General features: G+C 42.7%; 194 protein-coding genes, 7 tRNA genes, 1 pseudogene and 1 riboswitch. Of the genes and pseudogenes, 95 read left to right on the forward strand and 107 right to left on the reverse strand.

The annotated features are described in order from the left end of the window. Positions 1-535 precede the first annotated feature (535 nt). Together IEX80_RS20870 and IEX80_RS20875 are read left to right on the forward strand one after the other, a co-directional pair. Complete coding sequence (locus IEX80_RS20870) at positions 536-2,251, forward strand: IlvD/Edd family dehydratase (RefSeq protein ID WP_188834037.1); 1,716 nt, start codon at positions 536-538, stop codon at positions 2,249-2,251. Positions 2,252-2,394: 143 nt separating this feature from the next. Next, complete coding sequence (locus tag IEX80_RS20875) at positions 2,395-3,162, forward strand: SDR family NAD(P)-dependent oxidoreductase (RefSeq protein ID WP_090534594.1); 768 nt, start codon at positions 2,395-2,397, stop codon at positions 3,160-3,162. 68 nt (positions 3,163-3,230) lie between these two features. Here the strand turns inward: IEX80_RS20875 and IEX80_RS20880 are convergent, their stop codons facing one another. From IEX80_RS20880 to IEX80_RS20925, 10 genes are all read right to left on the reverse strand, one after another. Continuing rightward, positions 3,231-4,085, reverse strand: coding sequence for an NAD-dependent epimerase/dehydratase family protein (locus tag IEX80_RS20880; RefSeq protein ID WP_090534592.1), 855 nt, complete (start codon positions 4,083-4,085; stop codon positions 3,231-3,233). Between the two features lie 3 nt (positions 4,086-4,088). Beyond that, positions 4,089-4,388: a GNAT family N-acetyltransferase gene (locus tag IEX80_RS20885; RefSeq protein WP_090534590.1), complete on the reverse strand. Its 300-nt coding sequence runs from the start codon at positions 4,386-4,388 to the stop codon at positions 4,089-4,091. A 57-nt stretch (positions 4,389-4,445) separates the two neighbouring features. Beyond that, on the reverse strand, positions 4,446-5,933 hold the full coding sequence (locus IEX80_RS20890; RefSeq protein WP_188834038.1) for an alpha-amylase: 1,488 nt from the start codon (positions 5,931-5,933) through the stop codon (positions 4,446-4,448). Between the two features lie 247 nt (positions 5,934-6,180). Then, positions 6,181-7,014, reverse strand: coding sequence for a universal stress protein (locus IEX80_RS20895; protein WP_188834039.1), 834 nt, complete (start codon positions 7,012-7,014; stop codon positions 6,181-6,183). Positions 7,015-7,099: 85 nt separating this feature from the next. Continuing rightward, the gene (locus IEX80_RS20900) at positions 7,100-8,059 is read right to left on the reverse strand and encodes a zinc-dependent alcohol dehydrogenase family protein (RefSeq protein ID WP_188834040.1); all 960 of its coding nucleotides are present in this window, start codon (positions 8,057-8,059) and stop codon (positions 7,100-7,102) included. Between the two features lie 121 nt (positions 8,060-8,180). Beyond that, positions 8,181-8,861, reverse strand: coding sequence for a porin family protein (locus IEX80_RS20905; RefSeq protein ID WP_188834041.1), 681 nt, complete (start codon positions 8,859-8,861; stop codon positions 8,181-8,183). 136 nt (positions 8,862-8,997) lie between these two features. Further along, positions 8,998-11,445 (reverse strand): TonB-dependent receptor, encoded by a 2,448-nt coding sequence (locus IEX80_RS20910; protein ID WP_188834042.1) that lies wholly within the window; start codon positions 11,443-11,445, stop codon positions 8,998-9,000. A gap of 245 nt (positions 11,446-11,690) precedes the next feature. Then, positions 11,691-12,569: a sulfotransferase gene (locus IEX80_RS20915; protein WP_176626745.1), complete on the reverse strand. Its 879-nt coding sequence runs from the start codon at positions 12,567-12,569 to the stop codon at positions 11,691-11,693. Between the two features lie 7 nt (positions 12,570-12,576). Next, on the reverse strand, positions 12,577-13,140 hold the full coding sequence (locus tag IEX80_RS20920) for an adenylyl-sulfate kinase (protein WP_176626743.1): 564 nt from the start codon (positions 13,138-13,140) through the stop codon (positions 12,577-12,579). Between the two features lie 175 nt (positions 13,141-13,315). Then, positions 13,316-13,930 carry a class I SAM-dependent methyltransferase gene (locus tag IEX80_RS20925; protein ID WP_188834043.1) on the reverse strand — a complete coding sequence of 205 codons (615 nt, stop codon included), beginning with the start codon at positions 13,928-13,930 and terminating at the stop codon, positions 13,316-13,318. A gap of 104 nt (positions 13,931-14,034) precedes the next feature. Here IEX80_RS20925 and IEX80_RS20930 point away from each other — a divergent pair, with 104 nt between their 5' ends. Beyond that, a complete protein-coding gene (locus IEX80_RS20930) occupies positions 14,035-14,361 on the forward strand; it encodes an MmcQ/YjbR family DNA-binding protein (protein ID WP_188834044.1) in 327 nt (108 codons plus the stop codon). Between the two features lie 30 nt (positions 14,362-14,391). On the opposite strand, the gene IEX80_RS20935 is transcribed toward IEX80_RS20930, so the two are convergent. Both IEX80_RS20935 and tsaD read right to left on the reverse strand, forming a co-directional pair. Next, entirely contained in the window at positions 14,392-14,577 is a 186-nt protein-coding gene (locus tag IEX80_RS20935) for a hypothetical protein (RefSeq protein ID WP_090534570.1), read from the reverse strand. A gap of 80 nt (positions 14,578-14,657) precedes the next feature. Continuing rightward, complete coding sequence (gene tsaD, locus IEX80_RS20940; RefSeq protein WP_188834045.1) at positions 14,658-15,695, reverse strand: tRNA (adenosine(37)-N6)-threonylcarbamoyltransferase complex transferase subunit TsaD; 1,038 nt, start codon at positions 15,693-15,695, stop codon at positions 14,658-14,660. A gap of 201 nt (positions 15,696-15,896) precedes the next feature. On the opposite strand from tsaD, the gene IEX80_RS20945 reads away from it, so the two are divergent. Next, on the forward strand, positions 15,897-20,327 hold the full coding sequence (locus IEX80_RS20945) for a translocation/assembly module TamB domain-containing protein (protein ID WP_188834046.1): 4,431 nt from the start codon (positions 15,897-15,899) through the stop codon (positions 20,325-20,327). Positions 20,328-20,476: 149 nt separating this feature from the next. Here the strand turns inward: IEX80_RS20945 and IEX80_RS20950 are convergent, their stop codons facing one another. From IEX80_RS20950 to IEX80_RS20960, 3 genes are all read right to left on the reverse strand, one after another. Continuing rightward, positions 20,477-21,682, reverse strand: a complete 1,206-nt coding sequence (locus IEX80_RS20950) for a bifunctional 3,4-dihydroxy-2-butanone-4-phosphate synthase/GTP cyclohydrolase II (RefSeq protein ID WP_188834047.1) — start codon at positions 21,680-21,682, stop codon at positions 20,477-20,479. Positions 21,683-21,816: 134 nt separating this feature from the next. Next, positions 21,817-23,271 (reverse strand): LptF/LptG family permease, encoded by a 1,455-nt coding sequence (locus tag IEX80_RS20955; protein WP_091175945.1) that lies wholly within the window; start codon positions 23,269-23,271, stop codon positions 21,817-21,819. Positions 23,272-23,378: 107 nt separating this feature from the next. Further along, positions 23,379-23,759 (reverse strand): START-like domain-containing protein, encoded by a 381-nt coding sequence (locus IEX80_RS20960; protein ID WP_090534561.1) that lies wholly within the window; start codon positions 23,757-23,759, stop codon positions 23,379-23,381. A gap of 163 nt (positions 23,760-23,922) precedes the next feature. Here IEX80_RS20960 and IEX80_RS20965 point away from each other — a divergent pair. Then, positions 23,923-23,996, forward strand: a tRNA-Met gene (locus IEX80_RS20965). A 461-nt stretch (positions 23,997-24,457) separates the two neighbouring features. On the opposite strand, the gene IEX80_RS27840 is transcribed toward IEX80_RS20965, so the two are convergent. The 7 genes from IEX80_RS27840 to IEX80_RS20990 all read right to left on the reverse strand — a co-directional run bounded on the left by IEX80_RS27840 (position 24,458) and on the right by IEX80_RS20990 (position 27,255). Continuing rightward, positions 24,458-24,664, reverse strand: a complete 207-nt coding sequence (locus IEX80_RS27840) for a hypothetical protein (RefSeq protein ID WP_229701704.1) — start codon at positions 24,662-24,664, stop codon at positions 24,458-24,460. Between the two features lie 94 nt (positions 24,665-24,758). Next, positions 24,759-25,172, reverse strand: coding sequence for a recombinase family protein (locus IEX80_RS28015; RefSeq protein ID WP_354437295.1), 414 nt, complete (start codon positions 25,170-25,172; stop codon positions 24,759-24,761). Next, positions 25,097-25,804: a recombinase family protein gene (locus IEX80_RS27845; protein ID WP_229701705.1), complete on the reverse strand. Its 708-nt coding sequence runs from the start codon at positions 25,802-25,804 to the stop codon at positions 25,097-25,099. Before IEX80_RS27845 ends, IEX80_RS28015 begins: the two co-directional genes overlap by 76 nt. A 321-nt stretch (positions 25,805-26,125) precedes the next feature. Then, positions 26,126-26,302, reverse strand: a complete 177-nt coding sequence (locus IEX80_RS28020; RefSeq protein WP_188834197.1) for a transposase — start codon at positions 26,300-26,302, stop codon at positions 26,126-26,128. Between the two features lie 4 nt (positions 26,303-26,306). Continuing rightward, the gene (locus IEX80_RS20980; protein WP_188834048.1) at positions 26,307-26,684 is read right to left on the reverse strand and encodes a transposase; all 378 of its coding nucleotides are present in this window, start codon (positions 26,682-26,684) and stop codon (positions 26,307-26,309) included. Further along, a complete protein-coding gene (locus IEX80_RS28025) occupies positions 26,657-26,881 on the reverse strand; it encodes a transposase (RefSeq protein WP_188834049.1) in 225 nt (74 codons plus the stop codon). The genes IEX80_RS20980 and IEX80_RS28025 overlap by 28 nt, the downstream gene beginning before the upstream one ends. A 122-nt stretch (positions 26,882-27,003) precedes the next feature. Further along, on the reverse strand, positions 27,004-27,255 hold the full coding sequence (locus IEX80_RS20990; protein WP_229701706.1) for a hypothetical protein: 252 nt from the start codon (positions 27,253-27,255) through the stop codon (positions 27,004-27,006). A 630-nt stretch (positions 27,256-27,885) separates the two neighbouring features. Here IEX80_RS20990 and IEX80_RS20995 point away from each other — a divergent pair. From IEX80_RS20995 to IEX80_RS21015, 5 genes are all read left to right on the forward strand, one after another. After that, positions 27,886-28,803: an ATP-binding protein gene (locus IEX80_RS20995; protein ID WP_188834051.1), complete on the forward strand. Its 918-nt coding sequence runs from the start codon at positions 27,886-27,888 to the stop codon at positions 28,801-28,803. A 69-nt stretch (positions 28,804-28,872) separates the two neighbouring features. Next, on the forward strand, positions 28,873-29,913 hold the full coding sequence (locus IEX80_RS21000) for a hypothetical protein (protein ID WP_188834052.1): 1,041 nt from the start codon (positions 28,873-28,875) through the stop codon (positions 29,911-29,913). 1 nt (position 29,914) lies between these two features. Further along, positions 29,915-30,169, forward strand: coding sequence for a hypothetical protein (locus tag IEX80_RS21005; RefSeq protein ID WP_188834053.1), 255 nt, complete (start codon positions 29,915-29,917; stop codon positions 30,167-30,169). Positions 30,170-30,596: 427 nt separating this feature from the next. Next, positions 30,597-33,908 (forward strand): helicase-related protein, encoded by a 3,312-nt coding sequence (locus tag IEX80_RS21010; protein ID WP_188834054.1) that lies wholly within the window; start codon positions 30,597-30,599, stop codon positions 33,906-33,908. 6 nt (positions 33,909-33,914) lie between these two features. Continuing rightward, entirely contained in the window at positions 33,915-37,199 is a 3,285-nt protein-coding gene (locus IEX80_RS21015) for an Eco57I restriction-modification methylase domain-containing protein (RefSeq protein WP_188834055.1), read from the forward strand. Positions 37,200-37,223: 24 nt separating this feature from the next. Here IEX80_RS21015 and IEX80_RS21020 read toward each other — a convergent pair whose 3' ends face one another. Together IEX80_RS21020 and IEX80_RS28030 are read right to left on the reverse strand one after the other, a co-directional pair. Next, positions 37,224-38,414, reverse strand: coding sequence for a BREX-1 system adenine-specific DNA-methyltransferase PglX (locus IEX80_RS21020; RefSeq protein WP_229701707.1), 1,191 nt, complete (start codon positions 38,412-38,414; stop codon positions 37,224-37,226). A 57-nt stretch (positions 38,415-38,471) separates the two neighbouring features. Then, positions 38,472-38,726: pseudogene (locus IEX80_RS28030) on the reverse strand (Eco57I restriction-modification methylase domain-containing protein); the annotation flags it as partial. Between the two features lie 124 nt (positions 38,727-38,850). Between IEX80_RS28030 and IEX80_RS21025 the strand changes: the two are divergent. The 4 genes from IEX80_RS21025 (at position 38,851) to IEX80_RS21040 (ending at position 46,843) form a co-directional block, all read left to right on the forward strand. Beyond that, positions 38,851-39,444, forward strand: coding sequence for a master DNA invertase Mpi family serine-type recombinase (locus IEX80_RS21025; RefSeq protein ID WP_188834056.1), 594 nt, complete (start codon positions 38,851-38,853; stop codon positions 39,442-39,444). 12 nt (positions 39,445-39,456) lie between these two features. Then, positions 39,457-42,183, forward strand: coding sequence for a DUF8426 domain-containing protein (locus IEX80_RS21030; RefSeq protein WP_188834057.1), 2,727 nt, complete (start codon positions 39,457-39,459; stop codon positions 42,181-42,183). Positions 42,184-42,186: 3 nt separating this feature from the next. Continuing rightward, positions 42,187-43,542, forward strand: a complete 1,356-nt coding sequence (locus IEX80_RS21035) for an McrC family protein (RefSeq protein WP_188834058.1) — start codon at positions 42,187-42,189, stop codon at positions 43,540-43,542. 259 nt (positions 43,543-43,801) lie between these two features. Continuing rightward, complete coding sequence (locus IEX80_RS21040) at positions 43,802-46,843, forward strand: DEAD/DEAH box helicase (RefSeq protein WP_188834059.1); 3,042 nt, start codon at positions 43,802-43,804, stop codon at positions 46,841-46,843. Between the two features lie 359 nt (positions 46,844-47,202). Here the strand turns inward: IEX80_RS21040 and IEX80_RS27850 are convergent, their stop codons facing one another. The 5 genes from IEX80_RS27850 to IEX80_RS21055 all read right to left on the reverse strand — a co-directional run bounded on the left by IEX80_RS27850 (position 47,203) and on the right by IEX80_RS21055 (position 51,533). Further along, positions 47,203-47,577 (reverse strand): PDDEXK nuclease domain-containing protein, encoded by a 375-nt coding sequence (locus IEX80_RS27850; RefSeq protein WP_229701708.1) that lies wholly within the window; start codon positions 47,575-47,577, stop codon positions 47,203-47,205. After that, entirely contained in the window at positions 47,508-47,759 is a 252-nt protein-coding gene (locus tag IEX80_RS27855; protein WP_229701709.1) for a hypothetical protein, read from the reverse strand. The genes IEX80_RS27850 and IEX80_RS27855 overlap by 70 nt, the downstream gene beginning before the upstream one ends. Continuing rightward, positions 47,756-47,947: a DUF1016 N-terminal domain-containing protein gene (locus tag IEX80_RS27860; RefSeq protein ID WP_229701722.1), complete on the reverse strand. Its 192-nt coding sequence runs from the start codon at positions 47,945-47,947 to the stop codon at positions 47,756-47,758. The genes IEX80_RS27855 and IEX80_RS27860 overlap by 4 nt, the downstream gene beginning before the upstream one ends. A gap of 78 nt (positions 47,948-48,025) precedes the next feature. Then, positions 48,026-50,947, reverse strand: a complete 2,922-nt coding sequence (locus tag IEX80_RS21050; RefSeq protein WP_188834060.1) for a hybrid sensor histidine kinase/response regulator transcription factor — start codon at positions 50,945-50,947, stop codon at positions 48,026-48,028. Positions 50,948-51,059: 112 nt separating this feature from the next. After that, entirely contained in the window at positions 51,060-51,533 is a 474-nt protein-coding gene (locus IEX80_RS21055; RefSeq protein ID WP_188834061.1) for an SgcJ/EcaC family oxidoreductase, read from the reverse strand. Positions 51,534-51,849: 316 nt separating this feature from the next. Between IEX80_RS21055 and IEX80_RS21060 the strand changes: the two genes are divergently transcribed. From IEX80_RS21060 to IEX80_RS21070, 3 genes are read left to right on the forward strand one after another with little or no spacing between them, the layout of a single operon-like run. Further along, positions 51,850-52,650: a hypothetical protein gene (locus tag IEX80_RS21060; RefSeq protein ID WP_139160076.1), complete on the forward strand. Its 801-nt coding sequence runs from the start codon at positions 51,850-51,852 to the stop codon at positions 52,648-52,650. A 16-nt stretch (positions 52,651-52,666) separates the two neighbouring features. Next, positions 52,667-53,152: a hypothetical protein gene (locus IEX80_RS21065; protein WP_090534539.1), complete on the forward strand. Its 486-nt coding sequence runs from the start codon at positions 52,667-52,669 to the stop codon at positions 53,150-53,152. Positions 53,153-53,207: 55 nt separating this feature from the next. Then, complete coding sequence (locus tag IEX80_RS21070) at positions 53,208-53,396, forward strand: hypothetical protein (RefSeq protein WP_188834062.1); 189 nt, start codon at positions 53,208-53,210, stop codon at positions 53,394-53,396. 276 nt (positions 53,397-53,672) lie between these two features. Here IEX80_RS21070 and IEX80_RS21075 read toward each other — a convergent pair whose 3' ends face one another. Beyond that, the gene (locus tag IEX80_RS21075) at positions 53,673-54,938 is read right to left on the reverse strand and encodes an amidohydrolase family protein (RefSeq protein ID WP_188834063.1); all 1,266 of its coding nucleotides are present in this window, start codon (positions 54,936-54,938) and stop codon (positions 53,673-53,675) included. Between the two features lie 187 nt (positions 54,939-55,125). Here IEX80_RS21075 and IEX80_RS21080 point away from each other — a divergent pair, with 187 nt between their 5' ends. Further along, a complete protein-coding gene (locus IEX80_RS21080; RefSeq protein ID WP_188834064.1) occupies positions 55,126-55,992 on the forward strand; it encodes an NmrA family NAD(P)-binding protein in 867 nt (288 codons plus the stop codon). On the opposite strand, the gene IEX80_RS21085 is transcribed toward IEX80_RS21080, so the two are convergent. The 7 genes from IEX80_RS21085 to IEX80_RS21115 form a co-directional block, all read right to left on the reverse strand. Then, positions 55,979-56,128 (reverse strand): hypothetical protein, encoded by a 150-nt coding sequence (locus IEX80_RS21085; RefSeq protein ID WP_090534531.1) that lies wholly within the window; start codon positions 56,126-56,128, stop codon positions 55,979-55,981. The two genes, IEX80_RS21080 and IEX80_RS21085, sit on opposite strands and share 14 nt — an antisense overlap. A 158-nt stretch (positions 56,129-56,286) precedes the next feature. After that, positions 56,287-57,435, reverse strand: coding sequence for an FAD-dependent oxidoreductase (locus IEX80_RS21090; protein WP_090534529.1), 1,149 nt, complete (start codon positions 57,433-57,435; stop codon positions 56,287-56,289). Between the two features lie 30 nt (positions 57,436-57,465). Continuing rightward, positions 57,466-58,221, reverse strand: coding sequence for a helix-turn-helix domain-containing protein (locus IEX80_RS21095; RefSeq protein ID WP_090534527.1), 756 nt, complete (start codon positions 58,219-58,221; stop codon positions 57,466-57,468). A 69-nt stretch (positions 58,222-58,290) separates the two neighbouring features. Beyond that, positions 58,291-62,025: an ATP-binding protein gene (locus IEX80_RS21100; RefSeq protein ID WP_139160075.1), complete on the reverse strand. Its 3,735-nt coding sequence runs from the start codon at positions 62,023-62,025 to the stop codon at positions 58,291-58,293. 83 nt (positions 62,026-62,108) lie between these two features. After that, complete coding sequence (gene fabD, locus IEX80_RS21105; protein WP_090534523.1) at positions 62,109-62,996, reverse strand: ACP S-malonyltransferase; 888 nt, start codon at positions 62,994-62,996, stop codon at positions 62,109-62,111. 96 nt (positions 62,997-63,092) lie between these two features. Then, positions 63,093-63,734 (reverse strand): GTP cyclohydrolase I FolE, encoded by a 642-nt coding sequence (gene folE, locus IEX80_RS21110; RefSeq protein ID WP_090534521.1) that lies wholly within the window; start codon positions 63,732-63,734, stop codon positions 63,093-63,095. Positions 63,735-63,743: 9 nt separating this feature from the next. Beyond that, positions 63,744-64,160: a 6-pyruvoyl trahydropterin synthase family protein gene (locus IEX80_RS21115; RefSeq protein WP_090534603.1), complete on the reverse strand. Its 417-nt coding sequence runs from the start codon at positions 64,158-64,160 to the stop codon at positions 63,744-63,746. A 76-nt stretch (positions 64,161-64,236) separates the two neighbouring features. On the opposite strand from IEX80_RS21115, the gene mqnB reads away from it, so the two are divergent. Continuing rightward, entirely contained in the window at positions 64,237-64,857 is a 621-nt protein-coding gene (mqnB, locus tag IEX80_RS21120; protein ID WP_188834065.1) for a futalosine hydrolase, read from the forward strand. Between the two features lie 12 nt (positions 64,858-64,869). After that, positions 64,870-65,739, forward strand: a complete 870-nt coding sequence (locus tag IEX80_RS21125) for a menaquinone biosynthesis family protein (RefSeq protein ID WP_188834066.1) — start codon at positions 64,870-64,872, stop codon at positions 65,737-65,739. A gap of 81 nt (positions 65,740-65,820) precedes the next feature. On the opposite strand, the gene hflX is transcribed toward IEX80_RS21125, so the two are convergent. Beyond that, the gene (gene hflX / locus IEX80_RS21130) at positions 65,821-67,005 is read right to left on the reverse strand and encodes a GTPase HflX (protein ID WP_112657043.1); all 1,185 of its coding nucleotides are present in this window, start codon (positions 67,003-67,005) and stop codon (positions 65,821-65,823) included. A 207-nt stretch (positions 67,006-67,212) separates the two neighbouring features. Here hflX and IEX80_RS21135 point away from each other — a divergent pair, with 207 nt between their 5' ends. Genes IEX80_RS21135 through ruvC form a run of 4 tightly spaced genes read left to right on the forward strand, consistent with a single transcriptional unit; the run spans position 67,213 to position 72,392 of the window. Next, on the forward strand, positions 67,213-69,195 hold the full coding sequence (locus IEX80_RS21135) for a DUF3857 domain-containing protein (protein WP_090534513.1): 1,983 nt from the start codon (positions 67,213-67,215) through the stop codon (positions 69,193-69,195). A gap of 8 nt (positions 69,196-69,203) precedes the next feature. After that, complete coding sequence (locus IEX80_RS21140) at positions 69,204-71,138, forward strand: DUF3857 domain-containing transglutaminase family protein (protein ID WP_090534511.1); 1,935 nt, start codon at positions 69,204-69,206, stop codon at positions 71,136-71,138. An 11-nt stretch (positions 71,139-71,149) separates the two neighbouring features. Next, a complete protein-coding gene (aat, locus tag IEX80_RS21145; RefSeq protein ID WP_090534509.1) occupies positions 71,150-71,788 on the forward strand; it encodes a leucyl/phenylalanyl-tRNA--protein transferase in 639 nt (212 codons plus the stop codon). A 19-nt stretch (positions 71,789-71,807) separates the two neighbouring features. After that, positions 71,808-72,392 carry a crossover junction endodeoxyribonuclease RuvC gene (ruvC, locus tag IEX80_RS21150; protein WP_090534507.1) on the forward strand — a complete coding sequence of 195 codons (585 nt, stop codon included), beginning with the start codon at positions 71,808-71,810 and terminating at the stop codon, positions 72,390-72,392. Positions 72,393-72,794: 402 nt separating this feature from the next. Here ruvC and IEX80_RS21155 read toward each other — a convergent pair whose 3' ends face one another. From IEX80_RS21155 to IEX80_RS21170, 4 genes are all read right to left on the reverse strand, one after another. Then, positions 72,795-75,134 (reverse strand): glycoside hydrolase family 3 protein, encoded by a 2,340-nt coding sequence (locus IEX80_RS21155; protein WP_090534601.1) that lies wholly within the window; start codon positions 75,132-75,134, stop codon positions 72,795-72,797. A 66-nt stretch (positions 75,135-75,200) separates the two neighbouring features. Beyond that, entirely contained in the window at positions 75,201-77,585 is a 2,385-nt protein-coding gene (locus IEX80_RS21160; RefSeq protein ID WP_188834067.1) for a glycoside hydrolase family 3 C-terminal domain-containing protein, read from the reverse strand. An 859-nt stretch (positions 77,586-78,444) separates the two neighbouring features. Beyond that, positions 78,445-79,170 carry a DNA repair protein RecO gene (recO, locus tag IEX80_RS21165; protein ID WP_090534502.1) on the reverse strand — a complete coding sequence of 242 codons (726 nt, stop codon included), beginning with the start codon at positions 79,168-79,170 and terminating at the stop codon, positions 78,445-78,447. Continuing rightward, on the reverse strand, positions 79,160-79,528 hold the full coding sequence (locus tag IEX80_RS21170; RefSeq protein WP_090534500.1) for a diacylglycerol kinase family protein: 369 nt from the start codon (positions 79,526-79,528) through the stop codon (positions 79,160-79,162). Before IEX80_RS21170 ends, recO begins: the two co-directional genes overlap by 11 nt. Before the next feature lie 425 nt (positions 79,529-79,953). On the opposite strand from IEX80_RS21170, the gene IEX80_RS21175 reads away from it, so the two are divergent. Next, positions 79,954-82,293: an efflux RND transporter permease subunit gene (locus IEX80_RS21175; protein ID WP_188834068.1), complete on the forward strand. Its 2,340-nt coding sequence runs from the start codon at positions 79,954-79,956 to the stop codon at positions 82,291-82,293. 16 nt (positions 82,294-82,309) lie between these two features. Here the strand turns inward: IEX80_RS21175 and IEX80_RS21180 are convergent, their stop codons facing one another. Beyond that, complete coding sequence (locus IEX80_RS21180; RefSeq protein WP_188834069.1) at positions 82,310-85,264, reverse strand: hypothetical protein; 2,955 nt, start codon at positions 85,262-85,264, stop codon at positions 82,310-82,312. Between the two features lie 81 nt (positions 85,265-85,345). Between IEX80_RS21180 and IEX80_RS21185 the strand changes: the two genes are divergently transcribed. The 4 genes from IEX80_RS21185 (at position 85,346) to IEX80_RS21200 (ending at position 89,497) form a co-directional block, all read left to right on the forward strand. Next, entirely contained in the window at positions 85,346-85,831 is a 486-nt protein-coding gene (locus tag IEX80_RS21185) for a hypothetical protein (protein ID WP_188834070.1), read from the forward strand. A gap of 178 nt (positions 85,832-86,009) precedes the next feature. Then, positions 86,010-87,068: a sensor histidine kinase gene (locus tag IEX80_RS21190; RefSeq protein ID WP_188834071.1), complete on the forward strand. Its 1,059-nt coding sequence runs from the start codon at positions 86,010-86,012 to the stop codon at positions 87,066-87,068. Further along, entirely contained in the window at positions 87,065-87,763 is a 699-nt protein-coding gene (locus tag IEX80_RS21195; protein WP_188834072.1) for a LytR/AlgR family response regulator transcription factor, read from the forward strand. Before IEX80_RS21190 ends, IEX80_RS21195 begins: the two co-directional genes overlap by 4 nt. Before the next feature lie 30 nt (positions 87,764-87,793). Beyond that, positions 87,794-89,497, forward strand: coding sequence for a CocE/NonD family hydrolase (locus tag IEX80_RS21200; protein ID WP_229701710.1), 1,704 nt, complete (start codon positions 87,794-87,796; stop codon positions 89,495-89,497). 134 nt (positions 89,498-89,631) lie between these two features. Here IEX80_RS21200 and IEX80_RS21205 read toward each other — a convergent pair whose 3' ends face one another. The 6 genes from IEX80_RS21205 to IEX80_RS21230 all read right to left on the reverse strand — a co-directional run bounded on the left by IEX80_RS21205 (position 89,632) and on the right by IEX80_RS21230 (position 97,646). Next, the gene (locus IEX80_RS21205) at positions 89,632-90,390 is read right to left on the reverse strand and encodes a 3-keto-disaccharide hydrolase (protein ID WP_188834073.1); all 759 of its coding nucleotides are present in this window, start codon (positions 90,388-90,390) and stop codon (positions 89,632-89,634) included. A 25-nt stretch (positions 90,391-90,415) separates the two neighbouring features. After that, on the reverse strand, positions 90,416-92,131 hold the full coding sequence (locus IEX80_RS21210; RefSeq protein ID WP_188834074.1) for a GMC oxidoreductase: 1,716 nt from the start codon (positions 92,129-92,131) through the stop codon (positions 90,416-90,418). 61 nt (positions 92,132-92,192) lie between these two features. Further along, entirely contained in the window at positions 92,193-92,927 is a 735-nt protein-coding gene (locus IEX80_RS21215) for a glucosamine-6-phosphate deaminase (protein WP_188834075.1), read from the reverse strand. A 3-nt stretch (positions 92,928-92,930) separates the two neighbouring features. Further along, positions 92,931-94,016 (reverse strand): Gfo/Idh/MocA family protein, encoded by a 1,086-nt coding sequence (locus IEX80_RS21220; protein ID WP_188834076.1) that lies wholly within the window; start codon positions 94,014-94,016, stop codon positions 92,931-92,933. Positions 94,017-94,553: 537 nt separating this feature from the next. After that, a complete protein-coding gene (locus IEX80_RS21225; protein ID WP_188834077.1) occupies positions 94,554-94,799 on the reverse strand; it encodes a hypothetical protein in 246 nt (81 codons plus the stop codon). A 270-nt stretch (positions 94,800-95,069) separates the two neighbouring features. Beyond that, the gene (locus IEX80_RS21230; RefSeq protein WP_176626674.1) at positions 95,070-97,646 is read right to left on the reverse strand and encodes an OstA-like protein; all 2,577 of its coding nucleotides are present in this window, start codon (positions 97,644-97,646) and stop codon (positions 95,070-95,072) included. A gap of 51 nt (positions 97,647-97,697) precedes the next feature. Here IEX80_RS21230 and tilS point away from each other — a divergent pair, with 51 nt between their 5' ends. From tilS to IEX80_RS21250, 4 genes are all read left to right on the forward strand, one after another. After that, entirely contained in the window at positions 97,698-99,035 is a 1,338-nt protein-coding gene (gene tilS, locus IEX80_RS21235; protein WP_188834078.1) for a tRNA lysidine(34) synthetase TilS, read from the forward strand. Further along, positions 99,032-99,514 carry a hypothetical protein gene (locus IEX80_RS21240; RefSeq protein WP_090534476.1) on the forward strand — a complete coding sequence of 161 codons (483 nt, stop codon included), beginning with the start codon at positions 99,032-99,034 and terminating at the stop codon, positions 99,512-99,514. The genes tilS and IEX80_RS21240 overlap by 4 nt, the downstream gene beginning before the upstream one ends. 217 nt (positions 99,515-99,731) lie before the next feature. Next, positions 99,732-100,673, forward strand: a complete 942-nt coding sequence (locus IEX80_RS21245) for a hypothetical protein (protein ID WP_139160073.1) — start codon at positions 99,732-99,734, stop codon at positions 100,671-100,673. 2 nt (positions 100,674-100,675) lie between these two features. Beyond that, positions 100,676-101,113, forward strand: coding sequence for a hypothetical protein (locus IEX80_RS21250; RefSeq protein WP_090534471.1), 438 nt, complete (start codon positions 100,676-100,678; stop codon positions 101,111-101,113). 30 nt (positions 101,114-101,143) lie between these two features. Here IEX80_RS21250 and IEX80_RS21255 read toward each other — a convergent pair whose 3' ends face one another. Further along, on the reverse strand, positions 101,144-102,439 hold the full coding sequence (locus IEX80_RS21255; protein ID WP_188834079.1) for a TlpA family protein disulfide reductase: 1,296 nt from the start codon (positions 102,437-102,439) through the stop codon (positions 101,144-101,146). A gap of 265 nt (positions 102,440-102,704) precedes the next feature. After that, positions 102,705-103,586, reverse strand: coding sequence for a LysR substrate-binding domain-containing protein (locus tag IEX80_RS21260; protein ID WP_090534469.1), 882 nt, complete (start codon positions 103,584-103,586; stop codon positions 102,705-102,707). 143 nt (positions 103,587-103,729) lie between these two features. Between IEX80_RS21260 and IEX80_RS21265 the strand changes: the two genes are divergently transcribed. Beyond that, positions 103,730-104,968 (forward strand): MFS transporter, encoded by a 1,239-nt coding sequence (locus IEX80_RS21265; RefSeq protein ID WP_188834080.1) that lies wholly within the window; start codon positions 103,730-103,732, stop codon positions 104,966-104,968. A 443-nt stretch (positions 104,969-105,411) separates the two neighbouring features. On the opposite strand, the gene IEX80_RS21270 is transcribed toward IEX80_RS21265, so the two are convergent. Then, positions 105,412-106,374 carry an isopenicillin N synthase family dioxygenase gene (locus tag IEX80_RS21270; RefSeq protein ID WP_188834081.1) on the reverse strand — a complete coding sequence of 321 codons (963 nt, stop codon included), beginning with the start codon at positions 106,372-106,374 and terminating at the stop codon, positions 105,412-105,414. Positions 106,375-106,578: 204 nt separating this feature from the next. Between IEX80_RS21270 and IEX80_RS21275 the strand changes: the two genes are divergently transcribed. Next, positions 106,579-108,381 (forward strand): DUF6600 domain-containing protein, encoded by a 1,803-nt coding sequence (locus IEX80_RS21275; protein ID WP_188834082.1) that lies wholly within the window; start codon positions 106,579-106,581, stop codon positions 108,379-108,381. Positions 108,382-108,464: 83 nt separating this feature from the next. Next, positions 108,465-108,911 (forward strand): thioredoxin family protein, encoded by a 447-nt coding sequence (locus IEX80_RS21280; protein WP_091173590.1) that lies wholly within the window; start codon positions 108,465-108,467, stop codon positions 108,909-108,911. A 74-nt stretch (positions 108,912-108,985) separates the two neighbouring features. On the opposite strand, the gene IEX80_RS21285 is transcribed toward IEX80_RS21280, so the two are convergent. Together IEX80_RS21285 and IEX80_RS21290 are read right to left on the reverse strand one after the other, a co-directional pair. Further along, positions 108,986-109,831 (reverse strand): ferritin-like domain-containing protein, encoded by an 846-nt coding sequence (locus tag IEX80_RS21285; protein ID WP_090535042.1) that lies wholly within the window; start codon positions 109,829-109,831, stop codon positions 108,986-108,988. A gap of 12 nt (positions 109,832-109,843) precedes the next feature. Beyond that, complete coding sequence (locus IEX80_RS21290) at positions 109,844-110,536, reverse strand: ferritin-like domain-containing protein (protein WP_090535041.1); 693 nt, start codon at positions 110,534-110,536, stop codon at positions 109,844-109,846. Between the two features lie 1,300 nt (positions 110,537-111,836). Here IEX80_RS21290 and IEX80_RS21295 point away from each other — a divergent pair. The 3 genes from IEX80_RS21295 (at position 111,837) to IEX80_RS21305 (ending at position 112,547) form a co-directional block, all read left to right on the forward strand. Then, a complete protein-coding gene (locus IEX80_RS21295; RefSeq protein ID WP_090535036.1) occupies positions 111,837-112,154 on the forward strand; it encodes a hypothetical protein in 318 nt (105 codons plus the stop codon). Between the two features lie 102 nt (positions 112,155-112,256). Further along, positions 112,257-112,334, forward strand: a tRNA-Val gene (locus IEX80_RS21300). A gap of 138 nt (positions 112,335-112,472) precedes the next feature. After that, positions 112,473-112,547, forward strand: a tRNA-Val gene (locus IEX80_RS21305). Between the two features lie 88 nt (positions 112,548-112,635). On the opposite strand, the gene IEX80_RS21310 is transcribed toward IEX80_RS21305, so the two are convergent. Then, complete coding sequence (locus IEX80_RS21310) at positions 112,636-113,409, reverse strand: M17 family peptidase N-terminal domain-containing protein (RefSeq protein WP_229701711.1); 774 nt, start codon at positions 113,407-113,409, stop codon at positions 112,636-112,638. Positions 113,410-113,610: 201 nt separating this feature from the next. Between IEX80_RS21310 and IEX80_RS21315 the strand changes: the two genes are divergently transcribed. Then, positions 113,611-114,912, forward strand: coding sequence for a leucine-rich repeat-containing protein kinase family protein (locus tag IEX80_RS21315; RefSeq protein WP_188834083.1), 1,302 nt, complete (start codon positions 113,611-113,613; stop codon positions 114,910-114,912). 507 nt (positions 114,913-115,419) lie between these two features. On the opposite strand, the gene IEX80_RS21320 is transcribed toward IEX80_RS21315, so the two are convergent. Beyond that, positions 115,420-115,614, reverse strand: a complete 195-nt coding sequence (locus IEX80_RS21320) for a hypothetical protein (protein WP_090533806.1) — start codon at positions 115,612-115,614, stop codon at positions 115,420-115,422. A 72-nt stretch (positions 115,615-115,686) separates the two neighbouring features. Here IEX80_RS21320 and ileS point away from each other — a divergent pair, with 72 nt between their 5' ends. The 3 genes from ileS to IEX80_RS21335 are packed head-to-tail and all read left to right on the forward strand — an operon-like array spanning position 115,687 to position 120,059. After that, a complete protein-coding gene (gene ileS, locus IEX80_RS21325; protein ID WP_090533804.1) occupies positions 115,687-119,070 on the forward strand; it encodes an isoleucine--tRNA ligase in 3,384 nt (1,127 codons plus the stop codon). After that, a complete protein-coding gene (locus IEX80_RS21330; protein WP_090533802.1) occupies positions 119,070-119,453 on the forward strand; it encodes a TraR/DksA family transcriptional regulator in 384 nt (127 codons plus the stop codon). Before ileS ends, IEX80_RS21330 begins: the two co-directional genes overlap by 1 nt. After that, positions 119,454-120,059, forward strand: coding sequence for a lipoprotein signal peptidase (locus IEX80_RS21335; protein WP_090533800.1), 606 nt, complete (start codon positions 119,454-119,456; stop codon positions 120,057-120,059). It begins immediately after the preceding gene. A 179-nt stretch (positions 120,060-120,238) separates the two neighbouring features. On the opposite strand, the gene IEX80_RS21340 is transcribed toward IEX80_RS21335, so the two are convergent. Then, on the reverse strand, positions 120,239-121,270 hold the full coding sequence (locus IEX80_RS21340) for a hypothetical protein (RefSeq protein ID WP_139160056.1): 1,032 nt from the start codon (positions 121,268-121,270) through the stop codon (positions 120,239-120,241). A 293-nt stretch (positions 121,271-121,563) separates the two neighbouring features. On the opposite strand from IEX80_RS21340, the gene IEX80_RS21345 reads away from it, so the two are divergent. The 8 genes from IEX80_RS21345 (at position 121,564) to IEX80_RS21380 (ending at position 129,978) form a co-directional block, all read left to right on the forward strand. Continuing rightward, positions 121,564-122,619 (forward strand): AAA family ATPase, encoded by a 1,056-nt coding sequence (locus IEX80_RS21345; protein ID WP_090533796.1) that lies wholly within the window; start codon positions 121,564-121,566, stop codon positions 122,617-122,619. A 106-nt stretch (positions 122,620-122,725) separates the two neighbouring features. Beyond that, the gene (locus tag IEX80_RS21350; RefSeq protein ID WP_176626649.1) at positions 122,726-123,601 is read left to right on the forward strand and encodes a DUF58 domain-containing protein; all 876 of its coding nucleotides are present in this window, start codon (positions 122,726-122,728) and stop codon (positions 123,599-123,601) included. A 5-nt stretch (positions 123,602-123,606) separates the two neighbouring features. Further along, a complete protein-coding gene (locus tag IEX80_RS21355; RefSeq protein ID WP_090533792.1) occupies positions 123,607-124,575 on the forward strand; it encodes a hypothetical protein in 969 nt (322 codons plus the stop codon). Further along, the gene (locus IEX80_RS21360; RefSeq protein WP_217633220.1) at positions 124,572-125,576 is read left to right on the forward strand and encodes a vWA domain-containing protein; all 1,005 of its coding nucleotides are present in this window, start codon (positions 124,572-124,574) and stop codon (positions 125,574-125,576) included. The genes IEX80_RS21355 and IEX80_RS21360 overlap by 4 nt, the downstream gene beginning before the upstream one ends. 4 nt (positions 125,577-125,580) lie before the next feature. After that, complete coding sequence (locus IEX80_RS21365) at positions 125,581-126,621, forward strand: vWA domain-containing protein (RefSeq protein WP_090533789.1); 1,041 nt, start codon at positions 125,581-125,583, stop codon at positions 126,619-126,621. After that, positions 126,618-127,373 carry a tetratricopeptide repeat protein gene (locus IEX80_RS21370; RefSeq protein ID WP_090533785.1) on the forward strand — a complete coding sequence of 252 codons (756 nt, stop codon included), beginning with the start codon at positions 126,618-126,620 and terminating at the stop codon, positions 127,371-127,373. Before IEX80_RS21365 ends, IEX80_RS21370 begins: the two co-directional genes overlap by 4 nt. A 24-nt stretch (positions 127,374-127,397) precedes the next feature. Beyond that, the gene (locus IEX80_RS21375) at positions 127,398-129,215 is read left to right on the forward strand and encodes a BatD family protein (protein ID WP_090533783.1); all 1,818 of its coding nucleotides are present in this window, start codon (positions 127,398-127,400) and stop codon (positions 129,213-129,215) included. Between the two features lies 1 nt (position 129,216). Beyond that, positions 129,217-129,978, forward strand: coding sequence for a tetratricopeptide repeat protein (locus tag IEX80_RS21380; RefSeq protein ID WP_229701712.1), 762 nt, complete (start codon positions 129,217-129,219; stop codon positions 129,976-129,978). Positions 129,979-130,257: 279 nt separating this feature from the next. Here the strand turns inward: IEX80_RS21380 and IEX80_RS21385 are convergent, their stop codons facing one another. The 8 genes from IEX80_RS21385 to IEX80_RS21420 all read right to left on the reverse strand — a co-directional run bounded on the left by IEX80_RS21385 (position 130,258) and on the right by IEX80_RS21420 (position 137,465). Next, positions 130,258-130,830, reverse strand: coding sequence for a hypothetical protein (locus IEX80_RS21385; RefSeq protein ID WP_090533781.1), 573 nt, complete (start codon positions 130,828-130,830; stop codon positions 130,258-130,260). Between the two features lie 274 nt (positions 130,831-131,104). Next, a complete protein-coding gene (locus IEX80_RS21390) occupies positions 131,105-131,455 on the reverse strand; it encodes a DUF7957 family protein (RefSeq protein ID WP_090533780.1) in 351 nt (116 codons plus the stop codon). A 204-nt stretch (positions 131,456-131,659) separates the two neighbouring features. Beyond that, positions 131,660-132,547, reverse strand: a complete 888-nt coding sequence (locus IEX80_RS21395) for a PfkB family carbohydrate kinase (protein ID WP_188834084.1) — start codon at positions 132,545-132,547, stop codon at positions 131,660-131,662. A 116-nt stretch (positions 132,548-132,663) separates the two neighbouring features. Next, complete coding sequence (locus tag IEX80_RS21400) at positions 132,664-133,269, reverse strand: peptidoglycan-binding domain-containing protein (protein WP_188834085.1); 606 nt, start codon at positions 133,267-133,269, stop codon at positions 132,664-132,666. Between the two features lie 90 nt (positions 133,270-133,359). After that, positions 133,360-134,526, reverse strand: coding sequence for a glycosyltransferase family 4 protein (locus IEX80_RS21405; protein ID WP_188834086.1), 1,167 nt, complete (start codon positions 134,524-134,526; stop codon positions 133,360-133,362). Between the two features lie 22 nt (positions 134,527-134,548). Beyond that, entirely contained in the window at positions 134,549-135,397 is an 849-nt protein-coding gene (locus IEX80_RS21410) for a phosphatidylinositol-specific phospholipase C/glycerophosphodiester phosphodiesterase family protein (protein ID WP_188834087.1), read from the reverse strand. 198 nt (positions 135,398-135,595) lie between these two features. Then, complete coding sequence (locus tag IEX80_RS21415) at positions 135,596-136,483, reverse strand: glutamate--tRNA ligase family protein (protein ID WP_176626632.1); 888 nt, start codon at positions 136,481-136,483, stop codon at positions 135,596-135,598. A gap of 238 nt (positions 136,484-136,721) precedes the next feature. Then, a complete protein-coding gene (locus IEX80_RS21420) occupies positions 136,722-137,465 on the reverse strand; it encodes an SDR family oxidoreductase (protein ID WP_188834088.1) in 744 nt (247 codons plus the stop codon). A 113-nt stretch (positions 137,466-137,578) separates the two neighbouring features. Between IEX80_RS21420 and IEX80_RS21425 the strand changes: the two genes are divergently transcribed. The 3 genes from IEX80_RS21425 (at position 137,579) to IEX80_RS21435 (ending at position 141,273) form a co-directional block, all read left to right on the forward strand. Beyond that, a complete protein-coding gene (locus IEX80_RS21425) occupies positions 137,579-138,277 on the forward strand; it encodes an SMUG2 DNA glycosylase family protein (protein ID WP_188834089.1) in 699 nt (232 codons plus the stop codon). Positions 138,278-138,522: 245 nt separating this feature from the next. Beyond that, positions 138,523-139,542 (forward strand): nucleoside hydrolase, encoded by a 1,020-nt coding sequence (locus IEX80_RS21430; RefSeq protein WP_188834090.1) that lies wholly within the window; start codon positions 138,523-138,525, stop codon positions 139,540-139,542. 99 nt (positions 139,543-139,641) lie between these two features. Next, a complete protein-coding gene (locus IEX80_RS21435) occupies positions 139,642-141,273 on the forward strand; it encodes a GH35 family beta-galactosidase (protein WP_188834091.1) in 1,632 nt (543 codons plus the stop codon). Positions 141,274-141,395: 122 nt separating this feature from the next. On the opposite strand, the gene IEX80_RS21440 is transcribed toward IEX80_RS21435, so the two are convergent. Beyond that, the gene (locus IEX80_RS21440) at positions 141,396-143,129 is read right to left on the reverse strand and encodes a glycoside hydrolase family 13 protein (protein ID WP_229701713.1); all 1,734 of its coding nucleotides are present in this window, start codon (positions 143,127-143,129) and stop codon (positions 141,396-141,398) included. A 239-nt stretch (positions 143,130-143,368) separates the two neighbouring features. Between IEX80_RS21440 and IEX80_RS21445 the strand changes: the two genes are divergently transcribed. Further along, positions 143,369-144,715 carry a BamA/TamA family outer membrane protein gene (locus tag IEX80_RS21445; RefSeq protein WP_229701714.1) on the forward strand — a complete coding sequence of 449 codons (1,347 nt, stop codon included), beginning with the start codon at positions 143,369-143,371 and terminating at the stop codon, positions 144,713-144,715. A gap of 63 nt (positions 144,716-144,778) precedes the next feature. On the opposite strand, the gene IEX80_RS21450 is transcribed toward IEX80_RS21445, so the two are convergent. Further along, complete coding sequence (locus IEX80_RS21450; protein ID WP_139160055.1) at positions 144,779-145,402, reverse strand: hypothetical protein; 624 nt, start codon at positions 145,400-145,402, stop codon at positions 144,779-144,781. A 259-nt stretch (positions 145,403-145,661) separates the two neighbouring features. Between IEX80_RS21450 and IEX80_RS21455 the strand changes: the two genes are divergently transcribed. Together IEX80_RS21455 and IEX80_RS21460 are read left to right on the forward strand one after the other, a co-directional pair. Then, on the forward strand, positions 145,662-146,408 hold the full coding sequence (locus tag IEX80_RS21455; RefSeq protein WP_176626624.1) for a hypothetical protein: 747 nt from the start codon (positions 145,662-145,664) through the stop codon (positions 146,406-146,408). Between the two features lie 27 nt (positions 146,409-146,435). Beyond that, the gene (locus tag IEX80_RS21460) at positions 146,436-147,242 is read left to right on the forward strand and encodes a hypothetical protein (protein ID WP_188834092.1); all 807 of its coding nucleotides are present in this window, start codon (positions 146,436-146,438) and stop codon (positions 147,240-147,242) included. Positions 147,243-147,364: 122 nt separating this feature from the next. Here the strand turns inward: IEX80_RS21460 and IEX80_RS21465 are convergent, their stop codons facing one another. The 6 genes from IEX80_RS21465 to IEX80_RS21490 form a co-directional block, all read right to left on the reverse strand. Further along, on the reverse strand, positions 147,365-147,745 hold the full coding sequence (locus tag IEX80_RS21465) for a hypothetical protein (RefSeq protein ID WP_176626621.1): 381 nt from the start codon (positions 147,743-147,745) through the stop codon (positions 147,365-147,367). 89 nt (positions 147,746-147,834) lie between these two features. Continuing rightward, entirely contained in the window at positions 147,835-150,078 is a 2,244-nt protein-coding gene (locus IEX80_RS21470) for a CRTAC1 family protein (protein WP_188834093.1), read from the reverse strand. A gap of 142 nt (positions 150,079-150,220) precedes the next feature. Then, positions 150,221-150,769 (reverse strand): hypothetical protein, encoded by a 549-nt coding sequence (locus IEX80_RS21475; RefSeq protein ID WP_176626617.1) that lies wholly within the window; start codon positions 150,767-150,769, stop codon positions 150,221-150,223. Positions 150,770-151,016: 247 nt separating this feature from the next. Further along, on the reverse strand, positions 151,017-152,147 hold the full coding sequence (locus tag IEX80_RS21480) for an acyltransferase family protein (RefSeq protein ID WP_188834094.1): 1,131 nt from the start codon (positions 152,145-152,147) through the stop codon (positions 151,017-151,019). A 141-nt stretch (positions 152,148-152,288) separates the two neighbouring features. Continuing rightward, the gene (locus tag IEX80_RS21485; protein ID WP_188834095.1) at positions 152,289-152,747 is read right to left on the reverse strand and encodes a putative quinol monooxygenase; all 459 of its coding nucleotides are present in this window, start codon (positions 152,745-152,747) and stop codon (positions 152,289-152,291) included. A gap of 10 nt (positions 152,748-152,757) precedes the next feature. Further along, positions 152,758-153,942, reverse strand: a complete 1,185-nt coding sequence (locus tag IEX80_RS21490; RefSeq protein ID WP_188834096.1) for an acetyltransferase domain-containing protein — start codon at positions 153,940-153,942, stop codon at positions 152,758-152,760. A 163-nt stretch (positions 153,943-154,105) separates the two neighbouring features. Between IEX80_RS21490 and IEX80_RS21495 the strand changes: the two genes are divergently transcribed. The 4 genes from IEX80_RS21495 (at position 154,106) to IEX80_RS21510 (ending at position 158,520) form a co-directional block, all read left to right on the forward strand. Beyond that, positions 154,106-156,556, forward strand: a complete 2,451-nt coding sequence (locus IEX80_RS21495; RefSeq protein ID WP_188834097.1) for an outer membrane beta-barrel protein — start codon at positions 154,106-154,108, stop codon at positions 156,554-156,556. 433 nt (positions 156,557-156,989) lie between these two features. Further along, entirely contained in the window at positions 156,990-157,565 is a 576-nt protein-coding gene (locus IEX80_RS21500; protein ID WP_090533738.1) for a Crp/Fnr family transcriptional regulator, read from the forward strand. A 65-nt stretch (positions 157,566-157,630) separates the two neighbouring features. Beyond that, positions 157,631-158,035 (forward strand): DUF4267 domain-containing protein, encoded by a 405-nt coding sequence (locus IEX80_RS21505; protein ID WP_188834098.1) that lies wholly within the window; start codon positions 157,631-157,633, stop codon positions 158,033-158,035. 8 nt (positions 158,036-158,043) lie between these two features. Then, positions 158,044-158,520, forward strand: a complete 477-nt coding sequence (locus IEX80_RS21510; protein ID WP_188834099.1) for a DUF2214 family protein — start codon at positions 158,044-158,046, stop codon at positions 158,518-158,520. 79 nt (positions 158,521-158,599) lie between these two features. On the opposite strand, the gene IEX80_RS21515 is transcribed toward IEX80_RS21510, so the two are convergent. Next, positions 158,600-158,672, reverse strand: a tRNA-Met gene (locus IEX80_RS21515). Between the two features lie 220 nt (positions 158,673-158,892). Here IEX80_RS21515 and IEX80_RS21520 point away from each other — a divergent pair. After that, on the forward strand, positions 158,893-159,306 hold the full coding sequence (locus IEX80_RS21520; RefSeq protein WP_112656261.1) for a nuclear transport factor 2 family protein: 414 nt from the start codon (positions 158,893-158,895) through the stop codon (positions 159,304-159,306). A 290-nt stretch (positions 159,307-159,596) separates the two neighbouring features. Here IEX80_RS21520 and IEX80_RS21525 read toward each other — a convergent pair whose 3' ends face one another. From IEX80_RS21525 to IEX80_RS21535, 3 genes are all read right to left on the reverse strand, one after another. Further along, positions 159,597-159,848 carry a hypothetical protein gene (locus IEX80_RS21525; RefSeq protein ID WP_188834100.1) on the reverse strand — a complete coding sequence of 84 codons (252 nt, stop codon included), beginning with the start codon at positions 159,846-159,848 and terminating at the stop codon, positions 159,597-159,599. Between the two features lie 211 nt (positions 159,849-160,059). After that, on the reverse strand, positions 160,060-162,483 hold the full coding sequence (locus IEX80_RS21530; protein WP_188834101.1) for a TonB-dependent receptor domain-containing protein: 2,424 nt from the start codon (positions 162,481-162,483) through the stop codon (positions 160,060-160,062). A gap of 129 nt (positions 162,484-162,612) precedes the next feature. After that, positions 162,613-162,945, reverse strand: a complete 333-nt coding sequence (locus IEX80_RS21535; RefSeq protein ID WP_176626601.1) for a DUF6249 domain-containing protein — start codon at positions 162,943-162,945, stop codon at positions 162,613-162,615. Positions 162,946-163,069: 124 nt separating this feature from the next. Between IEX80_RS21535 and IEX80_RS21540 the strand changes: the two genes are divergently transcribed. Further along, a complete protein-coding gene (locus IEX80_RS21540; protein ID WP_090533720.1) occupies positions 163,070-163,627 on the forward strand; it encodes an RNA polymerase sigma factor in 558 nt (185 codons plus the stop codon). Next, complete coding sequence (locus tag IEX80_RS21545; protein ID WP_188834102.1) at positions 163,624-164,037, forward strand: hypothetical protein; 414 nt, start codon at positions 163,624-163,626, stop codon at positions 164,035-164,037. The genes IEX80_RS21540 and IEX80_RS21545 overlap by 4 nt, the downstream gene beginning before the upstream one ends. 198 nt (positions 164,038-164,235) lie before the next feature. On the opposite strand, the gene IEX80_RS21550 is transcribed toward IEX80_RS21545, so the two are convergent. Continuing rightward, positions 164,236-164,826, reverse strand: coding sequence for a C40 family peptidase (locus IEX80_RS21550; RefSeq protein ID WP_188834103.1), 591 nt, complete (start codon positions 164,824-164,826; stop codon positions 164,236-164,238). Positions 164,827-165,120: 294 nt separating this feature from the next. Between IEX80_RS21550 and IEX80_RS21555 the strand changes: the two genes are divergently transcribed. Further along, positions 165,121-165,282 (forward strand): hypothetical protein, encoded by a 162-nt coding sequence (locus tag IEX80_RS21555; protein ID WP_188834104.1) that lies wholly within the window; start codon positions 165,121-165,123, stop codon positions 165,280-165,282. A 140-nt stretch (positions 165,283-165,422) separates the two neighbouring features. Here the strand turns inward: IEX80_RS21555 and IEX80_RS21560 are convergent, their stop codons facing one another. Further along, on the reverse strand, positions 165,423-165,812 hold the full coding sequence (locus IEX80_RS21560) for a hypothetical protein (RefSeq protein WP_188834105.1): 390 nt from the start codon (positions 165,810-165,812) through the stop codon (positions 165,423-165,425). 271 nt (positions 165,813-166,083) lie between these two features. Further along, a tRNA-Met gene (locus tag IEX80_RS21565) sits at positions 166,084-166,156 on the reverse strand. A gap of 149 nt (positions 166,157-166,305) precedes the next feature. Between IEX80_RS21565 and era the strand changes: the two genes are divergently transcribed. The 4 genes from era to IEX80_RS21585 all read left to right on the forward strand — a co-directional run bounded on the left by era (position 166,306) and on the right by IEX80_RS21585 (position 170,624). After that, positions 166,306-167,181 (forward strand): GTPase Era, encoded by an 876-nt coding sequence (gene era, locus IEX80_RS21570; RefSeq protein WP_090533711.1) that lies wholly within the window; start codon positions 166,306-166,308, stop codon positions 167,179-167,181. A 161-nt stretch (positions 167,182-167,342) separates the two neighbouring features. Beyond that, the gene (der, locus tag IEX80_RS21575) at positions 167,343-168,644 is read left to right on the forward strand and encodes a ribosome biogenesis GTPase Der (protein ID WP_090533709.1); all 1,302 of its coding nucleotides are present in this window, start codon (positions 167,343-167,345) and stop codon (positions 168,642-168,644) included. Between the two features lie 231 nt (positions 168,645-168,875). Then, a complete protein-coding gene (locus tag IEX80_RS21580; RefSeq protein ID WP_188834106.1) occupies positions 168,876-169,547 on the forward strand; it encodes a hypothetical protein in 672 nt (223 codons plus the stop codon). A gap of 132 nt (positions 169,548-169,679) precedes the next feature. Then, entirely contained in the window at positions 169,680-170,624 is a 945-nt protein-coding gene (locus tag IEX80_RS21585) for an NAD(P)/FAD-dependent oxidoreductase (protein WP_188834107.1), read from the forward strand. A gap of 73 nt (positions 170,625-170,697) precedes the next feature. On the opposite strand, the gene IEX80_RS21590 is transcribed toward IEX80_RS21585, so the two are convergent. Further along, a complete protein-coding gene (locus IEX80_RS21590; protein WP_188834108.1) occupies positions 170,698-170,934 on the reverse strand; it encodes a DUF7660 family protein in 237 nt (78 codons plus the stop codon). 114 nt (positions 170,935-171,048) lie between these two features. Beyond that, complete coding sequence (locus IEX80_RS21595) at positions 171,049-172,635, reverse strand: S41 family peptidase (RefSeq protein WP_188834109.1); 1,587 nt, start codon at positions 172,633-172,635, stop codon at positions 171,049-171,051. A 108-nt stretch (positions 172,636-172,743) separates the two neighbouring features. Between IEX80_RS21595 and murQ the strand changes: the two genes are divergently transcribed. From murQ to IEX80_RS21625, 6 genes are all read left to right on the forward strand, one after another. Further along, positions 172,744-173,553 (forward strand): N-acetylmuramic acid 6-phosphate etherase, encoded by an 810-nt coding sequence (murQ, locus tag IEX80_RS21600; RefSeq protein WP_090533701.1) that lies wholly within the window; start codon positions 172,744-172,746, stop codon positions 173,551-173,553. Positions 173,554-173,655: 102 nt separating this feature from the next. Continuing rightward, a complete protein-coding gene (locus tag IEX80_RS21605) occupies positions 173,656-174,222 on the forward strand; it encodes a hypothetical protein (RefSeq protein ID WP_090533699.1) in 567 nt (188 codons plus the stop codon). Positions 174,223-174,399: 177 nt separating this feature from the next. Then, the gene (locus IEX80_RS21610) at positions 174,400-175,131 is read left to right on the forward strand and encodes a Bax inhibitor-1/YccA family protein (RefSeq protein WP_176626581.1); all 732 of its coding nucleotides are present in this window, start codon (positions 174,400-174,402) and stop codon (positions 175,129-175,131) included. A 133-nt stretch (positions 175,132-175,264) separates the two neighbouring features. Further along, positions 175,265-175,374, forward strand: a riboswitch (SAM riboswitch). Positions 175,375-175,578: 204 nt separating this feature from the next. Continuing rightward, entirely contained in the window at positions 175,579-179,283 is a 3,705-nt protein-coding gene (metH, locus tag IEX80_RS21615; protein ID WP_188834110.1) for a methionine synthase, read from the forward strand. A 227-nt stretch (positions 179,284-179,510) separates the two neighbouring features. Continuing rightward, the gene (locus tag IEX80_RS21620) at positions 179,511-180,467 is read left to right on the forward strand and encodes a methylenetetrahydrofolate reductase (protein WP_091173421.1); all 957 of its coding nucleotides are present in this window, start codon (positions 179,511-179,513) and stop codon (positions 180,465-180,467) included. 209 nt (positions 180,468-180,676) lie between these two features. Next, complete coding sequence (locus IEX80_RS21625) at positions 180,677-181,234, forward strand: hypothetical protein (protein WP_090533691.1); 558 nt, start codon at positions 180,677-180,679, stop codon at positions 181,232-181,234. 60 nt (positions 181,235-181,294) lie between these two features. Here the strand turns inward: IEX80_RS21625 and IEX80_RS21630 are convergent, their stop codons facing one another. Beyond that, on the reverse strand, positions 181,295-183,133 hold the full coding sequence (locus IEX80_RS21630; protein WP_188834111.1) for a hypothetical protein: 1,839 nt from the start codon (positions 183,131-183,133) through the stop codon (positions 181,295-181,297). Positions 183,134-183,419: 286 nt separating this feature from the next. After that, positions 183,420-184,361 carry a hypothetical protein gene (locus IEX80_RS21635; RefSeq protein ID WP_188834112.1) on the reverse strand — a complete coding sequence of 314 codons (942 nt, stop codon included), beginning with the start codon at positions 184,359-184,361 and terminating at the stop codon, positions 183,420-183,422. A 353-nt stretch (positions 184,362-184,714) separates the two neighbouring features. On the opposite strand from IEX80_RS21635, the gene IEX80_RS21640 reads away from it, so the two are divergent. From IEX80_RS21640 to IEX80_RS21650, 3 genes are all read left to right on the forward strand, one after another. Beyond that, positions 184,715-185,212 (forward strand): hypothetical protein, encoded by a 498-nt coding sequence (locus IEX80_RS21640; protein WP_188834113.1) that lies wholly within the window; start codon positions 184,715-184,717, stop codon positions 185,210-185,212. Positions 185,213-186,016: 804 nt separating this feature from the next. Continuing rightward, positions 186,017-186,691, forward strand: coding sequence for a sensor histidine kinase (locus IEX80_RS21645; RefSeq protein WP_188834114.1), 675 nt, complete (start codon positions 186,017-186,019; stop codon positions 186,689-186,691). A gap of 51 nt (positions 186,692-186,742) precedes the next feature. After that, entirely contained in the window at positions 186,743-187,399 is a 657-nt protein-coding gene (locus tag IEX80_RS21650; protein WP_091173398.1) for a response regulator transcription factor, read from the forward strand. Between the two features lie 70 nt (positions 187,400-187,469). Here IEX80_RS21650 and IEX80_RS21655 read toward each other — a convergent pair whose 3' ends face one another. After that, the gene (locus tag IEX80_RS21655) at positions 187,470-188,363 is read right to left on the reverse strand and encodes an AraC family transcriptional regulator (protein ID WP_090533677.1); all 894 of its coding nucleotides are present in this window, start codon (positions 188,361-188,363) and stop codon (positions 187,470-187,472) included. Positions 188,364-188,487: 124 nt separating this feature from the next. Between IEX80_RS21655 and IEX80_RS21660 the strand changes: the two genes are divergently transcribed. Next, positions 188,488-189,309 (forward strand): phytanoyl-CoA dioxygenase family protein, encoded by an 822-nt coding sequence (locus tag IEX80_RS21660; protein WP_188834115.1) that lies wholly within the window; start codon positions 188,488-188,490, stop codon positions 189,307-189,309. Between the two features lie 79 nt (positions 189,310-189,388). On the opposite strand, the gene IEX80_RS21665 is transcribed toward IEX80_RS21660, so the two are convergent. From IEX80_RS21665 to IEX80_RS21690, 6 genes are read right to left on the reverse strand one after another with little or no spacing between them, the layout of a single operon-like run. After that, entirely contained in the window at positions 189,389-190,378 is a 990-nt protein-coding gene (locus IEX80_RS21665; protein WP_188834116.1) for an L-histidine N(alpha)-methyltransferase, read from the reverse strand. Between the two features lie 25 nt (positions 190,379-190,403). After that, positions 190,404-191,555 (reverse strand): ergothioneine biosynthesis protein EgtB, encoded by a 1,152-nt coding sequence (gene egtB / locus IEX80_RS21670; RefSeq protein ID WP_188834117.1) that lies wholly within the window; start codon positions 191,553-191,555, stop codon positions 190,404-190,406. Between the two features lie 5 nt (positions 191,556-191,560). Continuing rightward, a complete protein-coding gene (locus IEX80_RS21675) occupies positions 191,561-193,132 on the reverse strand; it encodes an ABC transporter permease/substrate-binding protein (protein WP_188834118.1) in 1,572 nt (523 codons plus the stop codon). Next, positions 193,125-194,087, reverse strand: a complete 963-nt coding sequence (locus IEX80_RS21680) for an ABC transporter ATP-binding protein (RefSeq protein WP_188834119.1) — start codon at positions 194,085-194,087, stop codon at positions 193,125-193,127. Before IEX80_RS21680 ends, IEX80_RS21675 begins: the two co-directional genes overlap by 8 nt. 10 nt (positions 194,088-194,097) lie before the next feature. Further along, complete coding sequence (locus tag IEX80_RS21685; protein WP_188834120.1) at positions 194,098-195,483, reverse strand: mercuric reductase; 1,386 nt, start codon at positions 195,481-195,483, stop codon at positions 194,098-194,100. A 4-nt stretch (positions 195,484-195,487) separates the two neighbouring features. Then, positions 195,488-195,769 (reverse strand): DUF427 domain-containing protein, encoded by a 282-nt coding sequence (locus tag IEX80_RS21690; RefSeq protein WP_091173371.1) that lies wholly within the window; start codon positions 195,767-195,769, stop codon positions 195,488-195,490. 194 nt (positions 195,770-195,963) lie between these two features. Between IEX80_RS21690 and IEX80_RS21695 the strand changes: the two genes are divergently transcribed. Both IEX80_RS21695 and IEX80_RS21700 read left to right on the forward strand, forming a co-directional pair. Continuing rightward, positions 195,964-196,038: transfer RNA gene (locus tag IEX80_RS21695), tRNA-Glu, on the forward strand. 105 nt (positions 196,039-196,143) lie between these two features. Then, a tRNA-Glu gene (locus tag IEX80_RS21700) sits at positions 196,144-196,215 on the forward strand. 59 nt (positions 196,216-196,274) lie between these two features. Here IEX80_RS21700 and IEX80_RS21705 read toward each other — a convergent pair. The 5 genes from IEX80_RS21705 to IEX80_RS21725 all read right to left on the reverse strand — a co-directional run bounded on the left by IEX80_RS21705 (position 196,275) and on the right by IEX80_RS21725 (position 199,246). Next, positions 196,275-197,201 carry a DUF4299 family protein gene (locus IEX80_RS21705; RefSeq protein WP_188834121.1) on the reverse strand — a complete coding sequence of 309 codons (927 nt, stop codon included), beginning with the start codon at positions 197,199-197,201 and terminating at the stop codon, positions 196,275-196,277. A gap of 132 nt (positions 197,202-197,333) precedes the next feature. Then, on the reverse strand, positions 197,334-197,768 hold the full coding sequence (locus IEX80_RS21710) for a VOC family protein (RefSeq protein WP_188834122.1): 435 nt from the start codon (positions 197,766-197,768) through the stop codon (positions 197,334-197,336). 63 nt (positions 197,769-197,831) lie between these two features. Then, complete coding sequence (locus IEX80_RS21715) at positions 197,832-198,332, reverse strand: SRPBCC family protein (RefSeq protein WP_188834123.1); 501 nt, start codon at positions 198,330-198,332, stop codon at positions 197,832-197,834. After that, on the reverse strand, positions 198,329-198,649 hold the full coding sequence (locus tag IEX80_RS21720) for an ArsR/SmtB family transcription factor (protein WP_091173358.1): 321 nt from the start codon (positions 198,647-198,649) through the stop codon (positions 198,329-198,331). Before IEX80_RS21720 ends, IEX80_RS21715 begins: the two co-directional genes overlap by 4 nt. 348 nt (positions 198,650-198,997) lie before the next feature. Beyond that, positions 198,998-199,246 (reverse strand): hypothetical protein, encoded by a 249-nt coding sequence (locus tag IEX80_RS21725; protein WP_090533652.1) that lies wholly within the window; start codon positions 199,244-199,246, stop codon positions 198,998-199,000. 393 nt (positions 199,247-199,639) lie between these two features. Between IEX80_RS21725 and IEX80_RS21730 the strand changes: the two genes are divergently transcribed. From IEX80_RS21730 to IEX80_RS21750, 5 genes are all read left to right on the forward strand, one after another. Next, positions 199,640-200,515, forward strand: a complete 876-nt coding sequence (locus tag IEX80_RS21730; protein ID WP_090533650.1) for an alpha/beta fold hydrolase — start codon at positions 199,640-199,642, stop codon at positions 200,513-200,515. A gap of 79 nt (positions 200,516-200,594) precedes the next feature. Next, positions 200,595-201,164 (forward strand): dihydrofolate reductase family protein, encoded by a 570-nt coding sequence (locus tag IEX80_RS21735; protein ID WP_090533648.1) that lies wholly within the window; start codon positions 200,595-200,597, stop codon positions 201,162-201,164. A gap of 174 nt (positions 201,165-201,338) precedes the next feature. Next, positions 201,339-202,103, forward strand: coding sequence for a type I methionyl aminopeptidase (gene map, locus IEX80_RS21740; protein ID WP_188834124.1), 765 nt, complete (start codon positions 201,339-201,341; stop codon positions 202,101-202,103). Positions 202,104-202,337: 234 nt separating this feature from the next. After that, positions 202,338-206,009 (forward strand): ABC transporter permease, encoded by a 3,672-nt coding sequence (locus IEX80_RS21745; protein ID WP_090533644.1) that lies wholly within the window; start codon positions 202,338-202,340, stop codon positions 206,007-206,009. A 174-nt stretch (positions 206,010-206,183) separates the two neighbouring features. Further along, positions 206,184-208,634: an FtsX-like permease family protein gene (locus IEX80_RS21750; protein WP_188834125.1), complete on the forward strand. Its 2,451-nt coding sequence runs from the start codon at positions 206,184-206,186 to the stop codon at positions 208,632-208,634. A 148-nt stretch (positions 208,635-208,782) separates the two neighbouring features. Here the strand turns inward: IEX80_RS21750 and IEX80_RS21755 are convergent, their stop codons facing one another. Next, entirely contained in the window at positions 208,783-209,475 is a 693-nt protein-coding gene (locus tag IEX80_RS21755) for a LytR/AlgR family response regulator transcription factor (RefSeq protein ID WP_188834126.1), read from the reverse strand. Next, positions 209,472-210,620, reverse strand: coding sequence for a sensor histidine kinase (locus IEX80_RS21760; RefSeq protein ID WP_188834127.1), 1,149 nt, complete (start codon positions 210,618-210,620; stop codon positions 209,472-209,474). Before IEX80_RS21760 ends, IEX80_RS21755 begins: the two co-directional genes overlap by 4 nt. A 232-nt stretch (positions 210,621-210,852) precedes the next feature. On the opposite strand from IEX80_RS21760, the gene IEX80_RS21765 reads away from it, so the two are divergent. Then, on the forward strand, positions 210,853-211,779 hold the full coding sequence (locus IEX80_RS21765) for a GLPGLI family protein (protein WP_188834128.1): 927 nt from the start codon (positions 210,853-210,855) through the stop codon (positions 211,777-211,779). After that, positions 211,776-214,451 carry a carboxypeptidase-like regulatory domain-containing protein gene (locus IEX80_RS21770; RefSeq protein ID WP_188834129.1) on the forward strand — a complete coding sequence of 892 codons (2,676 nt, stop codon included), beginning with the start codon at positions 211,776-211,778 and terminating at the stop codon, positions 214,449-214,451. The genes IEX80_RS21765 and IEX80_RS21770 overlap by 4 nt, the downstream gene beginning before the upstream one ends. A gap of 25 nt (positions 214,452-214,476) precedes the next feature. Here the strand turns inward: IEX80_RS21770 and IEX80_RS21775 are convergent, their stop codons facing one another. Both IEX80_RS21775 and IEX80_RS21780 read right to left on the reverse strand, forming a co-directional pair. Then, positions 214,477-215,178, reverse strand: coding sequence for a Crp/Fnr family transcriptional regulator (locus IEX80_RS21775; protein WP_188834130.1), 702 nt, complete (start codon positions 215,176-215,178; stop codon positions 214,477-214,479). A gap of 49 nt (positions 215,179-215,227) precedes the next feature. After that, a complete protein-coding gene (locus IEX80_RS21780; RefSeq protein WP_188834131.1) occupies positions 215,228-215,461 on the reverse strand; it encodes a hypothetical protein in 234 nt (77 codons plus the stop codon). 167 nt (positions 215,462-215,628) lie between these two features. Between IEX80_RS21780 and IEX80_RS21785 the strand changes: the two genes are divergently transcribed. Both IEX80_RS21785 and IEX80_RS21790 read left to right on the forward strand, forming a co-directional pair. Further along, a complete protein-coding gene (locus tag IEX80_RS21785) occupies positions 215,629-217,485 on the forward strand; it encodes a chloride channel protein (RefSeq protein ID WP_188834132.1) in 1,857 nt (618 codons plus the stop codon). Positions 217,486-217,740: 255 nt separating this feature from the next. Then, entirely contained in the window at positions 217,741-218,022 is a 282-nt protein-coding gene (locus tag IEX80_RS21790; protein WP_090533628.1) for a DUF4242 domain-containing protein, read from the forward strand. A 72-nt stretch (positions 218,023-218,094) separates the two neighbouring features. On the opposite strand, the gene IEX80_RS21795 is transcribed toward IEX80_RS21790, so the two are convergent. The 4 genes from IEX80_RS21795 to IEX80_RS21810 all read right to left on the reverse strand — a co-directional run bounded on the left by IEX80_RS21795 (position 218,095) and on the right by IEX80_RS21810 (position 224,846). Then, positions 218,095-219,189 (reverse strand): phosphatidylinositol-specific phospholipase C1-like protein, encoded by a 1,095-nt coding sequence (locus IEX80_RS21795; protein ID WP_090533626.1) that lies wholly within the window; start codon positions 219,187-219,189, stop codon positions 218,095-218,097. Positions 219,190-219,267: 78 nt separating this feature from the next. After that, positions 219,268-220,884, reverse strand: a complete 1,617-nt coding sequence (locus tag IEX80_RS21800; protein ID WP_188834133.1) for a RagB/SusD family nutrient uptake outer membrane protein — start codon at positions 220,882-220,884, stop codon at positions 219,268-219,270. A gap of 21 nt (positions 220,885-220,905) precedes the next feature. Continuing rightward, positions 220,906-223,899: a SusC/RagA family TonB-linked outer membrane protein gene (locus IEX80_RS21805; RefSeq protein WP_188834134.1), complete on the reverse strand. Its 2,994-nt coding sequence runs from the start codon at positions 223,897-223,899 to the stop codon at positions 220,906-220,908. A gap of 332 nt (positions 223,900-224,231) precedes the next feature. Beyond that, positions 224,232-224,846 (reverse strand): hypothetical protein, encoded by a 615-nt coding sequence (locus IEX80_RS21810; RefSeq protein WP_188834135.1) that lies wholly within the window; start codon positions 224,844-224,846, stop codon positions 224,232-224,234. Between the two features lie 186 nt (positions 224,847-225,032). Between IEX80_RS21810 and IEX80_RS21815 the strand changes: the two genes are divergently transcribed. Beyond that, positions 225,033-226,205, forward strand: coding sequence for an MFS transporter (locus tag IEX80_RS21815; RefSeq protein ID WP_188834136.1), 1,173 nt, complete (start codon positions 225,033-225,035; stop codon positions 226,203-226,205). Between the two features lie 64 nt (positions 226,206-226,269). Here IEX80_RS21815 and IEX80_RS21820 read toward each other — a convergent pair whose 3' ends face one another. From IEX80_RS21820 to IEX80_RS21830, 3 genes are all read right to left on the reverse strand, one after another. Next, complete coding sequence (locus tag IEX80_RS21820) at positions 226,270-227,310, reverse strand: DUF4097 family beta strand repeat-containing protein (protein WP_188834137.1); 1,041 nt, start codon at positions 227,308-227,310, stop codon at positions 226,270-226,272. Between the two features lie 82 nt (positions 227,311-227,392). Next, entirely contained in the window at positions 227,393-227,776 is a 384-nt protein-coding gene (locus tag IEX80_RS21825) for a VOC family protein (protein WP_188834138.1), read from the reverse strand. A gap of 8 nt (positions 227,777-227,784) precedes the next feature. Then, positions 227,785-228,270, reverse strand: a complete 486-nt coding sequence (locus tag IEX80_RS21830) for a peptide deformylase (protein ID WP_090533611.1) — start codon at positions 228,268-228,270, stop codon at positions 227,785-227,787. Positions 228,271-228,426: 156 nt separating this feature from the next. Here IEX80_RS21830 and IEX80_RS21835 point away from each other — a divergent pair, with 156 nt between their 5' ends. The 4 genes from IEX80_RS21835 to IEX80_RS21850 all read left to right on the forward strand — a co-directional run bounded on the left by IEX80_RS21835 (position 228,427) and on the right by IEX80_RS21850 (position 230,627). After that, positions 228,427-228,999: a Crp/Fnr family transcriptional regulator gene (locus IEX80_RS21835; RefSeq protein ID WP_090533609.1), complete on the forward strand. Its 573-nt coding sequence runs from the start codon at positions 228,427-228,429 to the stop codon at positions 228,997-228,999. 109 nt (positions 229,000-229,108) lie between these two features. After that, the gene (locus IEX80_RS21840) at positions 229,109-229,642 is read left to right on the forward strand and encodes a YceI family protein (RefSeq protein ID WP_090533607.1); all 534 of its coding nucleotides are present in this window, start codon (positions 229,109-229,111) and stop codon (positions 229,640-229,642) included. A gap of 27 nt (positions 229,643-229,669) precedes the next feature. Further along, positions 229,670-229,888 carry a tautomerase family protein gene (locus IEX80_RS21845; protein WP_090533605.1) on the forward strand — a complete coding sequence of 73 codons (219 nt, stop codon included), beginning with the start codon at positions 229,670-229,672 and terminating at the stop codon, positions 229,886-229,888. A gap of 4 nt (positions 229,889-229,892) precedes the next feature. Beyond that, positions 229,893-230,627 carry an SDR family NAD(P)-dependent oxidoreductase gene (locus tag IEX80_RS21850; protein ID WP_090533603.1) on the forward strand — a complete coding sequence of 245 codons (735 nt, stop codon included), beginning with the start codon at positions 229,893-229,895 and terminating at the stop codon, positions 230,625-230,627. Positions 230,628-230,686 lie beyond the last annotated feature (59 nt).

Consider the following 230,686-nt stretch of genomic DNA (forward strand, 5'->3'; position numbering starts at 1 on the left):
TTTTCAATCTTTTTTTCCTTTACTTTTCTATCCTTTTAATGTACTAACCCGCTAACTCACTTCCTCGTTTGCGGGCTGCAAAGGTAGCCACTTTTACGCCTTCTCCAAATTATTTCTACCTATTTTTCTTAATGTTTCCTTAACATACTATACATCAGGTAAAAAAAGTTTATACAAGCCTCGAAAACCAGCGTTAGGGATAGCAGCGGGTACCGGCCAACGAGCGTAATGCCTGCAGGCGTATGAGCGAATAGCCCGGCCGAAGGCAACGCCCTCATTCAGCTTGCTGTTTTAAGCACACAATTAATACTTACAAAAATCACGGGGCATCAACATCCGGTCTATAGATAATTTATCCATTTGCAAACCTCTACCATATACTTAGGAAGACAACCGCCGGAAACTCACCCAACGGTGATTTGTCTACCTCCGGCACACTATTTTCCTAACTTTTCATTTACAATACCTAAAACGATTTATAGAAATCTATATTTGTTAAACAACCGATTCAAAACACAACACATCTTATATTATAATGGAGGAAAAACCGCTACGGAGCCGGCAATGGTTTGGTAAAAAGGGCAAGGATGGCTTCATATATCGCGCCTGGATGAAAAACCAGGGCATCCCGGCACATCAGTTGCAGGGAAAGCCGGTGATCGGCATCTGCAATACATGGTCGGAGCTTACACCTTGCAATGCCCATTTCCGGGAATTAGCCCAATCTATAAAAAATGGCATTTATGAAGCCGGTGGCTATCCCGTTGAATTCCCGGTGATGTCTTTAGGCGAAACTTTGGTTAAACCTACTGCCATGCTGTACCGAAACCTGGTAAGTATGGATGTTGAAGAGAGTATCCGTGCAAATCCGCTTGATGGCGTGGTGCTGCTTTGCGGCTGCGATAAAACCACGCCGGCACTGGTAATGGGAGCCTGCAGCGTAAATATTCCAACCATAGTAGTATCGGGCGGGGCCATGTTGACAGGTAAATACCGGGGCCGGGATATCGGCACATCGGATATCTGGCGCTTTTTCGCCGATCATCAAACCGGGCAAATGAACGATGAAGACCTTTATACTGCCGAAGCCTGCATGGCCCGCAGCCAGGGGCATTGCGCGGTAATGGGAACGGCATCAACAATGGCCTGCATGGTCGAATCGCTGGGACTTTCACTGGCAGAGAATGCGGCTATCCCCGCGGCCGACTCTCGTCGTAAAGTATTAGCGCACCTATCGGGCAATCGCATTGTCGATATGGTGCATGAAGACCTGAAACCTTCAGACATCCTGACCCGGGAGGCTTTTGAAAATGCCATCACCGTTAATGCGGCTATTGGCGGCTCTACCAATTTTATTATTCACCTGCTGGCCATAGCAGGCCGCATAGGGGTTGATTTAAGTATGGATGATTTCAATACATCATCCCGCAAAATACCCTTACTGGCCAATCTGCAGCCCTCGGGTAAATATTTTATGGAGGATTTTTATTATGCTGGTGGTTTACCGGCTTTAATGAAAGAGCTTCATGAACAACTTAACAGCGATACTATAACCGTAAGCGGCCACCCTATATTACGTAATTATGAAAACAGCGAATGTTTTAACCGCGAACTGATAGCGCCGGTTGATAATCCTTTTAACCCAACAGCGGGTATAACGGTACTTAAAGGTAATCTTTGCGAGAACGGGGCTGTGATGAAACCGTCGGCGGCAAGCCCGGGCTTAATGCAGCATACCGGTAAGGCCGTTGTATTTGAAAATATAGAGGATTTTAATCATCGCATTAACGACCCGGCATTGGATGTGGATAAAAACAGCGTTCTGGTATTGAAAAATGCAGGCCCCAAAGGCTACCCCGGCATGCCCGAAGTTGGCAATATGCTGATCCCGAAAAAACTGGCCGACCAGGGCATTACCGATATGGTACGCATCTCCGACGGGCGGATGAGTGGTACGGGCTTTGGCACGGTAGTACTGCATGTATCACCAGAGGCAGCCATCGGCGGAACATTGGCTATAGTACAGGATGGCGATATAATTAAACTTGATGTACCCGCCGGTACACTGCACCTTGAGGTTAGTGATGAAGAAATTGCCGAAAGAAAATCAAAGCTGGCATTAAATAACAATATCAGCAAACGGGGATACACTTATTTATACCAAACGCATGTAGAGCAAGCACATTTGGGAGCTGATCTTGATTTTTTAAGAGGGGGCTCAGGGAGTGAGGTTTTAAGGGATTCGCATTGAGAGAGACAAAATAACAAATAAGCTTTGAGCGAGGGCCGGTCAGTCTGAGCCTGTCGAAGACTCGCGCGCAGAGGCCCTCCCACCATGCTTCGACATGCTACCCATGACAGCAAGCAATTAGTTAACCAACCATCAACCTAAAAATGATAACTGATAAATTTAACGGACAGGTAGCTATAGTAACCGGTGCCGGACAAGGAATAGGTTTTGAAATAGCTAAACAGCTAAGTCTCGCCGGTGCGTATGTATTATTGAATGATTTGAGTGAGGAACTGGCTGTTCAGGCATCCGATACCATTAACGGGCTCGGCGGTAATTGTTACCCGATAGCCGGCGATGCTTCGGACATTGATTTTATACAACAAATGGTTGATGAAGCGGTACAGCGTTATGGCAAACTTACCATTGCCGTTGCCAATGCCGGGATCACTTTGTTTGGCGATTTTTTGAATTACCCTGCCCAATCCCTGCAAAGTGTAATGAATGTTAATTTGCAGGGCAGTTTCTTTTTAGCGCAAAGGGCAGCCAGGCAAATTGTTAAACAAAAAAGCGGGGGCAGTATCCTGTTCATGTCCTCCGTTACGGGGCACCAGGCCCACCAAGACCTTGCCGCTTACGGTATGACGAAAGCCGCGCTTGAAATGCTGGCTAAAAGCCTGGTGGTTGAACTATCACAACATCAAATTACCGTGAATACCGTGGCCCCCGGTGCCACCCTTACCGAGCGCACGATGGAAGATGCCGGATATCAAAAAACCTGGGCCCGCATTACCCCTATGGGTCGCGCCGCAACTGTTGAAGATGTGGCAAACGCGGTGTTGTTTTTGGTTTCGCCAGATGCAAGGCAAATTACCGGTCAAAATTTGGTAGTTGATGGGGGGTGGACGGCGGTTAGTACTTCTCCATATTAGTGTAGTGAATGGTTGATTAGGTTGATAAGTGAGTGGTTTCCTTTCTTTGGATTAAAACTTGCGAAGTTTTAACGAGCTATAAGGTTATTCAACAGATAATCAAATGTAAACTTTGGTTCGTAACCAAAATACCGTTTAGCCTTTTCGCTCACATAAACCCGGTCGATACTTTTTGGGAACTCCCAGCCTTTTGATAGATAAACAGTTTCAGCCTGAGGATAATGCTTTCTTATTGCTTCGAGAGGGTTCTGTTTTAATTGTACAAGCTCATCTTTTTTAAAGGGTGAACTACTGGTGATATTAAAGATCTCGAACTCAGGAAAAGTTTGTTCCAAAGCTAATCGGAGGCCTTCGGCGCCATCGCGTTCATCGAGGCCGCGGTACAGGCGGTGATTTAGTTTGAGGTTATCTGTTTCGGGCAGGAAACGGCCAACTCTATACACCGATGCCTGTAAACCTTCGCGGTAAAAAAAATCCTTACAAAGCTGCTCGGCGGTTTGCTTGGTGATGTCGTAAATATCCCGTGGTTTAATAGGCAGTTCTTCATCAACCCAAACGGCCTGGTTAGCATCCACCATCGCATCGCCATAAATAGATGTAGTACTGGTATACAGCATTTTTTGAACGCCATTAGCAATACAGGCATTAAGCAAATTGAGTGTGCCGTAAATATTCACATCGATGAATGCTTCGCGCGGATAGTTCAATTCATAATGTTTACCGTGGATTGCTGCCGTATGAATAATTGCATCGATATTTTGAGTGACTATTAAAACAGCATCTTTATTTAATATATCAATCAGTTCATTGGTAGTTTCGGCCGGGATGATATCAATGCCGGTAACCTGGTGCCCATTTATCCGAAGATGGTTAACTGTAACCGCGCCCAATCTTCCTGATGATCCTGTTACTAAAACGCGCATAAGTTAATGACCGGGCGCAATAGCCAATATCCGGGACCACTCGGGGTGGCGTTTCAGGTACGAAGCCACGTAAACACAAAGCGGCACCAGTTTCAGGTTATTCTGTTCGATATAGTTGAATGTTTTTTCAACAATGGCCGATGCCACGCCTTTGCCTTCCAGCTCAACCGGCACTTCGGTATGGATGAGGTAAATTTTATCGTCCTTTTTTTTGTAGTCGATAAAAGCGCGGTAGCCTTCAACAGTCAATTCAAAATTGTGGATGGCCTCATTATTTACCAGGGGGATTTCTTCGTATTTCATAGCGTATATATTACGGGGTGAACAAATGTATAAAATGTTCACCCCGTTTAACAGAAATTACTTCTTAATTCCCCAAACCGATACCGATCCAGCCTTCACTTTAAACTCGGCCCAGCCATCAGCGGTGATCACTACTTCCTCGCCGTCATGTTTGTTTAAATAGTCCACAAAAACTTTACCGGCATGCCCGGCCCCAATTTCCATCTCCTTAAAACCATCCTCACTGTTTGAAATCACTACGGCACAACCTGAATCTTCGTGATCGGTATCGCCTTCACGCGTCCAGCCTATGCAGTTAGGGTGGTCAAAATAATCGCGCTGAGTTCCGTAGGCCATGTTTTTCCTTACATAAAGCATGGTTTCCAGTTCGGTTACTACAGGCAGCTCTATTTCATGATCTTCGCCGTCACCACCTTTGTCGGTATATTTTGAGCCATACATATCGGCATAAAAAACACAGGGATAACCGGCCTCACGCAGCAGGATCAACGCATAGGCCAAAGGCTTAAACCATTGCTCTACCGGTTGCTCTAACGATTGCAGCGGTTGAGTATCGTGATTTTCAACAAGTGTAACTGCCAGTTCGGGTTTTACACTTAAGAGCGTATTATCAAAAATGGTAGTAAGATCATAATCTTTTCCGCCCCTTGAGGCATGATGAAAGTTATCATGCAGCAGGGTATCAAAAAGCGACATGCGCCCTTCGGTAGCTTCAATATATGCTAACAGTTTAGGCAAATCAAAAGCCCAGTACTCACCAACGGTAAAAAACTCATGTTTAAACTCGTCGCGCATATAATCAAGCCATTCGTTGTAAAAGCCATGATCCATATGTTTTATGGCATCAAGCCTGAAGCCATTAAATTTTGCGGTTTTAAAATACCATTTGCCCCACTTTTTCAGTTCGTCCCGTACGCTTGGGTTACGGGTGTCGATATCTGAAAGCATAAGGTAATCAAAATTGCCGTTTTCGTCGTCAAGCACATCTTTCCAGCCCTCGCCATATTGGTTCTGGATACTGAATATGGCCGTCTCTTTTTTATAGGCATCATAATCAATACCCGAAAAGCACTGCCAATCCCATATAAATTTGGAGTATTTGCCTTTACGGCCCGGGAAAGTGAATTTGGTATATGCGCCTATTTCGTAAACCTCGCTTATAAACTCGTTACGGTTGGCGGGGTCAACCTTGCGGGCATTCACCTTTTCAATTTCATCGGCACCGCCCATATGGTTAAGCACCACATCAACATAAACCTTTAACTGGGCTTTTTGCGCCGCAGCTATCGCATCGAGATATTCTTGTTTGGTGCCGTATTTTGTTGCGATTGTACCTTTCTGATCAAACTCGCCAAGATCATAAATATCGTAAACATCATACCCGGCCGAGAGCCCTCCGCTTGCCGCTTTATAAGCCGGCGGAAGCCATACCGAATCGATCCCTTTTTTCTTCAGGTTTTCTGCATCATTTTTTAACTGATTCCACAATCTGCCTCCGGCGGGGTAATACCATTCAAAAAACTGCAGCATTGTAAAATTTTCCATGCTTTTAATTAAGTAAGCTAATTATAAATGACTACTTAACTAAATATAAACAGAAAGGTTTTATCCCGGCTTAACCTCGATGTTAAATCATTATGAACCTGTTTACCCGGCATGAATCTGGCGGATGTTTTGTATGACACTATCCGGGCAATGGTTTATTACAGCCGCTTTCGTCAATAAGCACGACGATACAGTCACTGTAATACCCCGTTTTAACACAATTAGAGCTATTTCCGGATTAGAAATCTTATTTAAGGATCAATACCGGGTGCCTGGCATTTAAAGACAAAGCTTCGGTTATGCTGCTGTGGGTTAAATTATAAAAAAAGCTGTGTTTGCCCGGCAGGGCAATGATCAATTGTACCTGCTGTTCTGTAGCAAAATTGAGTATGCCCCGTACAATATTTTTATCTTCCGAATAATGAAGCTTACATTCATAACAATTAACCAGCTGTTTTACCGATGCTTCAAATTCGGCCTCCCGGCCAATATGCTTTTTCTTCGGGTCGACATACAGAAGCATCAGCTTTGGGTTAAGCCAGCTGTGCGACGTGTTAAGGCCCTTTAAAACGCCGAGCCGGGCTACGGCTTCCAAATCACAGGGTACCAATGCCTGCTCTATTTTCTGATAATTACAATCAGGCGGAATGATCAGTACTTTTACCGGGCTGCTTTTTGCAATTTCGATGATCTGTTCGCCAATCATACTTAACTCATGCCCCATATCGCCGCCAACTATCATCAGGTCGGGGTGCTGATCTTCAACTACATTGTGTATAGCCCTAACAATAGGCTCAGTGCTAACTACCGTTTCTATCTCAATATTTTCGTGGCAGCGGTTTTTCAGCTTTTTCATGAGATCCTTAAGCTGAACTTCTATTTTTTGCCGCTCATTTTCAATATCATCAGCGCTTATCAGTAAAAAATCGGGCGAAGGAAGGATTTGTTCATATACCGATGTATAATAACTTTTGAGCAGTATAATTTTCTTTACCGGCATATCACAACCCATGTCGGCTGCATATTTTATAGCATTGGTATTGGTGTCGGAAAAATCTACCGGTATTAATATAGTTTTCATAACAAACAATTTAGGTACGTACGAGACCCGTGCGCTTAATGCTAAATTTACGATTTGTTTAACTATTTAATACAACTATTTGCAGCTAAAACGCTAATAAAACCTTCCCCCCTTTATCATAAGCAAAAGCCTGCGCAAACTCATCAACTGTATAAGTTGCCGATGGGGAAAGCTGAAACTCGGCCCTGCCAATGGAATGTACTAAATGACTGATCATGTGAGTTTTTTCTTCGAGCGAAAGCCCAGCCACATATCCCCTCACACCAAAACCCTTAATGACCAGGTTTTTAAACACGACTTCGGCGTTGAGGTAGGCAGCCGGCTGTGGATCAAGCAAACCATAAACAATAAGGTGCCCTCCGGGCGATAATGAGGATATTATTTCAGTAGCCAGTTCCCCGCCTACCGCGTCAAGTGCCGCTTTGATGCCCTTGCCTTTGGTAATTTCATCAATAACCTGCTTAAGCTTACCGGGTTCAGGAACTATTACTTCCTCGGCTTTTAAAGCTAATAACTCTTGCTTTTGCGCCTCATCGCGTACGGTGGCTATAACACAAATACCTTTTTCGGCGGCAAGCTGTATCACTATGCGCGATACTGTGGAATGGCCCGCAGTAAGCAGCAGCCAGTCGCCGCTTTTTACTTGTGCTTCCTGTATTAAACCATATGCGGTGTACGAATTGAGTAATAATTGCGCGGCTTTTGCTAATGGGAAGGTATCGGGCAATAATACCACGTCCTGCTCGTCAACTACCACATATTGCGCCCATGCCCCTATTTTGCTAAAAGCTACCAGGCTACCTTTGGGGATAATACTGTCATGTCCGGCTTCTTCAACATAACCGGCGCCTTCCAGTCCCGCTATTTGGGGCAGCACTGGCTGATAGCGGTATTTTCCGGCAATAAAAAGCAGGTCGGCCGGGTGTACAGGGCAGGCCTTCACCCTGATGAGCAACTGGCCGGAAGCCGGTTTGGGGTAGGCTAAATGTTTCAGTTGTATCACATCAGCGGCATTGCCTGCCTGCTCAAAAACCAATGCTTTCATAGTTGAAATACAAATTTCGGCTATGAAAGTTTTTAATGAGGTTAACATCTGCTACATGGAGTGTAAGGTAAAACAAGCATGTTGGCAGGTCTGGTTTGCAAAATTGAGCTAAAAAGCTTCACTAAAATTTATACCCCAAAGCAATGCCCAGGCTCCGGGTCCTGGTTTTCTTGTATGGGTAATTACCAACCTCGATATTAGCAAGCCCTAAATTATGAACTGCATTAATCATTAAACCGTTATCAAACTCAAAGCCGGCGACTACGTTGGCTCCATAGTCGAAAGATTTAAAATTGCTCCTGTTATCACTGCCAAATTTAGCTTTGAAGCTACGGTTGGCGGGAGATGATTGCCCCGGCGATTCGTTGCTTACCGGTGTAAACCTACCTGACAAAGCCCAACCAATATATGGCCCGGCGCCCAGATAAAATTTGCCGCCATGAACCGGAATGTTATAAACCAGGTTAACCGGCACCTGGATATAATATAAACGCCATTTGCCATACATCCGGTAAACAATATCTCCGCTTAAAACTTCTTCGGTAGTTTTACTGCTTAATGAATTGAAAATAATAGCCGGCTGCAACGAAAACCTGTTGACATTAAAGCTGGCAAAGACCCCGGCGAAATAGCCGGACCCGCTTTTTTCGGCATCGCGGATCTGCACATCCGTGCCGGGCGTCCGGGATAACCAGGTGCCGCTTACGCCCGCCCTGATGCCAAATTGAATAGCGTTTGTTTGTGCGGACAATTTAAAACATGCCAATAATAGCAGGGACGACAAGGTTAAATGTAGTTTCATGTTTGTGTAAAGTATGGTTTAGAAGGGATACGAAAAAATGCGCCGGGATGCGACATTCAACAATAAATTTTAGCGATAAAAAAAGCTTACCCTTAAATGAGGTAAGCCTTATATATATAATTGTATGCGATTATTTTTAAAACTTAATGCTCATGCTTAATGTACCGCGAGTTGGGTTTTGTGGCGCCAAACGGAACGACCAATATTTTTCGTTAGTCAGGTTGTCCAGCTTAAAGCCTATGCGGTATTTAGGCTGATCATAAAACACAGTGGCATCAACCGTGGTATATGACGGTATGGTGAATTTAAACGCAGCGGTATTGGTTTGGTATGAATCACTTCCGTAGTTGCCACCCACTCCAAAACCCAAACCCTGAATTTTACCGTGGGTAATGCGATAGCTCATCCATAAGTTGGCCAACCTTGCCGGGCCGGAGTTGGCCGGACGCAAGCCCAGAATACTGGCAACACCAGGGGCTGCATTAGTAATTTTACTGTCGTTATAAGCAAAACCAGCGACGATATTGAAGCCACTCAAAGGATTGGCGATCACTTCGGCCTCGATGCCCCTGCTTAACTGGGTGCCTGCCTGGGTAATAAATCCAGTATGTGCCGGATCATCCATTATGGTATTAGTCACAGAAATATTATAGTAACTAACTGTCGAGCTGATTTTATGATCCCAGATGTCAGCCTTTATACCACCTTCCCATTGGTTGGCATATTGGGGTTTAAAAGTTGAGTTATCAAAGCTTGTGGCTGTAGGAGTAGCATTATTAAAACCATTCATATAATTACCAAATAACGATACCTGGTCTTTAACTACCTGGTAAACCAAACCAAATTTGGGCGACCATGCCGTTTGACTGAAATTGCCGGTGGTTTTGCCATCGGCGGGTGTGTAAGCGCCTTTGTTAACAAACCTGTCGATACGGATGCTGGCCATGGCGTTCAGGCGTTCGGTAATATTAAACACATCCGATACATAGGCCGCGTAAGAGCTTTGGTTATTTTGAACATAATCGCCGGGCTTGGGAGCGGCGGCGGCTACAAGTGCCGAAACTTTGTCTGCCGTAAAACTATTATAAGCTGCTCCCGGGTTAAGGTAATTGATTGCCGGTGTGCTTACGGTAACGTTGGTATTATTGCTTTTTTGATTGTAATACTCTAAACCCGCAACAATGCGGTTACGGAACTGACCGATTTTAAAATCGCCTATAAAGTTTTGCTGCACGTTAGTGATATAATAAGGATAATCTTCCTGGGTAACCTGCCGTTTTATCTGCTTGCTACTATCGACGAGGGAAAACGCGGTAACCATGCCCTTGGTAGTCGAAAAAGTTTTATTGAACATGGTTTGCGATTTCCAGTGATCCGAGATCTTGTAATTGATCAATGAATAAAGATCAATTTGCCTGCTCAGGTAATCGACCCCATTGTTACCGAAAGAACGTTTATAATCGATGCCCAGATCTTTAACATTATAGGTCTTTCCTTTGGTGTCCGGGGCGAGCCTGTAGGCCGAAGTAGCGTTCGAGTTACCTATTTCCGCGTCAACATCAACCGATAAACGATCATTAACGATGTAGGTTATGCTGGGCGCGACAAAAAAACCGCGATTAAAGCCCGCATCCTGGAAACTGTGCTCATTGTGCACCGCCGCGTTAACGCGGAACAATACGGTTTTATCCTTATTTAAAGGCATGTTAACATCGGCCGTAAGGCGATTGAGATCAAAGCTCCCTGTTTGGTAAGTAATTTCGGTACGCGACGTTTCATTAGGTTGTTTGGTAACGCGGTTAAATAAACCACCAAACGATGCAAGACTGCTGTTGAACAGCGTACCTGTAGGGCCTTTTATTGCTTCTATCTTTTCAATATCGGCGGGGTCGATGCTGTTAAAGTTATAACCTGCTACACTGTTACGGATAAAATTGCCGGTAACAAAACCTCTTGATAACAAGGTGGTACGCCCGTTATTATATACTAATGGCACACCCGTACCCGGGATATTTTTAAAACCATCTGCATAACTGGTTACAATCTGCTCTTTCATCAGTTCGCTGGTAACCACACTGTATACCTGCGGGTTTTCAAGGTTTTTCAGCGGCAGACGGGCAACATCTTCAGTTTCCTTTTTTAGGAATTTGTTATGCCTGGCACTTTTAACATACACCTCCTGCAGGTCTTTTGCCCCTTCAGTTAAAACAAAACTAACTGTGGTAATTTCGCCTACGTTAACAATAACCTCTTTGGTTTGAGTTTGCAGGCCAATAAAGCTTGCAACAACGGTGTATGTACCTGCGGGAACATTTTTAATAGTAAAATGACCGCTTTGCCCGGCAGTAGCACCAAACTTGGTATTGCTTAAAACAACATTGACAAACTCCGCAGCCTTACCATCGGCAGTTTTTACAGTACCTTTTATAGTTCCTGCGCCGGTTTGCGCAGTTGCATTGTAGTTTAAAAACAGCATCGCCAGTATAAAGCTAAAAGCTATTTTGATCACTACTTTAAGAGTTGAAGATACATTTGTTATAGCCGGCTTACCGGAAGCAAGAATAGGGGTAAATGTAAAATGCATATTTTACTTAATAATGAATTGATTGAAGGATCAGCAGTATTAATCGAGCCACAAAATTTAATAACCTGCAACCCGGATTTGGCGCAAAGTTATATTTATTTAGATTAATTACAAATAAGGTTTTAAAAAAGGGAATCCCTAACTATGTAGGGTAATGGCTCTGAATTAATTGGGAATATGAGAAATATTTAGAAGAGGTTTTTAAGAAGATCTCCAGCAACTACAATATCAGGCAAGCTAAAAAACTACCCCTCCCTCCCCGGAAAACTTTCACTGCCCCGCATATAGCTGCCCAAACGTTTCAGCAGGTAGGTTGCTTTTATCAGCAATGTTTTATCGGTAACAAACTCGCTGATATCATCTGCTTTGTTCATCAACTCCTGCTTGTACACGTCCTTAAAATCGAAATAATTGAGTGCAAACTTCCATTTGCCGGTTAAAAACGAAAAAACTTCGGTGTCGTTTTCGAGCAATTGCGAATAATTAATTACCAGGTAATCATCGGGCTGCAGCTTTTTAAGCATTTTCAATATTGCTTCATTGTAATTGATCCATACTTTTAAATAGCTTTCGGCATGGTCATGGTAAAAAGCCTTCAACCTGCGCGGCCGTCTGAAATGAGTCCATACCTGGCGCTGAATATATTTACGGGCCATATACTTTTGGTCAACGGATACAAAATCACGCCTGAGTAATGAACTAACTACCGATTGATAATTACGCAGCACTACCAGGTACCGCGCACCGGGCAACAGCTTGGCATAAGTATCCAAAAAAAGACAGGTGCGCGGGTCTTTCCAGGCCCATTGGTTATAAAGCTGCTGTTTAATGCCAATTACTGCTTTCATCTTTTCAAGTTGATAAAGCGGCACTTCAATATCCCGGGTATCGGTTAGCCCCGATACTTCCAAACTGTTACGATCAAGGATCTCTTCATGCAGCTTCAAAAACTCCAGATCTTCAAAGTGGCCATCAACATTGCCTGTACCGCTGCCGCATAAGCGCTCGCCAATTTGCAGGCCGCAGCGGCTTAACCAGTTGGTTATAAGCGATGTACCCGAACGGTGCATCCCCGCAATAATTAACGTTTGCCGGGGCGTGAATTTAACTGTTGTATTGATCATACCTTGGTTAATAACGGCCGGCCGGCTGTAGCTGCTTAATTTGCACCTGCTGATAGTTATCAAGAATAAAACCTGCCAACATTTCGGTTGCCTCGGTCTGCCTGGTAATATGGGTGTTGATATACAAATCAGGCGACGACGGGATTTGGAAAGGGTCATTAATACCGCTTAGGTTAGTTACCTTGTCCGGATGGCCTTCGGGCAATAACGCGCGCTTGTAAAGTCCTTTGGTATCCCTTTGCAACAGTGTTTTTACGGGACAATCGATATGGATCAGCTTTACATCAGGATAAGTAGCCATCAGCTCGCGGCGAATCACATCGTATGGGTTTATAGCGCTGATGATGGTTACAACGCCATGCCCGGATAATTTACCGGCTATAAAACCAAGCCTGCGGATATTTTCAAAACGGTCTTCCTTAGTGTAACCCAGGTTAGGGAACAGCTTTTGACGGTATACATCAGCATCAATAATTTCAACAGGGATATCGGTATCAGATAACCTCATTTTAACATGTTGAGCAAGGGTGGTTTTACCTGATCCGGATAACCCGCAAAGCAGAATAATCATAAAGTGGTGTGTTAAGCGTTAATAATAATTGTTGTGTAAACCATTATTGAAAGCTTAACGCAAATATTTCGGACGAAATTGTTGTTAACACTTACTGTGTCGATACATGGCAACATTGTATCGATGAACAGCAAAATGATGTAGACGGAGAGAAAACTTCAGCAATTAATTATGGTTACTGCTTCTGCATGCACCAGGTTGTCATACAGCGCAGGTTTTGCACGTTGGTGGTTTTTATAGGTTCATAAAGCTGTGCGCCCAGCTCGCGGGTATATTCAAGCAGGATCTCTTCATTTACCAAAAACCGTTCGGAGCCGTCGGGCAGCAGGTAGCGGTAATTACCCAAAGGCTGTACCAATGTTTCAATGCCGATATCAGATGCAAGCCTTGCAAAGAAATAACCTCCTGGTTTCAGTACGCGCCATAGTGAGCGTACCATATTGTCAAAATGTTCGGCATCATTAGCAAAATGCAGCACGGCACTGCAAATTACCAGGTCAAACTGCCCGTCATCAAAAGGCAGGTCCTCAACAGGGGCCAGTTTAAAATTATCGGGCGAATGATCAGGACACAGATCGGCAGATAGCCGTTTGGCAAGTTCAACAGCATGTTCGCTTTGATCAATACCATAAACGCTGAAACCATTTTGCAAAAAATAAGCTATGTTTCGCCCGTTGCCACAGCCTGCATCAAGTATCGTACGGCAATCATCAAAACGCCCTTTCAATAACTGGTCGAACAAATAGATATCGATATTGCCGTATAATTTCCGGAGGTTATTGCTGTTCATGGCCAATACTGTTTTGCACCCGAAATTACTGTTTTATTGGATGCCATGGAGAAAACTTATTAACTTTAAGTATGGCTACCGATATGAATATTTTTTTTCAGTTTATGAAAAGCACCTTGTTGCCGCTGCCGGGTGTTACCCATAAAATGCACTTTGAGCATCCTGCATTTTATGTTAACGATAAGATCTTCGCCAACATACATGAAAAGGATGAGCAACTGGCCATTTACACCACTGAGCGCGAAAAATGGATGGCGCTTGATCCGCATACCTTTTTCATCACTCCGCATTATCAAAATTACAAATACATGCTGGTGAGCCTCGAAACCGTATCACCCGGCGATCTGAAGCACTTGTTAATAACAGCGTACCTTGCAAGGGCCACCAAAAAGCTGATCAGGGAATATGAAGAGATGATAAAGAGTGGCTGAGCCGATTATCAACAAACAGGCTTATCCTCCTTAGGGCCTTACGCCGTTCAGCGCTTCCCGGTTAAGATAAACATAAATCAAAACTCCTACTACTAAAACCGCCAGCACTACAAGCCCGATCTTCCCCTTTTTCTTATCCTGGCGCATAAGCCAAACCATAGCAGCTATTAATGGAATAACAAAAACAATGTAAAAAATATATCCTGATGCGTTCATATGCCCCCCAGCCCCCTAAAGGGGGAGTTTTAATGTGTTATTTATTTGAAATGCCAATCTGCCGTAATCTGTACGTTAAATTACTCCACCATAGCTCCCCCTTTAGGGGGCTGGGGGGCAAACGCCATCCTCGCCATCGGGGCAACGTCCTGTCCTACAAATTCGCCTTTAAGGAATTTATGATAGCCTGCTATAGCAATCATGGCGGCGTTATCAGTACAGTATTCCATTTTAGGGATAAAGCTGTTCCACCCATTTTGTTCGGCCATGGCCTGCAGTCCTAACCTCAAGCCTGTATTGGCCGATACGCCACCCGCCAAAGCTATATCTTTAATGCCATATGCCTGTGCCGCTTTTTGCAGTTTGTTAAGCAAGATGGTAGCAATCCGTTTTTCTACAGATGCGCAAATATCGGCCATGTTCTGGCTAACAAAATCAGGGTTTTGAGCTACGTTATCGCGGATAAAATACAGAATGGAAGTTTTCAGGCCGCTAAAGCTAAAATCATATCCCGGGATCTGCGGCTCCGGGAACTTATAAGCATCAGGGTTTCCCCGGCGTGCATATTTATCAATAAGCGGTCCGCCGGGATAAGGCAAGCCTAAAATTTTACTGGTTTTATCCATGGCTTCGCCGGCGGCATCGTCAAGGGTTTGCCCTATGATCTCCATATCAAAATAATCCTTCACCAGTACAATTTGCGTATGGCCGCCAGATACGGTAAGGCAAAGGAAAGGGAACGACGGGTTTTTATCGCCTATAAAATGCGCCAGGATATGCGCTTGCATATGGTTGATATCAATAAGCGGGATGCCTTTTGCTAAGGCAAAGGCTTTTGCAAATGACACACCTACTAAAAGCGAGCCTAAAAGTCCGGGGCCGCGTGTAAAAGCTACCGCATCAATATCATTTTTGCTTACTTTTGCGTTTAATAACGCCTGCAGAACAGCCGGAACAATATTTTGCTGATGAACCCTTGAGGCTAACTCGGGGACCACGCCTCCATAGGCCTCGTGTATGGTTTGATTGGCAATAACATTGCTCATGATCACGCCATCAACACAAACCGAAGCTGAGGTTTCATCACATGATGATTCGATTCCTAAAATTACGGGCACGTGTTTATTAATTATTGATTTACTGATTTAGTGAATTAGTGATTTATTAATGAGAAGCAAACCAATTCCTCTTACTAATTGTATAGGGATAGAGGAAAATTCACCAACTCATTATTTCGCTAACTCACTAATTAAAGGTGCAAAGTTATTAAAAAAGTACTCAAAATATTCCTGGGCCTGGTATTGTTCATTTTATTGACATTGAGCATACTTTTGCTCACATTTCAGTTTAAGCCGGTACAAACCTGGGCCGCCAAAAAAGCGGCAGCTTACATTGCCGGCGAGTTGAAAACCAAGGTTGGGATTAAAAGCCTTTACCTCAGGCCATTTCGCTCGGTGGTAATTGAGGGGCTTTATATTTTGGATAAGAAGCGGGACACTTTACTAAGCACACCCCGATTAGCCGTTGATATTGAGGGTTTTTATCTTTTCAGAAGTATTAAACGCCGTACCATCAACTTTTCCAATATCGAACTGGATAATGGCTCCTTCTATCTCAAAAAACAAAAAGACAGTACTACCAACCTGCAATTTGTTATAGATTATTTTAATTCGGCGGATACCACCAAAAAAACCCAAAACAAACCCTGGACGCTAAATTTTGGCACTATTGCTATCAATAACTTTCATTTCAGGTATAAGAATAGCCTGCGCGATACGGTGATAGCCGGGGTTAACTTTAACGACCTGGATGTTCAGCATTTCAGCACGCTGATACAGGGTATGGATTTAAAGAACCACCTGTTTAAAGCCAATATAAAAAGCTTAAGCCTGCATGAAAAAAGCGGGTTCACCGTAAAACACTTCGCATCGGATGCCACGATCGATACCAATCAAATTTTACTAAGGCACCTCGCCATTCAAACACCCCGATCAGATCTGAAGGATTATTTCAGGATGAAGTTTAAATCATTTGATGATTTTGATGATTTTGAAAACAAGGTACACATGGATGCCAGCTTTAAATCGTCACGAATTTCGTCATCAGATATCTCCTACTTTACCAGTTCATTAAAAAAAGTGAGTTTTGATTTGGGTATTGACGGGCAAGCCAAAGGTTATGTGAACAACCTCAAAGCCAAAAAAGTGACCATTAGCGGCGGGCAGGCCACTTTTGTTAAAGGCGATTTTAACCTGCACAACCTTACCGATTGGGATAACGCATTCCTTGAGCTAAAATTTGACCAGGTTGCCTCCAACAAAAAAGACCTTGATTACCTGATCAGCCATTTTTCGGGAACGCCTACAGAAAAGGCTCCGGCCATACTTTCCAAATTTGGCAACTTTAATTTTACCGGCAGGTTTACCGGCTCGCAGAATGATTTTGTTGCCTATGGTATTTTTAAAACTGCACTCGGTCGTTTTGATTCAGACATCAACCTTAAAATTGATAAAAATGGCCGCCCAAGCTATAGCGGCAGGGTTAACGCCTATGCCTTTGACCTGGGCACCCTGCTTGATCAAAGCGATTTGGGCAGGGCCACCTTTACTTCAAACATACAGGGCAGCGGCGACGCGCTGAAAAGCCTTACTGAAAAAGTGGATGCAAAAATCGCATCCGTCACCTATAATAACTACACCTATAACAGGCTTACACTTAACGGCAGTTTTATAAACAGGCTGGCCAACGCTCATATTACCATAAACGACAGGAACATAAAGCTTGACCTTAAAGGCAAGGTTAACCTTAATCCCGCTTTGCCAACTTATGATTTAACTGCCGATATCAGGGACGCTAACCTGAACAAGCTTGGTTTTACCAAAGATACTTTAACTGTAAGCACGCTGCTTAAAACCCAGTTTAAAGGCGATGACCTGGCCAATTTGCAGGGGAACATCCTGTTTTCCCCGGCAAGGGTGGTCAATCCGCGGAATAATTATGCGGTTGACTCGCTTTACCTATCAGCAGAAGGAATAGGCAATAACCGCACCATCGCTTTAAAATCTGACTTTGCCGATGGCAGCATCAAGGGCAAATATGACCTTGCAACCCTGCCTTCGTATTTTAAAACCATCGTTAAAAAGTATATCCCTTCCATAAAAACAACTATAGTGCCGCCTAAGCCGGAGGAGTTTGATTTTAACCTGAACCTTAAAAACCTCGATCCGCTTACAGCCATCTTCCTGCCCGATCTGAAAATTCCCGACCAGGGAACTTTCGTTGGTCAATTTAATTCGGAAAAGAAAACAGCTACGTTATCGGGCTATATCAAAACGCTTAAATACGGCAAAACAGTTTTCCATGATTTTATTATTGACGAAAACACTACCGATAGCTTGCTGGGCCTCAACGTATCCCTGAGGCGGGTTGACCTAACTGACAGCCTTTTCATCAAGGATATCAACATTACCAACTTCCTGAAAAACGACAGCCTTAACTTTAACGTTAAGCTCTCCGACAAAAACGCCGTTAACCAGCTGGACCTTTACGGTCTGGTTGAATTTGGCCGCGATACTACGGCCAAACTGAAACTGCTGCCATCAGACGTGATACTGGAAAAAGAGAAATGGAAGATCCAGGAGCAGGTGCGCATCCGTTTACTGGATGGCAAAACACAGGTATCGGGCTTTGAGCTTTCAAACGGGCCGCAAAAAGTATTTATCGATGGTTTTATATCTGATAATCCCGCCGATCAGTTAAAGCTCTCGTTCCAGAAGTTTAACATGCGTACGTTTAACCAGCTCACGCGCACTTCGGGGGTAAACTTAAAGGGCTACCTGGATGGCGACGTTAAACTGACCTCGGTGCTCAAATCTCCGGGCATCGATTCGCATTTAACCATTGATTCACTTACCATGAACAAAACGCTGATAGGTAACGTGAAACTGGCCACCACACTTGGCAACGACCGTAAACAAGCCGATGTTAATATGAATATCATTAACCGCGGGCTGGAAACCATGAACATTGGCGGCACCTACTCGTTTGGTAAAGAGACTGATGATAACCTTGATTTTGATATCAAGATGAACCAAACCGAAGCTATTATATTTGAGCCTTTTGTTAAAGACCTTGTTTCGGATATAAAAGGCCATGTTTCAACCGACCTGAAACTTACCGGCAAGCCATCAAACCCCCAGCTTAATGGCACCGTTACCCTCGTTAACACCGGCCTCACCGTTAATTATTTAAAAACAGCTTACACGGTTAATAATAAGCTGGATGTCAATAACAGCATTATCAGCATTAAGGATATGGTTTTGAAAGACATTCACAAAGGTACCGGAACCGCCAATGGTACCGTAAACCTCAATAACCTATCCAACCCGGATATTAATGTAAGCCTTAAAGCCGATAACCTGATGGCCCTGAATACCACGTTTAAAGATAACCACCTTTATTATGGTACGGCTTATGGCACAGGCACATTTAACTTCAACGGACCGGTTGATAACATGAAGATTGATATTACAGCCAGCACCAATGCAGGTACCGTTTTCAATATACCGCTCAACACCTCGTCAACCGCTAACGATTATGATTTCATTAAATTTGTAAGCCATAGTGATACAGCCAAAGTTGTTGCCAAAGAGCGTGCTTTCAACGGTGTTACCCTAAACTTTGATTTAAGCGCCGATGAAAAAACTATTGTAAAAATAGCTACCGATTACGGCCAACTGGAAGGCAGCGGCGTAGCCCGTAATTTAAAGCTGAATATCAACAGCCTGGGCGATTTTGAGATGTACGGTGACTTTTTGATATCGTCGGGTAAGTTTGAGTTTACTGCCAAAAACTTTATCAGTAAAAACTTTACAGTAAGCCAGGGCGGTACCATCAGGTGGACAGGTAACCCCTCAAATGCCGAGATTAACCTTAAAGCCCTGTATGAGGTACGTACCAGTAAGGCGCCGCTGTACACTGCCGCGGGTTTACAAACCCCTACCTCGGGGCAGCAAACGCTGGTACAAGCCGAGCTGATCCTGACCAAATCTCTATTACAGCCTAATATTGATTTTGACTTTAACTTCCCTACCGATCCATCTGTTAAGGACGATCTGTCCACTTACCTTGCCGATGCCAATAACCGGAGCCAGCAGGCTATTAGCATTATTGTTCGCCGTAACTTTACATCAAACAGTAATAACTTAACCAACCAGGTGCTGGGCACTGCCGGCGAAGCGGTGAGCGAATTTGCATTTAACAAGCTTAACAGCCTGATATCGCAATCAAACATTAAAAACTTCGACTTAAATATACGCTCCTTCAATGAGGCAAGTGCTTCGCTGCGCTTTTTTGATAGCAGGCTATCATTTAACGGAAGCTTGTTCAGCAACAACGGCTCAAATGATATTTTTAATAACAGCAACAGCAACCTGTTTAACCAACGATTTAACAGCCTCACCAAAGACTTTGAGGCCTTATACAAGATACGCCGTGACGGCAACTTAACAGCAAGATACTCTTACAGGGCGTTAAACAACGTAACACTAAGCAGCCTTACAGATGTGCTGGCACCACAGTATGTAAACGGATTAGGTTTGGTTTACCAGCGTGACTTTGATACCTTCGGCGAGTTTATCCGGAACATATTCAGACAGGGCCGCCGCAAAAATGCACCGGTTAACCCCGCTCCTATCCCATCATCAATTACCACACCGGCAACCAGGCCCGATGAAGATGAGGATCAGTAGAGCCGAAGGCTTAAAGCTAAAAGCCAAAAGCTTTCCTGTACAAATACATTAAAAAGTAAAAGGCTTAAAGCAGATCGCTTTAAGCCTTTTACTATAAATTATTTATTTCGCTTTAGGCTTTCAGCCTTTCGCTTTTAGCTTATTAACGATCAATGATCACGCATAATGGCATGGTCCATCTTGTCGCGTTTGGTGCGCAGGTAAGCTTCGTTATGAGGGTTTGACGCTATTTCGATAGGCACATTCTCAACAACTTCCAAACCGTAGCCGATAAGGCCTGCCCGTTTCTTAGGGTTATTGCTCATCAAACGCATTTTGGTGATACCGAGGCTGCGCAGGATCTGTGCACCGATACCATAATCGCGCTGATCCATCTTAAAGCCGAGCTTCAGGTTAGCGTCAACAGTATCATAACCGTTTTCCTGCAAATGATAGGCCCTTAATTTATTGATCAGGCCAATACCCCGGCCTTCCTGGTTCATGTAAACAATAGCGCCCTTACCTTCCTTGCTGATCATCTCCATTGCTTTATGCAACTGCGGACCGCAATCGCAACGGCATGAACCAAATATGTCGCCGGTAACGCATGAGCTATGCACGCGGACCAAAATAGGCTCACCAGGCTCCCAGGTTCCTTTTACCAGGGCGAGGTGATTTTCGCCGGTATCAACCTGGGTATAAGCTATCATATCAAAATCGCCCCATTCGGTGGGCATCTTAACAGCTACTTCTCGTCTTACCATCGACTCATGCTCCAGGCGATAAGCAATGAGATCTTTGATAGATACTATTTTAAGATTAAATTCTTTGGCTATCTCCAGCAGATCGGGCAGGCGGGCCATTTCGCCGTCTTCCTTCATAATTTCGCAAATAACGCCGGCAGGTTCCATACCGGCTAAAACGGCCAGGTCAATCGCAGCCTCGGTATGCCCTGTACGGCGCAGTACACCGCCATCCTTGGCTATCAGCGGGAAAATATGCCCCGGGCGACCAAGGTCTTCGGGTTTAGTAGCCGGGTCGATAAGCGCAAGTGTGGTTTTTGACCTGTCGCTTGCAGAAATACCTGTAGTACAGCCATGACCAAGCAAATCGACAGAAACCGTAAAGTTAGTTTCGTGCGATGTGGTGTTATGGCTTACCATAGGCATTAGGTCAAGCTCGCGCGCCCTTTGCGCTGTAATTGGGGCGCAAACCAGGCCGCGGCCATGGCGTACCATAAAATTAATTGTTTCGGGGGTGGCATTGCGGGCGGCCGTTAAAAAGTCGCCCTCGTTTTCACGATCTTCGTCATCAACTACGATAATTGTTTTACCTGCTTTGATTTCTTCAATCGCTTCCTGTATGGTGTTTAACATTCTATACTTACTTGTTGGGTAGCGCCTAAACGCTTGTTTAATCTAAATCAAATTTAACGCATATTACCATGACTTGGGTCGGCCTTGTGTAAAATGATAATGCTTTTATAATATGGCTTTTATTAAATATACCGTTAATGACCGTGGCGGGTTGCCTTGGGCTTAAACTTTGCTGCCACGCGGTTTACAAAACGTTTATAAATCTCCATATCAAACAGGGCGGAGTCTGTAGCCGCTTTATAAGAAAGGAACAAACCGATAGGCAGCAGCGTGATAATAGAAATCCACATGCCCAGGTACTTGTTAATATCGCCGCCCTTAACCGATTTTTCGCCGATAGTGGTAATGATATAGTAAATCAGGAAAAATACCACCGAAACTACTACCGGCAAACCCAAACCACCTTTGCGGATAATGGAGCCCAGCGGCGCACCGATTAAAAACAATACCAAACAAGCTACCGAAAGGTTATATTTTTTTTGATACTCTACAAAATACCTGCGGATACCTTCCGAATCGCCTTTATACCTGTCGCTTCGGTTTTTGATCACATCCTTTATCGACCTTATTTCGGAAGCCGCACTGTTGAGGCTCATTTGCTGTTCGGATAAAGTAAGGCCCTGAAAAACATCTTTTTTAGGATCAAACTCTTTATATTTTTTAATAACCTTTGATTGCGCAGGTATTGAATAGTATTTAATGTATGGGGTAACCAGTTTATAATTCACCATCACATTGCTATCCACTGAACGCTGCGACGAATCGAGATAATGCCTCAGCTGTTTAATGTTCATCATTTGCGATGCGGACTTAAACTCGCTTTCACTGGTACGGGTAAGCTTAAATGCCGACAGATCAAACTTGGTTTCGGTTTCCTTAAAACGCTCCCGCAGCAGGCGCTGCCTCGTGTTATATGTGGCATTTTCGGAAGCGGTTTCTTCATATGTCACCCCATCCTTTAAACGTAATACCAGGTATTTATCGCCCATGGTGCGGAACATGGTGCCTTCGCGGGCCAGGATCACCGAATTGTTATTATCACCTTTCTCACTTTTTTTATAGATCATGATATCATACAACCGCTGTCCGTCCGGGTCCTTACGCTTTACACGGATTGTGTAGCCGGGAAAACTGGTACTGAACACCCCCTCGGGCAGCAAATCGGCCGATTTTTGTTTCCGGGCATCATACAACAGCGAATAATATTTAAGATTGGCCACCGGCAGCATATAATCAGAAAAAAAGAACGCCGCGATACTAAGTATAGAAATGATCACGATCATTGGGTACATGGCCCGGCGCAACGAAATGCCTGCCGCTTTGATAGCAACAAGCTCGTAATTTTCGCCAAGGGAGCCATAGGTCATGATGGTAGAGAGCAGGATGGATAACGGGAGGGCCATTTGAACATTGGTGGCCGAATTATACATCATGAGCTCCAGGATGGTATACCAGGCAAAGCCCTTTCCAATAAGGTCGTCAATGTATTTAAACAAAAACAACATCAGCAACACAAACATCACGATGAAAAGCGTAACCAAAAAAGGCCTTATAAACGATTTAAGGAGTAAAAGGTGGATCTTCTTCATTAGTGCTATTTGCAATTAACAGGGGCAAAACCAGTTAGCCGCACAGTTAAAACCAATTAACGTGCAAAACCAGTTCAGCGTACAAAATTAGCTAAAATAAAGTTTTATCAGGCGCCCAATACACTTATGAGGTAATCGATAGAGTTATCCCAGATCTGCTTTCGTTCTGTAATGGCATCTTCGGTGGCAAAATCAGTAATGGCCAGGGCTACATCATTGGTAAGCTCATCCTGCATTATTTCCATTTCAAAATAATACTGGGCATCATCATCGAGCCATTTAAAACGTACGGATCTGTTTTCCTTAACTGAACAAAGTTTGGCTTTTTGCGATTCGTCATCCCATGTAAAAGTATAAACATGGTCACGAATATTAACCTCATCGGCAAACCATTGAGACAAGCCATTAGGCTCGCTTAAGAAGCTGAACAGGATACGCGGAGATGACTTAATCTCGTACTCAATGGTAAATTTTTTCTTTTCGGACATTCGGTTTACACTTAAAAAAACAGGAACAAAAGTAAATGTGAAACATTTTTTCTAAAGAAAACGAATTTCTACTATATTTGCAAACCTTTTTAGGGACGGCCACTTGTTTTAACGCAAGGCCACTCTTTTTATTAACCACAAAAAGAGCCATAAAAATAAAAACGGCGGGGTAGCTCAGATGGTTAGAGCGTAGGATTCATAACCCTAAGGTCGGCAGTTCGATCCTGCTCCCCGCTACTTAAGGAAACACCATTTTTTGGTTGTTTCCTTTTTTTATACCCATAAAAATCTGTTAAACAGGCAGTTATAGCTCGCGTTAAAACAGTTCGATTTTTGCATAAGAATTCCTGAACCGTTTGGCCATAACGGTCTAAAAAATGCGTTTGAAATATTATTAACCTATTTTCCTGCAGTTCGATTTCTCCTTAAGGTTCATGTTGTTTGGATCGAGGTCGTACTGATAGGTTTTTGCGATCAAATAAAGAAAATTCAATATAACCGCCGCTTCATTATGATCAACTTGAATGCCATTTTTACTCAACATAGTTATGGCTCGTTTAGTTGATATTCTCTTTTCTATGAAGTTCATCTCAATTTTTCATTAATAGATTTTGTATGCCTTTGTAAGACATTCGATAAGGCAGGATGTACTTTCAAATTTATTTCGCCGGTTTGGGCATTTAAAATAATAGGCGAAATCAAAGTAATTGCTTTTTGTCAGCTATATTTAAGTCTGTAAATCCTTTAAATATATTTATGGGAGATCTGTCAGATAATTTAAATTGCTGATCGATACAACTTAACTTAGTACTTATAGCGTCCAATTCATTTTTGAGACTACCAGCGACAGCTTGGTGTTCTTTTTTGAAATCAGTAAAATCTTCGAATTTTAATTGATCGGCCACGAACAATCGCCTTGCTTTGGATAATACCAGTTCTTGTTCTTCCAGTTGCCTTAGTGTTATTTTCGCTCTTGTAGATAAGCTAATCTTTGCACGCTTATATTACAATCCTCCAAAACAAGACTAAATAGCTCGACAGCATTTTTTGACAACGCGAATTGCTGCAATTTGCTGTATAATTTTCATTAAGTAATTCCGCCCTGCCCCGTACTTTGCATTTATTTGAGCAATGGTAATATGGATAACTTTTTGAATGTCCTTTCGAGTAACTTCCGCGAAGTTTATTCCCACAAACAGGGCACATCATCTGTCCCGTTAAGAAGAATGCCGAATTCTTTTCGTTAGTTTTAAAATGAACTTGTCTTTTGGTATTTATAATATCTTGAACCTCGTAAAATAATGCCTCGGTTATTAGGGGATCATGGATACCTTTGATCATTTCCTTATCTTCAGATCCCGTGGATAGGGGAATAAGCCCACAATAAACAGGATTGCGAATAAGTTTGAGCATTTTAAACCTTTAGCACAGGCCATTCTTCGGACCTCATCAATCTTAAAACAATTTTCTAAAAGTTGTTCGAATGCCCATTTTATTATACCTGCTTCCGGTTGTTTAGGTGCGATGTATTTTCTACCACTTAGAGCTGTTAAATTAATAAAACCCATAGGGGCCTTATTAGGATATCTTCCCATTTGCTTTGCCCTCCGAATACCATTAGATGTATTGAGTGCTCGCCTACTATTTTCAGCCTCAGGAATAGATAGATAAACTGCGAGCATAACTGTACTTTCTGGAACAGAAAAATCGATTGGTTGATCAATTGACATTGCCGTAGTATGATATTTACGAAGTATGCCAATCATCTCATAGGCGTATTCTATATCGCGACTAAACCGATCCCATTTAATGAACAAGATATTTTTCTCTTCTTCAGATGGTTTCTTTCTGATTGCCGCCACCAATTTCTTCCATTCAGGTCGGTTAAAATTTTTTGCAGAAAAATCTTCGCGATAAATGTCTTCAACTTTGATATCGTTGTACTCACAGTATTTTAATAAACGGTCTTCTTGTTCGGGTAGGGAGTATCCTTTTCTTTTTTGTTCGTCTGTGCTGACGCGGACGTATAGATAAGCTGATTTCATATGTGATTCATTTTGCGTTAGAATAATAACGTGTAAAAATTCCATAATGATGCAGAACCATCTGTCGCACGATCTTCAGATAGTCATATAGGCAACAATCAGCAGAATCTATGGAATAAATAAACACCATTTCCTTTTTCCACCACCCAATAAATACTACCAACCATTAAGAATAACCTAAAATCCAGACTTTCTTACTATTTACAAGCATTTCAATCAGTCGATTAAAGTAACTTGCAGGAGTAGGTATCCCTCGAACTTAGCGACTTTATATGTGCACTATTGCCTTTCCTGTATTTTGGTTTATTGCTCAGAAGCTGTTTAAAAACGGTTCAGCATAATTCTTATGGCTGATAAATGTATTATCGCGACACTCGTGTCGTTAAAGCGTTCATAATTTTTAGCTGCCCGTCTATTGGTATCAATCCAGGCAAAGGTTCTTTCTACAATCCAACGTTTGGGTAGTATTTTAAAGCTGTGCGATTCAGTTCTTTTAATGACTTCAAAAACTGCTTTGAATTTGACTTACCTTTTCCACCAATGTTCCCCGATAGCCATAATCAGCAAATATTTTAATAACTCTATTCCATGTTTCAAAGAGTTTATCGATGACATCCATAGCCCCATTTCTGTCTTGAACTGATGCGCCTTGAACAACTACTGCCAGAATCATTCCCAATGTATCAACTATGATATGCCGCTTGATCCCTTTTATTCTTTTGCCTGCGTCAAAGCCCTTGCTTTCACTGCTTACAAGAGTGGATTTGACAGATTGTGCATCAATTATTCCAACTGTGGACTGTGCTGTTTTTCCTTGCTTTAAGCGGGTTGTCTGGACAAGGCTTTCTTGTATCATATTAAAACTTCCTGTTTTTTCCATGTGTTAAAATAATAGTAAACCAATTGCCAGGGTGCAAAATCTTTTGGTAGCATGCGCCACTGGCAACCAGTTTTTATAACATAAAGAATCCCATTAATGATTTCTCGTAATTCATACCGGCGGTTACGTTGGCAATCAAAATATTTTGACATAACTTGCCATTGGCTATCGCTTAAATTGCTCGGATAATTTGTCATGCTAATTGAGTTTGTCGTTATTCCCAATTAGTGACTATTCAGCCATTTAGCGATGGCCTTTTTATCCACTTTTTAACACATAATACTTTTTTTACTCGTTTTTAAACAGCTTCTTAGAAGTCTTACATATCATTGAGCATTAAAATCAGGTCATTCTTTTTCTCGATGATCCATTCGTCGGCCTTAATCAGCCCTTTGATCAATTGATGTTCCTTGCCGGTATAACAACCCGCGTCAAGCCCTGATAGTTGTTCCGGAAATTCGGAGGATCTCCAAAGACTTTCGCGTTCTATGGTGACAATGCTTTTTCTCGGCCAGTTAGGGATCAATTGTCTAATTTGCGGTATCTTTTGCTTGACCAATTTATAGATCATCAAGTCATCATAATCCTAATCACATGAATAGAAGGTTGGCAAGCTGATCGTACCGACGTGATTCGGCTTTGCAATGTTTTTGCCCCCGTCCTTATACTAAAGCTCCACGCCATGTTTTCGCGGTCGCGACGGACTCATAAGGAAGTCGAGACTCTCGCATAGGGCGATGCGGCTTGGCGAGGAAAAGAGAATCTGATGGATATTTTATATTTTGGGTGGTAATTTATCAAGTCTTTTTCAAGTAAATTATCAAATGCCATATTGATAAATATCATCCACTGTTCGGTAAAATTTATTGTAATGTATAAACATAACTTTTGTTATTATTCGTCAATTAAAATCTTAGAGTCATCATTGCTAGTATATAATCATGAAAGGTCGCATTATAGCTGATTCCTTCCATCTGAAAAGTAAAAGCCTTAAAGTTCGAGCTATTTTTTTTGATAATCAGTAACTTATAATGCCTTTTTATTAGCAATTATCAGTTGGCTTTCTCCATAATCTCCCCGTATATTATAAATTGCATTAATGAATTTTAATCAAAATGAAATTTACCAACATTTTAATATATTAAAAAGAGACATTTAATATTTCCTAAAATTTTTAGCTTTGTTCAATTACCGGTAGTTTATGTCAACAAATGTCAATATCACATCCGGCGGTATTCGGAAACTTCTCGCAAAATACACAGCTGAACAAGCTGTGGCTGAATATATTTGGAATGGCTTTGATGCTGGTGCAACCATTGTTGAACTTAACTTTGAAGGTAGCCAACTCGGTAAACTTGATTTTCTGCAAGTTAAAGATAACGGCTATGGCATTGACTTCAATCAGCTCGAAAAGAAATTTTTTCCTTTTTATGAGTCTGAAAAAGCAATAGAAATTTCTGCACCCGTCCACACTTCATTGATGCATGGTAAAAACGGAGTGGGACGTCTGACATTTTTTACGTTTGCCCACTTGGCTGAATGGGAAACAACATATAAAGGAAGCGGAGGGATGGAGTCGGGCAAGATCTTCATCAACCAGGCCACACTAAAAACTTATCAACCAGAAAAATCTGCAAATGCCGTATCTCAAACAACTGGAACTAAGGTAACTTTTAATAATGTCAAGTTGTCTATGACCGATATGGTTGTTAATGTATTGCCATTCGTAATGTCGGAGTTTTGTTGGTTCCTGGAATTAAATCGTGCACGAAATTATCAGATACTAATTAATGGCGAACCGTTAAACTACTCCGCTAATATTACAGACAGGGATGATAACGTCGAAATTCTTTACGAAAAAAATAACACTGTATTTACTGGCAAATTTATTCAATGGAAATATCCCCTGCACAAAGAACTTTCCAAGTATTATTTCCTGAACAGTAACGGGATTGAAGTATATAAAGACTTCACGACCTTAAATAAAAAAGGAGATGAGTTTTTTCACAGTGTTTATATTCAAAGCAACTTTTTCGATAACTTTAATGGAGGAATAGAAGTGCCGAACAATCAATCATTGTTGTTCGGAAAAGCAAAATCATCACCTGAATATAAATAACTGATCCGCAAAATCAATGAATATGTTCGTGCGAAACGCAAGCCATATCTGCGCACCTTTGCCGCCAGGATGGTTGAAAAATACGAGCAGGATGGTATTTTACCACACTACGCCACTGAATGGGAGGAGAAATTTAGAAAACCACAATTAGAAGAAACCTTGATTGGTTTATATGAGGCACAGCCAAAGTTATTTACTAATCTGAACACAGACCAAAAGAAAACATTTGTACGGTTCCTTGACCTGATACTGGATTCTAACGAACGACAAAGCCTTTTTCCTATTCTCGATGAAATAATTGAATTGGACCAGGAAGAACGGGAAGACCTGGCTAAACTGTTTCGCACAACTAAACTTAATCGGATAATTGATACCATTAAACTAATTGAAGACCGTTATAAAACGTACTATCAACTGCGCGATTTAGTTTTTGAGCCTTCTCTTAAAGCTAATGAAGTAGGTCATTTGCAAAAAGTTATCGAAAGCCATTACTGGTTTTTCGGTGAACATTATCATTTGGTTACAGCGGCAGAACCTAAATTCGAGGAGGCACTGCGGCGATACAACTACCTCCTTACGGAAAAGGACACCACTACTGAAATTGAACATCAGCACAAATTAAAGGAAATGGACATTTTTGCTTGCCGACAAAACGTACTTGCTGATCGAATTGAAAATATCGTAGTTGAACTCAAACATCCGGCAGTCGCTCTTGGGAATGAACAATACACGCAAGTCGACCAATACTTACAAGTAATTCTTAAGCAACCAGAATTTAATGCATCCAATATGTATTGGGAGTTTTATCTTGTTGGTAATAAATTTAATACATCTGGTTTTATCGAGAGGCAGATCTCTACCAATAAAAATCATGGACACGCAGGTCTTGTGCTTTCCATAGATGATGGCCGCGTTAAGGTGTTTGTGAAAAAATGGAGTGAGGTGTTTGCTGATTTTGAAATCCGGCACAAACATTTGGATACGAAATTAAAACTGGAACGGGATTTTTTGGCAAATGAATTACAGACTGCAGCAGAAGTTGTGGTATCCGTACAAGAAAATACAGCGGTGCAACCAGAACAAGTTACCCTACCTAAATCAATAAAATAAAATGGCAGAAGGAATTATTACAATTTTGAATTACCGGCGTGGGATGTATGCGGTAGAATTAACCGACGGTAGTTATTCTGTATTCGAGTTGCTGGGTACAAACGAATTAGAAGCAGAAGATATAATCAGGGGCGCACTTGATGAAGAAGGTGGTTGCATCCTTTTCAATGTTACATCTAACGAACAGTTCGATGTGATAATACAAAACACCGGCTCAAGCTTGCAAATGGCTCAAAAGCAAACTTTTTTACGATAAAATCAACTTACGCCCGTAATAATATATACCCTATTCGGCAAGCTTATCAATTAAGTTTGATGTTTATAATTGCCTATAAACCAAGACAGGGGTTCGATATTTTGGCTCTTCTCGCTTTTTGAAGCGCCAGCAACTACTAGTGACGCTTTTACGCCAATAATTTTATGTTCAGATATTTTTCTCTTTAATTTCAATTGGATGTTATTTTCATATTGCATGTAATTCTATAAAACACATCCTGTTTCTTTATTAACATCTACAATGAAAGCTATCTTTGCAAGGTTAGTAAATAGCAGTTGTGAATATGTTAGTACTTCGCAGTTTTTAACGTAAGGTCAATATTTTATATCTTGTTATTTTAGTAGTTTCTATATCCAATCAAGATTTTGGGGTTTAGAAGATAATTTTACGCTATTTATATTTATTAATGTCAGCAAAGTTTTTTACAAACCGGGAGGAGAAGAGTTTATTCAGGAAGTTTAAAGGAGCGATTGATCATACGGCCGACATTTATGCATTTCATGCCGTTGTTGGTTATTTCAGGGCTTCGGGATATTTTCCTATTCGCGAGCATTTGCAAAAAATACCGGAGGTTAAAATATTAGTTGGTATAAATGTAGATCAGATCAGCGCAGAAGCTAAACGCAGGGGCCTGCTGTTTTTTGGCGACCCGGACCGTACCCGCGAAGAATTCATAAAATTAATGCGACAGGATATTCGCGAAGCCGAATATGTAAAAGAGGTTGAAGATGGCATTTTACAATTTATGGAAGATGTTATCGACAAAAAGATACACATTAAAGTACATAAAACTAAAAAGCTTCATGCCAAGATCTATATATTCTTGCCAAAAAACTTTAACGAATATAGCGGCGGTGAAGTAATTACCGGTTCATCAAACCTAACCGATGCCGGATTGGGCATAAAAAACGAAGGTAACTATGAGTTTAATGTTGCCTTACGGGATTATGAAGAAGTTGCATTTGCCGAAGCCGAATTTCAAAAGCTTTGGGCCGAAGGCGAAGATGTACTACCTATAGATATTGCCCGGATAAAAGACGGAAGCCATATTGGCCAGCTATACAAACCCTACGAAATTTACATCAAATTACTAATAGAATATTTCGGAAAAAATATAGAATATGATCCCGATTCGGTTGGCGATCTGCCTCCTAATTTTAAAAAACTAACCTATCAAATTGATGCTGTTAACCAAGGCTACAGCATGCTGTTGGAGCATAATGGCTTTATGCTGGCCGATGTTGTTGGTTTAGGTAAAACCATTATTGCAACATTGGTAGCCAAGCGTTTCCTGATAGCAAACGGAACTTTAAATACCAAAATATTAGTTGTATATCCACCGCATCTTGAAACCAACTGGAAAAACACATTCAGGCAATTTGGGCTTGAAAAACATGTGCGCTTTATTAGTAATGGGAGTTTACATAAAATTATAGAACATAAAACAGAAGATTATTGGCCGAAGGAAGAATATGATTTGATATTAGTTGATGAAGCACACAAATTCAGGAATCATAAAGCGCAGATCTTTCAGCAGCTTCAGTTAATATGTAAAACCCCAAGAGCTGTTGAGGGAAATATTTTAGGCTTACGTAAAAAGGTTATACTTATTTCGGCAACTCCGCTAAATAACCGCCCAGAAGATTTATATTACCAATTACAGTTATTTACTGATGCCCGTAAATCAACGCTGCCGGTAACTAACTTACAGGCATTTTTTGCGCCGCTTATCAGAAAATATAAAGACCTGGTAGCTGCATCGAAAGTTAATGGAGTGCCTAACACTGCCGAGCTCAGAAACTTATATGGAGCCATTCGCGAAAAGGTATTGCAGCCCATTACGATCAGGCGAACCCGGAGAGATGTAGAATCTTACGAGGACTACAAAAAAGATTTGGCCGATCAGGGAATTAAGTTTCCGATAGTCGACCCGCCATTGGCTATAAAATACGAATTAGGGAACGATATGGGCAGCTTGTTCCAGGAAACGATTGCTTTTTTGGTTGAGCGCATTACCTATCATAGGTACAGGGCCATTGAGTATTTACTGCCTGAAATTCAGGCTAAATACTATACCCAGGCAGAGTCGGCATCCAAATCATTGGCATCAATCATGATGACACAATTGGTGAAACGATTGGAGAGCTCTTTTTATGCCTTTAAAATTTCACTAAACCGTTTCCGGGAATCAACGGAGCGTATGATTGACTTATATGAACAGGAAAATGGAAAGGTTTATGTAGCACCCGACGCCCAAATAAATGAGTTGTTTGATAAAGGATGGGATGAAGAACGCATTGATCAATACATCCTTGACCTTTCGATAGATAATCCTAAAAATCAAATTTTTTCACCATCAGATTTCAGAGAAGACTTTATTACCTCACTGAAGGCCGACCTGGAGCAGATCGAATTGATCTGCAAGCGATGGAAAGATGTTTTCGCTGATCCTAAACTTGATGCTTTCGAAAAACTTTTTCAACAGGAGCTTTTAAGAAAAGATCGCAACCCATCTGGCAAGCTGGTAATTTTTACCGAATCGAAAGATACAGCCAGGTACCTTTTTGAAAAATTTGACAAATGGGGGCATAAGGAGGATACCTTGATGGTTTCGGCAGATAACCGCAAAGCCATGCACAGTAGGGTGTTGGCTAATTTTGATGCGAACCTACCGGGTAAGCAACAAAATGATATCAAGTTTTTGATTACTACCGAAGTATTGGCCGAAGGGATAAACTTACACCGTGCAAATATTTTAATAAATTATGATACCCCATGGAATGCCACGCGCCTGATGCAGCGCATAGGCAGGGTTAACCGTATAGGTAGCACGGCCGATACCATTTATAACTACTCTTTTTATCCAAGTAAAGAGGGAGATGCCATTATCAGTTTATATAATAACGCTTATATAAAGCTACAGGGTTTTCATACCGCCTACGGCGAAGATGTGCAGGTGTACACACTCGAGGAGGTGTTGGAGCAGGTTACGCTGCATATAAAAGGTTTACCCGAAGAAGAAGACAAGCGTTTAAAATACCTGGAAATTATCCGCGATTTCAGGCGGAAAAACGAAAAAGAATTTAAACGCATCGCACGGCTACCTTTGCGCGCCCGAACTTCACGAGATACGCAACAAGCCGGCAAAAAAAAAATGAAGGGACAAACCCTGGTGTTTTTGAAGTCGGATTATAAAATGGACTTTTTCAAGGTGGCCGATAAAAAAATTGAACCGTTGAGTTTTGTAGAAGCCGCCGAAATATTTGAAGCCAAAGCCAGCGAACTTGCGGCTGGCCAGCTGCCATCCTACCATCATACACAGGTACAAATGGCCGTAAGTAAATTTGAGGAAGATTTGCTCAGCCAATCGTCTGATGCCATTTCAGGGCCGCAGGCTGATGCAAAAACAAATCAAGCCAAAAAGTTTATAAGGGAAGAAAAAGCGTCCAGTACCGACGAGAAATTTAGAAAAGCCTGCGAGTTGTTGTACGCCCTTCTCGAAACAGGCACCTATACCAACCTGGCTGCCGAAATAAATCAGGTGCGTTTAAAATGTGATAAAAATCAGTTACCAGTAGCCAAGGCACATAACTTATTGTTAACTTACGCAGTAAAATACGGGCATCAGAGTAATAATGACGACGATGAGCAGCCCGAATTACCTTTAACCATTACTGATAAACCGGCAATTATAATTTCTGAAACCTTTACTTTATAATCACAGATGTTAAACGCGCAAGAACTTCGAAAAATACTGGAGAATAAATATAACCGTAACGATTGGTATAAAATTTTACGGCAAAATTTTAACGTTAGTGTATTACGAGATAACCCTCCGCCTATTATTGCTGTAAAAGGGAACAAATTAGGAGCTACTGCTTATGAGCTTGGCGAATTTGACACTTCTAACGATTTTAAGGTAGGTATTTACGAAGTTGATGTTCCGGGGGTTAAACAGATCCATCGCAATAAAGTTGAACTACGAAATTTATTGCAAAACGTGTACACTACATCTGTTGATGCAGCGCTGATAGTATTTACCCAGGGCGATAAATGGCGTTTTAGTTATGTAAGTGAGGTAACAACGCGTAACCCGGAAACCGGCGAACGTGAAAAAATCAAAACCGATTCAAAAAGGTATACTTATCTTTTTGGTAATGGCGAAAAAGCCAAAACAGCGGCAGATCGTTTTGCCGGTATCCAGCAGGCAGATACTGCAACCGGTGAAGGCACAACATTAAAAGCATTGCAGGACGCTTTCAGTGTGGAGGAAATGTCGAAAGACTTTTTTAAGAAATATCGCCATCATTACGGTGCGTTCTTAACTTTCCTCATTGGCGAAAATGAAGACGGTAAATCCATCGGTACAGCATCCGGACAGTTCAAAACCATTTTTAATGCCGATCATAAAAAAGCCCGGGATTTTGTAAAAAAGATGCTGGGCCGCATCGTTTTTCTTTATTTTTTAGAAAAGAAAGGCTGGATGGGCGTCCCTGAACATAAAACCTGGGGCGATGGGGATCCCGACTTTTTGAGAAACCTTTTTAACGATAGTAATAACCAGGACGCTTTTTACTCGTTGGTATTGGAACCCTTGTTTCATAACACATTGAACCAGGTGCGTGATGGCGATTTTTTTGATATTGACGATTCATTATTTAAACAGTCAGGATATAGCAAACTTAAAATTCCATTTTTAAATGGTGGCCTGTTTGAAGCGGAGGCCTACAAAACTGATTTTCTTACCTTCCCCGCCAACTTGTTTAAAAGCCTGTTTGATTTTTTTGATCAATACAATTTCACCGTACATGAAGACAGCCCGCAGGAGCATACCGTAGCCGTAGATCCGGAAATGTTGGGCCACATTTTCGAAAACCTGCTGGAGGATAATAAAGACAAAGGCGCCTTTTACACCCCTAAAGAAATTGTGCACTACATGTGCCAGGAAAGCCTTATTGAATATTTATATACCCAATGTAAGGTCGAAGATAATGAGCAACTGCGTGATGCGCTTGAACGGTTTATTAAAAACCAGGAGCTGGGCGATATCGCAGAATATGAAGAGGCAATACTCAAAGCATTACGCGATGTAAAGATCTGCGATCCAGCCATAGGTTCGGGTGCTTTCCCGATGGGGATCTTATTAGAAATTTTTCACGCTGTTGAAACATTGAATTTTGCTGTCGACGGTATAATAGAAAAAGTCTGGGATTTAAAAGAATGGAACCCTGCCAAAATCAAGCTAAGTATTATTGAAAACAGCATTTACGGTGTAGACATTGAACCTGGCGCAGTTGATATAGCACGATTAAGGTTTTGGTTAAGTTTAGTTGTAGATGAGGTTGAACCACAGCCGTTACCCAATCTTGATTACAAGATTGTTGTCGGAAATAGTTTAATAAGCAAATTTGAAGGAGAGGTTGTCCAAATAGATTGGGAAGTTACAGCCGGTACCGAGGCTACAAAAAATCGACAACATCAAATACAAGAGAACCTAAAAAAGTTGTTAAGTAAGCAGAGACAGTTTTTTAGTTACAAAGGCGATAAAAAAAAGTTACAATCAGAAATACGAAGCTTAAAAATAGATGTTCTAATTAGTCAGCTTGAATTAGATAAGTATAAGTACGCTAACACAGCAGCTACCACAGGCAATTTATTCGAAGAAACAAAAAAGGAAAAGCAAAAATCTGCCGAAATAGCGATACAAATATCGGGATATGATAAGGCTATTAAAAAGTTAGAAAGTCTAAAGAAAGTGCCAGATAGGCCCTTAAATTTCTTTGATTGGAAACTTGATTTCCCCGAAGTATTAAATTCGGCGTTAAAACCAAACGGTGATTTAATTTCAACAACGGGCTTTGATATTGTTATCGGAAATCCGCCTTATTTGGACAATCGCGCAATTGATAGTGATATAAAATTAAATGCGGGATTTAAACAGGTCAATAAGAAATCATTTCGTCCAAATTTATACTTGTTCTTTATCGAACAGGCACTTAGGATATTAAAAAACAACCAAGTGCTTATTTTCATAAATCCAAATCAATTTCTTTCAACCGAAATGGGATTCGGAATTAGGAGTTATATTTTAGATGAGTTTAGTATAATCAGAATTGATGATGTTTCTTATTTGAAGGTTTTTAAGGAAGCTTCTACTTATACCAGCATATTTATTATTAAAAAGGCATTTAAGGATGGTCAGCGGATTATTATAAATAGATGTTCAACTTTGGGTGATCTTGGTAAGATAAGTTTCTCTTTAAATAATAGAAATATTATTGCAACCCCCTCAAAACTAATCTCCTTAAATATTAATAATGAATTGGTAACTAAAATAGAGGCAAAACATAAGCAATTTGAACATTTTGGAAAATTCCTTTGGGGAACTTCTCAAAGTGGATATGGTGCGCTTAAAATTAGCCAACAAGAATATAATGATTTGCCTAACGGAAAAAGGAAATTATACGAACCTATAATTCAAACAGCAGATATCAAGAAATTTCATATTAATTGGAAAGGTGAATACATACCTGTTGAAATATTCTCAGATTCAGTTAAGGCAAATTTTAATAAACCAAAATTAGTTATTGCCAGGTTAACCAAGACTCTACAATGTAGTATAGATTTCAATAAATTCTACGTTGGAAAGTCGACAGTTATTACAGATATAGCTATTGATCTTGATTATTTATTAGGGTTGTTAAACTCCAAAGTGATCGACTTTTGGTACTATGCAAAATTTGAAACCACGCATATGCAAGGAGGTTATATTAGGTACGATCTCCCTTACCTAAAGCAAATTCCTATCCCAATTCCAGATAAAGAAACTATGAATTCAATAGCAGAAATTGCCATTAATCTTCGTAAGAATATAGATTTTATAGAAAATCTACACAATCTAAATTTGAAAATTTTTAAACTTTATAATCTTGACTACAATTCGGCTTTTTCTATTGATCCCGAAATAAAGATGAGTGAAATAGAATATAATAATTTCTTGTTAAACTAAGCTATTACTATTAAAAAATCCAGACTATTTCTCAATATATAGATATTCCGAGTCAACGACCCGAGTTTCTTCAAGTGTTAAATTGTAAATTTTATAGACAATTGAATTAATTTTCTTTTCTATATTTTTTATGCTTGACGTCTCGTTTGATGATTTTAGTGTTAATACTTTATCTACCAGGTCTTCAAGTTCTTTCTTATATGTTTCATCTGTTATTATTGGGAAAAGCTTTCCATCATTAATTTGCAATGTATGTGTAGTAGTTATGAAGTTTTTAATATAATATGTTCCAAATTTTGAATTAAGAAGAGCCAATATATATTTATCCGATATTCGTGAAACTGAATGCATCTTGACAACATTTTTTGAATATGGACAAGGTTCAATGAAAAAGCCCTTTAAATCATTAGTGAAATAATCGACCCATCCAAATCCCGAAGTATTGTAGTAATTTGCTCCCTGCCATCTTGAGTTGGTTACGGTAGCTTCACGAAGCTCTTTGACAGTAGCCTTATGCCATTTTATGCACTCTACATGGGGGACATACCATTTGTAACCATTTTCATTCCCTCGATTATAATTGACCCAAACTTCTCTTTCACAACCATTAAGCTGCTCTTCTAAGGAAAGACTTTCAAAATCAATAACATCTGTATATCTGACGGTTTTGTACAAAAAGAACTTTCCGAATAGAGATGGCTTTCCAGTATCTTTTTTTAGTTTCTCGGCTAATTCATAAAATATATTCTTATTCCTTAAATTAACGTCGTGTTCTATTAATACTCCCTCTATCAGGAGTTTATTTACCAGCAATCTAAGTATCTTAAGTTCTTCTTCTTCAGAATTACATATTATAGCTAAATATTTACTGTTATTGCCAGTAACTAAGCCTTGTGCGCCTTCTGTAATTAATCCTAAAAAGGTCAGATCAGTTTCATTTAAATTATCACAGTAATTATTTAGCACAGAAATATTTTTTTGTCGGCTTTTAGTATCTTCTATTAGCTCCCAATATGTTTTGTACAATTTATTTAGATGCGGATTAAGCCTGTGATATATACTTAAATTTGTGCTATTGGGAGTAAAGAAAATATTATTTAATGAAGCTCTATACAACTCAATTTTCGCCGAGTAAGTCTCGGGTTTTTTAAAAGAATTTATAGCATTTTTATATTTAAAAGAATAATTCAGATTTCCCAAAGGCTCCTTATTCATTACTACAATAGTTGTATCAACGAACGCCGAATCGAAAACGTAGCCTACATTTACTATCTCGATCAACCGATTACCCTGTAGACGTTTTCTAAGCACTAATTTTGACCCTAAGGTTAAAAATGTATTCGGCGTTATATAAGCAATAGTTCCTTTAATTTTAGCTTTATCAATTGCCTCTATATAGAAATAATGGTACATATCATCCGAAAAGCCATATTTATTTTTATATTGTTGTTGGTTGAGTGTACCAATTTCTTTATTACCTAAATAAGGCGGATTCCCTATAACAATGTCAAAGCCCGTTGTTGAAATTAAATCACCGTTTGATGATTGCCTGAATAGACATTAGTAAATTGAGATATTCTTTAAACAGAAGCTGTCTGTATAAACAAATCATAGTATTTAAATTAAACCAATTTAATTAACCAACAAACTTATGATTTACGGCTACATCCGCGTCAGCACAGACAAGCAAACAGTAGAAAACCAACGATATGAACTAAATCAATTCTGCGGGAAAAACATTTTGGTCATTGACAAATGGATCGAAGAGACTATATCAGGATCAAAAAATGTACAAGACAGAAAATTAGGAGCCTTACTCAAAAGAATGAAAAAAGGCGATATCCTCATTTGTTCAGAGCTATCAAGATTGGGCCGCAACCTGCTCATGATCATGGGAGTATTAAACGAATGCATGAACCGCGATATCCAGGTTTGGACCATAAAAGACAATTACCGCTTAGGTAGCGATATTAATTCAAAAGTATTGGCCTTTGCCTTCGGTCTCTCTGCAGAAATTGAACGAAACCTCATCTCCCAACGCACCAAAGAAGCTCTGGCCCGCAAAAAAGCCGAAGGCGTAATTTTAGGCCGCCCCATAGGCAGCAAATCAGCAACAACCAAGCTAACCGGTCAGGAGAAGAAAATTAAAGAACTGTTAGATAAGAAAGTATCTTACAGCGCCATCGGCCGTATTTTGGGGGTTCACAGAATAACTGTATCTTCATTTGTTAAAGAATTAAAATAAACCTAAACATCAATGCCCAACATCTTACACGAGCGTGTTTTACAATTTTTACTCAAATACAGGGAATCAAATCCACAATTTAAATTTTGGCTTCGCCAACGCGACAGAGGCAACAGATTAGCCGATGGTCTATGGTTCCAGGGAACCGAGGGCTACACCTTTGTAGGCTTATACAACCGCGGTGGCGGCACTAACATGACCAGGAGCTTCGGCATAAGTTTTTGGGTGCACGAAAATGGCAACCTGGACGGCAATATTGAAATTGTTTGGAACGAGGAAAAAGATGCCGGTATCATTAGTTTCTACCAGCAGGCAATGGAATTACTGGGCGGTTTTGTACAGAAAACGGCAACCAAATACATTAAATACCTGGGATCAGACAACTTTGAAAACAAGGTAATAGATTTTTTAGATCATGACAAGCCTCAAATAGATCAGCTGATTGAAAATTTAGGCTTATCCGATACCATGTTTCTGAGCGATGCTAAATTTAACGAGCAGCTTAACCGGATCCGAAGTAAAAAAGAAAATAACAAGCCCCAGGATTCCGAGAACGAAAAAATTAGCCGGCTCAAAAAACTTTTTAACGATTTCAAAACAACCGGACAGTATCAATACAGGGAACTCCAGGCTCAATTTATTCCTTTCGGTAAAGAGCTGATAGAAGCGTTGTTAACAAAGCCTCAAATTACCAATGTCGACCTTACCGGCCTGATTCAGATATTAAAAGCAGGTTCGGGCTACCACATAGCCGAGCGATACCTGCCGCTTATGATTGATGACACAGCTGCGCACCAGGGCCTGCTCACTAAATTTGAAAACCTGGCTTATAAGGGCTATACAGGTGCAGGTAAAAACGGCATCACTAAACCCAACAACATACAGTTGGCCAATATCCACGCGTTTTTAAAGGATGCATTTACCATTAATACTATCGAAGATGCCATCGAATTTTGCGATACCTATGATAACCTGAACATCCCCGAGGTCAAAAAAGGTGTTTATTCTCCGTGGCTATTTTACATTAATCCCTCGTTATTCCCGATAATTAATAACAAGCACCTTCAGTTTTTAGATTGGATGGGCGTATCCCACCAATATAGCTACGCTATCGAATTGTTTAATGAAGTAAAAGATCTTTTAAATACCGATCTCGGCCTTTTAGATGCCTTTGTATACTTTACTGATTTTGAAGATCTGATTAAAAAAGAAACACCAACAACCATGCCGCTCAATACCATTCTTTACGGGCCTCCGGGCACGGGCAAAACTTTTAATACCATTAGCAGGGCTATCGCCATTGCCAACCCCGAATATGATTTGACCAATAAGCCACGTAAGGATGTAAAAGAAGAGTATCAACGCTTGTGTGCCGAAAAGCAGATTGAGTTTGTTACGTTTCATCAAAGCATGGGATATGAAGATTTTATAGAGGGCATTAAGCCGTTAAAACCTAACGCCGATGATACCTTTGTGAAATACGATATTGAGGATGGAATTTTTAAATTGATCTGCAAAAACGCCAGCTACAAGCCCGATGTTCAAACCAATCGTTTTCATATAACTCAGGATCAATTTGACAAAGCTTCATTTTTCAAAATATCGCTCGGTAACACGCTAAACCCCGAAGATGGCGAGATTTACGATTATTGCATAAAAAACAATTGCATTGCAATGGGCTGGGGCGGCAATGTTGATTACAGCAATTTAAACGAGGCCCAAACCAAGGCGCAGGCTATTGAAAACGGCGAATCGCAGTTTGCCATAACTGCCCTTAATTACTTTATCCACTATCTAAAAAAAGAGAATTATGTACTGGTATCAAACGGCAATTACAGTTGCCGGGCTATTGCCAAAGTAACCGGCGATTATTTTTATAATGAAACAGATGAGATAGATTACTGGCAATTCAGACCTGTGGAGTGGGTGGTAAAAGATGTAAATATTCCCGTTTCGGAAATCTATAACAGGATTTTTTCGCAGGCCAGTATTTATAAACTGGATAAGCAAAGTATTAAAGTTGATTTTTTTGTAAAAGATGCCGCTGAAATAGCTAAGGACGACACAAGTAAGCCTAAAAACTATGTGCTCATCATCGACGAGATAAACCGGGGCAATGTATCGCAAATTTTTGGCGAACTGATCACTTTGATTGAAGATGATAAGCGCCAGGGCATGCCCGAAGAGCTAAGCGTTAAGTTGCCCTACAGCAAACAGCCTTTTTCGGTACCACCTAACCTGCATATCATCGGCACCATGAATACGGCCGATAGAAGCGTTGAAGCCTTGGATACCGCGCTGCGCAGACGTTTCAGTTTTATTGAAATGTTGCCCCAGGAAGATCACGAAGGTATTGGCTATTTACAAGAGATCGATTTAAAGCTGATATTAAAAAGCATCAATATCCGCTTAGAAAAACTACTATCGCGCGATCACATGATGGGCCATTCTTTTTTCCTGAATATCAGCAAGGTAACCGAGCTTTACAACGCCTTTTATAATAAAATCATCCCGCAACTACAGGAATACTTTTTTGGCGATTATGGCAAAATAGGCTTGATTTTGGGCAAAGGCTTTATTACCGAAATTGCCGATAAAATTCAATTTGCAGATTTTGAGTATGAGGATAAAGACCTGCTATTAGAAAAAAGAGTTTACCGCATCAACAACTTTAAAACAGATGAAAATGAACTAAACGAAGATGAATTTTTAACCGCTGTTAAAGCAATTGTTAATTAACGGATGAAAACGCTCAAGGTTTTTGAACATCAAACAATAACTGTTGGTCAGTCGTTAATTTTTTATAGCGGAAGGGAATTAAAAAGAGAACCGCTTAAAAAAGAATATATCGATGCGTTATGGAAACTGTACGATGTAAAAAAGCGACCCTTTTTTAAGCCCACCCGCAATGGGGTTTGCTTTAACGCTTACGTTGGCGTTGTAAAGGTATTAAACCTCACCATCGAAATTTTGCCCAAGGCGGATAATCGCCGTATAAACTTTGATGACCTTAAAGGGCTTAAGGCTGATGAAAATAAATGGCAAAGCATCTTGCTTGATATGTTGCGGGTGTGTAGTTTGATCAACACCCCATCGGTATCGGATGCTCATCTAAAAACACGAAACAATAGCATACTGGATCTTTATATAGAGCGCTTCATTACCGAGGTAAATACTTTGATGAGGCAGGGCTTGATTAAAAAATACCGTAAAATTGAAAACAGCAGCACTGCATTAAAAGGAAAACTACTCATCGGGAAGCATATCCAAAAAAACATTGTGCACCAGGAGCGGTTTTTCATTGCGCAAACACAATATGATAAAAACCATTTATTGCATCAAATTCTGGCAAAAGCTATCGCCATATTGCCCAATATCTGCAGCAACAAATTCTTACTCTCTGAATGCCATAGCTTAAAATTAAACTTCCCCGAAGTTGATGATATCAAAATAAGCGAAAGCTTGTTTGATAAGCTTAATTTTGATCGTAAATCAAGCGCCTATCAAATTGCAATTCAAATAGCCAAAATGTTATTGCTTAATTATCGACCTGATCTAAGTACCGGCAGCAACCATTCAATAGCGATACTTTTTAATATGAATCAGCTATGGGAGGAATATGTTTACAGGATCTTGCAAAAAAGTAAGCCCCAAAGCGTAAAAATGATCTACAATCAAAAGGCTACGCGCTTTTGGGAAACCGATGGATCCAGGCGATATTTAAAACCGGATATTATAATTGAGTCGGCAACATCCGAAAAGATAGTGATAGATACCAAATGGAAAAATATCAATAACGACCCATCAAAAATTGGCATAGACGATTTGAGACAGATGTACGCCTATCATCATTTTTTTGAAGCGAAACAATGCTTTTTGCTTTATCCAGGCAGTGCCATGCCTGTTAAAAATGGCGCTTTTTACAACAAATACTTCTTTGGAACAGAAGAACCGGCGTCTAAACATTGTGGTTTGATTATTTCCAAAGCCTGGAATGAGAGCTCAGTGAATGGCAAAACATTTTTAAATACTTTATTAGGTAAGGAAATATATGAATCCCTTGGATTAATAAGCATCCAAAAATCTGATGAAACATAATTTGAATCATTAGTAGTCAATTATTATCATTGATGAATTGTTAAATTGACTTTGAAAAAGCTTTTGGTAACCAAATAATTATTCAGGTTATTTCCCCTGTTTTAATGTTGAAGCAAGCTTGAGTTTATACACAATATTGAGATAGCTTACTTGCTTTTAATTATTCAGATAAATATGGCAGTCATTTATTCTTTTATCTCGCCCTGAATTGTTTAGCATTATCACCTAACTTAGTGTACGCCTAACGCCATTGTATAAATTGAGTACACAAAAAGATATACTTTCGTTTTGGAAAGACATTGAAGTATTTTCACTGCCTGACTTGCCTTCTAATGCTAAAGAATTAGATCTGAACAAGCCATTACCATGGCAGTTGCCGTTTACACCACAAGCAAATAGCACATGGCGCCACATCGTATTTTTGGGAAAACATGGTAAGAGTAAAATAATCGACGTAATAGATAATGCTTTAGGCGATACATCAGAAAAGCCAGACTGGTTAGAGAAGCCAACTGGCAATACCTGCATGGCGGTATTAATCCTCAATGAAGCTGGGCGATTGTCTGGAGATAATCCATATTTACAAGCATCATATTTATATGGCATTAAATGCCTTCAGGATAGTAGAAAGATATCTGAAGTTATCAGATATTTAAATGAAGTTCAAGAGAAATTTAGGGAACGACATCCTTATCAGGAAACAGATACGCTCGAAAACTTATCAACGCCTTTAATTACGGCAGCTCATTTAAAAAAAGAGATAGCTGTATTGAATGATTTGAATATTAAAGAAATATCTTGTGGCCATCAGGTTTATGTACAGTCCATTCAAGTTTCCAAACAATCCAAAGCCGATACAGGATTTCTAAATAGCTTTTACCTGGACGATCTCAATCGCTTAAGCGATAATTCAACTAAGTTTGGGGAGGGGTTAAGTAATTATTTACGTGCGGAGATAAATCAGAAAATGCGTGTTGATTTTCTAAAGGATGCCGATGCGTTTTTTGAAGTTTTAGATCCCTTAAAGTTACCTGCCGGAAGATGGCCATCAAATCCCACCTACGGCCTTTATTCGGCGCAGGTTGGTGCTGTTAACTCCAGCTTGCTGCTACTTAAAGACAATGGTATTATTGGGATTAACGGTCCTCCTGGTACAGGGAAAACAACTCTTCTTTCAGATATAATAGCAGAAGTAGTGGTACTGCGTGCAAAAAAGTTGATGCAGGAAAATGTCTCTGCATTATTTTCAAAAGGTAATAGGATAGAAAAAGAAAACAGATCTGCATATCACTTCCCTGTTAATAGTAATGTATTTGATGATGCAGGAATTGTTGTAGCCAGCAATAATAATGCTGCTGTAGAAAATATATCTAAAGAGTTGCCGGATGAACGAAAAATAGATAGAGATACATTTCCTGACGCCGGATATTTCGATGATTACGCACAAAGTTTAATTGAAGGTAAAAGTTGGGGATTGTTAGCTGCAGCCTTGGGAAATTCTGAAAACAGGACCATATTTAAAAATAATTTCTGGTATAAAAATGGCGATAATCCAGGCTTTGCGGCTTTTTTGCAATCATTATATAATAACCCTGAAAATGAAGATCGGACGCCCAATTATTTGGACGGGTACCGGAAGACAAAAACTGAACTTGAAACACTATTAAAAGAATTTGAGGGATTTAAAAAAGCCGCAAGTGATTTTCATCAATTGCTGCCAGGTTTCCTAAATGATCAGAAAAATAAAATAGGCATTGAAAATCATATTAATCAACTCCTCAATCTTATTAAATCGCTTAATAACCATAAACAACCGTTAATAGCTCAATTGACAGGGCTTGAAACACAGATTTCTGAAATTCAATATAGTATTCAATTACATCAATCGGTAAAACCAGGCTTTTTCTTTTTTCATAAGCTATTTAATACTACTGTATTTAAAAAATGGAACGAGCCATACCATCTTTTTGTAACTAAACATAATGACCTCGCCAGGAAACGAATAGAAGTTCAGAAGGAGGCAGAAAATTTTAATATTGAGATTACCGTTAAAGAAAAAGAAAGAACACAGTCGCAGGATCAGCTAAACAAAATTAATCAGCGAATAAACATTTATAATAAAGAGAGAGAGAACCTTCATGATAAATATGGAATAGCCTATAGAAACATTCCTGATGAAAATCTATTAATATCCTTCCAGCATGACAAAGATGTTTTCCATAAAAGTAATCCGTGGTCATCTGTAAGTATTAATAAACTGCGGAGCGAAATCTTCATTAAGAGCCTTCAACTTCACGAATATGCGATTTTGAGAAATGCTAAACAGTTTAAAAATAATATAGGCTTACTGATGGAAGTAATGGACGGTAAAGTTGATGTTGCCCAAGACATCGCATTAAGCTTATGGCAATCATTTTTCTTTTGCATTCCGGTTGTTTCAACTTCACTAGCTTCTGTTAGCCGCTTATTTGGTAGCTTGGGAAAGGAAAATATTGGATGGTTACTACTCGACGAAGCAGGACAAGCAACTCCGCAATCCGCTGCAGGGATCATCTACAGGTCAAAAAGAAGTATTATTATCGGTGATCCCCTACAAATTGAACCGGTAGTTACTGCACCGGCTAAATTAATAAATGTATTGAATGGACAATACAGAACCGATTCAATATGGTCACCATTAAGAAGTTCTGCACAAATTTTGGCCGACAGAATAACCGCAAGCGGGACATGGATGAAACAAACTGATAATGACGAAAATATATGGACGGGGTTTCCTTTACGTACGCACAGACGCTGTAATAATCCGATGTTTGACATATCCAATGAGATTGCCTACAATTTTCAAATGGTAAAAGCTATGAATGATATTCCATTTGACTGCGCTCTTGGGTCCTCTGTCTGGTTTGATGTCAATGGATCTAATATTCAGAACAAACAAGTAGTTGAAGAAGAACTCAGTTTATTAAAAGAGAAAATACAATTGCTGGGAAAAACACCGCGAAAAGTATTTGTTATATCTCCCTTTAAATCAGTTGCTGATCGGTGTAAGCAAGACCTGTATGTCGTTAATTCAAAAATACAGTGTGGTACAATCCACACCTTTCAGGGTAAGGAAGCAGATATCGTTTTTCTGGTTCTCGGCAGTGACCCTAATAAGCCAGGATCCCGACAATGGGCTTCACAAAAACCTAACATGCTTAATGTTGCATTAACGCGAGCTAAAAAACGTTTTTATGTAATAGGCAGCAAAAAATTGTGGAGGAGCTATCCCTTTTTTTCTACGCTTGCACAAAAACTATAAGTTCCAAAAGTTGACCAGGAAGAGTTATCCCTCTATTAAAATGTACATCAGCTATTCGTGGATACGCTTGCTGGACTTGAGCTACATTATTCATCAAAAAGTTTCGTGCATAAATCAGGGCTTGATAGTCTTTTAACAGGTTCGGCACTGTGCAGGTCGACCTCGCTTATGACTTAGTAGGTAGTTAGGGACTAACCAACTGTGATAGATTAGATGGATTATTGATTGTTAATTAAAGCATTTATAATAAGTTAACTATTGTAAATGAAGATTTTTAGAATGATGCCAGCCTGCGCAAGTGGTTCAAAAAATTTTGTAGCCCTTGTGCCATCATGAACCTGATTCGGCGATGGTTTAGATTAGGCCCGTTTCTCAATCTCTTTTTTAACCTCTGCAATTAATTGTTGCTCGGTAGGCAGGTATAATTTATATTCACTTGCAAAAATGGTTTTATTATCTTCCGGTAGGGATATTTTAACAACAGCATTGTTCTTTTCAGCACATAACAAGATACCAATAGTTGGCTTTTCAAATTCTTTCCTCTCGTACCGGTCATAATAATTTACGTACATCTGGAGCTGACCAATGTCCTGATGGGTGAATTTCGTGGTCTTTATTTCGATGATCACAAAGCACTGCAGAAGCCTGTTATAAAAAACAAGATCTATAAAAAATTCATCGCCCTCAATATGTAAACGTTTCTGTCTGGCCACAAATGCGAAGCCGTTACCCATTTCCAACAGAAAATCATGTAAGTGCGTAATGATGGCCTGTTCCAGTCTTTTTCATAATAAGATGCCTCGCGATGTAATCCTAAAAACTCCAGGTACATCGGATCTTTTATGATTTTTATGGCATCAGATAGTTTCTTCTCATTTCGGGCTACTGCCAACACGCTATCTTTGTCATTACTCATAAACTGCTATGAACCTGGTATTCTAACTGACGTGGCGTCCAATTACTCTTTATGGCTTCCGCTATGTAAAAACCTCTTTTATCTGAATTATCGATGCGCAATATTATCTTGTAATGTGTCCGGCCCAATTGCGAACGCAGTGCGTTCGCAATTGGAAACGTGCTATAAAACTGCCTAAATAATTCTATCTGCCGTTTCGAAAACCCACTGCCATATTCCGGTTTTGAAGAAGAGCAGCAAGAAAAAGATCTGGCTTAATAATGGAGTTAACGCACTGAATTTACCTGTTTAGGCGAAAACCCGAAATGCCGTGAAAAACTTGCTGAAAAGCTTGCCGGACTGCTGAAACCAACCTGGTAAGCTACTTCGGCAATGGTGGCTGTGCGGCGCGCCAGGAGATCGTGTGCATGCTGTAGCCGTATTTCGCGTACCAGTTCGCCCGGGGCCCGGCCAGTTATTGCCTTTAATTTTCGATGCAGCTGAATTCTGCTCATACCAATATCCCCAGCCAGCTGATCGGTTCCATAGCTGTTGTCATCCAGGTTATTTTCAACCGCGGCTTTTATCTTATTTAAAAAAGCCTGTTCTATAGTCGGCATATTGGGCAACTCAATCAGCCATCTCTTGTGCATTGCAACATGTTGTTTCAAAATATTGCGCATCCCGATCAGGTTCTTGATCAGGGCCAGCAGTTCGCGCTTTTCAAAGGGTTTGGCAAGATAAGCATCAGCTCCTGTTTGAATACCTTTTACGCGGCTATCTACGTCGGCCCTTGCTGTCAGCATGATGACAGGGATATGGCTTGTCCGTTCGTCTTTTTTCAATATCCCGCACAACTCATAACCATCTGTATCGGGCATCATCACATCGGTAATAATGAGTGCAGGGATTTGTTCTATACCCATTGTGATTCCCGCCTTGCCGTCCGAAGCGGTAATTACCCGGTACTGCTCCGCAATCTGACGTTCAATAAAGTCACGAAGTTCCCGGTGATCTTCTACCAGCAAAACCAAGTCCATATCAGCCTCGGTTTTATCAGGTTTTGCTTCTTCGCTTTCAGCGGCTGCTTTCATAACCTTAAACTCCACTACACCCTCATGAGCGCCCGCCGCTTCGTCCAAAGGCAACTGGATCACCACTTCGGTAAATGCCCCTTCCCAGCTATTTGCCGCAATACTGCCGCCCATTAGCTCAATCAGTTCTTTACAAAGCGCCAAACCGATACCGCTTCCTTCTGCAGCCTGACTGCCCGGCGAATTGACCTGGTAAAAACGACTGAAAATATAGGGAAGCTTTGATCTGGGTATCCCTTTACCTGTATCGCGAACGCGAACTACATATTGATTCCCGGGCACCCCATCATCGTGATAGAGAAAAATCTCCACCCTGCCGACCTCCGTGAATTTTACCGCATTCCCGATAACGTTCAGCATGACCTTATCCAATTTATCCCGGTCTGCCATTACCCAAAGTTCGCGATAGTTTGACCGGAAATGCAGTGTGATGCCTTTTTGCAATGCAAGCGGCTCAAAACTTTGGACATGGCCTAATAACAATGCGTTTAAATCGAGCGGTTCGTACAACAATTCCATTAATCCCTGCTCCAGTTTACTCAGATCAAGCAACTGGTTGATAAGCCTCAGCAAGCGCTCGGCATTATTCAGGATCATCCGGTAATCCCTCAGCAATGATGGATCGGCGGTCTTGCCGGCAAGTTCCTTAACCGGATTGAGGATGAGCGTTAACGGCGTCCGGAATTCGTGCGCAATATTGCCGAAAAACCTTGATTTAACAGCGTCCAGTTCACGCAACTTATCCGCCTTTTCTTTTAGTTCTGCTGTGCGTTGCTGTACAACAGCTTCTAATTTCCGGGCTTCGGCCGCAAGCTGTTCGGTTCTTTCAGCTTCTTTTGCCAGTGCAAAAGCCGACAATGCTTCAACCTCGGCCAACTGTGCGGCCAATTGCTGGTTTGTGCCGGCATAATCGAGCGCGAGATAAAGGGACAGGCAAACCGGTAAAACAAGTTCGCCCGCGCTCATCACAAATACCCGCATTGAATTATAACCGTAAGGCCATACGCTGAACGTATCATCCCAGCAAAAAATATAAACCAGGAAAACTGCCATTACACCCGTTGTAACCAACCACGCCTTACGCCTGCCTTTACGTATAAGGTGATATACACAGATAAAGCCATCCACATTACAAACCAGGAAAACTGATGAAAAAAAATCAGGAAAATCAGTTTCCTTTAATATATAAAATTTATAAAAGTAAAAAAGTAAATAGGCCGAGCATACGCACGCCAGGGTAACCTGGCGCCAGCGATGTACCTGGCCATAATCTAACTTATACAACAAAATGAGCCCCCACCACAAAAGCAACACCTTCAGGTTATAGATCATGTAATGAGCAATATATTGCAGCTGCGGATGGGCGGTTAAATAAAAAAGGTATACACACCCGCTGGTGATGCCCGTTAGCATAACAAACAATGCGTAATAAAAATTAAGCTTCTGCTTCGGATAAAACAGAAAAAGCAAAAAGTGCAGCAGGCCAAGAATGAAGGCTGCGGCGGCACACATTGGCACAAAATTATATAGCGTCCTGGCACGCATTATACGCTTGCTATACAAATCGTAGTTGGTAAGTAACACCTCAAAGCCTACAAAATTACGGTACACACCAAAAGGGTTGGCGTAATGAATAGTTACCAGATGCGGCGCATTGCCCTTTAACCAAAAGGGTATCATCTCCAATGGTGCCCGGTTGGCTTCCGTTGCTTCAACCGGGTGGCCGATTTTGCCATAGCCGCCTATTGGCTCACCATCAATAAATATTTCTGACGCGCCATCATGATTAATGCGCAGGCCAAATTTTTGGCCTGCCACATCCTTACCTGCTTTTACCCAAATATTAAACCAGCCAATACCTTTCCACCCGGCGGGTAGCTTGTCTGTGCCAAACGCCGTATACTGTACAGTTTCCCAGCCGCCGGAACGGACATCAGGCGGTGTATTTGCGTTATTTATTTCAGGATGAAAGAACCAGTGTTTATCACGCAGTGATATTTCATTGTAGGCGCCGAAATCTTTGTGATGCAGAATTACCGTGTCTTGTGCATTGGCCGTACCGTACAAAGCCAAAAGCAAAAGCAACAAGACGAAGGTACATTTAGCTGGATGCATGTTGAGATTAAGTTTGCGTAAAACTGCCGGGATTTTATAATCAAAAATATATTATATTTATTATAATATACAGATACTACGGGGCTTTATTCATAACAGAGCGGCCTTAATATTAGTTAATACCTTTTTCCAGCCTGGCATTTTGACCCGCAAATATCTTCCATTCACCGTCCCGTTTTACCACGACGATCATCCGGCGAAACTCAAACGTTTGACCCGGATATCGTTCGTCGCCGGCAAGGCCCGTTCGTACGTGTACAAGCGCAAGGTCCTGATTAAGATAGGTAATATCTTCAACAGCCCGGGTATAGTACCGGGTGTTTTTAAAATAAGTATTATGAACCTGCTTATAATGCTTAAAAATATCATCCCGACCTTTATAGTAGGCACCAAACCAGTTTACCCAGGTAGCATCAGAGGTGTAACTGGCCGCCAGTTTTTCCGGGTTATGGCTATTCCATGCATCTTCATAATTTTTGATCATCTGCCGTATCACAGCGTTGTTCGATGCAGTGTCAGGCTGCTGGGCCTGTACACTGGTACTGCATAGCCATATCAGAAGTATCAGGCTTGTTATCTTTTTCATAGGTATTATATACAGGAGGACAAACATCCATAGCGGATACTACAAATAAAGGTGATACTTCATGATGTTACTTATGTTTATGTTACAAATCCTTTATCTTTTGTTACATACAGCTAAACCTGCCCTATTCATGAAACGATTTCGAACTGATTTGTAACACCCGCGAAACTAACTTTCCCAACAGTCTCTTTTTTTTGTAATAACAATTTTGCCTCCGGGGCATTACGGCGCTTCCTGTTGAAAGCGCTGATTACAAATAACAAAACTTACCTATGAAAAAATTATTAAAACTAACGGAGGTAAAATTATTTACACCATGAAAACTTCAAAACCATTGTTTGCAATAATATTTGTTGCAACGGCAGCTATATCTTGCTCAAAAGATGCCAAAACCCCACCCGCCCAGGAGGTGACACCATTGGTAAAGCAAATGGTGATCACTTATCCTTACATAAGGAGCGTATATAATAACACTTACGATGACCAGAAACGATTAGCCACCGTAGGAAATGCCAATAACATCATCACTTATAATGCCGGCGGTTTTGAGATATCACAGCCTTATAACGCCGATAAATTAATTACGGATGTTACTTTAGATAACAGCGGACGTATTGGAACGGTTCTTAGTTATCCGAGTACTAACGAAAGATATAACTCAATCTTCAGCTATGACGCGAAAGGCCGCCTGGCCAAAATAGTCCAAACAGGTACATATTACGGAAGGGTGGTCCGTCATTTGACATTTATTTACACATGGGATGATAACGACAATTTGTTAAGCAGCAGGATCATCAGCGATAATGACGATAGTACGGTAACCTATTCAGGATTCTCGGCCGAAAACGTAAACACATTAAAAGGCAGCAATTTTGGATTCGATTATTTTGGCACCGCAGACTATCCGAGCGACTTTGTACCTAACGATAACGGCGGGAGCGGCGTAACTTTCCCATCGATATACGCAGGTAAAATTTTGCCAACACAGGTAAAAGGTCCGGGCTACACCCGCAATCTCACTTATCACAAAAATGCCCAGGGATATATCGACAGAATAGAAACGAACAACCCGGCTTCTGCTGTCGATCATACAATAACTGATATCGCCTATCAATAAAAAACAGCCCGACACCATGAAAACATTATCAATCATTACGCTGATATATTGCTGCACGGCGCTTACCGCATGCAATTTTAGCAAGGGCGCCAAAAAAGACCTCAGTACAGGATTGTCCTACAATTACAATGGCTTTAGCGTGCGGAATGTTTTACTGATTGATGCATCAGGCACGCCATTGAGCAGCAACAAGGTATCATTAAACACGCGTGTATCCGTTGCAGCCCTGGGCATCATCAATTACGGATTAAAGGACGGAAAAGTTTATCCGGGTATGATGCTGGCCGTTACCGATCAGAAAGGTAACCCGGTGATCAAGTCTGCCGACCTTTTTGCAGGCGGCAAAGGTTATCCGCCGGCAGGAGCAACCGAATTACGGGGTGATATCACAATTGCACAGCCCATGGCATCCGGGCAGGTTTATCATGTCAACGTGCGCATATGGGATAAAGTAAAAGCAGGCAACGAGATCAATGCCGAAGCCGACCTTGTCGTACAGTGATTGATCGCTATGTACATTATTGATAATCTTTAAATTTCTTATTATGGTTATTTTCATGCGCAGAAAGCCTGCGCTTATTTATGGCACCATCCTCGGCACGATATGCCTGCTGGGCGGTGTTATGCAAAGTAAAGCTGAGACAGCATTGGTTGGGTTCCTGATGCTTATTTACACCGTTGGCAGTCTGATTATGGACAAAAGAAAAAAAGAAGCTGCAAAAGAACAGGGTTCAAAAGCTCAATAAGGTAGTGCGTTTAATTTGTAAAGCCGCTTAGTAATCCATGGCGGAGTGAGAGAGCTAAATGAACCTGCCTCCTTATGTTACCCATGACAACTTAAAAAAATGGGTGTCATACTGAGCCCATCGAAGTATGGCGGGCGGGCCTCTGCGCACGAGTCTTCGACAGGCTCAGACTGACAGGCCCTCTTTGTCATCTAACCTTCAGAGGCCCCTGATTTAAACACTCAGCAAGAGATGGGCCACGCCTAAGTTATATTGAAGAAAAAGCTATTATAGTTGTTACCTGTTGTAGATCCTGCCGCCTTTGATCACTAATTTTACTTTTGTGATGTTATCGATAGATGCCAAAGGATCAGCATCCAATACGATCAGATCGGCATCCATTCCTGCTTTAACGAGTCCTTTTCGCCCTTGTAGCCCGATGGCTGCGGCGCTGTTTTGGGTGGCGGCTATGATGGCATCTATAGGGCTGAAACCAGCATCCGTCACGAACAGGCGCATTTCTTCCGGAACAAATTTTTCCTGGTCGTCATCGGTGCCGGCGCAAATGGCTACCCCTGCACGATAAGCCCGAGCAACGATCCGTTTACCGATCTCATAGTCCCATATAGCAGCCGAATCCTGGCTTGCCCAAACCTTGTAGGTAAGTAAAGTGGCGTCCAGAATGGTGTGATGCGCTCGCATCAGATCAAAAAGCCCGTGCAGATCAGGCGTCACCCGATCCCAATACGCGGCGTTATGCCCGGCTTTTTTCCAGGCTTCCGGTATTTGTGCCTTTTCACGGACCAGCAGCGGCACGTGCGAAATGGAGATCAGTCCTGCCCGGACAAGGTCGGACGGCCCTGCGCCCTGCAGCCAGGCATGCCCCCAAACGGGCATCTGCTGTTTCTGTGCTTCCGTCATTATCCGGTTAACCTGCCCGGTGGTCAGGTTAGCATAGAGCTTGATGCCGCTCGCGCCGCTGCCCTTGGCTTCGGCTATTGCCAGTGTCAGGTTTGTGGAGTCGCTGATAGCCTGCATATAGGGCATTTTCCCGTTAATACCGCCTCTTGTTGACGTCGCTGTTCGCGGGTCACTGAAGAACACGGTACCGGCCATAAGGGCAGAATAACAGATTTCAGGTGACGTGATCTCTCCGAGCCGTGCATCGCGGGCCAAACCGGCAAGTACACGTCCGTCACCGGCCATATCCCTCACACAGGTCACACCGCTACACAGCATACGCTTCAGCACATCAAGTGTGTGCGCGCGGTTGTCTACACCGCTCGGATCGGTTGCCATATGCACATGACTATCGACCAGGCCCGGCAAGAGTGATTTCCCTCCGAGGTTGATTACTATAGCAGAATCCGGAATGGTGTGCTCCCCGGCCGTAAAAGTAAGGCTGATCTTACCATCACAAATAAACACTGTTTGACGGGGAAGCGGCACCCGGTGTTCTGCATCAATGATGGTCGCATTGGTCAGTACAAGCAATCCGGGTTTGTACTGGGCCCAAACGGCGACTGGCGCCAACAACAGGAATGAAATTATATACTTGATCATAGGCTTTGCTGCTTTTTGACAGCTTGCCCAATTTAAGCAATTTCGCAGAAAGCATCGTTCGGTGATGCCTTGACAATTCCTTGCGGATGCATGTAGAAATGGCCGACGGTTGGGATGACGAAAAACAAAAAATCGTTGCGGACTTCTGGCAAGTTTTTACGGCATGAATATTGAAATTAATAGCGTTATGAAATACACACACGCTATTTTAGGAGGAACCGGCCATATCGGTGCCGCGCTTTCGACCGCTTTGCTGCAAAAACAACAAAAGGTCATGATCATTGGCCATGATCCAGCTAAAGCTGCCGAATGGATTGTTAAGGGGGCAGCTTATGAGGTTGCAGACATCTGGGACACAGCCCGTTTAAAAGAACTGTTCGGACAGGCGGAGCGCCTGTTTGTGCTGAACCCGAATGCGGCTCCCGATAAAGATATCGATGCGGTGGAAAGGGAACAGATCGGCAGTATCCTAAACGCGCTTGAAGGGTCGGAACTGAAAAAGATCGTCGCCGCTTCTACCTATGGCGCCCAGCCCGGAGATCATATTTTTGACCTCGGTGCGCTGTATGAATTAGAGCAGGGCTTAGCCAAATTGGACATCCCGCTGGCAGTGATCCGCAGCGCTTATTACATGAGCAATTTTGACCAGGCAATACCAGCCGTCCGGGAAAAGGGAGAATTGACCACTTTGTTTCCGGCGGACTTTAAGCTGCCCATGGTCGCGCCGGCAGATATCGGTGCATTTGCAGCCAAATTAATGCTGGATGACCGGACCGGGCTGTTCTTCCTGGAAGGGCCTGAAACCTATTCTAATCAGGATGTGGCTGAAACATTCGGTAAGCTATTGCACAAAACGGTAAACGTGGTGACTATCCCGGAAGCTGGTTGGAAAGACTTTCTGATAAAGGGCGGCTTTTCCGAAAAAGCGGCGGCATCTTTCGCTAATATGACGAGACTTACCATTAGCCAGCAATCGGAAATACCAACCGCCCAACACGGGCCTACCACCTTGTTTCACTACCTGGAAAAGCAATTGCAGGTTAATGGTGCTTAAAATATTGTATCTCTTTTTCGTGTTTCATTGCGGCTTCTTTTGAATCGAAAGTGCCGAGATTTTTACGCTTGTGGGTTTCAGGATCAACCTTTTTGGAGTAGATCCTGTATTGCCCTGATTTTAATTTCCTGATCATTATTTATTAACATACCGCGAGCGGCAATGTTTACGCAAACAAACAATAGAACGTATTAGCCGTGATACCCCGGCAATATTGACAAATGGCCACGAGGTAAAAGTCGTGACATGGCAACAGAATACCGCAGCCTTTTTATTCTAATCGACTTAATATATTCAGTGCTGATTAAAGAATTCGGCCATTTGCGCCAAACCAGTTTTTGAAAACATTCTCTCCGAATTTTCCAGCGTGTCTTTTGTGGCTTCCGCTCCTCTTGCAACCATTTCTTTTTCAAAATGGGCAATCGCTGTTTTGATATCAGTAAATTGATTTCCGGTTAAACATTCGGCCAGTTCAAACGAATCCTGCAATGCTACATTAGCACCTTCGCCTGCATATGGTGGCATCCGGTGTGCGGCATCCCCAATCATTGTAAGGCTCTCATCCGTTTCCCAGCTTTGATTTAATGGGAAATAATATTGCGGACGGGGAATGAAACAAACCACCTCATTTGTAAAAAACTCATGCCATTCATCGCTCCAGCTGGCAAAATCTTTCTTAAACCATTCAAAAACTTCCTCTCTGTTATTGAAATTAATGCCGCTTTGTTCCAGCCAGTTTTCGGGTGTTTTAAAATTCACCACAAACATAATTGAGCCATCGGCTTTTGTGCCATAACCTACAAATCGCCCGTCATCAAACGCCATTACTTTTCCTCCTTTTGCAAAGGAAAAAAGTTTTGGAGTGTATTTTTCAGCGTTGTAAATGTTGCCTTCAATCAGCGTGATACCTGAATAAACCGGTTCAACGTCACTTAAATAAGGCCGCACTTTTGAATTGGCTCCGTCAGCCGCAATTACCAGATCGGCATAGGCGTTCGATCCGTTTTTAAAAAACAAACGCCAGCCTTTTCTTTCTCTTTCCATTGAAATGAAATGGCTGTCCCATACCACGGTATCGGGCTGCAATGAGTTCAATAAAATATCCCGCAAAGGCGCGCGGTCTATTTCGGGGCGGGTTTCCGCGGTAATAGTCGCAAAATTGTGGTCATCAAATGTAATATTGAGCATTCTATCCACAAGCAGCATCTTACTTGCTACAGGACGGTGGTATTTATAAAATTCATCCAGCAAACCGCTCCGTTTCAGCGCTTCCAGTCCTGTGCCTTCATGCAGGTCGAGCGTGGCACCCTGCACCCGTACATTTCTGTCCATATCCCGTTCATATACTTTTACATTTGCACCTTTAAGTTGTAAAAGCCTTGCTAAGGCCAGCCCCGCCGGTCCACCACCTACTATGGCAACCTGTTTATTATCTAATAACATAATTTTTCATCGTTTAATTACGATGCAAAATTATTTCTGCCTGATGGCCGATAATAGTATAAATCGGTCGTTTTTGTTTTTAGATAATTCTTTAGGTACAACGCCCGAAAACTTTTTCACTTCTTTGATAAAGTGGTTCTGGTCAAAAAAGTTCTCTTCCGGAAACAGCCGGCCGTCTGCAATATGCTCCAACGAGGCGCGGAAACGAAGAATATTGCAATAGGCTTTAAGTGAGATCCCGAATTGCTGATTAAAGTAACGATTTATCTGCCTGCTGCTCCAAAACACTTTTTCGGAAAGCTCTTTAACCGTGATCCTCCCTTTCGTTAGATAAATCAGTTCAAACAATTTTCGTTTACGTTCATCTATGCCTTCCGGAATAAGTGATCTGATCTTTTGCGTTGCTTTTTCAACAAAGCAGTCAAAATCCAGCAAATCGTTTTCTGTAAACCCCCAATAGCCTTCCGGTAAAAATCTGCCACCGTTTACTATATCGGCAATGGCCTCTCCAAAAATATACTCGACGGCAAGCAATTTGAAGCTAATGCAGAATATTACGCTATTGGCCGAAACTTTGGCCTGTTCAAACTGGGTTAGTCCTCCAAGCTGTGCAATACTAAAAGGCTGTGTAGCGGATTTAAAAAGCAATATATCAATAAGTCCGTCGGGTAACCCTGTTGTATCTTTATCGGCGTCCGATAGGTTACGTAAAAACCAAAAACTATCAACAAAATCCGAAAGTGGTTTACCGGGCTTAACAATTCTGTATTCCAGGTTATTGCTCATAGCTTTTGTGAATTGCGGTGTTGTATTGTAAATCCGCTGTTTACCTTTGATTTACCTGCGGTTTAATTATTAAGCAGCAGGTAAACTTAAATAAAATGTGGTTCCTGTGCCCATAGTTGTTTCAAACCAAATTTTGCCGTTGGCATTTTCAATAGAGTTTTTGATGAATGCAAGGCCTAAACCCGTTCCGGAGCTTTTGGTGGTAAAGTTTGGCTCAAAGATCTTTTCACGCATCTCTTCCGGAATCCCGTTACCGTTATCTTTGATGGTAAGCAGGATATTTTTGCTGGTTACCAGGTAATTGATATCTATGATGCACTTCCTATCCTGAGGGGTGGCTTCAATAGCATTTTTCAACAGGTTATTAAAACAGCGCAATAGCTGGTCGCGGTCGGCATTGATAATGAACGAATTCTCTGGTTGCAGATAGGTGATCTGCACATTATCCATCTGTTTAAAAATGGTAACTGCCTGGTTCAACATATCAAAAATATTGATCTGCTCAATGCGGGTATCCGGCATCTTGGCAAATGCCGAAAACTCCGACGCTATCGACGACAGGCTTTCAATCTGCTCCACAAATGACTTGCTGAAACGTTCAAATTTTTGATCAAACCTGGGATCTTTGTCCTTCCATGATTTATCAAGCAGTTGTAAGCCCAGTTTTAGCGGCGTTAGCGGGTTTTTAATTTCATGCGCAACCTGCTTGGCCATTTCGCGCCAGGCGCTTTCGCGTTCGGATTGTGCCAGCCGCTGGGCGCTGTTTTCCAGGGCCGATATCATTTTGTTATACTCTTTAACCAATGCGCCGATCTCGTCATCGCGCGACCATTTGATGTGTTCGTTCTTTTTACCGTAGATGGTTTTGCTGAGGCTTTGTTGTATAAAGTTTAAGGGCGCGGTTATCTGCCTTGCTATAATAATGGCAAACAAGCCAATTGCTATAAAAACAATGGCGTAAACGTTTATCATCACATTAAGCAATGAGCTTATGCGCTCGCGGTAATCGGCTTCATTACTAAAATAAGGAAGTTGGATATAGGCAACCGTTTTGTTTGATGCAGTAAGGGTTACCGGGGCATAGGCCGCTTTATAGCTCAGTTCGCCAATTTTCTCGTCGTTTACGAACTCGGTTTTTTGCAATTTGCTCAAAAAGATGAATGCACGGGCGTTCATCCGTTTTGCCACGAGGCCGTTTTCATAAATTTTAGGCTGAGTGGTAAGTAAGGGAACACCGTTGGTATCAAACAAAGTAAGATCGGTTGCGTAAGTATTGGCCAATTCATTAAAATGAACCTGGCTCTCCTCATTGAGATGCTCAACATACTGGGTAAAAAGACCGTTTTCAAATGCCGATGCTATACGGGTTATTTTATCCCTGATCATTTTTTCCTGCTGGGTATAGTACTGGTTACTGATGGATAAAAAAGTAATAAAACCAACAAGCACCAGGGTAACCACTACGGCCAGTATCATCGAGATCTGGATGCGGGTTTTATACAATACCTTATCAAAATTTATCCTGAAGTTTATCTTCAGCCCGTCTTCGGCTATGTTAAAGATCTTGATGCGGGCCCATGACCATTTTAAAGTGATGATAACCGCGCTGAATATCAGTATAACCACCAAAAAGAAGGTGAGCGAAGTAACCGCATAGTAAAGTGAGTTTTCCTCCCTGCTAACAACAATCAGGTTTCTTTCACTGGGCCTGTATATCAGGTGATTGTATGTTGTAAAGCTTTCGTACCAGGCAGTGCTGTGGTTTTGCGTGGTTTTTTCGGTGTATTTTTTCAGGTCGCCTTTAAACTCCCTGTTATCAAGCGAGTAAACATAGGTGCCGCGCTGGCTCAGCAATTTATTATCGCTATAAAAGGCGTATGAATAATCTTTAAAGTCATTTTCAGGGCTTATGTTGCCGTCAATCAATAACTCGGGGAAAGCGCCCGATAATTGCAGCGGTTTTGATTTAAGCTCAATTACAATAGTGCCCAATTGCTTATTACTGGTATTTACAGGCAGTATGGCAAAGTAATTCTGGTACCCGAATGATTCATTTTCGCGGTAAAAATAGTCGGATACCTTAAATGAGCTATATAGTACGAGGTCTTTAAACACACTCAGCGAGTAGTTTTTATCTGCCGATGTAGGTTCATCATTGGCATCAAATTCATGAACTTTAAACTCGTACTTTGACAGGTAGCCATCAAAATAAAGTTTTTGGAAACGGGTTTTAAGATAATCGCCGTTGTGCAGGCCATTGATAAAATAGCGTACTATGGCCGTATCCGTTATAATTTGATTTTCTATCCTTTTAAAAATATAGTCGGCTGTGGCATCATCCGGGATCTCCAGTTTTTGTACCAGGGCTTTCCGGGTTTCGTGCTCTTTCAGATCTTCAAAATGATTAAGCTTAATGGCCGCTATCAGGGCACAAATAAACACGATACCTAAAAAAGATGTGGCAAAAAGCTGCCCTTTATAGTAAATAAAACTATAGCCCCTTATCAGTACCAACAGTGCCCACAATATGTAAAACAGCGTAAATTCATGAAAATAGGCAAATACGACGGTAGCCATGATAATTCCGGACAAAAACAGGAATAACTGGTGCGTTCGGGGTACGTTAAGCTTCAGACATATGGTTAAAATGATTTCATTGAGCAGGTAAAATATCAAAAAGCTAAAACACAGCATTAATACCCCCAATATGCTGAACCCCGTTAAGCTGAGTACATTGTTTACATCAAAATTGATTTTTGAGTTGATAACCAGGCCATGAAACAAACGCAATAACGATGTTGACACCCCTATAAGCGTTAAAATAGCAACAACCACAATAACATAGCCGGCAGTTTTGCTCTGCACATTGGTTAAAAACCTGCGGCGCTGCCTATACACAAAGGCTACAAACCAAAAAATGACCAGGATATTGATACAAAAATCGCCCAGCGAAGGATAAACCAGGCTTGAGCCATAAAATGCCGGATTGAAAATGCTAAGCTTATACGTAAAATCGGGCAGGTTATAATGCAGGTTAACAAACCTGAACAACGCAATATATAAAGCAAGGAATATGATAGATAATACCACATACCCTTTTGATGCCACGTAATTGCAAATATTATGCATCAGTACACAAAGCGTAATGGCGGTGAGTATCCAAAATGAAAGTTCATAATAAACAAAATCATTATTGGCGTCATTATTTTTAAGCTTTACCGAAAACAGGTAATCATTATCGCTACTATGAACTTCATAAACGTTGACATCTGTAAAATCGGCTATATCAATGTTATCATCATCGAGCAGATCCCTGGCAAATTTGTTTTGAAGGTATTTGTTCTGGAACGCGTAATTGATCTTAACCGGAATAAAGAAGATAACGGAAAAATTTCCCTCCGTTTTCCGGAACGTTTCATAATACCCATTGGGCTGCTTAATAAAGGAATAACCATCTTTAATGGTATTGGTACTATCGGGCAATACTTTTATGCCACTCCAAAAGCTTAATTTATTATTGGTTAAGGTTATAAACCAAATGTTGTTTTGGGTGGTAAAATTTTCAATAGCATTAATAGCGTCCTGCTCATTATTGCGCAGGTTCATCATCTTTTTAAAACGTTCGGTGCCGTTAAGCTGTTTATTTATAAACGCTTCTTTGTTATGGAGGTTATCTTCCAGTATCCGGGCAGACTGCACAAGGCTGTTTACGGGCGTATATGTTTTTTGAACAATAACGGCCGTAAGCAGCAAACTAAGCCCTAAAAGGGCAAGCAATAGGCGTATTTTTCCGGAAGTAGTCAAGATGTTGCTATACTATGGATTTTTTGTTTAATACAAGCCTATAACAAAAATAAAAGCCACATGTTGTATGTGGCTTTTAAAAATTATTGCGGTAACGCGGCGCTTGCAGTTTCGACGGTTTTATCAACCTTTTTAACAAGGCCCTGCAGTACGTTGCCCGGCCCTACTTCGGTAAATGAAGTAGCACCATCTTCAAGCATATGCATTACGGTTTGTGTCCACCTAACGGCACCGGTAAGCTGGGCTATCAGGTTATGTTTAATCAGTTCAGGATCGGTATAGGGCTTGGCATCTATGTTTTGATAGATGGGGCAAATGGGGGCTTTGATCTCGGTAGCCACAATCGCGGCTTCCAGTTCAACCCTCGCGGCTTCCATTAACGGCGAATGGAACGCTCCGCCTACCTTGAGCTTCAGGGCACGTTTTGCACCGGCTTCAGTCATCTTAATACAAGCCTCGTCAATACCGGCAATGGAGCCCGATATCACCAGCTGGCCAGGGCAGTTGTAATTTGCGGGCACAACAACCTCGCTTATGCGTTGGCAAATGTCTTCTACCGTAAAATCATCCAGGCCTAAAATAGCGGCCATGGTTGATGGTTGTATTTCACAAGCTTTTTGCATAGCGTTGGCACGTGCTGCTACCAAACGCAAGCCATCTTCAAATGATAAAGCGCCTGCGGCTACCAGGGCCGAAAATTCACCCAGGGAGTGGCCCGCAACCATTTCGGGCTTAAAATCATCGCCCAAAACTGTGGCCAAAATGGTTGAATGTAAGTAAATAGCAGGTTGGGTAACGCTGGTTTGCACCAGGTCATCAGCTGTGCCTTCAAACATTACATCAGTAATGCGGAAACCCAGGATTTCGTTGGCTTTTTCAAACAGCTCACGTGCTTTTTCTGATTGATTGTACAGGTCTTTGCCCATACCCGGAAACTGGGCGCCCTGGCCCGGGAAAATATATGCTTTCATCTTGCCCCCTAACCCCCTAAAGGGGGAATATTGTTTTAGTGGTTTATAAATATAATTATTAGCTCCTTACTCCCCCTTTAGGGGGCCGGGGGGCTCTTAACTCAATTTCGAACTTATCAAATTCAAAAACTCAGTCCTGGTTTTTTCTTTCAGGAACTCGCCGGTAAAGGCCGATGTGGTGGTTACCGAGTTTTGTTTTTGTACGCCGCGCATGCTCATGCACAGGTGGCGGCATTCAATTACCACACCAACGCCTACAGGGTTAAGTGTTTGCTGAATACAATCGCGGATCTCGTTGGTTAAACGTTCCTGCACCTGCAAACGGCGGGCAAATACATCAACCACGCGTGGGATCTTACTTAAACCAACCACATGTCCGTTAGGAATGTAGGCCACATGCGCCTTGCCAAAAAATGGAAGCATATGGTGCTCGCACATCGAATAAACTTCAATGTCTTTTACTACCACCATCTGGCTGTAATCTTCCCTGAATTTGGCCGAGTTCAGGATCTCTTCGGCATTAAGTTCATAACCATGGGTTAAATAAAGCATGGCTTTGGCAACGCGCTCGGGGGTTTTTAACAAGCCCTCACGTGCGGCATCTTCGCCTATTTGCTTTAATACGTTATGGTAGTTATCTTTCAAACTATCAATCCGGTCCTGGTTATAACGATCTATTTTAATGTATCCGCCGAAATCGTCATCGTCGGTATCCTGGCTAAATTGTGAGTCGCTCATTTTATAAAATTAACCGCCAAAATACTCGGCAGAATTATTTTCAGTTTCGTAAAGCTTAACCGAATGTAAAAACACCCCCTCGTAAGCTTCAATAGGTCCTTTTAACTGGTTAAATATCTCAATGCAAAGCAACTCGGTCGATGCCATTTTACCGGCCATAAAATCAACATCCTTATTGATGTTTTTATGGTCAAGCTTTTCGATAACGTACTCGTTGATAATTATCTTCAGCTCTTTTAAGTCGATAAGATAGCCTGTGGCGTGCGTGACTTCGCCCTTTACAGTTACAAACAGGTTGTAATTGTGACCATGCCAGTTGGGGTTGGCGCATTTGCCAAACACCTCAAAGTTTTTTTCAGCGCTCCATTCCTCACGGTACATCCGGTGAGCGGCATTAAAATGTTCCTTGCGCGTTATATGTATCATCATAACAAAAGTGGGTGCAAATATACAAAACAAAAACAGGGTAGTTGTTTTATATTAGCCGTCAAAATAATGCAATATGCTTATACTCATTGTTGCAGCTACCAAATTTGAGGTTGCCCCTCTCGTAAATCAATTGGGCAATAAGGTTGATGTACTGATAACCGGTACAGGCATGGTACCAACAGCCTTTGGCATGGCCCGGCAATTAAGCAACCATACCTATGATCTTGTACTCAATTTGGGCATAGCAGGCAGTTTCGACCGTAATTTCCATTTAGGCGATGTGCTGGAAATAACCGAAGATACCTTTGCTGAGCTTGGCGCACAGGATGACGAAGCTTTTATCCCCATTGATATGCTTGGCTTTGGCGAGAGTGTTTTTTTGCCCACAACATCGCTTGAGCAGGTTTATCCAAACTTTTTTCTGAAAAAGGCAAAGGCTATAACCGTTAATACGGTGCACGGCCACGAGCCATCCATCCAAAAAGTACAGCAAAGGTTAAACCCGCAATTGGAAAGCATGGAAGGCGCGGCTTTTTTTTACGCCTGCCGGCAGATGAACGTACCGGGTATGCAAATCAGGGCAGTGTCAAATTATGTTGAGAAACGTAATCGTGAGGCCTGGAACATTGGGCTGGCCATTAAAAATCTGAATACATTTGCCGTCGACCTGGTGAGCCAGATCATTAACAGTTAATCTGCTACCCGTATGAAACTAACTCTCGGATTTTCGCCCTGCCCTAATGATACATTTATTTTTGATGCCCTTATTCACCATAAAATTGACACCGAAGGCCTGGAGTTTGAAGTATTTTATGATGATGTGGAAACGCTTAATCAAAAAGCTTTTCGCGGGGAGTTAGATATTACCAAGCTCAGCTATCACGCCTTTGCTTACGTAACTGATAGATATGTACTGCTTGATTCGGGCAGCGCGCTGGGTTTTGGTGTAGGGCCATTGTTGATTTCGAATCTGGAAATTTCGATTTCGGATTTGGAGAAAAACCTGATCCACGATCCGAAATCAGGGAGCCGAAACCCATTGATTGGCATTCCGGGCAAATATACTACAGCCAACTTTTTATTAGGCCTTGCCTTTCCTGAAGCTACCAACAAGCAGGTACTGGTATTTTCAGAAATTGAAGATGCTTTGCTTGATAACCGTATAGATATTGGTTTGATCATTCACGAAAACCGTTTCACCTACCAGGATAAAGGCCTCAAAAAAATCATCGATCTTGGCGACTACTGGGAAAAACGTACAGGTTGCGCTATACCCCTTGGCGGCATTGTAGCTAATCGTAATTTACCGTTGGATGTTCAGCATAAAATAAACCGGCTGCTCCGTAAATCGGTGGAGTTTGCTTTTGCTAATCCCAAATCCGGTTTAGCGTTTATTAAACAACATGCCCAGGAAATGAGCGAAGAAGTGATGTATAAACACATCGAACTTTATGTAAACCAATACTCAATTGAACTTGGCGAGGAAGGACGTAAAGCTATTAACCTGATGTTTGATGCTGCATTGGAGAAAGGGATTATACCGGAGGTGAAGCAGGGTATATTTTTGACTGATTAGTCTAACTGCATTGCTTCCAAAAACAAAAGAGGGACTCACCAAAATGCGTCCCTCTTTTGTTTATATCTATCCAATCAGCTATCAATACAATAAAGCATCATAAGGATACCTTTCAGTATGTATAGCCTTCACTTCCTTATAAAGCAAGGCCCTGAACTCCTCCACATTTTCCTTTTTAGTTGCCGAAATAAATATAGCCGGGGCATTATTTTTAGCCATCCAGCTTTGTTTAAAGTCTTCCAGTGTTAATGGTTCTTCCTGTTGCGGCACCTGGTGATCTTCGGGTTTAAAAGCGTCTATTTTGTTAAATACAGTAATAATGCGTTTATCAATAGCGCCGATATCTTTGAGGGTTTCGTTAACCGTGCGGATCTGATCTTCAAAATTAGGGTGTGAAATATCTACCACATGGATCAGGATATCGGCTTCGCGGGTTTCGTCAAGCGTCGATTTAAAACATTCAACCAAATGGTGCGGTAACTTACGGATAAACCCTACCGTGTCCGACATCAGGAAGGGCAGGTTCTCAATCACGACTTTCCTTACGGTGGTATCCAGTGTAGCAAACAGTTTATTTTCGGCAAAAACTTCCGATTTGGCAATCATGTTCATGATAGTCGATTTACCTACGTTGGTATAACCAACCAATGCTGTACGTACAAGCTGATGGCGATTTTTGCGCTGGGTCTCGTTCTGTTTATCTATCTGCCTTAGTTTATCCTTTAACAGTGAGATCTTATTCAGGATCAAACGACGGTCGGTTTCAATTTGCGACTCGCCCGGGCCGCGCATACCAATACCACCTTTCTGGCGTTCAAGGTGGGTCCAGAGACGGGTAAGGCGGGGCAGCAGGTATTGCAATTGGGCAAGCTCAACCTGCGTTTTAGCTTGTGCTGTTTGGGCACGGCTTGCAAAAATATCCAGGATGAGGTTATTCCTGTCCAGGATCTTTACCTGCAGTTCGTTCTCAATATTACGCAGTTGCGATGGCGAAAGGCCATCATCAAAAATAACTATATCAATTTCTTCTTCTTTAACGTAGGCTTTAATATCTTCCAGTTTACCTGAGCCAACAAAAGTTGCCCTGTCCGGGCGCTGTAGTTTTTGAGTGAAATGGCTCACCGTTAACGCTCCCGCGGTGCTGGCCAAAAACTCGAGCTCTTCCAGGTGTTCCTTCTCAATCTCGTCGGTTTCATTGGGCGTTATTACACCTACAAGTACCGCTTTTTCCTGCTTCACAGCAGTATCATAAAATTTTTGTTTCATTAATTACAGTATATCAATCCAAATGCCAGTTAAATAAATGTACGTAAACGGGGCTATGAAATAAAATTTTAATGTCAAAATAACATACGCGGGAATAAATTCATGACAGGAACTTTCATTATGAAAAATTAAATTAAAATGACTAAAAAAATTTGCTTTTAAATATTCCGGTAATTGTTATTTTTGATGTGATTAAACCTCATCACGATGAACAGGCTCTTACTGCTGCTTGGAGCAGCCCTATTTGCGTTACCGGTTACCGCTCAAAAAAAAACCGCCCCCCCTTCTAAAGTTTTACCTTTTGGCAAAATTGAAATTGCCGACCTTGAAATGGCCAAATGCGATTTTGAGCCCGATGCCAATGCCGAAGTTCTTTTTAACAAAGGCGATGTTTATTACGATAGTTCATTTGACATTAGCGGCGAGTACCACAAACGGATCAAGATTTTTAACGATAATGGTAAAGATGAAGCCAACATCCGTATTGAATATTACGGCGGTAACCGGCTGGAATATATTACCGATGTGCAAGCCGAAACCATTAACCTGGTTAACGGAAAGCCCGAAATAACCAAACTGGATAAAAAACTTATCTATACCCAAACCATTGATAAGGTACGCAATGCCATTGTATTTTCAATGCCCAACGTTAAAGCGGGGTCGGTAATTGAATACAAGTATAAATATCATACTGTTTCGATAAGCAATTTCCCGTCGTGGGATTTTCAGCAAAAAATACCGGTGCGGTACAGCGAGTTGGATACGTCTATTCCCGATCTGTTGTATTTCCGCACGGTGAACCACGTTTGGATGCCTTATTCAAAAGCAACCCATGATTCAGAAGCCCGCACCATGCCCGGCACAAATCCTTTATCATATAATGATGAAAAAGATTTTAGGGTTATGGAAAACATCCCTTCGCTGCATGATGAGCCTTACATGCGCTCATATACCGACAATATCATGTCGTTACAGTTTAACCTTACTTCTGTAAAATCAAGCTATGGCTTTTACAAGTCATATTCAGATACCTGGGCTAAAGTGGGCGGCATTATTGCCGATGATGAAGATTTTGGCGGCCAGTTAAAACGTAAATTAAAAGACGAAGAGCCTATTATCACCAAAGCTAAAACCTTTAAAACTGATGATGAAAAAATAGCTTACGTTTTTAACCAGGTAAAAACCCTCATGAAATGGGATGGCGTTGACCGCTGGTATACCAACGATGGTACTTACCGGGCATGGGAAAAGAAAACGGGCAATTCGGCCGAGGTAAATATTATTTTATACCACCTGCTTAAACAATCAGGCATTAAGGAAATCTACCCTATGATCGTGAGCACCCGCGAACATGGAAAAGTGAACCGCTTCAACACCTCGCTTTCGCAGTTTAACCGTGCAGTGGTTTATATTCCTGTTGATAGCACAAAAGAGTACATACTTGATGCTACAAACAAATACAATTTATATAATGAAACACCCGATATGCTATTGAATTCATCGGGTTTGTATATCGATAAGCAGGCCAACGCTTACGATATGCTTTATATTACAAAAGCAGCTCCGGCCAGGCAGGTGGTCATGATCAATGCCGACATTAAGGCGGATAGCAAAATGACCGGAACTGCAGATATCAGCAGCTTCAGCTACCACAAAATAAGCAGTGTTGAACGCTATAAAACCGATGGTGAAAAAAAATATATCGACTACATAAAGGCCAACGACAATAACCTTAAAATATCGTCATTAAAAATGAAGGATATGGAGTCAGATACCCTACCACTGGTACAAAATATAGCTTTTGACCTGGAGCTCACCGGTTCCGACGGAACATATATATATTTTAACCCCAACCTTTTTACCCCTATACGTACCAACCCTTTCCTGAGCGAAAAGCGCGCTACTGATATTGATTTTGGGCATCGTAACAGGTATGAGATAAACGGTACCTACAAAATTCCGGCAGGTTATAAAGTTGATGCGCTGCCAAAAAGCATACGCATGGTTATGCCCGATCAAAGTATAAGCCTTAAACGTTTTATTGCCGAACAGGATGGAATGATTGTAGTGCGATATGTTATATCATACGAAAAGGCTTTTTACGAAAAAGAAAGTTATCCTGAGCTGAGAGAGTTCTACAAACAAATGCAGGATATGCTTACTGAGCAGATAGTACTTAAAAAAGCCTGATCGAAAACATGAGCACTACATATTTTTACAGGCTGCTAACTATTGCAGGCATTGTCATTTTATCAATCAAAAGCTATGGACAGGATAAAAATCTCCCGAAAGAATTTTATATAGCATCAACCATCCCCGATTCATTAAAGGGAGAAGCAAATTCAGTTGTGCGGTATTCTTCAGACGAGGTTACCGTAAAAGCAGCTGGTAAAATGACGCTAAAGCATCACGCCATCATTACTGTTTTAAATGAAAAAGGTGATGCCGCCGCACAACTTGGCCTGGGTTACGATAAAAAATTCAGCAGTGTTGATAACGTGCAAATGCTGGTTTACAACGCTGATGGAACGATGATAAAAAAATATCACAAGAGCGATTTTTATGATTATGCCGCTACCGATGGGATCTCGATTGTAACGGACGACCGGATGCTGGCCATGAAACATCCGATATCTGCATATCCAACTACTATTGAGGTAATTTTTGAGGAGGACATGAACAGCTATCTCGATTTGGGCGAATGGGAAATTCAACGGCCCGAGCGGGCCGTCCAAAACGCGGAGTATACTGTCCTGGTCAATCCTTCGGTAGGCTTCAGGTACATGAATAAGAATACTACCATCAAGCCCGAAAAAACACCTGCCGGAGAGTTTGAAAAGTACACCTGGCATGTAAAAAATTTAAAAGCTATAAAGCCCGAAGACGATGCTGAATCATGGCAGGTTATGCCGCGGATCATGTTTGCAGCAAACTCATTCCAGTTTGGTGGTATTCCCGGCGATATCAGCACCTGGCAAAATTTTGGCAAATGGCTGCAGACCCTCAATGCAGACGTATGCTCGCTTAGTCCGGAACGGATAGCCGAGGTTAAAAAAATGACGGCCGACTTTAAAACAGACAAAGAGAAAGCCCGGTTTTTATACCAATACATGCAGCAAAACATGCGCTATGTAAGTATCCAGCTCGGCATTGGAGGTTTAAAGCCATTCCCGGCTACATTTGTCGACCAGAAAAAGTATGGCGATTGCAAGGCCTTATCAAACTACATGTATGCCTTATTAAAGGCAGCTGATATTCCATCGTATTATGCCATAATAAACGCAGGCTCAAACGAAGAGCCCGCTGATCCTGCATTTCCAAGCGATCCCTTTAATCACATTATTTTATGTGTACCTTTTAAAGGTGATACTACCTGGCTTGAGTGTACCAATATGCAAAAGCCTTTTGGCAAGCTCGGGCCTTTTACCGAAAACAGGTACGCCCTGCTGGTAACTGAAGATGGAGGCAAACTGGTTAAAACTCCGCGCAGTACAGATATTGACAACCAATTTAATAGCGAAGCACATGTGGTACTTGACGCGGATGGCGGCGCAAAGGCAACACTTAAAATTTTAAGCACAGGTGAATACCGCGATGATTACCTGGGTATAGCCGCCTTAAAAACCGACGAGCAAAAACAGGTACTGATTAAGATGCTGAACATGAAGCAGCCATCACTTTTTGAGTTCAAGCCATCAACAGATAAAGACGGCATAAAAGAACTGGACATTGAGCTGGAGTACGATAAATTTTGCGATGTATCGGCGGGCAACAAGCAGTTTTACAAACCCCGTGTTTTTGATCTGTGGAAAACAACCGTACCCATACTTGAAAAACGAAAAAGCGATTTTTTCTTTGAAATTCCCATGTTAAAAACATGCGTTACCACCATTGATTTGCCTGCTGGCTTTGAAATTGATGCTTTGCCTGCCGATCAAAGCCTTAAATTTACTTACGGCACTTATGATGTTAGGTATGTTTATGACGCAACTAAAAACCAGGTGGTAAGCACTACCAAATTCAACTTAAAAAACCATGTGATCCCCGCCGCCAAATACACCGAATTGCAGGTTTATCTGGATGCGATAGCCAAAGCCCAAAATAAAAAGCTGGTGATCCGCCGTAAAGCATAAATTTGCGCCTGATGATATTCAGGCTCGACGAACGTTTAATATTTCCAAAGCCCGATCTGGCCGAACCAGACGGGCTTTTGGCTGTTGGCGGCGACTTGAGTACCAAACGGTTATTGCTGGCCTATCAAAACGGCATTTTCCCCTGGTATAGCGATGATACACCCATCCTGTGGTATTCGCCTCATGAACGTTTTGTATTATATCCTGATGAGCTTAAAATATCCAAATCCATGCGGCAGGTATTACGCTCCGGCAAACTGAAGGTTACCGTTGATACCTGCTTTAACGATGTTATAACAGCCTGTTCAACCGCTCCGCGTGAAGGGCAGGATGGCACCTGGATTGTGCCCGATATGATATCCGCTTATAATCGCCTGCATTTGGAAGGCTATGCCCATTCGGTTGAGGTATGGCAGGATGACAAGCTGGTAGGTGGCCTGTACGGCGTACATGTTGGTGCTGTTTTTTGTGGGGAGAGTATGTTTACCCGCGTCAGCAACGCTTCAAAAACAGCGCTCATCTATCTGTGCAATACAGGGCTGTACAAGCTTATCGATTGCCAGGTACACACCGGTCATCTCGAATCGCTTGGAGCAAGGATGATAAGCCGGGAGCAATATATGGATGTATTGCTAAATAATTTAGTTTGATTAGTTACCTTTGAGCCATATGCAGCAGGTGGTAAATTTAAAGGAAAGGATCATTTTAGGTATCGACCCCGGCACAGCCGTTATGGGTTACGGACTGCTAAAGGAAACCGGCCCTAAAATTGAGCTGCTTGCTATGGGGGTAGTAAAAATGCCCGTTACCGACGATCATATGCTTAAGCTGCAGCGCATCTTCGAAAAAACCGTTGCCCTTATAGATAACTACCACCCCGATTGCCTGGCTATTGAAGCCCCTTTTTACGGCAAAAACATACAGGTGATGCTGAAACTCGGTCGCGCCCAGGGAATGGCCATAGCCGCCGCATTATCGCGCAATGTAGAGATCACCGAATACGCTCCCCGTAAAATAAAACAATCCATAACCGGTAACGGAAACGCTACCAAAGAACAGGTAGCCGCCATGCTGCAAAGCCTGTTAAAGTTCAAGGAAACCCCCGATTTTCTGGATGCTACCGATGGTTTGGCTGTAGCTGTTTGCCATTCATTTCAACGGATCCCTACAGGTTCGGGTAAGGCTGGAAGTAAAAAATCATATTCAGGCTGGGATACTTTTGTAAAGGATAATGCTAAAAGGGTTGTGAAGTGAGATCATCTGGTTTTTCCACCTTATTATTCCAAATAAAAAGCAGAAGACTTAAGAAGTTTTGAAAACTTCGTAAGTCTGAATTATAACGAACATTTGTCATGCTGAGTGTTTAAACCCGTGGACTCTGAAGGTGACAAAAGACGGCCTGTCAGTCTGAGCCTGTCGAAGACTCGCGCGCAGAGGCCTGCCCACTATGCTTCGACGGGCTACCCATGACCCATTTTTTATTTTTGTCATGGGTAACTTGTTTCAGCACCCCACTCGCTAAGCAGCCATGCTAAGCAAAGCGACTACCTGTCCTGTGGGATGCCGAAATAAATTCGGCATGACGATGGAGCATGTTATTTCTCCTTCAGAGACCCGTATTTTAACTCCTACCCATGACGCAGTGGAGACGCGCCTTTACGGCTTCACTACACTCTTCACATACTTATCCACACGCCCATCTTTAATAACCCCTTTCCAGTTTAAGCCGAAACCGAAATCATATTTATTGCCCTGCTCGTCAACATAACATTTCATATCGTGAGGAACATCCTCAAACTGCGCTTCAACGGTTTTCATATCCACCGGCATTTGCAGCGGTAATAATGCAGATGGCTCGGCTTTACCGGTCATGATATCAAGTGAGGCCTGGCCTTGCACGCCGAAATCAACAATGATAGCATTGGCGTCCTTTTCAAATTCAGCAAATACCATCGGGTTGCTCATATTAACAGATACAACAACCGGCTTCCCTTTCATTTTGGCATAAGTATCGGTAACCATAGCCAAATCGGTAACATTAATAGCAGTGCTTGATTTACCCTTGTAAGTACGGTTGGTAAATTTCTCCAGCGGGTCGCCACCTGCTATACTGGTAGCGCGGGCATCGGTGGCCGTGTATGCACCGTATTGCAGGTTGACTGGTACATATCCTGTTCCTCCGTTTTTAGCGTCGGCACTGCTATACCCCCCTCCACTATTGGGGCTGGCAATAAACACTAATGCATAATCGGCCTCATCAGGGTTATCGGTTACTTTAAAATATTTTTTAACAGTTTCCATATTCACAGGATATTCCAATTTTTCAGGTGTCTCCATTCCCAAAAAGTTCCTGCCAGCCGGAGTAAATTTTTTAGGTACATATACCGTTTTGCCGCTTTGTAAAGGCAATATATTAGCCTTGTTTTTCAACATCACTATGGATTTAAGCTGCGCCTGGTAACCTGCATCCATAAACTCGGGTTTGCCAACAGTTTGTTTGGAAACCTCAGGCTCCAGGTAAGGGTTTTCAAACAAGCCAGTCCTGAAAATATTGCGCAATAACCTCACTGCCGATTGCTCAAACCTTGCCCGCATAAACGCTTCGCCATGTTCTTTTATGCCTATCTGGTATGCTTCAACAACCGGGGCAACTTCGTTATTACCACCAAATTGATCAACACCCGCCATCAGCACCTTGTAATGGCGCTGCGCTATAGAAAGGCCCTCCACGCCCCATGATTTGCCCGAAAGGAATGAATCTACCGTGGTTTCATCGCCGGTAACCAGCCAATCGGTACAAACCACGCCATCGTATTTATATTTCTTGCGCAGCAGGTCGTTAATAATGTAGGAGTTATAGTTGTTGGCCACGTTTTCGTGGTCTTTGATATCCTGGTTGTATGAGATGGTATAATAAGGCATCACGGCTGCAGCCATGCCGGTTTTACCTTGCAGCTTAAACGCGCCCTCGGTAAAAGGGATCAAATGCTGCTTAAAATTATTGCCCGGGTAAACCGCATACTTACCATAAGCATAATGCGCATCCCTGCCGCCCTCACCTGCACCGCCACCAGGCCAGTGTTTAACCATAGCGTTTACACTGTTGTAACCCCAGCCGTTTTTAATTTCCTTTTCAGCGGCCGAAGTTTGGAAGCCATCAATATAAGCACGGGCCATATCGGCAGCTAACTGCGGATCTTCGCCAAAAGTACCGCTCACACGCGCCCAGCGCGGATCGGTAGCAATATCAACCTGCGGCGAAAGTGCTGTTGAAATACCTAAAGCCCGGTATTCCTGCGCTGCAATGTGGCCAAAGTTTTTCACCACCTCAGGATCAAAGGTAGCAGCCATTCCAAGCGAACCGGGCCACATAGAAATGGCACCACCCGCACCGGCATTATATTCGGCGGTAGCCACGGTTCCATGGCGGGGATCGGAGCTGTTATTATTGGGAATGCCCAAACCCAGGCCTTCTACAAACGCCTGCGCATTGTTATTCCATTGCGCGGCTATTTCGGGACTTTGCACCGAGGTTACCAGCACATGCCTTACGTTATCCTTAGCTAAAAATTGTTTTTGCTGATCGGAAAGGTCAGACGCTTTGGCACCGCTTTCAGCAAAAACTTTATTGTTATAAGTACCGGCGAATGGCCCGCCCGCTGCCGCCGGGATTGGCTGGTGACGGCTGTACAACATTAAACCTGCTATTTGTTCAACACTCATTTTTGAGGCGAGGTCTTTAGCGCGTTCATCAACAGGTAACCGCCAGTCTTCGTACTTATCCAGCCTGCCGTTCTTGTTCAGGTCTTTAAAAGCAAAGCCATCAACGGTTAATATTTTTATGCCCGATGTGGTGGCATAACCCAGGTTTTGCCCACCTGTATTGGTAACAAAAGCAATATCGCCTGCTTTTCTTTCTGTCCATTTGTTTTGCGCTATAACAGCAGTTGCCGGCAACAGAGCCAGCAAGGTTATCAGTTTAATTGGTTTGGCCATAATCATTCATGATTCGGGTTAAAGAAAAAGGCCCCTGCAAAAAATATGCAGAGGCCGGGGTTGGTTTTACTTTAGTTTTAGTTCTTTTATGGTTTGTTCGGGCAGCAGCGCTTTGTTTACCTTTTCAACAGTAATATCTTTAGCCAGGCTGAAAGATGCCGCTTCCTCTATTTTACGCGATGATGAACCTATTTTCACTTTATAGCTTCCTTCATCAGCTATCCAGGCCTGTCTGTTGGTATAAAACGAAGCCAGATCTGCTGCTTTGATCATAAACGTCAGTGTTTGCGATTGACCGGGGGCCAGCAATTTGGTTTTGCCGAAAGCTTTCAGCTCATCTTCCGGTTTATCCAGATCCGTTTTAGGAGCCGCGAGATATAGCTGAACCACCTCTTTACCTGCTACATCGCCGGTATTTTTAACAGTAACCGAGGCAGTGATCATGTTTTTGAAAACCTTTGAGCTCAATTTCAGATCGCTGAATTTAAAATTAGTGTATGACAAGCCATAACCAAACTCATAGGCCGGGGTAACTTTAGCGACATCGTAATAACGGTATCCCACGTAAATACCCTCTTCATAAATAACCTGTGTTGGTTTACCTTCGGGCGTACCGGGGAAGTTATTAGCCGATGGCACATCTTTATAATCGGCAGGGAAAGTAGTCGCTAATTTGCCCGATGGGTTTACCTTGCCGCTCAGCACATCAGCAATAGCGTTACCAGCTTCCAGGCCAGGCTGCCAGGCTAATAAAATACCATCTACCTTATCGCGCCAGGCGGTAACATCAACAACACCACCTACGTTAAGCACAACAATTACCTTTTTACCCTTAGCATGAAACGCACTGGCAACACCATTGATCAATCCTTTTTCGGCATCGTTTAAATAATAATCGCTTTCCAATTTACGGTCGGCGCCTTCACCCGCGTTACGGCCTATCGTGATCAGCGCTTCATCGGCACCATTAGCTTCTTCAGCTACGATAGCGTTCACATCCATTTCGGGGATTGGTGCGGGATGGTCAAAAAAGTTTTTAGGTTTTGGCTGTTTGGCCTTCATATCTGTGAGGTACGCTTTGTAATTATTGGAAAGCGTTTCCTGCAGCTTAAAATTGGCATTGGCCAAACCTTGCATTAATGAAATAGTGTATGCTTTGTTTACATCACCGCTGCCGGTACCACCTGCAATAATATCGTACGAGGTATTGCCAAACACTGCAATCCTTTTGCCGGCACCAAATGGCAGCGCATGGTCATCATTTTTCAAAAGTACCATACCTTGTGCCGCAGCTTCACGGGCAACAGCAGCGTGACCGGCTAAATCTGGCGCATCAGAGTATTTATATTTTTTGAAAGTAGGCGATTGAACTATCACATTCAGAATCCGCTCCACATTGGCATCAAGCTGTTGTGCGCTAAGCTTCCCGCTTTTTACAGCAGCCACTATGTCATCAGATTGGGTTGGGTTACCCGGCATCAACAGATCGTTGCCTGCTTTCATCTGTGCTACGGCATCTTTACCGCCAAACCAATCGGTCATCACAAAACCTTTAAAGCCCCACTCCTTTTTAAGAATGGTAGTGAGCAGGTCGCGCCTTTCGGAGGTAAAAGTGCCGTTCAGTTTGTTATATGACGACATCACTGTCCATGGCTGCGCTTTTTTCACCGCAATCTCAAAACCACGCAGATATATTTCGCGCATGGCACGCTCGCTTACTATGGTGTTAATGGAGTTACGGTTGGTTTCCTGGTTGTTAGCCGCATAGTGTTTAATAGAAGTACCTACCCCGTTTGATTCGATACCGTTAACAATGGCAGCGGTCATACTGCCGGCCACTAAAGGATCTTCAGAATAATATTCAAAATTTCGGCCGCCGAGCGGGTTGCGGTGAATGTTGAGGCCCGGCGCCAGCAAAATATCCACACCGTATTCGCGCACTTCGTTACCAAAGGCAACGCCTACTTTATTTACCAATTGTGTATCCCAGGTTGAGGCCAGCAAGGTGGCAACCGGGAACGCCGTAGCATAATACGTTTTTGATTTATCGCCATTGCGGATAGGCTCAATCCTCAAACCTGCCGGACCATCAGATACCGTGATAGACGGGATACCTAAACGTGGAATAGCATGCGTGCGACCGGCAGCCCCGGGAACTTTTTCGGGGATATTGTAAGCATCCGGATCAGAGGGTGGCAATTTAAAACCACCTATATCAATAGCTTCGGGCTTTTTACCCTTTACCGGCGGCGGTACGCCCGGCATCTTAAAACCCATTCCCACAACAAGCTTCGATTTTTCTTCGAGTGTCATGGCAGCAACAATCTGCTTTACGTTTGTTGCGCTTAATTGTGGGGCAGGGCTTTTGCTTTGGGCTTGTACCGCCTGGTGAATACCACCGGCAAATAAAACGCATGCTAAAGCAACGTGTAGTTTGTAGCTCGTTCTCATTTTTTAAAATTAAATAGGTTAAAGGGGCTAATTGGCGATAATAACAGCAAGGAAAATATATTCTTTGTGTCATTATTACACAATAGTAAAAATTAAGTTTTACAATAGCAAGTTTTATCGATGAATAGATGAAGAATACGGATGGGAAGGAGAAATTGGACGATAAAATGGAACAATGATAAATTTTAAACTACCTGTTATTCTGAAAGATAACGAAGAATCTTTTCAAGATGCGGGGCCGCCATATAAGGTGAAGAAGATACTTCGTTCCTACCCATGACATGTTAAAAAAGGCGTTCTTCGTCAGCAGGTAAGCTTTGGGCGAAACGGGCGGAACAATGGTGGCCTTGAGCGAAGGAAAAGGGCATAGCACGTTTTTGCGGAAGCGTTGGACATGTGTGTGCGAAGCGGGGCAAAATAATTGCAGCCCGTGGTTCTGACCGTTTTGCAGGGCAAAGGCCGGCGTGACGGGTTGTGGAGTGGGTGAGCGCAAAGAGCCTCCCTGCTGACTTGATTTATTCGTTAAGTATATGTTTTAATAGGTACTCATGAGCTCGTTTCACTCGGTTTTTGGGTACTTTTGTATCAAGACAAAAGTACCTGGCTCCGCGCGGCCAAGAGCGCGACGATGTAAGTTCATTACAACAATAGCTGTTACCTGCCTGTGGGAGATTGCTTCGTTCCTTATAATGACGTAATTGCAAGGCGCTGATTATTAAATATATTTTCTGATCTGTTTTATAATATGGGCGTTGCCTGTGGCCCGCGCTATCCGCTCATACTGCACCAAGCCTTAGCCACGTTGGCCGGTATCCGCTACTATCGCTAACGCAAAAAAGAGAAAATTTGAACTTTAGCCCTACGCCAACACCTCTTCCAATACATCTGCCGATTTGATATTGCCAAAGCCCTCGATATGCATAGCGTAATATTCCAGCAGCTTTTGCACCAGGTAGCGGCGTTCATCGTTGCTTAGTTTAAGCAGGTGCATATCTTCAAAACTGGTTTGCAATACTAATCGAAAATTATTGGTATGCGGGGGCGAGAGATAGGAAATGCTCTCGGGCTTATAGCGGGTGAATTGTCCATTTTTTATATCGAAATAATCAGCTTCACCCGCCATGTAGCGGTCGGGGTAAAAACCGAGGTAACGGGTTAGGTGGATTAAAAATATTAGGTGAAAGTTAGCAACACTTTCGGTTTGGTGATCGAGCCATTCAATAGCGCTGAAAATAAAATCGAACAAGTTTTCATCCGGCGATTGCTGTTTTATGGCTTTGTACAACACTTCGTTCAAAAATATGGCTATACAGCTCTTAATCACATCATAAGGAATACTCAGCAGTACCGGCGCATTCTTTAATTCGGAAATGCGCTGCACGCTGCCTGTATTTTTGTGATAAACCACCAGGTCGAGCAAATGCAGGGGTTGCAGCATGTTTCGACTTATTTTAGCCTTGGGCTTTTTAGCACCATTAATGATGTACGATTGCAGACCAAATTTCTCGGTAAAGATCTGTACGATCACACTGCTTTCGCCGTAATCGGTAGCCCTGAATATGATTCCCCGGGTTTTATGCAGCATGCCTTATCAATAAAATGATCTTCGGTAAAAAAATAACTATCCCGGTTATCAGCGCGAACAATGCAGCCACAACAACAGCACCGGCAGCTATATCTTTTACATGCCCCGCTTTTTCGTTATAAGTAGGCGAAACCAGGTCGGTCAGTGTTTCGAGTGAAGTATTGAGTAATTCGGTAATAAGCACTACGGCGATGCTGGCCATGAGCCAAAGCCATTCGGCGGTTGAGATCTGAAAAAGTAAGCCCAGGATTACAGCAATCGTTCCGGCCACCAAATGAAACCTGAAATTAGGCTGTGTTTTAGCAGCATACCCCAAACCCTTAAACGCAAAACCAAAACTGCGTATCAACCTTTTCATGTTCAAAAATACAAAGTTTAGGTGCAAATGCGGATAGCGCATTTACAGTGTCCATACCATTGTTATTAGTGCCAATATTAACATAGCAAAGGGCATAATACAAGTGTTCAACTTTTAAAAAAACCGGTGTTCAACTTTTTCTTTTACCAAAACACAAAACCTTGATTATCAACACCAACTTGTTCAAAAGCCCCAAAACAGCCAATCCAACAAAATATAACACACTGATTATCAAGGCCAATATTTTATAAAACAACAACAAGTGTTCACCCCTAAAAAAATTGAACACTAAACGCCGCAAGCAGATCAGGTAATAATGTATAACCCGTTACCCGTTAACTCATTGTCACATTATCACTATCATTAATAGGCAGATAACGCATTTTTTGTAGTTTTGCGCCTCTCTCTTATATATCACGTTAATAATGTTCTGGAAACATATAGCTTCTGCAATTCTTAAAAACAGGCTGATAATTTTTATTTGCGTTTTAGCGCTGAGTGCCTTTATGGGCTACGAGGCGTCGAAGGTAAAAATCACCTTCAATGGCGGCAAAGTACTTCCGGTTACCGATTCGGCATTTATCCGCTACTCCGAGTTTAAGAAAACCTTCGGGCAGGATGCCTCATCGATGGTTATTGGCATTAAATCGCCCAATATTTTTGATAAAGATGTTTTTAACGACTGGTACCAGATTGGCGAACAGTTAAAGAAAATAAAAGGGATTAAAGCCGTAATCTCGGCGGCAAATATTTATGATCTTCAAAAAGATACCCTGCAGCATAAATTTGTACTGAAGCCTTTGGTTACCGGTCCGCTGCAAACCGCCGCGGCTGTTGATAGTGTAAAACAACAACTTGCTTCCATGCCATTTTATAAGGGGTTGATTGTAAGTAACGATGGCCAGAGCACCCTGATGGCCATCACTTTTGATGATAAGATCATCAACACGCCGTTCCGCGTGCCCATCATTAAAAAGATCAACCAGCTTGGGCAGACATTTGAAAACAAGCATAATATCAAAGTACACTATTCGGGCCTACCGCTTATCCGTACCGTGGTTGGCGACCTGGTGGCCCATGAGTTTTCATTATTCCTGAGCCTTTCAGTGGCTATTACCGGCCTTATCCTGCTACTGTTTTTCCGATCTGTATTCCCGGTTATTTTCCCGGTACTGATCGTGATATTGGGTGTAATATTCAGTCTTGGCGTACTGCAAATGATGCATTACGAGATGACACTTTTAACCGGCATCATCCCGCCGCTTATTGTGGTTATCGGTATCCCTAACTGTGTATTTATCCTCAATAAGTATTTTCATGAGTACGGCATCAGCGGCAATAAAATGGCTGCTTTGGAGGTTGCCGTTGAGCGAGCAGGTATCACCACCTTTATAGCCAACGTTACTACGGCTATTGGCTTTGGCGTATTATGCTTTACCAATAGCGAGTTGCTTACCCAATTTGGTTTGATAGCCTCAATTGGTATCATGGGAACTTTTGCCTTGAGCCTTATTTTGGTTCCTATTATATTCAGTTTTCTGCCTGCACCAAAGGCAAGCCAAACCGGGATTAAAGACAGTAAATTGATGGATGGGCTGCTGGCCACTTTAGATAAGCTGGTGCATACCAAACGTAAAACCATTTATTTAACCACAGCAGTATTGGTCATCATTGCCATTGTTGGTATGGTTAGGATTAATATCAATGGATATGTGGTTGACGACCTGCCCCAAAGCAACGACACCCTGCACGATCTTAAATTTTTTGAATCGAATTTTAACGGGGTGCTTCCTTTAGAGGTTAGCATCGATACCAAACGCAAAAACGGCGTAATGAACTTAGCCACCATCCGCAAGGTGGAGAAACTGGAAAAACTGATTTCCTCCTACCCTGAATTTAGTCGCTCGGTATCATTGATCCAGGTGTTGAAATTCAGCACACAGGCATTTTATGGCGGCAATCCTGAATATTACCGCCTGCCCGACGGACTGGAGCAAAACTTTATCCTTAACTATGCGGGCAACTCAGGCAAAGGTACAAGCGGTTTGCTAAAAACCTATCTCGACAGCACCCACCGCGTTACCCGTGTCACCTTCGAAATGGTTGATGCCGGTTCAAAAAAAATGAATACGGTACTCGCCGAATTACAGCCACGCATCGACTCTATTTTCAATCCGAAGAAGTTCCACGTTGAGCTAACCGGTTCAAGCATCATATTTATAAAAGGCACCAACTATCTGCTCAAAAACCTTTATGAAAGCCTGGCCTGGGCTATTGTACTTATCGCAGGCGTAATGTGGATCCTTTTCCGAGGCATAAAGATGATCGCCATATCGCTGGTGCCGAACCTTATTCCTCTTATTATCACAGCGGGCATTATGGGCTTTTTCGGCATCCCGCTTAAACCATCAACCATATTGATTTTCAGTATTGCCATGGGTATCTCTTCCGACCAGACCATCTATTTCATTACCCGTTACCGTCATGAATTACGTCACAGTAAAAAAAGCATCTCTAAAATAGTTTCAGACACTATCCGCGAAACCGGGGTCAGCATGATTTTCATTGCTACCGTGCTGTTTTTTGGGTTTGGTATTTTCTCGATATCAAATTTTGGCGGCACCGTTGCTTTGGGCGTACTATTATCTATAACCTTACTGGTGGCTATGATCAGTAACCTTACGTTGCTGCCTGCGTTTTTGTTATCACTTGAAGGTGGTGTTGATCGTAACAAGATCAAGGGACCGGATATTGAGGAAGCCTGATAGGTGGCTCAAAGTTTCATGGACTGGTATTACCTATTACTTTTATTTTACCATAAGTATAACCAACGCTACCATCCATATTGGTGCCTTCTAAAATGTAAGTATAAGTTGATGGCTTATCGGCTGTATAAAATGATATGGTTGCTTTGCCATCGGCACCTGTTGTTACATTGGGCTTCCAATGTATGGTTGAACGCAAATCCGGAGTATGTTTATTGGTATTATCAGACAGATAACGTGGGCGATAAAAGCGGGAGGGAACACTTAATACTAATGGTTTGTATAAATAAGTTCCGGCTGTGTTTTTTATGCCCGGCCCGCTTCCTGATCGGGTAGTAAGTTCTATATAGGCAAAATCAGAGGGGTCAAGACCGCGTTTCCAGTCTGCGGGGGTATATCTCGTGTAGTATTTACTGCTATATTTAGCCGAGGTGATGACCTCAAGACCTTTTATATCTTCGGCATTAAACCTTTCCAAATAGTTTTTCATGGTGATGAAATTGGGCTCGTCGATATTGGGGCTTTTTAGCACCTCTGTCATAAGCATTCCATCAATAATTAGTGTAATTGGCTTATCATTAATAAAATACCATTGAAAACTAAATGTTTCTCCTGTAGATATTGGTGGCGGATCTGCAAGGTCTGACGCGTTCTTACCTTGTAAGGACAATTTCAGACAATAGTAATGCCCTATCGCCATAGGATCTCCCTTATCTGATATCGGCCGATGTATTTCGCCAACTCTGAAACCCGGAACTCTTTTTTCAAGAAACTGCAACCAGTTTTCTTTCCCCGCTTTTTCTATGTCTGCTTCATCAAAAGAGAGGTCAGCGTTACCAGGACCATTTAAATTTTGTGAGCCTTTGACTATTTTCTTTGCTGTAATTTTTACCTCTTTTAAAGCCCTGGTGTCAGGGGGCAGGTTGTCGGCCAGGTTTTGCCGCATCCGGTTATTTTTCAAACTGTTGAGCAAGGTAGTATCATTGCTTACATACCAGGGCATCGGTGCGGGGCCGGCAGATGCCAGCAGCACTGGTGGTGGAGCATCGTCCATTATAATGCCAACGTTAAAATTTTTGGCGGTTTTAATAAAATAAGCTGGGGTATCTGCAAGCGGGAGGTTACGGAACGCAAACCTGCCATCCTTATCGGTAAGCGTATCAGTTACAACAATAGGTGATTTTGAAAACAGCTGCACTTTAGTTTGTTTAACAGGTTTGTTAAAAACATTAATTACCCGGCCTTTAACCGCAGCTTCAGTTTCGGCAGCATACACCGGCCGCCCTTTTTCCTCTGGCCATTCGTAGCTTGCCCAGCCCTGTGTAAGCAACAGGTTATCAAGTGCCGCTTTGGCTTGCGAATTGTTAGCGATGAGGTAATAGTTGGGTTGCTCCACAAAGCCTTTCAATTCGGATGTAAGCAGCATGCGGGTAACAATACTCTCGTTGTTCAGGCTATCCTGATGTACTTGTAAATCATCGGTAACCGCCATCGAAAAATTGCCCGCGAGCGGATTACCGAGGGCATCTTTCGCGTCAACGTGTAACGCTATACTATCTCGTAGATGATAAGCCATTTTATCTGCGTTAATGTTTAAATGCAAATTATCATGTCTATCAATAAAAATCAACCGTTCATTTAGGGCGTTGCTATTTTTATCAAGTAGCAAAAAATGAGTGATGCCTGAGGGGAAAAGTTTTTTGTCGATTTTTTGACTAATGGATGTACCGTTTTTAAAATCGACCATTGCACCATAACAAATAATTTCGCGGGCTTGACCAATCAGGAAATAGCTTTCACCCGACCGGGCAATTTTATCAGTTGCGGAAAGCAGGACTTTTACAGAATCTTCATTGGGGGGATTGATCACATTCAGAACGATCCCTTCCTTTTTAACATCGGGCAAAGTAAACTCACGTATTGCGCCACCCGGTAGGGTTACTTTAGCAGTATAATTTTCGCCGGTATTAACAACAGGCAGGTTAAAACTCCCCATGCCTAAATGCTCCGATTCAAAATTAGCAACAACCTGTTTTTCATGATCCAGAACTGCGCCTGAAACATTGATGCCCTTACCGTCCAAACCTATCGCTTTAAAACCAACATGTGCCGGTAAACCTGCTATCAGCTCGCCCCCTTCTGGCATAAACTGAACATCGGCATCCTGGGGGCTATTAAAGTTTAGTGGGATATTTACATGGTTACCTGCACCATCTCCGGCAACAATGCGAATATCTCCCGGTTTGGCCGGTAGCTTAAAAGTAATATCTATAAGCCCTTTTTCATCTGTTTGAATTGTTTGCCGATATAGTTGTCTCCGGCCTTTCAATACCGATAATTGAACAAGCTTATCCGCTACGTTGGCTTTATAGATATCACTCAGCAGTAGCTTAACATGTGCCTGCTCCTTGTTATCAGCCATCACACTTGAGCAGGTATAATTAGCCAGCCAATTGCTGCCTGTGTCATCGGCAACGGTAAATTGTTTACGAAAAAAACAATCCTGGCTAAAGTTTTGAAGCCATTGGGTATAGGCAATGAGCGTGTAAGTGCCGGCAGGTATATCTTTCAGGCTGATGTTGCCCCAGCTAAGCCCTTTCTCAACAGGCAATCGTTGCTTTTTTACCATTACATTGCTATCGGTAACAATGCTCACATACATGATACCGCTTTTGGCTGAAAGGTTGAGAGTTGGCGCATTAAACAGATAAGCCTTAAACCACAGGGTATCGCCAGGGGTATAAATGCTTTTATCCAGTTGAACATAGATCTTTTCGGCAGGGTTTTGGCGGGTAAGGCTATCCTGTGCCGATTTCATTTCAAGCAAGTGCGAAGCAGGGTCTTTTTCCTGGGCATAGCCCTCAACTCCTAAAAACAAAAAGCAGGCTAAAAATAGGAGGCAGGCGATAAAACCCCGCATTACTTTTATCAAATAAATAAATACCGGTTTGGCGGAGCCGAGAATTTTCAATTTGGATGTATTTAGGTTTATAATTGGGTGATATAAAGTTAATTATTATTACCAACAAATAAAAGATTGTACATTTATAATATGCCGAAAGATGAGGTTACCGATCTGCTTTTCTTTATGAGAACCTTCCCATCCGAAGTGCGGGAACGTGCCTTATGGCTGCGCGATTTTATATGGGATCTGTACCCTCAGGCCAACGAACTTATTTATGACAATTACAATGCTTTGGCAGTGGGCTGGTCGCCTACCGAAAAAATGAGCCATATCTTTTGCTCATTTGCCCTGTACCGTGGGGGTAATTACGATACCCATTTCGGCTTTTACTGGGGCTCCGAACTTTCCGATCCGCACAAAATACTTATCGGCGAAGGCAAACAGTACCGCTATTTGCTGGTGAATGATATTGAAGCTTTTCCGCAGCAGGAAATAAAAAAACTGGTTGATGAGGCCTGGCAAAATTCGCTGGCAAAAGTTAAAGATGCCAAACAGCTAATCCATAGCAAAACCATTGTAAAAATGGTATCTGATAATAAGAGAGAGAAGAAACTTAAAGTCCCTAAGAAGTAACCCGCTTAAAGTTACAAATCTGTGAAGGCTTTACAGGTCATAACATTCCTGGCTCTTATGTCTAAAAGTCTCGATTCTTTTCCTGCGCTTATCCCCTAAATATCTGCACTCATGTACTTTATCTTTTAACTGTATAATAGTTTTTGTTGCTTTGATAATAAATTCGGCAGCAAGCAAATTGAAACAGCAGGTAACTATATCACTTTATTGGAAATGCCAACTCATTGGCTGGTCGGTTGCGGCACTTTACTGGGGATATACCGGCTACATTCAGCAGGGCTTTAACTGGGCACTTGGCATCATCCAATTTATTACTGATATTACGGTTTATATAACTATAACTCACCTTTACCGATGCTTCGCCCTAAAACAGGGCTGGCAAAACCTTGGGTTAAACAAGTTATTACCAAGGCTGATACCTACAGTTATAGTATTGGGGGTTATTTACCTGTTTGTAACCGTTTCAAAAGTTTATTTTTTCAGGGTGTGGTTTCAGCCGGGGTTTTCAAAATCATTCACGGAGTTTTTTGATTTTTACCGCGATAGCATTTTTGTGGCCGGAGTCCGCCTGATGTCCATCTGGCTGCTGGCTTATCACATGTACCACTATTCAAAACGCGAGATTGGCATTGCTAAGGAAAACGCCCGACTGGCGGTTATTACCCGTGATGCACAGCTTAATAACCTTTCGGCGCAGCTTAACCCTCATTTCCTGTTCAACTCTTTAAATAACATCAAAGCTTTAATTATCGACGACCCCAAATCGGCGAGACGGGCAATTGACCTGCTGGCCGATCTGCTGCGCAATTCCCTCTATAGTGGCGATAAACAGATGATCACCATAAAAGAAGAGCTGGAACTGGTTAAAGATTATCTGGAATTAGAAAAACTAAGGCTTGAAGAGCGACTGCAATACCACATTGAAGCAGGCGACGAGTTTCATGATATACTTATTTCCCGCTTAAGTATTCAAACCCTGGTTGAAAATGCTATTAAACACGGTATTAGCCAGCAAAAACGCGGCGGACTTGTCAACATACAACTTGTTAATGAGCATGACGATCTAATAATATCTGTAAGTAACCCAGGTTGGTTAAAACCAATCGAAGAAAGCAATGGACTGGGAATTAAGAACCTGAAAGAGCGCTTGGACCTACAGTACAAAGGTGGGGCTTATTTTGCTATCAGCGAAGCTAATGATACAGTAACAGCAATCATTAAAATTCCTTTGGCATGAAAAAGATAAGGGTTTTGATTATTGATGATGAACGTGCCGCCCGAAGTGAAATAAGGCGCCTGCTTGGCAATCACCCTGATTTTGAGATTATAGGAGAGGCTGTCAATGCCGACGATGCCCTGAAAATGATAGGCGAGCAAACCCCAGACCTCCTTTTTTTAGATATCCAGATGCCCGAAAAATCAGGCTTTGACTTACTGGAGTCATTAGAGCAGGTGCCGCCGGTGATATTTACAACGGCTTATGACCAGTATGCGGTTAAAGCTTTCGAAGTAAATGCGCTTGATTACCTCGTAAAACCCATCCGCGATGAAAGATTTGAAAAAGCTATAGTACAGGCAAGGCAGCGGTTAAGCAAGGCAGATTCCGCCGGGCAGATCTTTGTGAAAGACCGTCAGCAATACCATTTTATTCAATGGAGCTCTGTACACCTTATTGAATCGATGGATAATTATGCAAGGATCTTTTTGGGCGATAAAACGGTGTTCCTGAAAAGCTCTCTTAAACAGTTGGAAGATAAATTGACCAGCAATATCTTTTTCAGGATCAATCGTGCGCAAATTGTTAACAGGCAATACATACAAACTATAACAACGGTGGATGGCCGTTTAAAAATAACACTTAATACCGGCACTGAACTGGAAGTTTCCGAACGGCAATCGGCCAAATTCAGGCAATGGGTAGCAAGTAAGTAAATCAACCAACACATATATAAACAATAAAAAATGATGAGAAAATTATTCTCCCTGCTATTGCTGTGCCTTGTTTTTTGTAGCATGGCATCGGCACAAAACAAAAAAACCACAGGAATTTATCTTAGGGACAGCATACTGCTAAAAACCCGAGATGGTGCGTTTATAACCGTGATGACAACGCGTAAAAAAGGGGTAACGGAAAAGTTACCCGCTATTTTCCAATTCACCATATACGCCCGCCCAACAGATTCACTAAAAACCCAGGAAGCTGCCGATAGAGGCTACGTTGGTGTGTTTGCCTATACCCGTGGCAAATGGAACAGCCCCGGCCAGCCGCTGGCTTATGAAACCGATGGGCGTGATGCTTATGAAGTGATTGACTGGATCAGTAAACAATCCTGGAGTGATGGCCGGGTTGGCATGTACGGAGGAAGCTATAATGGCTTTACACAATGGGCCGCTACAAAGAAACTTCACCCTGCGCTTAAAACCATAGTACCATCGGCCGCTGTAGCCCCAGGGCTTGATGTACCTATGACCAATAATGTACAAATGAGCTTCGTTTTTTCGTGGACATATTATACCAGCAACAACAAATTTCTGGATGAAAAAGACTACAACAGCCAGCAATGGAACCAGTTGTACTGGAAATGGTATAATGCAGGCTTAGCTTATCATACCCTTGATAGCCTTACCGGCCGCGGAGTTAACCACATGTTCAAGCACTGGGTAGCACACCCCACTTATGATCAATACTGGCAGGATATGATCCCTTATAAAAAAGAATTTGCAGATATCAATATACCCGTGTTAACAACTACCGGCTACTATGATGGCGGGCAAATTGGCGGCATGTATTACTATCGAGAACATCTTAAATATAATCATAACGCCAATCACTATGTCATCATCGGCCCCTACGGGCATTTCGGTTCGCAAGGGCACCCCGATTCGGTTTTTAATGGTTATCGCATTGATGACGCGGCGCGGATCAACATCCACGAAATTATTTACCAGTGGTTTGATTATATCTTTAAAAACAAACCCAAACCGGCTTTTTTGAAGGATAAGTTCAATTTTGAAATTATGGGCGCCAACGAGTGGAGGCATGTACCCTCACTAAAACAAATGAGCAATGATACCCTGAAGTTTTATTTGGATAACTCCCGGTTAAATCCGGTTAAGCCGATAAGCAAGGCTTTCACATCCCAAAACATAAACCTCGCCAACCGGGATAGCATCAGCAGCTATTATTTTTTAAACCAGCTTATTTATGATACGCTGAACACCGGCAGCTGTCTTGTTTTTAAAAGTGACCCGCTTACGCAACCCATAATTGTAAGCGGTGCATTTTCGGGCGTTTTAAAAACTGTAATCAACAAAAAGGACCTGGATTACCATGTGGTAATGTTTGAGGAAATGCCCGACGGGAAATATTTTTATCTCACCTACTTTATGGGCAGGGCAAGTTATGCTTTAAACCTGGAGAAGAGACGTTTGTTAAAACCCGGACAAACAGAAACTATCCCATTTACCAACACCTACATCACCAGCAGGCAGTTCAGCAAAGGAAGCCGTATTGTGATCCTGCTCAATATCAACAAAAGCCCTTTTGAGCAGATCAACTACGGAACAGGTAAAAATGTAAGCGATGAAAATATCTGGGATGCTAAAGTGCCGCTGCAAATAAAATGGTTTAATGACAGTTATATTAGTATCCCGGTACTTAAATAACTGAAGAATAAGTCAATATACTCCACCACGTCATTGCGAGGTACGAAGCAATCCCCGATTGGTAGAGCGGATATGCAAGTTCGCCCTGTATAGTTTGGGATTGCTTCGTACCTCGCAATGACGTTTTTTACACCTTATAACTTTTTAATCTCGATATTCCTGTACCACACATCCGCACCATGATCCTGCAGCACGATGTGGCCGGTTTTAAACGTGCCGAAGTCCGGCCATTCCTTGAATTTGCTGCCTGCTACCAGTTTTTTCCAATTATCGTCCCACAGGGTGGTTGACAGTACATGTTCGCCGTTAATGGTGAAATCAAGCTTGCTGTTGTTGCAAACAATCTCCACCTTATTCCATTCGCCGGCAGGTTTAACTACTTCTTTTGATATCGAGATCAGGTCATACAAATCACCTGCGCGGTGTTTGATGAGTTTGCCATCCTCATTCTCCTTGTTATCAACTACCTGGCATTCGGGGCCGGTAAAATAGCTGTACTTATATTTAGTAGTATCTTCCTTAACGTGAAACAGGATCCCGCTGTTGCCGCCTTTAGAAATTCTCCATTCCAGCTTAAGGTCAAAGTTCCCATATTCCTCGTTGCTTACCATATCACCGCCGTTTTTGCTTTGCCAGTCGCCTTTTTGCGATGCGTCGAGGTGCAGTACGCCATCTTCTGCCTTCCAGGCCAAACCCGGTGCCGGTTTACCATAAGCATGCCAGCCACCGGTAGTTTTGCCGTCAAACAATGGCTCAAATCCCGAAGCCATACCGTCACTTTTTTTATTGGTATCAGCAACACTGGTGCTGTCATTATTATAGTTTTTGGGGGTGGACGAATGGCAGCCGCTTACTGCTATGGCTGTTAGTGCTATTAAAAATAACTTGTTCATTGATGCTATGTTTAATTAGTAAGTTTTAAAGATTTCCCTTTTTAAATTCGCCTGCGGCATATGTAGCTGCGCGGGCTGTTAATGCCATATACAATATCGATGGGCTCTGGTTGCCTGTAGTGGTCATGCAGGCGCCGTCGGTAACAAATACGTTTTTACACAGGTGCAACTGGTTCCATTGGTTAAGCAGCGATGTTTTTGGATCTTTCCCCATACGTACCCCACCCATTTCATGGATATCGAGACCCGGGGCCTGCTTGTTTTCATGCTTTTGGATATTAGTGCAGCCTGCTTTTTCAAACATAGCTGCAGTCTGGGTTAAAAAGTCCTGGATCATGCGCTCATCATTATCATCATACTCAACCGAAGTGATCAGCAGCGGGATCCCCCATTGATCTTTCTGCTCTTTACTTAAACGCACATGGTTCCTTTCCTTGGGTATGGTTTCGCCCTGCAAGTACATGTAAGCACTCCATCCGCCCGGTTCTGTAAGCGAATCTTTGTAAGCCCCTCCTACCTCGCCTTCGGCGGTTTCTTTTGGTCCGCGGTTACGGTAGGCACCCATAAAAGTGGTAAAACCGCCTTTATAGTCAGTTTCCTGTTTGTGCAGGTTACGATAATTGGCCAGGATCAGCTCGGTTGGGTTACGGCCAAAATAATATCGATCTAAAAAGCCATCTATTTCGGCCGTTACCGATGCCCGGTAATTTTGAAAGGCGATGTATTTACCCAGTAATCCATTATCATTACCAAGCCCGTTCGGGAACCGACCTGATGTTGAATTAAGCAGGACCAGGTTAGTATTTAATGCCGAAGCATTCATGAAAATGATACGTGCTTTATATATAAGTTCCTGTTTGGTATTGGTATCTATAACTTTTACTCCGGTAGCTTTGCCCAGTTTTTCATCATAAATAATAGAATGAACAACCGAGAACGGCCGTATGGTAAGATTACCTGTTTTTTTGGCCCATGGCAGTGTTGAACTTACCGAACTAAAATAACCCCCGAAGGGGCAGCCACGCATACACAGGTTCCGTGCCATGCATTTAACGCGTCCCTGATCTATGTGGATCTGCTTCGGCTCAGTAATATGCGCCCAGCGGGCATGTACGAGGTGCCTGTCGGGATAGTTTTCTTTTACTTTTTTGCTGATGTGTTCCTGCACGGCATTCATATCAAAAGGAGGCAAAAACTCGCCATCGGGCATAGCTTCAATGCCATCCTTATTGCCGCAAACGCCTATAAACTTTTCTACATGTGAATACCATGGCGCCACATCATCATAACTAATAGGCCATTCAATACCATAACCAAACCGCGCCGGGTTTTCAAACTCATACTTGCTCCATCGCTGGCAAGCCCTTCCCCAGGTAAGCGATTTACCGCCAACCTGGTAGCCACGGATCCAATCGAAAGGTTTTTCCTGTATGTAGGGATGATCTTTATCCTTCACAAAAAAATGGGCATCGTCTTCACCATAACCGGCAGCTCGGCTTATCAACGGATTTTCGTCGAGGAACGCTTTCGTCATAGCCCCGCGGTGTTTAAACTCCCAGGGATCCATAGTTGCGGTGGGATAATCTTTGATATGCTGCACATCACGGCCCCGCTCCAGCACCAGGGTCTTTAAGCCCTGCTCGCAAAGCTCTTTAGCCGCCCATCCGCCGCTGATGCCCGAGCCTATTACTATGGCATCATAAGTAAACCGCTCGGCGGCATTTGTAGGTTCATCAGGCATGGATACAATTGGTTATGGTTAATAAACTGTTTAATTGCCAATAGGTTTGCGCTTTCAGCTCTTATACTGTTAAGCTCAGTTCCGCCGCCGCGGCTTCATCTAAAAACACCTGCGCATATTGCAAAGTTTTAAATATGGAAGCCGGTATATCGCTGGTGACACATCCCTGCAAAGCCTGGGCTATTATAGGTGCTTTTTTACTCCCGCTGGCTATCAGCACCGGTACGGAGGCGTCGGCCAGGTGCCTTAAACCAAGTGTAATGCCTTCGGTTAAAACAGTATCCGTAGTAAAATATTTTTGAGCAACCTCAATAGTAATGGGCGCCAGGGGCGAGTGATGGGCATACGAATGAAAATCAGCACCGGGCTCATTAAGACCGATGTGACCATTTAGCCCCACGCCAACCACCATCATATCCAGACCACCAAGTTTATCAATATGTTTGTTCATAGCCTGGCATTCGGCATCCAGATCATCGGCAACGGCATTAAAAAACTTCTTTTTTTTAGCTGAAATATTAAGCGGCGTAAAAAAATGTTTTTCGAGGAAATAAGTGCAGCTGCCATCATTAGTACGGTCGAGGCCAACCCATTCATCCAGTCCCACAAAGTTGGTTCGGCTAAAATCAACCTGTCCGTTATTTGCATACTGAACCAGGTAACTGAACATACCGGTTGGCGAATCACCGGAAGGGAAGCAGATCAACGCATCCGGCTTTTGGTTAACCAAGGTAACTACCAGGTCGGCCACCGCCTTCGACATGGTATTATAATCAGGATATGTATGTAGTTTCATTTGTTATTTATTATCGAGCCAAAGATTTACAGGTTTATCAATCTTTGCCGAAAATGGCAGCTCAATTTTTTTGCCGGCACCTGCCGAAGCATAAGCTGCATAGATAAGTTCGAGCACAGCTCTGCCGTCTTCCCCGGTTACAAGCGGGGTTTTGTTGTTCTGTACGCAATCAATAAAATGTTTTAGCTCATGCGGATAACCCTGGTTAAAAGCCTCTTCAAAAATGGTAAAACTCCAGCCTTGTGTAGTATCCGATTTTTCCATGGCGTAACCATAGCCATCGCGGCTGTATGTTACTGCTGCATTGCCCATAAACAAATCGGCATAAATAACGCCGCTAAGGCCATGGATTTCGCAACGGTCATCCATCCCACCATGTTTCGCCCAGCTGTTTTCTGCCACGGCAGTTACCCCGTTTTCAAACTCAACGATAATTACTGAATTGTCTTCGCCTTTGGTGCGGCCTTTATGCAATACGGTGCTCATGCTGGCGTAAACACTTTTAGGTTTGACATTATTCAGCATCCAGCGAAACCAGCCTAACGCGTGGCAGCCCATATCCATGATCACCCCACCGCCCGAAAAATTGATATCATAAAACCAATCCGAATGCGGGCCCGAATGCTTTTCGCCCTGCTTCAGCATATAGATCTCGCCGACGGCGCCCTCTTTTACCAAATGCCTGGCCCGCTCGTATTTGGGTGTGAAGCAAAGCTCTTCGGCGTACATCAGTTTTACGTTGTTGGCCTTGCATACGGCTATCATTTCATCGGCCTCCTCAAGCGTGACGGCAAGTGGTTTCTCAATAATTACATGCTTTCCGGCTTTGGCTGCCTTGATGGTGGCTTCGGCGTGCAGGTAATTGGGCAGGCAGATATCTACCACCTCACAGCCAGACTCGGCCAGCAGTTTATCAATATCATCAAACCATTGGGTTATGTGATATTTTTCGGCAAAGACTTTGGCTTTTTCGGGATTGCGGGCATAGCAGGCCACAACATCGGCCTCGGGGATAAAACGATGGTATGATTCCATGTGGATATCAGTAATAAAACCGGCACCCAGTATGGCTACTTTAGTTTTGTTCATAAAACGTATATATAATAAAGCGCCGATAATTGGAACAGCGCGCAGGATTTACATGGTTTGGAATACCGTTCAAGATTAGTGAATAATATTTAAAAATTGAAAATTTTTAGAAGATGTATTGGGCAAGTAACAACTGTTGTGGTATCCAAGTCACATTGGCCCGCTCAATCGCCGCGGGTTGGCTTTGCTCTTTTTCTTGATAAAAAGAACCAAAACCGAGCCGAGTGAGCTCATGAGCGCCTATAAAACAAAATACTTCGCGAATAAATCAAGTCAGCAGATAGGCTTCTTTACGCGCAAGGCCTTGCCCTGCAAACCGGGCAGAACCACGGGCTGCAATTATTTTGCCCTGCCTTCACAGGCTCCCGCTTCTGCAAAAACTTGCTATGCCCTTTCCTGCGCTCTTGGCCACCATTGTTCTGCCCGCTTTCGCCCGAAGCTTACCTGCTGACAGAAGCGGTTTCAAATATGTTACGGGAATTTAACGAGAGCCTTTATAAATACCATCTCCAAGTTTAAAGCAACAGTTTTATTCTCCTACTGTTCCATGATATGTTTTTTGATAAACTCAATTGTTGATTCGGGCAGGGCGTTGCCGCTGGCCTGGGTAAGGTTGCCGTCGGGCTGTAATTCCAGCTCGGCATTGATATTGTTATCTATAAAAACATGCAGCTTGTTTTGTTCCTTTTCAACGCGGCAGGTAAGCTCACGTTCTGAATAGTTGATCAGGAATTCGTATTTCCCGTCTTTAGGGGCTGGTGTGGTATCTTTTTGGTCGATCATGGCGGTTTGTTTATGGAGATAACACACCGGATTGCATGATGTTTACTTTACAGGCAAATAAAACAGTTGTTTAAACATGTTTTAAAATGAGGCAGAAAAAAAGAGATAGCCCGCCGGCTGTCTCTTTTTAAATTTAAGTTGACTGACCTCATTATTTATCATAAAGAACTAATTGGTTAGAACGATAATAACAATTAGTCAAATATAAGCACTATAGAATTAGTAGACTAATTTTTTTGATAAAAAATGTTACTTTTTTTTCATTTTGGGTCAGTTTTTCTTAACAGATGGCGTTTTGTTAACAATACTGTCCTTTTTCTGCCCATTTCCGGGTAGTTTTGGCACAAAATTTCTGATTATCGTATCCTTTTTAAATTTTATTACATTATTCTTCCCAGTATCAACTTTTAGGGTACTATCCGGGAGGTTTTTTATTCCGGGGCTCTTCAGGCTATCCGCTTTGAGGCTCACTCCCGGCTTAGCAGTTCCGGGTTTAGCAGGAGCATTTTTTCCTGGAGATTTAGTTGCCGGTGCTTTTTTACTACGCTTCTTAATAATGTCTTCTTTTGATGCCGGACGCTCTTTAGGTTTCCACAAAAAGCCTTTCAATATCTTATCATCCTCTTTAACTTTTTCGATAGGGATATAACGATTTTCGGGCTTGGTTAAAAAGTAAATATCCGTAGCCTGGTTCTTTTTAAAAACGGTACGGATCCGGCTGCTTAATGACCGCTGCATACCCGAAACCTTGCCGCTGTCGCGCTGAAAATAAATGGTTTCGGCATTACCAAACGTATACATCTGGTCAAGCTTGTCATCCTTAAAATATCCCCGCATCTTTTTTCCCGACACCTGGTTAAAATGCGTTGAGTCATCCTTTTCAATATTTACGATAAATGCCGAGGGAAAAAGTTCAATATTATCCAGCTTTTTATGGCGCATTTGCATATATACGGTATCACCGCTCAACTGCGAACCCTGTGTCCAGATAATCGGGTTTACATACATGCGCATGGTAGAATCGCTGTTGCTATAAAATACCGAATCGGATTTAGCCTGCAGATCTGATTTAAAGATCTTAACGTGGTGATGGCCAATAAGCATCCGCACACGTGCCGTATCTTTCAAATTAACCGGGTATTGTTTAAAAACCGGGTCGCGTTGCATTTGTTCACGGTATATACTATCCTGCTTTGCTTTTTTAGCGGCAGCGAGCGCGTCCTTTTTCCTTTGTAATGAATCATTTACCGGTTTAGGCTTTCCAAAAAAATCGCGGTGAAAATAACTTGTATCTTTAGGCACCTTTATATAATAAGCAGTGAGGAACTTTGACGATTTTTTATCAGCCGCCAGTTTACGCTGTTTCAACGTAGTATCGCGTAAAGTACGCTGGCGTTCCTGGTAAATTTTCTGGTTTTTATAGGTCATGATCTGCGTTTCGATCGTATCAGCAGTCATATATATCGAATCGCGTTTGATGTGGCTGGTATCCTTCGGCGCCACAGTTGTTTTTACGGGGACAAGCTTTCCTGCTACTTTAGCAACCCCAGGCTTAATAGCATCGGCCACCCCGGCCAGGCTGCCTATGTTTTTTATATTCGCTTTATCTTTATTGTTTTTTAATGCTGGGGCCGCCGCCTTCAGTGCCGAATCGATCAGCTTTTCGTTCCCTTTTTTGGCCTGTGTTGCCGCTTTTATCAAAGCATCGGCATTAGCATCTTTATTATTTTTTAAAGCACCCTGTACCAGCGTAGTCGCCATATCAACATTGGCACTATCCTTTTTACCTATGGCAAAAGGCTGTTTAACGGGAATAGTATTGGCCGGGGCTTTGCGGTTGCTATCAGGTTTTATAGCATTAGCAATTTTAGTAAGGTCAGTTACTTTTTTGGCCGCCGCTTTGGCATTCTTATTTGCAGCGGGTAATTGCTTTGCCGTGGTATCGGTTTTACTGGTGTCCTTTTGCTCGGAGATCAGTACCACATAAGCATTTTCGGTAACAACAGTTTTTTCTTCGGCCCTGTAATAAGTACCCAGGTCGCCTTTAATGGTTACTTTTTGTTCCTTGTCTTCGAAGGTGATGTTTTTTACCGCGCGGCCATAGCCTTTCAGCTTATCGTAAAAAAGGCTGTCACCTTTTAATGATTTGGTACCCTGTCTGTATGAGTTTTTTTTACCAAAATACGCCTGCTCGGTAACGGTGTTATACAAACCGTTCTCGGTATACAGGGTATCTTTATCCTTGGTGCCGTAAATATTGGTTGGGCCGAAAAAATAGGCAATACGCGTACCCGTGTTATACTTAAGGGTATCGTTTTTTATCAAAGCATCGGGTGTGGTGAGCACCACATCGTACCTGAAATATGAGTCGCGGCTAAAAGCAAAATAGTAACCGTTTTTACTGGTAAGCACATTGTCCTTATTCACCAACTTTCCGCCGCCTGTATAAGTGCCTATGCGGCTGGCTGTATTATAGGTAAGATAATTAGTGGTTAGTGTGGCATCACGGTCAACCATTTTAACATTATCGGTAAGGATGGCCGTTTTGGTATTGCCGTTATAGTTCAGTTTATCCGAAAATATGTTCAGCGTATCGCCCTGGTTTATGTTTACATTACCAAAAGCATCAAAAGCATTATCGCTGGGATAAAAGTAAGCACTATCCGACCGGAGGATAGAGTAATCCTGCTTAAACACACCTTTATATACCTTAATCAGCTGTTTGCCGCTAGCCGTTTTTCCGCCGGTGCTTCGTTCAGATTGTATCAGGTTTACAATTGATTTTTTTTGAGCCATGGCTGTAGTTGCCATCGCCAAAAACAAAAAGCATAAAACGTATTTCCTCACAATGGCAAAATTAGTTTTTTGTTGGGGTTATTAAATTAATAATTTTGATGAATGCTGCCAGTTAATCAGTTTGTTAATTTTATTGAGCAAAACAACTTATTTACGCCTGCTGCCAAAATACTGGCAGCTGTAAGCGGCGGCATCGATTCGGTTTTAATGGTACACCTGCTTAAAGCCGCGGGTTATGATTTTGGTATTGCCCATTGTAACTTTCAACTGCGTGGTAATGAAGCCCTGCGCGATCAGGCCTTTTGCCGTGACCTCGCCACAGCTCTTGGTGTACCTTTTCATACTGTTAATTTTGATACAGAGCAATACGCCGCAGACAACAGGGTATCCATACAAATGGCAGCCCGCGATTTGCGTTATCAGTGGTTTGAAACCATGGGTCAGCAATCAGGTTATGAGGTTGTTGCGCTTGCTCACCACCAAAACGATACTATCGAAACAATATTGTTAAACCTTACACGCGGTACCGGAATTGCCGGCCTGCACGGCATTTTGCCCAAAAACGGCAGGTTGGTACGGCCTCTGCTTTTTCTTAACCGCACGGAGATACAGACAATTGTTAGTGCCGAAGGTTTAGCTTTTGTTGAAGACAGTTCCAATGCCTCGGCAAAATATGCCCGCAATAAGATCAGGCTTGAAGTAGTACCTAAGCTGAAGGAACTGAACCCATCGCTGGAAAAAACATTTGAAAACAACCTGCTCCATTTCCGTGACCTGGAACTATTGCTTGAACTTAAGCTTGATGAATTAAGGCAAGCGTTGCCGCAGATACATAATGACCTTACATACCTGCCCATTACCAAAGTAAAAAACCTAAACCCCAAACGGCTGCTTCTTTTTAAACTGCTGGATGAATACGGTTTTAATGAAACTACCATCGACGATCTCATTGCCTCACTTGATAAACATCCGGGCCGGGTATTTGAGTCCGGAACACATACCTTATTGCTTGACAGGGAAAACATCATTCTCAAACAAAAAACAGCGACCCACCTGTCCGAAGTTATTATCAATGCCACAGACCATGAAGCAAATTTTGGCGTTTATAAGCTTAACCTGCTGCATGATGATAGTCCGCTGATTATAAAAGATAATCCGTTGGCAGTATCCATTGATGCTGATAAGTTAGTTTATCCGTTAAAAATGCGTACCTGGCACGAGGGCGATCATTTTTTCCCTTTGGGGATGAAGGGCAAAAAAAAGCTGAGCGACTTTTTTATTAATCAAAAAGTGCCGCTGCATCAAAAGGAAGAAATCCCAATCCTGGTAAATGGCAATGGCGAAATTATGTGGGTTGGCGGCTATCGCCCCGATGAAAGGTATAAAGTGAGTGATAACACTAAAAAAGTTACTATCTTCGAACTGTTTAAACTAACATGAGCGATAAATCCGTTTTTACCGAAAAACAATACCTTGGCCGGGAATTTATACCGCTAACCATACGCCTGGTTTTAGCCATGTTTTGTTTTGCTGCCTACTTTTTTACCGACGAACGTGAACGAAACGGCGATTTACTGGTTGTTGTAGGTTTTGCCATCATCATTATTTCCATTATTATGGGGTTCCTGCTGCATTTTCGCACCCGTGTAGAAAACAAAAGCGTTATGCTCGATGGCTTATGGACAACCAAACTGGTAAAAATAGATTTGAACAGCATTGTCAAGGCTGAAAAAGGTACCTATAGCCGCTATCTTTTCAACAACCCGGTTTATAACCTGCACACCAAAGGTACCATCCGCTTTTTCACATCAGGCAACGAAGCTATCCACCTTACAGATCGCGATGGCCTGCTTTATATCATCGGCTCCAAACATCCTAATGAGTTTTTGAGGGCGGTAAAGGAAGAAATGAAGAAGTAATCAGTCCCCTTAATGCACTGACCATCAACCGCCTGATTCAGGTAAAATTACGCGCTCACATTTACCATATTGAGTAAAACTACTTACGTTATTTAAAATACCACCGTTTATATTTGGACCGTATGCTACAGGCAGCCTTTTGAATAAAGCTTTTGCCTTATATGTTACAACGGCACCATTAGTTTCTATCAAATAGTTTAACCTTAAAGTAATTGGTATGAACCTCTTTAAAAGTGCATTGCTTTGGTATTTATGTATCATGAGCAACCTGGCCTTTGCACAAATAATCAGCCGCCCCAGGCCGCAATCTACTCCTCAGGTTATTATGCGCCGTATGCCCACCCGTTATGCGTTTTCAACAGAACAGCAAAGAAGGCTTGATTCATTATTAAGAGCTTATAAAATAAAAGCAAACGACCTAAGACGGGTGTCGCCTGTTGTATCTGAACGTAGTTTAATGATATTACAGACTGAAACCCGGCAAAAAGCCAGTCAACTGCTCACTACCGATCAAAAACAAAATTTCCAGGCGTTATCGCAGGATACCCTGATGGTGGCTTTTGACAAAGCAGTTGCCCCTATTAAGTCTTTCCCTTTTCCTCCGCCCTCAGGTTATACTTATGCGGTACTTGACGATGCGATTTTTAGCAGCTGCCAGTTATTAGGCGATGCAAGCAACATTATCTATAGAGCCATTACTTCATCAAATTGCAATTATGGTGACGTTGGGTACTACGCTATTCCTGATGGCTTTGTAGTAGTTACCAAAGTAGAAGAAATTAATGACGATGCTACTTCCGTTAGCGGCAGTGACCGTTTTTCTGAAGGGCGGTACCAAAGTATGAGCCTGTTAGATTTTTTTGCTCCCCGTAAAGGATATTTCAGGGTTTTCGCTTTTTTGGTAACGGATGTGCCATTTAACGCAACCAGCACACCTGTAACCGCAGGCAATGCACTGGAATGGATCCGTATGGCAGCCAATGTTTTACCGGATGCCATTAAAAAGAAACCTTTTAAGCCGGGATATAATTGCACTGTAATTGTTTATGAATTTAAATCGGAGGAGGCCAACACGCATTTGTCACCTTTGTTATCACCCCGGTTCAATGCTCAAACCCATCTCCAAAAATCACATATAGCCGAAAGCTTACAACCCTGATTATGGCCTCGATCATTAAATATAAAGCCCAGAAAAAGCTAACAACAGTTTGGTTTTGTTCATCCGCATTGCTTTTGATTTACGTAATTTTATGGCAGATGACCGGTAAAGAGACCATTACAGATATTGCATCATGGTTATTACAGCATCTTGTCCCCTACCTCACTCTCATTACAACAGGTTTTATAGTGGCTTATAGTCAGGAAAACAAATACGACAATGCACAAATAGATATTTTCTTTTACAGGCTATCATTGTTGGTAAGCATTTTTTATATAGGTTTCCTCCTGGTGGTTTTGGTTATGATCCCTAAAGATCAATTTCAGCACGGTCAGCAATATGCCAAAGATTCCTTTGAACAAACCAGCAAGATATTGCCTTATTTTGAGGCGATACTGGGCGGTGTACTTGGGGTATTTTTTACCAAGAAAAGTGATTGAAAATTTTTCTGCACATTTTCAATAATCATATTATCTACTTCCCATTATTAAGTTTTTCAACTCATCAATAAAACCGGGCTCTGTGGGTTGATAAAAGTTTGACGATATTATTTTTAAGTTATCCAAAATCACATATCGCGGAATAGATGATATATTTAACTGGCGCACAATAGCTGATTTAGTTGCCGCACCAAGGTGATAATTGTTTATTCCAAGATGTTTTTTTTCGGCCAGGGATGCGGTTTTCCAGGATGCTTCTTTTTGATCGAGATTAATCGAAATTACCTCAACAGCATTTTTTCTCAATGCAGATCTTAAACTATCCATCACAGGCAATTGAGCCCTGCAGGGCGAACACCAACTTGCCCAAAAATCCAATATGTAAAACTGTTTCTTCGATTTAAGCAGATGATTCAATGATGTTTTTTTTCCTTTTAAATCAACTAACATATCATTTGCTATAATCAGCTTGCCATCCACAATGTTACTCATAATGCTATCGAGATGTATCAAATAGGCTGTATTAACCATCTTTCTCCTGTAGTCCTTTATTATTTCGCCAAATTCAGCTCCTTTTTTTACCGGCGAATGAGTTAAACAAATAATAAGATAGCTGGCTTTAAACCTGCCCAAATTAGCTGCCGATGCTTCTTTATATATAGTAATGCCATTAACATAGTCCTCACCTTTGTTAATGATTTTGAGCCTGACGTAGCCGTCAATCACACTCAATAAATCTTCGGCCAAAAATAGGTGTGGGCTATTTAAAACATGCTCGATATCCTCACTCAACTTTGAAAGTACAGGTAAAGCAGGCTCAAAGTATTGGCCATTACCCTCATAAAGCCAATTAAACAACCGTTTGTAATAATGAAGTTTACAGTTGATTGTCAGTTGCTCAAATGCTGATGAATCTATTTGAAAATTAGCCAAAAGGCCATTGATCCTATCCGTTTCTTCTCGAAATTTTCTATTAAATTCTGTATAAAAAGATTTCCAAAGTTCATTCTTGGAGGATACTGCTTTGCCGCCGGGCGCAGTAGTATAGTTGGTATAATATGAAATAGAATCGTTGGATAATACAATTCCTTTTTTTAATCTTTCTGTATTCAGAAATCCCTGGCTTGTTAATGATAAATTCAATGTATCTCCAGGCGATGCAAGTACTGAAAACTTTCTTTCTTTCGTGCTTTTATCTTTTCCAAACTCAAAAAAAGTCATTGTTAAGGCAACAGGAATATCTGTTGTTACATTACGTATAATTACAGTATCCTTTTCCCCGGGATTGATAAATTTGAGTTGCTTTGCTTCCAAAAAAGCGTTCATATACTCGAGCCTGAACTGCTCATGGGCTTTAAGCCGGAATACAATCGTTGCTTTAGAGCCGTTTTCCGTTGCTTGACTATGAATTGATTTGTGCTGATCAGGCCGAAACGCGGCAAAGAGCTGAACACATATTACAGATAGTAATATCTGGTAAAAAATTGATTTAAGGCTCATAGATAAGGTTTATATCGGATTATAACTCAAATATAAACAGATTATTATATCGCTTATAGCCCGTTAAAGATATATCATGCGTAAATATTCACTACTCACTCTCCATCACCTTCATCAATTCCTCAATAAATAAAATAGCTGCCCTTTTACGGTAAACACCTTTTTGCCATAATATGTATGATTGCCTTTTGATATCTTTTGATTCGATGGGGATGGCGATAACTTTATTCCAGCCTATGATAGCTTTTTCATTCAGGATAGTTGCCCAATGGCCGTTCTCAACCAAGGCTAATAATGAATGCACATCATTGAGCTCGATTTTTATATTGGGCACTATCTTTTTACGGTTAAACAGATCATTGATAAAATCGCGCGAACTGAAGCCTTTTCCCGGCAGGATGAGGTCAAGCTTAGCCAATTCTTCCAAACTTACTTTTTTGAGTTGGGCCAGCGGATTATTTTTAGATACCACCATGACCACGCTCGAGCTAAACAATTCCTGCATTTCCAGGTCTTCGTCGTCGCTTTCATTGTGGAAAGCGAGGATCATATCCAGTTCGGCCAGGCGTAGTTTCTTTTCTAATTCTTCCGGGCTGCCATAGGTGATAAAGATTTTGATACCGGGGTATTTTGTACTGAATGGTGCCAACGCGGGTAATAACAAAGAAGTAAATGCATATGAAACGCCAAGGTTCAACTCGCCAATGGTGGCGTTCTGCAATTCGCTGATGGCCTGCTTGCTCCGCTGCACATCGTTAAGGATTTTGCGGGCATGAGTTAAAAATACATGACCGGCCTCAGTGATCCGTACGTGCTTGCCAATCCTGTCGAACAGCAGCATGCCCAGTTCCTCTTCCAGTTGTTTGATTTGCTGTGATAACGTGCTTTGTGTTATAAACACAGCAGCTGCTGCCTCAGTGAAGTTCATGGTTTCGGCAGCTTTAACAAAGTATTGCAATTGACGCAATTCCATAATCAATCGTTTTTATCTATCAATCCTATTAAAACAATCTATTTTACAAATGTATTGATATGGGCGATATTTGCAACATAAAACAATTCAATAGTCTTGCATTAAGTACTCCCCTGAATTTGCTTTTGTTATGAATTGAACAAATGAATGTGTTTCGCTCTTTAAAATACCGTAATTTCAAGCTGTTTTTTTACGGTCAGTCAATATCCCTCATTGGCACATGGATGCAAAAAACAGCAGTGAGCTGGTTGGTTTATCGCCTCACCGGTTCGGCCCTTTTATTAGGGATTGTGAGTTTTGTGAGCCTGATCCCGTCATTAATATTGGCACCCTATGCGGGCAGTATTGTTGACAGGCATAACCGTTACCGCATTTTAGTTATTACCCAGGTAGTATCCATGCTTCAAGCCGGTGCTTTTGCGTTCATGATCTTTTTCAAAATCTATAATATTCCCGCTATTATTGGCCTCAGCCTGTTGCAGGGCATTGTAAACGCCTTTGACGTTACCTGCCGTCAATCACTAATGGTTGATATGGTTGATGACAAGGCCGATTTGCCTAATGCCATCGCCTTAAACTCAACCATGACCAACCTGGCACGCATCGCGGGCCCCGCCATTGCAGGCATCGTACTAAGTGCTTTTGGTGAGGATGTTTGTTTCTTTGGCAACTTTTTGAGCTATATCCCTGTGCTCACCTGTTTATTTATGATGAAGCTAAACACCATAGTGCCTGTCCGTTCAGAAAAAAGTATCTGGACAGAATTACAGGAAGGTTTCAGATACGTATCCGGTGACAGCGACCTGAGCAGCATGATCCTGATGCTTACTGCAAGCAGCCTGTTTGTGATACCATTTAATACACTGATGCCAATCTTCGCCAAAGATCTTTTTAATGGCGATGCAAAAACCTTCAGCTGGTTTGAGAGCGCAGCTGGTTTAGGCTCAGTAATTAGTGCTGTATATCTGGCTAACCTGAAGAGTAATAAAAACCTGGTAAAGATCATGTCGATAGCAAGTCTTATTTTTGGTACAAGCGTGCTGATGGTGGCCTATGCAGGCAAACTCCCTTTTGCTTTAATATTTATGGTATTTACCGGGGTTGGTATGATGGCGCAAACATCGGCCATCAACACCTATATCCAAACCCATGCTATCCCGGCTATGCGGGCAAGGGCTATCAGCTATTATGTAATGGCTTACCAGGGCATGATCCCGGTGGGAAGTTTGATGGCCGGTTGGTTAGCCAATGAGCTTGGGCCACGCAGGGCTGTTTGTATTGAGGGAATTATCGGGGTATTAGCAACCGCACTCTTTGTATTATATAAAAGAAGACAAGCTGCCGGGGAAAGTGTTGAAGGCAAAGCGATGTTCGTTAAGTAAATCTATTTCATCTATCTGTTTAAATGAAGAAGCCCTTTCAAATTTTGGAAGGGCTTTGTTATGATAAAAATGTCATTGCGAGGAGCAAAACGGGAATGAGCTTAGGCGCGACGTGGCAATCGCATGCTATACAGGGCGACCATGCTTCCGTGCGATTGCTTTGTATCTTATAATGACGTGATTGTAAATCATTGACTATTAAAGGTAAATCTTTGTTTTTAATTATAATGTGGGCGTTGCCTCCGGCCCGGGCTATCCGCTACAAGTCCTCGCCTTGCCCACACACAAGGCCTCCGCACGCTGTGGGCTTTCCGCTACTATCCCTAACGCTGTCCTACACACCATAGCTTAAATATATCAAATCGGAGACGTCATTTAATTTTTTTTCAGGGTTTTCCTGATGGTCATTCACAATGACGCTTTTTTTTGACCTCCTTTATATTTTACATCTTCAAACCAATCTCCCTCAAGCGTTCATCCAGATACTCACCGGCAGTGATATCAGTATACAGCTTAGGATGCTGGTCATCAATGCACGAATCCAGACTGGTCAAATCCATACCTGATTTTGGGTGCAGGAAAAACGGTACCGAGAAACGTGAAAACTTCATCAACTCACGCGGCGGGTTCACCACACGGTGAGTGGTTGATTTCAGTTTATTGTTAGTTAAACGCTGCAGCATGTCGCCAACGTTAACTACCAGATCTTCGCCGTAAGCTTTAACCGGGAACCAGGTATTATCGCGGGTTAACAGTTCAAGACCATCGGCGCTGGCTCCTATTAACAGGGTGATCAGGTTAATATCTTCGTGGGCTCCGGCACGTACAGCATCATCAGGCACCGAATCAGGATCGGTTATAGGGAAATAATGCAGGGTGCGAAGTATTGAATTACCGTTATGAACTTTATCATCAAAATAGTTTTCGGGCAATTCGAGGTAAACGGCAATTGCGCGGAGCAAATGTTTACCTGCTGCTTCCAGTTTTTTGTAAACTTCGATGGTGGTTGGGTTAAATTCGGGCAGCTCATTAACGGTTACATTATCCGGGTACTGTGCTTTCAGCACCTCGTCATCAGTTACGGTTTGGCCAATTTGCCAAAATTCTTTCAGGTCGGGGGTTTTAAAACCTTTTGCCGTTTCCTTGCCTTTACCGGTGTACCCGCGCTGGCCTGCTAAGCCCGGGATTTCATATTGCTGTTTTACTGCATCGGGCAGGGCAAACAGCGTTTTAACCTGGTCGTAAAGCCTATCTATCAATTCTTTACTAAGACCGTGATTAGTAATGGTAACAAATCCTGTTTCGTTAAAAGCCTTGCCGATATCGTTCGAAAATTGCTCGCGTTCATCGGCATTGCCGTTTATATAGGTATTCAGATCCAGGCGTGGAATAGTTATTGTGCTCATAGTTATAGTTTATAAAACAGGAAGCAAAATTATTTAATTTTTAAGCGCGGTACACAAGATAGCAATAAAATTTTATCCCCATAATTACACTGGCTCTGTTCGCATTAACTCGTTAAAACAATTTTTGCTTTAAACGTTTTATACTTCTGCTTGTCATACATTCAGCAACACCAATGTGACAGGCCATCTTAAACATACATTATTATGAAATTTATTAATAAAATATGCGGTATTAGCTTAATAGCATTTTTAATAATGCTTGCCGCACCAAACATGAGTAAAGCCCAGGAAGGAGGCTATGTATCCGACCAGGAGTTTTACGACGAACTTGACCCTTACGGTACCTGGGTTAACGACCCGCAATACGGTAACGTTTGGATCCCGGACGCCGGCGACAATTTCAGGCCATACGCTACCCGGGGCCACTGGGTAGTAACCGACTATGGCAATACCTGGGTATCCGATTATGAATGGGGCTGGGCCCCGTTCCACTATGGGCGCTGGCGCTATGATGATTATTATGGCTGGGAATGGATCCCGGGCCATGAATGGGCACCGGCATGGGTAAGCTGGAGGCACGGCGGCGGTTATTACGGCTGGGCGCCTTTACAGCCAGGTATAAGTATCAATATCTCTTTTGGCAATAGTTACAATGTGCCCGACAATTACTGGGTTTGCGCGCCACAGGCATACATCACCAGGCCAAATATCTATAATTATTATGTGCCGCAAACACGGGTAGTTAACATTATTCATCAAACAACAATTATTAACAACACCTATGTTAATAATAACCGTACCTATATAGCCGGCCCAAGAATTAACGAGATCAGGCAGGTTACCAACAACCGTAACGTACGTGTTTACAACATTAACAACGCTAACCGGCCAAACGGCGGCGGCAGGGTAGTTAATAATACAGTAAATATTTACCGTCCGGAAGTAAGAAAAGCACCCGATGCACGACCTGCAAGGGTAGTAAACGCTGCCGCTTACAGGCAGCAAAACCCTAATGATGGCATCGCCAACAGACGCGGCGGTAACGCAACTATCAACCCCAATAATGCGGCCCGTCTGCGTCAAATTGCCCGTAACGAAAGACCTGATAACAAAATAGTACAGGTTAACCATCCAGGCCCGGCAGCCCGGCCTAACCCGGAAAATGGAGCACGCCCAAATCAGCCAAATGCAAGGCCGGGAGACAATCAAGCTCAGCGTCAGCAACAGGCTCAGCAACGCCTGCAACAGCAACAAGCACAAAGGCAACAACAGCTTGATCAAAGACAAAATAATCAAACCCAACGCCAGCAGCAACAACAAGCCCAGCGTCAGCAACAATTACAGCAAAGGCAGCAAGATCAACGGGTAAAAAGCGAGCAGCAGAACCGTCCGCAGGCCCAGCAGGAACAGCAAGCCCAAAGGCAACAACAAGTACAACAGAGACAGCAGCAACAGCAGGCCCAAAGAGAGCAGCAGTTACAACAGCGCCAGCAACAACAGCAGGCCAGAGGTGAACAACAGCGCCCACAAAGCCAACCTGACCAGCAGGCACAAAGGCAGCAACAGGAACAACAACGTCAGCAAGCTCAAAGAGAGCAGCAGTTGCAGCAGCGCCAGCAACAACAGCAAGCTCAACGTCAACAACAGGAGCAACAGCGCCAGCAACAACAGCAGGCTCAACGTCAGCAGCAGGAGCAACAGCGCCAGCAACAAATGCAGGCCCAACGTCAGCAGCAGGAACAACAGCGCCAGCAACAAATGCAGGCTCAACGTCAGCAGCAGGAACAACAGCGCCAGCAACAAATGCAGGCTCAACGTCAGCAACAGGAACAGCAACGCCAGCAACAAATGCAGGCTCAACGTCAACAACAGGAACAGCAACGCCAGCAACAAATGCAGGCTCAACGTCAGCAGCAGGAGCAGCAACGCCAGCAACAACAACAGCGTCAGCAACAGCAGCAACAACAACAACGCCAGCAGCAGGAAAGGCGACCTGCAAACCGGTAGAATAAATTTATAACCGCTACAATAAACAGCACGTATAAAGCATTATATGCGTGCTGTTTTTTTTATAATCGCTATTATTAACAATGAAGAAATTCCTGCATATTAATTATTTTATCATCGCACTTGTTATCGTACTCAGTTCCACCGTCAGGGCACAGGAAAACGTAAGCAAGTCATCAACCCAAATCAACTTTATTGAAAACTCCTGGACCGAAGCTCTAAAACAGGCTGCCCGTCAAAACAAATATATTTTTGTTGATGCTTATGCCACTTGGTGTGGTCCCTGCAAAATGCTCAAGGCTACCACATTTAAAAACAACAAAGTAGCCGATTTTTACAACGATAATTTTGTAAATGTAGCTATCGACATGGAAAAAGGACAAGGCCCTGCCCTGGCTGCCGAATGGGGACTGCAGGCCTACCCTACCATGATTATATTTACCAGCAAAGGCAAACCCGTATCAGGAACCGTAGGCTATATCAGGGCAAATGACCTCATTAAATTTGGCAGGCAGGCATTGAATAAATAGTTCAATTGAACCTATAAAAAAAGACCGGCGCTATAAGCAACCGGTCTTTTTTTTAACTCAATTAACAACTTTATTTAGGTGTAGATAAAAGTACCTACTAATAAAGCCAACACCTGGTCCATAGATAATGGCTCATCAAAAGCTGCGGTAGCCACCTCAACAGAAGTTGAAGAGCTTGATAAACCAGGTAATGTGGTAACGTTAACACCACCCTGGGTAACGTTTTGTTCGCCATCGTAATTTCCGTTAACCTGCGTCACACCGGTATCATTACCCAAAGTAGCGGTACTGGTAATCCACGGGGAAACACCCAGCAACTGTCGGATAGCCGATGCGTGGCGGGCTTCAACCGCATGGATTGATAAAGCCGCGGTCAAAATATCTTTATTGCCCAGCAAGTTAGGTGCCTGGCCTTTATAAGCACGTACACCCGTATCTTCAAAAGCCAGCGCCACCTTCAAAAACAAGTTGTAATTTCCGAACAAACCTTTAAAGGGCCCGTTACCTGTGCCGCCGCCTGCTGTAAAATCAAACTTGGGCGAAGTAACCGGCGTACCGCCCGAAGCTGTAATGGCTGATTTCAGGAAGGCCACATGTTGGTTTTCGTCGTCTTTTACTGTGTTGATATAAGAGGCGCCTGCAGCAGGGATCAAACCTGCTGAGGCAGCACCTGTATTATAAAATGACGACTCAAGATATTCAAGTGTTAAAGCATAATTTAAAACCTCAATCACTGTTGGAGCAGCAGCAGCCCCGTACGCCTTTTTGAGCATGGTACCCATGGCAAACGGCACAGCAGCCATAGCCACTTTTGAACCGAAGCTGGTTATATTTTTGATAGCTGCACGACGCGGATTAAGCCTGTCGTTCAGTTCGGGATCAAATTTTTCTATTTCGTCTATTATATTAAATAAATTCATGGCGATGTGGGTTTAAGCTGTGTAACTGTAATTGGATGCACTCACTTTAGTTTTGAGGTAGGTGTTTGCGATAGGCAATACCTCGGCAATGGTAGCTGATTTATTCAAACCGTTGCTGTCTACCTGGTCATCGGCAGCAAATGACCCTGCCATCAGGATATTGCTGATCAATGCTGCGTGCCTGGCCTCAACCGATACAATTTTACCGGCAATGGTTAAATAACCGGCATCCTTAATCAGGTAACCTGCACCATCATAAGCTTTAACACCGGTATCTTCAAATGCTTTAGCAGCACCAAGTACGGCTGCTTTTTTGGTAAAATCGATAGTGCTGAAATCGGTGGTAAGAGCAGGGATTGCATTACCTCCTAAAGCAGCTTTGAAAAATTCACGGTGGAGTATCTCATGATCACGAATACTTGTTAAAAGCGCTCTTTCATCGGAGGTCATCCCCGAATATGGGGTGGTAATTACCTGGATATAAAACGCAGCTTCCAGTTGCTCAAGCGCGTAAGCGTAGTTAAGGATCGCAAGATCGCCTTTGGCACCGATATCAATGCCCCCGCCAACAATTACCTTATGGTCTTTGTGACAAGCTGCTGTAGCTAAGAGTCCGGCTGATGCCACGCCTAACCCTGCATAGCGTAAAAATGACCTCCTGGCCATATTTGCTCCGCCTATGCTTTCCTGTTCAGATGTTTTCATAGAATTCGATTTTTAATGCTATAATTAGTTATCTTGTAGATGGATATACGCCCGTTATAATCCAACAGATTTCAATTTACGATAATTAATCTACTCTTAATTGGAGTGTTTAACTGCAGGTAAAACCCATGGCCCTATTTACAGCTAAAAAAACTTCAGAAAAAATTGAGAATAATAAAAAAGGCCGAAACACTCTCGCAGTTTTTCGGCCCTACATCTACCTATGAAAACAACCCTTTGAGAAGGGTGTTAATACTTATCCAAACCGGGTGCCAAATCATAAAACCGCTTTAAACTTCTATAAATAAGCTTTTTGGAGCTAACAGTTGTCACCGTGTGGAAAGCAATCCCAAAATCGGGGATTATAAGCTACTGTCATTAAATATTCTTAATTAAAAAGCAATCAGATCAGAGAGAGATTGAAATTTCCGCTAAATAAAAAAGGCCGGACAACTCTCGCAGTTATTCCGGCCCTACATCTACCTATGAAAAACAACCCTTTGAGAAGGGTATTAAACTATATTCAAACCTGATGCCAATGTTTAAAAATGGCTTTAAATGCCTAATTGGCAGCTTTTTAAAACACAACCGCACCTCAATGTGTAGAAATGACACCCAAAACCGGGAATTAATTTCCCAATGGTTAATTTCGGCAGGCTACATTTTAATTATCAGGCAACATAACGCCGTAATAAAAAAAGGCCGGACAACTCTCGCAGTTGGTCCGGCCCTACATCTACCTATGAAAAACAACCCTTTTTAGTAAGGGTATTAACTGTAATTCAAACCAGGTGCCAAATGCCAAAATGCCTTTCCAGTACTCAGAACGCATTTTCAAAGGCGTAGTGAATATAAAGTGAGTAAATACTTTCCTGGAAATAGTGGTATAATTTTCCCAGAGGTTAAAACTCGATCGGCTAAACTACCTCACCCATCATCACCCAGACTGGATGACCTATCCGGTTACATAAACCTGCTTAAAGAGGAAACCGGCACCAAACATTGGATAATAAAAAAGGTCGAAATACTCTCGCAGTATTTCGACCCTACATCTACCTATGAAAAACAACCCTTTGAGAAGGGTAATAACATTTATTCAAACGAAATGCCAATTGTTAAACATGCATCTATATACCTTAAAAACAGCTTTTTAATATTACTTAAATATTAAACTGTAGATTTTTTCCCCAAACGAGGGTGCAATTTCCACACCCGGGGAAACAGATTAAAAAATCAAACAATTCTGAGTATTAAATGCTTAATAAAGAAACCATCCCATATAAACTTTGTTAAACCGATTATGGACTATAATGTATATTTACTGGCAACCGATCCCCAAAACCCCTGTAGGGATGTGATCCATTCCAGGGATACACGCCTCAAGGTAAAAGTTTACTGTCTTGATGAAGAACAATTTAGTCCGGATGATAACGAGATCCAGCTTTATGGATACGCCGATCAGAAGCTTTACGCCTTTGAAACGGTTAGTGTAGCTGCCGAAGACGCGCTGGATTTGGTAGGCGCCATACAATGGTATGCCCACTATATCGAATTTCCGGAAATGGAAATCCTCCCGGAAGACCCCCGTCCGCGTGCCCAGTACAGGGATGTGAAGTAAATTACTAAAATACATCTCATTAAAAATCAATATATTACAAAAAATGCAAAATATTTTTTGAAGAATAAACATCAAGCCCTATATTTGCAGTCCCAAAAGCAAGGGAGCTTAGCTCAGCTGGTTCAGAGCATCTGCCTTACAAGCAGAGGGTCACTGGTTCGAACCCAGTAGCTCCCACCAAAAGCCTGACAGTAATGTTGGGCTTTTTTATACTTGCGCTCTTCGCTAAATACTTCACGAAAGTATTTGCATTATATGGCAAAGTGATTTAACTTCGCCGCTCGGTTTTGCCAAAACGATGGTAAAATTAAAAACAAAGGGAGCTTAGCTCAGCTGGTTCAGAGCATCTGCCTTACAAGCAGAGGGTCACTGGTTCGAACCCAGTAGTTCCCACAAAAAGGCCTTGCAATTGCAGGGCCTTTTTATTTAAAATCAGCCTTTAAAGTCTTTCAAACTCATTTTTATCGCAATACGCTTTGAGTTAATCCCCCTTGAAACTATCCACAAAAGCTTTAACCGCATCTGCCGTGGTTTGAAAAAATGCCGGCCCGGCAAGTAATGTTATTTGAGTTAAAGGCTTAGCCGAACTCAGCAAGTGATCTTTCAAAAAAGCCTCGGTTTCATAGGCGCTTATAGCGCCTTTAATAATGTTGACAGCAACAACGCCTGTAGGCGAATCAATACCAGCATCCTTTAAATCGCTGGCATGCGAATAACTGCTTACCCCCAGCCTTAAAGCTTCGCGCATTTCCACACGGCCAACACTGATCATTAGTTCAGGATTAAAGGACTTTCGGTCGCCAAGCCCTATGATCAGCAACTTTCCGGCAGGCAAGCTGCCAACTGATGGTGTAATAAGCATTGTTTCCAGGGTCCGGCCTTCAAACCTGCCGCTTTTACGCAATTCGGTGAGTATCCCTTTTAAGGCCTCATCTACATGTACAAGGCCGTTAAGATTGCGTGGCAATGCGGGCGGTGAATTAAAAATATCGCCCTCTGTGTATTCAAAAACACAAATTACCTGAAGTGGTGTTTGCTGATTGGAGGGTGATTGAACTGCAGTTGATATTGTTATACCGTCTATTTGGCCAATTGTTGCCGATGTACCGGGAGCGGGTAAAGTTGACACTTGTGTTTGTGCCCAACCCTTTGTAAAACTTACTAAGCTGATAATTGCCATTGCAAACATCAGCTTTAACGAGCCCGTATGCGATTTTATAGCTGCTTTCTTAATTATTGTAATATTGTGTTCCATGGATGACGATGTTTAAATTGATATTATTTATCTCTCTCATTAATACATCAAAAGTGGAGGAAATTGAAAAACAAAAAGATGACGTAGATTAAGAAATAAAAAATCATCTTAAAAGCTAAATAAATCTAAACGCGATTCCACCATATCATATATGAGGCACAACCAAAATGTTAAGCATTTTTTGTTCTTTTGCTTTAGCCTATGCAAACGTTAAAACAGTTAAAAAACGGAGAATTAAAAGGAGCAGTATCGCTTAAACTATCAGAAAATCTTTCCCACTTTCCTATTGAAATTTTTGAACTGGCAGATACACTGGAATATCTTGATCTTTCATTCAATAAACTGAACGCATTACCGTCAGATTTTGGCCGCCTCCAAAAGCTGAAAACCTTTTTCTGTTCAGAAAACCAATTCACTGTTTTGCCGGAAGTATTGTCCGACTGCCCATTTTTGGACATCGCAGGGTTTAAATCGAACCGAATAGAAAAGGTGCCGCCAGCATCGCTTAATCCTAATCTTCGCTGGCTCATCCTTACCAACAACAGGATTACCGAGCTACCCGCTCATATAGGCAACTGCAGCAGGATGCAGAAACTAATGCTTGCGGGTAACAGACTAACAAAACTGCCGGCTACACTTGCAGGCTGTCGTAACCTGGAGCTGCTCAGGATTTCCGCCAATCAGCTAAGTGAATTTCCCGAATGGCTCTTATCTATGCCCAAACTATCATGGCTGGCGTTTTCGGGCAATCCTTTCAGCTATAAACCAACAGTACATTCACTTACAGCGATTGATAGCGGCGAATTGGAAATCAACCAATTGCTTGGCGAAGGCGCATCCGGTGTTATCTCCAAAGCTACCTGGCGGCATGCCGGTGAAACCACTGAGGTTGCGGTTAAAATATTCAAAGGAGCAATTACCAGCGATGGCCTGCCCGAAGATGAGATGAACGCCTGTATTACCGCAGGCAACCATGAGGGATTGGTAGAATTAATAGGCCAAATCGCCAATCATCCCGAAAATAAAAAAGGGCTGGTGATGAAGCTCATACCAGGGAGTTTTTACAATCTCGGCCTGCCTCCCAGCCTTGTTAGCTGCACGCGTGATGTTTTTAAGCCTGATCTGACTCTGACACCCGAACATGTATTAAAAATTGCAGGTACCATTGCATCCGTGGCGGAGCACCTGCACTGCAAGGGGATTATGCACAGCGACTTGTATGCACACAATATTTTGATTGACGATGAAGCCAACACACTGTTCAGCGATTTTGGGGCCGCATGTTTTTATGATACAGCCAATACAACAGTAGCCGACAAACTTGAACGGCTTGAAGTAAGGGCTTTTGGCTATTTATTAGACGACCTGGCAAGGCTATGCAATGATACAGAACATCCTGATCTTAAAAAGTTATTAGTTTTGAAAGAAAGCTGCCTTAGCGAACAATTAATGAACAGACCCACATTTCAATATTTAAACGCAAAATTTTCCGGATTAAAATAACCAGCCAAACCTGCCGTATTCATCCGAAACGCTACAGCGAATTTCATTTCCCTGACGACCTGTTTTATTTTGGAAAAACAAGCACACGCCCGCAATATTTTTATTTTTTTAGAAAAATTTAAACAAAAAACGATAGTTTTTAATAATCCGTCGATTCATTTAATCTATTCGTCGGTTTTTTTTTGATTTTAGCAATCCATGTATTAGATTTGTAGCTATTTCAATACAAGGTTACCACCTTGATTTGTGATAAGGTTTAGGTTTAAAGCCTCCAAGCAGCGAGTGCAAGGAGGCTTTTATTGTTTAGTCTTATCCATAACGCATCAACTAAAGTTTTAGTATATGAAAAAGTCTAAGTTGAAAGTATTTAGTCGAAAGTATTTATTTGTAACTGCCACCCTTGAGATCAGTGATTTATGATTTAAAATACTGTGGTGGCTCCGGCTGAGCAATGTTGCAATACCTATCCGGGTTTGAACTTACGACTAACAACTCAGGACTTAAGGCTTACTTATTTTCCTTCACCACATCAATAAGCCAGGTTACCAGGCCTATAAAGCCGGCAATAAATAACCCTGCTCCTGCACCGCGCGCGTAATCGTCCCATTTTTCGCCGGGGCCACTGGGAATGGCCATCCCTGCCGAAAACAGAATAATACCTATTAATAAAAGATAAACAGAGCGTTTTGCTTTATTTTTCATCGGCGTAAATTAAAAAAATCATTTTTAATTTCTGTATTTTTGCAACCTCCTAAAAAAGAGGTGAAATTATAGATGTACAAGGAATATAAGCAGTTAAACTTATCGCAAACCGGCAAAGAGATACTGGACTTCTGGAAACAGAAAAATATTTTCGAGAAAAGCATTACCAGCCGTCCGGCAGGTAACCCTTATACTTTTTATGAAGGGCCGCCGAGCGCTAACGGTATGCCCGGTATTCACCACGTAATGGCGCGCTCAATTAAAGATATTTTTTGTCGCTACAAAACCCTTAAAGGCTACCAGGTAAAACGTAAAGGTGGCTGGGATACCCACGGTTTGCCTATTGAGCTTGCCGTTGAAAAAGCCCTGGGCATCACCAAAGATGATATCGGCAAAAAAATTAGCGTTAAAGATTATAACGATGCCTGCCGCAAGGAAGTTATGCGTTATACCGATGTTTGGAACGACCTGACCGAAAAAATGGGCTACTGGGTTGACCTGAACGATCCGTACATCACTTACAAAAACGAATACATTGAAAGCCTTTGGTGGATCCTTAAACAGCTGCACAACAAAGATCTGCTGTATAAAGGTTACACCGTACAGCCATACTCTCCAAAATCAGGTACCGGCCTAAGCTCACATGAGCTTAACCAGCCTGGCACCTACAAAATGGTGAAGGATACCACCATCACCGCGCAGTTTAAAGTTAAACGCGACGGCGATTCGGAGTTTTTGTTCAACGGAATAGATACGGAAGTATTTATCCTTGCCTGGACAACTACCCCATGGACTTTACCATCAAACTGCGCCCTCGCAGTTGGCGAAGCCATTACCTACGTTAAGATCAGCACCTTTAACCCTTACACCTACCTACCGGTTTGTGTAGTTTTGGCTAAAGACCTGATTAAGAAATACTTTAAAGCTGAAGGTGAGAATGCTTCGTTCGCTGATTACAAAGGCGGGGACAAGATCATCCCATGGAAAATTGAGGCAGAAGTAAAAGGCAGTCAACTGGTGGGCATCCACTACGAGCAGTTGATGCCTTATGTAACCAACGAGGATCTGGAGAAAAATGCGTTCCGCGTTATTCCTGCCGACTTTGTTACCACGGAAGACGGTACCGGTATAGTACACACCGCATCTGTTTTTGGTGCGGATGACTTCAGGGCATGTAAGGAAAACAATGTACCATCGGTAATGGTGAAAGACGAGACCGGCAAAGATGTTCCGTTGGTGAACAAACAAGGCCGTTTTGTGGATGAAGTTACCGATTACGCCGGCCGTTACGTTAAGGAAGAATATTATACCGACGCCGAGCGTGCCGAAGAAGGTTTTAAACCGACCGACGTACTCATCTCTATCAAATTAAAAACAGAGAACCGCGCGTTCGACGTTAAAAAATACGAGCACAGCTACCCGCACTCATGGCGCAGCGATGAGCCGATATTATACTATCCGCTCGATAGCTGGTTTATCCGTACCACTGCTGTGAAGGATAAAATGGTGGAGCTTAACAAAACCATCAACTGGAAACCTGAATCAACAGGTACCGGTCGTTTTGGTAACTGGCTGGAAAACCTGGTTGACTGGAACCTATCGCGTTCACGCTACTGGGGCACCCCGCTGCCCATCTGGCGCGAAGAAAATGGAACGGAAGAGATCTGCATTGGTTCAATTGCCGAATTAAATGAAGAGATTGCAAAATCGATCAAAGCAGGTTTCATGCCTGAGGGTTTTAAGTTGGAAGACATGCACCGCCCTTATGTTGATGATGTTGTTTTAGTATCATCAACCGGCAATAAAATGCTGCGCGAGCCTGACCTGATCGACGTTTGGTTTGACTCGGGCGCTATGCCTTACGCACAATGGCATTTCCCGTTTGAAGGTCAGGAAGAATTTAAGAATGCGTACCCGGCAGATTTCATTGCCGAGGGCGTTGACCAAACCCGCGGCTGGTTCTTCACCCTGCACGCTATAGCCGTAATGTTGAGCGAAGCAAGTGACGAGGTGAAAGCTATCAATGAACAGGTTGGCAATAAAGGTATCGCGTTCAAAAACGTAGTATCAAACGGCCTGGTGCTTGATAAAAACGGCAATAAAATGTCTAAACGATTAGGCAATGCCGTTGATCCGTTCGAGACCATCGAAAAATATGGAGCTGATGCCGCCCGCTGGTACATGATCAGCAATGCATCGCCATGGGATAACCTTAAATTTAACGAAGAGGGTATAGATGAAGTTAGGCGTAAGTTTTTTGGTACACTGTATAACACCTATTCATTCTTCACCCTGTACGCTAACATTGATAAGTTCACTTACAGCGAAGCCGAAATTGAAATCAGCAAACGCCCTGAAATTGACCGCTGGATCATATCACTGTTAAACACCCTGAGCAAAGAGGTTGACGGTTACTATGCCGATTTTGAGCCAACCAAGGCGGCCCGTGCTATCCAGGAATTTGTTGATGTGCATTTCAGCAACTGGTTTATCCGTTTAAGCCGCCGCCGCTTCTGGAAATCTGATAATACAGAAGATAAACTTTCCGCTTACCAAACATTATATACCTGTCTCATCGCTATCAGCAAACTAATGTCCCCAATTGCACCATTCTTTGCCGATAGATTATATTGCGATCTGAATGCTGTTACGGGTAAAGAGGAGTTTGAATCGGTACACCTGGCTTACTTTCCTGAGTATGACAGCGCTTTGGTTGATGCCGAGCTTGAAGAGCGCATGCAGCTGGCACAGGATGTTTCGTCATTAACCTTGTCACTTCGTAAAAAGGTGAATATCAATGTGCGCCAGCCATTGAGCAAAATTTTATTGCCAATACTGGATAAAAGCTTTAAATTACACGTTGAGCAGGTAAAAGACCTCATTTTGTCTGAAACTAACATCAAGGATATCGAGTATATTACCGATACCGCAGGGTTCATCAAAAAGAAAATAAAGCCAAACTTTAAGGCCTTAGGCCAAAAAGTAGGTAAGGATATGAAAGTTGTAGCCGAAGCCATCACAAATTTCAGCCAGGAAGATATTGCCGCTTTAGAAACTAACGGTAACATCCCGGTTCTTGATGGCAAATACGAAGTATTAGCTACCGACGTTGAGATCATAGCCGAAGATGTTCCCGGATGGCAGGTGGCAAATTTGGGAAAACTAACCGTGGCTTTAGATGTTACCATAACCAACGAATTAAAACAGGAGGGTATCTCGCGCGAGTTTATCAACCGTGTGCAGAATATACGTAAGACCAAAGGATTTGAAGTAACTGACAGGATAAACGTGCAGGTAAGTAGCACCCCGGCGATCAGAGAGGCCGTGGAAAACAATCTATCCTACATTTGCGCCGAAATTTTGGCCGACAGCATTACGTTTGTGGATAACCTTACCGGGGGCGAACCTGTTACAATTGACGAACAAGAAATATTGATTGCTATTAGTAAAGTATAATGAAACAAGAACAAGAAAAAACCAGATATTCTGAAGCTGACCTGCAGGAATTTAAAGGGATTATCCTGGATAAAATGCGCATAGCCCGCGAAGAATTAAATTCATTGGCTACGTCATTGAGTTCGCCTAATGCCAACGGCACCGATGATACCGCCGGTACTTACAAAACATTAGAAGATGGCTCGGCCACGCTTGAAAAAGAGCAGATAAACCAGTTGGCTGCACGTCAGAAAAAATTTATTGAGCAGCTTGAAGCCGCGCTTGTACGTATTGAAAATAAAACTTACGGTGTTTGCCGCGAAACAGGCAAGCTGATCCCGAAAGAGCGTTTACGTGCTGTTCCGCACACAACCCTCTCTATGGAAGCTAAATTAAAGCAATAAATGAAGGCTGCTTATACCAAACCTTTTTTAACTGCTGCCTTTATTATCCTTGCCGACCAGATCATCAAGACCTGGGTCCGCGCGCACATGCAACTCCAGGACGAAATTCGTTTCCTGGGAAGCAGGGGGATGCTGCACTATACCGAAAACAACGGTATGGCATTTGGTATGGAGTGGGGCGGCGATGCAGGCAAACTGGCTTTAACGCTGTTCCGCATAGTTGCGGTTTGCGGTATAATTTACACCCTTATTTATTTAATTAAACACAAATACCACCGCGGGCTCATCATGAACGTAGCGCTCATTTTAGCCGGTGCCATGGGCAATATTATCGATTCAACCTTTTATGGTATAATGTATAAATATGCCCCTTTATTTCATGGCCGTGTGGTTGATATGTTTTACTTTCCGCTATTGCGTGGCACCTATCCGTCTTGGTTCCCGTTTTGGGCAGGCGAGTCGTTCGAGTTTTTCAGGCCGGTTTTTAACCTGGCCGATGCCTCTATCTGTGTAGGCGTAATTATGATTCTCCTGTACCAGAAGCGCTATTTTAAACACGAAAAACCAGAAGTAGCCAGCCCCAACAGCGAAATGGTTGAAGAATAAAATTATTAAATACTTAATATATTAAAGCCGCGATAAGCGGCTTTTTTGCTTTAACCCAATAATCAGAAGTCATGCTGGACTTGTTTCAGCACCCCACTCGCTAAGCACCAGCATGCTTAACGTCGACTAATTACATGGGGTCCCGAAACAAGTTCGGGATGACGGTAGGTGTTCGTTCCTCAAAAATCCACGTAAACCAACCTGCAAACCTGCTTACTACTCCTGTTGGCATCGGTAACAATCAATGCCCCCTTCTTAAACAGGGCTATACCTTCCCAGTTATTTTTGACACCATCAAATGAACGTACATATTTCCACTGCTTACTTTTACGGGTGTCCAACATCACAATCGCTGCGTAAGGGTTATTATGCAAGTAGTTAGGATCAGTACTCAGTTTATTCCCAAGTTCAGGAATCAGTTTACCCATAGCTGCCTCGGGCTTCTTAACCCAACTGTTATTTAAATAGGCATCATAATCACCATTCCAAAAATAGTTGACACCATAGATCTTCCCATCACCGGCTGCTGCTATGTCCGTGATCCTGAAATACAGGAATGGTGTTGTAATTTGCTGAGGCATCTTACTAAACGAAGTATCTATCAAGTAGCCGCAGCCACCTTTAGACATTGCATTAAACTCATAATAAGCCAGCAATTTGTTTTCTTTAGGGAGATAGGTAACACTTTCAAACCCGGCATTGCTGATGGATGGATATCTTCGCAGGGAAATAAAATGCTCCGGGTCAATTATCACTGCTCCTTTAAAGGTATCTAATTTGCCCTTCAGCACAAAACAGTATGGGTATTTATCGTCCGTTTCGATAGAAAGGAAAACCGTATTATTAGCGATGCTGATAGCTTCAAAGCCTTCATAGTTTGCTTTTACAGAATCGGGGAGCAAGTTCAAATTTTTTACGCTGATGGTTTTAAAGGCTGATAATGCTGTATCCTGTCCGTCAATAACCCTGTTAATACTATCTGCAAGGATACTATACAGGTTAAATGTGCCATCCAATTTTGTTTCTTTATGATCGCCGTATTGCGGTTCGAGGTAAAGGCGACCGCCATAAATGGTCATACCCGAAAATTCTTCGTTTACACCGTTGATGGCTTTTGGCAGAGGGATATTTTTATACCTATTTTGCGCCCTCGCAGCCATTGCCGAAAGGACGGTTATAACCAGCATAAATAACAATCTTCTCTTTTTCATGTCGCCCGGATTATGTTGATTAAAAATAGATAATAAAGTCCGGAAAACTTTAACCTATGCCAATCAATAAAACCCACTTTAACACGTTATATATCACCACAAGCAACTAAATAGTGTATATTGGGACTTAACACGGCCGGATTTAACAATTATTACCAAACATTGTGAGTGTTAAACAGATATATCCGCCGCGATATATAACGATTTAACACTTTTTAACATTTAAGCATGGATTTTAGTTGGCGAAAAATTGAGCGGGTGTTTAAGTTTGCCTACCGAAACAAAAAAAATTAATGGAAGAACAAAATAGTTACACAGGAAATGTTTCATCAGCAGCTCCGGCAGCTCCAACATCGTATTCAACCGATATCAGGGCACTGAATGAAATGATACAAAGGGAAAGCGCGTTTATCGACCTGCTGCTTATGGAGATGGATAAAGTGATCGTTGGTCAGCGTTATATGGTTGAGCGTTTGCTGATCGGTTTACTGGCTAATGGGCACATTCTATTGGAAGGTGTACCGGGACTGGCAAAAACCCTGGCCATCAATACCCTGTCAAGAGCTATTCAGGCTGATTTTAGCCGGATCCAGTTTACTCCGGATTTGCTCCCTGCCGACGTATTGGGTACCATGATCTACAACCAAAAGAAAGAAGAGTTCATTGTGCGCAAAGGACCAATCTTCTCCAACTTTGTTTTGGCCGATGAGATTAACCGTGCGCCTGCCAAAGTGCAAAGCGCGCTGCTTGAGGCCATGCAGGAACGCCAGGTAACTATCGGCGATACCACCTATAAACTGCCCGATCCGTTCCTGGTACTGGCAACCCAAAACCCTATTGAGCAGGAAGGCACTTATCCCCTGCCCGAGGCACAGGTTGACCGTTTTATGCTAAAAGTAGTGATCAAATATCCTAACAAAGAGGATGAGAAAAAGATCATGCGCGCCAATATCTCGCCTTCGGGCATGAATAAGCCAAACGCCATCATCAAGCCAGATGAAATCATCAAGGCTCGCAAAATTGTGCGCGAGGTTTATATGGACGAAAAAATAGAGCAATACATCATCGATATTGTTTTCGCTACCCGTTTCCCCGATCAGTTTAAGCTTGCCAAATACAAAACACTGATCACCTTTGGCGCATCGCCAAGGGCAAGTATCAGTTTGGCGCTGGCAGCAAAAGCATATGCCTTTATTAAACGTCGCGGTTATGTGATCCCCGAGGATGTACGCGCAGTTTGTCATGATGTGTTAAGGCACCGTGTTGGCTTAAGCTACGAGGCAGAGGCCGAAAACATCACCAGTGAGGATATCATTACCGGCATCCTGAACGTGGTTGAGGTACCGTAACCCCACCCAAACCCTCCCCGGAAGGGAGGGCTTTAGAAGCAGGGTATTATTAATTAACTAAAACATTCAAAAGTCTCCCCTACCGGGGGAGATTTAGAGGGGGCCTATGGAAACCAAGGATCTGCTAAAAAAGGTAAGGAAGATAGAGATCAAGACCCGTGGCTTAAGTAACCACTTATTTTCGGGCGAGTATCACTCGGCTTTTAAGGGGCGTGGTATGGCCTTTAGCGAGGTGCGCGAATACCAGATCGGCGACGAGATCCGTACTATCGACTGGAACGTAACCGCCCGCTTCAATGCGCCATACGTAAAAGTATTTGAAGAGGAGCGCGAGCTTACCGTGATGTTATTGATGGATGTGAGCGGTTCTGAAAACTTCGGCACACAAAACCAGCAAAAGCAGGACCTGGCAACTGAACTCTGCGCGGTACTGGCATTTTCGGCCATACAGAACAATGATAAGGTGGGCGTGATATTTTTCAGCGATAAGATCGAGAAGTTTATCCCGCCCAAAAAAGGCCGCAGCCATATCCTGATGATCATCCGTGAGCTGATAGCTTTTCAGCCCGAAAATAAAGGTACCAATGTAGCCGAGGCTTTAAAATACTTCACAAGCGTTATCAAAAAGAAATGTACTGCTTTCGTGATATCTGATTTTATTACGCCCGAATTTGAAAGTGAGCTCAAGATCGCCAATAAAAAACACGATATCATCGCTTTAAAACTGTACGATAAACACGAGGAAGAGTTCCCTAACCTGGGCCTCATTCCGGTTAAGGACGAAGAAAGCGGCCATATCATGTGGGTAAATACCGGTGATAAGGCCGTTCGCGATGCCTTTAAATGGGATGCTGTGAAACGCAACGCCGCCCTGCAGGACGCTTTTCGTCGCTCGGGGGTTGATTATACTACCATTGGCACACATGAATCATACGTTAAACCATTAATGACATTATTTAAAAAGCGGGAAGGCCGGCGGTAAAATATATGAACAGGTACATTAAATACACCCTGGCTATGTTGGTATTGCTTGCAGGCTTTTATCAAACAGGCAGGGCGCAAAACTTTGGGGCTAAAGCTACACTGGATAAAAAATCTATCCTGATAGGCGAGCAAACACAGCTCAACTTAAGCATCCGTTTTCACGCTAAAGACAGCATCGGCTTTCCTAAACTGGCCGACAGTATAGGCAAAATCCAGGTGGTAAAATTTAAAGCTGATACTGCTTTTGACCCGGGCGATAAATCCATCAAAACTGTAACCCGGCATTATACTATTACTGCTTTTGACAGCGGTACTTATGTTATACCGTCATACGTGTTCAAATCGCCGGTAGGTGATTTACCAACGGATACATTAAACCTTGATGTTAAAACAGTTGCGGTTGATACAACTAAAGCATTTTATGATATTAAACAGCCGCTTACCATTAAATATACTTTTTGGGATTGGCTGCGTGATAACTGGAAGCTGATTGCAGGTATACTGGCAGGTTTGATTGTTGGCGGAGGTTCGATATTTTATCTGCTCAAAAAGCCTAAAAAAGAAGTTGTTGTTGAAGAGGTTAAACCCGACATTCCGCTGCATATCCAGGCACTTCAAAAGCTTGAGGAGATCAAAAGCAAGCAGCTCTGGCAGCACGATCAGGTTAAGCAATATTATATTGAACTGAGCGACGTGGTGCGCGAGTACCTCGAAAAAAGGTACACGATACAGGCCCTCGAGCAAACATCCGAAGAAATTTTTGCCAGCTTAAGGCATATGGACATCGCCAGCGAAGACAGGAACCTGCTAAGGCAATTGCTTGTGCTATCGGACATGGTGAAATTTGCCAAAGAGAAACCTGCGGCCCATGAAAATGAAAAGAGCATGGAAAACGCTGTCACCTTTATTAAGGACACACAGCCTCATGCCCAGCCAACCGATGTAAATGTGAAGGGAGATGAGGCAAAATGATTTGGTTTAAAGGAATAGAATTCGCTCATCCAAGCTTTTTCTGGCTGTTCATCAGCATTCCGCTTATGGTGGGCTGGTACATCTGGAAACAAAAGCAGCTGCAGGGTAACCTGGCTATGCCAACTATCAGGGGCTTTGCCATGATCACCAAAAGCATGCTGCCCCGTTTCAGGCATTTGAGCATCATATTACGTTCGCTGGCTATGGCGGCGCTTATTGTTGCGCTGGCAAGGCCGCAATCGTCGTTAAGCTGGCAGGATACTACGACCGAAGGTATTGATATCGTTATTGCATCAGATATCTCGGGCAGTATGCTTGCCGAAGATTTTAAGCCCAACAGGCTTGAGGCCGGCAAAAACATCGCCATCGATTTTATCCAGAACCGCCCTAATGACAGGATCGGCCTGGTAGTTTTCAGTGGTGAAAGCTTTACGCAATGTCCGCTCACCATCGATCACTCGGTATTGGTAAATCTTTATGCCGACATCAAAAACGGGATGATTGAAGATGGAACCGCCATTGGCATGGGTTTGGCAACAGCCGTAAACCGTTTAAAGGATAGCGAGGCCAAAAGTAAAGTAGTGATCCTGCTTACGGATGGTTCAAACAATTCGGGCTCTATCCCTCCGGTTACCGCTGCCGAAATTGCCAAACAGTTTGGTGTAAGGGTTTATACAGTTGGTATAGGTACCAACGGCTATGCCCCCTATCCTGTTCAAACGCCAATGGGTGTACAATACCAGCGCATGAAGGTTGATATTGACGAAGGTACGCTGAACAAAATTGCCACCATTACCGGCGGCAAATACTTCAGGGCTACCAACAACAGCGCATTGAAGGATATTTACGAACAGATTGACAAACTGGAAAAAGCCAAGATTGATGTTACCCAGTACCGCAAAAAAACAGAGCGCTTTTTACCGTTCGCAATTATCGCACTGGCGCTTTTATCGTTGGAATTTTTAACAAGACACACCCTGCTTAAGGGAGCTATAACATAACAGCATGCTACGTTTTGCAAATACAGAATTTTTATGGGGATTGCTTGCTATTCCGCTGCTGCTCTTTATTTTTTTGAGGGTAAACTGGTGGAAACGTAAAGCAATTGCCTCGCTGGGTAATAAGGAGGTGGTGATGCAGCTGATGCCACAGGTATCCTTTTCACGCCCCTGGATCAAGTTCATCTTTTTTATTTTAGCCTATGCGCTTGTTGTTATCGGCATAGCTGACCCTCAGCTTGGTTCAAAAACCGAAGAGGTAAAACGCAAAGGCGCTGACCTGATGATCCTGCTCGACGTTTCAAACAGTATGCTGGCGCAGGATTTGGCCCCTAACCGGCTGGAAAATGCCAAACGTGCACTATCTCAACTGATTGATAAACTGCACGACGACCGTATCGGCATCGTTGTATTTGCGGGCCAAGCCTATGTACAACTCCCGGTAACTACCGATTACGCAGCGGCCAAACTGTTCCTCAATACCATTAACACCGAAATGGTGCCAACGCAGGGTACTGCCATTGGTGCGGCAATTAACCTGGGGATGCAGTCGTTTGATTTTAAGAACGGCACCGGTAAATCCATGATCATTATTACCGATGGTGAAAATCATGAGGATGATGCCGTATCGGCAGCCAAAGCCGCTTTAGCCAGAAATGTTACTGTGAATGTGGTTGGTGTAGGTTCGGAAGAGGGTGCGCCGGTTCCAATTTACCAGGGTGGTAAACAAGTTGGGTTTCACAATGACAGCACCGGACACCCTGTAGTTAGTAAACTTGATGAGGCTATGGGCAAGGAGATTGCCGAAGCCGGTAACGGCGTTTATGTACGTGCCAACAATGCCAACAGCGGCCTTAACATTGTGATGGACCAGATTGCCAAGGTGCAACGCAAAATGACGGATACCAAACAGTTTAAGGATTTTGAAGACAGGTTCCAGTTTTTCCTGGGCATTGCCTTTGTGCTGTTACTGGTTGAGTTCTTCATCTCCATTCGCAAAAACATGCGCTTGAGCAAGATCAAATTATTTGAAGTAAAAAACACATGAAGCAATATATCATAGCCATTTTATTAGTGCTGCAGGCTTCATTTCTTTTTGCCCAGCAGGAAAGAAAATACCTGAGGCAGGGTGACCAACTCTATCAGCAAAAAAAGTATAAAGAAGCCGAAGCCGCGTACCGCCAGGCCATGAGCAAAAAGGCCAAAACCCTGGAGGGTAATTTTAACCTTGGCGACGCCATGTTTAAGCAAAAAAAATATGATGATGCCGCCGCACAGTTCAATAAACTGGCAACTGCATCTATTGATAAAAATGTAAAAGCAGGCGCCTATCACAACATTGGCAACTCCTTTTTAACACAAAAAAAATACCAGGAAAGTATCGACGCCTATAAAAAAGCGCTGGTTAATAACCCTAAAGATGAGGAAACCCGGTATAACCTTGCCTATGCCCAAAAAATGCTGAAAAACCAGCAGAATAAAAATAAAGGCGGCGGGGGCAACAATAATAATAAGGACAAGGACAAAAACAAGGATAAGAATAAAGATAACAAAGACAATAAGGACAAGGATAAAGACAAAAAAGACCAGGATAAAAATAAGCAGGACCAAGACAAGAAGGATCAGGATAAGCAAAACCAGGATCAGAAAGATCAGCAGGGACAGCAGCCAAACCAACTGTCAAAAGATGATGCGCAGCGGATGCTTGATGCCCTCAACAATGATGAAAAGCAAACCCAGGATAAGCTGAAGAATAAAAAATTAAAAGGTGCTAAGGTGCCTATTTCAAAAGATTGGTAAATCTTTGTTGTTTTGTAAATACTAATGAAAATTAAACTTTCCATATTAACGCTGCTGCTGTGTTGCTCAAGCCTGGTTTTTGCACAGGTAAAATTCACTGCGTCGGTAAATAAAACCACTATAGGCACAGGCGAGGTCCTCGAGGTCACCTTCTCCATCAACGCCAATGGCGAGCGTTTTGCGCCGCCTGCTTTTGGCGGCTTCCAGGTAGTTGGCGGCCCCAATGTATCCAACAGCATATCCATGATCAATGGGGTTACTTCGGCAAGCATAGCATATGGGTATGATCTTGTACCAACAAAAGAAGGTGAAATAACCATTGGCCCCGCTACTATTGTAGCAGGCGGAAGGCCTTACAGCACTGCCCCGATTAAAATTAAAGTAGTAAAAGGCCAGGGCGGGCAGGCCAATCAGCAGGCCCAGCAGCAAAGCAGCAACGGGCCCGATAGCCGCAACATTCAAAAAGGGCGTGTAAGCGATATATCCAAATCATTGTTTTTACGTGCCGAGGTTGATAAAACAACCGCCTACATGGGTCAGCAGATCATGATGAACCTGCGCCTATACACCCGGGTTAACATCGCCAACGGCGAACCGGAAAAAATCCCCGATCTTAATGGTTTTTACAGCCAGGAGATCAAAAACACCAATCCTAACGCCCAATGGCGCACCGAAATTTTAAATGGTGTACGGTACAACGTAACCGATATTAAACAAACCGTTCTGTTTCCCGAGCATGAGGGCAATATCACTATTGAGCCTTCTGTCATGAACTTTATAGTACGGCAGCAGGCCGCTTCATCATCAGGCGACCCCTTCGATGCATTCTTTGGCGGATATGAGGATGTGAAGTACAAGATTAAAAGTGCGCCCGTTGTCATTCACGTGAAACCACTGCCATTAGCAGGCAAGCCTGCCGAATTTACAGGCGCTGTGGGCAAGTTTAATATTGAGGCTTCGCTTGATAAAAATGATGTTAAAGCTAATGATGCCATTAATTACACCATAAAGGTAAGCGGCGCAGGCAACCTGAAGTTGTTGAAACCGATAACGCCAACTTTCCCAGCCGACTTTGAGAAGTATGAGCCCAAGATCACCGATACCATTACCATAAATGCCAGCGGGGCATCAGGTAGCAGAAAATACACTTATCTGCTGATCCCGAGGCACCAGGGCGATTTTACTATCGACCCGGTTAAATTCGCTTATTTTAACCCAGCCACCGGCCGGTACGTTTCATTAAGCACCCCGGCATTTCATGTTAAGGTTGCCAAAGGCAGCAGCGATGGCAGTAACGTTACCGCCTTTTCAAACGCCGGCAAACAGGATGTTAAGGTGCTGAGCAATGATATCCGCTATATAAAAACCGGCACTGAATTAAACGAAGTCGGCAGCGATTTTTATGGCTCTGGATTATATTATTTCCTGCTGATCTTGGGTCCGGCAGGTTTCTTAGGCGCTTTGGTTTACGGTAAATGGCGAGATAAAAATAATGCCGACGTGGTTGGTTTAAAAAGTCGCAAAGCAGGTAAAGTGGCAGCCAAACACCTGGCCAGCGCCAAACAGCAACTAAACGATAAAAAGGCTTTTTATGAAAACCTCTTCCGCGGTTTATATGGCTATTTGAGTGATAAACTTAATATTCCTTACGCAGATCTTAACCGTGAAAAGATAGCTTCGGAACTAAAAGCCCGCTCGCTTGATGAAAGCCTCATTAACGAGATGTTGGGCACACTCGATCTTTGCGAAATGGCCCGCTATGCCCCTGTATCAGGCATTACCGAGCAACAGGTATTTGATAAGGCCCAGAACATGATCAATAACATTGAAAATAAAATATAACATGATGAAGCGCATTATATACTTACTGCTCATCATCGTTATGCCGATATCTGCATTAGCTAACGATGAAGCTAACATCCTGTTAAAAAAAGGGAACAACCAATACGCCAAAGGTCAGTATAAGGAAGCCATAACCACCTACCAGAAAATTGTGGACGATGGGCACCAGTCGGCATTGGTTTACTATAATTTGGGCAATGCTTATTTTAAAAATGAGGATGTGCCATCGGCGTTGCTTTACTATGAAAAGGCCCATAAACTTTCGCCGGGCGATGAGGATATCAATTTCAATATCCAGTTTGCCAATCAAAAAACAACCGATAAGGTAGAGGCCGGTACCGAGTTTTTCATTACCAAATGGTGGCACTCGTTTATTCTCCGCTTTTCATTAACAACTTTGGCGGTGATGACGATTCTGTTCTTTATAGCGGGATGTGCATTGCTGATCGTGTACAGGTTTACTAATTCGGTAAGCATTAAAAAATGGTCGTTTTATTCGGCTTTGGTAATCTTACTTTTCGGTTTCGCGAGCATGTTTGTTGCAAGTCGCCAGGATCAATACTTTGATGCCCATCACGGCGCTATCATATTCAGCACGTCTGTTAATGTAAAAAGCGCGCCAACGCCCAACGCTAAAAATCTGTTCCTGATCCATGACGGTACAAAGGTTGAGATACTGGAAAACAACAACGACTGGATGAAGATCAGGCTGGCCAGCGGCAACGAGGGCTGGATCAATGCTTCGGACGCTAAGGAAATATAGTTTTTGAGGAGGTGAAAGGATAAAGGTAAAAGGCGAAAGGTTGCTTTTTAAACTCAATTCTTTCTTTCACTGGTCGAAGTTTAGTGATATCGCAACTTCGTCCTAAAACTGTGGAAGCATTCTGCTTCCGCGGATTATCTATTGCAGATGTTCAGTTAAGCTGAATGGTTACCCATTTTGGGTCCAAGGTTCGCTATCGCTAAACTTAAACCAGGTGTGGCTTGGGCAGCAATTAAACTACGGACATCAAGGAAAATCCAAAAGAATTTTAATATTAAATCAAAATTGATCCCAAAAGTCAGGACTTTGTTGATCCATATCCAAGTCATCATTATAATGCGACCATGATTCATCATTGCTTAAGTCGTTATAATCATAACTAAGAGCTTCACGTTTTCCGTCTTGAATGTCTTCGAAACGATATTTGCCATATAGCACTAATGTTTTTTCAACTTCACGATAGTAACTTAATGAGCCATTCTTTAGTTTATAATTATACTTTAAATTATTAAGAGCCGCTTGACTATTTTCCTGCGAATAATCAAAATCAGGATAAAGATCGCCGATAAAGGCGTCTCCAAAAGTGTCATCCAGAGCTTGATAAGTTTTTATTTCAGAAACCCACTTGTCCCAAAAGTCGATTTCTTCTCTTGAAAAATTTCTAACATCTGGACGATATATATCGACTTTGTTTAAAAAGTAAGCAAACCAATGGCTTAATTCAGGTAATTGATTTTCTTTAAACAAGTCCTGATAGGAGCCTACGTACCCCCGGTCTGTTTCCGGAAGATTGAAAATGCTATCTATCTGTTCAAAAATAAAGCTATCATATTTATTAAAAATGGTTATCATGCTTTAGCCAATTTTTTTTGCTATAAAATCATCTTTAAAGGTATTAAACATGTGCGAGAATAGCTCCATTTGAACATGTTTTCAAACCTTATACTAAAAAATTTAAATAATTGTCTAAAGGAAGCAACACATAAAACCCGCCGTCCGCTGCGTCTAAGGATGACTATTCTATGGCTGTCCGTAGATCTGTCTACGGATTCATAATGCCTGTAGTTTGCAACTACAAGCCATCAATGGGTTGAAGTTCACACTATCGCTAACTTTAGCCAAAGATTTATTTGGTGAATATCGATTCGTTTACTTTTCCTGTACCGGGGTCAATTGTAAATCTAAATCCGCACCAATTAAATGAAACCAATTTCAGATTTTGGATTTCAATACTTATAAAAGGGCAATATCCGATAATGTCAAGATTTTCGCTTCTTTCAATTTGCCATAAAATCTCACCGTTAAAATCTATGGCATACACATTCTGATTAAATTTAGTATCCCCCGAAATATCTAAAAGAACAACAATTTTGCTGTCGAATACCAACGTATCCTGTATCGAAAAATCAAACTCTATGAATTTTCCTGTTTCAAAAATTATCTTCTTTTGGTCTACACGATAGCTTCCTACATTCATAATTTAATATAATTAATGTTAGTAGAATATGGGTGGTCTATTAGTAAGCTCGGTGTTGCCTAAAATAGTTGCAATATCCTATTTTCACGGACTGTGTCAATTGCAGGTATTCAGTTAAGCTGAAAGCTTAACCTATTTTAGGTCCAAGTTACGCTATCGCTAAACTTGAACCAGTATTTGTGTATTTGCTTTGGGCTTAAAGCCTTAAGCTTTCGGCTTTATGCTGTGTTTCGCTAACAGCTCCAGTACATCTTCTTCGGTACCGGTAAAAGGGCCTGATGATTCTATTTTAAAACTGGCCATAGCAGCAGCAAACTCGCCGGCCTCCTGGAAACCCTTCCCTTTGGCGCGTTGGTATAAATAGCCTGCCATGTAAGTATCACCGCAACCTGTAGCATCAACTACTTCAACCGGTTTGTAGGCCGGGATCTGATAATAAACACCATCTGTATAAATCACCGAGCCCATACTGCCTAATGTAACCACTACCTCTTTAACGCCCCAGTCATTCAAAACTTTGGCACCTTCATGAATGTCAGTTATACCAGTAAGTACTTCCATTTCATGTTCGTTCACCTTCAGGATATGGATATGTTGCAGAGCGTCACGCTTTTCGGGCCAGTCGATGGCTATTACGTTTTTATCTTCTACCTTACGCAGGTAGCCCTGTGCGTCAAGAGAAAGCTTGCCCCGTTGAGCCAAGTTCTTTATAAATTCTACGGAGATATCATCGGCCAGTAAAGGGCCTAAATGATAAACGTCGGCCTGGATCTCGTCAAGCTGTTCAATAGTGAAGGGATCCGCTTTTTGTAACACGCGCTGGGTACGGTGATCCTGGTTAACAGAGTAAATATTTTCAAAGTAAACCGTTTCGCCGCCTGTAGTAGCATGTACTTCGATACCTTTGTTACGGAGTTTTTCAACAACCGGCATTTCGCTCAAAGCAAGCGAGGTAACCAGGGTATAATTCACATCCATGTTACGGATGGCGTTTGAAAAGTAAAAAGAAGTACCGCCAGCCATGTGTTTAACCGCTTGCGGTGTTACCACTTTATCTAACGTAATATGCCCTACACAACAAATATCGTACATGAAATTTCCCTATTATGATTTGATACTCAACCCCTATTATTAAAACAAACGGCAAATGTAAAGAAATAGGAAAGGGAGTACAAGAATTGTGGCATATTATAACATCCCCGTTATAATCATTTACTCGCTGTTGAAAGTTGTTGAAGTGTTTTAGCACCCAGCATACCATCCGGAATAAGCTTACAATGTGCCTGAAAAGCCATCACCGCTTTTCTGAATATATCAGATTCTTGCCCGTCTATCGGTCCGGCATAATATCCAAGTGATTTTAACTGCTTTTGCGTTTCGGTTAATAAATCAATCTTTCGATCAGCAGACAGATCGCCCAGCGAGGGTACTTCTCCCGGGTGTTTAATTATTTTGGAAAGCTTAACTCTTAAGCTATCATCATTAACGAGGCCGGTTTGCACTAAAAAGTTCAGGTTTTGCGCAGCTGCCTGTTGATCGCCGTTGGTTTCTATCATTTTTAAAACCAGGTCTGCTTCAAATTTTTGTTTTTCCAGGTTTCGATTTGCAACACCCTGTATCCATGCGCCTACTCCGGTACCGAGTAAGGCAAATATCGCTGAGAGGATTATCGGTGCATACTGTGATTTAAGCCACTTATTTTCACTCCTTTTCGACTGCTCTTCCTGGTAGTACTTAAAAACTTCAAAGTCAAGCTCTGTTTTTATCTGTGATTTAAACTTGTTAAAACTTTCATCCGGTTGTGTGTCGGCCATAGGTTATTTATTAGCTGTATGATTATAAAATTAGATAATAAAATCTATTCTTTAAACAATCAACTCAGTCGCGAATATAATAACAAGCTTTTATACTACCCCGCTAAACACATCTACACCTGCCATTTCGGCCAGGTCATCAAAATATACCGATGCGAGATGCTCCCAGCTTAAGCGGCTGCTGTATTGGAGGGCCCCTTCAATAAACTGTTCCCGCAGGCTTTTATTCTTCAGCAATAATTCAATCCGCTCAACATAGCAGCCGGCATTGTATGGCTCACATTTAAAGCCATTAATGCCTTGCTCAATAAAATCTTTTGAGCCGCCGCCGTCGGCAATAACGCACGGTACGCCCGATGCCATAGCCTCAAGTACTACGTTACCATAAGCTTCAGATACCGATGGAAACAGGAACAGGGTTGATGACGCGTATAAAACCGAGAGCGTTTTATGATCTACCTTACCGGTAAATACGGCCTTGGGCATCTTCGCTTCACAGGCTTTGCGTGCAATGCCATCGCCTGCAATGATGAAGTTAACTTCGGGATGGCGGTCCTGCATTATGGTATAGATCTCAAACAGGGTCTCCAGGTTTTTCTCCCAAACCAGGCGGCTCGCAAATAAAATAGTTGGATTATCATTTCCTGTTATCGAGTGCAAACTTTTTTTATGCCTTGGCGAAAACAGCCGGGTATCTATTCCCCTTTGCCATAGTTTCATGCGATAGGTATCAACTCCCATATCAATCAGCTCATCCTTCATAGTAATTGAAGGCACGTATACCTGATCACATTGATTATAGAAAACCTTATGACTCTCGGCCATCATCTGCTTAACCTTATTGATGAGGAAAGGGGTATGTTTCAGGTAATAATCGATGTAGGAAATAAAATGAGTATGGTATATGCTCATAACAGGCAAGCCTTGCTGGGTAGCATATTTTAACGCAAAATTGCCCAAAAGCGATGGCGTGGCGATGTGTACAACATCTGGCGAAAAATTATCAATCTCTTGCTTTAATTCGCCCATCACCAGGGCAGGTATCGCCATAGTGTAACCGGTATTGATCGGCAAGGTCAAAGCCGGCACTTTTAATGATTCAAAACCGGCTATGCTATCCGGCCCGGCACCGTAAACAAACAGAAACTCAAAAATATTACGGTCAATCCGTTTAATGAGCTGATACATGGTGCGTACTGCACCGTCAAAATCTTCAATAAGTATCTCGGCAAAAAATGCTACTCTGATCTTTTTCATCTTATTGACTGATTAGCGGTTATTACTTTGTGTTCACCTTCGCATATCTTACAGGTTCCGGCCCCATCATCAGGAACTCTCTTAATTCGGCTAATTTATCGGTGTTGATCAGGTCAACCTCACATTCAAGCAAGGCTTTCCATACTTCCTTGTTTTCCGGGGAAGCCCACAGGCGTACCCGTTTTTTATGGTGATGCGCTGCGGCTACGTAATCACGAAGTAATTGTTTCTGATCTTCGGGCATCGGGCCTTTACCTGTCCAGCTGATCAGGCGCGAATATTTGCAGCTGGCAGTTTTATAAACGGTATTTGAAAGTGTATCGGTATGCACCTGCATCAGGTCCTCATCAATAAAAGCATAGCGTTGCCTTTGTGCCTGAAGCATCTTATATGGCTTATTGCCGGTTATAACGATGGTTACACTGCCTTCTGTTATTTCGCCGTTGTTATAGCTCGACAACATCGGCGCGTAGCGCTTTAAAACTTCCGACAGTTTTGCGTAGGTTTTCTCGGCGTCTGATTTAATATCGATCATCAACGTAACAGGAGCAAGCGGGTATACCACCTCCCTGTTTTTCCCTTCATAACAGTTAAACAATGGTTTTAAATAAAGCTGCTCCAGGGTGCGTTTTTTTTGAAAAGCGGGCAACATATGTGCCACCAGCAATTCGTCATCACGCAGGTAAATATCAGCTTCTATGTTTTGAAAACCGTTATCCAAAGCATCGTACAGCGGTCGGTTGTGCCAGTAGTCATTATGCGCGAAACCTTTAGAGAGCGGGTTATTTTGAGCCTGGCAGGTAATGACTTTGAAGGTAAGGATAACAAAAAACAGAAATTTCAGGTGCTTGTGGCAAAATGCTGCTTGCATCGTAATTTGTATTTGTTGCTACAAATTTATCCTTCAGATATGTACAGGCAGTTATGTCATGGTAAAGTAAAAGCACCAAATGCTTTAATTTATTGTAAATGACTTAACGTTTTCATCACATTAAAATATACAAATTGACACCGTTCGATTAAGCTGGAGTCACATTAAATACGCATTTTATAAAGAAGTGTTAATATGCTATGACAAATGGCGAAGAATTGATGCACCGAGCTCCTGCCAGTTACCAGCTTTTTCGGGAAGTGAACAAAGATCTGAGATAAGCATAAATACATCTTCCGCACTTTTGCCTTCCTGCCTTAGATATCTAATCGACGTTGAGCCGGCCGATTTGGATAGCTTTTTACCGTCTTTTTCAAGCAACAGCGGATGATGATAAAATACGATATCATTAAAATCCTGCTTATCCAACACAGCCGCCAACTGGATCTGAGCCAATGTTGACGCCCACAGATCTTCACCCCTCACAATCAGGTCAATGCCATAAAACAGATCGTCAATAACAGAAGTAAGTTGATAAGCCGGGAAACCGTCTTTTTTTTTGACCACAAAATTTTCCATTTCGGCAAGTAGCTGAGTTTGGATAATTTTGCCGGTATAACTTTTCACGAGCAATGTAGCAACGTTATCTGTACGTAAGCGCCAACTCGCTCCAAGGGTATTTAAAGGAATCTGCTTATCTGAGCAGGTACAGCTTCCAATTTCACTCATTTGCTTGCGCGAGCAGGCACAGGCAAATACAAAACCACCTGCGGCTAATTGCTCGAGGGCTTCGTTATACAGATGCATCCGGTGAATTTGTGAAAACCTGGCTTCAAAATCGTCGGCATCCTGCGGTCCTTCATCCCAGGGGATCTCCAAAAATCGTAGCGTATCAAAAATATCAGTCAGGTATTCCCGATTAACCCTTGCCCGGTCGAGGTCATCAATCCTCAATAAAACTTTAGCGCCATGCTTACGCGCCAATGTCGCGGTGATAGAAAAAGACAGCACATTGCCCACATGCAAAAACCCGCTTGGTGTTGGAGCAATGCGGGTTTTATTAAAATGTATCGGGGCACTTGTCAATAGCTTTTAGGATTGATGAATGCTAAGATACAAAAGCGGGCGGCTATAGCAAATAGTGTGACGGATTCCTTTTGAGCGATGGGTTGTGCGATTCCCTCCCCTGGGAGGGTGTAGGGAGGGGTTTCGTCGACATACCTATGCGCTTTAATGACGCACAAACCCCTCCCTGCCACTACTCATTCCAACCACACCCCTCCCGGGGGGAGGGAATTGAAAATGGAGCGCCTCCTATAAACCATTATGCCAGCAACGTACCTCCATCAACCACTAAATTCAACCCGGTGCCAAAGCTTTGCTTCATAAGATAAACAAAAGCAAGGGCAACGTCATCCGCGTGACCAACGCGACCAAGCAATAACGTATCTTTTGCCCAATTGTAAAGGCCTTCTTTATCTTCGGCAGGCATACTATCCCACAGGTTGGTGTCAATTACCCCGGGTACCACCGCGTTTACACGTATTGGAGCAAGCTCAACGGCAAGTGCCCTCACCAGGCCTTCCATGGCGCCGCAAATACTGCTGGCTATCGACCAACCAGCTGCCGGTCTTGCCCCTGCCGTGCCCCCAGTTAGGTTTACCGAGCCGCCCTCATTAATGAACGGGGCACCATACTTAACAGCAGCATAAGCCCCCCAATAGCGGAGATTAAAGAACTTACGTGCGGCCCCGATATCTGTTTGGTCGATATTATTCAAATTAAGATTTTCGGCAGCGGTATAAACCAGGTGATCGAACTTCCCGGCCTGCTCAAAAAATGATTGTATGTTTTCCTCGTGCGATAGATCTATGGCGTAGCCCTCTGCATCTTCAGGCAGCTGGCTTAAAGCATTATTGATCTTACTTTGATTACCTGAAACTATTACCACTTTAGCCCCTTCCGCAGCAGCAGCTTTTGCTGTCGCGAAGCCTATACCTGTACTGCCACCCAATATAATTACCCTTTTGCCTTTTAATGACGATTTGTTTTCAATTTGATTACTCATGATGTTTATTCTTTTTTAGACACCACAAATTTCCGCCGTAAAAAACCGGTTCCACTTACCATTTGGTAAAAAGCGATTAGCCTTCAGAATTTATAAAATGCTAAATTTGAGTTATGACACTCGCAGACCGGATTATCCAATTCAATGAGCAGCTAACCTACACCGGCGATCCTTTACCTGAAGACATCCGCATTATGAACCCTTTTAAGGAACATCCGCAAACCATGCGTATTGTCGATGAGTTTTACCATAAATATTATAATGATAATCAACAGCGGCATATCATTTTGGGCATTAACCCCGGCAGGTTTGGCGGTGGCTTAACAGGCATCCCTTTTACGGATCCTAAACGACTGATCTCTGAGTGCCACATCAATTACGAAGGCAAAATGTCGCATGAGCCTTCTTCTGTGTTTGTTTATGAGGTGATCAACGCCTTTGGCGGCCCGGAAGCTTTTTATAAACAAATCTATATTAATTCGCCCTGTCCGCTTGGTTTTACAAGTGTTGATGCAAACGGCAAGGAAAAGAACTATAACTATTACGACAGTAAGGAACTAACCAAAGCCGTTTATCAGTTTATGATCGAAAATATCCGCAAGCAGATTGACCTGGGCATTAATACCGAAAAATGCTTTTGTTTTGGTACGGGAAAAAATGAAACATTCCTGCGCAAGCTAAACGATGAATACCATTTCTTTGGCGAGATCATTGCACTGGAACATCCGCGTTTCATCATGCAGTATAAAACGGCAAGCAAGCAATTTTATATTGATAAATACCTTGCTGCTTTTGAAAGTATTGCGGGATAAGTTATCGCCTATTAAACAAAACTTATCAATTCCCCTCTTGAGAGGGGGCGCGAACGAAAGCGCGGTAGCAGGGGTGTGTTTCTGCGGTAGACTTATCAAGCAGAAACACACCCCTCCGCCCCTCTCAAGAGGGGAATCGCTCAATCCCGCACCATTTGTCCCTTATATTAACTATGCAATAAACATCCTCTTGTTTCAGGCTAAAACGCTTATATTGTGTGCTGCAACCAATTAACCTTTAAGCTATGACCCAAAGCAAGTTTTTAGCATTCCTGCTGGTGCTTTTTGTTTTTCCTTTTGTTTCAAAAGGGCAATCAGCTGCAAACAATAAACTCATCTCGCCCCGCATCAGGGTGATCATGGACAACGATTTTAGCGGTGACCCGGATGGTTTGTTTGCGCTTACACATTTGGTATTATCACCATCGGTTGACGTTAGAGGGATCATTGGTTCGCACCTGAATGCCAATGATGGGTTCGACAGATCTAAAACCCAGGCGGAGAACGCGGCAAAAAAGGCTGCAGACCTGTTAGCTGTTTTAAAGATTAAAGATCAATTCCCGGTAATAGCAGGCTCTAACACCGCGATGGTAAACGACAGTACCCCGGTAAAAAGTAAAGCTGTCGATCTGATCATTAAAGAAGCATCCCGTACAGACACCTCCTTACCTCTTTACATCCTTTGTGGCGCCGGACTTACCGAAATTGCATCGGCTGTATTAACCGATCCAAAAATTGCCGACAAACTCACACTGGTGTGGATTGGCGGCCCGGAGTACAGCGATCTTGCACTACCCCCACCCAATTACAGCAGCCCCGAATATAACCTCAATATCGATATCAATGCGGCGAGAGCTGTGTTTAACCATTCTCAGCTAAAATTATGGCAGATTCCGAGGGATGGATATCGCCAGGCCATACTTTCCTACTCAGAATTACTGCTTAAAGTAAAGCCGCAAGGCGAAACAGGGAAATATCTGGCTGGCGCACTTGAAAACGTCATGAAGCTCATCCAGCAATATCGTCTTAATTTGGGTGAAACCTATATCATAGGTGATAGTCCGCTGGTGTTGCTTACCGCGCTGCAATCATCCTTTGAAGCCGATCCATCATCAAGTGAATATGTGTTAAAGCCCTGCCCGCTTATTAACGCACAAGGCGGATATGATTACAATGCCCATGGCCGAAATATCCGTGTTTATCGCAGGTTAGATATCAACCTCATGTTTAATGATTTTTTTGCCAAGCTGGAGTTGGCTAAATAAATGCTGCATTTGGCACATTTTTAACCATAAACGGTTTATTTAGTATTACCAAAAGTGCTGTTTTGTAATTATTTTGCATGGTCATAAACCTTTGTTATCATGCTTAAAATAATTGGCAAAAAAACTCAAAATACGCTTCTGCTTACATTACTATTATTTGCGGGGGGTAAAACTCTTGCTCAAACCAATGATACATCGTTACCTAAGCTTATCGAAAAAAATGGCAGGCACGCGTTTTTAGTTGACGGCAAACCATTTTTAATGCTGGGCGGACAGGCGCACAACTCAAGTGCATGGCCCGCTTTAACGCCAGGCGTATGGAAATCGGCCGGAGCAATGCACCTTAACACGCTCGAAGTACCCATTTACTGGGAGCAGGTAGAGCCACAGCCCGGGAGGTTTAACTTTTCATTAGTGGATACCCTGCTTACCCAAGCCCGGCAGCATAACGTGCATTTGGTATTATTATGGTTTGGCACCTGGAAAAACGGCAGCAACCATTACATGCCCGAATGGATGAAACGCGATGCGGAGAAATATCCAAACATTACTGGTAAAACAGGCAAGCCCATTGACTCGCCTTCACCTCATTCAAAAGCCACTTTAGATGCTGATATCAAAGCGTTTTCGGCAGTTATGCGTTACTTAAAGCAGGCTGATGAGCAACATACCGTAATCATGGTGCAGGTTGAAAACGAACCAGGCTCATGGGACACCGTTCGCGACTATTCAGCCAAGGCGCAAAAACTGTTTGAAGGCGATGTCCCCGCCCAACTGTTAAAACCAGCTGTACTAAAAGCCCTGAATGTATCGGAACACTCAAAAGGCTCGTGGACCAAAGTTTTTGGCGACAGGGCTGACGAATATTTCCAGGCCTGGTCAATAGCCCGGTTCATCGAACAGGTGGCCGCAGCCGGTAAAGCTGAGTATCCGCTGCCATTATACGTAAACGTGGCGCTCCGTGATCCGCTTACCAATCCGCCGGCAACCCATTATGAAAGCGGGGGCGCGACAGATAACGTAATCCCGATCTGGAAAGTAGCCGCCCCATCAATTAACCTGCTTGCTCCTGATATTTACCTGTCGGGCAGCGAAAGGGTGTTGAAAGTAATTGACCTGTATACCCGCGCAGATAATCCCCTGTTTGTACCCGAAGCTGGCTTAATGGCTGATAATGCCAAATATTTTTATGATGTGTTGGCCCACGGTGGTATTGGCTTTTCACCTTTCGGGATAGATGACAATGGCGATAGTTCAAACGATGATCATTTGGCCGAGCTACTTTCCCCTTTTGCGGATGAATATGCCATGGCAGCACCAATGATGCGTGAACTGGCACAATGGGCATTTGAAAATAAGATCAAAGCCGTTGTTGAACATGAAGATGGCGCGGAGCAAAGCATTAAACTTGGTGCCTGGGATGCCATTGTAAAATTTGGCAGCGGCCGGGGTGGTGAACTTAAACCTAATAAAGACCATAACGGTAAAGCCATGATTGTTAGCCTTAATGAAAATAAATTTATCGCGACTGGAACAAACTGTCGCATCACCTTCCGCCCGGCCGGCAGCAACACCGGTAAGGCATGGCAATACCTTAAGGTTGAAGAAGGCTGGTATGATCAAGGCGTATTTAAATCGCTTCGCATCCTTAATGGTGATGAAACAGACTGGGGAGGGCCTGCAATTGGCGATAAGCCGAGGGTGTTGCAGATCTCGTTGGTGGTGAGGTAAAATTAATTAATGTAGAGACGCATAATTGCGTCTCTCGCAGGCAGGTCACGCATGCAATTTTCAATTAAATGAGGCTCAGTACATTAGAGACGCAATTATGCGTCTCTACACGTTAAACCCTCCTATTTCACCTCATAAACCACCGCCTCATACGGCATCAGCGTGCCATTTTTTGATGGCTTTTGATAATTGCCGATTAAAACCGTTGCATTACCCAAATTCATACCTGTTTGAGCCGGAGCTGTTTTACTTGTAAAATTCAGGAATACCAGCAGCTTCCTGCCGTTCAACTCCCGGGTGTAGGCATAAGTATCGGGGTTTTGTGCATCGAGCAATGTATATTTTCCGTATACCAGTACCGGGTTATCCTTCCGCAGCTTTACTATCCGCCTGAAATAATTCAACGTGCTATTGGCATCTTTTTCCTGCGCAGCAGCGTTGACACTTTTATAATTGGGATTTACCTTTATCCAGGGTGTACCCGTTGTAAAACCGGCATTGGCCGTGCTGTTCCATTGAAATGGAGTGCGCCCGTTATCACGGCTTTCAAAGGCTATTCGTTTTAAATATGTAGGCAAATCGGCACCAATATTTTTTTGCCGCTGATATTCGTTTAACGTTTGCACGTCACGATAGTCATCAATTGTGCTAAAGCCAGCATTGGTCATGCCCAGTTCGTCGCCATTATAATAGTATGGCGTACCGCGCATAGTCATCAAAAATGTAGTGAGCATTTTTGATGATACAGCCCTGAACTCCGGACTATCATTGCCGAACCTGCTTACCAGCCGGGCCTGGTCATGATTGGCTAAGAATATTGATAACCACCCCTTTGATGCAAAGGCACTATCCCATTTGGTAAATACCTGTTTTAAGTGAACTACGCTATAGCCTTCGGGTTTGGCAATATCCACACCTTCAAATGCGTAAGCCATGTTCAATTCATTTCTGTCGGCATCAACTAAATTATGGCCGTCTTCAAAAGTATTGCCTGCACCTTCGGCTACACTCATTACGTTATATTTACTGAGCACTTCTCTGTTCATTTCCTGCAGGTATCCGTGCAAATTGCCCTGTACGCCGTAATATTGGGTAAAGTTTTTTTCAAACCCTTTCGGAAAGGCCGGAAAGGTAGTATCCTTTGCAGCAAATTGGAAGGCATCCAGCCGGAAACCGTCAATCCCCTTATCAGCCCAAAACTTCATTATGCCGTATACTTCATTCCTCAGTTTTGGATTTTCCCAGTTAAGGTCGGGCTGCTTGCGCGAAAAATAATGCAGGTAATAGGCATTGGTAAGCGAATCATAACGCCAGGCATCGTGGTTTACGTCAAATAAACTGTAGCGATAAGCGGGTTTGCCCTTTTCGGCGTTCCACCAGTGATAATATTCCCGGTACGGATTTTTGCGCGAGCTCCTGCTTTGTTTAAACCATTCGTGCTCATCGCTGCTGTGATTTACTACCAGGTCCATCACCAGTTTTATGCCGCGGGAATGCATGCCTTTCAGCAAAACATCAAAATCATCCATGGTTCCAAAATCCTTCATGATGTTGCGGTAATCGCTTACATCATAGCCATTATCGTCATTAGGCGAGCTGTAAATTGGGTTAAGCCAAACAACATCAACACCGAGGCTTTTGATATAATCAAGTTTGGAGATAATGCCTTTCAGGTCACCAATACCGTCTCCATCGTTGTCCTTAAAGCTTCGGGGATAAACCTGGTAAACTACGGCTTCCTTCCACCATTTGCGGTCAATAGTGTCTGCTCTGCCTTGATTGTTTTGCGCGGCCCCTGAAATGGCAACAAACATAAAAACAATGAAGGCCACAAAACGAATGTAAGGTACGTTCATGATTATAATTGGTTAAGCTTTAGCAGGACGAAACAGACTTTCTGTGGTTTATAACAATAGAATATTAAGATAGCAATATTTAAGCGAAACAAAAAATAATGCAACTAAATCCGTCGGCTTAGCGCCCGTACAAATTTGAAGTTCAAACATTATGCACATTTCGGGGTTTAGAAATGAGCTAACACCAATCACAATTAAACAGTCAGTAAATTGAATTTTTAATATTTATATCCGTTAGCGTGCATCACAAACCACCACATAAAATTTCTACCCTGCTTTTAAAAACAGTTTTATTCATACTATTTACAGGCATATCGGTACATGCTTTCGGCCAGGTACCTGTACCTGCCGATTCGGTAAAAGCCGATTCATTGCGCATTAAAGAAAAAGTAGTAAAACCGGCCAAACCGACCGATACTTTATATAAACAATATGACTTTGGCGATCTGGTGCGTAACATACTTCACCCCGGCCGACCGGCTGCACCTCCTAATAAAAAGGCATCGGGAATTACCATCATACCCAATGTGGCATCCAATCCCACTATCGGCTCACAAATTGGGATCAAGGCTGTAGCCGGAAAAAAATTAGGGAACGATCCAAATACCCTGCTTTCGGTTGCTGCCACATCGGCTTCTATTACTACCAAGGGGATCATCTATTTTTATATCAACCATAACATATATACACCGGGTAATAAATGGAATTTTCAGGGCAGTTTGGTTGCAGCCAAAACAGTTTCGCCCGATTACGGCTTGGGAATTGGCCAGGCATCAAGCGGCAGCGAAGCCGACCAGGTGTTGGCCAATCCCGGGCGTAAAGGCAGGGCATTGCATTCGCAATTTTATAATATCCGCGAGAAGGTATACAAAGAGATAGATAAGGGATTATTTTTAGGCGCGGGCGCTTCTTTTGATATCAGGCGAAAAATTGAGGATACCAAATCAACAACTGATCTTACCCCATACAATATCTATAGCGACCGTCATGGATTTGCCCGCGACCATTATGCTGCTAACGGCTTGCTTTTTAACTTACAATACACTACCCGCGACAATCAAAACCGGGCCTACAGAGGGATTTACGTCGATGCCGGCTTCCGCATTAATCAAAGCTGGATGGGGAGCTCCAAAAATGCGGTACAGTTCACTACCGATTTCAGAAAGTATTTCAGCCTGTCAGAAACTAACCCCGAACATGTTGTTGCCTTCTGGAACTGGGGCTCATACCTTATCAGCGGTAACATCCCCTATCTCGAGCTGCCAGGCACCGGCAAAGATCCGGGCTTCCGGAGCGGCAGGGGTTATGTAGTACAATATTTTAAGGGTACGCAATACAACTACTCGGAAGTAGAATACCGTTTCCCGATACTGCGGAATAAATTTTTAAGCGGCGTGGCATTTGCCAACCTGCAAACAACCAATGATGAATCGGGCACCAAAATATTCCAGGTATGGCAACCGGGTTATGGCGGCGGTTTGCGGGTACTATTTAATAAAGCAACCCGTACCAATCTTTGTCTTGACTATGCCTTTGGTCGGTATGGTTCAAAGGGGTTCTTTTTGGGCTTGAATGAAGCATTTTAAAACGGCCTCTATGTTAATCACGAAGGCCGTTTCGTTAAATCGACTACGATAGTTCTATATAGCTTACTTAGTATAAACAGCGAACTTTGTATTTTTAGCATTGAGCGGTGTCATCCATTTAATATCTTTTCTTTTGATCGTGCCGTTTAGTTGATCTGCAATTACCAATTGTTTTTTATTTATCAATATCGAGTCCTTATCGGAAGATATCACGATCCATCCTGTTTCATCCACCATATAAAACTTATTATCAACCTTAACCAACACATCCTGATTGCCAGCTTTTGCTGCAGATAGTTTATTATCAAATGTTCGGGCGATTTTTATCTGATCAAAATGTTCCAGCGTACTGTGATAATCCAGATCGCCAATCGCCTTGTTTACCAGTTTTGAAAAAGAGTTTGATCCTGATCCTTTATCTAACCCAAAATACATTAGCGCTTTTGTATTGCCCGGCAAACTGCCCCAATGCTCGCTTTGCATAATGTTATTATAGCCTTTTTTAATGATCTTTAACTTAAACCTCATCTCCCCATCGGCCATAAAACTAAGTGAGATCTTAAAATAGCCCCGCACATCCGTTTTTCCAAGCAGTTTTTCATCAGCCCCGAAAATACCAGCTCCTTCAATTGGCAATAAGGTTTTTGAATCAACAACGAGACCGGCGATGTCTATATTTCTTGTCATTCTGTTATATGTGTTGGCCAATAGCAGAGCCGGGATGAAAAACAGAAGTATCGCAACAAAAGACAACTTTGTTATTAAAAATTTATTCATGACAGTATTTAAGTTTAGGTGAAGATAGGAGTTTAACTAAAGAAAAAAAATACAACATAAAATATCTGTGCTGTTAATTATTATTCTTAATTTTATACTGCAAGCACCTGTAAAACAATCATGTAATACAACTACATGATATTCCTAACCATATCAATAACCGGGAAGCATGGCCAAAAAGAAAACAGCCGATAAAGACAGCATATGGAAAAGCCTGCAATTGAAGCTGGGCGTAATTACTGTTATTTTAGGTTTAATAACTACCGGGTATAATCTGATTAAGAAAGATCCGCCACCGCCGGTTAACCCTGATCTGAAGGCCAGCCTCGAAATTTCGTATATCAGCATGGTCAATGATATTTATGCCCTGGCGGGGGGTGATAGTGCTGTAAGGAAAAAGGATGCCTTTTATCTTGATTATCCCATACTCACTAATGAAATTTCAGATAAAAACCTCCAGAAAACCGACCAGCTTTTTAACGACACCACGGCTGTTGATTATGACCTGTTTATCACCTGCCTCATGATCCAGAACAAAGGCAAAGGCGATGCATCAGACATTGAACTTGACGTGAGCAAGCTCAATATTAGCCAGCCGCTTACCATAACTGAAGCCCCTCAAAGCAAAAATGATTATGACAGCCAGATCAGGGCCAAAGGCAACGCTGTGAAACAAATTATAAAACTACCTTCAAGGCTTTCAACCGGGCAAGGAATTTTAATCCCCTTATTCGTGACCTATGATAAACCAAACGCTGTTAATAAAAACAGACAATGGAAAATTGAATCGAAAACCATTTTTCTGCCGGATAATATCCACTATACAGAACCGGCGGATACCGCCCGTAAATCATTAGTAATACGAAAAATGCTGAGCCCGGTTAGGCTGGCCGAAGGGGTGCAGGGGCGCGGATAGTTCGACAATGATCAGATATTCATAAGAATGGAAAATAACGAAAACCCAGTACCGGCCAAACAACCTAAAAACAGCCTCGCCCTTATCCTGATAGTGGCTGGCAGTGTCCTGATCATCGGCAACCTGTATTTTTATGTTGCCCGGCAAAAGCGCAATACTATAAAAAGGCAACAATTAGACAGCCTTGCCAAACAATTGGATACCGCCAATGCAAAATTTGAAATTGGCTATGGCGAAATGAGCATAGCCTCATACAATAAGATGAAAGATGCTGCCGGCCAAAAGGATCACAGCCCTTTAGTTTATCCGGTAATGAAGAACGAAATAGATGATCTTATCGCTGCCGGAAGCTATCACCCCGACTATGGAATCTCTTCCACTTACCTGGAGGAATTTACATCCTTATACAAGAAAAAAAAGCTGAAGCCAATGGGTACGGCAGTTGCCTGCTTAATTATTAAACAAGTTGGAAAAGGCAAAGCAGAATCTGTAAAGCTCGACATCAACCGTTTAAAGCTTGATGAAGTAAGTGAAATGTTTGACCCTACCGATATCAATAAATTTACAGATCCGGAACGTACAGCTAAATCTTTCCATTCTACTTCCCTGCAAATAGATCTTGGCGCAATGGATACCGGAGACGCATGGCTTATGCCCCTTTACATCAGCGACGGCTTCTTGAGATTAACAGAAGGCGGCGATCCGCCGGGATGGTCTGTTACCGCCGGGCCAATACTTCTCCCGGTTAGTTTAAATTATATCAAAAAAGATAAGCGTATTCAAAAGATCCCGCTGCAAGAAGTACTTAACCGGCCGATAGAGATACTGGATTAAGAAACAGTTGAAGTACGATATGAACTATCTGCCATGGCACTGTATGCCGGTTAAACAAATTTTATAAATAAACAGGCCGCTCTAATCACAAGAAAAGCGGCCTGTTATTTTGTTACTACTGGTTATTGTCCGCTTGTGGCGCTCCAGCCATCACCCCACCCACTGCCACCTGCTGCTTTGCTGCCTTTCAAAAGCTTATCGTATTTTACTGTTTGTTCTTTAGTTAAAACAGCTTTGATCTTTGAGATGGTAGCTTCCCGTAATGGCTTAATATCAACCATCATTTTCGTGTTATCACCTTTATCAGCAGCTTTGATCTTTTCAAACTTATCGGATGATTCCTGGTATATCACCGCAATTTTTTCGGTTTGTTTATCAGTGAGCTTTAATTGCTTTTGCAGGTCTTTTGATTTTTCAACAGGTTTGGCACCGGGCTTGGTTTGCGCGTTGCCTGCTACAGCCAATCCAATGAACATGCAGCATAGTAATAAGAGTTTTCTCATGGTTAAGATTTATTTTAATTGTTGTTGATATAAATGTAACTATTTTGGTATAAAACCAGAGCTAATATTTTCTATTACAGAAACATGATTTAATTTATTTTGGCTGCCATTTGCATCGGCATACAACCAGGCATGTTTTTGCTGCGGAAAATCAGTTTTGTTAACTGGGTAGTTTTGTATTGTGCATTACCCTCGATGATATTTAAGAACTGATTGGGCGCCACATTTTTAAAGTATTGCACAGCGCTGCTGCCTGCCCATTTTATCTCAATCTCATCAATCATCTTTGCCTGGCCAATTCCTATCTCCTGCCGCAAAGGCGACGACCCAAAACTCCCGCCCGAATTAACGTCTTTATAAACAGAACGTTTAACCCCATTTTCGGTAAAAGTGAGTTTGATATGGCTTCCGATGGCTGCATTATTGGCTTTTGTGCCATTCAATTTCAGACTGATCCAATTATTATTGCTTATACCGGGGTTCATGTATAATGAACTGGTATACGAGTCGCCAATGTAAGCCCCTCCCATTTCGGCAAAAATATCCTGATGGCCGTTATTCCTCAAATCGGCAAATGCGATGCCGTGCCCCTTTTGCAAATTACCCGTACGCGATGAAGAAGTGATATCAGCAAAACGTTTACCCCCTATATTTCTGAAAAATTTGTTAGGCACAAGCGATTTAAAATCGGGGTTACCTGTACCAAAATACATATCAGGATAGCCATCGTTATCAATATCGCCAAAATTGGCCCCCATACTGTAAACTACTTTATCGAGGCCGGCTTCTTTGGTTACATTGGTAAATGTCCCGTTATGATTGTTTTTGTATAGATAAATGTTGCCAGCTTCCGGTATAGCTTTGCCCAGGGCGGCGGCGGCACTGTAATAACCTAAAGTACGTTCAAAGTTATAGTTAGCGACCATCAAATCGGGCCAGCCATCGTTATTATAATCATAAAACCAGGTGGTAAAGGTGCGTTGTTTAATTTGATCGAGGCCCGATTGCGCGGTAACATCTTCAAAATCCACACCCACACTGGTTTTACCTTTATTTTTAAGCAGGTATTTATGCCCGTCCATAGTTGAAATAAATACATCCGTAAAACCGTCGTTATCATAATCGGCAGATGTTACACCTTTAACAAATGCCTTAATACCGCAATGGGCAGCAGTAGTTATATTAGTGAATGTACCGTTACGGTTATTCATGTACAGCTGGCAGGTTGATTCATCGGCGTAGTACATCGACTCCGAATTCTCATTACCCACAAACACATCCAGCCAGCCATCGTTATTAAAATCGGCCCAGGTTGCGGTTTGAGTAGGGTGAAGCATAAACAAACCACTTATGGCGGTTACATCAGTAAAAGTCCCATCGCCATTGTTGCGCAATAAGGAACTTGGTTGGTTGCCGAAGCCCTTGGTGAGCCATGCGCCACGCAAAACAAAAACATCCAGTTTACCATCATTGTTATAATCCGTTTGCTGGATATTAAGCCCCCCGGTAATCCCTTTTAAACCGGCGGCTTCGGTTCGGTCACTAAACGTGCCGTCCTGGTTATTTTGAAAGTAATGCATCGGATCGCTCAGGTCCCAGCCCGATGTCATGATATCAAGATAGCCGTCGTTATTAAAATCATCAACAATGACCCCGCCTGCCCGGCCGTTGATGTTAAGGCCAAGGCTACCGGCCACATCAACAAAGGGTTTAACCTGTGCTGCAGTATCCGGGTCGGCATTAAGGCCGGGGATTAAGGCATTCCTAGGCACTTTTTGCGGATACTCGCCAAGCGTCATATAGGCTATGTTGATTAACCAGCGCGACTCATAATCATCAGGACGAAGCTTTAACAATGCTTTATACACTTCAATTGCTTTTCTTGAGCCGGTTTGGATCTTGTGTACCCCATCATCTTTAATTGGGAAGATGCACGACGAGCCGGTATGGTTAAGCATACAATTGCTCCGTTCACCCAAACGCATGTAAGCTATGGCCTGTTCAGGCAACGTTTCATCAGTCGACATGAAATCGATGTTATCCATCAGGTACTTATAAATATCAACTGATTGCTGCTCTTGTCCTGCTTTTAATAGCAGTGAGGCCTTTGAAAATAACACCTCGGGGCTTTTGCCAAGCTTTTTGGTTTTAAGCAACGAATCGCAATAAGCCAGCTTCATTTCGGGGTTAAACGGGTTTGAAATGGTATTATTCTTTTTATTTATCTGCTTCAGCACCTGGGCCATCTCCTCATTAGATGAGTTCTGGCATGATGCTATTATGGTAAAGCCGCACAGCAGCACAAGCGCGGCGGTAACTTTTTTCTTTATCATAGGATTTTTATATACCCTCGCGGATAAAATGCCAGGGCTTTTACCCGCGAGATGTGGTATTAAATTGTCAATAGAAATTTCGGACAACACGACCATGGGCATTAAACAAATGCAGGTCGGTAAATAGACTAAATGGAGAAAATCAGCAGGTTGCTTTGGGTGGTTGTTCGGGAATATCCTGATGAGAACTTACTAACGATTGCACAGGTTGTACAACGTTTTCAGGCAATGGCACTACAGGGCAGTAAAATTCAAATTGCGCAAATGAAAGGCTTACATTATCCTTTAAAACCATTTTGCCAAAGGGCACATGCTCTTTGGGAGAAACAGGAGCCCCCTTTATTCCTTTTGCATCAAGCACATTGCTATCGGCAAAGCGGGTAGTTTTATAATTAGGAATGCACATCAGGTGAAGGGCACTCCTCGTCAATCGCATTTTTACGTAATTGTAGGTGGCGTTTCCAAATGTAATATGCCCCGATATATTTTCAAAAGCTCGCCAATCATGAATAGCAGGTAAGTTAACCGGGATAGTTACTTCGGTAAGGTCATTTACATTATACAAGCCTTTCCCAACCTGTTCATTAAAAAACCGGTCCGATTTATAAACCAGGTATTGGTGCAAAGCCAGCTGTCCGCCAATGTTAAGCAGGTAAATATTGAGCAATATTAAAGCGATGGTCTTTTTCAAAGGTTTACAATTATCTAAAGATGAGATTTATAAACGATATTTTCAAGACTTATTTATGCCCATTTAATTTATTATTAAAATCATATAATATCAATGCATAAATCGACTTACACGGTCGGCGCTTCGCCGGACCAGCCGCTTTACCCTTCGGGTGAGAAGGAAAAAGAATCCCCTCTTTGCGCTTGCGTAGAGAGGGGCGACGAGCATAGCAATCCCGGGTTGAGTTAATACCCATCCTACCCTAATATTATTTAGGCCTTTTCAGCAGAAAACGATTCTTTAACCACTCCCTAACAGGTTCATCATAGAGCTTGAGGCAGGCGTAGGCGATGGCGATACTCGCTACAAAAAGGCCCAAACCTACAAGCAGCCCTTCTGTCATAGGGATCTTATTATTTGTTACCCAGGCTGTATGAAAATAAATGAGAGGATAATGGGTGATATAAAGCGGGTACGACAGATCACCTATAAATTTGCAAACCCTTACTGAACTTTTACTCTTTAACGTTCCACCGGCGCCGATAGCCACAATTAACGGAAAAACGATAATAATACAAAACGACTCATACAAACCATTCATCCATAAATGTTCGGGCCCTCCTATCCGCGGCACGCATAAAACGGCAATGATTAGAGCACTGCAAACCGTAAATGCGCTTTTAACATGAATGAGCTTACCCATGCGGCACAGCAACATCCCCGCAAAAAAGGGATAAAGCAACCGCGTGAAGCCAATATAGAGTTGTGTTTTATTAACCGACCATCCGCCAATTACATCACCCTGCGGTCCCATTACTGTATAATGGATCAGCAAACAGGCCGATGCAAACACCAATATGGCCAGCAGCGTTTTGGAGAACTTGCGGATCACCAGCGCGTAAAGAATATTAGCGATATATTCAAAAAACAGCGACCAGGCCGGGCCATCCAACGGGTGCATTTCCTGCCAGCCGCGGATATCCATAGAAGGCAGTATCGGTATCAGCGTACAACCAACCAGCATTACCAACAACATTTTCCAAACCGGCGTGTCATGAATAAGCGGAAACACTGCACCGCTTTGCGAGTAAAAAAACAAGGCGCCAATAATTGATCCGGCAATAACCATGGGCTGCAGGCGAATGAGACGGCGCTTATAAAAATCCCATGGGGTCATTTTGCCCCAGCGGTCGTCATAGGCGTAAGCGACTACAAAGCCCGAGAGCAGAAAAAAGAAATCGACCGCCAGGTAGCCGTGATTTATAATTTGATGAAAACGATCGCCGGCATAGGTTTCAAAAATGTGGAAGGCCACTACAAACAGCGATGCTACACCGCGTAAGCCGTCAAGAATTTGATAATGTCCTTTTGTTTCAAGGTACGTAGTGCTTTTACTCATTTAGCAGGAAAAAACAAGTATGACAAATTGGTTAATTCGGGATTGATAGCATGCGCTGCAAACAGAACATAGCACCCTGGCTATAAATATGCTTTAATTTATTGGCAAGTCAAAACCGGAAGAATAAAGAGCATATTAACGTTACAATCGCGGCTTAGCAGCCAGTACTATCGGCGTCGTTTCCACAAGCTCAAGCGATTTAACCATATCTTTTGTGGTGCTTTTGTATTTTTTAAAATGAGGTGTTTGCAGGTGGGCCTGGTATGCGGCGGCATCGGCATAAATTTCAAAAACTGTTATGTGGGTGGGGTTATTTTTTTCGGCTACTGCGTATAGGGTTAAAACGCCGGGTTCAACGCGCACAGCGGTTTCAGCATGCTCTTTAAGCGCAGCCATATAATTCTGCAATTGAGCAGAATCAATTACAAGTTTGGCTATGCGTACCACATTGTTTTTATCCTGGGCGGCGGCACTATGTGGCGAAAATATCGACAACATAAAAATTATTAAAACTGATAGCAACCCGCTGCCAAAAGCCGGTATCCATGTTGTGCGGGTATGTTTTCCTGTTGGTTCTGAAATTTCATTTATAGCTTCCATTTTTTACTTTTTATAAATAACTCAACCACCATTTTCCTTTGTTGGCCTGTTTGTAATCATCATAGCGCTTGCATAAAGGATATAAGGCCATTACTATTCCAATCCAAACAAGATACGCAACCGGCAATGAAAACCCGTAGCCCTTCAGGTTTGTTGTAAACCAGATAGGTTGTTTCAGGAACCAGATCGTCCAGTCCTGCCCGGGCGTAAGCGCTGATGCGATAATTGCTATCAGGTGGATTATATAAATATGAATAAGGTAATAAAACATGGGCACCCTACCATATACCGAAACTACTTTTACAACAGCTCCTTTTGATTTTTCGGTGAATGACAGGAACAGAAAGGCCGCACCCAGCGTCAACAGCAGGTACAACAACGATGGCGGATATTTATTTACCTTAATAAATGACAAGATGGTAAATAATGTATTTTTCTGTACGCTCCATTTCACCGGATCTCCATATAGATTGGTATAACGTAATACAATAAACAAAGCAATACAAGTGGCACCGGCTATCCATAAGTTTCGTTGCCTTTTGCCAACCTCATAGCCCGCCGTATACCATCCGCCTAAACAATAACCTAATGACATGACCGCCATTAGGGGTACAATGGGATACCCTACCAATAAAATTTCCTTATGCCAGGTAAAAAACTGCTGATCATGAAGCAGTGACCAGCCAAAAGCCGGCAAAGTGCTGCCCGGCACATGAACGCCGTCTAAAAGATTATGCCCCAATATGATTATAACGCTAATGCCCAGGATCAATTTTTTAGGCAGATGGATCAATGCCGCCAGTATGATCATGCTTAAGCCCAGCGCCCATATAGTAATAAAGAAAAACATGGGAAATGTGATATTGAAGTTCCAGCCGAAGTTAACCACGAACATTTCGAGAAATATAAGCCACAATCCCCGTTTTACCAGGAATATGGATAACTCTCTTTTAGTTTTCTTTTGCCCGATGAGGTATGCCGATGTTCCGGCAAGCAGCATAAATATTGGAGCGCAAAAATGAGTGATCCACCGGGTGAAAAACAATATGCCGCTTGTTTTTGTAAGGTCAAGCGGATCATAAAAAAATGATCCGGAGTATAAATAGTCTCTCACATGATCAAGGGCCATAATAATCATGATAGTACCACGGAGAAAGTCAATAGAGGTTATCCGGTTTTTTATAATTGCGCTCATTCAGGTTTTTTATGATGAAGTTACTATTTATATAGATAGATTTTAACGAATGCGTATTTCTTGACATTGACATTAAGAGCACAATCCATTTTCCGATACATGATGCATCTTTCCAGTTACCATTTTTATGTAACTATTTTAACTAAAATGATGTCTTGTAGTTATGAAACTACTCCAGGCATTCTTTTTGACCTTATTCACATTGTTGCTACCCGCCGTTTCCGATGCGCAAACCGGAGGTGGTAAAATTTCGGGGATAGTTTTAGATGATGCTAAAAAACCGCTCGATGGTGCAACCGTAACCTTGCTTATCGCAAAAGATTCTACGGTTGTAAGTACGCTGCTTACCCATCCGGACGGCAGTTTTGCCTTTCAAAATTTAAAAGATGATACTTATCTGGTTAAGGCAACCTATATGGGCTATAAAAATTACCGAAGCGCCCCTGTAGTTCTCAACCAGCAACAACCGGTTAATTTACCGGCATTCATTTTACCCTTAGCGGGCAAAACGTTGAATGAAGTAGCTATAACCGGTAAAAAATCTTATGTTCAGCAAAAAATCGACCGCACAATAGTTAATGTAGGCGCATTGATATCCAATACCGGCGCCAATGCTTTGGAAGTGTTGTCAAAAACGCCCGGCGTGCAAATAGATGCCGATGGCAATATTACCTTTAAGGGGAAAAGCGGGGTGCTGGTAATGATTGATGATAAACCAACTTATCTTTCGGCTGCAAACCTGGCCACGTACCTGCGTTCTTTACCATCTTCATCTTTGGACCAGATAGAGCTGATGGATAATCCGCCGGCTAAGTATGATGCGGCAGGTAACGCGGGCGTAATCAATATCAAAACTAAGAAAAACACCACCAGGGGATTTAATGCGGTAGTGTCTGCCGATTACGCGTTGGGTTTTTATTACCGCAATAATGAAAGTATCAACCTTAATTACCGTTTCGACAAAGTTAACCTGTTTGCTAACCTTGCTTATAATAAACAAAGAACCTACCGAAGGCTTGAAATTGACCGCGATTATTTTGATATGAACGGAGACCAAATCTCCTCGCTAAAAGATATTTCCTATTTCAGGCCGACAAGCAACAATACCAATATTAAAACCGGGATGGATTATTATGCATCGCCGAAAACAACCTGGGGGGTGGTATTTACCGGCACCTTATCGCACGACCATGACAGCAGCCCTGTAAACAGTTTATTATATGGCAAAAATAGTGAATTAGATTCAACCATTAATACCCTCAATACTTCCAGAAACAGCTTTAAAAGCGGAGGCGTCAACTTAAATTACACCCATAAATTTGATAGTGCCGGCAGGGCGCTCACATTCGATCTGGATTATATCCGCGATGTATCGGGCAGTAATCAATTGTTTGTAAATAATGCCTTTTTGCCCGATGGCACTTTAACAAACTCAACCACGCTAAGTGATAATTTACCAGCTACTATCAATATCTACTCTGCAAAAGCTGATTATTCCCATCCACTCAAAGGCAAGGCAAAGCTGGAGGCCGGCGTTAAGAGCAGCTATGTAAATACGGATAATGCCGCCAATTACTTTAATGTAATTAATAACGTAAGCACTATTGATTATAACAACACTAACCGTTTTTTATATAAAGAGAATATAAATGCCGCCTATGTTAATTTCAATAAAAAATTAGGCCGCTTCGCATTACAAACTGGCTTGCGGTTAGAGAACACCAATGGCAAGGGGCATCAATTAGGTAATGTTCAAAGGGCCGACTCGTCTTTTGCTAATCATTATACAAACCTGTTTCCAACCGCGTATTTTTCCTACAACCTCGATACAGCAGGGCATAAAGTATTAGTTATTTCTTACGGTCGCCGGATAGGCCGGCCGAATTATGGGAGTTTAAACCCCTTTACCTTTTTTGTAGACAAGTTTACCTACTTTTCAGGCAACCCTTTCCTGAAACCACAGTTTACCGACAATTATAAGCTGGCCTATAGTTTCAAAAGCCTGTTTACCGTTGCGGTTGCATACAATTATACCACCGATGTTCAAAATGAAACCATTCACAAAAATGGCAACGTATTCATCAGCACCACCGGTAACATAGGGCAACGGAAAACACTGGATTTTTCTGTCAATACCAATCTTCAGCCAACCAAATGGTGGTCGGTTAATTTATATGCCGAGGTATATAATAACACCTACCAGGGCATGTTTTACTCTGGCTACCTCCATCAATCTCAAAGCACATTTAGCGGCAATGGCAATAACCAATTCACCTTATCAAAAACCTGGAGTGCCGAATTAAGCGGCTTTTATGATAGCGGCGGCACTTACGGCCAGTTTGTTACGATACCCAAAGGCATGCTCAATGCCGCTATTCAGAAAAAAATATTGAATAACAAAGGTTCAATCAAATTAAATGCACGGGATATCTTTCACTCGTTTCGCCCAAGCGGTACCATTACCAATATTGAAGGAGCACATGCAACCTTCCATAATTTTTTAGATACCCGGGTGGTAACCCTTGCCTTTAACTATAGCTTCGGCAAATTAACAAACGTCCCTAAAAAGCGTGATACCGGCGGTGCGGATAGTGAACAAAACAGGGCGCATTAGTTTCAATATTGCCCGGAAATTAACAAGCGCAGCATATTCTGATCCTGTTAAAAATCATGCTTATTTGCAGAGCGTTTTATTTTACCAAAAAGATAATAAAGAGCCAGGGCAAGCATAGTCCAGTAGAATGCGAACCCGATAAGAAAAAACGGGGGCGGCGTATCCGGCTCTTGCCTTAAAAAGTTAATAAAAGGTATCAAGGGGCCTATCAAAATAACTTTAACAGGTAACAAAACTGTGGAGATCACATTCCTCCAGCCTGTTTCTGATCCCGTTCCCAGGAAAGACTCGCCATTCCCGGGAAAGAGCCTCACTTCCGATAAAGAAAGAGCATTAGTGATCAATTGAAAGGCAAACGCAGAAACGAGGAAGAGCATAACAAACTTTGTTCTTGAAGTTTGAGTTTAACGATACTGTAATTTAATTTAGCTCAATGGAGTTGTTAATAGAAAAAATTAAAAGTTATGTCCCGCTCTCTTTCGATGACGAAGGTATAGCGCGCACTTTATTTCACAAGAAAACTCTTAAAAAGGGCGAGCATCTGCTTAAAGCAGGCGATATTTGCCGCTACGTTGTTTTTATCGAAACCGGGCTTGTGAGATATTATATTAACAATGATGGAGTAGAACAAACCAATTACTTTAACAAAGAAAACGAGTTTGTGTGCGACTATATAAGTTTCCTGCCCCAAACTCCCTCGTACGTTAATATACAGGCACTGGAGGATACCACTATCTGGGTGATCAGTTACGTTGGTATGCAGCAATTTTATAATGAGGTAAAAGCAGGCGAAAGATTTGGCCGCCTGGCAATAGAACAGGTATTTGTAAGTGTAATCAGCCAGATAGGTTCTTTATATACCGATTCGCCCGAAACAAGGTATGCGAAGTTCTTAAGTGAGTATGCCGATATTGCACAGCGTATTCCTCAATACTATATAGCCTCCTATGTAGGTATTAAACCACAATCGTTAAGCCGTATCCGTAAACGGATCTGGGATAAGCATTAATTAACCTGGGTGAATCGATGGAAGATTTCCATTGCCCAATTTTGTACTGTTAAAAATAACAGTACATGAAAACAATACACGAAACACAGCAATGGGGCATCCGGTCGGCATCCTTTTGGATGACCCTGTTCATTGCAGTGGGCATCATTTTTATTGGTGTCCGCTTTATAATAAACCCTGCCGCCGGCGCTATAGGCTACGGTATTCCCATCATTAATAACGATGATTTACCATTTGGAAGAATAAAAGGCATCCGCGACATTTTTTCGGGAGTGGTCCTGCTACCCCTTTTATTGTTGCGTATGCGCAGGGCAACAGCCTGGGTATTTACATCAGCAATAACTGTTCCGGCAGCCGACTTCCTCATTGTGCTTTCAACCAACGGACCGTTGGATATCTCTCATTTAATGATCCATGGGTTAACCGCAGCCTATATGGCTATCACCAGTTTTTTGTTATTTAAATCCTAATTAATTTTATGAATTCCTACACGCTTTTACAAATATGCCTCTTTATGCACCTTACCGGTCTCACGCTAATGGCGGGAACCGATATTGTTGAGTTTGTTGCGTTCAGAAGCATTTTAAAAACCTATCAAACTAATAAAGATGCCGCAGTACACCAAATTGGTATACTATCCAGATTTTCCGTTTTACTACTTATCGGCGGTATATTATTAGTACTTTCAGGAATAGGTTTCCTGATTATTACGCATAATGCCTTCGGCAATCAGCTATGGTTTAAAATTAAGATGATATTTGTACTCGGGCTTGTGCTTAACGGCATGCTAATGGGGCAAAAGAGCGGCAACCGGCTTAAACAAAGTTTGACAACAGGCAACAATGTGAAAGCCCGGCAGGTTGAAGATGCTATCCGTACTATGATCAGGTTTCATTTTATACAGCTTTGCATCTTCTTTATTGTGGTACTAATGGCCGTTTTTAAGTTTAACTAAGTTGGAAAGTTGCGCCTTCATGCAAAAACAAAAGCCTCAAATCTCTCGACTCAAGGCTTTTGACTTTTTTTTTCTGAGGTAGCGGGAACAGGACTCGAACCTATGACCTTCGGGTTATGAGCCCGACGAGCTACCAACTGCTCCATCCCGCACTGTTTTGATAGTGCAAATGTACAATAAGTTATCACATCTGTTTGTCACAAATGGTAGTATACTGTTAATAGTTACTTAACATGCTATCACCTAACTTATTAATTTCGTTGACATAAGTCAATTTCTTTCTTACTATAAGTCAATGTGTAGCGTTTGGGTACTTTGCACCTTTGTGATACCCCGACCGATGAACGGACAGGATGATAAAATTTCAAAGAAATGAAAACCGCTAAAGAATTATTGCTCAGCTATCTTGAGCATGTCAATAACCCCGATACAGCTATTGAACTTTTTGCCGACGACGCAGTGTTCGAGCTTCCCTACCTTGCAAGTTTAGGTTTACCCTGGCAATGGAAAGGCCGGGACGTAATATATAATTTCCTTAAAAACTTACCCAAAACATTCGGCAATTTTAAATTTCAAAACATCAGGATCCATATTGATACACCTGATCAGGCCTTTGGCGAATATGATGTGAACGCTATAGTCAATTCGACAGGTCGGGTTTATCCGCAAACCTACATGGGGCGCGTGGTTGCCGAAAATGGTAAGATCAAACTGATCCGCGAAGCGCTTGATATGGTTGTAGTGGCCAAAGGAATGTTTCCTGACGGGCTGGCACACTTAGCTTAAGCAAGTTATACCATTATAAACAACTGTCATCCTGTGTGTTTAAATCAGAGCCCCCCGAAGGTTAAATGACACTAACTCTTATTGTCATCCTGAGTGTTTAAATCCGCAAGCCTCTGAAGGTGAAATGACAAAAGAGGGCCTGTCAGTCTGAGCCTGTCGAAGACTCGCGCGCAGAGGCCTGCCCACTATGCTTCGACGGGCTCTGCATGACACCCGTTTTAAGTTGTCATGGGTAGGAACGAAGGATCCTCTTTGCTTTGCATAGCAGTAGAGGCGATTCAAGAAGATCCTTAGCTTATCGCTACCCATGACAAGATAAAAAATGTGTTTTTTCGCAGCAGATCAGCTTCGGGTGAAAACGAGCAGAACGATGCTGGGCGGTGCGGTTGCAGGGGCATAGCAAGTTTTTGCAGAAGCGGAGGCATTGCGTGCGAATCGGGGCAAAATAATTGCAGCCCGTGGTTCTGTTCGTTTTGCAGGGTGAAGGTCGCGCCGAGGGCTATGGGGGCCAGGTTGTGCACAAAGAAGCCTCTCTGCTGCAAGCCTTTTTGGTTACTTTTGTGGCGACAAAAGTAACTGGCCCCGCGCGGCCAAGAGCGCGACGATGTAAGTCTAATACTAATGAAGCCCGTTACCAGCCTGTCGGGGATTGCTTCATTTCTTACAGCAATGACGTGACGCAGATGTCATTTTACCTTCAGAGGCCGCCGGATTTAATTTACTCAGTATGACAAAAAATATTAAAAACACTCATCAATTAGCCACATCATTATTTTCAATCCTTGTTCTGTTTTTATTGATCCTGTCTTTTAAGCCTCCAAAATTGTAGTTTAAGCTGATGCTGAATGACCTGTAATAGTTCATGCTTTGGTAGGTTTGATTAAATTGAGGACCAAATGTTTTGCTTACACTGTTGCGGTATTTGGTAAACGGATTTTTGATCCCCCCAGAGATACTGAACTTATTTTTTACAATATCCTTGTTGAAATTGAACGCGCTGTAAAAAAAGCCGTTGGTGTACCCCTGTAAACCTGTAGGGTTGTGACTATTTATACCCAAATCGGCATTCAGGGCCCAGCCATGGTTCAGGCGTACTACGTTTGATAGCGTAGCCCCATACATCAGCAGGTTATTGTTCACTACTTTTCCACCGGCCTGGCCCTGCAGCCACAAGTACATCATGTTACCATTGAGGCTTACGTTGTAAATTTTAGTTACAGGATAACTAAGGTTAAAATTAACGCCCGCACTGCTGGCCTTGCCGGTATTAGCATAGGTAACTTGTGTAACCTGGGTGGTGCGGTCAAAATTAACTACCTGCAAATCGAGGTTGTTCATGAACGAATAGTCGAGCCCGATGTTTATTGATATTTTTTTATTGCTGCCATACCCAAGCTGGATATCGTTCAATAAAACAGGTCTCAGGTTTGGGTTACCGGTAACTTCATAATTTGGGTTTGAGCGGTCAACGTAAGGGTTAAGCCTGTTGATGCCCGGCCGCCTGATCCTTTGCGAAAAACCGAAGTTGATACTGCTTTCGTCTTTAAATCTTTTACTTACCGAAACAGAAGGAACAACGTTAAAATAATTTTGATCGGCCACAGATGCCGTGCTCATAAAATCAGCCCGGATCACGGTTTCCTCAACCCGCACACCGGCATTGATGTTCCAACTGTTTAAAGCCAGTTGGTAGGAGTTATAAGCGCTAAACACATTTTGGGTATTGGTAAACGCGTTTGACTGCGCTGCGTCATGCTCATATAAACCGGTTGTTTCATTTAATGAGCTATAGCTAAAATCGCTGCTGTTATTTCTGAATATAGCTTTAACACCGGCATCAATGGTCATTTTATTTACCGGGGTAACAAAATCAACCTGTACAGTGTGTTCTTTAAATTTTTGTTTATCGCTTTGTTGAAAATTGGGGCCTGGGAAATTTACCCGGTCAAAAAATTGAACGTCGCCATTTTTGTTATTTGTGTTGCTGCTGTACATGTATGAAAATGTAAGCAGCCTGTTTTTAACTCCCTTAAAGCCCAATTCATAATTGATCCCGGCATCAATGCCATGGCTGGCGGCTTTATTATTGTTTTGAAAACGGTATTGTTCAGGCTGACTATCGCCGGTTAGCAGGGACGACTGCCCGTTATGATCGGTTACACGGCTGCCATTATAATTGAACTGGGCGGATAACAAATTCAGTGTATCTATCTGCAGACTTAATTCGGTGCCGAAATAAGCGGTTTTATTATTTGAACGCTGATAACCGTTTTGCGCCAGTGTTGTACCGGCAGCATCAACACGTTTGTTGGTATTATAGGTTTGCGGCGAATTGTTGATGCTGCCACCGCCAAAAGCAGAAACACCAAACTTGCCTTTTTTAGCCGTAACAGAACCTCCGATGCCGGGGCCACCTGCAGGCAAGCTTTCATTGATATTTACAGAACCATTGATACCATCGTTGATTTTTTTGCTGGTGATGATGTTAATGATGCCCGCCAAACCTTCGGCATCATATTTTGATGGCGGTGTGGTGATCACCTCAATCCGCTCAATGGTTGATGCCGGGATGCTTTTTAAAACGGCTTTAAGGTTGCTTTCCAAGCTGCCGGAGGGCTTACCGTTAATAAGCACTTTAAAGCTTGAATTTCCTTTAAGCAGTAAATTATCATCCCCATCTAATGACAGGTAAGGAATTTTCCTCATCATGCTTAGTACATTATTTCCCTTACTTTCAGGATCCGCCTTCAGGTCGTAAATTATCCTGTCGGCCTTTTGCCTGATAACCGGTCTTTCGGCGGTTATGGCAACCTCTTTCAGGTTGGTCATTACATCACTCAAATAAACCGGTTTTAGCATCAGTGTTTGCTGTTGATGTGTAAGATCGAGGGCTATTGTTTTTGAGCTATAGCCAATAGCGTTAATCGACAGTGAATAGTTTGACGGTTGTACCGAAGCAAAACTGAAAGAGCCATCGTCTTTAGTAACAGCAACCATAATGGTTTCATTGGCAGCATTCTTTAGCCGTACGGTTATCAATGGCAAAGGCGCTTTGGTTACCGAATCAGCAATATCCCCTTTTACCTGCACCGGGGTTTGGCTATAGCTATTGAGGTTATAAATGATTAACACAGCTATCATCATGATTAACCGTATTGCTATTTGTTTAGTTTTCATATTTGTGAGTGTGTTAGATTTTGGTTGATTTTTTAGGCAAAAGGATTCCCGGAGAGAATTTCTCTCTGTAAAATTTGATGGTACAGGCGATTAAACCACCCGCTTAGTACAATAAATCAGGCTGATTATTTAATCCTTACGGCGGCGAAGCAGCAGGTAATAGATTAGAAAGCCGGCTGAGATAAAGATCATTTCAACTCCGTAAGGAACGGGCGAATCTTCGGCACTGTAGGGGATGAATTGCATTACTATAAAACCTATACCGGCGCAAAGGAGGATGAGCCCCCATTTTAAGGCTTCGTTGCCTGAGTTTAACTGGGCGAGAAATTTCACGCTGTTCTCATCCAGCGGCCCCGATTTAATAATGCGTTTTTTCAGCATGTAATTATAAAGGGCAAGTATGAATATAGCAATCAGTATAAAGAATATTATGATTACGATGAATGGCATTAACTGTTTCATGATCTTGTTTGTTTAAGTATTTGCTACAGTAGTCAACACATGCGGTACCGCGGTTGCAATTATTTTAAATATTTTTTTAATCCTTTTTTGCAACCGCTAAACCTTATATATTGACTACTGTAATATGTTTAATGAACACGAGGTTGTATCCAGAATATTAAATAAAGATCTCCGGGCTTTTGAACTGCTGGTAAAGCAATACGAAAAGCTGGTTTTCTTTGTGATAAACCGGTTGGTGCAAGACCAGCAAAACAAGGAGGATATATGCCAGGAAGTTTTCATTAAGATCCACCAAAACCTGCACCGGTTTGAGTTTCAGTCGAAACTATCAACCTGGATAGCACGTATAGCCTACTTAACCGCTGTAAACTATTTAAAAAAGAACAAGAACAATCCCCCTGCCGAATATCCAGAAAATATTGATAATTATCATTTTACAGATGAAAACCCCGAACAGGAACTGATAAAAAAAAATACCGCAGCTTATGTTAACCTGCTTATTGAGCAAATGCCGCATCAATATAAAACAGTGTTAACGCTATACCACCTAAATGAGTTTTCATGTGCTGAGATCGAAGAGATCACGGGTATCCCGGAAGGAACAGTGAAAAGCCATCTTTTCAGGGCGCGGAAATTATTGAAAGAGAAAATTGAAAAAGACCTTAAGAAAGAAAATATATGAAAGAGCTGGATGACGACGAATTACAGGAACTATTGAACAGCGGCTTGGTTCCGGATAACAAAACACTTTCGGAAGAAGATAAGAACGACCTGCTCGCTTATCAAAACTTATTTACCGCACTGGGTACCGAGCCAAAAGAAGGCCTGCCTATGAGTTTTGCCGCTAACGTTAGGAGAAAACTGCAGGAGCAAATCAACCGTAAAAACGATCTGCGCTTTAACCTGCTGGCGTTGGGTATCTTTGCTGCGGGATTAACGCTGGCTTACGGCCTGCTTTCTGCTATCAGTCCCGAAAGTGGCGATATGTTTCTAAATGCTACGATCAGCTTTAAATGGCTGTTATTAACACTGGTTGCAGGATTTGTGGGCTATCTTTTTATTGATCAGAGATTGGTAAACAGGAGTTATTAAGAACTGGGAAACGTAGAGATCATCATTGCGGATGGGGGTTAACAGGGTTAACACAAATTCAGAAACAAACTATCAAGTAACTGATAATCAATTAAATAAAACACAACAGGGGTTACACATCTCACAATGCGCAGAGCGGGCTTACATGTTTTGCAACCTGCAAACGGGAGACGCATGTGATGCGTCTCTACATTAAGATTAACGGGCTTCTTCTAACGTATCAGGAACAGCATCTTCGTCCTCTTCCTGTGGTTGAGGCTCTTCCTTAAACACACGGATGGTTTTAATATACCTGCGCTGGTAACGATCATTCATGGCGGTTTCAGTAACGCCATTTTCATCACCCGATGTAGAATGGATAAACACCAATGGTTCACCAGGTTGTGATATCACAATACCAATATGCCCTGCACTGTGGTAATTGTGACTGCGGGTTCCGGTAAACAAAATCAGATCGCCAAATTTGGCGTCTTTAATATCAATCCCCTTAACCGGCGCAAAATCCGATGAACTGCGGGGAATAGAGATGCCGAAATGAGTAAAAACATAATTAACAAAACCCGAGCAATCAAAACCTTTTTCCGGGTTGCTTGAACCATACCGATACCTGATGCCTTTCAGGGTTTGGGCAAATTCAACCAGCTCGTCGGGTGTGGTTTCGCCAGTTTCATAATTGGCCTCAACTTCGGCATAATGATGCCTCAACCTCGCATGGCTATGCAATTTTACCGTTTTATTTGCTTTATGTTTTTTTGATGCGTGAAGTACGGCAGGCTTTGCCGGCTTCATAAGTGATAAACAAGCTACAAGGAGGAGTTTGGAACCAATTACAACATGCATGTTGTAATGATAAGTAAAAATTTCCACGGATAGTAATCAAAATGTAAAAAAGACGGCAGGGGGCTAATACTATTATTTCATTTACTTCATCAAAACGTAAAATGGGTGTTAAATAACAGATGTTAAAAACATCATTTACAATCCCCGTGAGACTAAGTTCAACTCGCCTGTATGCTAATTGAGCAGTAAAGCCCTTAACTAAAGCCCAAAAACGACAACATTTTAAAACCGGTATTCCATTACTTGTTTAGATTATATGGCGTAGCCTCGTTCATGACCGTACAAAGGATAAAAGAGGTCAGCATCACAAAAGTGCTTGGTGCCACTGCCGCCAGCATCGTTTATTTGTTCAAAAAAATGCATCAATGGCTGCAATCTTATGTTTATCGCATCAACATTAGCTGACTACTATTTGCTGCCGGCGGAATAACTGCAATAATTATTGCAATGGCAACAATGGGTTTCCGGGCAATAAAGGCGGCAATGGCTAACCCGGTGACGAATTTTGGAAATGAATGCTATTGCTCAAGGGATACATTCCAACATTATTGGGTCTTATTAATTATAGATATATTGCTTTTATTTATCTCTACATCAAATAACGCCATAGAAGGAATGGCATTATTTGATGCATCCCTGGCTGGATTCCATGCGGGTGCTTCCTTTATTAAGGACCTCAATTTTTGGATTATAGCATTGTTGTCAAATGATTCCTCCGAAAATTGCCTTGTTATCAATGGTTTCAATAGTTTTCCCTCAGTTGAAACTTCGCTTCGGTATGAAAGCCTGATTGTATAGCCTTTCGGAATAATTTTGGTGATCTGATTCTTTAAGGAATCTGCGAATGCTGTTGTGATGGCCGGTAATTTATAAGACTGCGCCCAAATAGATTGAGAAAGAAATATTATAAATATCAAAACCACATTTTTTTTCATGCCTTAAAATTATAAAAACTGAGTGCAATTTTCTATTCCAAATTCCCCGTCAATATCAATTGGTCGTTTAAAATTAACCGGAGAGTTTTTCGTTAAACAGGGATTGTAATTAACGCAACCAGAATCCTTTTATCTCCTAAATTAATCGTTAAATAAAATAATCTGTGGTAAAATTATTAACAACCCTTGAAAAAAGGCAGGTCAGCGCGTAAACTTGTTTTTCAAATAAAAAGCCTCAAATCTTTCGATTCAAGGCTTTTCATTTTCTTCGTAGCGGGAGCAGGACTCGAACCTACGACCTTCGGGTTATGAGCCCGACGAGCTACCAACTGCTCCATCCCGCACTGTATTTGTGCTATATATTTGAGATCCGGCCATAACCCCGGAAAGGTGCTTCCAATTATCAAAATGCAAATTTGCACTCCGTTTTAATTGGACTGCAAAGATATAATTCGTTTCTTTGCAGTCCAAATATATTTTTAATTATTTTTTTATGGCTCATCAGGCAGGTTTTGTAAGTATAATAGGTAAACCCAACGCAGGGAAATCAACCCTTATGAACGCGCTAGTGGGCGAAAAAATGTCCATCATCACCCCTAAAGCGCAGACTACACGCCACCGCATTTTGGGTATTGTGAATGACGAAAACTACCAGATCGTGTTTTCGGACACCCCTGGTGTTATCAAACCGCACTACGCCCTGCACGAAAGCATGATGCACCAGGTTGACGGCTCTATTGTTGATGCCGACCTTATTTTGCTGGTTACCGACATTTATGAGGAATATGATGAAGCAGACGTTCTTAAAAAATTGGAGCGTTCATCAGCGCCTCTTGCCGTACTCATCAACAAAATTGACCAAAGCGATGAAGAAACCGTAAAAAAGAAAGTTGAATTTTGGCAGGAAAAATTAAACCCTAAAGCCATCTTCGCCATATCGGCACTGCATGGCCACAACATCAAGGCCATTATGGATTTCGTGATCGAAAACCTGCCGGAGCATGCCGCTTATTACGAAAAAGATGCGTTAACTGACCGTAACGACCGCTTCTTCGCTTCAGAAATGATCCGCGAACAGGTGTTTAAGCAATACAAGAAAGAAATTCCGTACAGCACCGAGGTTATTGTAACCGCCTTTATTGAGGGCGAAAAGCTTTACCGCATCAGCGCCGAGATTATTGTGGAACGCGAATCGCAAAAGAACATCATCATAGGCAAGGGCGGCGAAATGTTAAAAATTACCGGCACCTATGCCCGCCGCGCCATGGAAGACTTTTTTCAGCAAAAGGTTTTCTTGGAAATGTTTGTAAAAGTGATCCCCGACTGGCGTACCAAAAAGAATTACCTCAAACAATTCGGGTACGAATAGAAAGAACAGAATCAAGACTTTTAGAATCAAGATGCAGGATAATCCAACATCTTGATTTATCATTAATAAAAATTAAAAATTTCGTAGAAGCATTTGTTAAGTTAGATAGATTTGTATTCCTGAATCTTGATTTCTTGCATCCTGACTCTTAATAAAAAAGCATGAGTAACATAGTAGCCATTGTGGGCAGGCCCAACGTAGGCAAATCAACATTATATAACCGTTTAACCGAAAGCCGCAAGGCCATTGTTGATGACTTTAGCGGTGTCACGCGCGACAGGCATTACGGCGTTGCCGAGTGGCTTAACCACAATTTTACCGTTATTGATACAGGCGGCTATGTAGCCAATTCCGACGATGTTTTTGAAACCGCCATTCGCGAACAGGTTGATATTGCCATTGAGGAAGCTTCAGTGATCCTTTTTGTTGTTGATGTTACAACCGGCATCACCGATCTGGACGATGAGATTGCCAACCGCCTGCGCAAAAGCAACAAACCTGTTTTTGTGGTAGTGAACAAGCTGGACAATAACAACCAGGTTGCCGATGCCATGGTGTTTTACAGCTTCGGCCTTGGCGAAATCTACAGCATTTCATCAATGACCGGCTCAGGTACCGGCGAACTGCTCGACGAAGTGGTAAAACACTTTGAAGACGAAGTACTTGAAGAAAACACCCGCCCTAGATATGCCATTGTCGGTCGCCCTAATGTGGGTAAATCATCTATCATTAACGCACTTATCGGTAAGGACCGTAACATTGTTACCCCTATTGCCGGTACCACCCGCGACTCTATCCATATCCATTATAACCAGTATGGTCATGATTTTATGCTGATAGATACTGCCGGGATGCGTAAAAAAACCAAGGTTAAAGAAAACATTGAGTTTTACTCGGTAATGCGCACCATCAAAGCGCTGGAAGAAGCCGATGTAATTATCCTGATGATTGATGCTGTTGAAGGCTTTGAATCGCAGGACATCAATATCTTCCACCTGGCCGAAAAGAACAAAAAAGGCGTGATGATTGTGGTAAACAAATGGGATTTGATTGAGAAGAACAATAAAACCGTCAAAGTATTTGAAGAGCAGATCCGCGATAAAATTGCTCCCTTTAGCGATGTGCCTATTGTATTTACTTCTGTTACCGAAAAGCAAAGGGTACTAAAGGTGTTAGACGTAGCCAACCAGGTTTACCAAAACCGCGCACGTAAAATCCCGACTTCCAAACTGAACGAGGTGATGCTGCCTATCATCGAAAACTATCCTCCGCCATCAATAAAAGGTAAATACGTTAAAATAAAATACATTACCCAAATTGCCGGCACTTCGCCAATGTTTGCCTTTTTCTGCAATTTGCCGCAATACGTAAAGGAGCCTTATTATAGGTTTATCGAAAATAAGCTCCGCGAAAATTTTGATTTTTCGGGCGCCCCGGTGCAGGTATGGTTCAGGCAGAAGTAAGAACCTTGATTTTTAGGATTTGAGGATTACCTTGAATTTGATCTATCAAATCCAGACTTACAAAGTTTCACCACCGCGTCATTGCGAGGCACGAAGCAATCTCCTATTTGAAGGTACGCCCTGCTTAGTCCGCGATTGCTTCGTTCCTCGCAATGACGTTTTTTACCCCCTCGTTGTTACGTTTCCATCTCCCGCTCCGTAATACCACTAAACCTCAATACTTTACACTTCATGAAAAAGTTTTACTGTTTAGTACTAATAGTACTGGCTGCTTTTACGGCATGCAAAAAAGGTGAGCTATCAGCTGCCGGCGGAGAAGATAATGGCTGCATCAATCGCGTTAAACGTGATTACAGCGACAGCAATAAAGTTGAACTGGCAGCGGCTATTACGCTCCTGCAAAAAAATAATATCCCGGTTAACGGCCTGGTGATATATAGAGTTATTTTAAACGATAGCATAAGCAATAATGGCCCGCTTAATATCTACCAGCATGTTATAGCTTATGAAGAAAGCAAAGGTTTGCCCATCTTTAATTCGGGAATAGGCTATCATTTCAGGAACGAAGTTTTCGCAACTACCATTGGTCGGCGCTATGGCACACTTAGCCTGAATACTACGGCAACGGCTCCGCTGCCCCAAATACGTAAAATTTTTATTGATGCTTTTAAAAAAGATGGCTATACCATTGATAACCGCGTTAATGAATCATCATGCCTTAATGCGGAGTTCGGGTATTACAACCTAACGCCGGATACGCCTGACCAGCCTCATTTTGCCAAAGTTTGGAAGGTTACTTTTATGAATTACGATTATCCGGTGGCCTACATTCAGGATGATAACCGAAAACTATTATCCTATTTCAACGGATTATTAACACTGAACAAAACCAATAAAAAATAAAATACCGGCGCAATTGGCATTTCTTTAGCCAGCCGGCCATTCTACTTTGTCAGTTTAAAAACACAAAATGCAACATGGTTGCATTTTGTGTTTTTGTCATTTACCTTTATCCATAATTAACCGCAATATCATATGAAGGATTTTGATGTGATCATTATCGGCGGCAGCAGCGCCGGTTTATCTGCAGGCATGGCTTTGGGCCGTGCCATGCGTAAAGTATTAATTATTGATAGTGGCTTGCCCTGCAACCGCCAAACGCCACACTCACACAATTTTTTTACTCGCGATGGTCAAACTCCACACGAGATTTTGACTATTGCCCGCGAACAAACTTTAAAATACCCAACTATCACGCTGCTCCATAGTGAGGCCACTCAATGTACACCAATAACTAAGGGCTTTGAGGTTAGTACAATATCCGGTGAAACATTCAGCGCAAAGAAAATTATCCTTGCTGCCGGTATTAAAGACCAAATGCCCGATATTCCCGGCTTCGCCGAATGCTGGGGAATATCGATTATTCATTGCCCCTATTGCCATGGTTATGAATACGGTTATCAGCCTACAGGCATATTTGCTAACGGCGAAATGGCTTTTGAGCTGACCAAACTTATTTCAAACTGGACAAAAGATCTCATTCTGTTCACTAACGGAAAATCAACTTTGACAGGAGATCAGCAATCCATTATCAGTCATAATAATATACAAATTATTGAGGGGGAAATAGCAGCGTTTGATCATCATGACGGCCAGATAACTACCATCCATTTGCAAAACGGCTCCGAAATAAAACTTAAGGCATTATATGCGAGGCTCCCATTTGTGCAACACAGTGATATTGCATTACAATTAGGCTGCTCATTTACCGATCAGGGCCATATCCAGGTTGATGCACAGCAAAAAACAACGGTACCCGGCGTTTATGCCGCCGGTGACAGTGCTTCAGGCATTCGCTCCATAGCCAACGCGGTTAACAGCGGCGGCATGGCAGGCGTTATGGCAAATTTGGAATTGATTAATGAGGTTTTCTGGTGGGAAAAGAATAAAATTAAAAGCGATTGTCATTCCCATGAATAAGCAAAGCGCTGTATATTGGTCGCAACAAAAAATTTCCAGCACCAGTTTCAGGGCACTTCAACCCAATAAATACTTATTCGTAAACTCTCGCGGCAGTGAGGATGTCGGCAAAAACGCCCCAATTTACATTTTCGGGAACTGGGAGGTTGTTATTCAGATAATAGCCTTCCATGTCATCGGTCCAACTTTGGATTCCCTCAAGGTAATCTAACAAAGACTTGTTTTCCCATTTATCAGGGTTATCTTTCAAGTCATTGATCAATGAAGACATGAATTGTACAAAATCATCTTTCGAGTTTAAATTTTTCATAAATCAAGCCTTGAAGATAGTTGGTTTCTTTGCAAGGTATGGACGATTTCTTTTTATCCTCACCCTACTTATTCCCTACCCTATTGAAATGTTTTTTATTTGAGCTTAAATCATCTACTGCTCCAACCCTTTTTTAAAGGTTACATCATCGGTGTTGATCACTTTAAAGTAGGCGTTATCACCCCATTTAAAGCGGGCCGCCTGGGCTTTCAGGATTGTTTTTATCGGCTCCCTGGAGATCTGTACTTCGTGCGAATCCATTTCTTTAATGGTTTGCGAGGCATACAGTATAAATTTATCGACCTCGTCATTACTAACAGCATATTGAGTTAAAAACTCAGCTTCAGTCGGGTATTTTTTAAGCAATTGCTGCTGGCGGTCAACAACGTAAGCGGTAAATAATTGCTGCTGGCTCAGGTCCTGGATAAGCGGGGTGAATTTGCTGGTATCCGCCGGTACAAAAACATCGGGCATAATGCCTCCGCCGCTAAAAACTTTACGCCCGCTTGAAGTATGGAATGATGGGGTGCCTTTAAAAACACTATCGTTAAGGTTGCTTTGTTCTGAAAAAAGTTCACCTTTTTGCATGCGCTGGGCAAGTTCATTGCGATAACTGTCAACCCCGTTTTTGTATGATTTCTGGATAGAGCGGCCCGAAGGGGTATAGTACCTGGCCACTGTTAAATTAACTGCCGAACCATCGTCAAAAGCAAACTGCTGCTGTACCAGGCCTTTACCAAATGATCGTCGACCAACAATAGTAGCCCTGTCAAGGTCCTGCAGGGCCCCTGCTAAAATCTCACTGGCCGAGGCCGAATATTCATCAATAAGCACGGTAAGTTTCCCTTTCTGAAACATGCCCGAATCGGTGGCAAAGTAATCAGTCCGGGGCTCGTGAATCCCTTTGGTATAAACTATCAGCTTTCCATCAGTTAAAAACTCATCGGCTAATGAAGTAGCAGCATTAAGGTACCCACCGCCATTGCCTCTCAGGTCGAGCAGCAATTTATTCATACCGTCAACTTTTAGCGCCGTTAAAGCCTTTCTGAAATCGAGGTCGGTAGTGGCCGAAAACTTGCTGATCTTGATATAGCCGGTGTTAGCATCGGCCATATAGGCAGCATCAACACTGCTCAGGTCAACATGCCCCCGTTTAACCGTAAGTATTTTTAAATCTTTGCTCAGCGGAGGCACAACACTCAGTTTTATTTCAGCATCCTTTTCGCCCCTGAAAACACTATTTATACGGGTGGCTGTTAGCTTGCTGCCCGAAAACTTTTTATCGTCGACATTGATCACCTTACTGCCCACCAGTAAGCCCGCTTTTTCGGCCGGACCGCCGGCATAAACCTGCGTAATGATCAGTGTATCACGAAGTAACTGGTATTCGATACCGATACCGTTAAAACCACCGTCTAACCGTTCATTGATGGATTGCGCCTGCTGCTGCGGTAAATAAAGCGAATGCGGATCAAGGTTTTGAAGCAGGTTATTTACCGACACGCCTTCAATACTATCGATATTAACGCTGTCAACATAGTTGCGGTCAACCAGTTGCAACACCTTTGCTATTTTACTATTGCTCACAAAGGAGAAGCCAAGGTTATGCGCGGCAAAATCCTTGTTAAGCACCTGGCCTATCATCACCCCTACCAGCAGCAGGATTATTGTCCGGAAAATTACACCCGCGGTCCTCTTCATAACTTATTACACACAAAGTTAATAATTGCAGGGTCAATAATTTTTACCCGCACCCTTGCATTTGATGATTTTTACCGAATTTTGTTATAAATTATTTGAAAATAGGCTATGGAAACCACCACCGAAAGGGAATCGCACTATAAAAACCTCGAAAAACAGACCGTAAGGGAAATTTTAGAAAACATTAATAACGAGGATAAAACGGTTCCGCTGGCTGTGGAAAAGGCATTGCCACAGATAGAAGCCCTGGCAACTATCACCGCAGAAAGGATGAAAAACGGCGGACGTTTATTTTACATAGGCGCCGGTACCAGTGGCCGTTTAGGCGTGGTTGATGCTTCGGAATGCCCGCCAACATTCGGCGTTCCGTTTGATATGGTGGTGGGCTTGATAGCAGGCGGCGATGGCGCGATCCGCAAAGCGGTAGAATTTGCTGAAGACGATGCTGTACAGGCCTGGAAAGATCTGGAAGCTTTCGACATTAATGATAAAGACGTGGTTATTGGCATAGCCGCTTCGGGCACTACACCGTATGTGATCGGCGGCTTAAAAACAGCTAATGAGCATAATTTAGTTACCGGCTGTATTGTTTGTAACAGCGGCAGTCCGGTAGCGGCTGTGGCACAGTACCCGGTTGAAGTAGTAACAGGCCCTGAGTTTTTAACAGGGTCAACCCGCATGAAAGCAGGCACGGCGCAAAAATTAGTTTTAAATATGCTGAGCACAAGCGTAATGATCCAGCTTGGCCGCGTAAAAGGGAACAGGATGGTTGATATGCAATTGAGCAACCACAAATTGGTGAACAGGGGCACCCGCATGGTAATGGACGAAACCGGGCTGAACGAAGAAGAAGCAGCCGGGTTACTGAAACAATACGGCAGCGTACGAGGCGCTGTTGATCATTATTTAAAAAAATAAACTGAATTTGAAGATGTGTTGATTTGGAAATTTGAAGATGCTTGTATTCGATAAATTCTCAAATTCAAAAAATTCGGGTTCAGACAATTTGAAATCAAAAACATGCACGATATTGAACCATATTACCGCTGGAGAGACGATTACGTGGCATCAGAAGATGAGTTTTCGCCTTTCTACGCGACAGAATACAGCGAGTTTGAATTTGACAAGCAGGTATACAATTACCTGCTGCACCCGCAATGGGACTCATTCGGCTCCAATACCCTTTATTTAAAAGTGCTTTTTGCCGATTATGATAAAGGCTACACTATTATTGAGCTGATAGGTGAATGGAATGACGCCATAAACAACGACATTATGATGCTGAAGCGTGAGCTGCTCGACCTGATGATAGATAATGGCATCAGCCATTTTATCCTGATCGGCGAAAACGTACTCAACTTTCATTCAAGCGATGATTGCTATTACGAAGAGTGGTTCCAGGACGTGGAAGACGGCTGGATAGCAGGCATCAACTTCCGCGAACACGTGATAGACGAATTTAAACACAGCAATATCGACTATTACATCAATTTTGGCGGCGAACTCGATAGCCTTGGCTGGCGCACCCTGAAACCCATACAGGTTTTCAAAAAGGTTGAAGAGCAGTTGATGCGCCGTTTGAATTGAGGGTTACAGAGTCAAGAAGCAGGAAGAACAGAAATCAAGACTGCAAGAATCAAGAGTCAAGAGACAAGACATTTCGGAAAACTTTCCTGTTTCTTGACTCTTGATTCTTGCAGTCTTGCTTCTTCATGCTGTATTCACCTTTTATTTATATATTCGTACTATAATTTTTAACACAAAATGGAATTTAAAGAATCTAAATACAACTTCGATAATGTAATCGAAGTTAGGGATCAATCAGAAGTTGCTTCACGCAGGTTTATGGCCGGCGTTTTCAGCTGGATGTTCGTTGCGCTTGGCGTATCAGCAATAACAGTTTATCTATTTTTAAATATGGGCCTGATCAGTCTGATCGTTGCACCAACAGGCGGCCTTACGGGTTTTGGCTATTTTGCGCTGTTTTCGCCACTGGCGTTTTCATTGGTAATGCAATTTGGCTATAACCGAATCTCTTATCCGGTATTGGTGCTGCTTTTCGTAGCTTATGCAACACTTATTGGCATCAGCTTAAGTTTGATATTTCTGATCTACACATCTGCATCAATATTGGGTGTTTTCATTACCGCATCAGTAACTTTCGGTATTATGGGCATTGCCGGTTATACTACCCAGATGGATTTAACAAAGTTTGGTTCAATCATGTACATCCTGTTCATTGGGATTTTTGTAGCTTCATTAGCTAACTTCTTTATGCACAGCGAACAAATGAGTTACATCATCAGCTACATAGGCATAGCTGTATTTACTGGTTTAACTGCCTACTATATGCAAATGTTAAAACGCATTGGAGCAGGTATTGAATACGGTGATGCAAGCTCGAAAAAACTGGCCCTGATGGGTGCGCTAACATTGTACATCACACTGATCAACCTGTTTTTTATGCTCCTCCGTTTATTCGGCAGAAGAAGATAATCTCATTAAGAAATTCAATCATAAAGCTGCCTCCGCAAAAGGCGGCTTTTTTTGTTTAACAATGTGGCTTAGGCATGATATTTAGCGTATGTTATATACTTGCAAATGATAACTTTATTGCGCAACTTTGCACTGCTTATGGAGAAAGACGGAGGGATTAGACCCTGCGATGTCTTAGCAACCTGTGCTTCACAAGGTGCTACATTCTACCAGGCAGCAATTACGCGCCCGGACAGATAAGCGAAAGTCATAACAACACCCGACTTTTCGAGATAAGCTGTATTTAGATTTGAGATATTAGACGTGAGATTTGAGATAGCTTCGGCTCTTTCAATCGCCTGTTTAATGTCTTTTTATCAGATATATGAGGTGAAAGACATGATGTTTTAGCAAGGTTCTCTCCGCTAAAATCTCACGTCTCAAATCTCATATCTCACATCTCAAAAAATGGACATTAGAAAAGAATTACAGAAACGCATCCTGGTGATTGACGGAGCAATGGGTACCATGATTCAAAGGTACCAGCTTACCGAGAAGGATTTTCGTGGCGAGCGTTTTCGCGATCATCATAGCGACCTGCAGGGCAATAACGACCTGCTCAATATCACGCGCCCTGATATTATCAAAGCCATCCATGCCGAATATCTTGATGCCGGTGCGGATATCATTGAAACTAACACTTTCAGCACACAGGTAATTTCCCTTGCCGATTATCACCTGGAAGAACTGGCCTATGAACTAAGCTACGAAGGTGCACGCATTGCCCGCGAGGTAGCCGACGAATATACCCGGCGCAACCCTGCAAAGCCGCGTTTTGTTGCCGGTGCCATCGGCCCAACCAACCGTACTGCTTCCTTATCGCCAGACGTTAACGACCCCGGATATCGCGCCGTTACCTTTGATGACCTGGCCGAGGCCTACTATGACCAGGTACGCGGTTTGGTTGACGGAGGATCGCACCTGTTGTTGGTCGAAACTATCTTTGATACACTGAATGCAAAAGCAGCCCTCTTCGCCATAAAACGTTATGAGCTGGAATGTAAAGCTGCAGGTAAGGATTTTCCTGCTTTCAGGGATTCGGGCGGTATCATGATCTCAGGTACTATTACCGATGCTTCAGGCCGTACCCTTTCCGGGCAAACTGTCGAAGCTTTCTGGAACTCGATAAGCCATGCCAACCTGCTATCGGTAGGCCTAAACTGCGCTTTGGGTGCCCGGGAAATGCGCCCGCACCTTGCCGAACTTTCTGAAAAAGCAGGCGTATTTATTTCGGCCTATCCAAACGCCGGCTTACCCAACGAGTTTGGCCAGTACGACGAAACTCCGCATGAAACCGCTCACCAGGTTGATGATTTTATCAAAGCCGGCCTGGTTAATATTGTTGGTGGCTGCTGCGGTACCACACCCGAGCATATTAAGTGCATTGCCGATAAGGCTGCCAAATATCCGCCCCGCCCTATCCCTCAAATTGAGCCGGATATGCGCCTGAGCGGCCTGGAAGCGGTCACCATTAAACCCGAAAGCATTTTTGTAAACGTGGGCGAACGCACCAACATTACCGGTTCCCCTAAGTTTTCCAAATTGATCCTTGCCGAAGATTATGAGGCAGCTCTAAGTGTTGCCTTGCAACAGGTGGAAGGCGGCGCGCAGGTCATCGATATTAACATGGATGAGGGCATGATTGATTCGGAGGCTGTGATGGTAAAATTCCTGAACCTGGTTGCTTCTGAACCGGATATAGCCAAACTGCCTATTATGATCGACTCATCCAAATGGACAGTGATCGAGGCCGGTTTGAAATGCGTACAGGGTAAAGGTATCGTGAACTCCATCTCCCTGAAAGAGGGTGAAGAAAAGTTTAAAGAGCATGCCCGGAAAATCTTAAGCTATGGTGCTGCCACCGTAGTAATGGCCTTTGACGAAACCGGTCAGGCTGATTCATTGGAACGTCGTATCGAGATCTGCAAACGATCATATGAGATCCTGGTGAACGAAGTAGGTTTTCCGCCGCAGGATATCATTTTCGATCCGAACATCCTAACAGTTGCTACCGGCCTGGAAGAACATAATAACTACGCGGTAGATTTTATTGAGGCCACCCGCTGGATCAAGCAAAACCTGCCGCACGCTAAAGTGAGCGGCGGTGTAAGTAACATTTCGTTCTCGTTCAGGGGTAATAATACCGTGCGCGAGGCCATGCACTCGGCATTCCTGTACCATGCCATTAAAGCCGGTATGGATATGGGGATTGTAAACGCCGGCATGCTGGAGGTTTACGAGGAGATTCCGAAAAACCTTTTGGAACTTGTAGAAGATGTACTCCTTAACCGCCGCCCGGATGCTACCGAGCGCCTGGTGGAATTTGCCGACACCATCAAAAGCAAAGGAAAAGAAGTTGTACGCGACGAAGAATGGCGCAAAGGCACCGTTCAGGAGCGCCTCTCCCACTCGCTGGTAAAAGGCATTGTTGAATACCTTGACGACGATGTGGAGGAAGCCCGCCAGGCCTACAGCAAACCACTTGAGGTTATTGAAGGTCCGTTGATGGATGGTATGAACATCGTAGGCGACTTGTTCGGTGCCGGCAAGATGTTTTTACCACAAGTGGTAAAATCAGCCCGTGTGATGAAAAAGGCGGTGGCTTACCTGCTGCCTTTTATTGAGGAAGAAAAAAAGAACAACGTAAATGCTGATCAGCGCGCCAACGCCGGCAAGGTGTTAATGGCCACCGTAAAAGGCGATGTACATGATATCGGCAAAAATATAGTTGGCGTGGTGCTGGCTTGTAACAACTTTGAGGTGATTGACCTTGGGGTGATGGTGCCCGCGCAACGCATTATTGAAGAGGCTAAAAAGCAAAACGTTGATATCATTGGCTTAAGCGGATTGATCACCCCATCGCTTGATGAAATGGTGCATTTTGCCAAAGAAATGGAGCGCGAAGGATTTACCATCCCGCTAATCATTGGTGGTGCTACAACGTCGCGCATTCACGCAGCCGTAAAAGTGGCGCCGCAATACTCCGGGGCTGCCATTCACGTTTTGGACGCTTCGCGCAGCGTTACCGTTTGCAGCAATCTAATGAGCAAGGACAACCGGGATGCCTATATCCAGGGCATTAAGGATGAATATGCCAAAGCCCGTGAGGCACATGCCAACAAAAAATCGGACAAGCGTTTTGTAACTATCGAAGAAGCCCGTGCTGGTAAATTCCAGATTAGCCTGGATGGCGATGTGGCGCCGAAACCCGCATTTACAGGCACCAAAGTATTTGAGAATTTCCCGCTGGAAGAGTTGCTGCCTTATATCGACTGGACGCCATTTTTCCATACCTGGGAACTTCGCGGCAGCTATCCGAAGATCTTTGATGATAAGTTTGTAGGCGTTGAAGCCAAAAAACTATTTAACGATGCGCAGGTATTGATGAAACGTATTGTTGACGAGAAACTGTTCACTGCGAAAGGCGTGATAGGTTTCTGGCCGGCCAATGCCGTAGGTGATGATATTGAATTATATACCGATGAAAGTCGCACAACAGTTTTAAATCGCATCCATACCTTACGCCAGCAGGCCGAAAAGGTAAAGAACGATCCGTACTATGCATTGTCGGATTTTATCGCGCCAAAAGAAAGCGGTGTGCCTGATTACTTCGGCGGCTTTGCGGTAACAACCGGTTTGGGTTGTGATGAATTGGTTGCTGAGTTTGAGGCCGATCATGACGACTATAACAGCATCATGGCCAAAGCCCTTGCCGACCGCCTTGCCGAAGCCTTCGCCGAAAAAATGCACGAGTTGGTACGTAAGGAATACTGGGGCTATGCCAAAGGCGAACAGCTAAGCAATGCCGACCTTATTAAGGAAGAATACCAGGGCATCCGTCCGGCACCGGGTTATCCGGCCTGCCCGGACCATACCGAAAAAACCACCTTGTTTGAATTACTAAAAGCAGAAGACAACGCAAACATGCACCTAACCGAAAGCCTGGCCATGCTGCCGGCCGCATCGGTAAGCGGTTTCTACTTCGCACATCCGCAGGCAAGATATTTCGGCTTGGGTAAAATCAGTAAGGATCAGGTTGAGGATTATGCTATCCGTAAACAAATGCCATTGGAGGATGTGGAAAGATGGCTAGGGCCGAATATTAATTATTAGCCCCCCTGCCCCCTAAAGGGGGAGTAAGGGAAGAAACGACAAAGCGAGGGCTTGTGCGGTTCCCCTCTTGAGAGGGGTGGAGGGTGTGTTAACAAAGCGATAATAAACGCCGCATAACACACCCCTGCCAACACACAAATCCACCGCGCCCCCTCTCGAGAGGGGAACTTGAATTGTAATTATAAAACTTAAATAAAAATTCCCCCTTTAGGGGGGTTAGGGGTCAAATGAAAATACCTGAACATATAGCAAACGCCAACGGCAAAACACTTTTTTCTTTTGAACTGATCCCGCCTTTAAAGGGGCAGAGCATCCAGGGCATTTATAATGCTATTGATCCGCTGATGGAGTTTAAACCTCCGTTTATTGATGTTACTACCCTGCGCGAGGACTTTATTTACAAGCAGCACCCAAGTGGCCTGCTCGAAAAATTATCGTACCGCAAACGCCCGGGCACTATTGCCATCTGCGCGGCTATCATGAACAGGTATAAGGTTGATACCGTGCCCCACCTGCTTTGTGGCGGCTTTACCAAAGACGAAACCGAGAACGCCCTTATAGAATTAGAGTTTTTAGGTATCGAAAACGTACTGGTATTGCGTGGCGATGCGCGCCTTGGCGATTCATCATTTGTACCTACGCCTAATGGCCATTGTTATGCTACCGATTTGCTGCAGCAGGTAGTAAACCTTAACAACGGTATTTATTTGCATGAGGACCATGGCAATACAGCCAAAACAAACTTTTGTATTGGCGTAGCCGGTTATCCCGAAAAGCATTTTGAAGCCCCGAACCTTAAAACCGACTTTAAATACCTGAAGCAAAAGGTAGAAATGGGTGCACAGTTCATTGTAACCCAGATGTTTTTTGATATTGGTAAATACAAGGAGTTTGTAAACGGCTGCCGGGCCAATGGTATCAATGTGCCTATTATTCCGGGGCTGAAACCGATCACATCATCAAAACAATTGGTTACGCTGTCAAAGACATTCCATATTGATATCCCGGAAGATTTGAGTGATGCCATCCATGCCTGCGCCACCGAAAAGGATGTTAAAGAAGTAGGTATTGAATGGATGATCAATCAATGTAAAGAGTTGATTGCCTTTGGCGCGCCAGTGCTGCATTTTTATACCATGAGCAACGCCGGGCCTACTAAACGTATTGCTGAAGCGATATTTTAATCGCCGTTAAGGTCGCACACAACCTTCTCAAAGCGTCATTGCGAGGCACGAAGCAACCCCCGACTGTACAGGGCGAACTTGTATCGCTACTCTGTATATTGGGGATTGCTTCGTACCTCGCAATGACGAGAATGATTGGGTAACTGATATTTATAAAAGCAGTATTACTAAAAATAAAACGCTATTTTTATTTTAGTAATAAACTGCCTATGGATACCTTTAGTCACATCAAGGCTGTTATCAGCATTACATTGGGGCTTAGCATTACCCACCTGCTTAAAGGGGCGGCCAAGCAAATTCAGCACCCCGGCCGGGATAAACCTTATTGGGTGCATAACCTGTGGGCGCTTTACGTGTTTATATTGCTGCTGCACTTTTGGTGGTGGGAGATTAGCCTGCACGAAATAAAGCACTGGCTTTTTGCCGAGTACTTTTTCATCATTATCTACATTGTTACTTATTACAGCGTCTGTGCATTGCTCTATCCTGATGATTTAAAAGACTATCAGGACTACAAAGACTACTTTTACTCACGCCGGAAATGGATCTTCAGCATTTTGGGGGCCAGCTATCTGCTTGATATCATAGATACCGAAATAAAGGGGCCAAGCTATGTACATCACTATAACATCGAGTACCCAATCCGCAATATCAGTCATTTTATATTATGTATGATAGCCATTAAAGTAGAGAACCGCAACTTTCACGCGGCATTGGTGATCGTGTTCCTTTTGTACGAGGCCTCGTACATCCTGAGATTATTTTAACGGTTAAAATGAGAGGGCGCCGACATGCAACGGCACCCTCTTCCCCCGTTCACATGCAGGTTACTTGCAAAAGATAACCTGGTTCGTTTTTCCCCAGTCGTTACTTTCGCCGGTGGTTAATTTGCGATAGGTTGTCAGGGTTAGGCTATAGGCGCAAGAGGGCCATGCGCTAAAAGGAGGAGTTAAAACAAATGGTGACGGCGAGGCCATGTCAAATTTCTTAGCGTCTCCGCGCGGAGTTGTGCCACTGGGCAGACCGCTGACCGTACCCGTAGCGTTTGACCATACACCCAGCGACCAGCTGGCAATCAGTTCATGATCAACTGTGTAATCGGCATGGGCGGTTCCGCTTACCGGAGTGCAGCCGCTGCCTCCGCCGGCAAAAAGCTCTTCCAGTTTAAGCAAGCTTACTTCGTTCCAGTTATTCACATAGATTTTGCCAATAAGCGATTGGGTGTTGAGATTTGGCGAAGCGGCATTAGCCGGATCGTCAGTAGTTTGAAATTGGATGTATAACATTCTGCCATTTTTCTGATCTGCCACAGGCACAGCTAAACCAGGCGTTAACCCGGCGCTGGCATCGCCGCCTCCAATAATGGTAGTAGTGTTTAAATAAAACAGCGATCCATAAAAACCATTATCCAATGCAGGCTGATCAACACGTACCCAGCCATTGGCGTCAGGGTGCAGCACATGATCCGGGATCGGATTAGGATAATTATCTGCAGGAACGCTATCGGGCACAGAAGCAGGTTTATTGATATCGATCACTACATCCTGAAAGGCAGTTGTACCATTCCAGGTGATTTGCCGGGTGGCAACTTTTAAGGCTGTAGCTTCCATCTGGGCGGTAGTTACCGGGCTGAAGTTCAAGTTATCGGTAGAAAACAAAAAGCGGTAATAAAGTGGGCTGGCCGGCGCGGTGGGCACTTTCTTGGTGGCGTAGCCCCCCAGCTTAACCGAACCAAAGAAACCGTATCCTGTGCCGCCCGCTCCAAATTTGCTCATAAGGGTTTTACCGCTGCCATCAATATCAGATGTAATGCTGAAATTCCCAACCGCGGTAAACCATGGTATATCGCTGGTAATGATGCCGCCGCCTTTAATGCACAGTTTTACGCAGAAACAGTTGTTGGCATTATGCCTGTCGTTCTGGCGGCCCCGGGTACGGTCTTCGGCCAGCAGTACAGTGCCAGATGAACTTTCAACCCTGAAATAATAGTCCGGACCGGCAGGCCATTCTACATTGAGCCATGGTAATAAGGTTTTTCTAAAATTGTCGCCGGGGTATACAATAGTGAATTTACCGCTGTTATCGGTATATGCGTTGCCCAAATAGTCGTCCTGCAGCAGGTCTACATCATAGGCAAAAACCTTAACGCCGGGGATAGGCTTTTGGGTTTCACAATCGTTTACATAACCGCAAACTACCCATATGTCTAACAGGGTAAGGATCCGGCAAAACCATTTAGAATCTATTTTATAATCAAATCTTGCATATTGAGCATTCTCCTGGCTGCTTTTATACAAGGGTTGCAGTGTGGTAATATGGAATTGCAACACCGGGCCTTTTTTAGGCAGGGGAATTTTGAAAGGCACATTGCCGCAATACCAGTCTACATCAATGCTGCCGCCTTCATAGCCGGATTTACCTCCGTCAATTTCGATAGTAAAATCGCCATTCTCCTGCACATCGGCCTGGGTAATGAACAGCCGCTCTTTTGCTTTCAGTTCATCATCATTTACCTGGTGAAATGTTTGTTTGGGATCGGCTACAGCAAGCCGGGTTTCATTTTGCTGATCGGACGGGCGATAAACTTTTACCGATGTACCCGCAACGGGCAGTTCGCAGTCTGAACATAATAAACCGCGAAGGTTCCCTTTAATAATGTAGTTCATAAGTTTTTGATTAGTATTTGTACCGGCTTACTCTTTAAACTGGATTTTCAGCATACTCCACCGCAAGCAGGCTGATGTCCAGCTCATTTGCTGTGTCAAAGTTTGGGCAAAACGGGTGCGCAATCAACGTTGCCAGTACGCTATTGTAGCCTGTAGTGGTACGCGATATTAAAACGTATCATCAACATGAACTAAACGTAGAATTACGTTTTAAGGGAAATTTCGGTATAAAAAAGAAAGCGCCTTTCCGGGCAGGAAAGACGCTTTGCAATCACATTTTAGGTTGTTATTGATACAGATACGTTTCAGTAAGGTGCTGCATAGCTTCCTGAAACAGAACAAAAGCAGTTTCCTCATCATTTTGGGTTATCGCGTTAAGCGAAGTAGCAATATATTTATCGTACAGGCCTTTAAATATTGCTCCTTGGTTTGGTGTTTTGTCAATAGCTTCCAGCAGCGATGCAGAAATGGTGTAATATTTCTCAACTTCCACACCACTAAACTTATCGGTTAGTATTTTATCGCGGAACGCGCGCAGTGTATTTAACTGGCCTTCTGCTTCTGTGCCTAACATGGCAGTTGTAATACGGGTAAGGGCGCATGGATCATTTGATGTGGTGACTGCCGGACAACCGGATGTACCTGGACATGGCATAGCCTGCTCTGTGTACATTTTGACACCGTTGGCTGGCTGTATAACAGGCTTATACAGCAAATTCTCTTCTATAAGATAGCCAAAGTGATATATAAATTGATCACAATCAACAGCATCAAGCGTTTCAATCAGACGTACCCGGCCAAGAAACGATCCGCGATTAATCTGGGTATAAGCCATGACAGGATCAAGTTTCTTATAATTTAATACATGATTAAATAATACCTGCCATGTCCTTTCTAATGAAATAACTTCACCAGTGTTAGTCATAAAACCATGCTGGTTGATAATAGAGTTAGGCAAGCTGGCTGTTATTGTGTAATTACAGGGGATCAGTACCAGCATTCTTGATGATGGATCATTGGCATCTTCAAGGCCGTTCATAAACTTGATACCGGATACGTTTTCGCCGCTTAAAACAGTTTCAACAGCTGAGCGGCTAAGCATTACCGACTTAACTTCTGTAGGGAACTTCTGATGAAAATTTTCGGTTAATTCTAAGTAGAAGCTTTCGCTGATGAACTCGCCTACCTGATCAGGGCTGATCTGTGTAATTAGCATTTCTTGTTTCATAAAATTGAGGTTAAGGTTTTTGTGATATTATTATCAAAAGCAATTTAATAAACAATATCCATATTTAGATATTATATTAAAAACTTTTTTGCATCCTGAGAAACAGGATTATTTAAGCGCAAAAGACCTATATAACCAGCAATTTCATGCCACGTAAGATTACAGTTTCTGATACGTAAAAATACGTATAATACGCGGGTAATAAAACGCATCTAATTTGTAATCAACTAACAACCAACAATATAAAACCAAATCAAAAACCTATCATAACCTATATGGCGGGGCATCTCATTGAAAGAGATACTTATTAGTATTAGTTTTATACAAAAAAAAACCTACACGCTATTATTTTTATGGAAACACGAGAAAAAAGACCATTATCACCCATTACCGGCCAGGAAGGCGCACCAATTGAACTCAACAAAGCAGCAAACTGGACCCAAAATTATCGCCAACGGCATCCTAATGATACAATATCACATTTTTTTGGCAGGGAAATTCTTAATAATTTATTGACCTTAGAAGGAAGCAAAGGCATTAGAATATATTATGCAAATGATACCCGGTTAAACGGATGGCAAAAGCTTTGTGTTTCGTTAAGTAACTTCATATTAAAAGTATTCGGAAACATAAATGGAGAGAAACACCTTATCATTAGTGCAGTTAATGAACTTGGAGATGATCTTCTTCCAGATACAAATCTTAATCTTCTTTCCCAAGAAGTCAATACTACATTCAAAAGCTATTCATTAACTACATCAAACGGAGATCAAAGCAACTTTATCGGTGATCAATCTTATCCATGCCCTGGCTCAACGGGTTGCCCCAAAAACGTATTAACAAGCGACTAATAATGTAAGTTTATTTGGACATGCCAATTGATCTAATATTTGTATTGATTTCAGGTGCATCAGGTTTTTTTCCTGTATTTGCCGGCTTATATAACTATAAATTATTAGATCATATCTTAAAAATTGTATTTGTATTCTTCATCATCTCATCAGTTTTTGACCCGATAATGTGGATATTAACACAAACGGGATCAAAGAACAATATGCCGGTTATCCATGTCAATGTTGTAGTTACTTTGTTTTTTTTTACTATAATTTATTGTAGACTTTTTTTAACACTCATCCTAAAGCGAATCACAATAATATTTTCCATTATAACATTTACAATAATGATGGTTTATGATAGGAACTTTTACGAATACCCCTCAGAATCAAATACTGCTCTAAGCATTTTGCTTATTATACTTTCATTGATTTATTTTTATCAGTTACTAAACCCTCTGACATTTATAAATATTGAAAAGCAAAGCCTTTTTTGGATAAATGCAGGCGTATTGTTTTATTCAGCAGTTAACATATTCCTTTTTATGATATTCACCCAAATTCCTCCTGAAGATCAACATAATTATTATATAATCAATAGTATTTCTAATATCATCGCCAACGTATTATATTCGATAGGTTTACTTTGTAAACCACAAAAAACATTATAAATTTAGGTTGGTATATATAATAAGCATGTACGACAGCCCTATTTTACAAATATCCCAAAACGGGTTAATTCCAGTGCTTATCATCGGGACACTCGTGGTTGTTGTGCTGATTATTTTTTTATTTTTCTTCGTAATTATTTACCAGCGAAGGATGCTAAAAAACCAGGCGGAGCTACGCGCCATGCATGATGCACGGCAAACAGATTTAATGAACGCTGTTTTTGAAACCCAGGAAAGTGAACGCAGGCGGCTGGCCGAAGACCTGCACGACAGCGTAGGCCAGGTGCTTTCGGCAATCAAGCTTAACCTGCACCGGCTGGACAAAAATTGCGTGAGCGAGGTAAGCCAGCCCCTGCTAATAGACACCCGTAAACTGGCCGATGAGTGCATCCAGGAGATCAGGAACATTATACAAAATGTGCTGCCCCCTATACTTACCGACTATGGACTACTGATTGCCGTCGAGGCGCTGTGTACCAAGGTGGAAAACAACACCCATATCAAAGTTAATTTCACTAAAAATTTTGCCGATAAGCGCTTCTCTAATGAAATTGAACTGGCATTGTACCGCATAGCCCAGGAGTTGTTTGGTAATGCTATCAAACACTCGGAAGCTACGGTGATAAACCTTAATATGGCCTTACAAGCCGGTTACCTCATTATGGAGTTTAAGGATAACGGCAAAGGCTTTAATATGGGCGATGTTAAGCAGGGCTTTGGTCTTAAAAATTTACAAAGCCGCGTGCAACTCATTAATGGCGAAATAAATACGTACAGCAAACCGCTTAGCGGGGCAATCACTATCATTAAATTAAAAGTAGCATAGTTAAAATCAATAGTTTATATTTATTGATAATTTCAATCTTGTTAACAACCTATGGGGCCAATTAAATTAGGTATAGTAGACGACCATAAAATTTTCAGAAATGGTTTAAAAGCTACCCTTGAAGATTGCGGAGGTTTTGAGCTGGTACTCGAGGCTTCGAACGGCAAAGAGCTGATAGGCTTATTGACCGACAAAACCCCCGATGTTATATTGATGGATATTAAAATGCCCGAAATGGACGGCATCCAAACCGCCACCTATGTCCATCAGCATTTTAAGGATATTAAGATCCTTGCGTTATCCATGTTTAATGAAGACAAATACATTGTGGATATGATGAAGGCCGGAGCATCGGGCTACCTGCTTAAAAATGCCGAACCGGAAGAGATCATCGAAGCTGTATCAACCGTTTATAACAAAGGTTTTTATTTTAATGAACATCTCTCTATAACGCTCATCAAGCAGCTAGTAGGCAACGATCATGCCGATAATATTCCCAATAACAAAACCGACCTTAACGAGCGCGAAATTGAAGTGCTTAAACTGGTTTGCCAGGAATGCTCCAATCAGGAAATAGCTGATAAAATTTTCCTGAGTGTGCGCACAGTTGAAGGTTACCGCGCAAGGCTGTTCGAAAAAACCGGGTCGAAAAATTTAGTAGGGTTGGTTATTTACGCTATTAAGCGTGGTATTATTAACGTCACGTAACCATTGGTACGAAGCTATAGAAAAGGGAACTTTCCGACTTTCGGACTTCCGACGTTGGACTTAGTAACAACTACGCTGATAACTTTTTATCGCCGGCCAGGTTGCGCATAAATCTTTTGCGGTAGTTAAGCGGACTCAGGTTCATTTTGGCTTTAAACATTTTATAAAAGTGCGATACATCGCCAAAGCCGCTCTCATAGGAGATCTCTGAAATAGGCTTATCTGTTTGCACCAGTTGCTGTATGGCATAATTAAGGCGATACTCAATTATAGTTTCCATGAATGTTTTGCGGGTAACTTTTTTAAAGTATTTGCAAAAAGCGTTCGGGGTCATATTGGCAATACCGGCCGCTTTATCTAATGATACATGTTTTCTGAAATTTTCAACCAGGTAAGCAAATACCGGGTTAATACGCTCACGCTCGGTATTTGAGCGCTCGCCAATAATGCGGTTCTGATCGAGCAGCACGTACTCTTCTGATGAAGCCATACGGTGCAGGATCTCGAGCAAACCTATCAGCATCCTGAAATTGCTTTTCTCTTCAACCAGGCTAAGCAGCAGTTTGTTAACCTCGGCACGCGTTTCGCCATAAAATGACACTCCGCAACCGCTTTGCTGAAAAAGTTTTTTGATGAGCTGAAGCTCAAATTTGTTAAAAAACTCCTCGCCCAAAAAAGCATCATTAAACTGGATCACCACCGCGCTTGCCTCGCGAAGCACTGTTTCATTGGGTTCAAGTTTCCAACAATGCGGCAGGTTAGAACCAAGCAACACCAGATCGCCGGACGCAAAATCTTCCATGTGGCTGCCAACATAGCGTTTGCCGGTGCCGCTGATGATACACGTTAATTCATATTCTTCATGAAAATGATAAGGGGCATCAAATGCCAGCTTATCAAATTTCCGTACCAGAAATGACTGCGTATTTGTAGGTTGAAGAACTTCGTACGACGCTTTTATCATTGCATATTTTAACGTAAATAAAATTCTAATTCAAATTACGGATAAAATCATCCATAAATGTACCATTCATTTCATTTTTTTTCAACTAAAGTTAACCTTACTTTGAAATATAAACCTAAAAACTATGGATACACAGATCGCTCATTTACCGTCACTTGATAATTTTATAAAACTATCCAACCACAATATTAATGAATTTCGTGAAAAAGGCCATACCCTTGTACACGAAGTGCTTACAAAAGATGAAATTGCTGCCTATCGCCCCGTAATTGTTGGCGCGGCCGACAGGTACAACACCGAAAAGCGCAAACTGGAAGAGCGCGACACTTATGGTAAAGCCTTTTTGCAGATCATGAACCTTTGGCAGGTTGATGAAGATGTTAAAACCTTTGTAATGGCCAAACGCCTGGCCAAAATTGCCGCCGACCTCATGGGGGTTGAAAATGTACGTATCTATCACGACCAGGCACTCTTTAAAGAACCCGGCGGCGGCCCTACCCCATGGCACCAGGACCAGTATTACTGGCCCATCGATACCAACAATACGGTAACCCTTTGGATGCCCCTGGTTGATATTGATGTAAACATGGGTATGCTGACTTTTGCCTCGGGTTCATACGTTAATGGCGCTGTATTTAACCATGAAATTTCTGACGAATCGGAATCGGCGTTTGACAATTATGTGAAAGAGAAAGGATTTGAAATAACCCGCGCCCAAACCATGAAGGCCGGCGATGCAACCTGGCACCGGGGCTTCACTATTCACAATGCTCCCGGCAATAACTCAGACAAAATGCGCGAGATCATGACCATCATTTATGTAGCCGATGGTGCACGCGTTACCCCTTACAAAAACGAATGGCAAAAAAATGATCACCATAAATGGCTGATGGGTAAACCAATCGGGGATCTGATTGATTCGGAGTTGAACCCGAAAGTGCTCTGACCCCCTCTAAATCTCCCCAAAGGGGGAGACTTTAAAATAGCTGTTAAAAGCCCTCTCCTTTGGAGAGGGTTGGGTGAGGTCACGCCGCTACCCAAACCGCATCGATAAACCATTTTTTGGTATCAAAAAACTGACCTATCGGTTGAAAGCCTGTGTTTATGGCTATCTGATCGGTTTGCATAAGGGTGAACTTTTGGGAGATCTCCATGTAGATGTATTCATCCTTCTTGAAATCTATTTTTTCGTTGCCGATGCTTACCTGCTGATCTTGCAAACTGATGAGGTAGCTTTTGCACGCCCCGGTTTCAGGATCGTAGGTTGGATAATGTTCAAACTTGCTTATATCAAAATTAGCATGCAGCTCGCGGTTAATGCGGCGTAACAGGTTGAGATTAAACTCGCGGGTAATACCATCTTTGTCATTATAAGCAGCAAGGATAACTCGCGGGTCCTTCTTCAGGTCCATGCCAATTAACACCATATCCCCTTCTGATAGGTTATTCCTTAGCTCACCGCAAAACTCTATGGCCCCATCAAGTGGCATATTGCCAATGTTTGAACCTAAAAACAGCACCACTTTACGCCTTGGCGAAATAGCGGCGGCCTTTTTCAGCATCTCAAAATATTCGCCATTTAGTCCGGTGATCTTTAAGCCGGGCAAAGTTACGGGCAGGGTTATATTGAGATATGATATTACATTATCTGAGATATCAATAGGCAAATAAGTAAAATCAGCTTTTTTATCCAGCAGATATTTAAGCAGGTAAGAGGATTTTGTGGCATCACCAGCACCAAGTTCTATCAGGTCAAAAGCATCTCCATCGGCAATCAGCGCATCGCAGATTTCAGCGGTTTTTTCTGAAAATATCTCCAGTTCGCAGTTAGTCGGATAGTATTCAGGGCAGTTCATGAGCTCCTGGAACAGCTTATCGCCATTTGCATCATAAAAATACTTTGAATTGAGGTGCTTTGGCTCCGCCTGCAGCCCTGCTACAACGTCGGCATAAAACTGCCTGTTTTCGGCACTTATGTCACAATTTACGGCTGTGGGTGTAAAGGCTTGGTTCATAGATGTGGTGATGTTTTGTGTCAATTTACCTCGCAAGTCTTATGCCAGTAAATTGCCATCGTAAATTTGTCTGAAAAAAATTGCGATATGTTGCACGACTATGACCCGGAGGTGTAACTTCTGACGCGCCGCGCAAAACTTTCTGGTTAACCATAAACTTGCCATTGTATTCGCCTATGGCACCCGGTGCTTTGGCAAAACCCGGATAAGGAAGGTAGGAACTTTCTGTCCACTCCCAGCGGCGACCCCAGTTAAATTTCGAGGATACCGCTTCCCATTCAAATTCGGTTGGCAATCTCAAGCCCTTCCACGAAGCGTAAGCATAGGCTTCAAAATAGCTGATATGGGTAACCGGATCTTTCAAATGAAGTGGCTCTAAACCGTGATAGGTATAGTTGTGCCATTCATTATCTATCAAATGCCAATATAAAGGCGCTTCAACCTTATTGGTTTTTACCCAATCCCAGCCTTCGGCATGCCAGTGCCGGAAATCATGATAACCGCCGCTGTTAATAAACTCCTGGTATTCGGCATTGGTTACCAGTTTAGGGCTTATTTGATATGCATTGAGATATACTTTATGGCGATTAAGCTCATTATCAAAACAAAAGCCATCGCCGGTAAAGCCTATTTCATAAATCCCTTCATCCATGCTGATAAAAGCATCATTCCCACCTTCATCAATATGAGGGGCAGTGTAATTTTTATTATAGGCAGGAAACAGCGGGTTATGCCCCAGGATGTATTTAATATCCGTCATTAAAAGTTCCTGGTGCTGCTCTTCGTGGTTAAAACCGAGAATAAGGAGTTCTTTAACATCGTCGCTTACTTCGCCGCATAAAAAGCCCTCCATGGCCTCGTCAACATATTTACGGTAACTGTAAATTTCAATAACCGTTGGGCGGCTCAGATTGCCGCGGTCGGTACGGATCACGCGTGTGCCTACAGTTTCGTAGTAGCTATTAAAAACGAAGTTATAATCAGGATTATATTCCTTGTAACCCATGAAGTAGGGCTTAAGGATAAACGTTTCAAAAAACCAGGTAACGTGCCCGATATGCCATTTAGGCGGACTAACGTCCACCACAGGCTGTACCACATAGTCTTCGGTTTGCAAATACGAGCAAATTTTTTCTGTACGTTGGCGTACCTCTTTGTACCGGGCTATTAAATCCATCGATGTTATTTCTTATCCAAAAACTGTTTTAAGTTTGAAATTGTTTTAATCCCCAATTTCCTGGCCTGCTGCTGCCTCATCATTAAAGCGTAAGCATTGTTAAAACCAATGGGTTTAAGCCATTTAATTTGATATTTACTTTCAAACTGTCGCTGTACGTAATTATATGTGCTATCCTTGTTTACCGTTACTTCATTAATTATTTCTGGCGATGCCTGTAAAATGGCCAGCAAGCCCGTCCCCGTATATTCCGGGTAAAAATCTATCTGGTTATTGGTTAGCGCGTCAAAGCAAATTTTGGTGCCGCCAAGGCCTGTTTTGGTTGATACCTCATGATCTGTATAACCCTTTATCAGCATGCTGTACATATTAGCCAGGATGTATTGTTCACCAAATATCTTTGAACCTATCCGCACTATACCATCGTTCCCGCCCCGTTCCGGTCGCCATAATTTATTGGCAACCAAAAAATCCTTTGCAACACGTTCGGGGCTTTGGTGAAGATAGTCGGTACGGTAATTTAAAACCGTCATGACTGAATCATTTATTTTGCCCGAAAGCAGGTTTAATGTCGGCTCAAGGTCAGGAAATTTTTTCAGGACATCATCGCGCACAATTGGCGCCGCATAGTATGGCGGAAAAATGTGCTTATCATCATCCAGTACAACCAAATCGTAAGCTTTTAACCTGCCATCAGTTGAGTATCCGCTGATCACGTCGAGATGTTTCTCAAACGCAGCTTTATACATTACAGCATCACTGATTACGATAGTATGGATCTTTAAGCCATATTTGCTCCTAAGGCCGAGGTCGCCGTCCTGCCTGCCCATAAACTCGGGCGTAAAACCCGCGGTAAGCTTTCCTTCTGATTTTGCCGGGATGATATAGAACAGGCATAAAACAATCAGCAATACCGGAAAAGCATATACCACCCGTTTAAGCTTTTTAAAGCTGACCTTCTGCACCATCGACAGTAATAAATCAAAAATAACAGCAAGCAAGGCCGAAGGAATCGCCCCCGCCAGGATCATATTGGTATTATTAAGTGAGATCCCACCGAAAATAAACTCGCCCAAACCACCGGCTGCAATGAGCGAAGCCAGCGTTGCCACACCTACGTTGATCACCGTAGCGGTACGGATGCCCGCAAATATTACCGGCATAGCCAGGGGCAATTCTACCTTAAACAGTATTTGCCATTTGCTCATCCCCATAGCAACAGCAGCTTCTTTAACAGCCGCATCAACCCCTAAAATGCCCGTGTAGGTGTTGCGGATAATGGGTAAAAGTGCATATAGCAATAATGCAACAATGGCTGGCTTAGGACCAATCCCTAAAAGCGGGATCATGAAACCAAGCAACGCTATACTGGGAATTGTTTGCAGTACTCCTGCAATCCCTAAAACTATGCCTGATAATTGTTTTTTACGAACAATAAGAATGCCCAGCGGCAAGCCAACCAATACAGCTATGCACAACGAAATAAAAGTAAGCCCGATATGCTGCAAAGTTTGCTCCTGCAACTTGCCGGCCTGCTGCTGCATAAACTGCCATAAAGTTTGCTGTTGCTCATTCATGGGCCTGATGGTTTTTATATTGATAAAAGGCCGTCATCAGTTGTTCAAAGCTTACAGTTTTAACCTGGTTTTGATCTTTGCTGATATTAATGGTTTCGCCGTTATTAAATTTAAAACTCTCCAGGGCCTCCCACAGGTTAGTACCGGCATCAAAAGATGAGGCTTTCGCTTCTTTATTTAATTCAGGCAATAATTCCCAAAGATCGATCAGCTTAATGGCCTTAAATTCCAGTTGCAGGCGCTGATGTTTCAGAAAATCCTTTACAAAATCATTGACAGGATTAAAAAGCAATTGAGCAGGTGTGCCCGACTGTACAATTTTCCCTTTATCCATCAGGCAGATCCTGTCGCCCAGTTCAAAAGCTTCCTGTACATCGTGTGTAACCATGATGATGGTTTTGCGCTTCAGCTCATCGAGGGCTTTAAATTCGGCGTGGATCTTCGAGCGGGTAACATTATCCAGCGCACCGAAAGGCTCGTCCATCAGCAACACCGGCGGATCCGACACCAATGCTCTGGCCAGGCCAATGCGCTGCTGCTGGCCACCGCTCAGTTCGTTAGGGTAAATATTCAGATACGAAGCATCGAGATGGAGTTTTTCCATTAGTTCGGCCGTGCGCTTTTCAGTTTTCTGTTTATCCCATTTTAACAGATTAGGCACAACAGCGATATTTTGAGCAACCGTATAATGCGGAAACAAGCCATTATTTTGCAATACATAGCCAATTCCGCGGCGCAGGATTTCAGGCTGCTGCTCCATGATATTTTTACCATGAATGTAAATACAGCCCTGGGTTGGCTCAATAAGGCGGTTGATCATTTTTAGCGTGGTGGTTTTACCGCAGCCGCTGGTGCCTAACAAAATGAGGTTCTCCTGCTCCTCTACCTCGAAAGATACCCCATCAACCGCTTTAACCCCGCCAAAATATTTGCTTACCTTATCAACCTTGATCATGCGCGCCGGTTTAATCCCCAAGGGTCATGAAAAGGTTGTTCAGTGATTCGGAATACAACGGGTGGGCAAAAACACAATAGCGGATCCTATCGTAAGTAATACCGCCTTCCATGGCCATTTGCAGCACAGTCATGATTTCCCCGCCTTCGGGGCCAAGTACCGTAGCGCCTAAGATCCTTTTTGTATCGGGATCAACAATGGCTTTCATAAAGCCACGCGTATCGCCGGTTTCAATAGCACGCGCCACATGGGCCATGGGCAGCTTTGCTACTTTATGTTTAATCCCCAGCTTTTTTGCTCCCGTTTCATCCAAGCCGATCCTGCCCAGTTGCGGATCGGTAAACATGCAATAAGGCACCGGACGGTCCTGGATGTTATAATCCGTTTTTTCAAAAAGGTTACGGTAAACAATAGTATAATCGTTGTAGGAAATATGTGTAAACGCCGGGCCGCCCTTTGCATCGCCAAGTGCGTAAACACCGGTGGCAGTAGTTTCCAGCTTGTCATTTACTTTGATATTACCATGCTCATCCGTTTCAATCCCGGCGAAGGGCAAATTCAAAGCCTCCGTTTGCGGTTTACGGCCGATGGCCACCAATACATGGGTGCATTTGATTTTGCGCTCCTCCCCTTTTTGAGCTATCGTCGCTGTTATTTTGCCGCCGGCTTTTTGTTTAAACTTAAGGGCCTGGGCATTATTTAAGATCTCGATTTTTTCCAGTTCGAGGATCTTTTGCATCTCTGCCGAAATATCCTCATCCTCGTGCGAAACTATCCGCTCCGATTTTTCTAAAATGGTAACTTTACTGCCAAACCGCCGAAACATTTGCCCAAACTCCAGTCCAATGTAATTTCCGCCAAGCACAAGCAGATGCTCCGGTACTTCTTCCAAATCAAGTATGGTGGTTGAGTTGAGATATTTTATCTCATTCAATCCTTCAATTTCGGGAATCAAAGGCAGCGCGCCGGGGTTTAAAAAGATAAGATCGGCAGTAATCGTTTGCTTTTTGCCGCTGTTAAGCTTAACCTCAACCGTTTTTTCGCCGGTAAAAGTCGCCTCGCCCAACACCACATCGAGGTTCTGTGTTTTTTCGGCAGATTTTAGTCCGCCATTACGCGAGCGTAATACGATATCATCCTTACGTTTTTTTATGGCGGCAAGATCAACCGAAAACTTTTTTACAGGCACGCCCAATTCATAACTTTTACCGGCCATGTAAGCCGCCTTTGCCGAAGCAACCATGGTTTTAGTAGGCGTACAGCCATCGTTAACGCAAGTACCGCCATAAAATCGTTTCTCAATTATAACGGTCTTTTTTCCGGCATTAGCCAATTTTTTGGCTAATGGGGCGCCGGCCTGACCGGCGCCTATAACAATGGCATCGTATGTTTTCATAGCTTTATTCGGTAATTTTCACGCCCTTCCAAAACGCCACATAGTTGGTAATGTTTTTTGCAGCATCTTTTGGTTCGGGATAATACCACGCGGCATCCTGGTTTTCTTTGCCGTCAACTTCAAGGGAATAGTATGATGCCAGCCCCTTCCACGGGCAGGTTGTATGCACGTCGGACGGTTTAAGGTACTCGGCCTTAACACTTTCTTTAGGGAAATAATGATTATTTTCAACAACAATAGTGTCATTGCTTTCGGCAATGACCTGGTTATTCCAGATAGCTTTCATAAAAAGATGATTGATTTATGGAATAAAGATAGCTTTAACCCGGCAAAGTTTGCAAGTCCCATCTTAATTTTTTATTTTATTTAATTGATATACAATAACTTTCATCAACAATTTGGATTTTTTTTATTGTTTGTTTTAATTTTATTATTTAAACTCTATCTTTGCAATCCCAAATCAAGGGAAACAATAAAAAAGGCCCGTTCGTCTAGGGGTTAGGACAGGAGATTTTCATTCTTCAAACAGGGGTTCGATTCCCCTACGGGCTACCACAAGACACGAAACCTCAAATCGAAAGATCTGGGGTTTTTTAATACGTTATCAATCCAGCGTTTTCCGGGATTGTGTAATGCAAATCAAGGGAAACAAAATAAAATGGCCCGTTCGTCTAGGGGTTAGGACAGGAGATTTTCATTCTTCAAACAGGGGTTCGATTCCCCTACGGGCTACATGGAAAGCCGCTTTAGGAAACGAAGGCGGCTTTTTTGTTTATTATGTTTTGAGCTTATTACCTCCAAAATTGCCACCATTTACCCTCAATAACTTTTGTTGGTGCTTCTGTCTCTAAAGGCGCCGGTTCAACTCTCTTAACCTGCTCTGGTTGAACATCAATTGAAGAAAAGTATCTCATAATTTTTAAATAAGTGTCTTTCTCAATCGGTTGAAGTATATACTGCACTTCGTCAAGCCTTTCCAGCACCAGGGATGGGTGTTGAATAAATCGTTGCCTATCTATTTTTAATATTTCGCTACCCATTCTTAAGATAATCAGATCCGATTTTTGAAGTAGTAATTTATACTCCGGCAATATAATCTGAACCGTTTGCACGCCTTCTGGAAAATTTGCGTCCATAAGGGTTGGCACTTCTAAATCTTCAGTAGCTTGATCAATAAATTGTATTTTTCTAATTTCATCTATTACACGGTCGGCAAATTGCCCTTCATCGGGCTGGTCTTGTGAAAGTTTATTAAGAACGTAGTTCCCGAAATAAAACGGCCGTATACAACCTGGCAGCATAACTTCGTCGCTCTTTTCCAAAAGAAACCTTAATGTATCAACACCATTTAAACGAGATAAATGCGCCCAAGCCGAATTGTATTGGACTTCAAATTGATCTAAAGAAAGTTCGTCATCAAATTCAGGCGAAATTATTGAGTTATTGATTTGGGCAATTGCCAAAGCAAGTTTAGCTGCAAGTATATAATCAGCTGTACTTGCGCAAATATTCAGTTCCACATCATATGCAGCTTCACCAACAGTAAGTGCCACCCCGCGAGCCGATTCATTCTCTAAGTAAAACTTACTGTAACCAACAATAACTTCATCAGTTTCAACTTTTCCTTTAATGCAAACATTATTTGGAACAAAGCTATTCTTAAGCAACTGCCCATATGTAATATTCTGATTCTTATTTATGATGATGTGATAGCTCATAGTGGCTAAGCTACAACTATAAGCCTACATCATCAAACCAGCAACTATATCCAACGAAAAGGCCGATTAAAACGTTCGTTAATCGGCCTTTTGCTTGAGTTCGGAACGCGCACACTTTCCTTTCCCTTAATTTTACCCTTCATAACCCGGATCAAATTCCACAATCCATTCAATACCATATTTATCTCGGAACATACCGGCGTATGTACCCCACGGACTATCGCCGATTGGCCCTTCGACCTCTCCTCCGGCTGATAGTCCGTTAAATATTTTGTCGGCTTCTTCACGACTTTCGGCGCTCGCATATATTTTAGACCTGTTTTCGTTTTCGCTTACCCGTCCCATAAATTCAGGCACATCATTAGCTATCAATACGTTGTTTTTGCCAAGGGGTAAGCCAATGTACATTATTTTGTTTTCTTCACTTTCCGCCACCTGAAACTCAGGGCCGGCCAAATCTTTAAAACGAATGATCCTGGTGAACTCTCCGCCAAAAACTGATTTGTAAAAATCGAATGCTTCCTGGGCGTTGCCATTGAAGTTGATCCAGGGATTAATTGCTCTCATAATTTTTAGTTTTTAAATTGTTATGTTTTTTGTTTCTCTTCGGTTATTAATATTCATTTCACCTTATGATTTTTGCGATAAGGTTGAAAACAGATCGTCCAGGTTTTTCAACATCAGCATCATTCCTTTGGTGAAACCGTCGGTTAAGCGCTCCATGCGTTCAAGCGATTCATTATAAATGGAAATATTCACGGTTGTTATGCCATCTTGTTCGCTGAAATTGTAATCCCATTCGGAGCCCGGTAATTCGGGGTTTTCGTCTTTATCAGCAAAAGAATTATATAGCTTGAAATTGGTTTTGGGGGTAATAGAAGTATATTTCTGCAGCAGCCAGCGTTCTTGCCCGTCGGGGCTTATCATGGCGTAAAATCTTCGTCCCCCAACTTCAAAATTCATGTATTTGGTTTTAGAGCGCATTGGCGCGGGTGCAGCCCACCGGTCAAGTATTTCCTGTTTGGTAAAAGCATCCCATACCAGGTCAAGCCCGGCATCAAACTCGCGGGTTATAAATACCTTTTGCGCTGCTTTATCAACGGTAAAATCAAATAGCAAATCGTTGTTCATATTTTCTGTTGTTTAATTGTTGATAATACTTTGTCGAGCTGATTAAACTGTGTTTCCCAGCTTTGCCTGAATTGGGCCAACCAATTATCAAACTCCTGCATTTTCTTTGCATTAAAGTGATAATAAATTTCCCTGCCCGAATGCTCTGGTTTAATGAGTTCGCATTCATGCAGTACTTTAATATGTTTCGATACTGCCTGCCGGGTCATATCAAATTTTTCGGCCATTGCATTAGGCGTTAACGCCTTAATAGCAATTAAGGTTAAAATCGCTCTGCGTGTCGGATCGGCTATGGCCTGGAATAGATCTTGTTTCATTTTAAAACGCGCAACTTTTAAGTTGCGTAAATATATATGCAACTTTTGAGTTGCGCAAATTTATTTGCGATTATCTTTTGGGTGGGGACGAAAGCTTAAAGGTTTGGATATTAGTTAAGGCAAGAAGGTTTCATCACTGAAACAAGGGGATTGATTTTACCGGGGATCGTCGAATGTTGAACAACAATTTAATATTCAAGATATTATAAACAGCTTAAAGCTCCTTCTTCTCGCTGGCATGGGGATGCGACACAAAAGCGAGTGGGCGTACCCGTGACTTATCAAAACTAAGAAGCCACGGGCACTCTACGCTGCATCCCAGCGCTGCATACTCAGGCCGGATAGGATCTATTTCAAGCCCCTCTCGGTCACCAATCTCTCTATTTCCTTATTCCTGACCCTATTCCGCGCCGCTATCGGAATATAAACCAATGGAAGAAAGGTCAACAATCCAAACCCATTTCTGGCAACGCTATAAACGGACACTCCAATTAAAAAACCAAAGATCACGGCATCCATAAGCTTACCAGACTTGATCTTCCTTGCTTCCTGTAATAATTCGTCGTTTGTTAATTCGGCTAATTCTTTTTGTTTCATTGATGTGATATCTGTTAACGGTTAAATTTTAGTAGTTGAAATTGCAGGCTACTATTTCGATTACAAGTTACTAAATAAAGGAAACTACCTGAGAAGTCACGAGTATTTTACTTCGCATCCCTGCGCCGCATACTCACTGCCACACAATAGGTTCGAGATAGTTCCCTACAACCAGGAAAAGACTTTACGAAAGTGAAAAGTAAAGTGGTTTTAATTGGATCTTAGCGCCGCGGCATTCGGTCGCTATCGGCTTAAATATAAAGAAAACTCACCGGCAATATCTTTGTGTCGCGATCCACCCCGCAATTTGTCGTTTTCACACAGCACACAAGCCTAAAATAACTGCCATCTTTGTATTGTCAATCAAAATCGAAACAATTAAACTAACATTCCATGAAAAGAGTATTCAAAGGATCTAATGTCATCCAACCGGTATTAATAATAGCTATGCTTCTTTTTACAATATTTCAATGTAAAGGGCAACAGCTTAAGCCTGCCGCCAGTGGCTATGCACCGGTTAATGGCATCAAAGTTTATTACGAAGTTTACGGCGAGGGAAAACCTATCGTTTTGCTGCATGGCGCTTTTTATACCATTGAGCTGAACTGGGCGCAGTTAATCCCTGAACTGTCAAAAACAAGAAAGGTAATTGCCCTTGAAATGCAGGGGCATGGGCACACGCCATATTCGGACAGAAAATTAGACATTGCTACCCTGGCAAGTGATGTGGAAGGAGTAATGAATTACTTAAAAATTGATAGTGCCGATGTTGCAGGATATAGCATGGGAGGTTCCATAGCTTACCAGTTTGCAGTAAAAAGCCCTAAACGGGTAAGAAAATTAGTGATCATTTCATCTACGTACAAAACTAACGGCTGGCTGCCTGTGGTAAATGGTGGTTTTAAAGGTTTTAAGCCTGAATTTTTTGACAATACTCCGTTAAAAACTGCATATGATGCAGTAGCACCCGACAAAACGAAATGGAGAAAGTTTGTTGAACAAATGATTGTTTTTGCCGGGGTACCCTTTGACGTGGGTGATGCCAATATTGCAAAAATCACCTCGCCGGTGCTGCTTATTTCTGGCGATAATGACGGGCTGGACAAAGTGGAGTTGGCAAAAACATACCAATTACTGGGCGGTGGCGTATCTGCCGATTTGGCACCAATGCCAAAATCACATTTGGCCATTGTTCCTGCACAGGGACATGTAAGCTTAATGCAGCAAACAAAAACGATATCAGATCTTCTGAATGGCTTTTTACAATAATAAAGTGGCAATAATGCAATCTGAAGATACCACCGCAGGAAAAAGAAATTTTATTTACCTATAAACTATTTATAAACAAATGAGAAAAATCAGAATTTTTGAACATATCTCGCTGGATGGCGTGATAGAACATGACGGAGACTATACCTATGGCGCTTGGACAACACCCTATCGCAGTCCTGCCGGGGCGGCAACCCTGCTGGAGGCATACGGACCAAACTTCGACCTGCTGCTGGCCCGCCACACTTACGATATATTTAGCGGCTTTTGGCCTACTGCCGGAGATTTCCCAATGGCAAATGCTATAAATGCCGCAACAAAATACATAGTAACCCACAGGCCCGACAGCCTGGAATGGGGACCAGTAAAGGGTTTGGGCGAGGATATTATCGCGTCTATTCGCGATCTCAAATCAACCGATGGCCCCGACCTGATCGTCGTTGGAAGTTCAACGCTAACTTCTGTGTTGCTTGACCAGGGACTGGCTGACGAGGTTGTGCTCATCACCTACCCGGTGTTGCTTGGCCGGGGTAAACGCTTATTGTCGGACACTATTGACGCCCGTGAACTTGCTTTTGTCGACTCGAAGAGTACGCCCACAGGTTTGCTCATCAACACTTACCGGCACGTCGGCCCGTTGAAAAAATAACTTTTCGCCCTTGGAGGGAAGAATTTCCCAAACACACTACAAAGCCACTTTACAAAAGTAGAGCGGCTTTTTTAATTACTACCGGGAACACAGCACCTACCCTTACAAACTGACATTTGGTAAACCCTGCCAACCGCATTAATTGTTAATTTTGCAACAAATAAAAGTTTAAGAATGTCGATAACTACCGAAGATGAAAAAATTGGAATGCAGCAGGCAAGTGATGCTGTAGCCATTACGCTCAGGAGGATGCGGGAGTACGCCAAACCGGGTATCTCTACAAAAGAACTTGACGAATACGGCGGCGAATTGCTGGCACAGCTGGGAGCAAGATCTGCGCCTTTGTTAACCTACAATTTCCCGGGACATACTTGTATAAGCGTGAATGAGGAAGCAGCGCACGGTATACCTTCGGCCGATAAGATCCTTAAGGAAGGCGACCTGGTAAATATTGATGTATCGGGGGAGCTGAATGGTTACTGGGCTGATAACGGCGGCTCCTTCGTTTTAGGGCAGGATATCCATGGCTATGGCAAACTGGTGGAGGCCTCGAAAGAGATCTTAAAAAAAGCGATCAAAAACATTAAAGGAGGTGTCAGGATCTCGGAGATCGGCAGGTTAATTGAAACTGAAGCTAAAAAAGCCGGCTACACGGTAATAAAAAATCTGACCGGGCATGGTGTTGGCCGCAGCTTGCATGAAGAGCCGCATGAAGTTGCCAACTACTGCGACAGGTATAACACTGCGCGTTTTAAAAAGAATTCGGTGGTGGCGATAGAGACATTCATTTCAACACGGTCGACAATTGCCGATACTCAAGCCGATGGCTGGACATTAATTGGCAATAAAGGAGGTTTTGTTGCACAGCACGAGCACACCATTATGGTAACCGGCGGTGAGCCGGTAATATTTACAGCGCAGAACGGTATTTGGGATTAATTCTTTTGGGGACAGATCAGGCAACACCCCTGAAGTATTTATATTAGATAGCTACTAAGCCGCTTTACGAAACCGAGCGGCTTTTTTGTGCGTGCAATAACAAGCCGAAGGCATACATATCCATTTAAAAACCCCATAAGGCAGAACCGCGTATTTTGGATTTAATTTATCCGTTAACCTGTTATCCATTAGTATTTTATTAATTTGGAGTAGTTATTAACCTCATTCATTCACTTGAAGCCGTATACATTCCATATTACCCTTTATGACGCTGCGTTTTTTGGGATGCTGTTTATCGGCCTCACTTTTATCTTGCTTTTATGGTTCGCCAGGAAAACAAACCAGTCGGCAAACCGGTTTTTGGCGATGGCATTGGCAATTGCCGTTTTGTGGATAGTCCGGATCCTGGGCACCGATATCGGGCTGTCAACCTATATTCATAACTGGGGCCGGCTGCCGCTGCAGTTTTCGCTGGCAATTGGCCCGCTCATTTTCTTTTATGTACTTAAAATAACCCGGCCGGAATATAAATTCACCCGCAGGGACCTGCTGCATTTCAGCCCCTTGTTAGTCGAACTAAGCGCCCAGGCTTTAGAGGTGCTGGAAAGTATAAAAACAGGCCGGGAAACTTACGATACGCTGATCTTTCAGCAATTAAACCCTGTATTACAGCTATTAGCATTTATCTCGGTCATTATTTATCTATACCTGTGCCGCACGCTGATCGAAAACTTTTACCAGGAGCTAAAATTTAACGGAGGCGACCGGTACCGGCACGAGTTGAAATGGATACATAACCTACTAACAGTCTTCGGGTTGTTATGGCTGTTGTGGATCCCTTTTATAGCTGCTGACTATTTATATTATGATTACCAATTAGGCATACAGGCCTACTACCCTTTGTATCTCCTGCTAATGTCTACGCTTATCTGGATGGCGGCAAGAGCATTTTTAAGGCCGGAAGTTACCGTACAGGCAGATAACTTACCGGTTTTAAAACCATTACTACCAGCGGAGCTGAAGCAAAAAGGCGCCTGGTTAAAGCGGGTTGTTAAAGAAAATAATTACTACCAAGATCCTGAATTGAGTTTAAGCTCCCTCGCCGAAAAGCTCGGTATGCATCCCCATGAGTTATCACGAATCATCAATACGGTACTCAAAAAAAGCTTCAATGATTTTATTAACGAATACCGGGTACAGGCAGCTGCGCGGAAAATGCAGGATCCCGCTAATGATCATATCACCCTTTTAGGGATAGCGTTTGAATCGGGATTTAACTCCCAAAGTACCTTTAGCCGCATTTTCAAGCAGGTGACCGGGAAAAGCCCGCAGGAATATAAAAACAACTTAAAAAAAGAGTACCCATCTTATAAGTTGAGAAGCGATACCCAATTTGCGCCGGTAGTTTTGAATCATGAAACCGCTCCTAAATGGTCTCATGATAAAACAAACCGCAACTTTATGTTTAAAAATTATTTCAAAATCGCCTGGCGTAATTTAACACGCAATAAAAGCTATGCCGCTATTAACATTACCGGCCTGGCCGTAGGCATTGCTGTTTGTATGGTAATCTTTATCATTATACAGTTTCAAACAAGCTTTGATAGTTTTCACCCAAAGAAAGACCGTGCCTATCGTGTGCTAACCGAATACCATCACGCAGAAACCGGTGATATTACCTATGGCAAAGATATCCCCTTTCCGTTGCCTTTAGGATTAAAAACGGCTTTCCCCCAAATAGAACAGGTTGCCCCAATTTTTGCAAGCCAGAATGACCAGTTGATTATTCCTGACGAAAATGGGGCCACGATAAAAATGTTTAAGGAACAAAGGGGCCTGTTTTACACCAATCCATCATTCTTTAAAATTTTCAACTTCCCGCTGCTTGCCGGCTCGTACGCTTCATTAAAAGACCCTGACAACGTACTGCTTACCAAAGAGGTTGCTGAAAAGTATTTTGGCGACTGGAAATCGGCAATAGGTAAAACCATTAAATTGCAAATGGGCGGCTTTATGTTTGAGCATGGCACGGACGTATTAAGAGTGTCGGGGGTCCTGGCTACCATTCCTCCAAATTCTGACTTTCAGCTCAAACTTGTTGTTAGCTTTGGGACTGGGTTTACCGGAGACTATTTAGCAAAATCTACAGATTGGAACAGAACGGTAACTGATTTTGGCTGCTATATTTTGTTACCCAAGAACCTTACTGCCGACAATTTTAATCAGCAACTGAGGGCTTATTCACAAAAGGTACAATCTTCTGATAACAAGGACAGTCATATTATACAAGCACTAAATGCCGTTCATTATGATTCCCAAACAGGCAACTACAGCAACCAAACAGCCAGCCATCAGTTGCTCAATGTATTGTGGTTAATTGCCGCGTTCATCCTGCTCATTGCCTGTGTAAACTTTATCAACCTCTCTACCGCGCAGGCTGTTAACCGGGCAAAAGAGGTTGGTGTCAGAAAGGTTTTGGGGAGCAATAAATCGCAATTACAACTCCAGTTCATTGTCGAAACATTTTTGATCGTAGCAAGCGCTGTATTACTTGCAGTTGCTATTACCATGCTTGCATTACCTTATATAAGCCGGCTTTTAGAGTTGTCGCTTTCATTTAACATATTAAGCAATCCTTCAATTATTTTATTCCTTCTGGCTGTAGCAGTTGTTGTAACCGCATTAGCGGGTTTGTATCCTTCTATTGTTTTATCGCGTTTCAATCCTGTTAATGCTTTAAAAAGTAAACTCACAACAGATCCCGCAAAGGGAATTTCATTAAGAAGGGGCCTGGTGGTGTTTCAATTCATCATTGCGCAGGCATTGATCATCGGAACGCTCGTCATTGTAAAGCAAATGGACTATTTTATGGATCAGCCTTTAGGCTTTGATAAAGAAACAATTGTTAATATTCCGTTCCGGGTAGATAGTCTTCGAATGAGCAGGCTGAACTATCTGCGCAACCAGCTATTATCCATAAACGGAGTACAAGCGGTATGCTATAGTTCGAACACCCCGATTGAAAACGGTAATGATACGTGGAGCGCAGTCAGGTTTGACCACGCAACAAAAGAAACAGGTTTCAAGGCGATTACCAAATTTGCCGACGAAGGCTATGTACCGACCTACAAGTTAAAGTTGATAGCCGGACGAAACCTTCAGCCATCCCCCTTTACCAGGGAGTTTTTGGTAAACGAATCGCTTGTAAAAAGCTTAGGGATTAAAAACCCCGGGGATATATTGAACAAGGAAATCAGCATATGGGATGGTGTAATAAAATGCCCGGTTGTTGGCGTATTAAAAGATTTTAATGACAGGTCTTTCCGGCACGGCCTTGCACCATTACTTATCGCCACAAACATCACCATGTATAATCAGGCCGGCATAAAGCTTAAAACCACGAATGTTTTTTCGACGATGCAATCCGTTAAACAAGTATTTGAAAAAACATTTCCCAATTTTGTTTATGAATACCGGTTTTTAGATGATAAGATTGCAAGTTTTTACAAACAGGAAAATCAGTTAGCCCAGTTGTATAAAATTTTTGCAGCTATCGCGATACTTCTAAGCTGCCTGGGTTTGTATGGCTTAGCCTCGTTCATGGCTGTACAACGGATAAAAGAAGTCGGCATTCGCAAAGTACTTGGCGCTACGTCAGGCAGCATCGTTTATTTGTTTTCGAAAGAGTTTATTATACTCATTGCTATCGCCTTTGCCATCGCCACCCCCATTGCATGGTATTACATGCACCAGTGGCTGCAAGCTTATGTTTACCGCATTAATATCAGTTGGTGGCTATTTGCGGCGGGTGGAATGGCAGCAATTGTTATTGCACTTGCAACCATAAGTTTCCAGGCAATAAAAGCGGCGAAAGCTAATCCGGTGAAGAGTTTGAGGAGTGAATGATTAAGTGGTTCAGGCAAACAAAGATATTAAATGGATTTGGTTCAATACAATATGTTGAATTATTTACTTTTAACAAATTGAATTCTTTAAATTGATCGCATAAAGAATCTAATTAAACCCTATGCGAAACGCAGCCGCTAAACCTTAACATCAACCTCACATATCAATACAGCCATGATCAAAAACTATTTTAAAGCAGCGCTTCGCAATTTCCGGGCGCACCGTTTTTTTACTTTCGTAAATATAGTGGGATTGGCTATTGGTGTCAGTGCGGCCCTGGCTATTTATGTTATCGTAAGTTTTGATCTCAGTTTCGATAGGTTTCATAACGATAGTGACAGGATTTACAGGGTCGTAACAGACTTTTCATACATGGATAAGGTAGTAGCCAAATTGGGCATGGTAAATGGCCCGCTTCCCGCAATAGTAAAAGCAGAAGCAACTGGTATAAAAACTGCCACCCGCTTTTTAGAAATGAAAAACACTGATGTACAGGTCCCCGATGAAACATCAAGTCCGGTTAAATTCAGAGGTGAAAGTAGTATTGTGCTGGCTGATGATGAATATTTTAATCTGTTTAATTATAAATGGCTGGCAGGTTCGCCAGCTACAGCACTTCGAGAGCCATACCAGGTGGTACTTACCTCTGATCAGGCCAGGAAATATTTCCCCAATGCCCCTTACAACCAATTATTGGGCAAAACGGTTATATATGACAGCATCAAAACAACCGTTTCGGGTATAGTTCAAACTCCCGCTCAAAATACCGATTTTTATTTTAAGGATTTTATATCCTATCCAACCTGCCTGCATAATGCCAATTTGAAAAACATGACCCGTTTAACCGAGTGGCCGGGTGTGGTGTGGCAATTATTCATTAAGATTGATAAACATGCGAATGCCGCTGACATAGAAGAGCGGATCAACGGGTTGCTGAAAAAATACAATAAGGAACTAAGGCCCGGAGACGGCCAGACTGAACATTTACAATCATTCCGCGACCTGCATTTCGACCTGGTATATCCCAATCTTGAAAAAGGGAGGCGGGCGAGCAAGACTACGCTATATAGTTTACTCATTGTTGCCGGATTTCTGTTATTGCTCGGATCCATCAATTTTATTAATCTTTCAACAGCGCAGGCTGCACAGCGGGCCCGGGAAATTGGGATCCGTAAAACTATGGGCAGCAGCAGATGGCAGCTAATTGTACAGTTTTTGAGCGAAACTTTGGTTATCACACTTGTTGCCATCTGCATAGCCATGGTACTGACACCGGTGATACTGAAATTCTTTGCAGATTTTATCCCCCCGGGCGTATCTGTTAATTATTTTGATAGCAACCTGTTGCTGTTTTTATTCACACTCCTAATAACAGTAACCCTACTGGCCGGATTGTACCCCGCAATTATCCTTTCCGGGTACCGGCCGGTATCTGTATTACATAACCTGCCGAACAAAGATACAGGCAACAGCGGCGGAACGTTGCTTAGAAAATCGCTGTCAGTTACGCAGTTTATAATCGCCCAATTTTTCATCATGACAACGCTGTTGGTTAATAAACAGGTTTTTTATGCGCTGCATAAAGATATGGGCTTCAGTAAAGATGGGATCATCAACATAAGTACTCCTCTTAATACGATAAATACTAACAAACAACAGTTATTTAAAGACAAAATAAGTCAGATCCCCCAGATCGATTTAATGAGTATCGGAAGCGAGCCGCCTGCTGATGAAAAGATCGGAGTATGGGAAGTAACTTATAACGACGGAAAAAAAGAAGTTAAAGCAACCCTGCAACAACGAAACGGCGACGAGAATTACCTTAAAGTTTACCGTATAAAATTATTAGCCGGCCGTAACCTGCAACCGGCAGATTCACTGACTGCCGTACTGGTAAATGAAAAGTATACCCATATGATAGGTTTTCAGAACCCCGCAGATGCTGTTGGGGCATCTTTTGATTATGAAGGCAATAAGAGGATGATAGTTGGCGTAGTTGCTGATTTTTATCAGAAATCACTCCGGAACCCAATCATGCCCATGTCTATACAAACCCCGCATTACCGGTTTAATGATCGGTTTTTCCATATCTTGCTAAAGCCTCAAACTACCGGAAATAATGATTGGAGCAATGCCATCGGCAGAATGAGAAAAGCCTGGACAGAGGTTTATCCAGATATTGAATTTGATTATCATTTTTTTGATGAAGAGGTAGCCCGTTTTTATGATGGCGAACAGCGCACATCGAAATTACTTGGCTGGGCAACAGGACTTTCTATATTAATCAGTTGTTTGGGCTTACTCGGCCTAACCATTTTTAATACCAACAGGCGCACACGGGAAATTGGTATCCGAAAGGTACTTGGCGCGTCGGTAACACAAATAGTAAAGTTATTGTCGTCAGAGATAGCCGGATTAATTATTTTATCTTTTATATTGGTTATGCCATTTGCCTGGTTCGCAATGAATAAATGGTTACAAAGCTATGCGGACCGTACGCCAATAAACTGGTGGATATTTGTTCTTAGTGGAATTGGAATGTTGTTTGCCGCATTTTTAACATCAGCTTTTCAAACAATCAGGGCGGCTTCCTCAAATCCGGTAAAAAGTTTAAGAAACGATTAAAATGCCTTTTGTAAAAACATTCTTTATTATTCTTTCAAAAAACCAGTTTTTATTTAGTGGTGTCAAGCCACCACTAAAGTCAGAAATTTCTAAGCATTAAACCTTATATCCCCTGAAGTAAATGCCGTCGTATTTTACATGGGGGACATTATTTTAACCCCAGCCTGCTGCGCAGAAGATCCCGGTAAGTGCTTCCTATCGGGATTTTTTCGCCGTTAATAATAAGCTGATGTACTTCGATCATGGTAATATGTTTAATAGCTACCACGTATGATTTATGCACCCGTAAAAAATCCGCTGCGGGCACGAGGTCAAAAATATCCCCCATATTTTCACGCACCAGGATATTTCTGTCTTTAAGGTGAATGGTGATATAATTACCGTCTTTTTCCAGGTACAAGATCTCATCTACTTTAACCTGGTAAGTTTGCGGACCGCTTTTGATAAAAACGGTGGGCTCATCCTCTTTGCTTACCCCATTTTTTGAAGATAGCGCTGCGGCGGCTTTATTTATGGCTGCAAGAAAGCGCTCAAAAGTGATAGGTTTCAACAGGTAATCGAGGGCGTTCAGGTCGTAGCTTTCTACCGCATAGTGACTATAAGCGGTAGTAAAAATGACCATTGGCCTGGGCGACAAGGTTTGCACCAACTGCATTCCGCTGATATCAGGCATATTAATATCCAGAAAAATAAGGTCTACCTTTTCGCGGTTCAGGAATTCGATGGCCTTCACCGGTTCGCGAAAGGTGGCTTTCAAATCAACCAGGCTGGTTTTAAGACAATAGCGCTCTATCACTTCAAGCGCCTTAGGCTCATCATCAATGGCAATGCAGGTTATCATTCCAGGTCAATTTCGAGTTTAACAATATATTTCCCCCGGTCTTCATTGATCTGCAGGTCATGTTTGCCGGGGTACAAAAGATCCAGCCGTCGCTTTACATTCTCGAGCCCGATGCCGCTTTTTTCATCCTCCATTTTTTTGATGGCGCTATATTTGGTATTGACACAGGTAAAGATCAGCTTATGGTCTTCAAGCACAATGGCAATATCTATCCCGGATGTTTGCCCAATAGAAACGCCGTGCTTAAAGGCATTTTCAACAAAAGGGATAAATAGCATCGGAGCGACGACGACAGTTCCCGTCTGCGCAGGGTGATCAAATATCACTTTTACCTCATCATCTGCATAACGCAGCTTATTCAGGGTAATACAGTCTTCCAGGTATGCTATTTCTTTGTTTAGCGGCACGCCACCGGCATTGCTGTCATAGATCATGTAACGCATCATGCCCGAAAGCTTGGAGATGCCGTCGGCAAGCTCATCATTCCCCTTTTCCTGTGCCATCGAAAACAGGTTATTGAGTGTATTAAACAGGAAATGCGGATTGATCTGCGATTTAAGGAATTTGATCTCAGTACTCAGTTGATAGGCCTCCAGCTGATTGCGTACCAGTTCAGTTCGGGCCCATTCTTTCAAAAAGAAATAGGCTATTGAAAGCCCGGCCGCAGTTAAAAAAATAAGCAGCATGGTGAGCTGCATGTGCACCCAGTTCCCTATTGCAAAAAATGCGCTATGATTTGGTATCAGGTGATTAAGGCCGTCCTTGCCTGCTGCAAAACCAGGGGGCGGAGGCCCAATGGGCAGGCTACTGTTCAATTTAGAACCAACCAAAATATAATTGGCCAGAAAGACCAATATAAACCAGCCTGCCGCGGTAGCGATGCCCGCAAATAAGCTTTTATACCGAAGCGCTTTTTTAAAGATCCAAAATATATTGCCGTAAAACAGCAGGGCCAGAAAAGCGAGTGTAAAGCGGGAATACGGAAAAATGGTGTCTACCTCACTCCTTTCCATGATTTTCCCGTTGTGGTTTACCCGGATCTTGACTGTTGAGCTGGTTAGTGAATTCAGGGTGTAATACACCCCTATCCAGAACGCCAGGTGGATCAGTATCTCGATGATATGTTTAACCTTGATACGGTGCATTCTTCAAAAGTATATTAAGCTCTGCTTATTCATAAATTATTGATGTTAATATAGCGATTTGCCGGCTAAACGGGCAATTTTTGAAATCCGGGCTTAAGCCCACCGGCTATTTGTTTTCGGCAGAAGCTCAAATAACAAATATCCATTTTACGCCGAAATGAAGACGCTGTTCATACCAAAGCTTTTGGTGGATTTAAAGGGCAAGGTACTATTGTTTAAAAATATCCAAATTATGAAAAAGCGATTTTTATTGTGCACAGCCCTTTTATCATGCACCATTATGGCCCGGGCACAAAAACCGGATACCGCACAAGTGCTGGTACACTACAAGTTTTCCTACATCAGGGATACCACCAACCGGGAACACCCCTACACCGAGAACATGGTTTTGATTGTAGGAAAAAATGCCGGGGTTTATAAAAGTTATGACAAGCAGCTGCAGGATGCGCTATTTAAAAAGCAGGTGCAGGAACAGATAGCCAACTCACCCGACGGACATGTAAACATCCAGCGGAGATCATCGGGCTCGGGTACGGATTATTACCAGTTCCCGAACAGTAAAAAACTGGCAAGGAAAGAACCGCTCCTGTTCAATAGCTATCTCATAACAGATGCCCTGCCCGCCATCGAATGGAAAATAAGCGGAGATACAGCAACGTTTGGAGGCTTACATTGCCAAAAAGCAACAGGCTATTTCAAGGGAAGGGATTATACGGCCTGGTTCAGTCCTGATCTGCCGCTGCATATAGGCCCCTGGAAACTCAATGGACTACCGGGGGTGATTGTAGAGGCTTATGATACCAAAAAAGAAGTTTATTTTACGTTTGACGGGATTGAAAAAGCGGTCATTTCTCCGCAAAAAAGTGATCAGCCGGCCAGCCCGGCTCCTGATAACCAGGGACGGATGGCCGTGATGATAGGCATGGACGATCAGATTGGCAATCCAAATATCATCCAGCTCCCCACCAATGCCATTAAAACTACCGAAAAGGAGTTTTCTAAATTGCAGGAGGCCATGCGAAAAGACCCGAATGCCTTTGCCCGGTCAATGGTGGCTGCACAGGCGGCAAGTCAGGGCAGGCCAGCCCCAAAAATCGATATCAGGATCGGACCGCAGCCGGTGATCAATAACCCGATAGAATTGCCTGAAAAGAAATGAGCCGGATTATAAAGTCAGTATGGTTGCTGGTTATAGGGTTACTATTTTCGGCTCCCGGCTTTGGTCAAAGTATTAAGGGCACAGTGAAAGACAGCAGCGGGAAACCGGTGCCTTATGCCACCATTAACCTCAAAAACGCGGCCACTAATAACATTATAAACTATACCATTACCGATACGAAAGGCGCTTACATTTTGCCGGTCCCGGCAGATACACCCGTGAGCGGCCTGCTGGTCGAGGTGCGTTGTATAGGCTATAAAAATCAGAGCAGGGGCATTACGGATTTGCAAGCTCCCGTTGATTTCACTTTGTCTGTTTCCATCAACCAGTTACAGGCCGTAGTGATTAAAAGCAGCCGGCCGGTGTTGCGGACAAACGGTGATACCCTAAGCTATAAAGTATCTGATTTCAGCAGTGTGCAGGACAGGGTTATTGGCGATGTGATCAAAAAACTGCCGGGTATAACGGTTGCCGCTGATGGCAGGATCAGCTATAACAATAAGCCGATCTCCAACCTGTACATCGGTGGTGATAACCTGCTGGACGATAAATATAATATCGCTACCACTACCATTCCCCAAGGGGTGGTAGACCAGGTGCAGGTGATCCAGAACCACCAGCCCGTTAAAGTGCTCCAAAATAAAGTAGTGAGCGACGATGTGGCGCTCAACCTCAGCTTCAAAAAAGGCGCTAAATTGCAGATGGTGGGGCAAGAGAGCATCGGCGCGGGCTTACCGGGCAATTATGATGTAGATTTGAACGCCATGATGTTTAAGGATAAGTACAAGGCCATTAATTACCTTAAAGGCAATAACACAGGTAACGACCTGCAACAGGACCTGGTATCGCACAATTTTGCCGATTATATGCAGCGGATCGATAACGATGTGCCGGCCACCATGTTATCGCTTGGTTCGGTGAATGACCCGGCTTTATCACGTAACCGGTATTTATTCAATCGCTCGGGGATCCTCAATCTCAATAACCTGGTCAATTTTAAAAAGAATGTGCAGATGAAGATCAATGCTTACTATTTGCGCGATGCCCGGCGGCAGGACTACAGCCAGCACACCACCATCTTTTTACCCGGCGATACGGTACGCTATAATGAAACTCAACGTAACCGCTTCCGCCCCGACATATTGCATACTCAGTTTACGCTGAACATTAACCAGGATAAATATTACCTGAACGATGTGTTGCTGATGGATAACAACCAGTCCACCAATTACTCAAACCTGAATACAAACGGCGGCATGGTAAACCAGGTATTTAAAGATAACGCGCTGAATTTTTCTAATGAATTTAACCTGATCAAATCCTTAAGATCAAACAACATTATCCAGGCTTACTCCTATATCAGTCATTCGACTGAGCCCGAGAGCAGGACAATTGGGCCTAACTATAACAATTCAATATTTAACAATAATGTCCCTTATGCGCAGTTGGTGCAAAATGTAAATGTACCTGCGTGGTATACCAATAACTATATCTCTTTCAAAATACCGTCGAACCTTATCACGCAAAGTTTCAGAACAGGGTTCAGCGTTCAATCACAAAAGTTAAACTCAGATCTAAAAGTTGTACAGGCAGATAACACGGTTAACCTTGAATCAGACAGTTCCATCAACCATTTAAACTGGACCAGGAAAAAACTGTATGCCGAAGCAGCTTATGATCTGCCAGGCAGTATCCTCAAAGTGAACCTCACCTTGCCGTTAAGCCTGCAGCAGATCAATTATTCGGATAGCCTGTATGCCCTGCGTAAGGGTTTAACCAGGTTATATTTCAATCCGCAGCTAAAAGTAAAATATCAAACCGGGATGGAGAACTACCTGAATTTGTTTTACAGCTACCGCAATGAGGCGGGTACCGTAGAAGATATGTACCAGGGCTATATCCTGAAGGATTACCGGACACTTTATGCCAATAATGCCGGCCTTACCGAACGGCAGAACCAGTTGGCCGCCCTTGGATTTAACTACCGCAAAGCGCTAACCCTTTTGTTCGCCAGCCTGAACATTGTTTATAACCATATCGCTTCCAATAATATCGCTTCAGAAGTAATTACCAACACCCTGCGGCAGCGTGTAGTACTGCCATATTCCAACAGTACCGATTCGTGGACGGTGAACGGCACTGTCAGCAAATATTCCTTTGCATTAAAAACCACTTTCAGCGGAGGGGTACAATGGCAAAGTAATAAGTCGGTGCAGATCCAGAATAATGTGCTGTTGCCTTTCAATACCATTTCCAGAACCATCAATGCCGGCGCGGATACCAAAGTGAATGAGCAGGTAAACTTTAGCTATAAAGTTATATTTACCCAAATCCAAAGTCATTCTGCAGCGGAGGCATCGGCTTATCATATTAACCAGTTGCTTCAGCAAGCATCGGTAAACTATAACCCTGTAACCTATTTGCAGTTCAAATTATCAGGCGAGCATTACTTCACCCGCCAGCAAGGCAATCCTGATCTCAAATACTTTTTTGCAGATGTTTCGGCAAAATTCAGGGTCGAAAAATGGAAGGCCGACCTGGAGCTGAGCGCCGCTAATTTTCTGAACGTAAAAACTTACAACACGCTTTACTTATCAGCCAATACATTAACTGCCAGTTCGTACACCTTGCCGGGAAGGATTATATTGCTCAAAATAATGTTTCATATTTGAGTGGTGTCAGGTTTTTTCAGACAGCCTATCCGGCCTGCTGCTCCTCTTCCGTCAGTTTCAGCAATGTGGCTTCATTTTTTATGCGGATGCTTTTGCCCGATATTTCGATGAGCCCCTCGTCGATAAAATCATTTATGGTGCGAAACAGCGACTCATACGCTGCGCCCGTAAATGAGGCCAAATCCTGCCGGGTAAGTTCAATATTGATAAAGCCCTGTTCATTTAGCCCGAATTTGTTTTTGAGCGAAATGAAAGCCTGTGCCACGCGGCCTTTAACCGGCATGTGTGCCAGGTTGCGCATCCGTTTTTCGGATTCCTGCAATTCGTTGGCAAAAAAACGCATGAGCTTAATAACAAAGTTATTGTTAACCTGTAGGGTGCTTTCAAAAAAGGGCATTTCGATGTAGCAAATTATACCTGCCTCAATGGCTGTGGCCGAAACCGGGTAAAACTCAGTACTGCCTAAACCAAGATGCCCAACAATATCGCCTTCGCAGGCAAAACGGAGAATGAGCTCTTTTTCCTTATCCCACTTTTTATGAACCTTTACCGTTCCCGAATAAACAAAGTAAATGCCGGTAACGGGATCACCTTCTTTAAAGATCTGCTGCCCCTTTTTTACAATGATATTTTTCCTGGCGGCACTGATTGCCGGGATCCAGTCGGGCAGGCAGTGTGTACATAAAAAGCAAGTCCCCAAATCGCATTTATCTTTGTTTTTCGCCATTTATTGATGTGTATTTAAGCCGGTGCTGTTATAAAAACATGCTAATTTATTAAAAGCGGCGGCCTTTTGGCTGTTCCCAGGTAGCCATGTTAAAAATAACTCCCAAACTTAACAATACCGCACCGCCAAAAACAGGCCATGGAAATGAGCGGATGCCATTAATGTTAATGCTCCACGGATGGGAATCGAAAGGATTAACGGTATTCAGGTTCCTGAATAGCAACAATCCGGCAATGATGCTTGCGGCACCTAAAACAGAAAGAATAACGCTGGTAATTTTCATAATTATTGTTTGTGCAATGATTTTTATTAAAAACTAAGCAAATGTTGAATAAAAATATTGCATGTGCAATATAAAATTGAAAATAAATTTATTTATGCTGCTTTAAGTATTACCTTTGCAAGAAAAATAGCACAGTCCCCTAAAAACGGAACGGGACTAATCAAAACATGGAAACAAAACAGAACGCCATCCCGGTTTCGCCCTCATTAAATGATCTTTACAATTTTAAATCCGGTTTAAAAGGCACCAGGCAAATGAAAACAAGGCTGATCTTTATATCGGCACTGTGTATTCTTATTGCCGGCCTTATCAGCGTAATAGCCAAAGGCCTTATCTATCTTATTAATATTGTTACCAATATCTCATTTTACGGAACGCTGGATGCCGGCTTTCACAGCCCGGCCAATAACCATTTGGGTTTATGGGTAATTGTTATACCGGCTATAGGCGGCATTATAGTAGGCATTATGGCCCTGTATGGCTCCAAGGCGATCAGGGGGCATGGCATACCAGAAGCAATGGAGCAGATCCTGGTAAATAAAAGCAAAATAAAACCGATTATAACTTTTCTGAAACCCGTATCATCGGCTATAGCCATAGGTACCGGCGGGCCATTTGGCGCCGAGGGACCTATTATTGCAACCGGCGGGGCACTTGGTTCAACCTTTGGCCAGTTATTCAAAATATCGCCCAACGAGCGTAAAATTATTTTGGCAGCAGGAGCAACAGCGGGCATGTCGGCCATATTTGGCACACCCATAGCAGCGGTGTTTTTAGCTATTGAGCTGTTGCTGTTCGAGTTTTCGCCCCGGGCCATATTACCGGTGGCATTAGCTTGTATCACCGGAGCAGCCGGGCACCATCTGTTATTTGAAGCCGGACCTGTATTCCCGATGCCTGATGTAGATACACCTTCAAATACCGCCCTGGCTATTTATAGCATCATTGGCCTGGTCATTGGCTTTATATCATTGGGGCTTACCAAAATAGTTTATTTTATTGAAGATAGCTTTGAAAAACTGCCCATCCACTGGATGTGGTGGCCTGCAATTGGTGGCCTGGCGGTAGGCCTGATAGGTTATTTTGCACCGCACACCCTCGGCGTAGGATATGATAATATCATTACTATTCTTTCGGGCACATTATCATTGATGCTAATTGTGCGTTTGTGTTTATTCAAATTTCTTTCATGGGCTATAGCCCTGGGCAGCGGCACGTCGGGTGGTACGCTTGCTCCCTTGTTAACCATTGGCGGCGCGGCTGGTGCGGCTTTTGGCGCATTGGTACACCTGGTATTTCCTGATGCGGGCATAAGTGTTTCAATAGCTGCGCTTATTGGTATGGCCGCTATGTTTGCAGGCGCTTCAAGGGCTTATTTAACCAGTATCACCTTCGCGCTGGAGGCTACCATGCAATCGCATGCATTACTGCCTTTGCTTGGTGCCTGCACAGCATCGTACCTGGTTTCATTCTTCCTGATGGAAAATACCATCATGACCGAAAAAATTGCCCGCCGTGGGGTATACACCCCTGATTCATACGAACCTGATCTGTTGCAGGTATTGACTGTTGCCGACGTTAATAATGAAGTTGGTGAAACCTTAAAAAGCAATAGTACCATAGCCGAAACAAGGGCCTGGCTTACCGGAAATAATATTACCCAAAGTTTTTTTATAGTGATTAAAAATGATGGCAGCTATGCAGGCATGGTTAGCCTGACCGACATTTATAACCATAGTATTTCTGCCGAACTCACCATAAGTAATATAACCAAGGCAAGTAAACAGGCCGTGAGGAGTAATGATCCCCTGAAACGTGTTGTGGAGATCATGGCTGAAGAATCGGCAGAGGTGCTTCCCGTTATTGCCGCCGGAAATACCATAGCCGGGCAAATCTCCTATAAAGAGATCTTAAACACCTACTATCAGTATGTTGCCGAAAACCGGAAGCAAAACACGCAGATCTCCCTTAAACGACGTAGACTTAAAATTGCCGCCCGTGGCCGCAGCAGGGCTAAATCTTAAAAACAAAAGGCGTTTGAATTAAAAAAGAAACCCCGCGTGATCTTACGTCACGCGGGGTTTCTTTTTTTCTGAACGTTCCTGTCTCGTAAAAAATTAAATACGCCGAAACTGGGTTATTGCTTATTTATTCTATAGCTTTGATTTATAAAATGTTGCCGCTTGTTTAGCAACGTTTTATCCTCCATTTCTGCCAATTACACCTGTTTGATTTAACGTTGCTGTTGAAAGTAATATTTAACCATTAAATCATATTTTATGAAAAAATTTGTAATTGAAAGGGAGCTGCCCGGCGCCGGTAACCTGTCGCCCGAAGAATTACAGGCGATTTCACAGGCATCGTGTTCGGTTGTGAATGAATTGGGTAAGCCCTACCATTGGATCCAATCGTTTGTTACTGCCGATAAGATCTATTGCATCCACATTGCCGAAAGTGAAGATGTTATTCGCGAACATGCCATGAAAGGCGGCTTCCCGGTAAGCAGTATTGCCGAAGTTAAGGCCATCATTGACCCAACAACAAGCACCGCGACAGTTTAATATGATTGTTGTTAAAAGAAGAAAGGCCCATAATTTTATTACAGGCCTTTCTTCTTTTTAATTTGGTATTGGTTAATTCCCGACCGAACCCTGTGAGCCGGTTTTAAACAACGGATCTTCTTTAAAATAAGCACCACCGTTAAAACTAATCACATAATCAGATTTGAAATGCGTACTTTTTTTATAATAATCGGTGCTGATGATCTGTGCACCTGATTTTTGCGCTGCTATAAACGAGCTCATATCATTTGCGCGGGCTTCTTCTGTATCCGAGTCGGCACGGGTACGGATAATGTAACCTTTCTTAACCAGTTTTTGAATGGCTGCCAGGTCCTTTTTAGCATCATTCATAATGTGAATGGCGGCTTCAGGTGTGCCCGGCAATGCATCGGCAAACAATACACGGCCTTTTAACGATGGGTGACCGGCGATATAGGCAGCTCTTTTTTCGCCTTTTTCATCAAGAATAAAAATGAACTTCCCTTTGGCCGCTTTCAACGTCGGCCAGTTGTTATGCAATACGGCAGCTTCAAGGGTTTTGTATGTGCCGCGCACATCATCCGGGGTAATTAAATATTGTTTGCCCAGGTTGTTTAAAATTTCTTTATCCAGATTGTCAAAGGTTTTAGCTGTAAATTTTTCCGGAACAGTGAACCCTGGTTTTTTTGACGGCTCGTCTTTAGCATTCATGGTAATGTAAATGGGATTATGATCAGGATGTTCATCACTCCATTTCTTCAACTCCTGCAGGCAAAGCTTAAAAGTTGCGCAGTTGCTGCGGTAGTCGATATCTTCAATATGAAAAACCTTAAAACCAGGTTCTTTCATTACGCCCCGGGTATCAAACGCCGGCTGTCCCGGCACCCAGTCCAACCCTTTGGGGTGGGCATATCTGCCACCTTTGGTATCAGCATAAACGTCAATTTCCAAAGCGTTTAATCCTAAATTAAGCTGGTCGGTAAGACTGATGTGCTCATAATCTATCTTACTCATACCAACCGAATCGCGCTTTTGCAAAAAACGGAATAGTTTGGGATCAATTGCCTGCTTATAGCTGTTGTGCGAGCCTATTACCTGGAAATGGTTCATTTTCTGGTCGCCTGGATTGCTCAATAGCGCAGATGCTGAAAGAATAATGCCCCCGATTAATCCGCCTGTAAGTTTCATTTTGGTAAATATATTATTGGTTTAACAAAACAAGCGCAAAAGGCCTGCCTTTTGCGCTTGTATAAAAGTTGTTACTAATTAATAACCCGGGTTTTGTTTCAGGTTAGGGTTGGTTTTTAATTCGGTTGATGGAATCGGATATAACCTGCGGGTTGGATCGGTGTTCATTTTCAGGTCGTCCGTTTTGCCGCCCATAACCGGTAGTGGATATTCTTTCTCAAACAAACCATAGCGGATCAGGTCATTACGGCGCCATGCTTCCCATGAAAGCTCACGTGCGCGCTCATCCAGCAAAGCATCCAGGTCAATTGATGTAGCAAGCTCCGCGTGGGCACGGCTGCGTAGTTTGTTTACCAAAGTAAGCGGAGTTTGTGCGTCACCGTTTATGGTAGTTGGAGTAGCGCCGCGTAATATAGCTTCTGCTTTCATCAGGTAAATATCGGCCAAACGGAATACCGGTACATCGTTACTGTTTAAACGGGTAGCCTGGATGATGTTAACATCGGGATAGTATTTAATCGAACGTACACCTTCCGATTGTGAGGTTGTCACATCATTACCCAAATCCATTGGTTTTAAACCGGTAAGGGTTAGGGTTGGGATGATGTTAATTTGCTTGGTTGCGTTCGGGGCCGGGTAATAAACAGGTTGGTTAGTGAAGCCGCCATTGCCATCAGGATAATATTGCGGTCCCGCAAGCCATGTTTTGCTACGGTCATCGCCAGGAATGTTAAAGCGGTTATAAAACTCAGGTGTGGTGCTCATGGCAATACTTAAGCCTACGTTGAAGCCATAGGCCTGGGCCAGGTAATAAAAGAAACCGAAACGGGTAAACTGGTTACCCGGAATTTGCTGGTCGTAAGGAACGGCAAAAATAGTTTCATTAATCTGCGGACCGTTGGTTGGCAAAAATATGTCGCGGTATTTGGCATCCAGGAAATAATTGGTGTTAGCCTGTACGCTATCACACATGGTAACGGTTTCCTGGTAACGGGTGGTGCCTGTATATATACCAGAGTTCAGGTACATTTTTGCAAGCAGGGCAAACACCATACCCTTTGTTGGGCGGCCGTACTGGCCTACGTTTGTTGCTGCGTTGCTGGTTTTAGCGGGCAATAACGGCAAAACGCTTTTAAGCTCGCTTTCAATAAACTCATACACTTTTGCGCGTGGCTGATTGGTAGGTTGCGTAGTTACCGGAAAGTCGGTGATGATAGGAACGTTTCCATACAGGTCCATCATGAAGTAAAGATATAAGGCGCGCATTGCTTTAACCTCGGCAATTGATGACGCTTTTTTTGTTGCTGACGATGAAGAGGCATTGATAACAGTGATAATACGGTTACAAGTGTTAATGCCGCCGAAACCCCACTGCCATACGCCTATGACGTTAGGATGGTCAAAGGTCCAGGTGTGGTAGTGTAACTGGCGGTACTGGCCACCATCGTCAAAGTTACCGTCGCGGGCCGGTAGGATAGCTTCATCGGTAGACATATCCTGCATGCGCCAGTAAGGTACCGCATAGCTTGATGACAGGTTAGAGTATATGGTACCAAGCAATGCGGTATAATCGGCATCGGTGGTTGGGAAGTTTGATTTTACGTATTGTGATTCAACAGGTACATCTAATTTTGTACATGAATATGTGCTCATGATCACAGCAATAGCGGCACATATAAAAAATATCTTTTTCATCTTTTGTCTTTCTGAGGTTTTTTAGAATGATGCGGTTATACCTAAGCTGAACGTGCGTGTTTTAGGATAGAAATCGCGATTATCGATACCCGGGGTTAAACCGCCGATATTAACTTCGGGATCAATACCCCGGTATTTGGTGATAATGAAAATGTTGTTGCCCGAAGCATAAAAACGCAGGCTTTTTATGGCCTGGATGTGTGGTTTAACGGTATAACCCAAAGTAGCATTATCCAAACGCAGGTATGAGCCGCTTTCAAGGAAACGGTCAGAGATCAGGTAGGCATTAACATCCTTAAATGATTCGCCTAAGGTAAACCTTGGGATGTTCTGCAGTTTTGAATCGGCAGGGTTATTCAATGAAGCAAGGGTGGCGTTAAGTATCTTGTTACCATAAACACCACGCACCAGGAAGTTTAAGTCGAAGCCTTTATAGAAAAAACTGTTGCTCCAACCGTAAACCAGTTTAGGCTGCGCATCATATTTAATAAACTGATCAGAAGTTAAAGGCTGGGTTGCTATTACCGATCCGTCGGCTTTTTGATAGGTACTTACACCGTTGGCGTTTTTACCCATATAGTGCCACAGGTCAAATGTGCCAATTGCATAGCCGGGCTGAATGATCTGGCTGTAATTGCCCGACTGGCCTTTACCGCCTAACTGCGCGGTTTGTATAAAGTTAAGACCAAACTGGCTGTTTGATAAGCTTTGTACAACGTTTTTATTATGCGAAACGTTGAATGAAGTACGCCAGGTAAACGCCTGTGATTTTACAGGTACCGCGTTTAAAACAACCTCGATACCGCTGTTTTTGATTTTACCTACGTTGGCAGTGTAAAACGGATAGAAGTAAAGTGTGGTTGATACCGGGTAGGTATAGATCAGGTCGGATGTTTTCTTGATATAGTAATCTACCGAACCGGTTAAGCGGTTGTTAAACAAACCAAAGTCCAAACCGATGTTGGTGGTAGCAGTACTTTCCCATTTCAAATCAGGGTTATCATTACGTACCGGGCCAATAGGATTAACAATGTTACCATTGCTCAAAAATTTACCGCCGCCCGGTGGCACACCGTAAATTAACCTTGCAGTAAAGGCATCAAAACCTAAGCTGTTGCCAGATACACCGTAACCAGCCCTTAATTTCAAATCGCTGATAACGGGAACCGATTTCATGAAATCTTCGTTAATGATTTTCCAACCCGCAGAAGCCGCCGGGAAGTAACCATGCCGCTGGTTAATACCAAATGCCGATGAACCATCTTCCCTTAATGAAGCCTGTAACAGGTATTTATCCGAAAACTCATACTGGCCACGGGCATAGAACGATACAAACCTCAACGTAGATATATAGTTAGGGTTGAACACAATTTGCGAAAGCTGCGTTGGGTTTGACAGTGCCAGGTAGTTGTATGTTAAAGCATCATTTGAAAAGTTTTGTGTTTGCACACCAAAGCCATCGTTATTACGATCCTGCTGATAAGAGTAACCACCTAACAATTTCAATGAATGCTTACCGAATACGCGATCGTAGTTAAAATAGGCCTCAACTACGTTGCTGGTATTGGTGTAAGCACTGCGTACGGCTACTCCATTTTGATTAACATAAATACCAGATTGGCTGGTAGAATAGGTGTTAACGTTATTCTGTTCTTTTTGGGTTGACCCTGATACGGTAAATTTTAAACCTTTCAGGATGTCAACAGAGGCAAAACCATTGATCAATGTTTTGTTGTTCTCTGTTCTGGTAAAGTTGTTATTTATTAATGATAACGGGTTCAAAGGACCGCTACCTGTGCGGGTATAGTTTTCTTTATAGGTACCATCCGGGTTAAAAGGACTAACCGTTGGCAGGTAGAATAAAATACCCGATAACACCTGGCTTTGGAAGATATCGTTGTTTTTGGTAGCACTGTTGGTAAGCGTGATACCCAATTTTAAACGATCATTAAAAAACCGTTGGTTAATGTAACCTTTATAAATAGTACGTTCCAGGCTGGTATTTCTTAATATACCATTGTTTTTCATGTAGTTTACACTTGCACCATACTCCGAATTGGTACCGGCTCCGCCGTATGAAAGATTATGGTTTTGTGAATAACCGGTCCTCTCGGCCAGTTTTTGCCAATTGGTATTTGAACCATCGTCATCAGCAGCGCTTAATTTAGGCACACCGTTGTCTGTTAAATATTTACGCAGCTCGTCGCCGGTAAGTACATCAATGTTTTTTGACACGTTCTCAACGGCGCCATAAGCACTGTAAGTTAACCTTGTTTGACCGGCTTTGGCCCTGCGGGTAGTAACAATGATTACACCGTTGGCAGCACGTGAACCGTAAATAGCGGTTGAAGAGGCGTCTTTCAGCACGTCGATGCTTTCGATATCGGCGGGGGCCAAGAGATCGATAGATGCACCCGGTACACCGTCAATTACATAAAAAGGCTGCTGTGCAGCACCTTCACGCAAAGTTGAGGGGCCCCTTAAAATGGTGGCAGGCTGTTTGTTAGGGTCGCCGCTTTTGGTAATATTTAAACCGGCTACCTTACCCTGCAATAGTTCGGCAGGAGTGGTTAATACACCAGCATTAAAATCTTCGGCTTTAACCGAAGTGATAGCGCCTGTTACGTCCTTGCGGCTCGCGGTACCATAACCGATAACTACAACATCTTTAAGTTGTTTGGTATCGGTAACCATCGTAACATTCACCGTGTTCTTTTCGCCAACAGTAACCTCCTTTGGTACCGAGCCTAAAAAGGTAAATTTAAGTACATCGCCTGCGCCGCTTGTTTTTACAGTATAGGCACCGTTAGCGTTGGTTGAGGTTGATCGTCCCGAACTTTTTACGGTTACCACTACGCCGGGTAAAGGAAGATTACTTTCATCGGTAACGGTACCTTTTATGGTGCCGTCCTGTGCAAAAACCGCTGACGAGGCTATAAACATCAGCAGGAAAAGACAAATCGTTTTACTTTTTTCAAAAAAGAGCCTTAAAATAAATCTGTAGTTTTTTTTCATAGTTTTAATTAATGACAAACCCTGTTTTAATAGATGCCCGAGTTGAGATAGTAGGGCGATAATTGGTGCAAAGCAACGGTTGTTTTATTATCAGGAAATAAATATAGGGTTAACTTATCTATTAATTAAAATCAATATTGCTTTTCTTATTTGTGTTGCTTTCAGCTGGTTTTCAGCTTTTTGCTATTGATAAACAAGGAGGCTTTGTTAACCCGGGATTAACAATGTTTAAATTTTGGCGTTTTGTAAAAAGGGTGTTATGAAGCGCCGGCTAAAAAATTTGACTTTTTTACGATCGATGGAAAAGATACGTTTAGAAGCATTGGCCTAATTTACCGGTTGGCCAGCGAAATCATTGTGTAGGCTCCATTGGTTTGAATGGTAAACATAAATTCGCTGTTTTGGTAAATCTTGCTTCCGGGTTTTCCATAAATTATGTCTCTGAAGTCATGACTTTCAAGATAGTCCTGGAATGAATGATCGTGCAACACAGGACACATGTACAGAAGTTGTTCCATCCTGATGGCAAGGGCTGTTTTTCGTTTCTTATTTTCCCATCTGTCTTTATCCTGGTCAAAAACCCATCCGCTGTTGATTTTATTGAGTTCGGTAGTATAAACGCCCGGCCCTGCTTTCATAAGCCGGATCATATCGGCTGGGGTTATTTCTCTTTCGGCTGTCTTTGATTTGCTCCATGGATGAAAAACAAGTAGTAATATCAATAACGTAGCCGTTAGAAGGCCGATCCAAAGATAATTTCGGCTTTGGGGAGGTTCGGGGATTATCGGATATTCGTGCGGGAACAGTTCATTTTTAATTACCGAGAGTGTATATTTTGCTTCGGCCCGGGCAAGGCCTTCTGCAACCAACAGGGCCTCAATCTCATGATCTGAATTGCCGTCGGCAATCATCCACTTTATCTGTTCGGTAATTTGTTGTTTATCCATTGGTAATGATGACAGGGTTAGGTTTAGTTTTGAAACTCAAGATACATATTTTTATAAAGGCAACATAACGGGAATTAAAAATGCAGGTGGCGTTTCCTGAACGGGATACGCAAGGTAAAAGCGGTACTATTTTTTTAGCGTACAGTTTATAATTATTATTGCACCGCTATAGTTCTTCAAAACCAAATGAAACGTATCCTCCCGGTAATCGTACTCTCCCAGTTTTTTTGCACTTCACTGTGGTTTGCAGGCAACGCGGTTATGGGCGATATAGCCAAACAATTACAGCTTGAACCATCTTATCTGGCTTACTTAACAAGCGCGGTTCAGCTTGGCTTTATTACCGGCACCCTTGTTTTTGCTATCCTTGGTATTGCCGACAGGTTTTCGCCAGTAAGGGTGTTTTTTACCTGTGCGCTTATTGCCGCAGCTGTCAATGCGTTGGCATGTTTACCCGGAACAGATGCTGCGATAATATTAATGCTAAGGTTTACCATAGGTTTTTTCCTGGCAGGGATTTACCCGGTGGGCATGAAAATAGCCTCAGACCATTATCCGCAGGGATTGGGAAAATCTCTCGGTTTTTTGGTTGGAGCATTGGTTTTGGGCACAGCGTTGCCGCACCTGCTTAAAAACCTGATGGCCACGTTGCCATGGCGGTACGTTATCTTGTCGACATCGATATTAGCCGCTTTGGGCGGATGTACGATGATATTATTGGTACCCGACGGTCCGGAAAGGAAGCAGGGAGTGGCGCTTAATCCGGCTGCGTTTTTACAAAGTTTTCGAAACAGGCAATTCAGGGCAGCAGCCTTTGGTTATTTTGGCCACATGTGGGAGCTTTATGCTTTTTGGGCTTTTGTCCCCATGATGCTAACCGCCTACCATAATCGGTTCTCAAATGCAGTTTTGAATGTCCCCTTATTGTCTTTTCTCATTATTGGGATGGGCGCTTTGGCCTGTGCAGCCAGCGGTATCATATCGAAATATCTGGGTGTGAAAAAAGCAGCTACCATCGCGTTGACAATTTCTTGCACCTGTTGCCTGGTATCGCCGCTATTTTTATTTACCGGCTCGACATGGATATTGATTTCATTTTTATTGATATGGGCTATTGCAGTCATTGCCGATTCGCCGTTGTTTTCAACATTGGTTGCGCAAAATGCCTATCAGCAATCAAGAGGAACCGCGCTAACCATTGTCAATTGCTTCGGTTTTGCTGTTACCATTGTAAGTATTCAACTGATCGCGGCTTTACGAACGGCCGAAAACGCGCGATATATTTACATGCTACTGGCCATAGGGCCGGTTTGGGGATTAATGGCACTGATAACAGGGCGAAACACTCACCAAGGATAGAAAAGAGAAAGGCTCCGGATCATAAACCCGGAGCTTTTCTCTTTATTGCTTAATTATTAAATGCTTACCTGAATTTAATATTAACACTTCCGCCCGATGCTTCGGCTTTAACCGGGATGCCGCCGCCATTGTATTTACCGTTAACCCGTTCCTTTTCCCATTGTCCGTTAAATTTAGCAACAGATGATGGCGACACGCCTTCACCTCGCAGGTCGAGGTCGTAGCCCTGGTTTTGCGGAAGTTCGATATCAACGTTACCGGCGCTTGATTCCAGTTTAAGATATTTGCCAACTTTTAGCATTTGAGCGTACAGACCACCGCCGCTGGTTTGCGCGCTAATACTCCCTGCCATGCGTTTAAGATCAATGCTCCCGCCGGAAGTACTGGTGATGAGTTCGCCGCTGATGTTATTGCCGTTAACGCCGCCACCGCTGGTCTCGGCGTTAATGGTGCCCTTTAGGTTTTCTAAAGTTATACCGCCGCCACTGGTTTCAAGCCTGATCCTGCCGTTACAGTTTTTGGCCTCAATACCGCCTCCGCTGGTTTCAAGCGAAATATCATCGCCCGAATTGGAAACATGAATGCCGCCGCCCGAGGTGTTACCGCGGATGGTACCGTAAAGCCTGTCGATAGTTAAACCACCGCCGCTGGTGCTAAATTTTTCGTTGCCTTTTAAGTTATCAAGACCAATACCGCCGCCGCTGGTTTCCAGGTCGGTTGCGCATTGCTGCGGTACATAAATGCGGAATGAGATGCTCAATGAGCTTCTCCAGTTAAAAAAGTTTTGACGCTTGCTTTTTGCAATGGCCCTAACTTCATGCCCGCTAACCGATATGTCGAGTGTATAATCCTTATCAAGGCGTTTTTTGATCTCTTCCTTTGAAAGATCATTCCCGTTGTTGCCTTTAATATAAACTTCCACCCGCGGAGCTTGCCCGGCCTGCCCGCTAACTACGATACCTCCGGCCGATGTACGTACCACGGCGCTGGTAATAGCATCGTTAGCCAATGATTTGGTAAGATATAACGAACGGCTGTCGCCATCTTGCGCTGCCGCCACTGCGGTTTGCCCGGCAAGCAGAAGAAGTAAAATATAATTTTTCATAAAAGGGGTTTTAATCGTGATACAACTATGACCACACTTCACCCCCATACGTTACAGGTGTTTTAATTTTTATTTAGGCAGTTCAACCCAGCAAATCCCATAAATTACCAAAGGGGTCTTTAAAAACGGCAACCGTGCCGTATGGTTCCGCCTGGGGTTCACGAACGAAGATGATGTTTTTGTCCTGCATCGCACGGTAATCGCGCCAAAAATCATCGGTCCTTAAAAAAAGAAATACGCGGCCACCCGTTTGCTGTCCTATACGACTTTTTTGTTCATCACCTACGGCCTTTGCTAACAGCAAGCTACACTCAAATGCCCCCCTGGGTCTTACCAACACCCATCTTTTATTTTCGTTGATCAGGGTATCTTCAATTAAGTCGAAATTCAATTTCTCCGTGTAAAATTGAATTGCTTCATCGTAGTTATCTACAACTACAGTAATATGTGCTATAAATTGTTTCATGAATCAGATTATAACCGCCATTTAAACGCCATGCTGTCGATAGCCCGCATCGTACATAAAATCCCGTTCAAATGATCATGCTCATGCTGCATCAGTTCAGATAGGGCATCCGTCATTACCCACTGTTGTTGCTGCCAGTTTTCGTCAAGGTAATTTACCGTGATGGTTTTATGCCTTTTAACTTTTACCAGCAGGTTAGGAAAGCTCATGCAATCGTCCCAAAGTTCAAAAAGTTCATCGCTGGCGTCCTGTATTTCGGGGTTAATGAAAACTACAGGCTTGTCAATATTCATGTAAACGAGGCGTTTCATAATGCTCAGTTGGGGAGCAGCGATAGCCCGGCCAAAGTTGTATTTTTGCCTGATCTCCTGCATTACATGGTGCATATCTTCAACCCAACCGCTTACCAGCGGCAATTCGTTTCGTAATACCGGCGGGCAAACCTGGTAAAGACGCTCATCGCCAAGCAGCAAAATATCGTTCAATTTTTTCATTCCATAGTAAAACGTAAATTTATCACTTACGGAATCACATTAATCCCTCATGAATTGCTTTAACTTTATACTAAGACCAAAATAAGCGAAAATGCGGGAAAGCTAAACATTGACTTTCTTATCCAAATAAAGTTTTTTTGTAGTTATTTTTATCACATGCAGCCAAAAGAAATTTTAAAAGAGCACGTAAGCAAAACCGCCTCCCTAACCGACGAGCAGTTCGATTATTTCTTTTCGCATTTTACCTACAAAACATTCAAAAAAGGGCAAACTATAATCGGGGAGGGTGATAAAGTAGACTGTGAGTATTTCGTACTTTCGGGCTATCTGAAGTCGTTTTTTATTAACGACGACATGAAAATGTTCATCCTGCAGTTTGCTATGCCTACCTGGTGGGCTTCAGATTATAACGCGCTTTACAGCGGCGAGCGCGCTACAATTAGCCTGGATTGTATTACGGATGCCGAAGTACTTTGCCTCACCGGTCACGATCGCGAAAAGCTTTGTAATGAAATTCACGCAAGCGAGCACTTTTTTCGCTGGCGTACCAACAGGGGCTATGTAGCTGCTCAAAAAAGGCTGCTGTCATTTATGAATAACAACGCCAGGCATCGTTATGAAGAGCTGCTGGCGCAGTACCCTACCTTGTACAATGTGGTTCCTAAACAATTAATAGCCTCATACTTAGGCGTTTCAAGGGAAACATTGAGCCGTTTATACCATTCTTAAAATGTGACGTACATCACATAAATAAAGCGGTGTTTCAATTGTGATGTAGGTCACATAGTTTCCAGGCCATTAGTCCCCAACTTTGTATCGTCATTAAAGACATAACAAAATGGAAACTCAAAAATTTGAAATCATCAGCGCAAAAAGTAACATCGACTGGATTGGTCGTAAGGTTACAGGCGCACACAATGGTACCATCGCTATAAAAGAAGGTTCTTTAACTTTTGCAGATGGACAATTAACCGGCGGTAAATTCGATATCGACACCACCTCTATTAAAATTCTTGACATAACTGACCCGGCTACCAACGCCCAGTTTGCTGGCCACCTTGCTTCCGACGACTTCTTTAATTCAGAAAATTATCCCGAAGCCCAATTTGTGGTTACTGCGATCAACAAAGGTAGCAACGGCACTTATCGGATCACCGGCGACCTGACCATAAAAGGCATCACTCATTCCGTAAGTTTTGACGCGCAGGTTGCTACCGCAGCCGATACGGTAAGCGCAACCGGTAAAGTTGTGGTCGACCGTACCAAATATGGTATGAGGTTTCGTTCCGGAAACTTTTTTAAAGACCTGGGCGATACACTTATCTACAATGATTTTGACCTGAATGTAAACATAACCGCAAAAGCTGTTTAAAACAGCTTTTGCTTAAAAACTAAAGCCATGCCATACGTAAAAATTGAACTGACCCGCGAAGGTGTTACCCGCGAGCAGAAACAAATCCTGATAAAGGGTGTAACCGATTTAATTACCGATACCCTGAACAAAGACCCGCATTTAACCCATGTAGTGATCAGCGAAATTGAGCTGGATGATTGGGGATATGCCGGCGAACAGACATCAGTATTAAGAGAAAGAGGCATCACTGCCGACAAGAAGTAAAACAATGAAAAAGCAAACAATAATCGTTACCGGAGCATCATCCGGTATCGGTAAAGAAATAGCCCGTTATTTTTTAGAAAAGGGCGATAACGTAGTCATTAACTCAACAACTGCCGATAAACTGGAAGCTGTTTACCAGGAGTTGGGGGCTGGCGATAACCTGGCCATGGTTGTCGGAAACGTAAGCGATAAAGCCACAGGCGAAAAGCTGGCCCAAACAGCTCTTGATAAATTTGGAAGCGTAGATGTGCTGATTAACAACGCCGGTATTTTTGAAACCAGGCCGTTCCTTGAAGTTGATGAAGCCTACCTCGACCGTTTTTTAAACACCAACCTTAAAGGTACTTACTTCACCACCCAGGCCGCGATTCCACAAATGCTTAAACAGCATGATGGTGTGGTGATCAATATAGGTACGCCATTGGTTAACCATGCCCTTGGAGGTGTGCCCATTACAGCACAAATGGCATCAAAAGGCGCTATACACGCGCTTACTATACAACTGGCCGGTGAGTTTGGTAAAGATAATATCCGGGTAAATACTATTGCGCCCGGTACTATCCGTACCCCAATGCACGGTGATGATGCCGACCAAAGCGCAGGATTACACCTGCTGAACCGGGTGGGCGAAGTTGAGGACGTAGCCCAAATGGTGTACGCCGTTGCCAAAAACAATTTCATCAGCGGGGCCATTATCAATGTTGATGGAGGCATGGCGGCAGGCCATAATTTAAATTGAGTGTAAAATTCTTTTAGCAATTGCATTATGCCTTGCTTAGCGGCAGGCATAATGTTTAA

The sequence above is a fragment of the Mucilaginibacter rubeus genome (assembly GCF_014643835.1).
Taxonomy (GTDB): domain Bacteria; phylum Bacteroidota; class Bacteroidia; order Sphingobacteriales; family Sphingobacteriaceae; genus Mucilaginibacter; species Mucilaginibacter rubeus.

What these genes read in the sequence shown, in the direction of transcription:
- IEX80_RS21625 (WP_090533691.1), top strand. Translation starts at nt 180,677, where the DNA reads ATGGATACCTTTAGTCACATCAAGGCTGTTATCAGCATTACATTGGGG.
- IEX80_RS21070 (WP_188834062.1), top strand. Translation starts at nt 53,208, where the DNA reads ATGCGCAGAAAGCCTGCGCTTATTTATGGCACCATCCTCGGCACGATA.
- IEX80_RS21350 (WP_176626649.1), top strand. Translation starts at nt 122,726, where the DNA reads ATGGAAACCAAGGATCTGCTAAAAAAGGTAAGGAAGATAGAGATCAAG.
- IEX80_RS21320 (WP_090533806.1), bottom strand. Translation starts at nt 115,614, where the DNA reads ATGAAAAATAAAGCAAAACGCTCTGTTTATCTTTTATTAATAGGTATT.
- IEX80_RS21355 (WP_090533792.1), top strand. Translation starts at nt 123,607, where the DNA reads ATGAACAGGTACATTAAATACACCCTGGCTATGTTGGTATTGCTTGCA.
- IEX80_RS21770 (WP_188834129.1), top strand. Translation starts at nt 211,776, where the DNA reads ATGAGCCGGATTATAAAGTCAGTATGGTTGCTGGTTATAGGGTTACTA.
- IEX80_RS21175 (WP_188834068.1), top strand. Translation starts at nt 79,954, where the DNA reads ATGTTCTGGAAACATATAGCTTCTGCAATTCTTAAAAACAGGCTGATA.
- IEX80_RS21720 (WP_091173358.1), bottom strand. Translation starts at nt 198,649, where the DNA reads ATGAAACAAGATCTATTCCAGGCCATAGCCGATCCGACACGCAGAGCG.
- IEX80_RS20880 (WP_090534592.1), bottom strand. Translation starts at nt 4,085, where the DNA reads ATGCGCGTTTTAGTAACAGGATCATCAGGAAGATTGGGCGCGGTTACA.
- IEX80_RS21815 (WP_188834136.1), top strand. Translation starts at nt 225,033, where the DNA reads ATGAAACGTATCCTCCCGGTAATCGTACTCTCCCAGTTTTTTTGCACT.
- egtB (WP_188834117.1), bottom strand. Translation starts at nt 191,555, where the DNA reads ATGGATTTAATAGCCCGGTACAAAGAGGTACGCCAACGTACAGAAAAA.
- IEX80_RS21635 (WP_188834112.1), bottom strand. Translation starts at nt 184,361, where the DNA reads ATGAAACAAGAAATGCTAATTACACAGATCAGCCCTGATCAGGTAGGC.
- IEX80_RS21050 (WP_188834060.1), bottom strand. Translation starts at nt 50,947, where the DNA reads ATGCATCCAGCTAAATGTACCTTCGTCTTGTTGCTTTTGCTTTTGGCT.
- IEX80_RS20955 (WP_091175945.1), bottom strand. Translation starts at nt 23,271, where the DNA reads ATGAAGAAGATCCACCTTTTACTCCTTAAATCGTTTATAAGGCCTTTT.
- aat (WP_090534509.1), top strand. Translation starts at nt 71,150, where the DNA reads ATGATATTCAGGCTCGACGAACGTTTAATATTTCCAAAGCCCGATCTG.
- IEX80_RS21480 (WP_188834094.1), bottom strand. Translation starts at nt 152,147, where the DNA reads ATGAGTAAAAGCACTACGTACCTTGAAACAAAAGGACATTATCAAATT.
- IEX80_RS21220 (WP_188834076.1), bottom strand. Translation starts at nt 94,016, where the DNA reads ATGAACAAAACTAAAGTAGCCATACTGGGTGCCGGTTTTATTACTGAT.
- IEX80_RS21215 (WP_188834075.1), bottom strand. Translation starts at nt 92,927, where the DNA reads ATGAAACTACATACATATCCTGATTATAATACCATGTCGAAGGCGGTG.
- IEX80_RS21765 (WP_188834128.1), top strand. Translation starts at nt 210,853, where the DNA reads ATGAAAAAGCGATTTTTATTGTGCACAGCCCTTTTATCATGCACCATT.
- IEX80_RS21710 (WP_188834122.1), bottom strand. Translation starts at nt 197,768, where the DNA reads ATGAGAGCAATTAATCCCTGGATCAACTTCAATGGCAACGCCCAGGAA.
- IEX80_RS21560 (WP_188834105.1), bottom strand. Translation starts at nt 165,812, where the DNA reads ATGAAAAAAAATGTGGTTTTGATATTTATAATATTTCTTTCTCAATCT.
- IEX80_RS21385 (WP_090533781.1), bottom strand. Translation starts at nt 130,830, where the DNA reads ATGATAACCATTTTTAATAAATATGATAGCTTTATTTTTGAACAGATA.
- IEX80_RS21265 (WP_188834080.1), top strand. Translation starts at nt 103,730, where the DNA reads ATGAATGTGTTTCGCTCTTTAAAATACCGTAATTTCAAGCTGTTTTTT.
- IEX80_RS21195 (WP_188834072.1), top strand. Translation starts at nt 87,065, where the DNA reads ATGAAAAAGATAAGGGTTTTGATTATTGATGATGAACGTGCCGCCCGA.
- IEX80_RS21270 (WP_188834081.1), bottom strand. Translation starts at nt 106,374, where the DNA reads ATGAGCACAATAACTATTCCACGCCTGGATCTGAATACCTATATAAAC.
- IEX80_RS21725 (WP_090533652.1), bottom strand. Translation starts at nt 199,246, where the DNA reads ATGAAACAAAAAGAATTAGCCGAATTAACAAACGACGAATTATTACAG.
- IEX80_RS21345 (WP_090533796.1), top strand. Translation starts at nt 121,564, where the DNA reads ATGGAAGAACAAAATAGTTACACAGGAAATGTTTCATCAGCAGCTCCG.
- IEX80_RS21065 (WP_090534539.1), top strand. Translation starts at nt 52,667, where the DNA reads ATGAAAACATTATCAATCATTACGCTGATATATTGCTGCACGGCGCTT.
- IEX80_RS27855 (WP_229701709.1), bottom strand. Translation starts at nt 47,759, where the DNA reads ATGAGTAATGACAAAGATAGCGTGTTGGCAGTAGCCCGAAATGAGAAG.
- IEX80_RS21845 (WP_090533605.1), top strand. Translation starts at nt 229,670, where the DNA reads ATGCCATACGTAAAAATTGAACTGACCCGCGAAGGTGTTACCCGCGAG.
- IEX80_RS21170 (WP_090534500.1), bottom strand. Translation starts at nt 79,528, where the DNA reads ATGAAAAGGTTGATACGCAGTTTTGGTTTTGCGTTTAAGGGTTTGGGG.
- IEX80_RS21630 (WP_188834111.1), bottom strand. Translation starts at nt 183,133, where the DNA reads ATGAACTACATTATTAAAGGGAACCTTCGCGGTTTATTATGTTCAGAC.
- IEX80_RS21310 (WP_229701711.1), bottom strand. Translation starts at nt 113,409, where the DNA reads ATGGAACACAATATTACAATAATTAAGAAAGCAGCTATAAAATCGCAT.
- IEX80_RS21530 (WP_188834101.1), bottom strand. Translation starts at nt 162,483, where the DNA reads ATGAAAACTAAACAAATAGCAATACGGTTAATCATGATGATAGCTGTG.
- fabD (WP_090534523.1), bottom strand. Translation starts at nt 62,996, where the DNA reads ATGAAAGCATATATTTTCCCGGGCCAGGGCGCCCAGTTTCCGGGTATG.
- IEX80_RS21455 (WP_176626624.1), top strand. Translation starts at nt 145,662, where the DNA reads ATGGCCAAAAAGAAAACAGCCGATAAAGACAGCATATGGAAAAGCCTG.
- IEX80_RS21135 (WP_090534513.1), top strand. Translation starts at nt 67,213, where the DNA reads ATGAACAGGCTCTTACTGCTGCTTGGAGCAGCCCTATTTGCGTTACCG.
- IEX80_RS21335 (WP_090533800.1), top strand. Translation starts at nt 119,454, where the DNA reads ATGAAGGCTGCTTATACCAAACCTTTTTTAACTGCTGCCTTTATTATC.
- IEX80_RS21380 (WP_229701712.1), top strand. Translation starts at nt 129,217, where the DNA reads ATGATGAAGCGCATTATATACTTACTGCTCATCATCGTTATGCCGATA.
- IEX80_RS21290 (WP_090535041.1), bottom strand. Translation starts at nt 110,536, where the DNA reads ATGAAAACATCTGAACAGGAAAGCATAGGCGGAGCAAATATGGCCAGG.
- IEX80_RS21645 (WP_188834114.1), top strand. Translation starts at nt 186,017, where the DNA reads ATGCTAAAAAACCAGGCGGAGCTACGCGCCATGCATGATGCACGGCAA.
- IEX80_RS21830 (WP_090533611.1), bottom strand. Translation starts at nt 228,270, where the DNA reads ATGAAAAAATTGAACGATATTTTGCTGCTTGGCGATGAGCGTCTTTAC.
- IEX80_RS21500 (WP_090533738.1), top strand. Translation starts at nt 156,990, where the DNA reads ATGGAGTTGTTAATAGAAAAAATTAAAAGTTATGTCCCGCTCTCTTTC.
- IEX80_RS21055 (WP_188834061.1), bottom strand. Translation starts at nt 51,533, where the DNA reads ATGAAAAAGATAACAAGCCTGATACTTCTGATATGGCTATGCAGTACC.
- IEX80_RS20905 (WP_188834041.1), bottom strand. Translation starts at nt 8,861, where the DNA reads ATGAAACTACATTTAACCTTGTCGTCCCTGCTATTATTGGCATGTTTT.
- IEX80_RS21315 (WP_188834083.1), top strand. Translation starts at nt 113,611, where the DNA reads ATGCAAACGTTAAAACAGTTAAAAAACGGAGAATTAAAAGGAGCAGTA.
- IEX80_RS21640 (WP_188834113.1), top strand. Translation starts at nt 184,715, where the DNA reads ATGGAAACACGAGAAAAAAGACCATTATCACCCATTACCGGCCAGGAA.
- IEX80_RS21260 (WP_090534469.1), bottom strand. Translation starts at nt 103,586, where the DNA reads ATGGAATTGCGTCAATTGCAATACTTTGTTAAAGCTGCCGAAACCATG.
- IEX80_RS21085 (WP_090534531.1), bottom strand. Translation starts at nt 56,128, where the DNA reads ATGATCAGGAAATTAAAATCAGGGCAATACAGGATCTACTCCAAAAAG.
- IEX80_RS21810 (WP_188834135.1), bottom strand. Translation starts at nt 224,846, where the DNA reads ATGGATAAACAACAAATTACCGAACAGATAAAGTGGATGATTGCCGAC.
- IEX80_RS21825 (WP_188834138.1), bottom strand. Translation starts at nt 227,776, where the DNA reads ATGAAACAATTTATAGCACATATTACTGTAGTTGTAGATAACTACGAT.
- IEX80_RS21505 (WP_188834098.1), top strand. Translation starts at nt 157,631, where the DNA reads ATGAAAACAATACACGAAACACAGCAATGGGGCATCCGGTCGGCATCC.
- mqnB (WP_188834065.1), top strand. Translation starts at nt 64,237, where the DNA reads ATGCTTATACTCATTGTTGCAGCTACCAAATTTGAGGTTGCCCCTCTC.
- IEX80_RS21395 (WP_188834084.1), bottom strand. Translation starts at nt 132,547, where the DNA reads ATGTACGATATTTGTTGTGTAGGGCATATTACGTTAGATAAAGTGGTA.
- IEX80_RS21620 (WP_091173421.1), top strand. Translation starts at nt 179,511, where the DNA reads ATGAAAATACCTGAACATATAGCAAACGCCAACGGCAAAACACTTTTT.
- IEX80_RS21020 (WP_229701707.1), bottom strand. Translation starts at nt 38,414, where the DNA reads ATGAATAAGGAGCCTTTGGGAAATCTGAATTATTCTTTTAAATATAAA.
- IEX80_RS21650 (WP_091173398.1), top strand. Translation starts at nt 186,743, where the DNA reads ATGGGGCCAATTAAATTAGGTATAGTAGACGACCATAAAATTTTCAGA.
- IEX80_RS21705 (WP_188834121.1), bottom strand. Translation starts at nt 197,201, where the DNA reads ATGAGCTATCACATCATCATAAATAAGAATCAGAATATTACATATGGG.
- IEX80_RS20935 (WP_090534570.1), bottom strand. Translation starts at nt 14,577, where the DNA reads ATGAACGCATCAGGATATATTTTTTACATTGTTTTTGTTATTCCATTA.
- IEX80_RS21035 (WP_188834058.1), top strand. Translation starts at nt 42,187, where the DNA reads ATGAAAACGCTCAAGGTTTTTGAACATCAAACAATAACTGTTGGTCAG.
- IEX80_RS21785 (WP_188834132.1), top strand. Translation starts at nt 215,629, where the DNA reads ATGGAAACAAAACAGAACGCCATCCCGGTTTCGCCCTCATTAAATGAT.
- IEX80_RS21245 (WP_139160073.1), top strand. Translation starts at nt 99,732, where the DNA reads ATGAACCTCTTTAAAAGTGCATTGCTTTGGTATTTATGTATCATGAGC.
- ruvC (WP_090534507.1), top strand. Translation starts at nt 71,808, where the DNA reads ATGCAGCAGGTGGTAAATTTAAAGGAAAGGATCATTTTAGGTATCGAC.
- der (WP_090533709.1), top strand. Translation starts at nt 167,343, where the DNA reads ATGAGTAACATAGTAGCCATTGTGGGCAGGCCCAACGTAGGCAAATCA.
- IEX80_RS21435 (WP_188834091.1), top strand. Translation starts at nt 139,642, where the DNA reads ATGCTTAAAATAATTGGCAAAAAAACTCAAAATACGCTTCTGCTTACA.
- IEX80_RS21275 (WP_188834082.1), top strand. Translation starts at nt 106,579, where the DNA reads ATGAAATTTATTAATAAAATATGCGGTATTAGCTTAATAGCATTTTTA.
- IEX80_RS21295 (WP_090535036.1), top strand. Translation starts at nt 111,837, where the DNA reads ATGGACTATAATGTATATTTACTGGCAACCGATCCCCAAAACCCCTGT.
- IEX80_RS21250 (WP_090534471.1), top strand. Translation starts at nt 100,676, where the DNA reads ATGGCCTCGATCATTAAATATAAAGCCCAGAAAAAGCTAACAACAGTT.
- IEX80_RS20995 (WP_188834051.1), top strand. Translation starts at nt 27,886, where the DNA reads ATGTCAACAAATGTCAATATCACATCCGGCGGTATTCGGAAACTTCTC.
- IEX80_RS21760 (WP_188834127.1), bottom strand. Translation starts at nt 210,620, where the DNA reads ATGCACCGTATCAAGGTTAAACATATCATCGAGATACTGATCCACCTG.
- metH (WP_188834110.1), top strand. Translation starts at nt 175,579, where the DNA reads ATGGACATTAGAAAAGAATTACAGAAACGCATCCTGGTGATTGACGGA.
- IEX80_RS28025 (WP_188834049.1), bottom strand. Translation starts at nt 26,881, where the DNA reads ATGACAAATTATCCGAGCAATTTAAGCGATAGCCAATGGCAAGTTATG.
- ileS (WP_090533804.1), top strand. Translation starts at nt 115,687, where the DNA reads ATGTACAAGGAATATAAGCAGTTAAACTTATCGCAAACCGGCAAAGAG.
- IEX80_RS21440 (WP_229701713.1), bottom strand. Translation starts at nt 143,129, where the DNA reads ATGAACGTACCTTACATTCGTTTTGTGGCCTTCATTGTTTTTATGTTT.
- IEX80_RS21540 (WP_090533720.1), top strand. Translation starts at nt 163,070, where the DNA reads ATGTTTAATGAACACGAGGTTGTATCCAGAATATTAAATAAAGATCTC.
- IEX80_RS21495 (WP_188834097.1), top strand. Translation starts at nt 154,106, where the DNA reads ATGAAACTACTCCAGGCATTCTTTTTGACCTTATTCACATTGTTGCTA.
- IEX80_RS20890 (WP_188834038.1), bottom strand. Translation starts at nt 5,933, where the DNA reads ATGGAAAATTTTACAATGCTGCAGTTTTTTGAATGGTATTACCCCGCC.
- IEX80_RS21735 (WP_090533648.1), top strand. Translation starts at nt 200,595, where the DNA reads ATGAGAAAAATCAGAATTTTTGAACATATCTCGCTGGATGGCGTGATA.
- IEX80_RS21800 (WP_188834133.1), bottom strand. Translation starts at nt 220,884, where the DNA reads ATGAAAAAGATATTTTTTATATGTGCCGCTATTGCTGTGATCATGAGC.
- IEX80_RS21430 (WP_188834090.1), top strand. Translation starts at nt 138,523, where the DNA reads ATGACCCAAAGCAAGTTTTTAGCATTCCTGCTGGTGCTTTTTGTTTTT.
- IEX80_RS21185 (WP_188834070.1), top strand. Translation starts at nt 85,346, where the DNA reads ATGCCGAAAGATGAGGTTACCGATCTGCTTTTCTTTATGAGAACCTTC.
- IEX80_RS21240 (WP_090534476.1), top strand. Translation starts at nt 99,032, where the DNA reads ATGAGCGATAAATCCGTTTTTACCGAAAAACAATACCTTGGCCGGGAA.
- IEX80_RS27850 (WP_229701708.1), bottom strand. Translation starts at nt 47,577, where the DNA reads ATGGGTAACGGCTTCGCATTTGTGGCCAGACAGAAACGTTTACATATT.
- IEX80_RS21485 (WP_188834095.1), bottom strand. Translation starts at nt 152,747, where the DNA reads ATGGAAGCTATAAATGAAATTTCAGAACCAACAGGAAAACATACCCGC.
- IEX80_RS21730 (WP_090533650.1), top strand. Translation starts at nt 199,640, where the DNA reads ATGAAAAGAGTATTCAAAGGATCTAATGTCATCCAACCGGTATTAATA.
- IEX80_RS21000 (WP_188834052.1), top strand. Translation starts at nt 28,873, where the DNA reads ATGGTTGAAAAATACGAGCAGGATGGTATTTTACCACACTACGCCACT.
- IEX80_RS21680 (WP_188834119.1), bottom strand. Translation starts at nt 194,087, where the DNA reads ATGATCAAGGTTGATAAGGTAAGCAAATATTTTGGCGGGGTTAAAGCG.
- IEX80_RS21580 (WP_188834106.1), top strand. Translation starts at nt 168,876, where the DNA reads ATGAAAAAGTTTTACTGTTTAGTACTAATAGTACTGGCTGCTTTTACG.
- IEX80_RS21155 (WP_090534601.1), bottom strand. Translation starts at nt 75,134, where the DNA reads ATGGCCAAACCAATTAAACTGATAACCTTGCTGGCTCTGTTGCCGGCA.
- map (WP_188834124.1), top strand. Translation starts at nt 201,339, where the DNA reads ATGTCGATAACTACCGAAGATGAAAAAATTGGAATGCAGCAGGCAAGT.
- IEX80_RS21685 (WP_188834120.1), bottom strand. Translation starts at nt 195,483, where the DNA reads ATGAAAACATACGATGCCATTGTTATAGGCGCCGGTCAGGCCGGCGCC.
- IEX80_RS20990 (WP_229701706.1), bottom strand. Translation starts at nt 27,255, where the DNA reads ATGATCTATAAATTGGTCAAGCAAAAGATACCGCAAATTAGACAATTG.
- IEX80_RS21200 (WP_229701710.1), top strand. Translation starts at nt 87,794, where the DNA reads ATGATGAGAAAATTATTCTCCCTGCTATTGCTGTGCCTTGTTTTTTGT.
- IEX80_RS20875 (WP_090534594.1), top strand. Translation starts at nt 2,395, where the DNA reads ATGATAACTGATAAATTTAACGGACAGGTAGCTATAGTAACCGGTGCC.
- IEX80_RS21460 (WP_188834092.1), top strand. Translation starts at nt 146,436, where the DNA reads ATGGAAAATAACGAAAACCCAGTACCGGCCAAACAACCTAAAAACAGC.
- IEX80_RS21690 (WP_091173371.1), bottom strand. Translation starts at nt 195,769, where the DNA reads ATGAAAGCTATCTGGAATAACCAGGTCATTGCCGAAAGCAATGACACT.
- IEX80_RS21715 (WP_188834123.1), bottom strand. Translation starts at nt 198,332, where the DNA reads ATGAACAACGATTTGCTATTTGATTTTACCGTTGATAAAGCAGCGCAA.
- IEX80_RS21490 (WP_188834096.1), bottom strand. Translation starts at nt 153,942, where the DNA reads ATGAGCGCAATTATAAAAAACCGGATAACCTCTATTGACTTTCTCCGT.
- IEX80_RS21095 (WP_090534527.1), bottom strand. Translation starts at nt 58,221, where the DNA reads ATGAGCAATAACCTGGAATACAGAATTGTTAAGCCCGGTAAACCACTT.
- IEX80_RS28015 (WP_354437295.1), bottom strand. Translation starts at nt 25,172, where the DNA reads ATGCTCAAACTTATTCGCAATCCTGTTTATTGTGGGCTTATTCCCCTA.
- IEX80_RS21585 (WP_188834107.1), top strand. Translation starts at nt 169,680, where the DNA reads ATGAAGGATTTTGATGTGATCATTATCGGCGGCAGCAGCGCCGGTTTA.
- IEX80_RS21285 (WP_090535042.1), bottom strand. Translation starts at nt 109,831, where the DNA reads ATGAATTTATTTAATATAATAGACGAAATAGAAAAATTTGATCCCGAA.
- IEX80_RS21375 (WP_090533783.1), top strand. Translation starts at nt 127,398, where the DNA reads ATGAAAATTAAACTTTCCATATTAACGCTGCTGCTGTGTTGCTCAAGC.
- IEX80_RS21225 (WP_188834077.1), bottom strand. Translation starts at nt 94,799, where the DNA reads ATGATCGACCAAAAAGATACCACACCAGCCCCTAAAGACGGGAAATAC.
- IEX80_RS21340 (WP_139160056.1), bottom strand. Translation starts at nt 121,270, where the DNA reads ATGAAAAAGAGAAGATTGTTATTTATGCTGGTTATAACCGTCCTTTCG.
- IEX80_RS21160 (WP_188834067.1), bottom strand. Translation starts at nt 77,585, where the DNA reads ATGAGAACGAGCTACAAACTACACGTTGCTTTAGCATGCGTTTTATTT.
- IEX80_RS27845 (WP_229701705.1), bottom strand. Translation starts at nt 25,804, where the DNA reads ATGAAATCAGCTTATCTATACGTCCGCGTCAGCACAGACGAACAAAAA.
- IEX80_RS21090 (WP_090534529.1), bottom strand. Translation starts at nt 57,435, where the DNA reads ATGTTATTAGATAATAAACAGGTTGCCATAGTAGGTGGTGGACCGGCG.
- IEX80_RS21850 (WP_090533603.1), top strand. Translation starts at nt 229,893, where the DNA reads ATGAAAAAGCAAACAATAATCGTTACCGGAGCATCATCCGGTATCGGT.
- recO (WP_090534502.1), bottom strand. Translation starts at nt 79,170, where the DNA reads ATGCTGCATAAAACCCGGGGAATCATATTCAGGGCTACCGATTACGGC.
- IEX80_RS21420 (WP_188834088.1), bottom strand. Translation starts at nt 137,465, where the DNA reads ATGAGTAATCAAATTGAAAACAAATCGTCATTAAAAGGCAAAAGGGTA.
- IEX80_RS21210 (WP_188834074.1), bottom strand. Translation starts at nt 92,131, where the DNA reads ATGCCTGATGAACCTACAAATGCCGCCGAGCGGTTTACTTATGATGCC.
- IEX80_RS21545 (WP_188834102.1), top strand. Translation starts at nt 163,624, where the DNA reads ATGAAAGAGCTGGATGACGACGAATTACAGGAACTATTGAACAGCGGC.
- IEX80_RS21510 (WP_188834099.1), top strand. Translation starts at nt 158,044, where the DNA reads ATGAATTCCTACACGCTTTTACAAATATGCCTCTTTATGCACCTTACC.
- IEX80_RS21075 (WP_188834063.1), bottom strand. Translation starts at nt 54,938, where the DNA reads ATGATCAAGTATATAATTTCATTCCTGTTGTTGGCGCCAGTCGCCGTT.
- IEX80_RS21205 (WP_188834073.1), bottom strand. Translation starts at nt 90,390, where the DNA reads ATGAACAAGTTATTTTTAATAGCACTAACAGCCATAGCAGTAAGCGGC.
- IEX80_RS21400 (WP_188834085.1), bottom strand. Translation starts at nt 133,269, where the DNA reads ATGGCCGACACACAACCGGATGAAAGTTTTAACAAGTTTAAATCACAG.
- IEX80_RS21080 (WP_188834064.1), top strand. Translation starts at nt 55,126, where the DNA reads ATGAAATACACACACGCTATTTTAGGAGGAACCGGCCATATCGGTGCC.
- IEX80_RS21280 (WP_091173590.1), top strand. Translation starts at nt 108,465, where the DNA reads ATGAAGAAATTCCTGCATATTAATTATTTTATCATCGCACTTGTTATC.
- IEX80_RS21370 (WP_090533785.1), top strand. Translation starts at nt 126,618, where the DNA reads ATGAAGCAATATATCATAGCCATTTTATTAGTGCTGCAGGCTTCATTT.
- IEX80_RS20925 (WP_188834043.1), bottom strand. Translation starts at nt 13,930, where the DNA reads ATGAACAGCAATAACCTCCGGAAATTATACGGCAATATCGATATCTAT.
- IEX80_RS21675 (WP_188834118.1), bottom strand. Translation starts at nt 193,132, where the DNA reads ATGAATGAGCAACAGCAAACTTTATGGCAGTTTATGCAGCAGCAGGCC.
- IEX80_RS21520 (WP_112656261.1), top strand. Translation starts at nt 158,893, where the DNA reads ATGAAAACCGCTAAAGAATTATTGCTCAGCTATCTTGAGCATGTCAAT.
- IEX80_RS21140 (WP_090534511.1), top strand. Translation starts at nt 69,204, where the DNA reads ATGAGCACTACATATTTTTACAGGCTGCTAACTATTGCAGGCATTGTC.
- IEX80_RS20900 (WP_188834040.1), bottom strand. Translation starts at nt 8,059, where the DNA reads ATGAAAGCATTGGTTTTTGAGCAGGCAGGCAATGCCGCTGATGTGATA.
- IEX80_RS21125 (WP_188834066.1), top strand. Translation starts at nt 64,870, where the DNA reads ATGAAACTAACTCTCGGATTTTCGCCCTGCCCTAATGATACATTTATT.
- folE (WP_090534521.1), bottom strand. Translation starts at nt 63,734, where the DNA reads ATGAGCGACTCACAATTTAGCCAGGATACCGACGATGACGATTTCGGC.
- IEX80_RS21820 (WP_188834137.1), bottom strand. Translation starts at nt 227,310, where the DNA reads ATGAAAAATTATATTTTACTTCTTCTGCTTGCCGGGCAAACCGCAGTG.
- IEX80_RS20980 (WP_188834048.1), bottom strand. Translation starts at nt 26,684, where the DNA reads ATGGAAAAAACAGGAAGTTTTAATATGATACAAGAAAGCCTTGTCCAG.
- IEX80_RS21840 (WP_090533607.1), top strand. Translation starts at nt 229,109, where the DNA reads ATGGAAACTCAAAAATTTGAAATCATCAGCGCAAAAAGTAACATCGAC.
- tilS (WP_188834078.1), top strand. Translation starts at nt 97,698, where the DNA reads ATGCTGCCAGTTAATCAGTTTGTTAATTTTATTGAGCAAAACAACTTA.
- IEX80_RS21795 (WP_090533626.1), bottom strand. Translation starts at nt 219,189, where the DNA reads ATGAAACTTACAGGCGGATTAATCGGGGGCATTATTCTTTCAGCATCT.
- murQ (WP_090533701.1), top strand. Translation starts at nt 172,744, where the DNA reads ATGGAAACCACCACCGAAAGGGAATCGCACTATAAAAACCTCGAAAAA.
- era (WP_090533711.1), top strand. Translation starts at nt 166,306, where the DNA reads ATGGCTCATCAGGCAGGTTTTGTAAGTATAATAGGTAAACCCAACGCA.
- IEX80_RS21030 (WP_188834057.1), top strand. Translation starts at nt 39,457, where the DNA reads ATGCCCAACATCTTACACGAGCGTGTTTTACAATTTTTACTCAAATAC.
- IEX80_RS21750 (WP_188834125.1), top strand. Translation starts at nt 206,184, where the DNA reads ATGATCAAAAACTATTTTAAAGCAGCGCTTCGCAATTTCCGGGCGCAC.
- IEX80_RS20960 (WP_090534561.1), bottom strand. Translation starts at nt 23,759, where the DNA reads ATGTCCGAAAAGAAAAAATTTACCATTGAGTACGAGATTAAGTCATCT.
- IEX80_RS21605 (WP_090533699.1), top strand. Translation starts at nt 173,656, where the DNA reads ATGCACGATATTGAACCATATTACCGCTGGAGAGACGATTACGTGGCA.
- IEX80_RS21005 (WP_188834053.1), top strand. Translation starts at nt 29,915, where the DNA reads ATGGCAGAAGGAATTATTACAATTTTGAATTACCGGCGTGGGATGTAT.
- IEX80_RS21775 (WP_188834130.1), bottom strand. Translation starts at nt 215,178, where the DNA reads ATGGCGAAAAACAAAGATAAATGCGATTTGGGGACTTGCTTTTTATGT.
- IEX80_RS21550 (WP_188834103.1), bottom strand. Translation starts at nt 164,826, where the DNA reads ATGAAGCCGGCAAAGCCTGCCGTACTTCACGCATCAAAAAAACATAAA.
- IEX80_RS20930 (WP_188834044.1), top strand. Translation starts at nt 14,035, where the DNA reads ATGAAAAGCACCTTGTTGCCGCTGCCGGGTGTTACCCATAAAATGCAC.
- IEX80_RS20950 (WP_188834047.1), bottom strand. Translation starts at nt 21,682, where the DNA reads ATGTTAAACACCATACAGGAAGCGATTGAAGAAATCAAAGCAGGTAAA.
- IEX80_RS21465 (WP_176626621.1), bottom strand. Translation starts at nt 147,745, where the DNA reads ATGAGAAAACTCTTATTACTATGCTGCATGTTCATTGGATTGGCTGTA.
- hflX (WP_112657043.1), bottom strand. Translation starts at nt 67,005, where the DNA reads ATGAAACAAAAATTTTATGATACTGCTGTGAAGCAGGAAAAAGCGGTA.
- IEX80_RS21365 (WP_090533789.1), top strand. Translation starts at nt 125,581, where the DNA reads ATGCTACGTTTTGCAAATACAGAATTTTTATGGGGATTGCTTGCTATT.
- IEX80_RS20910 (WP_188834042.1), bottom strand. Translation starts at nt 11,445, where the DNA reads ATGCATTTTACATTTACCCCTATTCTTGCTTCCGGTAAGCCGGCTATA.
- IEX80_RS21780 (WP_188834131.1), bottom strand. Translation starts at nt 215,461, where the DNA reads ATGAAAATTACCAGCGTTATTCTTTCTGTTTTAGGTGCCGCAAGCATC.
- IEX80_RS21410 (WP_188834087.1), bottom strand. Translation starts at nt 135,397, where the DNA reads ATGCAAGCAGCATTTTGCCACAAGCACCTGAAATTTCTGTTTTTTGTT.
- IEX80_RS20885 (WP_090534590.1), bottom strand. Translation starts at nt 4,388, where the DNA reads ATGAAATACGAAGAAATCCCCCTGGTAAATAATGAGGCCATCCACAAT.
- IEX80_RS21360 (WP_217633220.1), top strand. Translation starts at nt 124,572, where the DNA reads ATGATTTGGTTTAAAGGAATAGAATTCGCTCATCCAAGCTTTTTCTGG.
- IEX80_RS21790 (WP_090533628.1), top strand. Translation starts at nt 217,741, where the DNA reads ATGAAAAAATTTGTAATTGAAAGGGAGCTGCCCGGCGCCGGTAACCTG.
- IEX80_RS21655 (WP_090533677.1), bottom strand. Translation starts at nt 188,363, where the DNA reads ATGATAAAAGCGTCGTACGAAGTTCTTCAACCTACAAATACGCAGTCA.
- IEX80_RS21255 (WP_188834079.1), bottom strand. Translation starts at nt 102,439, where the DNA reads ATGAACGCTTTTTTGGAAGCAAAGCAACTCAAATTTATCAATCCCGGG.
- IEX80_RS21115 (WP_090534603.1), bottom strand. Translation starts at nt 64,160, where the DNA reads ATGATACATATAACGCGCAAGGAACATTTTAATGCCGCTCACCGGATG.
- IEX80_RS20895 (WP_188834039.1), bottom strand. Translation starts at nt 7,014, where the DNA reads ATGAAAACTATATTAATACCGGTAGATTTTTCCGACACCAATACCAAT.
- IEX80_RS21590 (WP_188834108.1), bottom strand. Translation starts at nt 170,934, where the DNA reads ATGAAAAATTTAAACTCGAAAGATGATTTTGTACAATTCATGTCTTCA.
- IEX80_RS20915 (WP_176626745.1), bottom strand. Translation starts at nt 12,569, where the DNA reads ATGATCAATACAACAGTTAAATTCACGCCCCGGCAAACGTTAATTATT.
- IEX80_RS21425 (WP_188834089.1), top strand. Translation starts at nt 137,579, where the DNA reads ATGACACTCGCAGACCGGATTATCCAATTCAATGAGCAGCTAACCTAC.
- IEX80_RS21015 (WP_188834055.1), top strand. Translation starts at nt 33,915, where the DNA reads ATGTTAAACGCGCAAGAACTTCGAAAAATACTGGAGAATAAATATAAC.
- IEX80_RS21665 (WP_188834116.1), bottom strand. Translation starts at nt 190,378, where the DNA reads ATGAACCAAGCCTTTACACCCACAGCCGTAAATTGTGACATAAGTGCC.
- IEX80_RS21060 (WP_139160076.1), top strand. Translation starts at nt 51,850, where the DNA reads ATGAAAACTTCAAAACCATTGTTTGCAATAATATTTGTTGCAACGGCA.
- IEX80_RS21450 (WP_139160055.1), bottom strand. Translation starts at nt 145,402, where the DNA reads ATGACAAGAAATATAGACATCGCCGGTCTCGTTGTTGATTCAAAAACC.
- IEX80_RS21010 (WP_188834054.1), top strand. Translation starts at nt 30,597, where the DNA reads ATGTCAGCAAAGTTTTTTACAAACCGGGAGGAGAAGAGTTTATTCAGG.
- IEX80_RS20870 (WP_188834037.1), top strand. Translation starts at nt 536, where the DNA reads ATGGAGGAAAAACCGCTACGGAGCCGGCAATGGTTTGGTAAAAAGGGC.
- IEX80_RS21405 (WP_188834086.1), bottom strand. Translation starts at nt 134,526, where the DNA reads ATGAAAAAGATCAGAGTAGCATTTTTTGCCGAGATACTTATTGAAGAT.
- IEX80_RS21660 (WP_188834115.1), top strand. Translation starts at nt 188,488, where the DNA reads ATGGATACACAGATCGCTCATTTACCGTCACTTGATAATTTTATAAAA.
- IEX80_RS20920 (WP_176626743.1), bottom strand. Translation starts at nt 13,140, where the DNA reads ATGATTATTCTGCTTTGCGGGTTATCCGGATCAGGTAAAACCACCCTT.
- IEX80_RS21025 (WP_188834056.1), top strand. Translation starts at nt 38,851, where the DNA reads ATGATTTACGGCTACATCCGCGTCAGCACAGACAAGCAAACAGTAGAA.
- IEX80_RS21470 (WP_188834093.1), bottom strand. Translation starts at nt 150,078, where the DNA reads ATGATAAAGAAAAAAGTTACCGCCGCGCTTGTGCTGCTGTGCGGCTTT.
- IEX80_RS21755 (WP_188834126.1), bottom strand. Translation starts at nt 209,475, where the DNA reads ATGATAACCTGCATTGCCATTGATGATGAGCCTAAGGCGCTTGAAGTG.
- IEX80_RS21835 (WP_090533609.1), top strand. Translation starts at nt 228,427, where the DNA reads ATGCAGCCAAAAGAAATTTTAAAAGAGCACGTAAGCAAAACCGCCTCC.
- IEX80_RS21535 (WP_176626601.1), bottom strand. Translation starts at nt 162,945, where the DNA reads ATGAAACAGTTAATGCCATTCATCGTAATCATAATATTCTTTATACTG.
- IEX80_RS21330 (WP_090533802.1), top strand. Translation starts at nt 119,070, where the DNA reads ATGAAACAAGAACAAGAAAAAACCAGATATTCTGAAGCTGACCTGCAG.
- IEX80_RS21595 (WP_188834109.1), bottom strand. Translation starts at nt 172,635, where the DNA reads ATGAAGAGGACCGCGGGTGTAATTTTCCGGACAATAATCCTGCTGCTG.
- IEX80_RS21610 (WP_176626581.1), top strand. Translation starts at nt 174,400, where the DNA reads ATGGAATTTAAAGAATCTAAATACAACTTCGATAATGTAATCGAAGTT.
- IEX80_RS21390 (WP_090533780.1), bottom strand. Translation starts at nt 131,455, where the DNA reads ATGAATGTAGGAAGCTATCGTGTAGACCAAAAGAAGATAATTTTTGAA.
- IEX80_RS21805 (WP_188834134.1), bottom strand. Translation starts at nt 223,899, where the DNA reads ATGAAAAAAAACTACAGATTTATTTTAAGGCTCTTTTTTGAAAAAAGT.